Genomic DNA, 230,686 nt, shown 5'->3' with positions numbered 1-230,686 from the left:
ATCGCAACGGGCGGGTTTATTTCAATGATCAACCGCTTGGCGATGATGCCAATAACGCTGAACTGATTGATGCATGCCGCAAGGCGGGCTTTCGCTGATTGCCGTCGTTGTTTTGCCATCTTTGGCGCTTAACCAGCCATCGATGATATAAAGCAAGTTCCGGCTTGCGTTTCGGGCGCTGCTGTCGCATTTTCCGGGCAAGGTTATTACAGACCCAAATATTCAGATCTGATCATCACGAGGCATTGATGCGTCTTTCCCAGTTCTTTCTGCCGACCCTGAAGGAAACCCCTTCGGAAGCCCAGATTGCGTCCCATCGTCTGATGCTCCGCGCCGGTATGGTGCGTCAGCTCACCGCAGGGATCTATTCCTGGCTGCCACTCGGCCACCGTGTTCTTAAAAAGATCGAACAGATCGTTCGCGAAGAACAGGACAAGATCGGCTTTAACGAGCTTCTGATGCCAACCATTCAACCGGCCGAGCTGTGGCAGGAAAGTGGTCGTTATGATGATTACGGTCTTGAGATGCTGCGCATCACCGACCGTCATGATCGCAAGATGCTGTTTGGTCCGACCAACGAAGAAGCGATCACCGACATTTTCCGCAAGGATGTGCGCTCTTATAAACAGCTGCCGCAGCTGCTTTATCATATCCAGTGGAAATTCCGCGACGAAATCCGCCCGCGCTTCGGCGTGATGCGGGGTCGTGAATTCTACATGAAAGACGCTTATTCGTTCGATATCGATTACGAAAGCGCGCGTCACACCTATAACAAGATCTTCCTGGCCTATTGCCGGACCTTCACCCGTCTGGGTGTCAAGGCGATCCCGATGGTGGCCGATACCGGCCCGATCGGTGGTGATCTTAGCCACGAATTCATCATTCTGGCCGATACCGGCGAAAGTGAAGTGTTCTGCGACAAGAAGTGGCTGGACAAGGACCTGACCGGCAAGGGTGTTGATCTCAATGATCGTACCGGCCTTGAAAACTGGGTACAGGGCACGCTTGAAGATTACGCCGCGACCGAAGAAATGCACGATGCCAGCAACGAGGCCGTAACGGCCCTTGGTGATGATCTTGTCACCACGCGCGGCATCGAAGTCGGTCACATCTTCCACTTCGGTACCAAATATTCCGAACCGATGGGCGCAACCGTCCTTGGCCCGGATGGCGCCGAAGTTCCGGTTCAGATGGGCTCATACGGCATTGGTGTTTCGCGCCTTGTCGGTGCATTGATCGAAGCATCCCACGATGAAAACGGCATCATCTGGCCGGAATCTGTCGCGCCGTACAAGGTTGGTCTGATCAACCTGCGTACCGGTGATGATGAATGCGATGCGGCCTGTGAAGATGCCTATGCCAAGCTGACCAATGCCGGGATCGAGGTCCTTTATGATGACCGCGACATTCGGGCCGGTGGTAAATTTGCCGATATGGATCTGATCGGTTTGCCTTGGCAGATCGTCATTGGCCCCAAAGGCCTCAAGAACGGTGTTGTCGAGCTTAAGAACCGCAAATCGGGTGAGAAAACCGAAGTCACCTTTGAAGCGGCGCTTAATCAGCTCAGCGCCTGATCACATATGCTTTCGGACGGGGCAGCATGTGCTGCCCCGTTGCCATTTTCGGTTTGAACGCTAAGTTCTTTGTTCATACCTTTTTCCTGACCCGCTTCCACAAGGATCGATTGCCCATGTTCAGTCCGTTCGAACGTATGGTGGCCTTTCGCTACCTGCGTCCACGTCGGCAGGAAGGCTTTGTTTCCGTCATCGCCATCTTTTCGCTACTCGGCATCATGTTGGGTGTTGCGACACTCATCATTGTTATGTCGGTGATGAATGGTTTCAGGGCGGAACTGCTTGGCCGAATTCTAGGGCTGAACGGCCATATCTCGGTCTATGCACAGGGTAATGGCGGCCTTGGCGATTACGCCAAGATCGAAGACGAGATTGCCAAAAATGGCAATGTGGTTCTGACCGTACCCGTGGTCGAAGGGCAGGTGATGGCATCGAAAAATGGCCGTGCGTCCGGTGCCATCGTGCGCGGCATGCGCCCCGAAGATGTCAAGAAACGCGAAACTATTGCCGATAATATCGTTTTCGGCTCTCTTGATGACTTCAAGGGTGAAGACACCGTAATCATGGGCGCGCGTTTGGCCATGAAGCTTGGCGTGGGCGTTGGCGATACGGTCAACCTGATCTCGCCAAAGGGCAATGTCACTGCATTTGGTTCCGTGCCGCGTGTGCGCGGCTACACCGTGGCGGGCTTGTTTGACATTGGCATGTATGAATATGACAGCGGCTTTATCTTCATGCCGCTTGAGGCCGCACAGGTCTATTTCCGCTTGCCGGAAAAAATCACCCATTTTGAAGTGATGCTTGAAGATATCGGCGCACTTGATGAAACCATGGAAGAATTGCTGACAAGCTTATCCGGGCAATCCTTGCGTCTGGTCAATTGGCAACAATCCAATGCCGGGTTCTTTAACGCGCTTCAGGTTGAACGCAATGTGATGTTCCTGATCCTGACCCTGATCATCCTTGTTGCGGCCTTTAATATCATTTCGGGCATGGTCATGCTGGTAAAGGACAAGGGGCGTGATATCGCCATCCTGCGCACCATGGGCGCGACCCGACAATCTATCATGAAGGTGTTCTTCCTGGCTGGTGCATCCATCGGTGTGCTGGGCACGATTTCGGGCTTGGTCATTGGGGTTCTGTTCTGCCTGAACATCGAGAATATCCGTCAGTTTATCCAAAGCCTGACCGGGACTGACCTTTTCAATGCCGAGATTTACTTCCTGTCGCAGCTTCCCGCCGACATGGATGTCGGCGAGGTCGTTATGGTATGCATCATGTCGCTGACATTGTCCTTCCTTGCCACGGTCTATCCGGCATGGCGGGCATCGCGCCTCGATCCGGTGGAGGCCCTGCGTTATGAGTGATCTGTTGAAAACAACCGCCGAACAGCGCGCGCGCAAAGTCGTACTGCGCCTTGAAAAGATTGATCGCATTTTCAATCAGGGCCCCGATCAGCTCGAAATTCTGAAGGCCGTCGATCTCGAAATCCATCAGGGCGAAATCGTTGCTCTTGTCGGGCCGTCAGGTGCGGGTAAATCAACCCTGCTTCAGATCGCTGGCCTGCTTGAAAAGCCCGATGGGGGGCTGGTGTCCATCGGTGGCAAGCGCAGCACGGATTTGTCTGATCTTGCACGTACCGAAATGCGCCGCAGCCACATCGGCTTTGTCTATCAGTACCATCATTTGCTGCCGGAATTTTCAGCCCTTGAAAACGTCGTCATGCCGCAAATGATCAAGGGCCTTAAACGGGCCGAGGCCGAAGAACGCGGGCTGGAATTGCTGCGCTGTCTTGGCCTTGAAAAACGTGCTGATCATCGTCCGGCGCGTCTGTCGGGCGGTGAACAGCAACGCGTGGCGATTGCCCGTGCGCTGGCCAATGTGCCTGATGTGCTGTTTGCCGATGAACCCACCGGCAACCTTGATCCGCAAACCGCCGAAACGGTGTTTGGCATGCTGATGACACTGGTGCGTGAAACCGGTCTGGCGTCGCTGATTGCGACCCATAACCCGGAACTTGCACGCCAGATGGATCGGGTGGTGACGCTGCGCGACGGTCATTTGATCGAACTCGATCCCGCTGATCTTCCCTAAGCGATCAAAATTCTTTAAGCTGGTTTTGCCGCGCCTGTGAAGGGCGCGGCAATCCTGAATTTTTCTTACATTTCAGAGGTCTGGCTCCGATGGAAAATGGTTTCGTCCATCTTCGTGTACACACCAACTATTCGCTGGCCGAAGGTGCGATCACGACCAAGGAGCTTGCCAAACTCTGTGCTGCTGACGGCCAACCCGCCGTTGCTATAACCGACACCGACAACATGTTCGGCGCGCTTGATTTTGCTGGCGCGTTGAGCGGTGCCGGCATTCAGCCGATCCTTGGCGTGCAGATGGGCGTGGAACGTTATGGCGATAAACCCGCTGTTGGAAAAATCGTCCGCGAACCGATGCCAGACCGCCTTGTTCTGATTGCCCAGAACAAGGAAGGCTATTTCAACCTGCTGAAAATCGTTTCGCGCGCACACATGACGTCTGAGGCCGGAAGCGAGCCAAAGGCCCTTTACGAACACATCCGCAAATATGCGGACCACATCATCTGCCTGACCGGTGGCCCGACCGGGCCGCTGGCGCGTTTGCTGGGTGAAGAACAGCTCGAAAAGGCCGAAAGCTGCTTGTCCGAGCTCAAGGACATCTTTGGTGACCGCCTTTACATCGAACTACAGCGCCATGGCGAACCGCTTGAAGAACAGGTCGAACCCGGCCTGATCAAGCTGGCCTATGATCATGATGTGCCGCTTGTCGCGACCAATAACTGCTACTTCCCGACGGTCGATATGTACGAAGCCCATGACGTGTTTATTTGCGTCGGGCAGGGGGCGGTTGTTGGTCAGGAAGATCGTTGGAAACTGACCCCCGATCACCGCTTCAAGTCGGCAGCTGAAATGCGCGATCTGTTCGCCGATATTCCCGAGGCCTGCGACAATACGATTTTGATCGCCCAACGCTGTTCTTGGCACGTTGAAAAGATCGATCCGATCTTGCCGCCCTTTGATTGCGGCGAAGGCCGCACCGAGGTCGACGAACTCCGCCACATGTCCGAAGAAGGCCTGAAAGGCCGTCTCGAAAAATACGTCTTCACCGATGAAATGTCGGATGCGGAAAAAGAAGAAATCGCCAAGCCTTACTGGGAACGCCTTGATTACGAACTTGGCATCATCAATCAAATGGGCTTCCCGGGTTACTTCCTGATCGTTGCCGACTTCATCCAGTGGGCCAAGGATCATGAAATCCCGGTCGGGCCGGGCCGTGGTTCGGGTGCGGGCTCACTCGTGGCTTATGCGCTTTTGATTACCGACCTTGATCCGCTGCGGTTTTCGTTGCTGTTCGAACGTTTCTTGAATCCGGAACGTGTGTCGATGCCTGACTTTGACGTCGACTTTTGTCAGGACCGGCGTGGCGAGGTGATCGAATACGTTCAGAAAAAATACGGCCATGACCGCGTTGCTCAGATCATTACCTTTGGTAAATTGCAGGCAAAGGCCGCTGTGCGTGACGTCGGCCGCGTTTTGTCGATCCCCTATGGCTATGTCGACAAGATCTGTAAAATGATCCCGGGCGATCCGGCCAAGCCGATCCCGCTGAAAGAAGCCATTGATATGGAACCGGACCTTCGCCGCATCGCGCGCGAGGACCCGGATATTGATCGTCTGCTGTCGATTGCCATGCAGATCGAAGGCCTTTACCGGAACTCTTCGACCCACGCCGCAGGTGTCGTGATCGGTGACCGTGACCTTGATGAACTGGTCCCGATCTATCGCGATCCGCGCTCAGATATGCCGGTCACCCAGTTCAACATGAAGTATGTTGAAAATGCCGGCCTGGTGAAGTTCGACTTCCTTGGTCTTAAGACCCTGACGGTGATTATCGAGGCCGTCAATTTGATGCGTCTTCGCAAAGACGTCCCGCAAGACTTTGATATCAGTGCAATTCCCCTTGATGATCGCCCGGCCTTCAAGCTTCTGTCAGCAGCCGAAACCGTCGGTGTGTTCCAGCTTGAATCCCAGGGCATGCAGGATGTCTTGCGCGGGCTAAAGCCCGATACGCTCGAAGATATTATCGCTGTCGTGGCGCTGTATCGTCCGGGTCCGATGGATAACATTCCGCATTACATCGCGCGTAAGCACGGTCAGGAAGAACCTGACTACATGCACCCGATGTTGCAGCCGATCCTCGAAGAAACCTATGGCATCATGATCTATCAGGAGCAAGTCATGGAACTTGCCCAGATCATGGCGGGCTACTCGCTCGGTGGTGCTGACTTGTTGCGCCGTGCAATGGGTAAGAAAATCGCGGAGGAAATGGAAAAACAGCGTTCGCTGTTTGTCGATGGCGCGGAAAAGAACGGCGTTGATCGCGGACAAGCGTCTGACATCTTTGATCAGGTCGCCAAATTCGCATCCTACGGCTTTAACAAATCCCACGCGGCGGCCTATGCGCTGGTGGCCTATCAGACGGCATATCTCAAGGCGAACTACCCGGTCGAATTTATGGCTGCGTTGATGACGCTTGATATGCACAACACCGAAAAGCTGGCGATTTTCAAACAGGAAGTCGAACGGCTTGAAATCGAAATCCTGCCGCCATGTGTCAACAATTCCCAAGTCGCGTTTTCGGTTGAAAACCACGATGGCGTGCGCAAGATCCGCTACGCGCTGGCCGCGGTTCGAAATGTCGGCGATGCCGCAATGGAAAGCCTGGTTGCCGAACGCGAAGCCAACGGACCATTCAAAGACATCACCGATTTCGCATCGCGCATCGACAGCCGCGCGGTCAATAAACGCCTGCTTGAAAACCTTGTTCGCGCCGGGGCGCTGGACTGTCTGGCGTCCAACCGCAAGGTCATGTTTGAAAATGTCGATAAGGTCATCGCCGTTGCGCAGCGCGAAATGCATGCGCGTAATGATGATCAGATTTCGATGTTTGGCGACAGCAGCGGCTTTGGCAAGGATCAGATCCGCCTGCCTGATGAACGCGACTGGGTGCCGATGGAAAAACTGACCGAGGAATTCTCGGCCATTGGTTTCTATCTGTCGGCCCATCCGCTTGATACATTTGGCAAAAGCATCCAGCGCATCGGCATCGCCCCGATCAAGGAACTGCCGGCCCGCATGCGGGCATCAAACAAGGGCACCATCCGCTTGGCCGGTACCCTGATCAACGCACGCGAAATGATCTCGAAAAAGAACGGCTCGAAATTTGCCTTTGTAATGTTCTCGGACCCGACCGGCAGTTTCGAAGTCGCCTTCTGGGCCGAGGCATGGGCGGCTTATAAGGAAATCATCAATGCCGGACGCCCGGTTTTGCTCAACGTTTCTGCTGAAATGCGTGAAGGCCAATTGCGCATTCAGGGCCAGCGCGTCGAAGACCTCGAACAGGCGGTTGCCGGTGCAGCCGAAGGCATTCGCATTCGCCTGAACCGTCCTGATCCCGTCGCGGAAATTCGCCAGTTGCTTGAACAGGCGGGTCGGGGGCGTGGTCTTGTCAGTCTGTCAACGGTCTGTGATGACGGGCGCATGGCCGAGATCGAGCTTGAAGAAAACTACAAGGTCGGGCCATCCTTGATCGGTGCAATAGGCGCGATTCCAGGTGTGGAATTTGCCGAAGAAATCTGATGATTTCATCTGGTTGGCGTGCATCGTCTGTCGGAACTGTTGAGAACCGCACATTTGTGCGCATTTTAGGGGTTGCAATCTCTCGCTGAGGGGATTAAAACCCGCCCGAACATCGCACGCGGAAGAGCGGCGACTGCCGTCATATGGCAACTCGTCCATCCGGTGTTTCATACATGGTGTATGGAATTCCCTTCCGCGGAGGTATTAACCGGAAAAAGGTAGGAATTATCATGGCTTTGCCAACCTTTACCATGCGCCAGCTCATGGAAGCTGGTGTCCACTTTGGTCACCACACCCGCCGTTGGAACCCGAAGATGAAACCGTACATCTTTGGTGCCCGCAACGACATTCACATCCTGAACCTGCAGGAAACCGTTCCGATGCTGCATCGCGCGATGCAGGCTGTTCGTGACGTAACCGCTTCGGGTGGTCGTGTTCTCTTCGTCGGTACCAAGCGTCAGGCTTCCCCTATCATCGCAGACGCTGCAAAGCGTTGCGGCCAGTACTATGTGAACCATCGCTGGCTCGGCGGCATGCTGACCAACTGGAACACCGTTTCCAACTCGATCAAGCGCCTCAAAGAACAGGACGAGATCCTGAACGCTGGTGCAGAAGGTCTGACCAAAAAAGAAATCCTGAACCTGACCCGTTCGCGCGACAAGCTTGAGCGCGCTCTTGGCGGTATTAAGGACATGGGTGGTCTTCCGGACATTATCGTCGTGGTCGACACCAACAAAGAATCGCTTGCTATTCAGGATGCCAAAAACCTGAACATCCCGGTTGTTGCGATCCTCGACTCCAACTCTGATCCGGCAAACGTTCAGTTCCCGGTTCCGGGCAACGACGACGCGATCCGCGCAATCCAGCTGTATTGCGATCTGTTCGTTGGTTCCGTTCTGGACGGCATCCAGGAAGAAATGACTGCTTCTGGCGCAGACCTTGGCGAGGCGGAAGAAGTTCCGGCCGAGGCAGCTGCTGCTTCCGAAGCTGCAGAAGAAGCTTCCGCATAAGTTTCATTTTGTACCTGATGAAACGGCGGCTAGCATGCCGCCGTTTTGTTAGGTGTTAACCTGATCGCGTACTTAGGGGCTTTAAAAATGGCTATTACCGCTGCTCTCGTTAAAGAGCTTCGCGAAACCACCGGCGCTGGCATGATGGATTGCAAAAAAGCGCTGTCCGAAACCGATGGTAACCTTGAAGCAGCTGTTGACTGGCTGCGCACCAAAGGTCTTGCTGCTGCTGCCAAGAAAGCTGGCCGTGTTGCTGCCGAAGGTCTGGTTGCTGTTGCAGTTGACGGCACCAAAGGTGCAGTTGTCGAGCTGAACTCCGAGACCGACTTCGTTTCGCGTAACGAAGACTTCCAGAAATTTGTTGGCGAAATTGCAAATCAGGCGGTTGCTGCTAACGGCGATATCGATGCCCTCAAAGCTGCTGCTTACCCGGGTACCTCGCGTAACGTCGAAGAGCAGGTCACCCACATGATCGCCACCATCGGCGAAAACATGTCGCTGCGTCGCTCGGCTGGTCTGGCTGTCGACAAAGGTGTTGTTGCTTCCTACGTTCACTCCGCTGTTGCCACTGATCTGGGTAAGATCGGTGTTCTGGTTGCGCTTGAATCCGAAGCAGACGCTGGTGTTCTCGAAGGCCTTGGCAAACAGATCGCGATGCACATTGCTGCAACCAACCCGGCATCGGCAACCGTCGATGATCTTGATCCGGAACTGGTAGAGCGTGAAAAAGCTGTTCTGACCGAACAGGCCAAAGAATCCGGCCGTCCGGCAGAAATCATCGAAAAGATGATCGAAGGTCGTATCCGTAAATATTACGAGCAGGTTGTTCTGGTTGAACAGACCTTCGTGATTGACGGTGAAAACAAAGTCAAAACCGTGATTGAGAATGCTGCCAAAGAAGCTGGCAAGCCGATCACCCTTAAGGGCTTTGTTCGCTTCGAACTCGGTGAAGGCATCGAGCGCGAAGAAAAAGACTTTGCTGCCGAAGTTGCTGAGCAGCTGAACAAATAAAACATCTGTTCGGAATGGTGCGTTTGCCACCATTTCGTGTATGATCCGGACCGGCGAGGTCGGCAGCGCATATCCGCCCTGTTACTCGCCGGTCTTTTTATATCTGAATTCTGCATTTCCCGCGTTTGGGCAATGCGTTACATCGGCATTTAAGAGGCAATCCGACATGGCAGAAAACGGCCCATTGAAGTTTCGTCGCGTCCTTTTGAAGCTCTCGGGCGAGGGGCTTTTGGGTAAACAGCAATACGGTATCGATCCAGAAACTGTTGACCGGATTGCCAGCGAAATCAAAGCCGTTCATGACATGGGTGCTGAAGTCTGTATGGTGATCGGCGGCGGGAACATCTTCCGCGGTGTCAAAGGTGCCTCCCAGGGCATGGAACGCGCAACCGCCGACTATATGGGCATGCTGGCCACCATCATGAACGCTCTTGCTGTTCAGAACGCGTTGGAACGCCACGGCGTTCAGACCCGCGTACAATCCGCCATCCCGATGTCTTCTGTCTGCGAACCCTATGTGCGCCGCCGCGCGGTCCGTCACATGGAAAAGGGCCGTGTCGTGATCTTTGCTGCGGGCACTGGTAACCCGTTCTTCACCACCGATACTGCTGCTGCCTTGCGTGCGGTTGAAATGGGCTGTGATGCGTTGCTTAAAGGTACTCAGGTTGACGGTGTCTACACTGCGGATCCGAAAACCGACCCGACGGCAGAACGCTATGACTCTCTGACCTATATGGAAGTTCTGTCCAAAGATTTGCGTGTTATGGACGCATCGGCTATTTCTTTGGCACGCGAAAATGATATTCCGGTTATTGTATTTTCTTTGCATAATCCGGGTGCCTTCGCAGACGTTGTTTCTGCGAAGGGGACGTTTACGATTATTTCGAATGGAGACTGAACGTGTCTGACGTTGCTGGCCTAAAAAAGGACCTGTCCCGCCGTATGGAAGGGGCTGTGGAAGTATTGCACAAGGAGTTCACCGGTCTGCGTACCGGGCGTGCCAGTGTGAGCCTTCTGGAACCGGTCATGGTTGAAGCCTATGGCGTTCCGACCCCGCTTAATCAGGTGGCATCGGTCAGTGTTCCAGAATCCCGTATGCTTTCCGTTCAGGTTTGGGATAAGTCGATGGTCAAGGCCGTCGAAAAAGCCATCCGTGATTCGGGCCTTGGCCTGAACCCGGCGGCTGATGGCACGCTTGTTCGCGTTCCGATTCCGGCCCTGAACGAAGAACGTCGTGCCGAACTGTCAAAAGTTGCCGGCAAATATGCCGAGCAGGCCAAGATTTCGGTTCGTAACGTCCGTCGCGATGGCATGGATCAGCTGAAAAAATGGGAAAAGGAAGGTGACATCTCCAAGGACGAGATGCACGACGAAGAAAAAGAAGTCCAGAAGCTGACCGACAAGGTCATCGGCGAGATCGACGAAGCACTCGCCCACAAAGAACAGGAAATCATGCAAGTCTGATTATGGCTGTGCTTTCTTCGCAAACTCAACCTTCAGATGCGCTTTGTGTGCCGCGTCATGTTGCCATCATCATGGATGGCAACGGGCGCTGGGCGCGTGGGCGTGGCCGACCGCGGACGATGGGGCATCGCGCCGGTGTTGATGCCGTCCGTCGCACCATCGAAGCCGCAGGCGAACTTGGGATCGAGTATCTGACGCTTTATGGCTTCTCGACCGAGAACTGGAAGCGTCCGGAAAGCGAAGTCAGCGATCTGATGGGGCTGCTGCGCTTGTTCGTGAAACGCGAATTATCCACTTTGCACAAAAATGGTATCAAAATTCGCATTATCGGTGATCGTTCGCGTTTTGCTGATGATATCCGCGCACTTCTGGCCAAGGCCGAAGATCAAACACGCGACAATACGCGCCTGAACCTGACCATTGCGCTGAGCTATGGCGCACGTGCCGAAATCACCCAGGCCGTACGCGATATTGCCGCCAAGGTTGCCGCAGGCGAGCTGTCTGCAGACGAGATTACCGAAGACCTGATCGAACAAAACTTGTCGACAGCCGGTATTCCGGACCCGGATCTTCTGATCAGAACCAGCGGCGAACAGCGGATCAGCAACTTCTTGCTCTGGCAGTCGGCCTATACTGAATTCGTCTTTGAAGATGTGCTTTGGCCGGACTTTGATCGCAGCCACCTTGAAAAAGCTATCGATAATTTTGCCGGGCGGGAGCGGCGTTTTGGTGCCGTCATCTGAGACACAAGATCGCAAAGATACCAATTCCGGCCTGTTGCCACGTGTTCTTTCCGCGATGGTTATGGCGCCAGTGGCTATTGCTGCGGTCTGGTTCGGATCTCCCTATTTTGACATATTACTGTTTGTGTTTTCTGCGGGAATGATGTGGGAATGGTCGCGCATGTGCGCCCCGAACCACCATAACGGAATATCGGTTGTTACCGCCGTTGCGCTTGCGGTTGCGATGATAATGTATGTCGCTGGTCAGGAAGAATACATTGTCATGCCGATTGCCATCGGTGTGATTATTGCTGCGGCTCGTTCTGGTCCAAACTGGTTGCTTGCCGGCGTTGGCGTTTTGTACATCTCGGTTGCTGCACTGTCAGCGCTTTGGCTGCGTACCCAGGATGGCGACGGTCTTCTGATCATTATGTGGCTGTTCTTCCTTGTCTGGGCGACCGACACAGGCGGTTATGCCTTTGGCAAGACCATCGGCGGGCCAAAACTCGCACCACGCTTCAGCCCAAAGAAAACATGGGCGGGGTTGATCGGTGGCATGGTCTGTGCCGGTTTGATCGGTGGATTGGTAACCTATTTCAGTGCCGATGCGATCAATTGGGCGATTGTCGCTGTCAGTATGGTTTTGGCGATCGTTGCCCAAATCGGTGATCTTGGTGAATCCGCGCTCAAACGTCGTTTCAAGGTCAAGGACAGCAGTCACCTGATCCCGGGCCATGGCGGATTGCTTGATCGTGCTGACGGGATGTTGTCGGTGTTTCCTGTGGCCTTTGCTATTATCTGTTTCGCAGGGCTTTCTCTGCGTTAAGGCGGCCGATCCTCAGGCTGCTGTCTTTACAGGTGTTTGATGACTTTGAAGAAATCCGTCAGTGTCTTTGGTGTAACCGGTTCCATCGGAGCCAGCACCGTTGATGTTTTGAAGTCCCACACTGACAAATATGTTGTCGAAGCTGTAACGGCGCATCGCAATGTCGATGCATTGGCCAAGGCCGCCATCGAACTTGGCGCCAAATGTGCCGTGATCGGCGATCCTTCCTGTTTTGCTGACCTGCGCGATGCTTTGGCGGGGAAGGGCATTGAAAGTGCGGCTGGCGAAGACGCACTGATCGAGGCTGCCGAACGCCCCTCTGACATCGTGATTGCCGCAATTGTTGGGGCAGCTGGCCTGAAACCGACGCTGGCGGCCATTCGCCGCGGTGCGCGCATCGGACTTGCCAATAAGGAAACGCTGGTCTGTGCCGGCGCCCTGATGACGGCGGAAATTTCAAGGCATGGTGCGACGCTGATCCCGGTTGATTCCGAACATAGCGCGATTTTCCAGGTTCTCGAGGATCGCGAAGAAACACGCATCGACCGTATCCTCTTAACCGCGTCGGGTGGTCCGTTCCGGGAATGGTCGTTAAAGGACATGCAATCTGTCACCCGGGTACAGGCTTTGGCACACCCGAATTGGGAAATGGGCGCAAAGATTTCGATCGATTCTGCGACCATGATGAACAAAGGGTTGGAGCTGATAGAGGCTTGGCACCTGTTCCCAGTGGCCGAGGAACAAATTGAGATTGTTGTTCATCCTCAATCAGTTGTTCACAGCATGGTGGAATATCCTGATGGTTCTGTGCTCGCACAGCTGGGATCTCCGGATATGCGTACGCCAATTGCTTATGCGCTTTCATGGCCGGATCGGATCAAAGTGGACGCACCGCGTCTTGATTTTGCCACGATCGGGCGTTTGAACTTCGAGGCGCCGGATACAAATCGTTTCCCGGCTCTTCGTCTGGCACGACAGGCCTTGCAGGAAGGTGGCACGCTGCCTACTGTTCTGAACGCTGCCAACGAAGTCGCCGTCGAAGCGTTCCTGAATGACAGAATCGGCTTCCTTGATATCGCCGCGACTGTCGAAAAGGTCATGACAAGGCTTGGAAGCGAACCGCTGACCAGCCTTGAACAGGTATTTGAAACAGATGCAATGGTGCGCCGGGAAACCTCGGCGTGCCTTGTGTCGGCTTCTTAGATTGAAACTGCCGGTTTCACCGGCTTAGGGAATTCTTGATGGAAACCTTACTTGCTTTTCTTTTTGTGCTCTCGGTACTCGTGTTCGTTCACGAATATGGTCACTACTGGGTGGCAATCAAAAACGGCGTGAAGGTCGAAGCCTTTTCAATCGGGTTTGGCCCCGAACTTTTCGGTTGGCAGGATAAAAAAGGCACGCGCTGGAAAGTCAGTCTGATCCCGCTTGGTGGGTACGTCAAAATGTTTGGCGATATGAACCCTGCCAGTGCCGGTGGTCGCGATGACCTTGATGCCGAGGAAGCAAAACACGCCTTCCATCACAAAGGGGTTGCCGCACGCGCAGCAATCGTTTTTGCCGGACCTTTGGCCAACTTCATCTTTGCCATCATCGTCTTTACCTTCCTGTTTGCTGCTGTCGGACAACAACGTGCCTTGCCGGTTGTTGGCGAGGTCCTTGAAAACAGCCCGGCATCTGTTGCTGGCCTGATGGCTGATGACCGGATCACGGCGATCAACGGTCAGTCGGTTGAATGGTTTTCTGAGCTTTCTGACATTGTGCGTGCAAATCCGGGGCAATCGATTGCTGTCACGGTCCAACGCGACAGCGAAATCGTTGATCTTGCCGTAACGCCCGAAGCTGTCGAAGTCGACGAGGGCGGTATGACCGCGACCGTCGGACGTCTTGGTATCACGGCCGGTGATTTTGAAATGAGCCGCACCGGTGTTGTTGAATCGGTCGGTCGCGCGTTTGAGACGACCTATTCACTTACGACGCAGACCTTTTCGGCATTGGGCGAAATGATCAGTGGTGATCGCGATAGTTCTGAACTGGGCGGGCCGATCCGGATCGCGCAGATGTCAGGGCAGGTGGCCGAAGGGGGCATCGCGCCGCTACTGTTCTTTATGGGCTATCTTTCCATCAGCCTTGGGTTGATCAACCTGATGCCTGTTCCGGTCCTGGATGGCGGTCATCTTGTGTTCTACGCGATTGAGGCAATTCGCGGTAAGCCATTGGGGGCAAAAGCACAAGAATATGGTTTCCGTATCGGCGCGGGTTTGGTATTCAGCTTAATAATTTTCGCAACGTGGAACGATTTGACGCAATTGGGTGTCTTTAGTTTCCTCAAAGGACTTGCTGGCTAATGCATGACAGCAACAGGGGGGTTAACTTGCTGCGTAAGGTAAAAGCGGCCGTTGTCATTACGGCACTGCTTGGCGGAACGGCGCCATTGATTGTTCCTGTGGCCGTGCATGCCCAATCGGGTCTGATTCGCGACATTGAAGTCGAAGGCAATAATCGTATCGAAACGGCTACGGTGAATGCTTACCTCACCGTTGCTCCGGGCGATTCCTACGACATTCAGAAAATCAACAGTTCACTTAAGGCGCTTTTCTCCACTGGCCTGTTTGCCGACGTATCTTTCTCCTTCAATCAGGGAATTTTGCGGGTAAATGTCGTTGAAAACCCGATCATCAACCGGATCGCCTTTGAAGGTAACCAGCGCCTTAAAGACGATACCCTGAGTGCCGAATTGCAGTTGCGCCCGAGGGTTGTTTACACCCGAACCAAGGTTCAGGCCGACGTTCAGCGTATCCTCGAACTCTACCGTCGTAGTGGACGTTTCGCCGCAACAGTTGAGCCCAAGGTGATCCAGCTTGACCAGAACCGTGTCGATCTGGCGTTCGAGATTGATGAAGGTGAAGCCACCGGGATCCGCAAGATCAACTTTGTCGGCAACAAGGCCTTTGACGACAGTGAACTGTCTGACGTCATCCGCACAACCGAAAGTGCGTGGTGGAAAATCCTGACGGCCGACGATAACTACGATCCCGACCGCGTAACCTTTGATCGCGAACTTTTGCGCCGGTTCTACCTTTCTGCTGGCTATGCGGATTTTCAGGTTCTCTCCTCGGTTGCCGAACTGACACCTGATCGCTCTGACTTCTTTGTCACCTATACGGTGAACGAGGGGCAGCGCTATCAGTTTGGCGAGATCAATGTCGTCTCACAGATCGACAAGATCGATCCGGAAACCCTGATGCCGTTGACCGAGATTGAAAGTGGCGACTGGTATAATGCAGACTTGGTAGACGACGCGGTTAATGCTTTGACCGACAGTGTCGGGGATCAGGGCTATGCCTTTATCGATATCCGCCCGAATGTTCAGCGCAATCGCGAAGCCGGTACCATTGACATCACCTTCAATATCGCCGAAGGACCAAAGGTCTATGTCGAACGTATCAACGTTGTTGGCAACGTCCGCACCTTGGATGAGGTGATCCGTCGCGAATTTCGTTTGGTCGAAGGCGATGCTTTCAGCAGTTCCAGGATGCAGCGCTCCAAGCAGCGCATCGAAAACCTCAACTTCTTTAAATCGGTTGACGTGAAAACCCTTCCGGGCGCGTCACCGGATCAGACCGTCATTGAAGTCGATGTCGAAGAAAAATCCACCGGTGAATTCTCCATCGGTGCAGGCTACGGAACGGATGACGGCGCGTTTGGTCAGCTTGGCATTCGTGAGCGTAACCTGCTTGGTAAAGGGCAGGATTTGCGCCTGAACTTTACAATCGGTTCGTCCGATCAACAGATTGACCTGTCCTTCACCGAGCCATATTTCCTGGATCGCGAAGTTGCGGCAGGGTTTGATATCTACCGCCGCGAAGAAGATAACCAGGACGAAAGTTCCTACGATGAAGAACAGGCCGGTGGGCGTTTGCGTGCCGGTTTCCGTTATAGTGAAGAGCTGTCCCATTCTTTCCGCTATACCCTTGAGCAAAACAGCTACTCGGATATTGACGAGGATGATGCATCACGCCTTCTGTTGGCTGAAGAAACTGAGTTCGTTGAGTCTGCAGTTGGTCACACACTGACCTATGATGAGCGTGACAGCACTATTTCCCCGACCGAAGGGTATTTTGCCCGCCTGTCAAATGATCTGGCCGGTCTTGGCGGGGATGAGCAATATTTGCGTACCCGTGTTGAGGGTGGCTATTACTATCCGCTGGACCGTGAACACGAATGGATTCTCTCGACGCGCGGGTCTACCGGCTATATCTTTGGGTTCGACGATGATACCCGGATTTCCCAGCGGTTTTCCGTCGGTGGTTCAAACCTGCGTGGCTTCGAAGCTGCTGGTGTAGGTCCGCGTGACATTGCCACTGGCGATTCTCTGGGCTCTAAATTGTACTACACTGGAACCGTTCAGTTGGACTTCCCGCTCGGGCTGCCGTCTGAGTTTGCTTTAACCGGTCGCGTGTTTAGTGATTTCGGCTCTGGCCAGGATGTCGATGGTGCCCGTCCTGGTGAAATATATGATACCGGTTCTCTAAGAAGCTCTGTTGGTATTGGTATTGGTTGGGAATCGCCGTTCGGTCCGATTGGGGTTGATATTGCTCAGCCCGTCACAAAAGAAGATCACGACAAAGAGGAGTTGTTCCGACTTAACTTCGGAACGAGATTCTAATGAAAATGATCAAATCTCTCCGCAACCTTCTGGTTCTCTGCGCTCTGATCGGGGGCAGTGCATATACCTCTGTGGCGCATGCACAAGAACCTAACCCGGACCACATTGCCTCTGTAATGATTGTCGACGTTTCCGGCATCATGCGTGAGGCATCTGCCATGCAGGATGCGCGTAAGCAAATCCGTGAACGTCAGGTCGCCTTCCAGAAGGAAATCGAAACCCGCGAACAGGGCCTGCGTGAGGAAGAAAAACAACTCGCTCAGCAACGCACGCTGCTCGCCGCAGACGTATTCCAGGGCAAGCAGAAGGAATTCCAGCAAAAAGTTGCAGATTTCCAGAAATTTGCTCAAGCCCGCAGTCGTGTTCTCGATCAAGCGCTGGCAGAGGCTCAGTCCAAATTCTCGCAAGCCCTGAATGAAATCATCGGAAGCATTGCCGAAGAACGTGGTGCCAACCTTGTTCTGCATCGTGGTCAGGCGGTTCTGTTCGCAACCTCCATGGACGCGACCAAGGAAGTTTTCGATCGCGCAAATGCTGAGGTTCCGACCATCAAGGTTGAATTCAAGGAAGGCTCCTGATGGCGGACGCCCGTTTTTTTAGCCGCAAGGGACCCTTCAGTGTTGCTGAAATCGCCGCATTGACGGAAACAACACCGGTCAATGCGCCCGACGAAACACGGGTTTTTCAGGATGTGTCACCGTTGCAAAACGCAGATGGCGATATCCTGAGCTTCTTTGACAATCGCAAATATCTTGATGCGTTTGTCAACAGCGAGGCCGGTGCCTGCTTCGTACGCCCCGAATTTGTCGAGCGAGCACCGCAAGGCATGGTCTTGTTTACGACCAAGGATCCATACCGTGCCTACGCCAAGGCCGCGACCGCGTTCTATCCGTTCGAAACCGGCAATGGCATCATTTCCGATAATGCCGTCATTGATTCGTCGGCCAAGCTTGGCAAGGGTGTGCAGGTCGATGCCGGTGCGGTCATCGGTGCCAATTGCGAAATCGGCGATGGCACCATCATTGCATCCAATGCTGTCATTGGTGACGGGGTGGTCATCGGTGCGGGCTGCAAGGTGGGTGCGAATGCCTCCATTAGCCACAGCCTGATTGGCAATCTATGCCTGATCTATCCCGGTGCCCGCATCGGACAGGACGGCTTTGGCTTTGCCATGGGCCCGCAAGGGCACGCCAAGGTCCCGCAGTTGGGCCGCGTTGTCATCGGCAATGACGTCGAAGTCGGATCAAACAGCACGATTGATCGCGGGGCAGGGCCAGATACCGTTATTGGCAATGGTTGTCGTATCGACAATCTGGTGCAAATCGGCCATAACGTTGAACTTGGTATGGGCTGTGTTGTGGTCTCGCAAGTCGGGATCTCTGGCTCGACCAGGATTGGCAACTTTGTCGTGCTTGCCGGTCAGGCAGGCATTACAGGACACCTTGAAATCGGCGATGGCGCCAAAGTCGCAGCCCAGTCAGGTGTCATGAAAAATATCGGGCCGGGGGAAACCGTGGGCGGAAGTCCCGCCGTTCCGGTCATGGAATATCATAAACAGACGGTCGCCTTGTCGCGTCTGATACGAAAAAAGAAATAAGGGCTACACACATGACCGAACTGGTAAGTGTCGATATCCAGCGCATTCTGGAAATGATTCCGCATCGCTATCCGTTCCTTCTGATCGACAAGGTCATCGACATCGAAACCGATGTCCGTGCCACCGGTATCAAGAACGTGACGATGAACGAGCCGCAATTTACCGGCCATTTCCCGCAGCAGCCAATCATGCCAGGCGTTCTGATCATCGAAAGCATGGCGCAGACCGCAGCCATTCTGGTCGTCCAGACCCTTGGCGCGGACGCGGAAGGCAAGCTGGTCTATTTCATGAGCATCGATGACGCCCGTTTCCGCAAGCCGGTAACCCCGGGTGACGTCATGCATATCCATGTGACCAAAAAACAAAGCCGCGGCCCGGTCTGGAAATTCGAAAGCCAGGTCAAGGTCGATGGTCAGGTCGTGGCCCAAGCAACCATCGCCGCGATGATCCGGGATAGCTGATAATGTCAAAAGTGCATCCAACCGCCGTTGTCGAAGATGGCGCGCAGATTGGTCAGGATGTCGAAATCGGGCCCTATAGCGTGGTCGGTCCGAATGTTGTCTTGGGTGATGGTGTCAAACTCCATAGCCACGTGGCGATCGCGGGTCTCACCACCCTTGGCGATCAGTGCGAAGTGTTCCCGTTTGCCTCTGTCGGTCATGCGCCGCAGGACCTGAAATTCAAGGGCGAACAAAGCCGCTTGATCATTGGTAAACGTACCAAAATCCGCGAAGGCGCGACCCTTAACCCGGGTACAGAAGGTGGTGGTATGGAAACCACCATCGGTGATGATTGCCTGCTGATGACAGGCGCCCATGTCGGCCATGACTGTCATGTCGGCAACCACTGTATTCTCGTCAATAACGGAACGCTTGCGGGCCATGTATTGGTTGAGGATTTCGCGATTGTTGGTGGACTTTCCGCTGTTCATCAGTTTGTCCGCATCGGCAAGCACGCCATGATTGGCGGCATGACCGGTGTAGAAAGTGACGTCATTCCCTACGGTTCCGTGATTGGCAACCGTGCCTATCTTTCGGGGCTGAATATCGTTGGCCTGAAACGCCGCGGATTTGACCGTGAAACCATCCATTCGCTGCGCAAGGCCTATCGCCTGCTCTTCGCACAGGAAGGCACCCTGGCCGAACGTGTCGAAGAGGTCGCCAAGGATTTTGAAGGTGTCGGTCCAGTAATGGAAATCATCAATTTCCTCAAAGCGGAAAGCATGCGTTCCGTATGCACGCCAAAATATGACAGCTCCGCAGGATAATCCGCAGCCGAAATTGGGGATTATTGCCGGGGGCGGGGCGCTTCCCGCCCGTCTGGCCGCCGCTGCTGTTATGGCGGGTCGCGAAGTTTGCATCGTCAAGCTTGACGGCTATGTCGATGACCCTGTGCTTGACCAATATCCCAACGTAACGGCACGTCTGGGCGCGGCCGCCAAAATTCTTGATGCCATGCGCAAGGAAAACTGTCAGGACGTTGTTCTGGCAGGCAAAGTCGCGCGCCCCAGCCTGTCTTCAATCCGTCCTGACTGGCGGGCCGCCAAAATGCTGATGAAGGTCGGCACCAAGGCGCTTGGCGATGACGGTTTGCTGCGCCTGGTTGGCAAGGAGCTAGAGCGCGAGGGATTCCGCCTGCTTGGTGCGCATGAAATTCTGGGTGATCTCGCAGTTGAGGAAGGCGTCCTGGGCGCTGTTTCCCCGGATGAACAGGCCATGTCTGATGCCCGCCACGGCCTTTCCGTAGCCCGCACATTGGGTCAGGCCGATGTCGGGCAGGGGTGCGTTGTTCAGCAAGGATTGGTATTGGCCCTTGAGGCCATCGAAGGCACAGACGAAATGGTGCGCCGTTCGGGATCTTACCGTCGTGATGGCATTGGTGGCGTGCTGGTCAAATCCGCCAAGCCACAGCAGGACAAACGCCTTGATCTGCCGGCCATTGGCATGAAAACAATCGAAGAGGCCCACAAGGCCGGTTTGCGGGGTGTTGCCTTGCTTGCCGGTGGCACCATGATCATTGACCGGGCCGCTGTCATTGCCCGTGCGGATGCGCTTGGGCTGTTTGTCGTTGGTTTGACCCTGCCAGACGGGGACAATGTCAATGGCGGATGAAAATACCCCCATTGGTCCAAAAATCATGCTCGTTGCGGGCGAGGCCTCCGGTGATCAACTCGGCGGGCGTTTGATGGCGGCGCTGAAGGCCAAGCAGGACCATATTCGCTTTATCGGTGTCGGCGGCCCCCGCATGGAGCGTGAAGGCCTCAAAAGCCTGTTTCCAATGAATGAAATGTCGGTGATGGGCCTGACGGAAGTCGTGCCCCATATTCCGCATTTGCTCAAGCGCATTTCCCAAACCGCAGACTTCGCCAAATCTGAGAAACCCGATGTGGTGATTACCATCGATGCCCCGGATTTCAGCTTTCGTGTCGGCAAGAAGCTGAAAGGCAAGGGCATCCCGCTGGTGCACTATGTCGCCCCCTCGGTTTGGGCGTGGCGCGAAGGCCGGGCAAAGAAGATTGCCGGTTTCCTCGATCATCTTCTCGCACTTCTGCCGTTCGAGCCGCTTTATTTTGAAAAAGAAGGCCTGCCAACCACCTTTATCGGCCATTCAGCAGTCGAAGAGCGTCATGACGGGGATTGTGAGCGGTTCCGCACGCAACATCGCCTGAATGCCAACCAAAAGCTTTTGGCAGTCCTGCCCGGAAGCCGGAACTCCGAAGTCAAACGCCTGTTGCCAGTCTTTCGCAAGGTCGTTGACGATCTTGCGAAAAAATTCCCCGATGCGCGCATTGTGGTGCCAACTGTCAGCAAGGTTGTCGATACCGTCACCGATGAAATGAAATCATGGCCGCTTGATCCGATCATTGTCGCAACCGATCAGGAACGCCATGACGCCTTTTCGGCAGCTGACTGTGCGCTGGCAGCGTCAGGTACTGTATCCCTCGAACTGGCTATTGCCGGTGTGCCGCATGTGATTGCCTATCAGGTCAATGCGGTGACAGGTTGGATCGCAAAACGCCTGATCAAGATTGATACCGTGACCATCGTTAATCTGGTCCTCGGCACAAAGCTGATCCCCGAGTTCCTGCAGGACAAATGCAAGGCCAAAAAGATCATACCGGTTCTTGAAACCCTGATGGCTGATAGCCCTGAACGGGCAGCACAGATCGATGGATTTGATAAAGCCTGCACCTTGCTGGGATTTGGTGACAGGCCGCCCAGCGAAAAGGCCGCAGAGCAGATTTTGAAAATCATCGCCAAAAAATAACCCGTTACGGGTAGCGCCAAACCCGCATTGCAATTAGTTTCTTCGGGTCCAAACTCATTCACATGACCGACCCGGCAACTGATATGAGAGAAAAAGCAAGAAAAAGCCCGCAGATCGGGGTGATCCCCGGTCAAGGGATTTGACGCAGAGGCTTTCTCTCATATCGGTTGTCCTTCGGATCACCCGGATTTGCCCGGGCTATTTTGTCGCAAAATCTTGAAAGATATATATCTTCCGGTGATTTTGCTCCGCATATCCGCACAAGTCCGGGTGACCGGGACGATTATGTGAATGAGTTTGGACCCTACCTTGATCAATTCATAACGGAGAGTGTTATGCGCTACCTGCACACGATGGTACGTGTCGAGAATGTCGATGAATCGATGAAATTCTATTGCGACCTTCTTGGCATGAAAGAAACCCGCCGCATCGAGAGCGAGCAGGGCCGTTTCACCCTGATCTATCTTGCACCGCCGGCCGACGTCGAAAGCGCCAAATCCGTCAAGGCCCCGGAACTTGAACTGACCTATAACTGGGATCCGGAAAGCTATTCCGGTGGGCGCAATTTCGGCCATCTGGCCTATGAAGTCGATGACATCTATGCGCTTTGCCAAAGTCTGATGGACGCAGGTGTGACCATCAACCGTCCGCCGCGTGACGGCCGCATGGCGTTTGTCCGTTCCCCGGACGGCATTTCGATCGAATTCCTGCAAAAAGGCGAAAGCCTCGCCCCGGCAGAGCCATGGGCCAGCATGGAAAACACCGGCAGCTGGTAAATCGCACTCAGCTACGTTGATATTTAAAAAGGCCCGGGAGGAATCCGGGCCTTTCGGATTCCTGACAAAGATTCAATCCTCTGCATTTCCAGCCTTCGATCATCCTGGCGAATTCCGGCATCCTCATTATAGAGCGCGACGCGCTCTAGGGGAACATATTCCAAATGCTCGGACTCATGGCAAGTTCCCGGCGAAGCCAAACCCGGAACGCCTTCAATTTCTCGCACTGGCTATTTTCGCGTGGGTAGACCATCGAATATTCCATGTCTGCTGAAAGCGTGAAATTGAGAATGATGTCTAGCTTGCCAGCTTTAACGTCATCCATGCACAGGGAAAACCGGGTTAACGCCACGCCTTTGTTCGCGAGGGCTGATAGGACAACCGTTGCGCTGCTGCTATGTTTCTCGATCATAAGCTTGGACCTATCCAGCTCCAGCGCATCAATAGCCTTGTTCGTGGCCAGGCTGGTAAGGTCGATCATCTGTTCACTAAGATTAGGCGTGCCATCGACGAGAAGTGGGTGGTTGTAGAGGTTTTCAATATCAGTTCCAATGCTGCGGGCGCGTTCGGGGAGAGCGACCAAGCACATGGTATCTCTGAACAGAGGTTCGGTGCAGAGTTCCGCGTCTTCCTTTGCTCCGAGCCGGATAGCTCCGTCAATGCCACTTGTCGAGAAATCAACCTTGTATTCTGAGGTATGAATGCTCAGCGAGATCGATGGGTGCGCCGATTCAAATTGAGCAACTCGCGGGATCAGCCACTTGGTGGCAAAGGAGGACAGGGTGGAGATCGTAAGGTTTCCACTGACATCCGTCTGGGTAATCTTGGAAAAGGCTTTATTGATGCGGAACAGGGCAGCGTCCGTGGCGTCGGCAAGTTCCTTGCCTGCTGCCGTTAGTGTTACGCGTCCGGATTCTCTCACGAATAGTTTCACGTTGAGTTGATGTTCCAGTCTGCGGATCTGCTGACTGACAGCCGCCTGAGAGACATTCAGCTCGGCAGCACTTGCGGAAAAGCTCAAGTGACGCGCGGCAGCGTTGAACATCCTTAGCCCGTTCAGTGAATAATGGTTCATATCATAACCCAAGCTTATAGGGATATCACAATATATCGCTTTTTCTGCTTGGGACATCCTTCTAAATCATAATTCATATTTTGCGGGGGGCGACAAATTCCCGTCCATCAATAGACGTCAACGAAAGTGCAGCATCAAACGCACCGTTGTTGATACCGCCATCAAGGATAATCATGGAAAATATTCAAACGTATCTTCCGGGGCTGCTGGCAGTTTTCGCCGCCATATCCGTTGCATTCATGAGTCCCGGTCCAAATTTCCTCGGGATTGTCTCCAGCGCGGTGAAGCACCGGTCTAATGGTGTTTTTGTCGGCCTGGGTATCAGCTTCGGAACTGCTGTCTGGGCGTTTTTTGCCAGCACCGGGGTGACGGCTATCCTGATGGCCTATGATAATGCAGCTTTTGTCCTTGGTATATTGGGTGGGGTCTATCTGTCTTGGTTGGGTTTCAAGTCTTTGAGGGATGCCAGGACGAGTAAAACCATGACCATTGCTCAGGAAGGGGAAGCCGTATCGTCCAAGCCATTTGCCAGTCTGCAAAAGGGGATGTTGATCCAGCTAACTAATCCGAAAACCGCCATGTTCTGGTTAGCTGTGGCTCCGCTTGCCATTTCGCCGCAAACACCTTGGAGCATCATTGCCATGCTGGTGCTTGGCTGTTTCACCATTGCGGTTGTTTGGCATGTATTGCTGGCCCTGATGTTTTCGTCCGGCCCGGCACGAAGTGGTTACCTCCGGCTGAAGCCGATCATTTCTGTAATCTTCGGGATTTTGTTCATTGGACTTGGTCTCAAGCTTGTTTACGGCAGTGTGATTGCCTTGATGAAGGCAACTGTATGAAACAGACGTTCCATGACCAAGTCGAGGGCAATGATTGTCAGGGCCAGTATCAACAGGTTGTGTTCTGGGATGGGGGCTGTTGTGTCGCTTGCTGTCTGCAACAGTGCTTTGCTGTCAGATCATTGAAGATTAACGCAAGCAAGGGAGAGATATCTCGTGCAAAGGATAAACAAGCAAGTGCAATTCGATTTTCGGGATTACAATGACGGTTTCGTCATAGCAATATGGCTTGTGGCAAAAGACGGAGAAGAAGAGGAGGTCGCGAAACTTCTGGAAGGACTTGTCGCACCAACGATGGCCGAGCCGGACGTCAAACTGTTTCTGCCATACAGGTCGCCGAAAGATATCAAGACCTTTTTCCTTTTTGAGCTTTACCGTGATGAAGCTGGTTGGCAGGCACATCAGGAAACCCAGCATTTTCTAGATACAATCAGGGTTCTGGAACCCAAGCTGGACAAGAGAGAACGGGTGCCGTTTGTTCCCTTTTTATAGTCTCAGTACTTAGAAACATCTCAAACTGAATGCTCACAGAGAAGAGGTCGTGTTCTGTGGATGAAGCTCTGAAGGGGATAGATAATCAAAAAAAGGCCCGGAAATTTCCGGGCCTTTTTCTTGTCGTATGATCGTTTTGCGGCTTAGCGCTTGTCGACCGGAACGAACGGACGTTCTGCAATACCGGTAAACAGCTGACGCGGACGACCGATTTTCTGAGACGGATCTTCGATCATCTCTTTCCACTGGGAAATCCAGCCAACGGTACGTGCAACAGCGAACAGCACGGTGAACATGCTGACCGGGATACCCATCGCCTTGAAGATGATGCCCGAATAGAAGTCGACGTTCGGATAAAGTTTCTTCTCGATGAAGTACTCGTCTTCACGTGCGATGCGTTCCAGTTCCTGGGCAACGTCAAGCAGCGGGTCGCTGATATTGAGTTCTTTGAGAACTTCGTGGCAGGTTTCCTGCATGACCTTGGCGCGCGGATCGTAGTTTTTGTAAACGCGGTGACCAAAGCCCATCAGACGGAACGGATCGTTCTTGTCTTTTGCTTTTGCAACATATTCCGGGATGTTTTTCACATCGCCGATTTCGTTGAGCATGACCAGAACGGCTTCGTTTGCGCCACCATGTGCCGGACCCCAGAGGGATGCGATACCAGCCGCAATACAGGCAAACGGGTTGGCACCGGATGAACCTGCCAGACGCACGGTCGAGGTCGACGCATTCTGTTCGTGGTCGGCATGCAGGATCAGGATACGATCCATTGCCTTGGCCAGAACCGGATTGACTTCATAGTCTTCACACGGGTTGCCAAACATCATCTGCAGGAAGTTTTCCGCATAGCCGAGCTTGTTGTTCGGATAACGGAACGGCTGACCGATGGAATATTTATATGCCATCGCCGCAATGGTCGGCATTTTCGCAATCAGGCGATAGGCCGAAATCATACGCTGCTTCGGATCGTTGATGTCGGTGCTGTCATGATAAAACGCAGACAATGCGCCAACAACGCCGCACATGATCGCCATCGGATGCGCATCACGGCGGAAGCCGTTATAGAAATTGCGCATCTGTTCGTGGACCATGGTGTGCATGGTGATATCATTTTCGAACTTGGCTTTATCGGTGGCATTGGGCAGCTCACCATAAAGCAGCAGATGGCAGACTTCGAGGAAGTCGGCATTTTCTGCAAGTTCATCAATTGCATAACCGCGGTGACGAAGGATACCAACGTCGCCATCAATATAGGTCAGCTCGGACTGGCAGGAGCCGGTCGAAGTGAAACCCGGGTCATAGGTAAAATAACCGGTTTCAGAATAAAGTTTGCGAATGTCGATAACAGACGGGCCGACACTACCCTCCATCACCGGCATCTCGAACGACTTGCCAGTGGCATTGTCGGTCAGGGTCACGGTGTGGGAAGTCTTGGTATTGGATGCCATGACTGTTTTTCCTTCCCTGTTTGAACGAACACGGTTTCAAGTTGTGTGCAGCATAATGCTGCGGCGCACAAAGCGCAAACGGGTTATTAGCTTTTCTTTATTCGCTGTTGTTAAGCATCAAAATGGCGAATGCGTTTCAGCGTTTGGGTTTTGCCAAGCACAATCATTACTTCGAAAATGCCTGGTGAAGAGTTGGAGCCTGTGAGCACCGCCCGCAAGGGCTGCGCGACTTTGCCAAGCTTTAACTCAAACTTATCGGCAATGGCACGAACACTTGCGTCAACGTCCTCTTCGGTCCAGCTATCAAGCGCTTCAAGACTGTTGGCAAGTTCCTTGAACAGACCTTCAGGTGCACCATCAATCAGGGACTGGGCTTTCTCGTTAACGGACGTGACGCCATCGGTAACGTAGAAGGCAGAAGAGTCGGCGAGCTCGATAAGAGTCTTGGCCCTTTCTTTAAGGCCTGCCATGCCGTTGATCAAGATTTCTTTTTGCGATACATCAAGCGCCTCAACGCCAATTTTCTTGGCAATCAGCGGGGAAACCTCGTCTACAAGGCGTTTGTCATCGGCCTGACGCAGGTAGATGCCATTAAGGTTGGTCAGCTTTGCAAAATCAAAGCGTGCAGCCCCTTTGCCGACATCTGTGATGTCAAACCATTCAATCGCCTGCTCGGTCGAAATAACTTCATCATCGCCATGGCCCCAGCCAAGACGCAGAAGATAGTTGTTCAATGCCTCGGGCAGGAAGCCCATTTCATCGCGATAGGCATCAACACCCAGCGCACCATGGCGTTTCGACAGCTTGGCGCCATCCGGACCATGGATCAGCGGGATATGCGCAAAGGTCGGGACATCCCAACCCATGGCATCATAGATGACTTTCTGGCGGAATGCGTTGGTCAGGTGATCGTCACCACGGATCACGTTGGTAACACCCATGTCATGGTCATCAACCACTACTGACAGCATGTAGGTCGGCGTGCCATCGCCGCGCAGGATGACATAATCGTCAAGCTGCTCGTTGCCGACGCGAACTTCGCCCTGCACCTGATCATGGATCACCGCGTCGCCTTCTTGCGGGGCCTTGACGCGGACTACCGGTTTGACGCCCTCAGGCGCCTCGGATGGATCGCGATCGCGCCAGGTGCCGTCATATTTCATCGGACGGCCTTCTGCGCGGGCTTTCTCGCGCATGGCGGTCAACTCCTCGGGGGAGCAATAGCAATAATACGCTTTCCCGGCATCAAGAAGCTGTTGGGCGACTTCTGCATGGCGGTCGCGACGGGCAAACTGGAAAGTCGGCTCTTCGTCTGCGGTCAGGCCAAGCCAGTTCAAGCCGTCAAAAATGGCGTCTACCGCCTCGGGCGTTGAACGTTCACGGTCGGTATCCTCGATCCGGAGCAAGAACTTGCCACCGGTATGTTTGGCATACAGCCAGTTATAAAGTGCGGTGCGTGCGCCGCCGATATGCAGAAACCCGGTCGGAGACGGGGCAAAACGGGTAACAACCGTCATTCAATCTATCCGTTATTTGGATGTTGTCGCTTGTCCTGAGGACTTTTGGCGTGCAGGCTATAGCACAAATGACACGCTGTTGCACCACAGCGGATGTTAGATAGAAACAATGCGGCAGGCGGGCTATTGGACATTCGTCGTACGGCGGCAGGTAAAATTAAATTAAAACAATTGTTTGTGAGTATTTTCTCACAAATTGATTTTGTTGTAACAAGCCAAAGAAATAAATGGTTTCTGTCCTCGGTTATCTTCTTTGGGTTGGGCTGTGCTGCGTATTTCTTGCTCCCTGCGCGTATCGGGCTTGGTCAAATTGGTCTGGCGGTGATTCTGTTGTGCTGCGGTTTCTGGATGTCGCGGCGGGTTGCCACTCTGGCCTTCGCGTTTCAGCTGTTTGCCAGTTTGGCGTTCGGGGCTTTGACAAGTGCCATTCATATTGAACTAGGCCCGAATAATATCCCGACAAAAACGCTTTATATGACCGAGGTCACAGGCACCATCATTGCCCTGGAACCACGGAACGGACGCATCCGCGCCACCGTGCAACCGTCCGAGATTGTCGGCATTGCCCAAGACCAACTGGACTGGAATGTAAGGCTAAGTTTCTTGGGTGATAGTGCGCTTTCGATTGGTGATCAGATCCGCGCGAACGCACGCCTTTTTCCATTGCGCGCACCTGCCGTTCCCGGCGACCCGGATTTTTCACGCAACCTGTATTTCAGCAATATTGCCGCATCCGGCTTTGTCTTTGGGCGACAATTCGAAGTTCTGGAAACTCAAAAAGATATAAATAACAACACATTGTTGGGGAGTATTGAAAAGGCGCGTCAATATATCTCAGCTGTCATCAGTGATGAGATGACTGGTCCCGAAACCGGCATTGCCAAGGCGCTGATCATTGGCGAGCGCGGCGAGGTTGCCCCGGATATTGCCGATAACCTTCGCAAATCCGGCCTTGCGCACCTGCTGGCGATTTCCGGTCTGCATATGGGGTTGCTTTGCGGGACGGTATTTTTCCTGATCCGGTTCGGGTTGGCCGCCATTCCTCAAATAGCCTTGCGCTATCCGATCAAGAAATGGGCGGCGATGGCGGCCATGCTGGCGGGGCTTGCCTATCTCGGATTATCCGGGGCAACCATCCCGACCCAGCGCGCCTTTGTCATGTTGCTTGTGGTTTGGCTGGCACTCCTGCTGGATCGCCGTGCCATATCGTTGCGCCTTGTGGGTGTGGCCGCGATCATTGTGCTTGTCATTCGGCCTGACGCGGCACTTGGGGCTAGCTTCCAACTCTCGTTTGCCGCCGTTGGCGCACTTGTTGCGTTTTATGACGGTCCGGGGCGACGCTGGCTGGATCGGCAGGGGATGCTGTCATGGTATGAGCGTGTCGGTCTTTATCTTGCCGGTTTGCTGCTGACCAGTCTGATTGTGACGGCCGTGACCGCTCCCATCATCGGTTATCATTTTGGCCGTATTTCGATGCTGGGCGTACTCGCCAATCTGGTCGCCATTCCGGTCATGGCATTCTGGGTCATGCCATGGATTGTCGTAACGCTGGCGCTTGTGCCGATTGGGTTATCGGGGCTCTCACTGTCCGCGATGAAGCCGGGTTTGACGGTGTTATTGGAAACAGCCGAACTGGTTGCCGCACAGGATTGGGGGCTTTGGTATGTCTCGGGACTTGATATGCTGACGGTTGCCTTGGGGCTGTTTGCCCTGGCCTGGATCGTCATCTGGCGTGACAAGGCGATGATCGTGCCGGTTCTCCCGGTGATTATTGCCGCCATCATCTTTCAGGTGCTTCACAAAGAACCCGAAATCCTGATATCGGGCGACCGCGAAAGCTGGGCTGTCTATGATCGCGATGCCGGTATCCTGCATACCTCATCGCGGCTGAATGATTTTCAAAAAGGCATCTGGATGAGCCGCTTTGGCATTCGCCCCGAACACGAACAAAGCCGCGTACAGGCCTGCCAGAACGACCCATGCTCCCTTGATGTTAGCGCTAACATCGTTCAGTCACGGATTATTGTCGCAAGTCGGATTGCCAATCCGTTTTATGCCTGCCGTAATGCAGATATCATTGTCAGCCTGCAAACAGATTTGCCCACCACCTGTCAGGCCTCTGGCGCGCGCATGGTCATTGATGATGACGTTCTGTGGTGGCAGGGTGGCGTTGCGATCAAGCTGCCATCGAAGCCAGATGAAAAGCCTGTCATCAACACCGTCCGCGCTGAAGCCGGCAATTGGCCATGGATCATCATCGGCGGCAGAGCAGGGCGATAAGAGCCTGATCTCACTCAAAAAAAACGCCCGGGCGTGCGCGCCGGGCGTTTGTGGTTGATAACTTCGCGCAAGCAATCAGTACTGACGCAGCAGCCCGACCAGACGGCCCTGAATGCGCACACGGTCCGGCGACAGGGCGCGGGTTTCATAGCGTGCGTTGGCCGGTTCCAGCAGAACTTCACCACGGCCACGCTTCAGGCGCTTAAGCGTGGCTTCGGCGTCATCGACAAGGGCCACCACAATCGTGCCGTCATGGGCCTGTTCGCAGCGCTGGATCAGGACGGTATCTCCATCAAGAATACCGGCATCAATCATCGAATCCCCCGATACTTCAAGCGCATAGTGATCGCCGGCGCCAAGCAGGGCGGCGGGAACCTGTACCATGGTCGTTTGATCGCGAAGGGCCTCGATCGGTGTACCGGCAGCAATCCGGCCATAGAGTGGCAGACCAACGGATTCCCCGGCCTCGGAGAAGGCGGTTGGCACCGTGGTCGGCCGGTGGGCGGCCTTTCGCACACTGGCAAGCGAGGTCACATTGCTTGGCGTTTCCGGGGCGTCATCATCGCTGTTTTCGGGCAATCGTACGACTTCAAGCGCGCGCGCACGATGGGCAAGGCGGCGGATAAAGCCGCGTTCCTCAAGGCCTGTGATCAGGCGATGAATGCCGGACTTGGATTTAAGGTTCAGGGCCTCTTTCATTTCATCGAACGAGGGCGAAATCCCGTGATCGCGAAGGTAATTGTCTATATAGACCAGCAACTCATATTGCTTGCGCGTCAGCATGATATTTCCCGAACCTGTAAAAAGAACAAAAAGGATACATAAATGTTCTACTTTAGTTCTTTTCGCGGGTCAAGCGGCTCTGTGCGATTAAACGATAAAATCGAATAATCAGCGCAACTGTTCAAAAAATGTGAATAGTGGCCGTGCTGGACAGAACGGAATCTAGTCCGCGACGAAGGTCCCCGATTTGCCACCTTCTTTCCGGGTGACCCGCAGATCGGTAATCCTCATACTTTTATCCACTGCCTTGCACATATCAAAAACCGTCAGCGCCGCAACCGAGGCAGCGGTGAGGGCTTCCATCTCGACACCGGTCTTGCCAGTCGTCTTGCAGGTGGCGGTGATATCGACGGCATCCGCGTCGGTCGCAAGTTCCAGATCCACCGTCACCGAGGTTAAGGGCAGGGGATGACAAAGCGGGATCAAATCGGGGGTCTTTTTTGCCCCCATGATCCCGGCAAGCTGGGCGATGCCAAGAACGTCGCCCTTTTTATGGCCGCGCGCGGCAATCAGATTGGCGGTTTCGGAAGACATCAGAACCCGGGCCTTGGCAATGGCGGTGCGCGCAGTTTCTGCCTTGGCCGAAATATCGACCATCACCGCGTTGCCACCGGCATCAATATGGGAAAGCTTGTCTGCCATTGGTTCTGTCCAGTATTGATCAGGCCGCAAGGCCCAGCAGGTTGCGGGTGGCGGTTGCGACGTCGTCCTGGCGCATCAGGCTTTCGCCAATCAGGAAGCACTCAGCGCCGACCTTTGCCATGCGTGCCAAATCGTCCGGGGTAAACAGGCCGCTTTCGGCCACCAGCAACCGATCATCGCCGACCATGCCTGCCAGTTCCTCGGTCGTGGTGAGGCTGGTTTCCATGGTTTTGAGGTTGCGGTTGTTGATCCCCAAAAGGCGTGATTTCAGCTTAAGCGCGCGTTCGAGTTCCGGGGCGTTGTGCACCTCAATCAAAACATCCATGCCAAGGCTGTGCGCAGCATCTTCAAGCTCAGAAGCCAAGCTATCTTCAAGGGCCGCCATGATCAGAAGGATGCAATCGGCCCCCAATGCACGCGCCTCGGTGATCTGATAGGGATCAACCATGAAGTCCTTGCGAAGGGCCGGAAGATCAACCGCCGCACGGGCTGCGACCAGATAGCTGTCATCGCCCTGGAAATAGGGGATGTCGGTCAAAACCGACAGGCAGCTTGCGCCGCCCGCCTTATAGGCCTTGGCGAGTTCGGGCGGATTGAAGTCCGGGCGGATCAGCCCCTTGGAAGGCGATGCCTTTTTGATTTCGGCAATCAGGCCATAACGCCCATAGGCAACGCTGGTTTCAAGCGCCTTGATAAAGCCACGCGGGGCGGATTGTTCCTTTGCCTCGGCCTCGAGGGTGGCGAGCGTCTTGCGCGCCTTGCAGGCCGCAACGTGATCGCGCTTGTCATTGCAGATTTTGGCTAGTACGTCGCTCACGCCGGGGTTCCTTCGTTGGTGATTGTCACAAGGCCTTGCAGGGTTTCGGCGGCCTTGCCGCTATCAATCGCCTCGGATGCCTTTTTGATGCCATCGGCCAGATCACTGGCAATCCCGGTGACGACAAGGGCCGCACCGGCATTCATCAAAACGATGTCGCGATAGGCCCCTTTTTGGGCAGCCAGCAGATCAAGAATGGCCTTGGCATTGACATCGGCATCACCGCCCTTGAGGTCGTCAAGCGTTACGGTTTCAAGGCCGAAATCACTTGGGCTGATTTCAAATGTGGTGACCTTGCCGTTCTTGACCTCGGCAACATAGGTCGGGCCGGTGGTCGAGATTTCATCAAGGCCGCTGTGGCCATGAACAACCCAGGCATGGACCGATCCCAGACGGTTCAATACATTGGCAATCGGTTCTACCCACTGTTTGGCAAAGACGCCAAGAACCTGACGTTTGGTCTTGGCCGGGTTGGCCAGCGGTCCCAGCAGGTTAAAGATGGTGCGCGTGCCCATTTCAACACGGGTCGGCATGACATGGCGCATCGCCGAATGGTGGCGGGTTGCCATCATGAAGCAAAGATTGATGTCGCGCAGCGCCTTTTCCAGAAGCTTCATATCGGCATCAAGATTGACACCAAGCGCCATCAAAACATCCGCAGACCCGGATTTGGACGATGCCGCACGGTTGCCGTGCTTGGCAACGGTGGCACCGGCGGCGGCAGCCACGATCGCCGCCCCGGTCGAGATGTTATAGGTGCCACTGCCATCACCACCGGTGCCGCAGGTATCGACCGCATTTTCCGGGGCGATGATGCCGGTGGCCTTTTCGCGCATGACACGGGCCGCACCGGTGATTTCATCAACGGTTTCACCGCGCAGGCGCAACCCCATCAGGAAAGCCCCCATTTGCGATGGCGTTGCCTGACCGGACATCAGCACGTTAAAGGCCGCCTCGGCCATGCTTTCGGTCAGTTTTTCGCCATCTGCGACTTTGGCCAGAATTGGCTTCAGATCATGATCAGTCGACATCGGGTCTTCCTTGGTTTGCGGTCCGGTGCGAATTATGCACCGGTATAGTCGATAAAATTCTTAAGCAGGGCGTGGCCATGTTCCGAAGCGATACTTTCCGGGTGGAACTGGACACCATGAATTTGATGGGTCTTGTGACGCACACCCATAATCAGACCATCTCCGCTTTCGGCGGTGATTTCAAGGCTGTCGGGCAAAGTTTCGCGTTCAATCACCAGCGAGTGATAGCGGGTGGCCTCAAACGGGCTGGGCAGGCCTTTAAAAACGCTGGTACCAGCATGTTTCATTGCATCGGTTTTGCCATGCATGCATTCGGGCGCACGGACCACCTTGCCGCCAAAGGCCTGACCGATGGATTGATGCCCCAGACACACACCGAGCAATTTGACCTTGCCTGCCGCAGCCTTGATCAAATCAAGGCAAATGCCCGCCCGTTCCGGGTCACACGGGCCGGGGGAAATGACAATGCCCTCGGGATTGAATGCCATAGCCTCATTGACGGTAACCTCGTCATTGCGGCGCACTTCGACCTCTGGGCCGAGTTCGCGCAGATAGTGCCACAGATTGAATGTGAAACTGTCGTAATTGTCGATGAGGAGATACATCGTCGGATGGGCCTGTCTACATTAAGGTCGGCAGAGAATAAACGCCCGTGTCGCTACGTCAAGCAGAAGCAGAGCAAGGGTTTTTTGCGACCGGGGTGTCTTTGATCATCGCGTAAATGATCCTTTAACCGTGCGCTAACCAGAACTGTTTTAAAAACGTGAAAACACAAACCGACTTGATCGGTATATAATCACCATATGGGAAGGGGCCAAACCGTGTGTTTGGTCGCTACGAGCATCCCAGCCAACGAATACTGGAGACCACAGCGTGGCACGCCGGGCAACGACCGCCAAACGTAAGAAGGCGGCACCCAAGAAATCCACTCGTAAAAAGACCGCCCCGAAAAGGAAATCGGGCGGCATTGGCCGCCTGATGCTGGGCGGGGCCTTTGTTGCGGGCACGCTTTCGGCTATTATTGCCGTTGGCAGCATGCTTGAACTTGATCGCGCGTCGGATGAATTTGGCCGCGCAGCGGATCAAGGTGCACCGAATTATGCCCTGGCAGAGCCGGAGCCGACCCCGAAGCTTCGCAAGGATTACAGGCTTTCGGAAAATGCCAATGTTTCCGAACGCGGACGCACGGGATATCTTGTCGGCGAAAATAACGAAACGACGCGATCCACCGGGCAAGGCGGGCAGGGTCTGACGGACTTTGTGCCAGCACCGGCCGCGCGCAAACCGGCCCAGGCCGGGGATATCCTTCCTGGCGATAGCGGCAATGATGTTCCGGTCGCAACCGTTGGCCCGACAAATCAGCCGTGGCAGAAATATGCCGCGCTGACACAGGATACTGGCGACAAGCCGGTGATTGCGATTGTGATTGATGATGCCGGCCTTGATCAGCCGCGCACCGCCAAGACGGTCGATCTGCCGGGGCCGATCACGATTTCCTATCTGCCCTATGCCCGTGATTTGCAGGCACAGGTCAATGCCGCGCGCAAGGCCGGTCATGAAGTGATGTTGCATATGCCGATGGAGCCGTCATCCGCATCGGTTGATCCGGGGCCGCATGCCTTGCTGGCAAGCTATGACCGCCAGACGATCCTTAATGAAATGACCTGGATGCTGGATCGTTTTGATGGCTATGTCGGTGTGAATAATCACATGGGCAGCAAGTTTACCGCCGATCCGGAACGCATGAAAATCGTCATGGAAGTGATGAAATCACGCGGCCTAATGTTCCTTGATAGCCGGACCAGCGCAGACTCGGTCGGCTATTCAACGGCCAGCAGCTTTGGCGTCCCGGCAATCACACGTGATATCTTTATTGATGATGCCGATGATGCGGCCAAGATCGCCGATATGTTGGCCCGCACCGAAAATGTCGCCCGCAAACAGGGCTTTGCGATTGCGATTGGCCATCCGCGCGATCTGACAATCGGGGCGCTTAAAACATGGATCCCCGAAATTCAGGCCAAGGGCTTTGTGCTGGTGCCGATTACCGATGTGTTGCGCCGGTCGATGCGAAGTGTTACCGGCTAGGTTGACCTAGCGGATATGAAAAAGGGCTGCAGTGATTCTGCAGCCCTTTTTGTTTGCGCGATCGAAGATCAGGCGAAGCGATGGGCTTCGCGGGCAGCGGCCATCAGCGCACCAGCCTTGTTCTGGCATTCCTTGTGTTCGAGTTCCGGTTTGCTGTCGACGACGACACCGGCACCGGCCTGAATATGGATTTTTTCGTCCTTGATGACGGCGGTGCGAAGCGCAATGCAGGTATCCATCGAGCCGTCGGCCGAGATATAGCCGATGCACCCGGCATAGATGCCACGGCGCACCGATTCCAGTTCATCAATGATTTCCATGGCGCGGACCTTGGGCGCGCCCGAAACGGTTCCGGCCGGGAAACCAGCCTTGAGCGCATCCATGGCGTCATATTTGGTTTCGTCAATCTGCCCGACCACGTTAGAGACGATGTGCATGACGTGGGAATAGTATTCGATCTGTTCGCGGTCGGTGACGCGGACGGTGCCCGGTTTGGAAACGCGCCCGACATCATTGCGGCCAAGATCGAGCAACATCAGATGTTCGGAGCGTTCCTTGGGATCGTCGAGCAGGTCCTGGGCCATGAGTTTGTCGTCATCGGGCGTTTTGCCGCGCCGACGGGTACCGGCAATCGGGCGAATGGTGACTTCGCCGTCGCGGAGCCGCACCAGGATTTCCGGGCTGGCACCGACGACCTGAAACCCGCCGATATCAAGATAGAACATGAAGGGTGACGGGTTGATGCGGCGCAAAGCCCGGTAAAAGGCAAAGGGCGGGAGCTGATAGGGCAGCGTGTAGCGCTGTGACAGCACCACCTGAAAGATATCGCCAGCGCGAATATAATCCTTGGCCTTTTCGACCATGTCGTGGAACCCGGCCTCGGTCACGCTGACCGCAGGCTCCGGCAGGGTATCGGGCACGGATTTGGACCGGCGGTCGATAAACAGATTGCGCTGGAACTGTTGGACCACGTCATTAAGACGCGCGCAGGCCAGATCATAGGCCGCATCCGCCGAAATGCCGCTTTCCGGGCGCACGGGCGTCACCACGGTAACCGTGTCTTCGATGGTGTCAAAACTTGCCGTCACGGTCGGGCGGATGAAAATGCCATCCGGGACATCAAGTTCGTCCTTGTTGCTGTCAGGAAGCTTTTCCATCAGGCGGACGGTGTCGTAACCCATATAGCCGACCAGACCGGCACTCATGGGCGGCAGGTTGTCGGGCAGTTCGATATGGCTTTCGGCGATCAGTTTCTTGAGGCTTTCGAGCGGGGCGTCATCCTCGGCCACGAAGGCGTCGGCATCAGCCATGGCGCGTCGGTTGAGTTCGGCCTTGTTGCCAAAACAGCGCCAGATCAGATCGGGCTTGAGACCGAGGAAGGAATAGCGCCCGCGGACCGATCCGCCTTCAACAGATTCAAGCAAATAGGTGTTTGGCATGCCTTCGGCGATCTTGAGGAATGCCGAGACCGGCGTATCAAGATCAGCGGTCAGCGCGGTCCAGAGAACCTGCGAAATGCCGTTGTCGTAGTTTTGCTTGAAACTGGTGAAATCCGGTTTGATTTCCATGATTTGTCCGCTGGTTGGGCTTGGTCCGTTTGGCGACGGCGTCTTTGAGATAGAAAAAGGGCGACCGGATTTTCCGGTCGCCCCTGGATGCGTATCAGTTTGCAGCGGTCGGCTGATAAAGCTCGTTGATCACGCTGTTATTGACGCTGACCGAGATTTCCTCGTTCAGGTAGTTGAGATACTGCGCAAGGATGTCTTCGTTGAGCGCTTCCTTGAGCTCGTCATTTACCGGTGCGGCATCGGCGGTGTTGATGTCGGCGGCCTGAATTTCATCAAGCTTGACGATCATGACGTCTTCGCCGGTCTGGATGGCTTTGGCCTTGCCGTCTTCAAGGGTGAAGAGGGCAGCGGCAATCGCCGGGTTGACGTCATCTGCAAGACCACGGCCGGTACGACGGGTCAGGCCGGTTTCACGAACGTCTGCCCCGTCTTCGGAGGCGAGGGTTGCGAGATCAGCACCGGACGTATTGATGTTGCCAGCCAGTTCTTCGGCCTTTTCCATCATCAGGCGTTGGCGTTCTTCGGCGGTCCAGGCGGCGACAACTTCGTCGCGGACTTCGTCAAACGGACGAAGCGCCGACGGAGTTACGTTTTCAACACGAACGACATAGCGCGTGCCCGAAGCGGTTTCTTCGAGGAAGCTTTCCTCGCCATTTTCGAGCTCGAAAATCTTGGCGTTGATTTCATCGGCACCATCGACATCCTGACCAGCAAGGCCTTCGCCGCGGACAACACCATCAAGCTTGTAGGTCTTTGCGCCAACATCGCGTGCGGCATCTTCGATCGGGGTGCCGGCACCGAGTTCTTCATCAAAGGTGGCCGCCAGATCATAGATGGCGTCTTCGGCTTTGAACTGTTTGAGGCCGTCAACAATGATGTCGCGGACTTCATCGAGGCTTTGCGTGCTGCCCGGGGTGATCGAGGATACGCGAATGATGTGCCAGCCAAGAGCGGTTTCAACCGGCTCGGAGATGCCGCCTTCGTCAAGCGAGAAGGTCGCATCGCTGAGATCCGGCAGGATGTCATTTGCGGTGAACTGGCCAAGTTTGACCATGGCTTCGTCCATGTTCGCGTCTTCCTTGGCGACCGTCATGAAGTCTGCACCTTCCTGCAGGCGCTTATAGGCTTCACGGGCGGTCTGTTCTTCGTTCGGCGAAAACAGGATTTGTTCGACCGTGCGTTTTTCCGGGGTCTGGAATTCTGCCTGACGCTGTGCGTAGGCATCCGCGATTTCATCTTCGGTTACGGTGACGGTCGAAATCAGGTCAGCGGCACTCAGCGTTGCAAGGGTGACATTGCGGCTTTCCGGCGCGGTGAACTGGGCCGCGTTTTCTTCGTGATAGGCACGCAGGGTTGCGTCATCAGCAACCGGAATGTCAGCGAATTCATCCTTGTTCAGTGTAAAGAACGAACCGCTGCGCTGTTCATTGCGGTAAGCGACGATCTGACGCGCCATGATGTCTGGCACCGTTGCCGGGTTGGTCAGGCTGCTGACAACCTGCTGGCTCATCATGTCGCCACGGACACCGTTGATGAATTCGTTTTCGGTATAGCCAGCCTGATACAGGGCCTGCAGGAAGCGATCACGGCTGAACTGGCCGGTGGTCGGATCCTTGAAGCTGTCAGACGAGAAGATCTGATCGCGGACGGCTTCGTCGCTGATGCCGATACCGATGTTTTTGGCATCTTCACGCAGGATCTTCTGGGATACGAGCGACTGCACCGTATTGTTCAGAAGGCCCATCTGAATGGCCTGCTGCTGGTTGAAGTTCGGTCCGAACATGTTTTGCATATTCTGCACGCTACGCTGGAAGGCGCGATCCAGTTCGACCGGGGTGATTTTCTGGCTGCCGATTTCGGCAACTTCACGCGAGGTGCCCAGATTGAGCATCGATGCGTTCAGGCCCCAGATCACGAAGCTCAGTGCAATCACGCCAAAGATGATCTTGGCGAAGATTGATTTCGAAAATGTGCGAATGCCAGCAAGCATATGATAAGCCTAACAATCCGTGGTTTGACGCCAAAATCAGGCTTTGACGTCGTTTCATTATGGTCGCCCGGCCGACGCGATAGACGAAAAGGTCCGAGCAAATTTGCCGCGCATCTTAATGGCGAGTGTTATCAGCGGCAACAGGCGATTGTATAGAAGATGACAGCAATCACACTCTAAATGCGCGATCAGGTGTTTTCGGGTACTTGGCCCCGATGTGCTGGCATGCTAAAACCCGCGTCGAACCAGATCTTGTAACAAATGGTAACGGCTTCGAAATGGCCGCGATGAATTTGATACATTGATAATATGTGAACCTGATCAGCACGAGGTATCGTCCCATGACCCAACGCCGTCCCCTGATTGCCGGAAACTGGAAAATGAACTGTTTGCGTGCAGACGGTCTTGCGCTGGCATCAAGCCTGGCAGCAAAGGCATCTGAAAAAGGGGATCTTGGCTGCGATATTCTTGTATGCCCACCCGCAACGCTTCTTTCGGATGTTGTCGGGGTGACACATGGCAGTGTGGTGGCGGTTGGCGGGCAGGATTGCCACGTCGCGATTTCTGGTGCGCATACTGGTGATCTGGCTGCGCCGATGCTGACCGATATCGGGGCGCAATATGTTCTGGTTGGACATTCCGAACGCCGCGCCGATCATGGTGAAAGTTCGACCGATATTCGCAAAAAGGCGATTGCCGCCCATGACGCCGGCCTGATCGCGGTTGTCTGTGTTGGCGAGACCGAGGAAGAACGCGATCTTGGTGCGACACTGCCGGTGGTGAACGGGCAGGTGGCAGTATCGCTTCCGGACGGGGCGACGGCCAAGAATACGGTTGTCGCCTATGAGCCGGTCTGGGCGATCGGGACCGGGCGCACGGCAAGTGTTGAAGAAGTTGCCGACGTGCATCGAGCGATCCGTGCGGAACTTGTGAAACGGTTCGAAGACGGAAATGAATTCCGTATTCTTTATGGTGGCTCGGTCAAGCCGTCCAATGCCAAAGAATTGCTGGGCGTTGAAGATGTCGATGGGGCGCTTGTCGGCGGGGCGAGCCTTAAGGTTGAAGATTTCTGGCAAATTATTGAAAGTTGCGCTTAAATCATACCCAAGCAGATTTAATTCAATATGCTCTAGCCAACAGCCATAAAACGCGTTAAATACGCATCAAATTTATGCCCGATCCGGGCCAAATTGCGTTTGGATCGGTAGATTAGGACAAGAGTTTCGACACCATGCAAACAGTTATTCTGGTAATCCACCTTCTTCTTGCGCTCGGCCTGATTGCCGTGATTCTCGTGCAGCGCAGCGAGGGCGGTGGGCTTGGTATCGGCGGTAACAGTGGCGGCGGCGGCGGTGGCGGCGGCTTCGGCGTGATGAGTTCACGCGGTGCTGCGAACCTGCTGACCCGTACAACCGCGATCCTTGCAGGCGCATTCATGATCACCAGCATCATCCTTGCCCTTCAGTCGAATACCCATAGCCAACCGGCCTCGATCCTGGATCAGGCGCCGGAACCGGCCCCTGCGGTCACCGAGCCTGCCGAGGACACCGGTCCCGCAGCTCCGACCCGATAAACAAATTAACCGACGACCTGAGGCGGCAAACTTGCCGCCTCAATTTTTGATTGTTGTATTCCCCGGTTCGTGATGCACTGAATGGCATCGAACCGAGGCTTTGTGCTTTGAGATGAGGCCAAGATAATGACTCGTTTTATCTTTATTACCGGTGGCGTGGTTTCCTCGCTGGGCAAAGGTCTGGCTTCCGCTGCTTTGGGGGCGTCCCTGCAGGCACGCGGCTTTACAGTTCGTCTGCGTAAACTCGATCCGTATATCAACGTCGATCCGGGCACCATGAGCCCGTACCAGCATGGCGAATGCTATGTGACCGAAGACGGTGCGGAGACCGACCTTGATCTTGGCCACTATGAACGTTTCACCGGCGTATCATCGCGCCGGTCCGACAACGTCACCACCGGTCGTATCTATTCCAACGTGATCGCGCGTGAACGTCGCGGCGATTACCTTGGCGGGACTGTGCAGGTCATTCCGCACATCACCGACGCGATTAAGGAATTCGTCATGTCCGATGCGACCGAGGATTTTGTCCTGGTCGAAATCGGCGGCACGGTGGGTGACATCGAAAGCCTTCCGTTCCTTGAAGCCATCCGTCAGATGGGCAATGACCTTGGCGATGGCCGGGCGCTGTTCATGCATCTGACACTTGTTCCTTATATTTCGTCTGCCGGGGAGCTTAAGACCAAGCCGACCCAGCACTCGGTCAAGGAACTGCAGAGTGTTGGTATTCAGCCTGATATCCTGCTGTGCCGTTGTGATCGCGAAATTCCGATCAATGAACGCCGCAAGATTGCGCGTTTCTGTAACGTCCGCGAAGCAGCGGTTATTCCGGCCTATGACGTTGACAATATCTATCAGGTGCCGATCAGCTATCACCAGTATGGTCTGGATAACGAAGTGCTTTATCACTTTGGCCTGCAGGCGCAGGAACCTGATCTGCAGCCGTGGGAAGATATCTGCAACACCATCCGCAATCCGGAAGGTGAGGTCACCATCGGGATTGTCGGCAAATACATTCAGCTTCCCGATGCTTATAAGTCGCTGACCGAAGCACTGACCCATGGCGGGATCGCCAACAAGGTGCGTGTGAAAGTGGAATGGATTGCGTCTGACGCGCTGGAAAAAGAAGGCAACGTCAACGAAATCCTGTCCAAGCTTGATGCGATCATGGTTCCGGGCGGCTTTGGCGAACGTGGCACCGAAGGCAAGATTGCTGCGGCCCGCTATGCCCGTGAAAACAATGTTCCGTATTTCGGGATTTGCTTTGGCATGCAGATGGCGGTCCTGGAAGCGGCCCGTAACCTTGCCGGGCTTAAGGATGCGTCCTCGTCCGAGTTTGGCCCGACCAAGACACCGCTTGTCGGTCTGATGACCGAGTGGGCGAAAGATGGTGGTTCGGTTGAACGTCGTTCGGATGATGATGACCTTGGCGGCACCATGCGCCTTGGCAATTACGAGTGCAAACTTGTTGAAGGCACCCGTGCGCGCGAGATTTATGACAGTGAAACCGTTCTGGAACGTCACCGTCATCGCTATGAAGTGAACGTCAACTTCATGGGCCAGCTTGAAGAGAAGGGTCTTAAATTCTCAGGGCTGTCGCCGGATGGCCGTTTGCCGGAAATCGTCGAATATCCGGATCATCCGTGGTTCATCGGTGTGCAGTTCCACCCGGAACTGCGTTCGCGTCCGCTGGATCCGCACCCGCTGTTTGTTTCCTATATCAAGGCCGCCAAAGAGCGCAGCCGTCTGGTATAAGCCTGGTATCTGAGTGCCAGAACAAACAGCCACAAGTGATCGACAGAAAGTCAGTGCAATGACCGAAATTAAAACCGTCAAAGTCGGCAATATCGAAATCGCCAACGACAAGCCGTTTGCCGTTCTGGCAGGCCCGTGCGCGATCGAAAGCCGTCAGCACGCGCTCGAGATGGCCACAGCCCTTAAGGAACTGTCCGAAGGGCTTGGCATCGGGCTTGTTTATAAAAGCTCGTTTGACAAGGCCAACCGGACCAGCACCACGTCCAAGCGCGGTGTTGGCCTTAAGGAAGGTCTTGATATCCTGGCCGAGGTCAAGGAAGTCACCGGGCTTCCGATTGTGACCGACGTGCATTTGCCTGATCAGTGTGCGGCAGTGGCCGAGGTTGCCGATATCCTGCAGATCCCGGCATTTTTGTGCCGTCAGGCCGATCTGTTGCAGGCAGCTGGCAAAACGGGCCGTGCGGTTAATGTCAAAAAGGGTCAGTTCCTGGCACCTTGGGACATGGTCAATGTGGCCAACAATCTGGCTGCGACCGGCAATGAAAACATCATGCTCTGTGACCGTGGGACCAGCTTTGGCTATAACACGCTTGTCACGGACTTCCGTGGACTTCCCACCATGGCCCAGCAGGGCTATCCGGTTGTCTTCGATGCCACCCATTCGGTTCAGCAGCCGGGCGGACAGGGCACCTCATCAGGTGGCCAGCGCCAATTTGCGCCCGTTCTGGCCCGTGCGGCCGTATCGGTTGGTATCGCAGCACTGTTTATCGAAACCCACGATAACCCGGCGACGGCCATTTCCGATGGCCCGAACCAAATCCCGTTGAACAAGCTTCCCGAAGTTCTTTCGGTTCTGATGGAACTGGACAAAGTGGCAAAAGCCAATCCGGTCCGTCTGGACATGTTTGACGCATGAATATCAAATGCCGCCAGTCAGTGATTGGCGGCATTCTTTTTTGCTGTAACCTGCATACCTGATAAATACAAACAGGTATGGTTCCTACCAGTGAGGAGAACGTTTCTGTCATGACCGCTATTATCGATATTCGCGGCCGCGAAATCCTTGACAGCCGTGGTAACCCGACGGTCGAGGTTGATGTCACCCTGGAAAATGGCGCCTTTGGTCGTGCTGCCGTTCCGTCGGGCGCATCTACCGGTGCGCACGAAGCCGTTGAACTGCGTGACAAGGAAGACCGCTATCTCGGCAAGGGTGTGACCAAAGCGGTCGCATCTGTGAACGGTGAAATCTTTGAAGCGCTGGCGGGCATGGATGCCGAAGACCAGCTTGCCATCGATAACGCCATGATCGAGCTTGATGGCACCGAAAACAAAGGTCGCCTGGGCGCAAATGCCATTCTTGGTGTGTCGCTTGCCAATGCCAAGGCCGCAGCCGAAGACGCCGGTCTGCCGCTGTATCGTTATGTTGGTGGGTCCTTTGCCCGCACGCTGCCGGTGCCGATGATGAATATCATCAATGGTGGCGAGCATGCCGACAACCCGATTGATGTGCAGGAATTCATGGTGATGCCGGTTTCGGCAGAAACCGGTTCGGATGCCATTCGCATGGGTGCGGAAATCTTCCACAACCTGAAAAAGGCTTTGTCGGCAGATGGTCTGAACACCAATGTCGGTGACGAGGGCGGCTTTGCGCCGAACATCGCATCGACCGAGGCTGCCCTCAGCTATGTCATGAAATCGATCGAAGCTGCTGGCTATCGGCCGGAAGAAGACGTGGTGCTGGCGCTTGACGCGGCATCGACCGAGTTCTTCAAGGACGGCAAATACGTTCTGGCCGGTGAGGGCAAGTCGCTTGACCCGAGCGAGATGGTCAAGTACTGGGCCGACCTTGTTGGCAAATACCCGATCTTCTCGATCGAAGACGGCATGGCCGAAGATGACTGGGATGGCTGGGCCGAATTGACGGCCGCCATCGGCGCCAAGACCCAGCTTGTCGGTGATGACCTGTTTGTCACCAATCCGAAACGTCTGGCAGATGGCATCAAGAAGGGCGTTGCCAACTCGATCCTCGTCAAGGTCAACCAGATCGGCACACTGTCGGAAACGCTGGAAGCCGTCGAGATGGCACATCGTGCCGGTTACACGGCTGTGATGTCGCACCGTTCGGGCGAAACCGAAGATGCGACCATTGCCGATCTGGCGGTTGCCACCAACTGTGGTCAGATCAAAACCGGTTCGCTGTCGCGTTCTGACCGTATGGCAAAATACAATCAGCTGATCCGCATCGAGGAACTTCTTGATGCTGGTGCACACTTCCCGGGTCGTTCGATCCTGAAGTAAGGGCTGCTGATATTTCGACTGCGTAACAGGCCGCTTCCCGATCCGGAGGCGGCCTGTTTTGTATGGGCGCCAAGTGATAAATTCGAATATCAGGATTAGTGAATTGAGCGTAATCGCGCAGCTTTGCGCAGATTGCTTAACTCTATTTTTACCCGAATATGCGCATGGTTACGGGTAATCTTGCCGGTTTTCCCGACTTGTCCGATGGTAAATCATTGTCAGACAAGCGAAATAACGTATGTGGTTTTTACGTTATGTGGCCGGAACGATATATTTGGTCATCACGTCGCACAGATGTGCAAGGGGCATAAGGTAAATGTCGTCCAGTTCACCGGTCATTCTTCGCCTGAAACAGGCTGTCGCACCGGTAATTGCATTTACCGTGATGGCGTATTTCATCTTCCATAGCGTCGAAGGCGAACGCGGGCTTTTGAATTACTGGTCGATGCAAGACCGCGTCAGCCAGATCACCCAGGTTCTTGAAGAAACGACCGAGCGCCGCAAGTTGCTTGAACAGCATGTGCTTTCGCTGCGTGCCAGCCACCTTGATCCGGATCTGCTTGATGAGCGCGCACGTGCGATGCTGAATGCCGCCCATCCCGACGATGTGATCATCTTCCACCATGATGGCTACAGCGATGTCATCACGGCTGCGGCTGCGGCTGCCGACGCCAACTGAGCCTGATGCCTGATGCCCGACGCCTGCCTTTAAGTGGGTGAGGGATCTGGTACGAAAGAATCCGCTGGCGGCACAATCGTATTTCTCTGCGTAAAATGGCTCTGTACTGTTGACCAGATCACAGTTTGACAGAAATTTTGGGTTGTGAATTGTGTTCAGCAATAATCGCAAACGGGTAAGTCGTTGTTTAAACTGACTTCTGGTTTAGGGCGCTATTTTGCCAAACCAAGTAGAGGTCATTGATATACAATGCATTCTTTCGGTTGTTTTCCGTTTTGCGCTGCTATGCGGTATTATCCCCGCGAAAGCATAGCATTTGTGACGCAGGGGAATGAACGAGTTTTAAAGCAGGCGTCCAAGGTGCTGAAAATCCTGCAACTCTGTAAAAACGCGTAAACTCAAAGATTAACTAAAATTAGGTTTATTTGTGATTGTGCGTTGCAAAACAACAGTTTAATCGAAGTTAGATTGCTTGCCCTTGTGGTCTGTTTTCGGTAGTCATTTCGGTGGTCCAGTACCGAATTAAGCACTCATACATGATGCTTAAGCGATAGCCATCCACCGGGAGGAAATATGGCGACCACACCAAAACGCAAACGCGGCACGACGCGCGCCGACAATCAGGCGAGCAGTGACGATCTCCTCAAATATTACCGTGAAATGCTTCTGATCCGTCGCTTTGAAGAAAAAGCCGGTCAGCTGTATGGCATGGGTCTCATTGGCGGTTTCTGCCACCTTTATATCGGGCAGGAAGCCGTTGTTGTCGGCATGCAGGCCGCCGCATCGAACGAAGATGGTGTTATCACCAGTTATCGCGATCACGGTCATATGCTTGCAACCGGCATGGATGCCGCCGGTGTGATGGCCGAACTGACGGGCCGCGAAGGCGGGTATTCCCGCGGTAAAGGCGGCTCGATGCACATGTTCTCCAAGGAAAAGAATTTCTATGGTGGTCATGGTATCGTGGGTGCGCAGGTTCCGCTCGGAACCGGTATTGCCTTTAGCTACAAATACCGTGGCGAAAACAAGGTTTGCATGACCTATCTGGGTGACGGTGCCGTCAACCAGGGCCAGGTCTATGAAGCATTCAACATGGCCGCCCTTTGGCAGCTTCCGGTGATTTACTGCATCGAGAACAACCAGTATGCGATGGGCACCTCGACCCAGCGTCACTCGTCGAGCCCGGATCTGTATGAACGTGGTAAGGCCTATGGCATTCCCGGTGAACAGGTTGATGGCATGGACGTTCTGGCGGTCAAGGCTGCTGGTGAGCGTGCTGTGGAACATTGCCGTTCAGGCAAGGGGCCTTATATCCTTGAGCTGAAAACCTATCGCTATCGCGGGCATTCCATGTCCGACCCGGCGAAATACCGTACCAAGGACGAGCTCGACAAAATGCGTAAAGAGCACGATCCGATTGATATGGTCAAAAAACTCCTGATCGACGGCGACATCATTGATGAATCCGGTCTGAAAGACATCGACAAGGAAGTTAAAGCCGAAGTCGCAAAAGCGGCCGAGTTCGCGCAAAACAGCCCGGAGCCGGATGTTTCCGAACTGTTTACCGACATTCTGATCGACGCGTGATCGCAAGCTCTGCGAACCGCTTTTGAACGATATTTCCCGGGAGAGAGGGAACAATGCCGATTGAAGTTTTGATGCCGGCCCTGTCGCCGACCATGACCGAAGGCACACTTGCCAAATGGAACGTCAAGGAAGGCGACACTGTCGCATCCGGTGACGTGATCGCAGAAATCGAAACCGACAAAGCCACGATGGAAGTCGAGGCCGTAGATGAGGGCACCATTGGTAAGCTCGTTATCGAAGCCGGTACCGAGAATGTCGCGGTCAACCAAGTGATTGCCTATATCCTTGAAGAAGACGAAGACGCGTCCGCACTTGATAACGTTTCTGCGTCCTCTGAACCCAAGAAAGACGCCGCACCGGCAAAAGAAGAAGAATCTTCCAAGGAAGAATCTTCTGACAAAGCCCCGGCATCGGCATCTTCGAATGCCGCACCGGTTTCTGCCAGTGGTGCGATTGAACGTTCTGACGCTGAGCCGCGCGCAATGAGCGTGATGAACGCGACCCAGGACGAAAAGACCTATACCAGCTTTAAAACCCAGACCGTTCGTGAAGCCCTGCGCGATGCAATGGCCGAAGAAATGCGTTCTGACGAAAACGTCTTCGTCATGGGTGAAGAAGTTGCGCAGTATCAGGGGGCCTACAAGGTTACCCAGGGTCTTTTGGATGAATTCGGTGACAAGCGCGTGATCGATACCCCGATCACCGAGCATGGTTTCACCGGCCTTGCAACCGGTTCGGCCTTTATGGGTCTTAAGCCGGTTCTGGAATTCATGACCTTTAACTTCGCAATGCAGGCGATCGACCAGATCATCAACTCTGCTGCGAAGACGCTGTACATGTCCGGTGGCCAGCTTGGTTGCCCGATCGTGTTCCGTGGCCCGAACGGTGCTGCATCGCGCGTCGGTGCCCAGCACTCGCAGTGCTATGCATCCTGGTATGCACATTGCCCGGGTCTCAAGGTTGTTGCACCCTGGTCGGCCGCAGACGCCAAAGGCCTTCTTAAGGCGGCTATTCGTGACCCGAACCCGATTGTCTTCCTTGAAAACGAAATCATGTACGGTCAGAGCTTTGAAGTGCCTGACGACGAAGATTTCGTCCTGCCGATTGGTCAGGCCAAGATCGAACGCGAAGGGACCGATGTCACCATCGTTGCCTTCTCGATCATGGTGGGCAAGGCGCTTAAGGCGGCCGAGCAACTGGCAGAGCAGGGCATCTCGGCAGAGGTCATCAACCTGCGCACCATCCGTCCGCTGGATGTGAACACCATCGTGCGTTCGGTCATGAAGACCAACCGTCTGGTGACTGTTGAGGAAGGCTGGCACTTCTCGGGTATTGGTGCGGAAATCGCGTCTGTTGCGATGGAACATGCATTTGATTACCTCGATGCACCGGTTGCCCGTGTAACCGGCGAAGACGTTCCGATGCCGTATGCTGCCAACCTGGAGGCGCTTGCGCTTCCGCAGGACAGCCACATCGTCGCCGCGGCCAAGGCCGTTTGCTATCGCTAAGTAAGACGGACAGGGGCTGGTCGCGGGTTACACCGCGCCGCCCCGTTACCGGGAGAATGCGTTCATGCCTGTAAAAGTATTGATGCCGGCCTTGTCGCCGACCATGACCGAAGGCACCTTGGCGAAATGGCACGTCAAGGAAGGCGACACCGTTGAATCGGGTGACGTCATCGCCGAAATCGAAACCGACAAAGCCACAATGGAAGTCGAAGCCGTCGACGAAGGCAAGATCGGTAAAATCCTTGTTTCTGAAGGCAGCGAAAACGTTGCGGTAAACGAAGTTATCGCGTTGCTGCTTGAAGAAGACGAAGACGAAAGCGCGCTTGAGGGTGCGGACACGTCTGCTGCTAGCACGTCTGGCGGCAGTGAAAGTGCGCCGGCCAAGGACGACGCCAAAGAGGAAAAAGCACCAGCAGCAGCCGAAAAATCGGCTTCTGGTGACGACAAGCCGGCACCGGCTGCCCCGGTTTCCGGTGGGAAGCGCATCAAGGCAAGCCCGCTTGCGCGGCGAATTGCCGCCAACGAAGGTGTCGAGCTTTCTGATGTTTCCGGTTCGGGCCCGCGTGGTCGTATCGTGAAACGAGACATCGAAGCGGCTCTGTCGTCGAAACCGGCCGAAAAATCGGCCGCATCCGAAGACAAGAAATCGGCAGATGCACCGGCAGCAGCAAGTGCACCGGCCGCATCTGGCTGGAACCCGGATCTTACCGGTCTTCCGGAATACGAAGAAATCCCGAACAGCGGCATGCGCAAAACCATCGCGCGTCGCCTGACCGAATCCAAGCAGCAGGTTCCGCACTTCTACCTGACGGTGGATTGCGAACTCGACAATCTGTTGGCCACCCGCAAGCAGCTCAATGAAAAGGCGGGCGAGGGTGTCAAGATTTCGGTCAATGATTTCGTCATCCGTGCGGTTTCGCTGGCGCTGAAAAAGGTTCCGGCTGCGAACTCCATCTGGACCGACAAGGCGACCCTGCAGTGCAAGAAACAGGATATCTCGGTGGCGGTTGCCATCGAAGGTGGCCTGATCACGCCGGTTGTTCGTGATGCCGGTTCGAAAGGCCTTGCTGAAATCTCAAGCGAGATGAAGGCACTGGCTGGCAAGGCACGCGACGGCAAGCTGAAGCCGGAAGATTATCAGGGCGGGACCTTCTCGGTCTCCAACTTGGGTATGTTCGGTATCAAGGACTTCTCGGCGATTATCAATCCGCCGCAGGGCTGCATCCTTGCAGTTGGTGCGGGTGAACAGCGCCCGGTCGTCAAGGACGGTGCACTGGCAATCGCCACTGTCATGACCTGCACCCTTTCTGTTGACCATCGCGCGGTCGATGGCGCAGTCGGTGCGGAATTCATGGCCGAATTCAAAAAGCTTATTGAAGATCCGCTGAGCATGTTGCTCTAGGGTCCAAAGTTGCGCGGGGGCTTTAACAAGTCCCCGCAAGCATTTGAATTTAAAAGACCTGTAACCATTAATGGGCAGGCGAAGGAGATCCTACGATGGCGGATAACAATTTCGACGTAATCGTGATTGGCGCAGGCCCGGGTGGTTATGTAACCGCAATCCGTGCGGCCCAGCTTGGCCTGAAAACGGCTGTTGTCGAACGTGAACATGTTGGCGGTATTTGCCTGAACTGGGGCTGCATCCCGACCAAGGCGCTGCTGCGTTCGGCCGAAGTTTATCGCAACATGCACCACGCAAAGGATTATGGTCTTTCATGTGAAAAGCCGTCCTTTGACCTGGATGCGGTGATCCAGCGTTCGCGCGGTGTATCCAAACAGCTTGCCGGTGGTGTTGGTCATTTGCTGAAAAAGAACAAGGTGACCGTGATCAACGGTGAAGCCAAGTTCGACGGCCCGAAAAAGATCGTGGTCGAAGGCAAGGACAAGGGTACCTATACCGCGAAGAATTATATCATCGCGACCGGTGCGCGCGCCCGTTCGCTGCCGGGTCTTGAGGCCGACGGCAAGGTTGTCTGGGATTACAAAAAGGCGATGACACCTGACAAGATGCCCAAAAGCCTTGTTGTGGTGGGGTCCGGTGCCATCGGGATCGAGTTTGCCAGCTTCTATCACACCATGGGTGCGGATGTGACCGTTGTGGAAATCATGCCGCAGATCATGCCGGTTGAAGACAAGGAAGTCGCAGGCCTGGCACAGAAGATGATGACCAAGGACGGGATGAAGATCCTGACCGAAGCCAAGGTCGCGAACCTTAAGCGCAATGCCGATAACGTTGTCGTCACGGTGGAAACCAAGGACGGCAAGAAACAGGAATTGACCGTGGATCGCGTGATTTCGGCCGTTGGCGTGATCGGCAATACCGAAGGTCTTGGTCTTGAAACCACCAAGGTCAAGGTTGATCGCAACGTGATTGATACCGACGAGTATTCGGCAACTGCGGAACCGGGCATCTATGCCATTGGTGACGTTGCCGGTCCGCCGATGCTGGCCCATAAGGCCGAGCACGAAGGTGTCATCTGCATTGAAAAGATTGCCGGTGTCAAAGGCGTTCATCCGCTTGATCCGCGCAAGATCCCGGGTTGCACCTATTGCCATCCGCAGGTCGCAAGTGTCGGCCTGACCGAAGCCAAGGCCAAAGATGCCGGTTATGAAGTCAAGGTCGGCAAGTTTCCGTTCATTGGCAATGGCAAGGCAGTTGCCCTTGGCGAGGCCGAAGGTCTGGTCAAGACCGTGTTTGATGCCAAGACCGGTGAATTGCTTGGTGCGCACATGGTTGGTGCTGAAGTGACCGAGCTGATCCAGGGCTTTGTGGTTGCGATGGGTCTTGAAACGACCGAGGAAGATCTGATGCATACGGTCTTCCCGCATCCGACGCTTTCGGAAATGATGCATGAGTCGGTCCTTGACGCCTATGGCCGTGCGATCCACTTCTAGAGCTTGAGATATTGTGTCGTGCCGGGCGGACATGCCCGGTATGATCACCTTTTACGAATGTCGGTTTGACAAATGCGCGGCGTGGCGGCAAATTGCCGCCCGTCCAAACCTTCGGAGGTAACTCTATGTCGACGGCGCCCAGCGAACAGAAACCCGTTCGTCACCCGGAAAAACAGAAACGGCCAGATCGTCCATCGGGGCGCAAACCGTCCTGGATCAGGGTCAAGGCTCCGACCTCCAAGGGGTATCAGGAAACCCGCGACCTTGCGCGTGGCCTGAACCTTCATACCGTGTGTGAAGAAGCCGCATGCCCGAATATCGGCGAATGCTGGCAGAAGAAACACGCATCCTTCATGATCATGGGCGATACCTGCACGCGTGCATGTTCGTTCTGTAACGTCAAAACCGGTATGCCGAACGCGCTTGATCCGTTCGAGCCGGAAAACCTGGCGATGGCGGTTGCCGACATGCAGCTTAAGCATGTTGTGATCACGTCTGTTGACCGTGATGATCTGGCCGATGGCGGGGCAGCGCATTTTGCCCGTGTGATTGAGGCGATCCGTCACAAGTCGCCGGAAACCACTATTGAAATCCTGACCCCGGACTTCCGTGACAAGCCGGGTGCGGTTGAAATCGTTGCCAAGGCCCGTCCGGACGTGTTCAACCACAATCTTGAAACCGTTCCGCGGCTCTATACCAATATCCGTCCGGGTGCGCGCTATTACCAGTCGCTGCGTATTCTTGATCGCGTCAAACAGATTGACCCAACGATCTTTACCAAATCCGGCCTGATGGTTGGTCTGGGTGAAGAGCGCAAGGAACTGGCACAGGTGATGGATGACCTGCGTGTGGCCGATGTCGACTTCCTGACGATTGGCCAGTATCTGCAGCCGACCCTTAAGCACGAGCCGGTCCACAAGTTTGTGACACCTGATGAATTCAACGAATATGCATCGATGGCACGTGGCAAGGGCTTCTTGATGGTGTCAGCAACGCCGCTAACACGGTCGAGCTATCATGCGGACCGCGACTTCGAGCAGCTTCGTGAAGCGCGCGAGAAGAAGCTGGCAGCTGCGGATGCCGCCAAAGCCAAGGCGGAACAGACCGTAACGGCGGCACAGTAATCCTTTCACCCGTTTAGCCACAGACCACGACGATCAAGGGAGATATCGCGTGCCGACGCATGCAGAGCGCAGGAAACTGCCCTATACGCCGGAACAACTCTTTGATCTTGTCGCGGATATCGATTCCTATTCGGAGTTCCTTCCGTGGTGTGTCGCATCGCGGGTGCGCAAGCGTGAAGGCAATGTGCTTAAGGCGGATCTTGTGATCGGCTTTAAGATGTTTCGCGAGAAATACACATCGAAAGTCACCCTGCAGCGCCCGGATCGGGTCGATGTTGAATATCTGCAGGGGCCGTTCAAGTACCTTAACAATCACTGGGTGTTTGAAGAGGATGAAGACGGAGGCACGTCGCTTGATTTCTTTGTTGATTTCGAGTTTCGATCAGCCCTGTTGCAAAAAATGATCGGCGTTGTGTTTAACGAAGCCGTCAAGATGATGGTCGGTGCGTTTGAAACCCGGGCGCGTGAAGTGTATGGCGAGCCGAACTTGCCGACATCGGAAAATCAGGCCTGAGTCCCAGTCCTAGCGATCCAGCATTTCTTCGATCAGGGCAAAGGCCTTAAGGACTGTTGCCTTGCGCACGGTATGGCGATCGCCGGGAAAGACCGTGTGGGTCGTGATGGTTTCACGCCCCTTGGCTGCACAGCCAAAATGAACAAGCCCGACCGGTTTGGTGTCGGTGCCGCCACCCGGGCCGGCAATGCCGGTGACCGAAACGGCGATGGTGGCATTGGGCGCACGATCAAGCGCACCTTCGCACATGGCACGTGCAACCTGTTCCGATACCGCGCCATGTTCGGCGAGCAAGTCATTGCCAACGCCGATCAGGCTGTGTTTGGCCTCGTTCGAATAGGTGACAAAGCCGCAATCGACCACCGATGAGCTGCCATCAACGCCGGTCAGGGTTCCGGTGATCAGACCACCCGTGCAGGATTCGGCCGTGGCGATCATTTCGCCCTTGGCCTTGCAGCGCGCGATCAGGGCACTTGCCGCATTTAGAAGATCAGGGTCATTCATCATCACGATCATCCGTCCATCAGGTACTGGTCAGGAGCCTGACAGGTCGCCAGTCAGGTAAACAACGCCGACAAGCGCAATCATGGCAAAAACGCCGGCCAGGACATCATCAAACATGATGCCAAACCCGCCGCCCACGCGCCGGTCAACCCAGCGTATCGGCCAAGGCTTGATGACGTCAAATATGCGGAATGCCAAAAAGGCAATCAACAGCCACACAGCATCCATCCAGACAGCGCCAAGCGGCACGACAAGCAGACACATCCATTGACCGACCACTTCGTCAATGACGATCTCGCCGGCGTCATGGATGCCCAGCATGTTGCTGTAAAGATGGGCGACCCAGATGCCGATGGCAAAAACGGCGATGCTGGCGATGATCAATGCCGTGTTCCCGCCATAGGCCCAGATCAACCAGCCAAAAGGCAGGGCGGCGAACGATCCGGCCGTACCGGGTGCCTTCGGGCTTTTGCCGCTATAAAACCAGGTTACGGCAAAGGTGATCATAAATCGGGAAAACGCCATTCTCAGCAAACGCATATGATGTGGAAGATGGCCATAGGTAACACAGCATTTCGCTCTAAGGTGAAGATTTTACTCTTAAGGGTGTGTTAACGGGCTTGCTTGCAGGCCGAGTTACAGGTAGCGTAAAAGAAAAGACGAAAATGTCTCAGGCGGGGTCTAAAGAAACTCTGCATAACCGGGGTAACCGGGATGCATACGGGCAACTAGGGGTTAGACACTGAATATGTCGGCGTTTGAACGCATTCGTCGGTTGGTGGATAAATGGTTTCCGGATCGGCAGTTGCTTCTCCGGTCTAATGATTCCGTTTACCAGCTTCGGCTTGGAAAATACGCGCAGGTCGCACTGGCCTCATTCGGGGCAGCAGCCATAACCTGGACGGTCGGCGTCACAGGTTATAGCTGGTATCTTGATCAGCGCCTTACAATGCGTGAAGAGCAGCTTTTTAGAAGCGAGCTGTCCTATAACCGTCTGATCGCCCGGGTTACCGAAAGTCAGCGCCGCTTTGGCGAGATTACATCCCAGATGGAAGATACCCATCGTAATCTGTTGTCGATGGCGGAAAAGAACCTGCAGCTTCAAGCGCGGGTACAGGATTATACCTCCAAGCTTGCCGATAGCGAGAAGGAGAAAGTGCGGATTTCATCGCTTCGCACGTCGATGGATAACCAGATGAATGCGCTGCAGGGGCAGATTGACGGGATTACCAACCGTAACCTGGCTTTGCGCGATGAACTTGAGACCGTGGAAACCGTGATGTCGCGGGTAATGCGCGAACGTGATCAGGCGTTGCAGCGGTCCAAAAAGCTTCAGGGTGAACTGAGCGAAGCGCGTCAGCGGATCGCTGATCTTCATTCGATCCAGCAGCAAGCGATGCAGCGGGTCGCCCAGACGGCAGACACCACCATTCTCGAGCTTGAGAATGTGCTTGAAATGACCGGCCTGCAGCCGGAAACATTTGTTTTGCCGCCGATGAAGCCGCAGCAGCCCGGCGTTGGTGGTCCGTTCGTGGCGTTTGAGCCTGAACACCCTCAGGACGAGGAATTTGTCAATACGGCGTTGGCGCTGAATGATCGCATGGATCACCTTGCCAACCTGCATGACAGGATCAAGAAGACGCCAATCGGGGAACCGGCGGCGAAATACTATCTATCGAGCTCGTTCGGTAAACGAAAAGACCCGATCAATGGTCGCTGGGCTTTTCATTCCGGTGTTGATCTTGCCGGACCGATCAAGACACCAATTCTTGCAACCGCACCGGGCAAAGTGGTGCATGCGGGATGGAGTGGCAAATACGGGAAGATGGTCGAAGTTGATCACGGAAACGGTATTCGAACCCGTTATGGCCACCTATACAAGGTCCTCGTAAAGAAGGGCGACGAAGTGCAGTACCAGGACCATATCGCCTTGATGGGAAGCACGGGCCGCAGTACCGGTAGCCATGTGCATTATGAAGTTCTGGTCAATAATAAGCCGGTCAATCCTGTAAAATTTATTGAGGCGGGACGTTATGTTTTCAAAAGCGAGCAAGACGACACAAACAACGAATAAAAGTGGTTCACACGGTACTGAGAAAAAGGGTGGCCTGTCGGTCATCAATGCCGATCTTCGTGTGACGGGTGATCTGATTTCGGAATCCGATGTTCAGGTTGATGGTTCGGTCAATGGCGATATTCGCACACGAACCCTGACCATCGGTCAAAGCGGCGAAGTCCGCGGCGAAATCGTTGCCGACAAAATCCGCATTTGCGGCACTGTTATCGGTCAGGTCCGGGCAAAGGACGTTTCCCTTTCCGATACCGCCCGCATGATCGGTGACATTCTTCATGAAAGCCTTTCCATCGAGCCGGGTGCCCATATCGAGGGCCATTGCCGCCGCATCGAAAGTGCTGCCGACGAAGGCGGCCTGACGGTGATCCAGGCGGGGCAGGTGGTTGCTGCCAACGTGAAGAAAGAAAACAAATAATCACTCAAGTGATTTCTGTTGCGGTTTTCAGGTGGCGGGTCCGGCCATGCGCAAAACCGACAGAGAAACCAAAAAAGGCAGGCACCGATATCGGGCCTGCCTTTTTCATGTTTGGGCGTGATTGATCCTGCCGGGCGTTATGCCTTTTGCGGTTCGCCAACCAGCGGCAGCAACTCATCAAGGCCGTTCAGCACCACATCGGCGGTATGCGACAGGCGTTCGGCCGGGCTGTGCGCGCGATTGATCCAGGCGGTGCGGAACCCGAAATGCCCGGCCCCGGCAATATCCCAGCCATTTGACGACTGGAACGAAATTTCGGCCGGTTCGACTTCCAGCTTGTCGACGGCAAGCTGATAGACATCCGGATGCGGTTTGTAGGTTTTGAGATCATCGACACAGATGATCTGATCAAACAGTGACAGAATGCCCGACGATTTGGCCGCCGAGATCAGCATATGCTTGGCACCATTCGACAGGATCGCGAGCTTGTGGCCCTGACTTTTCAGGGTTTTCAGCGTTTCGACCACTTCCGGGAAGGTATCAAGCGACAGATAGGTTTCCATCAGCTTGGCGCGCAGCACCGGATCCTTTTTGCCAATCTGATCAAGAGCGTAATCCAGCGCATCACCGGTCACCGTCCAGAAATCGGCAAACTCGCCCATCAGACTGCGCAACCAGGTGTATTCAAGTTGCTTTTGTCGCCAGAGTGATGAAAGGCGGTCTGCCTCGTCGCCGACGCTGTCGCGCAATTTGGCAACGGCAGAGCCGACATCAAACAGGGTGCCATAGGCATCGAAAACAAAAGCACGGCAGGAAGACAGTGCGTTATCGGACATATTGCTGACCTCTTCTGACAAGCAGTGTTGATCAAATATGGGGCAATTGCGCGCAGGCGCAAATCAGGACAGGCGGAAGATACCCCCGACTATCCTTATTCGGTATCCTGTGCTGCGTCGCTTTGGCCCATTGCGATCTCGTCCCGGGCAAAACGTCGGCGATAGACATAAGTTCCTTCCATCACACGCTGAACGTAATTTCGGGTTTCGCTGTAGGGGATCATTTCGATCCAGTCGACCAGATCGACATCCGGGTCGCGTGGATCGCCATATTCGTTGATCCATTGGCGCACACGGGTCGGCCCCGCATTGTAACTGGCAATCGTCAGGACTTCCTGACCATCCCAACGATCAAGAAGGCGGCTGAGATAGGCGCGGCCAACAGCGATGTTGAAGGACGGATCCTCGGTCAGACGATCGGTGTCGTAATCAAGTTTCAGGGACTTTGCCATGCGTTGTGCCGTGGCGGGCATCAACTGCATCAATCCACGTGCGCCAGCAGACGAGATCGCCTGCGGGTTAAACAGGCTTTCCTGACGCATGATGGCATGGACCAGTGCCGGGTCGGGTGCGCGGCCAAGCGGAACCTGTTCATGGATCGGATAGGCGGCATCGAGATAGCCACTGCCAGTCCGGATGCTGCGTTTGGCGGCAAGAATGCCCAGATCGGTGCGGCCATATTCACGCGCCAGATCGGTCGCCATGGCGAGGTATTCCGGTTCATCATGTTCGTAAACCAGTGCCATGATGAACGGCCGGATGATATTACCAAGGCCCATCGCGCCAAGCTTGCGAACAACCTGGGTCAGTTCCTGTGCCTCGAATTCGGCACGCTGTTCGGCGGTCGGGACCGGCTGTTCAACCGAATAGGATGGCTTGCTGCCCAGTTTGTCGATGGCAAGCTGACCATAGAAGGTATGGGCATGTTCGGCCGCGATTGCGTACCATTCCTTGGCGCGTTTCTGATCGCCAAGCGCCTCGTTGGCACGCCCGGCCCAGTAGGAGCCGCGCGACAGGCTGATCGGGTATTGAACGACATCATAAAGGTTCTGGAAATGGGTCAGCGCGATGTCGGCATCACCCAAAAATTCAAGCGCGATCCAACCCGCATACCATTCGGCCTCGGCGATATCGCCCGGATCAACCTGCCCATGGTTGGCGACCAGCCGATAGGCATCGGTGATATGGCCCTTTTGCAGGGCGCGGCGGGCCAGAATGGCCTTTTCCAGCCACCAGTATTGCGGCCGGATCGAGATATAGGCGAGATCATTGGCCTGCGAGAGCAGAAGATCACGCGCATCCTGATCACGGTCCTTTTTGCGGCGCCAGCGCACACGTTCATAAATCAGGCCGGGATCATCGCGGTATTTTTCCGGTACGCGATTTATCGCACCGTCAACACCGCCACTCATGGCGCGCAGGGCGGCGCGCGCCTCGGCCAGGCGACGGTAATCGTCGCTAACATATTTCATCATACGCGCGGCAGTCGTCAGACGGCCTTCCCATAACAGGCGATCAAGGCGCTGTTGGTGGGTTTCCTGATCAATGTACTGGCCATAGCGATCAAGGAAGCGGCGTTCCTGGCCGCTGCCGAAATTCTCGTTAATCCAGCTGTGGCGGACCAGTGCGATGGCCGCCGATTCCTGTCCGGCACCCAGTAACGCCTTGATCTGGCGCGTTGCGCCATCAGCGGTCACCGGGGCCGATCGTTTGAACCAAGCCAGGATTTCGTCATCGGGCACGGCATCGGTCATGGCTTCTTCGGCGCGCTGTCTTAGCAGCGCCTGATTGGGCCATTTCGGATGGGCATCGATGAAGGCGGTGATTTCTTCGAAGCTGTGCCCGGAATTGGGGGCGGTCAGCAGCATCCATTCCGCTGCCTTTTGCAGCAGGGGATCGTCAAAATTGGTCAGGAGTTGTTCGAAAATGTCGGTCTTGCCATCTTCAACCGCGTCCAGAAAGGCGTTCAGGCGCGCCCGGCTGACAGCAGAATACAGCGGCGAGGGCGGCTGCGTCTGAAGAACGTTGTCTTCATTCGTTGCGGCCTGCACCTGATAACTGCCTGGTATCAAGATCGAAAAGCCCAGTGCCAATGCGCAGATCGAAATCTTGCGGAAAGACGCTTGCGCCATGTGATGTTCCCCTTGTGCCTTGCGGCAACGAATGCTCTCTCGAGCCGGGCATTATGGCAGCGAAATTGATAAAAGCCAAACAGTCCTGACGGGAATTTTCAGAGCCGATCCCGGATCGCCCGGATTATTGGATACAGTGCTTGCGGGAAACCCCAACAGCGGCTATTTTCGCGACCGCTTTCAATATATCCCGAATTTGGAGATCTCTATGTTTAAGGGTTCAATCACAGCTTTGATCACACCATTCACGCAAGATGGTGCGATTGATGAAAAGGCGTTCCAGTCTTTTGTGGATTGGCAGCTTAAACAGGGCACGACAGGTGTTGTGCCTGTCGGAACCACCGGTGAATCTCCGACCCTTAGCCATGCCGAGCATCATCGCGTTGTCGAACTGGCACTTGAAGTTGCAAAAGGCCGCGGTCCTGTGATTGCGGGAACGGGTTCGAATTCGACCGCAGAAGCGGTGTCGCTGACCCGTCATGCGCAGAATGCCGGTGCGGATGCCGCACTTGTGGTAACGCCGTATTACAACAAGCCGACCCAGAAAGGCCTGTATGCGCATTACAAGGCAATTCATGACGCGACCGATATCCCGATTGTGATTTACAACATTCCGGGCCGTTCGATCGTTGATATGCATGTTGATACCATGGCGCAGCTGGCCAAATTGCCGCGCATTGTTGGTGTTAAGGATGCGACCAGCGATCTGGAACGTCCGGCATTGACCCGCCTGGCTGCGGGTGCCGATTTCTGCCAGCTGTCGGGTGAAGACGGTACGATTGTACCGTTCCTGGCACAGGGTGGTCATGGCTGCATTTCCGTGACTTCGAACATCGCGCCGAAATTGTGTGCCGATCTGCATACGGCCTGGGCTGCGGGGAACATTTCGAAAGTTCAGGAGTTGAACTATCGACTGATGCCGGTTCACAAGGCGATGTTCTGTGAATCCAGCCCCGGACCGGTGAAATACGCAGCAGAGCTTCTTGGCCTGTGTGGCAGCCATATGCGTTTGCCGATGGTCGAGATTGCCGAAGAATCCAAACGCAAGGTCGAAGCCGCACTTAAGAATGCTGGTATTCTCGGCCAGTAAGCGATAACAAGCGTCTTATGGCACCCAAGAAAGAAACAAGTAACAACAAGATTGTCGCGCAGAACCGGCGGGCCCGCTTTGACTTTTTCCTGACGGAAACGTTTGAAGCCGGCATCGCCCTGCGCGGTACCGAAGTTAAATCGCTGCGCGATGGCAAAGGGAATATTCAGGAATCCTATGCCGAAGCGAAGAACGGCGAAGTGTGGCTGATCAACGCTTATATCCCTGAATATCAAAGCAAAATGCCGTTTGGCCACGAAGAGCGCCGACCGCGCAAGCTGCTTTTGCATAAGCGTGAAATCACCAAGATGCATGATGCCCTGAACAAGAAGGGTTTCACCCTTGTTCCGGTCAAACTGTATTTCAATGAGCGCGGTATTGCGAAACTTGAACTCGCCATCGCCGAGGGCAAGAAAAAGGCCGACAAGCGTGAGGCGGTCAAAGAGCGTGACTGGCAGCGCGACAAGGCGCGTTTGATGCGCGACTTTGGCTGATTGAAAGATCGGTCGCGGGCATGTGACTTGCCGTAGCCGTGTGAAAAGAGATTAAATGGCGCTGACATGGTGAACGTGTTGGCGCCATTTTTCGTATGTCGATCATCAACCAAGGAATATCCAGTGACCGAGAGCTTTTCAGGCAAGATCAAAGACAAACTGATCGCGGCCAAGCGCAAGTGGGCCGAAGACGGGCGCTTGATGACCGGCGCACCGGATACTGAGCGTGCGAACCGTTTGCCGCCGGGCCAGCGCCTTGTCACGGATTGGCCGGTTCTGGATCTTGGCATCACGCCGCATGTGTTAGCGGATGACTATCAGCTTGAAATTAACGGGCAGGTCAGAAAGCCGATGACACTGAGCTTTTCCGATCTGCTTGATTTGCCACATGTCACAGCCAAAAACGACATTCACTGTGTGACCAGTTGGTCACGATACGAAAATCACTGGCAGGGCGTGTTGTCAAAGACATTGGCAGAGCTTGTCGATCCATTACCCGATGCGCGTCACGTCCTGTTTACCGCCCATGACGGCTATACGACCAATGTCCGGATCGAACAGTTTCTGGATGATGATGTGCTGTTGGCCCATCATTGGGAGGGCGAGCCGCTGAGTGAAGAGCATGGCGGGCCGTTGCGTGTTGTGATCCCGAAGCTTTATTTCTGGAAAAGTGCCAAATGGGTGAAAAAGATCACCTTTGCCCGCGACGACAAGCCGGGCTTCTGGGAAGAACGCGGATATCACAACAATGCCGACCCATGGACGGAGGAGCGCTATGAATAGGCGGCAATTCGTTGTATTCTTTGTCTTTACTATTGTTGTCGTGAGTTTGTCCTGGAGGGAGACAATGGCATCGGATGATGCGCCATCTGCATACGACTTTTCTTTCCCGGCGATTGATGCCGGTGAAATCCGTCTTTCAGAGTATAACGACAAAGTCGTTTTGCTGGTAAATACCGCCTCGATGTGCGGGTTTACGCCGCAATATACCGGCCTGCAGAAACTGTGGGAAGATTACCGTGACGAGGGGCTTGTTGTCCTTGGCGTCCCGTCGGCCGATTTTGGCGGACAGGAATATAGCGAGGATGCCGATATCCTTGATTTCTGTGAGGTTAATTTTGATGTCGACTTCCCGCTGACATCAAAAACCACGGTCAAAGGCCCGGATGCGCACCCGTTCTATAAGTGGGCGGAGCAGGAATTGGGCGCTGAAAACGCCCCGCAATGGAATTTCCACAAATATCTGATTGGCCGCGATGGCAAGCTTATTCAAAGCTTTGACAGCCGGACCAAGCCGGAAGACGAGGAAATTGTCAGCGCCATTCGCGCAAGCCTTTAGGGCAAAACTGCCAAAAGATGATTTGATGACGGCACGGCGGATTACCGCCGTCCGTCCATGACATCAAGAAATGCCAATCCGTACTGATCAAGCTTTTTGACGCCGACACCGTTGATGGATGCCATATCTTCAAGGGTGCGGGGCTTGAAACGCACCATTTCCCAAAGTGTCCGGTCACTGAAGATTACATAGGGCGGCACGTTTTGGCTGGTGGCCAGTTCGCGGCGTAGCGTGCGCAAACGTTCCCAAAGATCGCGGTCTTCCTCGTTCTCGAATTCGGTATCAAAATCGCGCAGACGCTTTGTCATGGCGCGTTTGCTTTCGCCGGGGTCCTTGCGCATTTCGACGACTTTTTCGCCGCGCAGCACCGGTCGGGACTCCTCGGTCAGATATACGCCACCATGTCCTTCGACATCGACTTCAAGATATCCCATGGCAAGGAGCTGTCGGAAGACCGAGCGCCATTGCGGCTGGGCAATATCCTTGCCAATGGCATAAACCGAAAGCTTGTCATGGCCGTTTTGACGGATTTTTTCGGTCTTGCGGCCCATCAGGACTTCTATCACATGTGCCGGGCCAAAGCGTTGGCCGGTGCGATACACCGCCGACAGCGCCTTGCGTGAGGCCTGGGTGGCGTCCCAGGTATCAACCGGTTCAAGGCAGGTGTCGCAGTTGCCGCAAGGCTCGTGGCGATCTTCGCCAAAATAGGACAGGATCACCTGACGGCGGCAACGGGTGGTTTCCGCAAGACCAACCAGCGCATCGAGTTTACGCGATTCAATGCGTTTTTGGGCTTCGGGTGCGTCGGAACCGGCCACCATGCTTCGGATCGAAACAATATCGGACAGATCGTAATTCATCCACGCATTGGCCGGCAGTCCATCACGCCCGGCACGCCCGGTTTCCTGATAATAGGCTTCCATGCTTTTGGGCAGATTGAGATGGGCGACAAAGCGGACATTGGGTTTGTCGATCCCCATGCCAAAGGCCACAGTGGCACAGATGATCAGCCCGTCTTCACGCAGGAAGCGATCCTGATGCAATTGGCGTGTTTCCTGTGCCAGACCCGCATGATACGGCAGGGCAGGCCGACCATTTTCCGAAAGCCATTGCGCGACGTCTTCGGTTTTACGTCGTGACAGGCAATAGACAATCCCGGCATCCTTCGCATGTTCGCGATTAAGGAACGACAGCAGGCGTTGCTTGGCATTGCCCTTGGTTTCAATGCGATAGGTGATGTTCGGGCGATCAAAACCGGTGATAAAGCACTGTGCATCGGTCAGATGCAGGTTTTCGGCAATGTCTTTGCGGGTGGGCGTATCGGCCGTTGCGGTCAGGGCAATGCGCGGCACATGGGCAAAGCGGGTTGGCAGTAAATCAAGCCGGCGATATTCCGGGCGGAAATCATGGCCCCATTGCGACACACAGTGGGCTTCATCAATCGCAAACAGTGAAATGCTGATCCGGTCGAGCAGGTTCAAGAACCGGTCAGAGGCAAAACGTTCCGGCGCCACATAGAGAAGATCGATATCACCATCGACGGCACGCGTTTCAATTTCGCGCGCGGCATCGGGGGCAAGGGTCGAATTAATAAAGGCGGCCTTGACGCCCAGCTGATTAAGCGCATCGACCTGATCCTTCATCAACGCGATCAGCGGGGATACGACAACAGCCGTTCCCGGACGGCAGAGGGCTGGCACCTGATAGCAAAGCGACTTGCCGCCACCGGTTGGCATCAGGACCAGTGCATCATTTCCAGCGATAACATGATCAATGATTTCAGCCTGTTGGCCGCGAAAGCTGTCATAGCCGAACACCTCTTGCAGAACGTCAATCGGCTGACGTTGTACAGGTCGGTCGAGAAGGTCGGGCATGGGCAATGTATCGGGCAAATTAACCGTCCAGATGTGCGCGAATTCCGGCAAAGACGTTTTCAAACATCTCTGGCGTCAGGCGATAGGTCTGGGTGTTGTAGCGCGAACAGTGATAGCTATCAAACAATGTGATGCCATTTTCCATTTTATGCGATGCGCCATGGCCAAATTTCAGCGATGAAAGCTTAAGCCCGAAGGTGCGCAGCATCGCCTGATGGGCCACCTGCCCAAGGCAAAGAATGGCCGACAGGTTCTTCATGGCGTCAAATTCGCTGATCAGGAACGGGCGGCATGTATTGGCCTCTGGCCCGGTGGGCTTGTTTTCCGGGGGCACGCATTTGACCGCGTTGGTGATGCGGCAATCAAGCAGTTCAAGGCCGTCATCCGGGCGTTTGTCATAGGTTCCCCTAGCAAAGCCGAACTTTTTAAGCGTTTCATACAACAGATCACCAGCATAGTCGCCGGTGAAGGGGCGGCCAGTGGCATTAGCCCCCTTAAGCCCGGGGGCAAGGCCGACGATCAGAAGGCGCGCATCAAGCGGCCCGAACGGACGCACCGGCCCGTTGTAGAATTCGGGAAATTTTTCCTGATTCTTGCGGCGGAATTCCACAAGGCGCGGGCAAAGCTGACAATCGATATCGGGTTGCTGATAGGCGGTCATGGCAAGTCTGACGTTTTGCCGGTTACAGTGCGGGCTGTAACCGGTGGTGATCAGGGCAGGGTGACGTGCGACGCAGTGTCGCGATCAATCGTAATCGAATTCTTCGAGATCGGGATGTTCAGGATGATCGTCGATATCGGGATGATCGTCGTCGCGGCGCTGCTGAACCTTGCGCGCAATCGTGCCTTCAAGGGCGGTCAGTTCGATAAAGTTATCGGCCTGACGTCGCAATTCGTCGGCAACCATCGGCGGGTTTGATTTGACGGTCGAAACAACAGTGACGCGCACACCTTTGCGCTGCACGGCGTCAACCAGACGGCGGAAATCACCGTCGCCCGAGAAAATTACAACATGATCAAGGTGTTGCGCCATTTCCATGACGTCAATTGCCAACTCGATATCCATGTTGCCCTTGATCTTGCGGCGACCGGCGGCATCGGTAAATTCCTTGGTCGGTTTGGTGACCATGGTGTAGCCGTTATAGTCCAGCCAATCGACAAGCGGGCGGATCGGGGAATATTCCTGATCTTCAATCAGGGCGGTGTAGTAGAAGGCCCGGATCAGCTGACCTTTCTGGGCAAAAAGATCCAAAAGACGTTTGTAATCAATGTCAAAACCAAGGGCACGGGCAGCGGCATAAAGATTGGAGCCGTCGATAAATAACCCGATGCGTTCTTGCGGGTAAAAAATCATCGTTAAATTCCTCAAACATCAAATTTAATTATGCAGTTCCTAAAATACGGAACTTTCAAATACAGACCTTTCATGTTTACCGTGGGTGCAGGGACAAAGAAAGGCGAAAATATCGTGGACAGAGCAGGGTGGCTCCCTTAGATATGCCGTTTTTCCGAACCTTGTCATACGCCCAATCACCGAACCGAAGGTCTTCTTTGTGCGCAATTCTTCACCGTCAGACACCAGCATGATCGCGGATGACGCTATCCTGATTGCTTTCGGTGCAAATTTGCCTACCGAAGAATATGGTGCGCCTGCACAAACATTGAAAGCCGCACTGCGTCGATTGGCCGAAAATGGCGACATTTCGATCGATCAGGTGTCATCGTTTTATGAAACCGCACCGGTGCCGATTTCCGATCAGCCCTGGTATGTAAACGGTGTTGCACGCATTTCGACGGGCTTGTCAGCGCATGATCTGCTTTTGCGGTTGCATGACGTTGAGGCCGAATTCGGGCGTGTCCGGCGGGAACGCAATGCCGCGCGTGTCATTGACCTTGATCTGATTGCCTATGGCCGGGAACTGGTGCGTGAAGAGGGCGGCATTCAGGTTCCGCACCCGCGCATGGCGGAGCGTGCGTTTGTCTTGCTGCCCTTGCGTGACGTGGTTGCCGACTGGGTTCACCCGGTTTTGAACCGCACCGTTGACGATCTGATTTCGGATCTGCCGGCCGATCAGCAGATTCGCAAACAAACGAATGGCTGATAAAGCATGCGAAAACCTGATCGAAAGAGTGGTTTCGCTGTTGCAACACAAGTGATCCGACGCTATAAAGCTCGGTCTGGACACCCCAAAAGTATTTCTGGAGACATTTATGGCGCGCGTTACCGTCGAAGATTGCGTTGACAAGATTCCGAACCGCTTTGAGCTTGTAATGCTTGCAGCTCAGCGTGCACGCAACATCTCGGCCGGTGCAGAACTGACCATTGATCGTGACAACGACAAGAACCCGGTTGTTGCGCTGCGTGAAATCGCCGAAGTAACGGTTGATTTTGACGATCTGCGCAATGGCATGGTGCAGGGTCTGCAGCGGCATGTTGAAGCCGATGAGCCGGAAGAAACCGAAGACGATTTCGGTCCGAAACTGGTTGCTGAAGCTGTTGAAGAAGCTTCCGCTGGCGTTGTTGCTCCGTCGGAAGAAGAATAAGGTCAGACTGGTTTTGATCTGAACCTTTCCAAAAGAAGAGCCACGGTGTTTATCTTCCGTGGCTTTTTTTTGTCCAGATCGTACTATCTTATGAATAGGGAACGCAGACTGTTCCCGGAAATACTTGCGGAGACGCCCCTGAATGATGCGGCAATACGAACTTGTTGAACGGGTTAAGGCATACGACCCCGATGCGTGCGAAACCACGCTGAACCGGGCCTATGTCTATGCGACCCAGAAACACGGTTCGCAAAAACGCGCATCCGGTGACCCGTATTTTTCCCATCCGATTGAAGTCGCAGGCATTCTGACCAATTACAAGCTTGATTGCGACACAATCATCACGGCCCTTCTGCACGACACCATCGAAGATACCGATGCGACGCCCGAAGAGATCACCAAGCTTTTCGGGACCAACATCATGAAGCTGGTCGATGGTGTGACCAAGCTGACCCAGATCGAGCTGAAGTCCGCTGATTCCAAGCAGGCGGAAAACTTCCGCAAGCTGCTTTTGGCGATGTCCGAAGACATTCGCGTGTTGCTGGTCAAGCTGGCCGACCGACTGCACAACATGCGGACGTTGCATTACATCTCCAAGCCGGAAAAGCGCGTGCGGATCGCTGCTGAAACGCTTGAGATTTATGCCCCGCTTGCCGAGCGCATCGGTATGCATGACATCAAGGAAGAGCTTGAAGATCTGGCCTTCCAGCATATCAATCCCGAAGCACGTGATTCGATCCTTGCCCGTCTGGAATTCCTGCGTGAAAAGGATGACAACGTCGTTAGCCGGATTGTTTCCGAACTGACCGAAGTGATTTCACGTCAGGGGCTTAAGGTCGACATTTACGGGCGCGAAAAGCGGCCCTATTCGATCTGGCAGAAGATGCAGCGCAAGAACATCACCTTTGGTGAGCTGTCTGACATCATGGCGTTTCGCGTGCTGGTCGATGACATGCCCAATTGCTACGAAGTGCTGGGCTATCTGCACGCCAATTACAAAGTGGTTCCGGGACGGTTCAAAGATTATATCTCGACGCCCAAACCCAACGGATATCGTTCAATCCATACCACGGTGCTCGGCCCGGAAAATCACCGGATCGAGGTTCAGATCCGCACCCGCCAGATGCACGAGGTCAACGAAAACGGTGTGGCCGCGCACTGGGCCTACAAACAGGAAGCACCGACCGGACAGCAGAAGGAAGGAGTGCAGTATCGTTGGCTGCGTGACCTTCTTGATATTCTTGAACATGCGTCCGAACCGGAAGAATTCCTTGAACATACCAAGCTTGCGATGTTCCAGGATCAGGTGTTCTGCTTTAGCCCGAAGGGCGATGTGATCGCGCTTCCGGCCCGCGCGACCCCGGTTGATTTCGCCTATATGATCCATACCCACATCGGCGATACCTGTGTCGGGGCGAAGGTCAATGGCGCGATGGTGCCGTTGCGCACGGTGCTTAATAACGGTGATCAGGTCGAAATTGTCACCTCCAAGGCGCAAACGCCGAATCCGACGTGGGAACGGTTTGTTGTTACCGGCAAGGCGCGGGCGCGAATTCGCCGCTTTATCCGCCAGCAGCAGGAAGACCAGTACAAGGACCTTGGCAAGGCGATCCTGCAAAAGGCGTTCCGACAGGAAGGCTATGACTATTCCGACAAGGCGCTTGAAGGGGTTCTTAAAATCTTCAAGCAGCCGTCGGTTGATGCGCTTTTGACCCTTGTCGGGGCCGGGCATCATACCGGGCGTGAAGTTGTTCATGCCGTGTTCCCGGGCACCAAGGACAAGGAAACGGCGCGCAAGGTTGTGCCACTTGATAAGGTGCGCGCACGCAAACATGATCACGCCATCCCGATCAAGGGGCTTATTCCGGGTATGGCCGTGCATTATGCTGGCTGCTGCCATCCGCTGCCGGGGGATCGCATTGTCGGGATTGTGACAACCGGCAAGGGTGTGACGATCCATACGATCGACTGCGATACGCTGGAAACCTTTACCGAGCAGCCGGAACGCTGGCTTGATGTCGGGTGGGATAACGAGGGCGAACCGGAACACTTCATCGGCCGCCTTGGATTGACCGTTGGCCACGAGCAGGGGGCGCTCAGTTCAATCACCAGCGTGATTGCCAAGAACCATGGCAACATCACCAATCTGCGCTTTACCAATCGCACGACAGACTTCTTTGAAATGCTGATTGATATCGATGTGGTCGATGTCAAACACCTGACCAATATCATTGCCGCATTGCGTGCCACACCGGTGGTCAATGCCGTTGAACGCGCGCGCGGGTGACGGCGAACTGTAAACGCCTTCACCTTTTAGGCGAATTTGGCGCAAAAGCCTTGCCAATCGCGCAGTCAGCACTTACGCATATGCTTCAAGATTTTAGCATTACGTGATTAGATCCAGAACTGACCCCGCATGTTTCGGCGCCGCAGCAAACCTTCATCCTTTCAGCGTGTACGCAACGTGGTATGGCCGCGCGGCGGATGGCGTCGTTCGTCACAGTATTTTGCCCATCGGGTCGCCCGTTTGCCCGGATCGCCCTATAGCATCGCATCGGGTTTTGCGATCGGGGCGGCGGTGTCTTTCACGCCGTTTATCGGGTTCCACTTTGTCATCTCGACACTGCTGAGCCTTTTGACGCGCAGTAACGTGGTGGCGTCGCTTTTGGGCACAGTGGTTGGCAATCCCTGGACGTTTCCGTTTATCTGGTTGTGGCTTTATACCTGTGGCAACTGGATCCTTGGCGCGCATTCGGCAAGTTCGACAGTGCATTTCGATATGGCGGTGCTGTGGGAATTTGTTGTCCTGGGCCTGAACTATGTCGGCGGCGGGCTTATTTTCGGCAATTGGGATGTCAGCGATCAGCAGGCACTGGGGCAACTTTGGGCCAGCATTGTTGATATCATCTGGCCGATGGTGGTTGGCTGTATTCCGACAACGATTGTTATCTGGATACTGTTTTACTTCCCGATCCGCCGTGCGGTTGTGATTTATCGCCATAACCGCATCTTGCGCCGGATGAAAAAGACCGAGCGCCATGGCCTTGGCCCGATGCTTGAAAGTGCCAAGGAAAAGATCGGAACTGCCGCAAAGCACGCCACCAAAAAGCAGGATGAAACATCATGAATGCGAAGCTGCGCCTCGGGGTCAATATTGACCATGTTGCGACCATTCGAAACGCCCGCGGCGGCGATTTGCCTGACCCGGTGCGGGCAGCAGAACTTGCCAAGGCGGCCGGTGCGGATGGTATCACGGCACATTTGCGCGAAGACCGTCGCCATATCCGTGATGCGGATATGCAGCGCCTGCGCGAAGAAGTTGATTTGCCGCTTAATTTCGAGATGGCGGCAACCGATGAAATGCTGGCCATCGCAATTCAGACCAAGCCGCATGCGGTGTGCCTGGTGCCGGAAAAACGCGAAGAACGCACGACCGAAGGCGGGCTGGATGTTGCCGGTGGGCATAATCATCTGAAACGTTTTGTCTCGGACCTTGGTGATGCCGGCATTCGCGTTTCATTGTTTATCGAGGCATCCGAAGCACAGCTTGACGCGGCCAAAAGCCTTGGCGCGCCGGTGGTGGAAATCCATACCGGGGCCTATTGTGATGCGAAGACCGACGAAGAACGTGCCCGCGAACTGGACCGTATCCGCCATGCTGTGCAATATGGGGCAGGGATCGGACTTGAAATACATGCCGGTCACGGTTTGAATTTCGAAACCGTCAAGCCGATTGCCGCCATGCCGGAAATTGCCGAGCTTAATATCGGGCATTTCCTGATTGGTGAGGCGGTGTTTGTCGGGCTTGAAGCGGCGATTGCCGAAATGCGCCGTTTGATGGATGAAGCACGCACGCAGGCAGGTTATGCGTAAATGATCATTGGGATTGGCACAGATTTATGCGATATCCGTCGGATAGAGGCTACTCTTGAACGCCATGGTGAGCGTTTCATGAAGCGTGTCTTTACCGATATCGAGATTGCGCGTGCCAAACGCAAGCCGCACCGGACTGCTTCGTCGCTGGCCATGGCGTTTGCCGCCAAGGAAGCCTGTTCAAAGGCGCTTGGGACCGGTTTTCGTCGCGGTGTTTATCATAACACCATGGGTGTGGTACATCAGCCCAGCGGCAAGCCCGATATGGTTTTGATTGAAGGTGCGCAAGCACGACTTGAAGAATTGACCCCGGATGGGAAAACTGCCTCTGTGTATGTGACCCTGACGGACGAATATCCGATGGCCAATGCGGTCGTTGTGATTTCGGCAGATTGACAAAAATTGATTGGTTGAACACGGAATGGAAAAGCTTGTGCATAAGAAGAAAACGGGTGGTTTGCTCGATACCCTGAAGACCGTTTTCTGGGCCGTTATCATTGCACTTATGGTTCGGACCTTTGCTTTCGAACCGTTTAATATTCCGTCTGGCTCGATGATCCCGACCTTGCTGGTTGGTGATTACCTGTTTGTGTCGAAATTCTCTTATGGGTATTCGAAGCACAGCATGCCATTCAGCCTGCCGATCATTCCGGGCCGTGTATTTGAAAGCGAGCCGGAACGTGGCGATGTGGTTGTCTTTAAACTGCCGTCTGATACCTCGCAGGATTATATCAAGCGTGTGATTGGTCTGCCGGGCGATACGGTTCAGGTCAAAGAGGGTCGCCTCTACATCAACAACAAGATGATCGAGCGTGAGCGTATCGAGGATTACATCCTGACCGATGGTGGCGGGCGATCAGCCGCGGTGCCGCAATATATCGAAACCCTTCCCAATGGCCGCGTGCATCGCATTCTTGAAATGTTTGGCGATCAGGGACCGAGTGACAACACCGAAGCTTTCACCGTTCCCGAAGGTCATTTCTTCATGATGGGCGACAACCGTGACAATTCGGCTGACAGCCGTGCGTTCCCGTCGCGCTTCCGGTTTGTTCCGATTGAAAACCTGGTTGGTCGCGCAGAATTCCTGTTCTATTCCAAGGACAGCTCCCAGCCGGTTTATGACCTTGGCAGCATCCGCTTTGATCGCCTGTTTCAGGGGGTTAACTGATGAGCGACGGCCTGCCGGTGATCGCCGAGATTGATCACGGTTTTTCCAATCCCGACCTTTTGCGTGTGGCACTGACCCATCGCAGTGCTGCCAAGGGCAAGGATATGCTAAGCGGCGGCAACGAGCGCCTTGAGTTCCTTGGCGACCGTGTGCTGGGTCTTGTCGTGGCCGAGATGCTTTATACCCGGTTCGGGCGTGAGCGCGAAGGTGCCATGGCCAAACGGTTTGTCGCACTGGTGCGCCGCGAGACGTTGGCGCGCGTGGCAGAACAGATCAAACTGGGTGAACACATCCAGATGGCCAAGGGTGAACGCGCAGCAGGGGCGGATACCAATCCGGCGATTTTATCTGATTGCATGGAGGCGGTGATTGCCGCACTCTATCTTGATGGTGGTCTTGAACCGGCGCGGCGTTTCATTGAAAAGCTGTGGACGCCGCTTTTGGATGAAGCCAACAAGCCGCCGCAGGATGCCAAAACGCAATTGCAGGAATGGCTGCAAGGGCGGGGCAAGCCGTTACCGAAATACGAGATGGTCGGCCGTGAAGGCCCGGCCCACGCGCCGTTATTTACCATCGAACTGACCACCGGCGACGGTGACAGTGTCAGTGCCGAAGGCAAATCGAAACGCGAAGCGGAACAACTCGCCGCAAAATTGATGTTGGATAAACTTAGTGATGAATGAGGTTCCCACACCGGTGGCCGAAGACAGATTACCTTATCAGCAACGTTGTGGCTTTGTGGCCCTTGTTGGTGCGCCGAATGCCGGCAAATCGACACTTTTGAACCAGTTGGTTGGTACGAAAGTGTCCATCGTCTCGCCGAAGGTCCAGACGACACGAACGCGCGTGCGCGGTATCGTCATGACCGAAGACGCGCAGATTGTTTTCATTGATACGCCGGGCATCTTTGCACCCAAACGCCGTCTTGACCGCGCGATGGTCAAGGCAGCCTGGAATGGGGCAGATGACGCGGACCTTGTTGTTCTGGTGATTGATGCCGGAAGCGGCATCACGGACGAAGACCTGGCCATCATCAAGACGCTTAAGGAACAGAACCGCAAGGCGATCCTGGCGTTGAACAAGGTAGACAAGGTATCGGACAAGGAAAAGCTTCTGCGTCTGTCGCAGGACCTGTTTGCTCATGAAGTCTTTACCGACGTCTTCATGATTTCGGCCAAGAAGGGGGCGGGCACGCAGGATCTGGTGAATTTCCTTGCCGCCAAGATGCCCGATGGCCCTTGGATGTTCCCGGAAGATGATGTTTCGGATATGCCGCTGCGACTGCTTGCGGCCGAAATTACCCGTGAAAAGCTTTATTACCAGCTTCAGCAGGAACTTCCGTATTCGGCAACGGTCGAGACCGAGCTTTGGGAAGAGCGCAAGGATGGATCGGTCAAGCTTGAGCAGACCATCTTTGTCGAGCGTGAAGGCCAGAAGGCGATCATCCTTGGCAAGGGTGGTAAACGTATCAAGGCGCTTGGCAGTGACGCCCGCAAGGAACTTGAAGCCATTTTCGAACGCCGGGTACATTTGTTCCTGTTTGTGAAGGTGCGTGAAAACTGGGGCGATGATCCCAACCGCTTTGCCATGTGGGGTCTTGATCACAACGCCTGATCGCGTTGACTGGTCCCATGCTGCGTGACCACAAATTGCCGGGTAAGTAATGGAAATCGGATCCGTCTGGGGAATTGTCATGATCATTGTTGGCGCTGCTGCCGCAATGATTGTTGCGCGCGTCGCCAGACGTCCGTTCCGCAACCGCAATTCCAGTGCGTCTGTGCAACGTGAAAAATCGTTCCTGCACAAACCGCTTAACCTGATTGCACTTCTGATTGCGATCGCCGTCTTTGTGCTGGGCCTGTTCTGGCGCATGACGGGTGGAGGCCCGACCTAATGCGTAATGACTCATCTGATCCGCTATCTGATGCCATCGAAGAAATCCCGAACCGCCCGATTCTGCGCAAGGTTGTGTTCGGTTTGGCGTTGTTTAGTCTTGCGTCCTGCCTGCTCGGGTTTTTCTTCCTTGTCACCCGCCTCATTGTACCCAGCGGGTTTTTCTAAGGTACGCGTATGGATTGGCGGGATGACGGTATCGTTCTTTCAACACGCAAGCTGGGTGAAAATTCAGTCCGTCTTTCTGTCCTGACCCGTGATTATGGCCGCCATGCCGGTCTGGTGCGCGGAGCGACCAGCAAATCCATGCGTGGCACCCTTGAGCCCGGTAATGAAATCAGGGTGGGGTGGTCCGCCCGGTTGGCCGAACATCTTGGGCAATTTCGCTGTGAACTGACCGGTGCGCATGCCGCAGACCTTTTGTTGCATGCGGGGCCCTTGATGGCGATGAGTTCGGCCTGTGCGATGCTTGATGCGACACTTCCCGAACGCGAAGCCCATCCGGATCTGTATCGCGGGACCGTCGCGTTGATTTCGGCCCTTAAGTCCGAGCAATGGTTGCCTGCCTATATCCGTTGGGAAGTCGGGTTACTGGAAGAGCTTGGTTACGGCTTGGCACTGGATCGATGTGCCGCGACCAACGAGACCGAAAACCTTGCCTTTGTGTCACCCAAAAGCGGGCGTGCCGTTGGCGAGGCATCAGGGCAGGCGTATCGTGACCGGATGTTGCCGTTGCCAGCCTTTCTGGCTTCTGGTCGGGCGTCTCAATCGCGCAAGGAAATGTCTTTATCAGAACAGTTGCGCGATGGTCTGAAACTGACCGGCTTTTTCATTCACCGCGATATTTTCGAGGCAAAAGGTATCAAACCTGTTGCTGCACGGGATCGTCTTGTCAGCCATGTCTGGCGCACGGATATCGGAGCAGAAAAATAAATTCGGCAATTTGCGCGCCATATGTTGACCAAGACCATGCCCGGCGTAGTATGTTGCCAATAACGTAAGGTGTTCGGGTCCGAACGCACTTGCACATGTCCATTTTGACAAGCAACAAGAAAAATCGTTCATGAGCACCAAGACTTCCGATCCGGCCAGTGCCGGACAAATCCGGGAAACCCGGCTTGCAGACGCGCTGAGCGAACGATATCTCGCCTATGCGATGTCGACAATCATGTCGCGTTCCCTGCCTGATGTGCGTGATGGCCTTAAGCCAGTGCATCGTCGTCTTCTTTACGCCATGCGTCAGCTTAAACTGAACCCGGAACAGGGGTTCAAGAAATGTGCGCGTGTTGTCGGTGACGTGATCGGTAAATATCACCCGCATGGTGATCAGTCGGTCTATGACGCGCTGGTACGTCTGGCACAGGATTTTGCGGTTCGTTATCCGCTTGTCGATGGTCAGGGCAACTTCGGCAACATTGACGGCGATAACGCCGCGGCAATGCGTTACACCGAGGCCCGCATGACTGCGGTTGCCGCGGCGTTGATGGATGGCCTTGACGAAGATGCCGTTGATTTTCGCCCGACCTATGACGGCGAGGAAAAAGAACCGGTTGTGATGCCGGCTGCTTTCCCGAACCTTCTGGCCAATGGTGCCTCGGGTATTGCCGTGGGTATGGCCACCAACATTCCGCCGCACAATGCCGGTGAGCTTTGCACGGCACTGATCAAACTGATTGATGATCCGGAAACCTCGATCGCGCAGCTTGTGCGTTGTGTGCCTGGGCCGGATTTCCCGACCGGTGGTGTTCTGGTCGAGCCGCGTGAAAACATTCTGGAAGCCTATGCGACCGGGCGTGGATCATTCCGCCTGCGTGCGAAATGGGAAGTCGAGAAGCTTAGCCACGGTCTTTATCAGGTCGTGATTACCGAAATTCCCTATCAGGTTCAGAAAGCCAAGCTGGTTGAACGTATCGCCGATCTGATGGTGGCAAAGAAATTGCCGCTTTTGAACGATGTGCGCGATGAGTCGACCGATATCATCCGTCTGGTTCTGGAACCGCGTACCCGTGCGGTTGAACCGGAACACCTGATGGAAATGCTGTTCAAGAATACCGAACTGGAAATCCGTTTTGGCTTGAACATGAACGTTCTGGACGGCGACAACACGCCACGTGTGATGAACTTGCGCGAAGTTCTGCGCGCATTCCTGGCACATCGTCAGGATGTTCTGATCCGTCGTTCCAACCATCGGTTGGCCAAGATCAATCACCGTCTTGAGGTGTTGGAAGGCTATCTTGTTGCCTATCTGAACCTTGATGAAGTGATCCGGATCATCCGTTATGAGGATGAGCCGAAAAACGCGTTGATGAAGGCGTTTGGCCTGACCGAAGTGCAGGCCGATGCGATCCTTAACATGCGTCTGCGGTCTTTGCGCAAGCTCGAAGAGATGGAAATCAAGAACGAGCATGCCAAACTGACCGAAGAAAAGCAGGGCCTTGAAGCACTTCTTGCCAGCGAGAGCCTGCGTTGGGAGAAAATCCGCGACGAGATCGAGGTGATGCGTGAAAACTTTGGCAAGAAGACTGCCATTGGAAAGCGCCGCACCGAGATTGGCGATGCACCGGAAGAAATCGAAGTTCCGCTGGAAGCATTGATCGAACGTGAACCGATTACGGTGATCTGTTCGAAAATGGGTTGGGTGCGTGCGCTTAAGGGCCACGTTGCCGATATCAGCGACCTGAAGTTCAAGGATGGTGACGAGCATCGCTTTGCGCTGAAGGCATTCACCACTGACAAGCTTCTGATCCTGTCGACGGCCGGGCGTTGTTACACCATGTCGTGTGACAAACTGCCGGGCGGGCGTGGTCATGGAGAGCCGATCCGTCTTTCCATCGATCTGCCGCAGGAACATGACATTGTTTCGATGGTGGTGCACAAGGAAGGCCGTAATCTTCTGGTGGCAAGTTCCGGTGGACGTGGCTTCCTGGTGGCCGAGAAAGAAGTGGTTGCGCAGACCAAAAACGGCAAGCAGGTGCTTAACCTTGGAACTGGTGAAGTTGCCAAGATCTTCCTGCCGGTTGAGCAAGATCATGTTGCCGTTCTGGGCGATAACCGCAAATTGCTGATTTATCCGGTTTCGGAAATTCCGGAAATGACGCGTGGTCGCGGTGTGATCTTGCAGAAATACCGTCAGGGCGGGCTTTCGGACCTTATCCTGTTTAACCTTGAAGAAGGTCTTAGCTGGACCATGGGTGGCAGCGAAGGTCGTACCCGGACCGTGACCGAACTGGCCGAATGGATTGGCAAACGGGCAGGGGCAGGGCGCCTGCCGCCAAATGGCTTCCCGCGGTCCAATAAGTTTGAATAACGGGTGTTAAAACGCCTTGATAAAAGCCGGATGGTGCCAAGCCATCCGGCTTTTTCTTTGCCTGAATGACGAAAATTGATGCACTGCCTGTGATTTGTTGCATTTCCCGGCAGAAATGGCCGAAATTCGGTGCAAAAGATATAGCGTTTTCGGTGGTTAATCTGTAACTTCCCAACCTGTTTAACAGGAAGCCCGCAATTTTCCTGTGAGATTCAAAAAAGGGCTTGGGAGTGAAAAGTGAGATTTCTGGGAAATTTCGTCCGCGCCGTCGACAGTCTTAATGACTGGATCGGACGCGGAGTAGCCTGGCTGGTGATCCCCATGGTGGTGATCACATTTTTGGTAGCAACGTTGCGTTATGGCTTTGCGGTCGGCTGGGTGTCGATGCAGGAAAGCTATATGTGGCTTTACGGCATCATGTTCATGGTCGGCGCGGGTTACACGCTGCTGCATGGGGGGCATGTGCGTGTTGACGTTTTCTATCGTCCGGCATCGGCGCGCTACAAGGCATGGGTAGACCTTTTTGGTTCCCTGTTCCTGCTTGCGCCTGTGGTTATCATGATCCTGATGTACAGCTACCCTTACGTTGTCACGAGCTGGCACCGTCTGGAAGGATCGCATGAAACCGGCGGGCTTCCGGGACTGTTCCTTTATAAGTCTGTGATTTTGGTCTTTGGTGTCCTGATGCTGCTGCAGGGGCTGTCTTTGGCAGCGCGCAGTGTTCTGGTCCTGACCGGTCACAAAGAGTTTGAAATCAAAGAAGAAGAGCACGAGGGCGTCTGATGACGGGGGAAATTCTTAGCCTGGTGATGTTCGCCGTAGCTTGCGGCGTGCTTCTTCTTGGTTTTCCGGTTGCTTTCTCACTTGCGGGCACCGGTCTTGCTTTTGCGCTTATTGGCAACGCCATGGGCACATTCGATATGCCGCTTCTGGGCTCTTTGCCGTCACGCTATTTCGGTGTGATGACCAACGAGCTTTATGTTGCGATCCCGTTGTTCGTGTTCATGGGTGTGATGCTTGAACGCGCACGGATCGCCGAGAAGCTTCTGACCACCATGGGCATGCTGTTTGGCACCATGCGTGGCGGCCTTGGTATTTCGGTCGTGATCGTTGGTATGTTGCTGGCAGCATCCACCGGTATTGTCGGTGCGACGGTTGTGACCATGGGCTTGCTCAGCCTGCCGGCGATGCAAAAAGCCGGTTATGATCCGAAACTGTCGACCGGTGTGATCTGTGCATCCGGTACGCTGGGTCAGATCATTCCGCCGTCGATCGTTCTGGTTCTGCTGGGTGATATCTTGCAGGGGGCCTATGCCGAAGCGCAGCGTGCGCTGGGCAACTGGGCACCGGAACCGATTTCGGTGATGGATCTGTTTGCCGGTGCCTTCATTCCGGGAATTATGCTGGTTGGGCTTTATATTGGCTGGATCATCATCAAATCCCTGATTGATCCGGAATCAGCACCCGCACTGGTCGAGGGCAAACGCCCGGCAGGCCTTTGGGGTGAAGTGCTGCGTGCATTGCTGCCGCCGGCATTGCTGATCGTGGCGGTTCTGGGCTCCATCCTGACCGGGATTGCAACGCCGACGGAATCCGCGGCATTCGGCTCTGTCGGTGCGACCATTCTGGCTGCGTTCTATCGCCGTCTTGATATGCCTGTGCTGCGCCATGTGGTGCGCCAGACGGTTCAGGTCAGCGCGATGGTGTTTGTCATCCTGCTGGGTGCGTCGGTGTTCTCGCTGGTGTTCCGTGGTCTGGGTGGCGATCATCTGGTTGAAGAACTGCTGCACAACCTTCCGGGTGGTGTGTTCAGTGCGATGCTGGTCGTGATGTTGCTGATGTTCGTCATGGGCTTCTTCCTCGACTTCATCGAGATCGTCTTTGTCGTGATCCCGATTGTCGGTCCAATCCTTCTTAAGCTTGATGTCGATCCGGTCTGGCTGGGTGTGATGATTGCAATCAACCTTCAGACCAGCTTCCTGACACCGCCATTCGGCTTTGCGCTGTTCTATCTGCGCGGTGTGGCCCCGGCGGCGATCAAGACGTGGGATATCTATCGCGGGATTGTTCCGTTCGTGGTTATCCAGATGCTTGGCCTGTGCCTTGTGGCTGCCTTCCCGTGGTTGGCAACCTGGCTTCCGAGCGTTCTGTTCTAAGAACGACGGCGACATATCATCAAAGAAAAGGGCACCCGTGATGGGTGCCTTTTTTGTATCAGTGGCCGGCTCTGATAAGTTTGGAGCATGCCAAATAAAAAGGGCTGGCAAATGCCAGCCCTTTGTCGTTTTCCGAATTCGGAGAACTTAGTATTTGAACGGCAGAACACGTGCCTGTGCGAATGCCGCTTCCGAGAATTTCGACCATGCGATCGACTGGGTACGGAAGGCGATAAGGCTTTCGAAGACTTCCTGCGACAGCGGGTTCGACGAAACCAGATCACGTAGAACTTCGCCCGACAGTTTGCCAAGGCCGGTCAGAATGTCGTCAGAGAACGGACGAACATCAACGCCGTGCTTGTTGCGCAGGGTGTCGAGTGCCTGAACGTTACGCGCGGTGAATTCCGACAGAACCATCTGGTTCACAGCACGGTTTGCCTGCTCGACAATGGCTTTCAGATCATCCGGGAGTGCATTCCATGCATCCAGGTTGATGAAGTTGTCGAGAACGGTCGCCGGCTCGTGCCAGCCCGGATAGTAGTAGTATTTGGCCGATTTATAGAGACCAAATGCCAGATCGTTGTACGGACCAACCCACTCGGTCGCGTCAATCGCGCCCGACTGCAGTGCCGGCGGAATTTCGCCGCCCGGAAGGTTCACAACGTTGGCGCCAGCAGCTTTGACAACTTCGCCACCAAGGCCTGGAATACGCATTTTCAGACCTTTATAGTCGTCAATGGTGTTCATTTCCTTGTTGAACCAACCGCCCATCTGGGTGCCGGTGTTGCCCGACGGGAAGAACTTACAGTTCAGTTCCGCATAGACTTTATCAGCCAGTTCCTGACCGCCACCCCACTGGAACCAGGCATTCTGTTCCTGTGCGTTCAGACCGAACGGCATTGCTGCGATATACTGGGTCGCGTCGACTTTGCCTTTCCAGTAGTAAGGCGCGCCGTGGCCCATTTCGACGGTGCCGTTGCCAACAGCGTCGATGGCTTCGAATGCCGGAACAATTTCACCTGCGCCAAAAACGGTAACTTTCAGGCGACCTTCGGATGCCTTGGTGATGTATTCAGCAAGAAGGTTTGCGCCGGTGCCAAGGCCCGGAAAGTTTTTCGGCCAGGTGGTGACCATCCGCCATTCGCGGACGTCCTGGGCAATTGCCGGTTTGGCGAAAGTTGACGCGGCAGCAGCAGTCGCACCTGCTACGGCAGCGCCGGAAAGAAATTGGCGACGTTTCATTGGTTACAACCTCCCAAAGATGCAAGCTCATGATTTATCTGTAAAAGCTGGATGATCAGCTTTGAGACGAAGCTTATATGCGTCTTTACGGGCAGGCAACCGAGGATCGAGTTGTTGTATGGTACTTTAGTCTAATTGGGGAAAGTGGTTCACGCAATTGGTGCAGAACGCGAACTTTTACAGCTTAGTCCGCGTCGCTATCAGCGTCTTCCATCGAGACCCATTGACCATCGCGGAAGCCTTCCAGGGGCTGGAAGCGCATCTTATAGGACATCTTGCGGCAATCGCCGATCCAGTAGCCAAGATACACATGCGGAAGCGACAGCATTCTGGCTTCGTCGATCAGATCAAGCACGATGTAAGTGCCCAGTCCGCGGCGGTCTTCTTCCGGGTCAAAGAAGCTGTAAACAGCAGACAGTCCATCGGCCAGAATATCAACCAGCGCCACAGCAATCAGGCTGTCATCATCCCGGCGATATTCGAAGATCGAGGTTTCCACAGTGCTGTCTTCGATCATTGCGCGGTAATCACGGGCATCCATGCGTGCCATGTCACCATTGCCATGTCGGGCATCCTGATAGGTGCTAAACAGCTGATATTGTTCCTGTGTCGCGGACGGTGGCATCACCTTGCGGACAAGATCGTTGTTTCTGTTCTTGATGCGGCGGAAAGACCGGCTGGGTTCGAACCCGTCACAGCGGACGCGAACCGGAACACAGGCATTGCAATCGCTGCAGGCCGGCAGATAGGCGATGGAGTGGCTGCGGCGAAAGCCTGCACGCGACAACAGATCATGGACGTTGTTGGCCTCGGGCCCGCGCAACTCCGTGACCAATTTACGTTCGAACCGGCCGGGCAGGTAAGGGCACGGCATCGGTGCGGTCATAAAATAGTGCTGGGTCAGGCGCCGCTGATTAACTGTCATTTGATCCGATCAGTCCCGGTCACATCAAAGAGAACTATTCTATGAGATTAGGTGTTGTTTATGACAGTTTAAAGGCCTGACGGTCAAAAGGGCACCGATTTCTGTTGCCGGATTTCAAATCACCGTTGTGACGGAACCGAGAAGGTCGGGCGGCGCTGGTTTTCACCCTGTGCCGGTTGTTGTGTCGGCGATGGTGCCGGGCCAGCGGGTGCTGCACCTGTCGGTGCAGTTTGGCCGTTTTGGCCAGCTTGGCCGGTGCCTTCAAGCGCGGAACGTTCGCCGGTACCACGCAGCAAGGTGATACTGATGCGGCGGTTGCTTTCATTTTCCGGCGCGTCAGGCAGGAGCGGGTCGGTATCCGACAGACCGGCAACCTTTGCAAAGCGTCCGGTTTCAAGCCCCATGTCTTCAAGCGCACGACGGGTTGCCAGCGCACGATCGGCGGACAGTTCCCAGTTGGAATATCCGTCCGTGCGGTTGAACGGCACGGCATCGGTATGGCCTTCGATCGAGACATCCTGTGGCATGTTTTCAATCACGCCTGCGACCTGTTGCAGCAGAAGGCGGGTATGATCGGCCATGGCGGCACTGCCGCTCGGGAACATGGCGGTGCCGTCTTCGTCAAGGATCTGGATGCGAAGGCCTTCATCGGTGTTTTCGATGCGGATGTTCTTTTCAAGGCCCTGAAGTTCCTCGTTGGCTTCGATTGCCTTAAGGAGTTCTTCCTGGGCCTCGTTGAATTCCTGTTCTTCCATCTGGGCCACACGGATGGCTTCGCGTTCTTCCGGTGTTTCGACCGGCGGGATATCCATGCTGATCGACGGTGATCCGAATTCGGAACGCAGGGCACCTTCTTCGGCAAGGCTGGTGCCGCCCAGCAAGCCACCAGAACCCGATTCATTTTGCGAGATGGTCTCGGGCGTGAAATACATTGATACGCCTTGCAGCTGTTCCTCGGTCGCGCTGGAAAGCAGCCACAGCAACAGGAAGAATGCCATCATCGCCGTCACAAAGTCGGCATAGGCAACTTTCCAGGCACCACCATGATGCCCGTGCCCACCTTTTTTGATCTTTTTTATGACGATATCGGGCATTTGCTGCGTTGTCCTCTAAACCAGATCTTTTATCGCAAAATCAAGCCGTGGGCGCGTCTTGCAGCGCTTCGTCAAGCTCTTTGAAGCTGGGTCGAAGATTATGCGGGAGGGTTTTACGGGCGAACTCCACCGAGACCTGCGGGGCATATCCCTGCATGTGACCAACCAGGGCTGCTTTGATGCAGCTGTAATATTTGCCGTCTGCGTCCACAGTATTCTTGATGATCGATGCGGTCGGGCCGACAAAGCCATAGGCACCAAGAATACCAAGGAAGGTACCGACAAGGGCCGCCGCAATCAGGCCACCGAGAATTTCAGGCGGTTCAGTCACCGAGCTCATGGTGACGATAACGCCAAGAACAGCTGCAACAATGCCAAGTGCCGGAAGGCCGTCACCAGCCGTTTGCACAGCAGACGCAACTGCGTGTTCTTCTTCGTGATGGGTTTCAAGTTCCTGATCCATCACGGCTTCAAGTTCATAGGCGTTGGTCGTGCCAAGGGTCAGCAGGCGCAGATAGTCACACATGAATTCCATCGCATGATGATCTTTCATCAGCATCGGGAAATTGGAAAACAGACTGGAGCTTTCCGGGTTTTCAACGTGGCTTTCAAGCGCAAGATCGCCTTTGGATTTCGCAAGGCGGAAAATCGCGTAAAGGCAGATCAGAAGTTCCAGATAGGCGGCCTTTTTCTTTGGGCCTTTCATGGCGCGAATGGTGTAGGTGAAGGATTTCTTCACGATGCCAAGCGGGTTGGCAGTCAAATAGGCACCAAACGCAGCCCCGAAAATGATCAGAACTTCAAGCGGTTGTACAAGAATGCCAAAGTCGCCATGCGGCAGATAGCCACCCAAGACAGAGCCGACTACGACGATATAACCAATGATCAAGAACATTCTTTTTTCTTCTCCGCTACCCCAAGCCAGATACCTGAACGATCAACCCCGAGTTCATCGAAACATCTGCCTTCTGCGGCAGTGCAGAACGTGTTTCTGATATCTATATGCTCTTATTAAGTTTTAATCTTATTAACATCGCGTTTAAATTAGCTGCGAGTTAGGTTTGACAGCGCGGTGAATAGACGCCATTTTCCCCACGCTCCATTCGGGACGCGTCACCCATCCATATTGGTATACGAGAGCTTCCTTCAATATGTCTTTCTCTGCGCGCGATTTTCGCGATTGCCTTGGTCAATTCACAACCGGCGTTGCCGTTGTAACCACCCGCGCCCAAGACGGTGCAAAAGCGGGCATTACCATCAACAGCTTTGCCTCGGTGTCGCTTGATCCAGCGCTGGTTTTGTTTTCGGTTGATCACCGTGCGGCGACTCACGCGCTGTTCACGGGAGATGCCAAACGATTTTGCATCAATATCCTGAGCCAGAGCCAAAAGCAGGTGTCCGAGCTGTTTTCAGCCCCCGGGCAGGATGGTTGGGACAAGGTTGCATATGAAGATGACAGCCTTGGCATGCCGCGTCTTAAGGGCAGTGTCGCGGCCCTTACCTGCGAACGTCACGCCCTGCATGAAGGCGGTGATCACAGCATCATCGTTGGTCATGTTCAGGAACTGGTGATGGGCGAAACCGGTGCGCCGTTGCTGTATTACGGTGGGCGGTATCGCACCCTGGGTGACTGATTTTGTTGCTTGTGATGTGATATGGTTCACATTAAGAAAAGGGCCGTGGTGAAACACCAACGGCCCTTTGTCGTTTTTATGCCCTAGTCGAGCGACGTATTGCCAAGCAGGCGGCCGCCGAATCCTTCCTTGATCAAGCGGTCGATGACCTGTTGCCCGTGCTGGGTGTCGCGCACTTCAAGCACCATGTCGACATCGGTTTGTTTTGCCGGCACATCATAGAAATGACGCTGGTGATAGACTTCAATGATGTTGGCGTCTTCTTCACCGATCAAGGCACTGATCGTTGAAAGTGCGCCCGGCACATCCGGGATTTCGATCCGGACACGGACAAGGCGGCCTTCGCGGGCCATGCCGCGCATCAGAACCTGTGCCAGCAGGCGGGTGTCGATGTTGCCACCGCTGATGATCAGGCAGACTTTCTTGCCCTTGAAACGATCCGGGTGATCAAGCAGGGCGGCCAGCGGGGCGGCACCGGCACCTTCGACAACGCTTTTCTCGATCTCGATCATCATCTGGATGGAGCGTTCGATCGAGCTTTCTTCGACCAGAACGACGTCATCGAGCTTTTCCTTACAGATTTCAAGCGTCAGGCCGCCGGGTTGTTTGACAGCAATGCCTTCGGCAATGGTGACGCCTCCGCCGGTGAATTCTTTGCCGTGTATGCCTTCATACATGGAGGGGTAAAGCTTGGTCTCAACCCCGATCACTTCGATGTCGGGGCGCCGCGACTTGATTGCGGTGACAACGCCCGATGCCAGACCGCCACCGCCAATCGGCACGACAACCGTATCGATGTCTTTGTTTTCATCAAGGATCTCGAGCCCGACGGTACCCTGACCTGCGATGATATGCGGATCATCAAACGGGTGGACGAAGGTCAGACCGCGTTCTTGCTGGATGCGACCGGCGGCCTCAAGGCTTTCGGCAAAGACGTTGCCGGTCAGAACGACTTCGGCGCCGTGCGAACGCGTATGATGAACCTTGGTGTAGGGGGTGTTTTTCGGCATCACGATGGTGGCCGGAATACCAAGTCGTTTGGCGTTATAGGCGACACCCTGCGCGTGGTTGCCAGCCGAGACGGCGATAACACCTTTTTCGCGTTCCTCCGGAGTCAGGCTTGCCAGTTTGACATAGGCGCCACGTTCCTTGAACGACGCGGTATATTGCTGATTTTCAAGTTTTAGATAGACATCCGCCTGGCAAATGTTTGACAGCGTTAGGGATTTCACCAGTGGCGTTTTCGCAACAATGCCTTCGAGCAGGCCCGAGGCGCGAACAATATCGTGATAGGAAACAGTCATGATTTCCGTACTCCTGCGGCCATCCGCAATCTGATGCGATGGCTATAGTAATATTTTATGGCGTGAATAGCGGTATTAAACCGATCCTGTCATCCGCAGATGACAGGGATCACATTCGCAGGTCGGAAATACCCATAATCATGGCGATCACACCGGCACGAAGAGGCGGGCAAGAGTGTGATGCGAGGATGTCAGTAGCTGCAGACATAGCCATGTACTTTCCGGGTTTCGATGTGTTTGAGAAAGGCACCTTTGCGGATTGTGCGCGCAAGGTCAAGCGCCGGAACGGAAAAACCGGGTTGCGTCACGTGCAACCCGGTTTCGTGTGGTCAATCGTGTCAAGCGACAGACAGGTTATTCCATGTTCAGGATAATGGTCTTCTTGTAGGTGAAGTGTTCGAGCATGCTTTCAAGCGATGCTTCCTTGCCAAGACCGGAAAGCTTGATGCCGCCATAGGACAGGTTTGGCTGGACAACAAGGTTCTGGTTGACCTGAACGAAGCCGGCTTCGAGGCGCTTGGTGGCGACAAGTGCGGTTTTAAGATCCGTGGTCCAGACGGTCGCAGCCAGACCAAAGTCGCTGTCATTGGCAAGTTCAAGGGCCTCTTCAAAGGTTTTGAACTTGAACACGCAGGCAACAGGGCCAAAGATTTCCTCGCGTGCGATCCGGGCATTCGGATCAACGTTGGTGAAGATCACCGGACGGACAAACAGGCCATCGGAAAGGGCGCCGTCGGTGGGAAGGGCGCTGAGTTCGTTCTTGGTTGCGCCTTCGTTTTCACCAACTTCGATATAGCCACAGACCTTGTCGAACTGTTTGCGGTTGATGATCGTGCCGATATCGGTTTCTTCATCCAGCGGATCACCCATTTTAAGGGTGTTGACCTTATCAATCAGGCGTTTGACGAATTCGTCATGCAGGCTTTCATGCACCAGCATGCGCGAAGCCGCTGTACAGCTTTGACCCTGACGGGTGAAGCGCATGCCGCCAATCGCACCGGCAATCGCCTTATCAAGGTCGGCATCATCCATGACGATCATCGGGGATTTGCCGCCCAGTTCAAGGGTGACCGGAATGAGTTTTTCGGCAGCGGCGCGATACACCGTGCGGCCGGTTTCAACCGATCCGGTGAAGGAAACCTTTTTGATATCCTTGTGTTCGACCAGCGGGCCGCCACAAGACGGGCCAAAGCCCGACAGGATGTTAAAGACGCCAGCCGGGAGAACTTCCTGCATGATCTGACACACGCGCAGAACCGCAAGTGGGGTGTCTTCGGCGGATTTGACGACGACAGCGTTGCCGGCAACCAGTGCCGGGGCAACCTTGATCGCCATCAGCATCATTGGCACGTTCCAAGGAATGATCGCACCGACAACACCAACGGCCTCGCGGGTGGTCAGGGTCATCATGTTGGGATTGAACGGAACCGTTTCACCTTTAAGCTCGGACGCCAGCCCGCCGAAAAAGACAAACATGTCGGCCAGAACCGATGCCTCAACCCGGCTTTCGGTGCGCAGCGCCTTGCCCGATTCAAGGGCGACCAGACGGCCCAACTCCTCGGAATGGGACATCAGGATACGACCACATTCCGCCAACAGCTTACCGCGTTCACGCGCCGGGCGTTCGGCCCAATCTTTCTGGGCGGCCTTGGCGGCTGCGACTGCAATCGCGACGTCGTCGGCGTCACCGTCGGCTGCCTGACCGATGACCTTGCCCGTGGCAGGATTAAGAACATCAAAGGTCTTGCCGTTTTTCGGGGCGACAAGTTTACCGTTGATCAGATGATAACCGGATAGCTCCTTGGCCAGAACGGACGGATCAAGGATCGGATCGATGGGCATTTCAGGCTCCCTGTGGGTTGGCGTGCATCCGCGGTAAACCGTGTGGGGCGCACGATATTGGTTATTCGGTATTGTTTTACCAAATTATCGACAGGAGGGTGCAATATCAAGCGCAATTCGTGTCCTGATCAAACCGCGATGCCTGCAAGGTGCATGACAGGGTGCAAAAGGGCTGTTAGGCTTAACGCGCGAAAAGGCCAGCCCGGCGGCGGTACGTGTCTGGGCGCCTGATATTGCTAAACGATGGAGTATATTGTGCCACGTCATTTCGATACGACGTTCGATGTTGTTAAGGAACTCAAGCCTTCCTATCCGGTGTATTGCCTTAGACCCAATATTCTTCGAGAAACAGCGCAGCGCTTTGTCGAAATGTTCCCGGGAGACGTCCTTTATGCGGTGAAATGCAATCCGCATCCGGAGGTCATGCGATATCTTCACGAAGGCGGGGTGCGTCATTTTGACACCGCTTCGCCTGAGGAAATCTCGATCGTGCGGCGGCAATTCCCGGGGATGAAGGCCTATTTCATGCATCCGGTCAAAAGCCGCGATGCCATCCGCAATGCCTATCGGGTATTCGGGATTGATCACTATGTGATTGATACCGCCGAAGAGCTTGAGAAAATCCGCGAGGAAACCGAGGGCGACACGAACCTGGTGATCCATGTGCGTCTTGCAACGCCGCCTGCCGGTGCGACCTATAACCTGTCAGCCAAGTTTGGTGCGCGCCCGATGGTGGCGGCCGAACTTCTGAAGAAGGTTGATGAATACGGTTACCATGCGGGCCTGTGTTTCCATGTCGGGTCGCAATGCACGACACCGACCGGGTATCGGATCGCGGTCGAGCTTATCCGTCAGGTCGTTGATTTTTCCGGTGTGAAGGTCAAGCATATCGACGTTGGTGGCGGGTTCCCCGGCCAGTATATGAACCAACGCGGGGCCAGCCTTGAAGAGTTCATGGACGAGATCAAGGATTGTATCCGCTGGCTTGATATGCCCGCCACGACCTATATGTGCGAACCGGGCAGGGCGCTGGTGTCGAGCGGTATTTCCCTGATCACGCAGGTTCACCTGCGCAAGGAAGATACGCTGTTCATCAATGACGGTGTATACGGCAGCCTGTCGGAAACCGTGACCGGGCAATTGCGTTATCCGGTGCGTCCGTTGCGCATTGAAGGTGATTTCGATCTGGAAGAGACACTGGAATTTACCATCTATGGGCCGACCTGCGACAATATGGATGTCTTGCCGGCGACCGTGACCTTGCCTGCCGATATCCGCGAAGGCGACTGGATCGAGTTTGGTCACATCGGGGCGTACAGTAATGCTTTGGCCACTCATTTCAACGGCTTCCATCCCGAGGTGCAGGTGACGGTCAGTGAAGCGTTCCCGTATATTGACGGGGAGTTCCCGTCGGTTGCGCTGGACTAGCGTCACAAGGCCAGAGCAGTCTGATTGACAGACAAAATCGATCATTGCGGTAAAAAGGTACTTGTTTACCTATAATGGTTGGTTGCACTATGCTGCCCGCAGAAAAGACCGGCAGGGGAAACCTGCCGGTCAAAACGAATTCTCGGGGAAGCAGTACAGTGACCAACAGCCTTTTCATGCGCATCCGCGACCGGTTTCCGGCCGATCTGTCATCAGTTCTGATTGAGACGCCTGATGGCAAGACCTATAGCTATGGCGATGCGGACGCAGCATCGGCCCGGATCGCCGGTCTTCTGACGTCGTTTGGCGCGAAAAAGGGCGACAGGGTTGCCGTTCAGGTCGATAAATCCCCCGAAGCGCTGTTTCTTTATCTTGGCTGCATTCGTGCCGGCCTTGTTTATTTGCCGCTCAATACCGCGTATCAGGCGGGCGAGCTTGCCTATTTCATGGATAACGCATCGCCGGTGATCTTTGTTTGCCAACCGCATCGTGAAGATGAGGTCAAGGCCATCGCGGACGAGCAGGGCGTTGCGCATGTTCTGACACTGGGCATGCAGTCTGAGGGCAGCCTGATGGATGGGGCGGCATCGCAATCATCGGACTTCGCACCGATTGCGTGCGAAGACGATGAATTGGCTGCCATTCTTTATACGTCGGGCACAACGGGCAAGCCCAAGGGTGCGATGATGACGCAGATGAACCTGTGGTCGAACGCATCGACGCTTGAAAAGCTTTGGGGGTTTAAAGGCGACGATACGCTGCTTCATGCCTTGCCGATCTTCCATACCCACGGGCTTTTCATTGCGTGCCATTGTGTGATGCTGTCGGGCTCGAAGATGTTCTTCCTGCCGAAGTTTGATCGCGATCAGGTGATGGCGCTTTTGCCACGCAGCACCGTGATGATGGGCGTTCCGACATTCTATGTTCGTTTGTTGTCGGGGGATGATTTCACCAAGGACTTGACGGCAAACATGCGGTTGTTCATTTCAGGGTCAGCACCGCTTTTGCCTGAAACCTTTACCGCGTTCCAAGAGCGGACCGGCAAGGCGTTGTTGGAACGTTACGGCATGACGGAGATGGGCATGGCGACATCCAATCCGCTGGATGGCGAACGCATCGTTCATACGGTTGGTCCGGCATTGCCCGATGTCGAGGTGCGGGTTTGCGATGAGGATGGCAATGTTCTGGGCGTCGATGAGATCGGCGTTCTTGAAGCGCGCGGACCGAACGTATTTGCCGGTTATTGGCAGATGCCCGAAAAAACCGCCGAGGAATTCCGCAAAGACGGGTTCTTTATCACCGGTGATATCGCCAAGATCGACGCCAAGGGCTATGTCCATATTGTCGGGCGGGCCAAGGATCTGGTTATTTCCGGCGGGTTTAACGTTTATCCCAAGGAAATCGAAACCCTGATCGACAAAATGGAGGGGGTTGTTGAAAGTGCTGTGATTGGCGTCCAACATCCCGACTTTGGTGAAGCGGTCGTTGCTGTGATCGTGCCGGAAGAAAAAGGTGGCTTAAGCGAAGAGGGCGTGATTGCCGCGATAAAGTCCGAGCTTGCCAACTTCAAGGTGCCCAAGCGCGTGTTCTTTGTCGATGAACTGCCACGTAATGCGATGGGCAAGGTGCAGAAAAATGTGCTTCGTGAAGAGCACAAGGTCCTGTTTGCCAACTAAGAAGAAGCAGGCAAAGCGGATCTTTTAGCGGCGATCCCAAAATCCGGACAAAGAAAAACCCCGACAGATACTGTCGGGGTCTTCCTCATGGACGCTACGGTCGTGGCTTAGCGACCGAAAGCAACACGGTGTGCAACATCGTCGATCATGTCGCGGTTCAGACCGATGTCTGCCAGTTCGCGCGTATCAAGCTTACGCAGCGCATTCTGGGTCTGGTACTGAACGCGCAGAGCGCGAAGGAAAGCAAAAATCTTGGTTACGATCATTTCATCACCTATTTCAAACCGGCCGATTATTCGGCGTCTGTTCAGTTAACCGGCATGTTCTCACCGAGATATTCCACACAGGAATAGTTAGCTGGTTTGACGTGTCGGTTTGCATGGGATGTATCGAATGATCAACTGCTTGGTGGCGCATTCATCAGTCGATACGTCCTATTCATTTCGTGAGGGCAATCTAAGGGTGATTGCGGATATAATCCAATGCATTTTTTGCATGTCTGCGGATTGAAAAGCGCAGAAATCCCTGAAATCTCTCGTTAACTGTTCTAAAGTGGATGGCTGACGCAGATTTGATACTATTTATTGCTATGCGTGTGATGCATGGGTAATGAAGTTGCGTGATGTGTTCTGGTTGATTATCCGCGTTTGTGGTGTTGCGAATAATTTTGGGTGTAATTAACGCGCTAATCGGTTTGAATACGCCAGAATTTTAATAACGTGCCGTTCGTGTGGGAGAAATGACGATGAGTGCCAATCGGTTGCAACTGGATTTTGCGCAGGCCCTGGATGCCTATTTGCGCTATGCACCGCGTCTGCCACAGGTCGCACCCGATGCCGTGCCCAAAGCAACCGATTATGTCGATAATCTTTTGGCGATTGCCGATCAGTTTGATCTGATCGTGTTTGATGCCTTTGGCGTACTCAATAGCGGACAAAGTGCCATTCCCGGTGCGGTCAAAACGGTCGCGACCTTGCAGGAAATGGGCAAGAAGATTGCGGTTGTCACCAATGATGCCTCAAGCTCCGGCGAGGCCATTCTGGCGCGTCATCGCAAACGCGGCTTTGATTTTGACAATAACAGCCTGATCAGCAGCCAGCAGTTTGTGGCCCCGCTGATGGGCGAATATGCCGACATCAGCCATTGGGGGGCAATGGCGCCGACCGACTGGCCGTTTGACATTCTGCCCGGTCGGGTCCAGCCGCTTGGCAGTGACCCTGCGCTTTATGATGCGGTTGGCGGCTTCCTGTTGATTGACTCCGATAGTTGGACCGATACCCAGCAAGCGCTTCTGGAGCAGAGCCTTAAGGATAATCCGCGGCCGGTTCTGGTCGGTAATCCCGATATCTGTGCGCCGATGGGCGATTTCCTTTCGGTTGAGTCGGGGTACTTCGCGCATCTGGCGGGCGATGCATCCGGTGTCATGCCGCAATGTGTTGGCAAACCGTATCACCATGTGTTTGAGGAAGTCCTGAAACGCCATCCCGGTGTTGATCGCAGCCGTGTGTTGATGGTGGGCGATACGGTGCATACCGATGTGCTGGGTGGATTGGCGTCGGGCATCAAAACCCTTCTGGTCCATCAGGGCGGGTTCCTTGATGGGCAGGATATCGAAGGCGTGTTTGCCCGGTCCGGCCTGCGTCCGCATTTCTGCGCGCGGGCGATTGGCCATGGCATTGAAGATGATGAGGATGGCATCGCGGCAAAGTCCGCATGATTTGAGGTTCGCCTCCCAAAACAAAAGGGCCTCGATTGAGGCCCTTTTTTCTTACTTGCCTTGGCGGCGGTGAAATCAGCCTTCCAGTGCCTCGGCGACTTCAATCGCGCTATAGGTCAGAACACCGGATGCCCCGGCACGCTTGAAGCAGGACAGGGTTTCAATGGCGCAGCCAATATAATCAAGCCAGCCATTCTGCCCGGCGGCACGCATCATCGCGTATTCGCCCGATACCTGATAGGCAAAGACCGGCACGCCGAATTCCTGTTTGACGCGATAAAGCACATCAAGATAGGGCAGGCCCGGTTTGACGATGACCGAGTCTGCACCTTCATCAAGGTCATAGGCGACTTCGCGCATGGCCTCATCGCTGTTGGCCGGATCCAGCTGATAGGTTTTCTTGTCGGCCTTGCCAAGCGCGCTGGCCGAGCCGATTGCATCACGGAACGGACCATAGAAGGCAGATGCGTACTTGGCCGAATAGGCCATGATCTGAACGTTCTTGAGGCTCGATTCTTCAAGGACTTTGCGGATCGCGCCAATGCGGCCATCCATCATGTCGGACGGTGCAACCACGTCACACCCTGCCTGTGCCTGCACAAGCGCCTGACGGACAAGGGCCTCGGTCGTTTCGTCATTAAGGATCTGACCATCGACCACAATGCCGTCCTGCCCGTCGGCGTTGAAAGGATCCAGCGCGACGTCTGTGATCACGCCCAGATTGGGGCAGGCATCCTTGATCGCCTTGACCGCGCGGCACACGACGTTGTCGGGGTTATAGGCTTCGCGGGCGTCCTTGGTTTTCAGGCTGGCATCGATATAGGGAAACAGGGCAAGGGCCGGAATGCCGAGCTTTTCGGCGTGTTTGGCGGTTTCGACCAAGATATCGACCGACTGGCGTTCAACGCCGGGCATGGACGGGATCGGCGTGCGTTCGTTTTTGCCATCAATGACAAAGACAGGCAGGATCAGATCATGGGAGGTCAACCGCGTTTCCGCGACCATGCGGCGCGACCAGTCGGTCATGCGGTTGCGGCGCTGCCGGGTGCTGGGGAAGGTGCCATAGGCGAATTTGTTGACCATGATCTGTTCTCTATACTGTGAGGCTGGGCAATTTATGGGACAGATTGCGCCGTTGATCAACCATTGGCCGCAATTTGCCAACGCCTGCGCATGGTTAACAGGTAAACCGGGATAATCATGGCAAGGAATGCTGATGTCAGGGCAAAGGCCGTGACCAGTCCGAGGGCTTCACCAATGGCACCGATCACCGGTGGCCCGGCCATGATGGCGGAATAGCCGGTTGCGGCAATGATCGATACAACCGCACCACCACCTTTGCCCGTTGTCTGGGATGCCGCAGACAGCAATAGCGGCAGGATCACCGCAAGCCCCATACCGGCAATCCCGCAGCCGATCCAGGCGACAACGATATTGGGGGACAGGGTCAAAATAAGGGTGCCAAGGGATGCCAGTACCGAACTTGTCAGCAATACCGGCACGCGACCATACCGGGTGACCAGTGCATCACCGGACAGGCGGGTAGCGGCCATGGCAAAGGAATAGATGGCAAAGCCGACGGCGGCCAATGTCGGGCCGGACGACAGTTCGGAATTCATAAACACCGTCGCCCAGTCGGTCAGGACACCTTCACCGAACTGCCCTATGAAGGCACAGACCCCGAACGGCAACAGCATCAGGAACAGATTGCGATCCTTGGTCTTTGCGGCTGCGGTTTGGCTGGCATCCTTCGGGCCAGACAGATGTTCCGTTGCCGCCTGATCCGAAAGAAGTCCCGCTTGTGCGATAATGTGCGCGATCAGAAACAGCGAGAGAACGATTGGCAGATGGAATTCATTGCCAATGGGCAGGGCGAACCAGGCGGCGGCAATCCCCGCTCCGACAAAACCGCCGAGACTCCAGAAACCATGTAATCCTGACATGATGCTGCGACCCTTGACGCGCTCGACCTGCAGTCCATTGGCATTCATCGCGACATCCAGAAAGGCACCGGAAAAGCCCAGTGCGAACATCGCGATCGAAATGCTGAGATAATCGGGCATAAAGGCGGGCAGGCCAACCGCGATAAAATAAAACAGCCCCGAATAGCGCACCACGCGTTCGCTGCCAAACCGGTCTGCCAGTCTTCCGGCGATCGGCATCACGGCAAGTACCCCGATGGCCGCCGCCAGCAAAATGCCGCCAAGTTCGTCATGGCCAAGGCCAAGACGTTCCTGCACCAGCGGGATATGCGGCACCCAGCTTGAAAAAGCGGCACCATGCAAAAAGAAGATGGCGCGCACCCGGTTATGGGCAGTGGCGTGGGTTTGCATTTAACGAGTTTCTCCGCAAGGCGAGGGCAGGCGTTTAGGCCTGAATGACGTTCAAACCACGCCGGGTGTAATTGGCAAGATAACCGTTTGACAGTTTGCGCCCGGTGACCAGATGGGAAATCGCATCAATGTCGCAGACCCGGTGCGGCAAACTGGTTTCAAGTTTATCGGCGGTGGTGATGGCAATGACCTCGGCCGATTGGGCGATCATGGCCGCCTTGGTCGCGCGTTCTTCGGTGCTGCTGGTCGAAAGGCCAGCCTCGGGGTGAAGCGCGCAGGTGCCAAGCAGTGCGATATCGGCATTAAAGTTTCTGAGTTGATCAAGGGTCGTCGGGCCGCACACCACCATGTCCTGTTTTCGCAACGTGCCGCCCAACATGATGACGTTGGCATGAGGGTGATCGGCAAGTTCGACCGCGATCATCGGATTGACCGTGATGACTGTTCCGCGAAAGGAAGGTTTGAGGTTGCGCGCGACTTCGCAGATGGTGGTGCCGCTGTCAAAAAACGCCACGCAATCATCAGGGATCAGTTCGCGTGCGGCCTTTTGGGCAATCGTAGTCCGCTCGGGTTGCAGTTCCTGTGCGCGGTCAGCATAGCTTTCAGATGCCGTATTGGGCAGAACGGCACCCCCATGAATGCGACGCAAATAACCATCTTCCTCCATCTGGCGCAGATCACGCCGGATCGTATCAAGGGATGCGTGAAAGAGGGCGGCCAGATCATGGATATGAACGGTGCCCTGGCTGCGCAGGAGTTTCTGGATTTCGTCCTGACGGCTTGAAACGCTCGACATCTGTATGCCTGTTTTGCATGTTATGCATGTATTGCCGATATTGGTTATCGCGCGCATGCAAAACCGTCAACAAAAAACCGGCCAGACAATTGTCTGGCCGGTTCTTTAAAATAGGGCGATGTGTCGGCTGATCAGGCTTTATCAAGTGCCTGCGTCAAATCCGCCAGAATGTCATCAATATGTTCGATGCCAATCGACAGGCGGACATAGCCGTCGGTCACGCCTGATGACAGACGGTCTTTCTCGGAAAGCTGGCTGTGAGTCGTCGTCGCCGGATGAATGGCAAGGGATCGCGTATCGCCGATATTGGCGACATGGTAGAACAGCTCCAGCGAGTTGATGAATTTCTCGCCGGCGTCTTTGCCGCCTGCCAGTTCAAAGCCCATCAGTGAACCCAAACCGCCTTTAAGGTATTTGTCCGCGCGACGGCGGGCTTCGCCATCCTGTTTGCTGGGATGGATGACCTTGGTGACTTTCGGGTGGGATGCCAGGAAGTCGGCGACCTTGAGCGCGTTTTCGCAATGCCGTTCCATGCGAAGCGGCAAGGTTTCCATGCCCTGAATGGTCTGGAACGAATTAAACGGAGACGCAGCCGCGCCAACATCACGCAGAAGGGTGCAACGCAGTTTGATCGCGTAGGCCACCGGGCCAATCGGTTTGACTGCCTCGGTCCAGACGGCACCGTGATAGCTGGGGTCTGGTTCGTTCAGAAGCGGGAAGCGTTTTGCATGTTTTTCCCAATCGAACTTACCCGAATCAACCACGATCCCGCCAACCGATGTGCCATGACCGGCAATGAATTTGGTTGTCGAATACATGACAATGCTTGCGCCATGTTCGATCGGTTTGCAGATCACCGGGGCTGCGGTGTTATCAACGATCAGCGGAATGCCCAGATCATCACCGATATCGGCAACTTCGCGGATCGGGAAGACCTGTAGTTTCGGGTTGGGCAGGGTTTCGGCGTAGAAGGCGCGCGTTTTGTCATCGGCAAGGCGACGGAAGTTTTCCGGATCGGCCGGGTCAGCAAAGCGGACTTCGATGCCCATCTGTTTGAAGGTGTTGGCAAACAGGTTCCAGGTGCCACCGTAAAGGTCGGTGGAGCTGACGATGTTGTCGCCCGCCTGCGCGATGTTCAGGATCGAGAAGGTCGATGCAGCCTGACCCGATGCCAGTGCGACAGCCGCAGCACCACCTTCAAGGGCAGCCACGCGCTGTTCAAGCACGTCATTGGTCGGGTTCATCAGGCGGGTATAGATGTTTCCCAGTTCCTTGAGCGCAAAAAGATCTGCGGCATGCTGGGTGTCGCGGAACTCATAACTGGTGGTTTGATACAGCGGCACGGCGACAGAACCGGTTGTCGGTTCCGCACGATAACCGGCGTGAAGGACAATGGTTTCCGGCTTGGTCGAAGACATGATGGATGTTTCCCTGATTTATTGTGATTGCTGAGGTGAGGAGGGTATGCGCAGCGACCCGGTATTCGCAAGAAACATTTGCCGAAAGGATAGAGAACCGAGTACCCGTGATTACAATTATGATAATTCGGTACGATTATACCGAATGAATTGACAAGAGGCCGATTTCACGTTTACGTAAAGGGAAAATACAAAAGCAAAAGAGGCGGCGATCCAATGGAATTCAACCTGTCTGAAGATCAGCAGGCATTTGCCGAGGCTGCGCGGGATTTCGCGCAGAATGAAATGGCGCCCTATGCTGGCGACTGGGATGCCAATCATACATTTCCCGAAGAAACCCTGCGCAAGGCAGCCGAACTTGGTTTTGCCGCGATCTATACCGGCGAAGAACATGGTGGCACAGGTCTTGGGCGCCTTGATGCTGCGGTCATTTTTGAAGAGCTTGCGGCAGCTTGTCCGTCAACAGCGGCGTATATTTCGATCCATAATATGGCCTGCTGGATGATCGATACGTTTGGCGATGATGCGCAACGGGCGAAATATCTGCCCAAACTTGTCACCATGGAACATTTCGCAAGTTATTGCCTGACCGAGCCGGGGGCAGGATCAGATGCCGGGTCGCTTCGCACCCGGGCCGAACGGGATGGCGATCATTATATCCTGAATGGCGAGAAGGCGTTTATTTCCGGCGGATCGCGCAGCGACATCTATGTTGTAATGGCGCGCACCGGCGATGAGAGCCCGAAAGGCATTTCGACCTTCATTGTGCCGAAGGACGCCGAGGGGCTTTCATTTGGCAAGCTTGAAGAAAAAATGGGCTGGAACAGTCAGCCGACCGCAGCCGTTATCTTCAGTAACTGCAAGGTGCCGGTCGAAAACCGTTTGGGCGAAGAGGGCGAAGGTTTCAAATTCGCCATGAAGGGCCTTGATGGTGGACGGCTGAACATTGCGGCCTGTTCGATCGGTGGGGCGCGTGCGGCGATGGAGCATGCGCGCGAGCACATGAAAGTGCGCAAGCAGTTTGGCAAAAGCCTTGATCAGTTTCAGGCGTTGCAGTTCAAATTCGCCGATATGGTAACCGAACTCGAAGCGGCGCGGCTGATGCTTCATAAAGGGGCATGGAAGCTTGATCACAAGACCGACGATGCCACACAGTTCTGTGCCATGGCAAAGCGGTTTGCGACAGATATCGGTTTTAATGTCTGCAACGAAGCACTGCAGCTTCATGGCGGATATGGTTATATTCGCGAATATCCTATTGAACGACTTTTGCGCGATCTGCGAGTGCACCAGATCCTTGAAGGTACGAATGAAATCATGCGCCTGATCATCGCGCGTGCAGCCCTGAAAGACTAGGTTATGAGTACTGCATCAAATTCATCGGAAACTGGCGCCGAAGCCCCCGTTCTGTTTTCGCAGGATGGTCCGGTTGGGCGTATCCTGTTGAACCGTCCCAAGGCGCTTAATGCGCTTGATCTGGTGATGGTCGACATGATGATGGCGCAGCTGAAATCCTGGGAACAGGATCCATCGGTGAAAGTCGTTGTCATTGAAGGGGTCGGCGAAAAGGCATTCTGCGCAGGTGGCGACATTCGTGGTCTTTATGATGCCCGCAAGGTTGATGACGAAGAGATGCTTGATGCATTTTATCGTCGGGAATATCACCTGAACCACTATGTCGCGACCTATCCAAAGCCCTATATCGCCCTGATGGACGGGATTACCATGGGCGGTGGTGTCGGGGTTTCAATTCATGGCCGGTTCCGGGTTGTGACCGAACGCACGCTTTTTGCCATGCCTGAAACCGGTATTGGATTTTTCCCGGATGTCGGCGGGGGCTATTTCCTGCCGCGGTGTCCTGGCGAAATAGGGATGTATCTTGGTTTGACCGGGGCGCGGATCAAGGCAGCAGATTGTCTTTATGCCGGACTCGCAACCCATGGGGCGGAAAGTGCGAAACTGGATGCCATTAAGGGGGCGCTGGCAAATGCGGCGTGGGACGGTGATGGCTTTGCCATTGCCGATGATATCCTGAACAAGCATGAAACGCCGTTCGGTTCAGCGTCACTTTCAGAAATTCGCAGCGAGATCGATCACTGCTTTGCTGGCGACAGTGTTGCGGCGATATTTGAAGCCTTGCGGAATACGGCCAGTGCATTTGGCACAGAGACGCTTGAGACGTTGCTGGGCAAATCGCCGACATCGCTGTGCGTCAGTTTCGAACAAATCCGTCAGGGGGGCGATATGTCGCTGGCAGAGGTCCTGAACATGGAATATCGCCTGTCTCAGCGCATGGTGTGCAAGCCGGACCTGTTTGAAGGTGTGCGGGCGGTGATTGTCGATAAGGATCATGCGCCGAAATGGCAGCATGGTGATATCGGTCAGGTCGATCCACGCGAAGTGGCGGAATATTTCGAAAAACTGCCAAAAGACAAAGAGCTTAATCTTTAGGCTATTGGACAGGGAACATCACCCTGCCAGATCACCATAAATCAGAACAAAACACCCAGATAGGGTGTCAGAGGAGACTTCAAATGGCGAATATCGGTTTTATTGGTCTGGGCAATATGGGCGGCCCAATGGCGGCCAACCTTGTGAAGGCCGGACATGCGGTCAAGGTCTTTGATCTGTCGGCGGATGCGGTGGCAAAGGCCGTGGAGGCCGGTGCCTCAAAGGCGGCATCGGTGGGTGCAGCGGCCAGCGATGTCGAATTTGTTGTCACTGTTTTGCCCGCGGGCAAGCACGTGCTTGGCGTTTATGATGGACTGGACGGTATCATTGCACATGCCAAGCCGGGTACAGTTCTGATCGACAGTTCGACAATAGATGTGGACTCGGCCCGCAAGGCAGCCGAGCTGGCCCGTGGGGCTGGTCTTGGGGTTGTTGATGCCCCGATCTCTGGCGGGACGGCCGGTGCGGCGGCAGGTACCCTGACATTCATGGTCGGTGGATCTGAGGCGGACTTTGCCAGTGCGCAGCCCATTTTGGCGGGCATGGGCTGCAATATCATTCATGCCGGTGACAGCGGTGCAGGGCAGGCGGCGAAGATCTGCAACAACATGGTGCTTGGTGTCAGCATGATTGCAGTGTCCGAGGCCTTCATGCTGGCGAAGCGCCTTGGACTGGATGCCCAGAAACTGTTTGAGGTGTCTTCAAAGGCATCGGGTCAGTGCTGGGCTTTGACAAGTTATTGCCCGGTCCCGGGGCCGGTACCGACGTCCCCGGCCAACCGCGATTATCAGCCGGGCTTTGCGGTGGATATGATGCTGAAAGACTTGAAGCTTGCCCAGCAGGCATCAGCGGCATCTGGCGCAACAACCCCGATGGGGGCGTTGGCCGAAAGCCTTTATGCGCTTTATTCCAATGGCGGCAACGGTGGCATGGACTTTTCAGCCATCGTTAAAATGCTGGATGGCGAGAAATAGAAGCACCCAGAAGCAGTACCAAACGAGCGGGTCCGGATTTCCGGGCCCGTTTTGTTATATGTTGCGTTGTCTGAAAATGGGAGCACAATAGACAAGTCCATTTTTGATAACAGCAGTGCATCAATGACCTCACGCTATAACACCTCGAACGAAATTTATTTTGAGCTTCGGCAAGTCGGCACCTATCTGCGGTGTACGGCCATTGATGGCAAAACAGGCGTGGAAGTGACTGTTGCCGGACCTGTCAGCCGGAATCCGGAACAACTGAAGCGCGTTGCTGCACAAAAACTTGAATACGTTCTCAAAAAGGGATAATTTATACAATATAAAGCGTGGGTGACTTTCGAAGTCAGTGTTTTATGCCAATTTCAAATCCTGTTTTGGTGATTTTCACTAAAATGTCAAAGCGGCTTGCAGGGTTTGAAATCGTGTGTCTAATGTCCTCGCTCTAATCGCGCTCTTTATGTAATGGTCGCAAAAAGAATGACCGGCATAGAGGGTTAAAACCGGGGGTTACCCGATAACAATAAGACGGAGGCTTTGCGGGTTTGCCAGGGGGCTATGGGGAGACAGTGTCTCATCCAATCATTACATCTGTGTGTGAATTGATACCTTCTGCTGATCTGGCGAAGTCCTTGTATGTCTGTGCCAAATCTAAGGTTGTGCAATGGATTGGGCTTATTTCCTACAACAATTGATCAATGGTCTGACGCTGGGGGCCATTTATGGTCTGATCGCCATCGGTTACACGATGGTTTATGGCATTATTGGCATGATCAACTTTGCGCACGGTGAGATCTATATGATCGGTGCGTTCCATTCCCTGATTACCTTCCTGATCTGTCAGGCTGCCGGTATCAGCGGAATTCTACCTCTTACCCTTCTTTTGATGCTGTTCGTTTCAATGGTTCTGACCTCTGTCTATGGTTGGGGCGTGGAACGGGTTGCATATCGGCCGCTGCGCGGCTCATTCCGTCTGGCAGCCCTTATTTCTGCCATCGGCATGTCCATCTTCCTGCAGAACTTCGTTCAGATTTCGCAGGGCGCGCGCGTGAAACCGATGCAGCCACTTGTTGAGGGCGGCATTACCCTGATGGAAAGCGCGAATTTCGACGTTCAGCTCAGCTATATGCAGATCGTGATTATCGTTCTGACATTTGTGCTGATGGTTGTCTTCTCGCTGCTGATTGCCAAAACGTCCCTGGGCCGCGCACAGCGTGCCTGTGAGCAGGACCGTACAATGGCAGGCCTGTTGGGTGTTAACGTCGACCGCACCATCTCGACCACGTTTGTCATGGGTGCTGCCCTGGCATCGGTCGCGGGGATGATGGTGACGTTGTATTACGGCGTGATCGACTTCTATATCGGCTTCCTTGCCGGTGTTAAGGCGTTCACCGCAGCCGTTCTTGGCGGTATCGGATCTTTGCCGGGCGCAATGCTTGGTGGTCTTCTGATCGGTCTGATCGAGGCTTTCTGGTCGGGGTATCTCACGATTGAATACAAGGATGTCGCAACGTTTGGCATTCTGGTTCTTGTGCTGATCTTCCGTCCGTGGGGTCTGCTCGGCAAGCCGGAGGTGGAGAAAGTCTGATGTCTGCTGCATTTGCTTCTTCTCGTACCAATGGCTCGGAAGTGGTCAAGGAACTTGCGTTCTTTGCCGTGATTGCGCTGTTGATGTCGGTCATGCTCCTTGGTGTCGAGACGGTTGACCGTCCGACCGGTCTGGAACTGGCCGTGCGTTGGGATCTTGTCCTGATTGCAATCGGTGCAACCGTGATTGGTCGTCTTGGCCTGATTTTCCGCCGCGAGAACATTTCACGTCTTGGCCAAGCCGTTCTGATTACGCTTTCTGCCGTTGCCGTTTTTGAAATGTTCGTACGTTTCCGCGAACTTGATGACCGCTGGGTTTCGCCGGTCTTCCTCGACATGGTGTTTTCAAGTGTCGTCAGCACCATCGTTGGTATCGCGTTTGTGGCGATAATTTTTGCCACGGCCTATTTCACGATGAAAGACAAGACCGCGGCTGATGTCGATGAAAGCGCCAAACTGTCGTCCAAAATCCAGTTGGCGTATCGTTCGAACACCAAGAAAATCGGTCTGATCGGGATTATCTTCTTTATCATTTTCCCGTTCATCTTTGGCGAAGACCGTTCCGCAATCGACCTTGCGACCCTTGTGATGATTTACATCATGCTGGGGTGGGGCCTGAACATTGTGGTTGGTCTGGCCGGTCTTCTGGATCTGGGCTATGTGGCATTCTATGCGGTCGGGGCGTACTCCTATGCATTGCTGTCACAGAACTTCGATCTGAGCTTCTGGCTGTGCCTGCCGCTGGCCGGTATCTTTGCGGCAAGCTTCGGGATTATCCTCGGCTTCCCGGTTCTGCGTCTCCGCGGTGACTATCTTGCGATCGTGACACTGGGCTTTGGCGAGATCATTCGTGTTGTTTTGATCAACTGGTATGACCTTACCGGTGGTCCGGACGGAATTTCGTCGATTGAACGTCCGAGCTTCTTTGGGCTGGCCGATTTTTCGCGGCGTGTTCCGGAAGGGACGATTGGCTTTAACGAGCTGTTCGGCATGGAATACTCGTCCATGCATCGTCTGATCTTCCTGTACTACCTGATCCTTGTGCTGGCACTGGTGACCAACTTCGTGACCCTGCGTCTGCGCAAACTGCCGATCGGGCGTGCCTGGGAAGCGCTTCGCGAGGATGAAATTGCCTGCCGTTCGCTTGGCATCAACCCGACCAACACCAAGCTGTCGGCATTTGCCATCGGCGCGATGTTTGGTGGTTTTGCCGGTGCGTTCTTTGCAACCCGTCAGGGCTTCATCAGCCCGGAAAGCTTCACCTTCCTTGAATCGGCTGTGATTCTTGCGATTGTGGTTCTGGGCGGCATGGGCAGCCAGATCGGCGTCGTGTTGGCAGCAATTGTGATGATCGGTTTCCCGGAAATGTTCCGTGAACTGGCCGAATATCGCATGCTGATCTTCGGGGCAGGTATTGTTGCCATTATGCTCTGGCGTCCGCGCGGTCTGTTGTCCTTCCGTGATCCGACCATTCTGCTCAATATTAGCCAGAAAGAAAAAGTTGCCGGAGAAATCAAATGACCGACAACAAACTGCTTGAAGTCGAACATCTGACCATGCGTTTCGGCGGGCTGGTCGCGATTGATGATCTGTCTTTCAATGCCAACAAGCGTGAAATCACAGCGATCATCGGCCCGAACGGGGCAGGGAAAACAACTGTGTTTAACTGCCTGACCGGGTTCTACGTTCCGACCGAGGGTCGCCTGACCCTTCATGCCGACGATGGCCCGCGGTTGCTGGAACGGACCGAAGGGTTCCGCATTCCACGTAACAAAGGTGTTGCCCGCACGTTCCAGAACATCCGCCTGTTTACCGGGATGACGGTTCTGGAAAACCTGATCGTTGCCCAGCATAACCGACTGATGGAGGCCTCTGCGTTCTCTCTTGCCGGTTTGTTCAACCTTGGCAGATATGCCAAGGCGGAAAAGGAAGCGGTCGAAAAGGCGGAGTTCTGGTTGGAGAAGGTTGGTCTGTATGCGCAGGCTGACTGGAATGCCGGTAACCTGCCATATGGTTCCCAGCGTCGTCTGGAAATCGCACGTGCCATGTGCACCGACCCGTCACTGCTTTGTCTGGACGAGCCGGCTGCGGGACTTAACCCGCGTGAGTCGGCGGAACTGAACGTTCTGTTGCAGAGCATCCGTGATGATCAGGGCGTTGGCTGCCTTCTGATCGAGCATGATATGAGCGTTGTCATGCAGATTTCCGACCATGTGATCGTTCTTGATTACGGTAAAAAGATTGCCGATGGCAATCCAGAAGCCGTCAAGAATGATCCGGCTGTTATCCGCGCCTATCTTGGCGAAGAGGAGGATGACGAGCTTCCGCCGGAAGTTGCTGCCGACCTTCATCTTGATCCGAAAGCGCAGTGAGGGAGTCGATCGATATGTCCATGCTTAAAATCGAAGGTGTTCATACCTTCTATGGCAATATCGAAGCCCTCAAGGGCATTGATATGGAAGTCAATGAAGGTGAAATTGTCACCCTGATCGGTGCCAATGGTGCCGGCAAAACCACGTTGCTTATGACCTGCTGCGGTTCGCCGCAGGCCAGCAAGGGACGCATTCTGTTTGAAGGCCAGGATATCAGTCGCATGCCAATGCATGAGATCTGCCAGCTTGGTATTCAGCAGTCGCCGGAAGGGCGTCGTATTTTCCCGCGTATGTCGGTTTATGAAAACCTTCAGATGGGCGCAATCACCCAGGATCCGAAATATTTCAATTCGGATATCGAAATGGTGTTTGATCTGTTCCCGCGTCTGAAGGAACGCATCAACCAGCGTGCCGGAACGATGTCTGGTGGTGAACAGCAGATGTTGGCAATCGGCCGTGCCCTGATGGGCCGTCCGCGTCTTCTTCTGCTTGATGAGCCGTCACTTGGTCTGGCGCCACTGATCGTGAAGCAGATTTTCGAAACGGTGGAGAAGATTAACCGCGAGAAAAAGATGACGGTCTTCCTCGTTGAGCAGAACGCATTCCATGCGCTTAAACTGGCTCATCGTGGATATGTGATGGTCAATGGCAATATCACGCTCTCGGGGACGGGTGCGGAACTTCTGGCAAACCCGGAAGTCCGCGCAGCCTACCTCGAGGGTGGCCACTAGGGAGTTCTGAGATGGAAGCGATTACGGGTACCAGCATTGGTGTCACAATCGGAATGACCATCATCCTGATGGGGTTCTGCGGTTTCATGACCGGTCAGGCCATCGCAAACACCTGGCGTCCTGCCTGGCAGCTTGTGCCTTATGCACTGTTGCTTGGCTGCGTTGACCGCTTCATGGTTTTTGCCCTGTTTGAAGGTGAGCTTCTTTCACTTTCCGGCTACATTTTTGATACGGTAATCCTGTTTGCCATCACCTTCGCGGCGTTCCGCCTGACGCAGGTGAACAAGATGCTGTCGCAATATCCGTGGCTGTATGAACGGGTTGGTCCGTTTGCGTATCGCGCCCGTGAAGGTGCTGATGTTCGCTGATATTTGCGGGGACGTTACGCGTCCCCGCATGGTTGCCCGATAACAGGCAATCATCTGGTTTGTACTTATGCGCCCCGAATACGGAGCGCTATGGTGCGAGGGAACTGAAACCGGTAATCGGCGATAAACACGGGCCGGTTTCAGATCCAAAAAGATGATTCTGTCATGGTGATGGAATCAACCTTTGGAACAGGGAGACTTCTCTTATGTCGAAAACCAAGCTCGGCCTTCTTGCCACTGCTTCCGCGCTTGTTCTTTCAATGGGTGTAGCAAAAGCTGACATCGTTGTCGCGACCGTTGGTCCGATGACCGGTCCGTACGCTGCATTTGGCGAACAGATGACCCAGGGTGCAGAGAAAGCAGTTGCTGACATCAACGCAGCTGGTGGTGTGAACGGCGAAATGCTCGTCCTCGAAATCGGCGATGATGCTTGCGATCCGAAACAGGCTGTTGCTGTTGCCAACCAGTTGGTTAGCAAAGACGTTGCACTTGTTGCTGGTCACTTCTGCTCTGGTTCCTCGATCCCGGCCTCGGAAGTTTACTTCGAAGAGGGCATCATCCAGATTTCCCCGGCTTCGACCAACCCGCAGCTGACCGAACGTGACATGGACAACGTGTTCCGTGTTTGCGGTCGTGACGATCAGCAGGGTGAAGTTGCTGGTAAATACCTGGCTGCAAACTATGGCGACAAGAAAATCGCCATCGTTCACGACAAACAGGCTTATTCCAAAGGTCTGGCTGACGAAACCAAGAAAAACCTCAATGCGAACGGCGTAACCGAAGCCCTTTACGAAGCAATCACCCCGGCTGAGAAAGACTACTCGGCTCTGGTGACCAAGCTGAAATCCGAAGGCATCGAAGTTCTGTATTATGGTGGTTACCACACCGAACTCGGTCTGATCGTTCGTCAGATGCGCGCACAGGGCATGGACACCATGGTCATGTCTGGTGACGCGATCAACACCCTTGAATATTGGGCAATTACCGGTGATTCCGGCGAAGGCACCATCTTCACCGCATCGCCGGCAATTGAAACCGATCCGCGCAACGCTGACCTCGTCAAATACTTCGACGAAATCGGTTACAAGCCGGAAGGTTACACCCTGTTCACCTATGGTGCGATCCAGGCTTGGGCACAGGCTGCCAACAAAGCTGGTTCGACCGACTTCGAGCCGGTTGTAGATGCCCTGCATTCCGAGAAATTCGACACCGTTCTTGGCGAAATCTCGTTTGACGCCAAAGGCGACGTCGATGCTCCGGGTTACTGGATCTACACCTGGAAAGACGGTCAGTACACCGACGGTGCTATCCAGAATCCGTGATCAACTGCAAACGGTCAGTCCGGCCTAAAGCTGGCCTGACCCGACTTTTGCAGTCGGATACGAAAAACGCCGCCCTGAATGAGGGCGGCGTTTTTTCTTTCGGTATTTGACTGGGTAAGGCGTTATTTCGCCTTGCGACCCAAACCGATTTTCTTGGCAAACTGCGAACGCTGCTTGGCGTAATTCGGAGCGACCATCGGGTAATCTGCCGGCAGGCCCCATTTCGCACGGTATTCTTCCGGGGTGAGGTTATAGGTAGTGCGCAGATGACGTTTCAGCATTTTCAGCTTTTTGCCGTCTTCAAGGCAGACAATATAATCATCGCCAATAGATTTTTTGATCGGAACAGCCGGTTTCAACGGTTCCTGTTCCGGTTCTTTTTCAACACCGTGTATATCATCAAGAGAAGCAAAGACAGTCGAAATCAGTTCCGGAATCTGTGCCGCGGCAAGCGCATTGTTGCTGACATAGGCAGATACAATGTCGACGGTCATCTGTAAAAGTTCGTCGCGATCAAGCACGCTGTTCTCGGTTTCAGCCATAATTGAAGTAATCCTTCATTTGATAAATCACATTAAACTTAATGCACTATTCAATCGGTATAGTCAAACCACAGAAAAACACAAGGTTATTTGTTTAATAGACCCTGTTTTGGTTTATAGGGATGTTATATTAAAGTTTATGCTTTGGCGGTGATGATTAAACCCTCTTAAATTTCAGATCGTACAGGAAATACAACCAAACAGATTGCGCAATAATACTGTTTATATGGCTGGATCGTACTTTACGGCCATGGCGGCATTCTGATACCTGCATGGACCTTGTTGACGGCGTTAAAGCTGACATATGGTTCAATATACGGAGCGTTTGAACCATAACGGTTTTATTGCGTCAGTTCTGTTTGGAAAACTTGCTGTTTTGCATGAGCTGCGCGTTGGCAGCCCCGACGCTATATGCTACAAGGCGCTCAAATTTTAACTTTTGCTTTTGAATAAAGGCACGCCTATGACCGTCAAAACCCTTGCGATTGCCTCCGACCACGGTGGTGTGGAACTGAAATCAACCATTGCTGAAACCTTGAAAAAGCGCGGGATTGAAGTGCTTGATCTGGGCACAGATGGTTCGGCTTCGGTTGATTACCCGGATTATGCGCAGGCAGTGGCCAAGGCCCTTATCGATGGCAAGGCCGAGGCGGGTATTCTGGTCTGTGGATCTGGCATCGGTATGAGCATGGCAGCCAACCGCTATCCGCAAATCCGCGCAGCACTGGTTCATGACCGTCTTTCCACGGAACTTTGCCGTCAACATAACAACGCAAATGTTCTTTGCCTTGGTGCCCGCCTGATTGGTGAAGCCACGGCACTTGATTGCGTTGATACCTTCTTGTCGACCGAATTTGAAGGCGGTCGTCACGAAGGTCGCGTCGCAAAAATGTCCTGCTCCGTCTGATTTTCTCGCCATCTGGCATCAACCGGAACGGGCAGGCGGTTCCTTAAGGGATCGCGTTACCCGTCACATCGCATCGAAAGAGGCCCCCGCATGTCGTTCAAAGGCTTTTTCACCACCAGCTTGGCCGAAGCTGATCCGGCACTGTACAAATCTGTCACCGACGAGCTTGATCGTCAGCAGAACCAGATCGAGATGATTGCTTCGGAAAACATCGTTTCCAAAGCGGTTATCGAGGCACAGGGCACTGTCCTGACCAACAAATACGCCGAAGGTTATCCTTCGCGCCGTTATTATGGTGGTTGTGAATATGTTGACGTTGCCGAACAGCTGGCAATTGATCGCGCCAAGGAAATCTTCGGCTGCGAGTTTGTCAACGTTCAGCCCCATTCCGGTGCGCAGGCAAACGGTGCGGTGATGCTGGCCCTTTGCAAGCCGGGCGATACCATTCTGGGTATGTCGCTTGATGCTGGTGGCCACCTGACGCACGGTGCGCGTCCGGCACTGTCGGGCAAGTGGTTCAATGCGGTTCAGTATGGCGTTCGTGAAGACGACCTGACCCTTGATTACGATCAGGTTGAGGCCCTTGCGGTTGAACACAAACCGGCCCTGATCATTGCCGGTGGTTCGGCCATTCCGCGTCAGATCGATTTCAAACGTTTCCGTGAAATCGCGGACAAGGTTGGCGCGCTTCTGATGGTTGATATGGCGCACTTTGCTGGCCTGGTTGCCGGCGGCGTTCATCCGAGCCCGCTTCCTTATGCAGATGTCGTGACCACCACCACGCACAAAACCCTTCGTGGTCCGCGTGGCGGCATGATCCTGTCAAACAATCTCGAGATCGGCAAAAAGATCAATTCCGCCGTCTTCCCGGGTCTGCAGGGTGGTCCTCTGATGCATGTGATTGCGGCCAAGGCTGTTGCCTTTGGCGAAGCACTTCGTCCGGAATTCAAGGCATATGCCCAGCAGGTTGTTGATAACGCCAAGGCACTGGCCGAAGTCCTTGTCAAACGTGGCTTTGACATCGTGACCGGCGGTACCGATACGCACCTGATGCTGGTGGATCTGCGTCCGAAGGGCCTGAAAGGCAACACGGCGGAAGTCGCACTGGAACGTGCAGGCATTACGTGCAACAAAAACGGTATTCCGTTTGACACCGAAAAGCCGACCATTACGTCTGGTGTACGTCTTGGTACGCCGGCTGGTACCACGCGTGGTTTCGGTGTTGCCGAATTCCAGCAGATCGGTGAACTGATTGGTGACGTTCTGGATGCCATGGTCGACAACCCGGAAGGCAATGCCGAAGTCGAGGCCGCCGTCCGTGCGAAGGTTGAAGACCTCTGCAAGCGTTTCCCGATCTATTCCTGATCGATTTGAGGCTTAGATAAAAATATGCGTTGCCCGTTTTGCGGACATACCGATACCCAGGTTAAGGACTCCCGTCCGACCGAAGAGCATCATGCCATTCGCCGTCGCCGGTTCTGTCCTGCCTGTGGTTCACGCTTCACGACATTTGAACGTGTCCAGTTGCGTGAGTTGATGGTTGTGAAAACAGACGGGCAACGCGAATTGTTCGACCGCGACAAACTGGCGCGGTCGATCTTTCTTGCGTGTCGCAAACGCCCGATCGAAGACGAACGTGTTGAAAAGGCCCTTAATGGCATTCAACGCCGTCTTGAAAGCAGTGGCGAAAGCGATATTTCCACCGACACCATTGGCGAAATGGTGATGGAGGCGCTTAATGCCCTCGATCAGGTGGCCTATGTACGCTACGCTTCGGTGTACAAGAATTTCCGTGAAGCCCGCGATTTCGAACAATTCGTCGAAAAAATGCATGATGGGGAAGAAGAGGCGGACGCAGAGTAATGACAGCCCCGCGTTTAGCGAAGACGACCGGCATTTCATGCGGGTCGCATTGAGCCTGTCAAAACGCGGTTTGGGAAATGTCTGGCCGAACCCGTCGGTTGGCTGTGTCCTTGTTTCTTCTGATGGCACCATTGTTGGCCGTGGTCACACACAACCCGGTGGCCGCCCGCATGCCGAACGTGTTGCCCTTGATCTGGCCGGTCCCTTGGCCCGCGGTGCAACCGCCTATGTCACCCTTGAACCGTGCAGCCATGTTGGCAAAACACCGCCCTGTGCAACCGGCCTGATTAAAGCAGGCGTGTCGCGCGTTGTCAGCGCGCTGACCGATCCGGATCCGCGTGTATCGGGCAGAGGGCATGAAATGCTGCGTGATGCGGGTATTCAGGTTGATGTCGGGCTGTATGCCATTGATGCCCGCCGTGTGAATGAAGGTTTCCTGTCCAAGGCCGAGCGTTCCCGTCCGTTTGTCACCCTTAAACTGGCGTCCACCCTTGATGCGCGATCTGCGACAGCAGATGGCGAAAGCCAGTGGATTACGGGTGCTGGCGCACGCGAATCCGGTCACATGCTGCGTGCTAACCATGACGCCATTCTGGTCGGTGCCAAGACGGTTATCGCCGATGATCCAAGTTTGACCTGTCGCCTTGCCGGGCGGAGCCATCATTCACCGGTGCGTATCATTTTGGATCGCGCAGGTGACGTACCGGTTACCGCCAAGCTTGTCCAGACGGCCGACGACGTGCCGACATGGCTGGTGACAGCCGACAAGAATTTCGCCGAACTATCGGAAAAATTTGAAAAAACTGCGGTAAAAGTGATTTGTGCCGCATGCGCAGGCGATCATTTGGACCTACATGATGTCCTGCGTAAGCTGGCAGATGAAGGTTTGACGCGTGTCCTTGTTGAAAGTGGCGGAAATCTTGCCGCCGGGTTGATCAGGGCGCGTGTTATCGATCGTATCATTCATTTCGTCGCGCCATCGGTGATCGGTGGTGACGGCAAGGCAATGATTGCAGATCTTGGTTTGAAACAGCTTGCAGACGCACCGCATTTCAAACGTACTTCAGTTCGTGAAGTAGGTGCAGATATTGCGGTAACCTACGATAAAATAACGGAATAAATGAATGTTCACTGGCATCGTCACCGATATCGCAACCGTTCGTGCAATCAAGAAAACCGGCGACACCCGGTTTGAGTTCACCACATCGTTTGATACCTCAAAGATCGTTCTGGGGGCATCAATCGCGTGTAATGGTGCCTGCATGACCGTGATCGAAACCGGTGATGACTGGTTTGCCATCGAGGCATCGGCAGAAAGCCTGTCGCGGACAACGCTGGGTGATCTTGTTGTCGGATCCAAGGTCAATCTCGAGCAGGCAACGCGTGTCGGCGATGAGTTGGGTGGTCACATCGTATCTGGCCATGTCGATGGCGTTGCAACGCTGACCAAACGCGTGCCAGAGGGCGACTCTTTGCGCCTGACATTCGAGGTGCCCGAGGCCTTCGCGAAATATATCGCATCCAAAGGATCGGTAACACTTGAAGGTGTGTCATTGACTGTCAATGAGGTTGACGGAAACACGTTTGGTATCAATCTGATACCGCATACCCAAAACGAAACCACATTGGGTTCAAAGCAACCGGGCGACCGGATCAACTTTGAAATTGATATGCTGGCACGCTACGTCGCGCGCATGCTGGGCAAGGATTGATCAACAATGCCGCATAATTATCTTTCGCCAATCGAAGACGTCATCGAAGAGGCCCGCAATGGCCGGATGTTCATTCTTGTTGATGACGAGGACCGCGAAAACGAGGGCGATCTGGTTATTCCGGCCCAGATGGCAACACCCGATGCCATCAATTTCATGGCAACGCATGGCCGCGGTTTGATTTGCCTGACGCTTGAATCTGTGCGCTGCGACGAGCTTGGCCTGACCATGATGAGCGCGCATAACGGCACGCGCCACGAAACAGCCTTTACTGTATCGATCGAAGCCAAGACTGGCGTTACCACCGGTATTTCCGCACCTGACCGCGCGCGGACTGTGGCCGTCGCAATTGATCCCAATGCCGGTCGCCACGATATCGTGACACCGGGCCATGTATTCCCGCTTCGTGCCCGTCCGGGTGGGGTTTTGGTACGAGCTGGCCATACAGAGGCGTCTGTTGATATCGCACGCCTTGCGGGCCTGAACCCGTCTGGTGTCATTTGTGAAATCATGAGTGATTCGGGTGAAATGGCGCGGCTGCCAGAACTGGTCGAGTTCGCCAAGAAGCACAATCTCAAGATCGCACAGATTGCCGATCTGATCCGCTATCGCCGCAAACATGAAAAGGTCGTTCAGCGTAAGGCCACCACCAAGATCAAAAGTGTGAATGGCGGCGAGTTTGACATGCATCTTTATGTCAACAACGTCACCTATGCCGAACATATTGCGCTGGTCAAAGGTGATATTTCTGATGACGCGCCGGTTCTGACCCGTGTGCATGCCCTAAATGTGATAGAAGATGTCTTGGGCGATACCCAAACGGGGCATCAGGGCCAACTTTCAGCCGCCATGCGCCAGATCGGCGAGGAGGGGCGTGGTGTGGTTGTCCTGATCCGTGAACCGCGCCCGAACACGCTGTCTGCATCGATTGCCAAACTGATCGAGATGAATGGCGGTGATGGCGATGCCCTGCGTCAGGAACTGGCGAATGAAAACGGTGATGGCGATTTGCGAGACTATGGTGTCGGTGCGCAAATCTTGCATGATCTTGGCATTCGCGACATGATTCTGCTTTCAAATACCAAACGCCACATTGTAGGACTTGACGGCTTCGGTCTAAATCTGGTTGATCAGCGTCCGCTTGTCGTCTCGGAGGAATAAAATCATGAGCAACGCCCCCCACATTCTGATTGTGGATGCGCCGTATTACACGCATATCGTCGAAGACCTTGTCAAAGGGGCGGCTTCGACGCTGCAAGCTGGTGGCGCGACATGGGACCGTATTTCGGTCGCGGGTGCGTTTGAAGTGCCGATTACCATCCGTTATGCTGTGCAGTCGATGGAAGAATTGGCCACTGGTCCGCGCTATGACGGTTATCTTGCGCTGGGGTGTGTTATCCGTGGCGAAACCACGCATTACGACCACATTTGCGAAGAAGCCAACCGTGCGCTGATGCAGCTTTGCCTTGACTACAACCTGGCAATCGGCAATGGCATCCTGACTGTCGAGAACGAGGCGCAGGCACTTGCACGGGCCAAGGCTGACGAAAAGAACAAGGGCGGCGAGGCTGCCAACGCTGTTCTGCGTCAGATTGAAGTTCAAAACCACTTTGGAATACATCACAAGTAATGACCGAGAAATCAAAGGCATCAGCCGCACAACGGCGCAGCGCGGCGCGTTTCGCCGCTATTCAGGCGCTTTATCAGGCAGAGCTTTCGCAGCTGCCTGCCGCTGATATCGTGCGCGAATATTCCGACTTCCGCCTTGATGGTACGGGTGGTCGCGATCTTGATGTGCCAAACGAAGACCTGATCGATCCGGATCGCGGCTTTTTCGCCGATCTGGTTCAGGGCGTTGCCGCGCGCATGGTCGATCTTGATGCGCTGATCAATGGTGCGCTTGAAAAGGGCTGGACCACGCAGCGTCTTGAAACGGTTTTGCGCAGTATCCTGCGTGCGGGCACGTATGAACTGATTGCACGTGAAGACGTGCCGATGCGGGTTGTCATCACGGAATATGTCGACGCAGCTCATTCGTTCTTTGACGAGAACGAACCGAAGCTGGTCAATGCCGTGCTGGACCGCATCGGGAAAACCTTGCGTCCCGGTGAAGCCGGACAGAATTGATATGGCAGCGCGATCCGGCGAATTTGAACTGATCGCGCGCCATTTTGCGCCCATTGCGCAAAGTGATCCGGCCGCATTGTCTTTGAAGGATGATGCGGCCGTATTTTCACCACCAGCCGGGCACGAGGTTGTTGTCACAACCGATGCGCTGGTGGCTGATGTCCATTTCCGAAGCATTGATGAACCGGAACTGATCGCAAAGAAAGTTCTGCGCGTGAACCTGTCGGACTTGGCGGCCATGGGCGCCCGACCGGGCGGCGTCGTCTTGAGTTCGGGTTATAATCGCGATCTTTCTGATGACTGGGTTGCGCGATTTGCCAAGGGTTTTGGCGAAGATTGTGCGGCTTATGATGTTTCACTTTGGGGCGGAGATACGGTTGCAACCCCGGGTCCGACATTCTTCAGCCTGACGGCATTTGGCTATGTTCCAATGGGCAGGGCCCTGCGACGTGATCTGGCAAAGCCGGGCGATGTTTTGGCCGTCACCGGAACGTTGGGTGATGCGGCCTTGGGGCTGGCGCTACTGAACGGTGAATTTCCCGATCTTGCACCGGATTTGGCCGAGTTCCTGAAAGACCGTTATTGGTTGCCGCAGCCGCGGATGACGGAAAGTGCGGCCTGTATCGCATCGAAACAACGCCTGGCTGCCATGGATATTTCCGACGGGCTTGCAGGGGATTGTCGCAAGATTTGTTCTGCTTCGGGTGTCGGTCTTGTGATCAACCGCGATGCTGTTCCGCTATCCAAGGCGGCACGGGCTGTGTTGGATGGTGATGAAGACCAGTGGTCGCGCATTCTTGCGGGCGGTGATGATTACGAACTTCTGATTGCGGGCTCACCCGATGATGTTGCTGCCTTGGGTGATGCCTTCACCGTCATCGGTGGGGTGACGGATGAAGTTGGGGTGGTGTCGTTGATCGGGACGGATGGAAAAATGGCCGAACTCGCAGATGGCGGGTTCGACCATTTTAAATAACGACAGATCTCTTGATCGGCTCAGGCGGCTTATTTCTGCTCGCTGAACCGGCCGAGGTTGCCGAAGAGCTGTTGCAGGATCGTGATTTCACGACCGGCAGTCGGTGTGACGCGGTCCGTCGGGATAACCGGCTTGCCGTCTTCGAGGTCATATTCACTCAGGATTTCGACGCGGTTGGCCGCATCGAAGCTGATCAGAATGACTTTCTGCTGGACGGTTTCGGGTTCGAAGAACGCAACGGTTTCGGTCACACTGGAAATATAAAGCCAGACATTTTCGTCAAAGGCGGCAACCGATGATGGCGATCCCAGAATATTGGTGACATCACCCTTGGTCGATTCTCCGACAGAGATCTGTTCAAGCTGTTCTGGGTCCGGCGCGTGGCCGCGGGTCGCAATTCTGGGGCTGCAAGCAGCGACAAAGGCAATAGCCAGCCCTGCCAGCATGATCAGGGGAATGCGGGTAGTTTTGTTATCCATGAAGCTCACCTGAGCGACCCTCTTCTTGAAGCGAAACCGGAATTGCCTTGAGTTTCTGCGCGAGGCGCATGATATTGCCGGGCAATGCATGGGGCAGACATGCCCCAATGAGATTTACGGCATTCTGCGTGCCACGACAGGAATGTCAACGAAGGAGTGTTACTGTTGTTTGGATGGCTTAAGAAAAAAGACCGCAAGCAAACTGCTGCGTTCGAGCTTTACACGGCAATGGTAACCCAGGCGCGCCAACCGGACTTTTACGCAAAGCTTGGCGTTCCCGATAAGATGGAAGGGCGCTTTGACCTTATTCTCGTTCATGCGTTCATCCTGTTTCGCCGTCTGAAGGCCGATGATGGCGACCGTGATCTTGCACAGCGCATCTTTGATGTAATGTTTGCTGATCTTGATCAGAATATGCGTGAAATGGGGATCGGCGATGTCGGCATCCTGAAACGGATCCGAAAGATGTCTGAATCCTACCATGGGCGCATTGTTGCCTATGAAGAAGGCGTTCAGTCTGGCGCAGCCGAGCTTGCCGCCGCACTGGACCGTAATCTTTACGCTGACTGTAATGTCAGCAATGAACAACTTATGGCGATGGTCGGCTATATCCACGACGCGCTGACCAGCCTTGAAAATCAAACCATTTTGCAAATGCAGAACGGCGCGGTTCATTTTCCCGATGTCCCGGCTGTTGCTGTATCTGACTCGCACGAGAAAGAACGACCTGATGCCTGATAATTTTACCCCCGAGTTTTCCCGTATTGTCAAAACCGATGAAATGGTCAGTGGCAAAGAGAAACTTGTTATTGAAGCCAACGAAAAGGAACGTGCCGAACTGGCCAAACGGTTCGAGCTGGTTTCAATTGATAGCTTGCGCGCCGAGCTGGAAGTTAAAACCGCGTCAAACGGCGAAGTTACCGTACGTGGCCCGATGAGTGCCGAAATCGTTCAGCGCTGTGTCGCAACACTGGAGCCCGTGCCGGAAACTGTTGAAGACACGGTCGAAGTTCTTTTCTCGCCGCATGTTTCCGAAGAAGACATGCCGTCAAACCCGGACGATCTTGAAAATCTGTCGGAAGCCGAATTGATGGCGCTGCTTGAACAGCCCGAGCCGCTTGTTGATGGCATGATTGATCTGGGCGAGGTTGTGGCACAGTTCCTAGCCGTTGCGATGGACCCGTATCCGCGCAAGGATGATGCAGAACTACCGGACTCGATCCAGACCGAAGAAGAAGCCGACGCCGACAAACCCAACCCGTTTGCGCAGCTTGCAGACCTTAAAGAACAGCTTGAAAAGAAAAAATAGTGGTCATCCGGGCGGTAACGTCTGATGATTAGGCTTGTTGAATATGCCGGTATTTACCGGCATTTCACATTTTGACTGCACTATGACCGTGTTCACACTGTTATGGTGTGGGCAGCCGGAATGTGCTTTACCTTGTATCTGGTGGAGAATTCCGGTAATTACGGGCGTTCCGGCCCATTGATGACAAGCTTTGCCTATTGGCTTGCCTGCCGGATACCCGGTTCAGAGATTTTAGAACAACCATAAGAGAATACGTTGCCTGAACAGGTTTGCATATCACTTGACGCGATGGGAGGAGACCACGCGCCTGAGATGGTTTTGGCTGGTGCCGAAATTGCGCTCAAGCGTTTGCCCCATCTCAAGTTTCTGATGTTTGGTGATGAAGCGAAACTCAAACCGCTTTTGGCCAAATATCCAACACTGGAAGCTGTCAGCGACATCCGCCACGCTTCGCAGGAAGTCATGATGGAAGACAAACCTTCCGTCGCGCTTCGCCAGCGCCGTGATTCCAGCATGCGTCTTGCCATCAACGCCGTCAAAGAGGGCGACGCACAGGGTGTCGTGTCTGCCGGGAATACCGGTGCACTGATGGCGATGGCCAAGTTCGTCTTGAAAACTGTGCGTGGCATCGATCGCCCGGCAATCGCCACCTATATGCCGACACAGCGCGGCGAGACGGTGATGCTTGACCTTGGCGCAAACATCGAATGTGACGAACACAATCTTGTGCAGTTTGCCCTGATGGGGGAAGTGTTCACACGGATCCTGTTTGGTCTTGAAAAACCGTCTGTCGGTTTGCTTAACGTCGGTATCGAAGAACTCAAGGGTAATGAGTCGGTCAAGAAAGCCGCGGCGATTTTGCGCGACATTGATCTGCCGATCCGTTTTGAGGGCTTTGTCGAAGGTGATGACCTGGCCAAGGGTACGGTCGATGTGATCGTGACTGACGGGTTTACCGGCAACGTCGCGCTGAAAACCGCAGAAGGTACTGCGCGTCTGCTGGTGCATTTCCTGCGCGAGACGTTCAAAAGTTCGTTCTTTGCCAAGATCGGTTATCTTCTTGCCCGTCGTTCGCTTCAGCGTTTCCGTGATCGCATGGATCCGCGCCGTTATAACGGGGCCATGTTGCTAGGCCTTAACGGTATTGCGGTCAAAAGCCATGGCGGCACCGACGCGCTTGGTTTTTCCAACGCCATCGGGGTTTGCCACGATCTGATCGTGAACAACCTCAATGACAGCATCAAGCACGAGCTTGCACTATTTGAAGAGGCTATGAGCGGCCTTGAAAATGCGGAGCAAGAAGACGTTGCCGTTCCTGTTGGTCAAGCCAACTGATTAACCCACCAGAAAAACAGAAAACCGGCGGTCCCCAAATCATGACAACTCGTTCTCGCATTATTGGTTGCGGTTCATATTTGCCTGCAAACGTTGTAACCAATGATGATCTGGCCAAGCGCGTTGACACGTCAGATGAATGGATTGTTGCCCGTACGGGCATTCGTCAGCGCCACATCGCAGCCGAAGGTGAAACCACCAGTGATCTTGCCTTTGCCGCTGCCAAAAGCGCGATGGAACATGCCGGTGTCACATCTGATGACATCGATCTGATCATTGTTGCGACCGCGACCCCGGACAACACATTCCCGGCCACAGCCACCAAGGTGCAAAATCGCCTTGGGGTCAAAGGGTTCGCCTTTGATGTTCAGGCGGTTTGTTCGGGCTTTATCTATGCGCTGACGACGGCAGATATGTATATCCGCAACGGTCAGGCCAAAACCGCACTTGTCATCGGGGCGGAGACTTTTTCGCGTATTCTTGATTGGGAAGATCGCCGGACCTGCGTGCTGTTTGGCGATGGTGCGGGGGCTGTCGTCGTGCAGGCCGTTGAAGGCACGGGCACGATTGAAGACGTGGGTATTCTTGCCAACCGTCTGCATTCCGATGGCAGCAAGTATGAGCTTCTTTATGTCGATGGTGGGCCGTCTGCGACCCAGACCGTCGGGCATTTGCGCATGGAAGGTCAGGAAGTCTTCCGCCACGCTGTGACAAACCTTGCCAGCGTTATCCGCGAAGTTCTGGCCGATACCGGCCTTGAGCCGGGTGATATCGACTGGCTGGTGCCGCATCAGGCCAACCAGCGCATTCTCGATAGTACGGCGCGCAAATTTGGTATTTCCAAGGATAAGGTGGTTGTGACGGTTGATCGTCACGCCAACACGTCTGCGGCGTCAATCCCATTGGCACTGGCCGAGGCGGTCCATGACGGACGTGTCAAACGCGGTGATATCGTCGTGCTTGAAGCCATGGGCGGCGGTTTTACCTGGGGCGCATCGTTAATGCGTTGGTAAAGCCGGACCATTTGTACGGAATGGCACAAATTCACGTGAAATTCTTAATTTTCACAACATTCCGTCAAAAAGCATTGTATCCTGTTGATATTGAGTGATTTCGCTACCAGATATAGCCTTGTAAATTAAGTCCCGTAATTAGGAGGCGGCCTGTCATGTCGGAAACAACGATTACCCGTGCGGATCTCGCGGAAGCCGTTTATCAGGAAGTTGGTCTGTCGCGGAATGAATCCGCCCAGCTGCTTGAAACTGTTCTCGATGAAATTTCATCGGCACTGATCAAGGACGAAGTTGTAAAAATTTCCTCTTTCGGAAGTTTCTCTGTTCGTCAGAAAGGTCAGCGTATCGGACGAAACCCGAAAACGGGTGAAGAAGTACCGATCCTTCCGCGTAAGGTGCTTGTCTTCCGGCCTTCACAGGTCCTGAAAGCCCGAATTAACGCTTAAGAAAAAGAAGTCATGAAAACGAACTTGGGGGCTGCGGCGGGAACTTCCCGCCGGACAGCAAAGTCTGACTCTGCTTTTCGCACAATTAGCGAGGCTGCAAAGGAGCTTGGTCTTCAGCAGCACGTCCTGCGGTTCTGGGAATCCAAGTTTCCCCAGATCCAGCCGATGAAACGGGCAGGGGGCAGACGCTATTATCGTCCAGAAGACATTGATTTCCTTGCCCATATTCGCACGCTGCTGCACGATCAGGGCTTTACGATCAAGGGGGTGCAAAAGCTCCTTGATCAGAACAAGGGCAAGTTGCCATCGGAAATCGCTGTAACCGGCCAGGACACAGAGACGGGCGCATCGGATATGGCGCCGGGCGCTACTGTGTCTGGAATGACCAGTGTCTCCGGTCAGGACAAAACAGCGCTGAAAGCTGTTTTGGGCGAACTCGAAGAACTTCAGGCGATCCTGCGCACAGGCCTGCAGGACGTTAAAAAAAATCCATAAAAACCATTTGCGTCTTTGGCGTGGCGCCGCTATTTATCGAGCCGCGCCAAACGGCGCAACTCTACGGTCGGAGCGTGGCGCAGCCTGGTAGCGCACCTGCATGGGGTGCAGGGGGTCGGAGGTTCGAATCCTCTCGCTCCGACCAATTATCTCCCCTTTGATATTATTGCGAAATTTCGCGTCTTCGGATGTTACGGCATCAGCCGGGAAAGCACGTCCAGTTCCGTACCATCATCAGACATCCTAAACAGAATGAGTTCACCGGACCGCGGGAAAATGTCGGTCAGGGCGGTGATGTTCACCTGATGGGTCACCAGCAACAGCTTTTCATCACCGGGAAGGCTGGCAAGCTTTGCTTTGATTTCGGCGGTCTGTGCCGCTTCTGTGCTGCGATTGCGGAAAAAGGAATTTAGTGCTGGCTCCTCGGTCACCGGACCAAGATCAAGCAACTGCGCGGTATCAACGCACCGGCACCACTGGCTTGTCAGGATTGAGGTTAATTCAATCCCCATCTCACGGATGCGATCGCCGGTTTGACGCGCTTGTTGGCGGCCGGTGTTGTCCAGATTGCGCTGTGTCGTGCAGTCGCCAAGGGTGAAGTTCGCCGGATCGCCAGTGCCCGGCGCAATGGCATGGCGCATCAAGGCATGAACACCGTCAGACTGCCAGATCTGCCATGCTACGTCAGAGGCGGCAGCCGACTGCGGAAGGCTCAGTAATGCCCCCAGAACGGCAACCACCCGGAACATATTTCGCAGCAATATCGGCATGATCTTTACCCATCTGTTGCCATTAGCAAGATGAGTCTGATACCCGCAATCATCGGGATCGGATCAGATCGGTCAGGATTTTACGGGTTTGGCACGCCAAGCTTTCTGGGGAAGGGCGTTAATTGCCTGCACTGGCGACGCGACGCCCTTCATCAGTCAGCTTGCAGATCAGCCAATCGGGCTTGACAGGGTTGTCAAACCACGGCGCCGCCCAGCCATGATCAATACAGCTTCGAACCGTTTTTTCGCTGATCTGTTTGCCATTGCCGTCAAAAAGCGGCAATTTGCCACCGGGCTGGCTGAGGCCACGGCGCAGCCATTCAAGCTGCACATCGGTCGGTTTCGAATGTTTTTTCCCCGTCATCGGTACTCCTCGCACCGTTATGATATGATTGGTGATACAAACATCGGATGTTAGGTCCTGACCCTGATCAGTGTGACGGATTATCAACCATGGAGCAATCGCAATGACGCCAGAAGAGTTCCAACCAAGTGAGATGTCATTTCTGTATGTTACGGTGCCGGACATGGATATGGCGCGTGTGATTGCGGGTGGTGCTATTCGCGAAAAACTTGCGGCCTGTGCCAATGTCTTGCCTCATATGACGGCGATCTATGAATGGGATGGCGATGTCGAGGAAGAAACCGAGGTGGTGGTTATTCTGAAAACATCAAAAACAAAGGCGCTTGAATTGGCGCAATGGGTTGAAGATCACCACACATATGAGGTTCCCTGTATTCTTGAACTTCCGTTGGGGCGTGGCAATCACGATTATGTTTCATGGCTGCAAACCCAATTGGGATTCGGATCACGGCTGATGTGATTGCATATGGTGGGCATGCCCCCTAGGATGGCGCAAATTTATTCCATGGGATGATACGAGTTAATGAACCAGCTTACCAAAATGGCGCTCGAAATGGGGCCGTTGGTCCTGTTTTTTGCGGTGAATGCAACGACCAACCTGATGACAGCAACGGCAGTGTTTGTCGCCGCCACCGTCGTAGCACTCGCGACGTCATACGCGCTGGCGCGAACCATCCCGGTGATGCCGTTGATCGGTGGGGTGTTTGTCATCGTGTTTGGTGGCCTGACGCTGTATCTCGATGATGAATTGTTCATCAAGATCAAGCCGACGATTGTGAACTTGCTGTTTGCCAGCATCCTGTTTGGCGGACTGGCAGCAAGAAAACTGTTCCTGAAGCTGGTTCTGGAAAGTGCGTTCAAGGCAACCGATGAAGGTTGGCGCATTCTGACCTGGCGTTGGGCGTTCTTCTTTGTGTTTCTGGCCGTGGTCAATGAAATCGTCTGGCGCAATTTCTCGACCGATACATGGGTGGCCTTCAAAGTCTGGGGCATTATGCCGATCACCATGGTGTTCGGCATGGCACAGGTACCGGTGCTGATGAAGCACCAGTTGCCAGAAGAAGGCGACAAGGCCGCATCCTAAGCTGCTGATGCGCGCATATATCCTTGAAATGCAAAAGGGCAGGATTTTGATCCTGCCCTTTGTTTTGTTGGTTTTCGCGGTTGATTATTTGATCGGAAGGGCAACACTGACGGTCGCCTGTGCGGCAATGCCTTCTTCGCGCCCGGTAAAGCCAAGTCGTTCGGTGGTGGTGGCCTTGACGTTGACGCGTTCCACATCAATCCCGAGAATTTCCGCGACTTTCTGGCGCATTGCCTGGGTGTGAGGCCCGATTTTCGGACGTTCACAGATGAGCGTAACATCGACATTCACAATCCGCCCGCCACGCTTGCGCACAAGGTCGGCCGCGTGTCTGAGGAAGATGTCAGACGCAGCCCCTTTCCATTGCATATCGCTTGGTGGGAAGTGTTGGCCAATGTCGCCTGCACCAATCGCGCCCAAAATCGCATCGGTCAGGGTGTGCAGGCCGACATCGGCATCGGAATGGCCTTCAAGGCGCGCGCTGTGCGGGACTTTTATTCCGCAAAGGATGCAATGATCCCCCGGTGCGAAGCGGTGAACGTCAAATCCGGTGCCAGCCCGATATTCTTCTTGCGACATGTGCGCTGTTTCCTTGTCTGTCGTATTTGCCCAGCTTTGTGCCCTGCCAAAATCATCCCGGTGGGTGATCTTGTCATTGTTTGTGGTCCCGGCAACACAGATCACATCAAGCCCGGTGGCCTCAAGCAGGGCTGCATCGTCGGTAAATTCCTGGCCTTCGAATTTCTGATGCGCATCGAAAATCGTTTTGAAATCAAACCCCTGTGGGGTCTGCGCACGTTGTAGGGTTTCGCGTGCAATCGTTTTGGTTATGACGCCATCCCGATTTGTCTGCTTGATGGTATCCGCCACGGGCAGGGTGGGTATCGCCCCCGGATGGGTCCGAAGTGCTGTCATAACCCGATCAATCACGTCATCGGATATCCCCGGGCGTGCTGCGTCGTGAATTAGAACGATATCCGGTCCCTTGGCCTCAAGGGCGCGCAATCCGTTCAGAACCGATTGCTGCCGGGTGTCACCACCTGGCACCGGCGCAGGGAGAGATCCGGTTTTATCCAAGGTCGCTGTTGCGCTTTCATACCAGTCCTGATGGGCGGGATTATAGACCACCTGAATAAGGTCGGGATCGGTATGTCGTGCAAAGCATTCGATGCAATGTGCAAGAATGCTTTTGCCGCCAAGCATGTGATATTGTTTTGGTATCGGGTCGCCAAATCTGCTACCGCTGCCGGCAGCGACGATGACAACGCCTGTTTTTTGGGTCATAAACATAAAGCCATGGCTTGTCGTGAGTGCGCCGCAGGCTATCTTTCTGCGGAGGTTTTGCCAAGTCGGCAAATGCAATATCGGGGTCGCGATTGATCCCGGAGACTGAAACGGGTTTCAAGATGCTTGCAGCATATATCCATATCCTTGCCCTGTTGCCCCTGACCGGACAGATCATGCGCCCCGAACCGCGGCGCGATATCTGGCTTTATGCATCCATTTGTCTGGCGGCTGTCGGCACGATGGTGTTGCTGGGCGTTACCGGCGAGGAAGTTCAGTCCCGTGGCTTTGCCGCGGCCCTGCACTGGTCGGAACTAACCGTGATCCTGATCTTTGGTGGTCTGGTGATTTGCAAAGGCCCGCATCAGGTCTGGCGATTGGCTGGCTATATCGGCGGTTATCTGCTTCTTTTCGCGGTTTTGGCGGCGGTCTTCCGCGTATTTGGTAACAACGTTGCTGAAACCGTCGATGGGCCGGCACTTTATTCCGGTTGGCTTTGGGCGCATATCGGCAGTTCATTGATCACCTATGCGCTTGTGACTTTGGCTGCGATTGCGGCGATGGCTTATGTCGTTCAGGAATACGCCCTGAAAAAACGCAAGCCGACCCGCTGGAGCCGCCGTCTGCCACCGTTGCGCGACAGTGAATACATGTTGGTCGGGTTTTTGAAATGGTCGGCCTGGATCCTCATCATCGGGATCATTTCGGGCTTTGCGCTTCGGTATGTTGAAGGTCAGAACCTGTGGGAAATCGACCACAAGATGCTGTTGACCTTGCTGGGTTTTGCGACCATTTGTTTGCTGATCTTTATCCATGAACGTTCCACCTTGCGCGGGCGCATGGCTGTACGCTTTGTTCTTGGCGCCTGGTTGCTTCTGACCTTGGCGTTTCCGGGCGTTCGGTTGGTAACCGGCTATATCATCGGCTAACCCGAAAGCAGGGCGACCATATAGCCCTGCCAGATTGTGTCTTGCTCAATTTTTACGATCATCGGTTTGATGTATGCATAATTGCTAGTCATTATTCAGGCATGGGCACGCATTCCTGATCGGATGGTTAGTCCCGGCAATGTTGAACTTTCGTCGGATTTTCCTAGAATTTTCAGGTTTGAAACAACGATAATTGCAACAACAGGCTGAGAGTTGTTGCATGTCGTGGCCAGTTTTATTAATCTGCCCAAGTTTTAGGCAATTGGAATTCCTTCATGTCATTGCAGATCGGTTCTGTACATGTGCCAGAGAATGTTGTGCTGGCACCGATGTCAGGTGTGACTGACCTTCCGTTTCGGCAACAGGTCCGCCAGTTTGGCGGACATCTTGTTGTGTCCGAAATGATTGCGTCGGATGCGATGACCCGCATCCAGCGGCATGAAAAAGAAGTCCGTAAAATGCATGGCGATTGTGCTGCTGAAAGCCCGCTTTCGGTCCAGCTTGCCGGCACCGAACCCGACGAAATGGCCGAAGCGGCCAAGATGAACGAAGCCCGCGGGGCCATGATCATCGATATCAATATGGGGTGCCCGGCCAAGAAGGTGACCAAGGGCTATGCCGGCTCGGCACTCATGTGTGATGAAAAGCTGGCCGCCGATATTATCAAGGCGACGGTGGATGCGGTGTCGGTTCCGGTGACGTTGAAAATGCGTCTTGGCTGGGATGATGATAACCGTAATGCCCCGAAGCTTGCTCGTATCGCCGAGGATCTGGGGATTGCGATGCTGACCATTCATGGACGCACGCGCTGCCAGTTCTATAAGGGCGATGCCGACTGGGATGCGATTGCATTGGTCAAAGACGCAGTTTCAATTCCGGTTCTTGGCAACGGCGATGTAAACAGCGAAGAAGACGCCAAGGAACTGCTTGAGCGATCCGGCGCCGACGGGGTCATGATCGGTCGTGGGGCACAGGGGCGTCCGTGGTTCCTTGCACAGGTTTCGCACTATCTTGCGACGGGGAAAAAGCTTCCGGCGCCAACACTTGAAATTCAGCTCCAGACCATCCTGCGTCACTATGATGCGATGATTGATCATCATGGCCGTCAGGGTGTGCGCATCGCCCGCAAGCATCTGGCGTGGTATTGCAACAGCCTGAGAAATGCGACGGAATTTCGTCGCATTGTCAATGTGTTGGATGACCCAGCCGAAGTCAAAAATCAAATCCGGTCATTCTACGAACCGTTGATCGAAAACGAAATCAAACTGGATCAGGCAGCCGCCTGATTACCTCATAACAATAATATGGCGACGGTCAAAAACTGTTGTCGGGGAAGATATGCATGAGACTGGGATTTGGAAAAGGCAATGGGGTCGACCCGACCGGCGTTCTGAACGCGATTGCGAGTGCTGTTGTCGTGGCCAACCGGGATGGCAAAATCAAGTTTGTCAATCAGGCCACCGAGCAACTGTTTAACACCAGTGCCGCCGTGCTGTGCCGCAGTGACCTGACGGATTTCATTCCGCAGGACAGCCCTGTTTTTTCCCTGATCAGACAGGCCGTTGATGAGGCAACTTTGGTTGCCGATCATAATCTTCTGATCGAAAGCCCCAAAATCGGCAAGCACACGGTCAACCTTACGGTTGGCTCAATGCCCGATGACAGCGATTGTGCGGTTCTGACCTTTGAGCCGCGGTCGATCGCGCAAAAGATCGACAACCAGTTGCTGAGCCGAAATTCAGCACGTTCTGTCAGTGCCATGGCGGCCATTCTGGCGCATGAAATCAAAAACCCGCTTTCGGGTATTCGTGGTGCCGCGCAGTTGCTTGAGCAAACCAGCAACGAAGATGATCGCGTGCTGACACGGCTTATTTGTGATGAAGCCGACCGCATTGTCGAACTTGTTGATCGAATGGAGATTTTCTCTGACAAGCCGCTGGAGCGCGGGGCTGTCAATATCCATACGGTTCTCGAGCATGTGCGTCGTCTGGCGGAAAACGGCTTTGCCAAGAACCTGACATTCGAAGAAATTTACGATCCATCCTTGCCGCCGGTATTTGGCAATCGTGATCAGCTTGTTCAGGTGTTCTTGAACCTGATCAAGAATGCCGGTGAGGCAGTCGATCCGAAGGATGGTGTTATTACCATTTCGACCCGCTATCAGCATGGTATCCGCCTTGCCGTGGCTGGCGGTGACGCGCGTGTTCACCTGCCGCTGGTGGTATCGGTGCGCGATAATGGACCTGGTATTCCGCAAGACATGCGTGAAAGCCTGTTTGACCCGTTTGTGACGACAAAACCGACCGGATCGGGACTTGGCCTTGCGCTGGTTGCGAAAATTATCAATGACCATGGCGGTGTGATTGAAGTGAAAGATGTACCCGGGGGAGGTGCAGAGTTTCAAATCATGCTGCCAATTTACAATCGGGCATTGGCCGAGGGGGCCGCTGATCCGATCATAATCAATAACAGGGAAGAAACCGCATGAGTACGAGCCCTGCGAGAATTCTGGTTGCCGACGATGATCGGGCCATTCGCACTGTTCTGACGCAGGCATTGTCGCGTCAGGGACACGAAGTCCGCAGTACTGGCCATGGCCGCACACTTTGGGACTGGATCGCCGATGGGGATGGCGATCTGGTGATTACCGATGTGATGATGCCTGACGAGAACGGGTTGGATATGGTGCCGCGCATTCGCAAGCTGCGCCCGGACCTTCGCGTTATTGTCATGAGTGCTCAGAATACGCTGATGACGGCGGTGAAGGCCGCCCAGCGCGGTGCGTTCGAATATCTTCCAAAACCGTTTGATCTTAATGAGTTGATGGGGATTGTTGATCGCGCACTTGAGACGCCGCAGGCAAATGAAACCGGGAAGTCCGAGGATGAGGAGGGCGATGATCGCCTGCCACTGATCGGCCGTTCACCGGCGATGCAGGAAATTTATCGTGCGCTGGCGCGTTTGATGAATACCGACCTGACCGTGATGGTGACCGGCGAAAGCGGTACCGGTAAGGAACTGGTTGCGCGCGCACTGCATGAATATGGCGGACGCCGTCATGGTCCGTTTGTTGCCATCAACATGGCCGCCATCCCGCGCGAACTGATCGAAAGCGAGCTGTTCGGCCACGAAAAAGGCGCCTTCACCGGTGCAAACGAACGCAAGGTCGGCCGGTTTGAACAGGCCGAGGGCGGTACGCTGTTTCTTGATGAAATCGGCGATATGCCGCTTGAAGCCCAGACCCGTTTGCTGCGCGTATTGCAGGAAGGCGAGTACACCCGCGTTGGCGGGCGCACGCCTATTCGGGTCAATGTACGCATTGTTGCGGCCACGCACCGTGATTTGCGCAAGCTGATCCGCGAAGGCACGTTCCGTGAAGATTTGTTCTATCGTCTGAATGTCGTGCCAATCCGTCTGCCGTCGCTGCGTGAACGGCTGGAAGACATTCCGGAACTGGTCAATCACTTCCTGATGCAGGCCAGCGAAGAAGGTCTTCCGCGCAAGACGCTGTCGTCCGAGGCGATGGCGCGCCTAAAAGCGCACCGCTGGCCGGGGAACATCCGCGAACTTGAAAACATGGTGCGTCGCCTGACGGCACTTTATTCGCATGATGTCATCGGTGTCGATGTCATCGAAACCGAGTTCTCCGAGAACAATATCAGCGAAGCCGCACCGACTGCAGAACCACAGTCGCTTTCAGAATCCATCGAACGCCATGTTCGCGAATATTTTGATGCCCATGATGACGATCTGCCTGCGAACGGTCTTTATGATCGCATTTTGCGGGAAATGGAGCGTCCGCTTTTGAATGTGACGCTGGAAGCAACACGGGGCAATCAGGTCAAGGCTGCAGAGGTTCTTGGCCTTAACCGCAATACGTTGCGCAAGAAAATCCGTGATCTTGGACTTGAAGTCGTCAGGGGCACGAAATGAATAATACCGACCGTTCGATCTCCAACCGGTTCTTGCGGTCGGGCTTTGTACGGTTTCTGGGGCGGCTGGGACAGTCACGGCGTTTTGCGTTCGGATTGGTTACGGCTGCCCTTGTTTCGGTAACGGCGACCTATCTGGCGATGACGGGGACGGCGCCATTCCGGCCTGACCCGCGCCTTATTTTGTTGCTGCTAAACATCGACCTCGTGTTGGTGTTGCTTTTGGCGACGCTTGTGGCGCGCAAGCTTGTCCAGATCTGGGTGGAACGCCGGCGCGGCGTTGCCGGGGCCAAGCTTCATACCCGTATGGTTTTGATGTTTTCGCTGGTGGCGGTGACACCGGCGATTGTGGTTGCAATATTCTCGGCACTTTTCCTGCATTTCGGTATTCAGGGCTGGTTTAGTGACCGTATCAGAACCGCCGTTGAAGAAAGTATGGTGATCGCCGATGCTTATTTGCGCGAACACCAGGAACTGATCCGCGCGGATGCCCTGGCAACCACCAGTGAATTGCAGCGTTTCGGGGTCAATTTTTCGACCAGTCCGGATCGCATTTCGAATTTTCTGACCGACCAAGCGCTGGCGCGCGGGTTGCCGGAAGTGATGATGGTCGACGGTTCCGGTCAGATTATCGCCCAATCCGAATACAGTTTTTCCTACGATACCAATCAGGTTTCGGTGCCACCGGAAGTCTTTGACGAAGCACGTCAGAAAGACGTCGTGCTGATGATCGGATCAAGCGATAATCGCATCCGCGCAATCGCCAAGATCCCAAGCTTTATTGATGCCTTCTTGCTGGTCGGTCGTTTTGTCGACCCCAACGTTCTGGATCGCATCGACAAGGCACGGCGTGCGGTTGATGCCTATGAAAGTCTTGAGGGTGAACGTTCGGGGATTGTGATTACCTTTGTCATGATCTTCGTTCTGATCTCCGTTGTGCTGCTTTTGGCGGCTGTGACGTTGGGGCTTATGGTGGCAACCCGTTTGGTGCAGCCTGTGTCGCAGTTGATTACTGGCGCGGAACGCGTGCGCGATGGGGATTTGTCTTTCCGCGTGCCGCTTGACGGGCAGGGGGATGAGCTTGAAGCGTTAAGTCGTGCGTTTAACCGGATGACAGCCCAGCTTGAAACCCAGCGCAATGAACTGATTGCGGCCAACCGGCTTAATGATGAACGGCGTCGCTTTACCGAGGCCATTCTTGGCGGTGTGACCGCAGGGGTGATTGGCCTTGATCCGGCTCGCAAGATTGATCTTCCCAATCGCAGTGCTTCGGATCTTCTTGGTGTTGATCTTGAAGAATATCTGTCACAGGAACTGACCGACGTTATTCCGGAATTCCTGCCGCTATTTGATGATTTCGGTCGTGATGGCGATCGCTGCAAGCCACGGCAGATCGAAATTCGCCGTGATGGTGTCAATGTGACACTGATGGCGCGGGTGACCGCGGAATGGGCCGATGATGGAACTGTGTTTGGCTATGTCGTTACCTTTGATGACGTGACCGAACTTCAAACAGCACAGCGCATGGCGGCCTGGGCCGATGTCGCACGGCGCATTGCCCATGAAATCAAAAACCCGCTGACACCGATCCAGCTTTCGGCAGAACGTCTCAAGCGGCGCTATCTCAAACAAATTACCGATGATCAGGAAGTGTTCCAGACCTGCACGGACACCATCATCCGACAGGTATCTGATATCGGGCGGATGGTGGATGAGTTTTCCAGTTTTGCCCGCATGCCAACCCCGACGATGCGGTTGGAAAACATTGGTGAGCTGGTGAAAAGTGCCGTCTTCCTTCAGAAACAGGCACATAGCAACATCACCTATGATTTTGATCGCAGTGGCATCGAGGATTTGCAGATTTCATGTGACGCACATCAGGTTAATCAATGCCTGACCAACACGTTAAAGAATGCAGCAGAGGCCATTCAAGGTCGTGAAAAGCCCGAAGAAGGTGAATTGCCGCGCGGCAAGATCGAGATTTCGGTGGCGGTATCGCCCGATAACCAGCGTGTTTTTGTCGCCGTTTCGGATAACGGCAAAGGTCTTCCGGCAGAGCATCGCGAACGCCTGACCGAGCCCTATGTCACCACCCGATCAAAGGGAACCGGGCTTGGATTGGCGATCGTAAAGAAAATCATGGAAGACCATGGTGGAGAGCTTATACTCTCCGACGGCGTTGAAAGCGGAGCTACGATTACGCTATCTTTCCCAAAGGTTATAGAAGCCGAAATTGATAGTGTGGCTTCGGACGCACATTCCTCAGGCAATTGATTTAGTTGTCAAAATCGAAACAAGAAAAAGATTGATTTGGTCACGACATGGCGCACGACATTCTTATTGTCGACGATGAAGAAGATATCCGGGCTCTGATATCAGGCATCCTTGAGGACGAGGGGTATACAACCCGTCAGGCAGGATCAAGCCAGGGCGCGCTGTCAGAGGTTGCCGCCCGCCGGCCGAGCCTTGTGGTGCTTGATATCTGGATGGATGAAAGCGATCACGACGGCATTGAGACGCTTAAGCTGATCAAGCGCGAGCACAGCGAAGTCCCCGTCGTGATGATTTCCGGTCACGGCAATATTGAAACGGCACTCGAAGCCTCGCGCATCGGCGCATATGATTTTATCGAGAAGCCGTTTAACACCGATCGCCTTTTAATGGTGGTCGAACGCGCCATTGATGATGCACGCCTACGTCGTGAAAACCGAGAACTGACCTTGCGGGCCGGCGGCGATACCGAACTTGTTGGTAAATCATCGGTTTTGAATAACTTGCGCCAGTCGGCCGAACGGGTTGCCCGTACCGGCAGCCGCATACTGATCCATGGCCCGGCCGGATCGGGCAAGGAAGTTGTCGCGCGCCTGATTCATCAGAAATCCGCCCGCGCCGAGGCGCCGTTTGTCGTGCTGAACTGTGCCAATATTTCGCCTGACACCATGGAAGAATCGCTGTTTGGTGCGGTTGCGACGTCGGATCGTGAGGCCCGCACCGGCGTGCTTGAGCTTGCCCATGGCGGGACCTTGCTGCTTGATGAAGTGGCTGATATGCCGCTTGAAACCCAGGGCAAGATTGTCCGGGTTTTGCAGGATCAAACATTTGAGCGCGTTGGCGGATCTGTGCCGGTCAATGTTGATGTGCGCGTTATCGCAACGACTGCGCGCGACCTTGAACAACGCATCGCCGAGCAGAAGTTCCGGCAGGATCTTTATTACCGGCTGAATGTTGTGCCACTTGAAGTGCCATCCTTGCAGCAGCGTCGGGAAGATATTCCGATGTTGGCGGAAATGTTCCTTGATCGCTATGCCGATGCGACCGGTCTTCCGAAACGCAAGCTCTCGCCCGAGGCAATGGCGACCCTGCATGCCTATGATTGGCCGGGCAATGTGCGTCAGTTGCGCAATGTCATCGAAAGATTGATGATCATGGCGCCAGATGATGACGACAAGGTAGATTTGATCAGTGGTAAAATGCTGCCATCAGAGCTGTTTTCTGACGTGCCGACGTCGCTAAGTTTTGACAAAACCAGTGAAATCATGGCATTGCCGCTCCGCGAAGCGCGTGAGATGTTTGAAAAAGAATATCTCCAGACACAGATCGACCGTTTTGGCGGGAATATCTCCAAAACGGCAAGCTTTGTCGGCATGGAACGCTCAGCCTTGCATCGCAAGCTGAAAAGCCTTGGTGTGAACGGGCAGTAAGCCCAAACTCATCATGGACTGTTGTGAACGGGAGAATTCGAAATGAAGGTCATCATTTGCGGCGCCGGGCAGGTGGGGTTCCACATTGCCAAATATCTGGCTGCGGAAAACAATGATGTAACCGTGATCGACCAGTCCGAAGAACTGGTACGCAAGATTTCCGATACGCTTGAGGTCAAGGGTATCATTGGTTTTGGCTCGCACCCGGATGTGTTGCAGCAGGCCGGTGCCGAAGAGGCTGACATGCTGATCGCGGTGACCTTTGCCGATGAAGTCAATATGACAGCCTGTCAGGTGGCGCATTCGCTGTTTAACGTGCCAACCAAAATTGCCCGTATCCGCAGCCAGACGTATTTGCAGCCAGAATGGGCCAGCCTGTTTGGCCGTGAAAAGCTTCCGATTGATGTGGTGATTTCGCCCGAGATGGAAGTCGCGCGCGCAGTTGCACGCCGCCTTCAGGCACCCGGTGCGTTCGACATGATCCCGTTTGCCGATGACAAGGTCAAAATCCTTGGCATCCGGTGTAGCGACGATTGCCCGGTGATCAACACGCCGTTGCGTCAGCTCCATCAGCTTTTCCCGGATCTCAACATCTCGATCCTTGGCATGATCCGCGGTGACAAGGCGGTCTATCCCAAGGGCGACGATCAGATGCTGGCGGGCGACCTTGTTTATCTTGCCGTATCAAGCGATCAGGTGGATCGCGCAATGTCGGCCTTTGGTCATGAAGACCCCGAAGCACGCCGTATCGTGATTTTTGGCGGCGGGAACATCGCATTGTTCCTGGCCGAGGAAATCAACAAGAATTTCCCGGGTGTGACCACCCGACTGGTCGAAGCCGATCCGGAACGCGCGCGCTATGTCGCGCAGAAACTGCCAAAGAAAAGCGTTGTTCTGCGGGGGGACGTTCTTGATCCTGAACTGCTTGAAGAAGCCAATGTCGGTAATGCCGAGGCAGTTGTTGCACTGACCAATGATGATGAAACCAACATTCTGGCATCACTTCTGGCCAAGCGGTATGGCTGCCCGCGTGCGCTGACACTGATTAACAAAAGCACATATAACTCGCTGGTTTCCGAACTTGGCGTGGATGTGGTGATCAGCCCGCGTATGACGACGGTGTCGACCATCCTGCATCATGTGCGCCGCGGTCGTATTCGTGCCGTGCACAGCCTGTCAGAGGGCTTTGGCGAGGTTCTTGAGGCAGAAGCCCTTGAAACTGCACCAATCGTTGGCAAGGCGATCAAGGATATCGCGATGCCGGCAAGCGTGGTGTTTGGGGCCATTTTGCGCGATGGCGAAGTAGTGATGCCACGCGCCGCCACCGTGATCGAGGCCAACGACCGGATTGTCGTATTTGCCGGGTCGGAACAGATCAAGAAGGTCGAAAAGATGTTCGCTGTTCGTCTGGAATACTTCTGATAATCAACCCGCTATCGTAATCCTCATACAATATATTCCCGATCCTGCCACCGGAAGTTCAAATGTCTGATCAATTGCCCCATCCGCCAAAGGCCGTCATTTTTGACTGGGATAATACCCTTGTCGATAGCTGGGGGACGATCCAGGCAGCGCTTAACATGACGTTTGACGACTTCGGTCTTGAGACATGGACACTTGAACAAACCAAGCAGCGTGTTGCCCGCTCGATGCGTGACAGCTTTCCGATCTTGTTTGGTGAGGATCGTTGGGAGCAGGCCAAAGACAGCTTTTATGGTCATTTTCAGTCTATTCACCTTGAAACCCTGATGCCGCTGGCCGGGGCGCATGATCTGTTATGTGCACTGCGTGATAACGGCACCTATATCGGGGTGGTCAGTAACAAGAATGGGGATTTCTTGCGCAAGGAAGCCGATCACCTTGGGTGGACACCATTTTTTGGCAGGATTGTCGGTGCAACCGATGCCGCCAAGGACAAACCGGCACCCGATCCGGTGCATATGGCAATGGGCGACTCTTCGGCGCCGCAATATGAGAATCTGTGGTTTGTTGGCGACAGCGTGGTCGATATTCAGTGCGCGCGCAACGTCGGGGCGACTGCAATTCTGATTGGTGATGAAATTACCGGTCACGGCGATACGCAGAATTCCGCGACTCTTAGCCCTGATTGGCATTTCGCTGATTGCGGGGCGCTTGTAGGGGTTGTAAAAGGCTTCTCGAAAGTCTTATAGTTCATAGAGGTCATTAAAAATGGGGCCGGAATCGTGACAGACCTTTAAGTCGACGGTTCCACATTTTCCTTGACCGCCCGAAACCAAAAAAACGCTCATAAAAGAAGGCTAGGTCTAACCGATGGCGGAAAAATCACAGAATGTTCAGGACGTCTTCCTGAATTATTGCCGTAAAAACAAAACGCCGGTTACCGTGTTTCTGGTCAACGGAGTCAAATTGCAGGGCATTATCACCTGGTTTGACAATTTCTCTGTTTTGCTGCGGCGCGATGCTCATACCCAGCTCGTATACAAACATGCGATTTCGACGGTAATGCCGACGACGCCGATCAAACTGTTTGATCCGAGCCAGCCTGCGACGGAAGAAGAAAATAGCTGAAGAATCTCTGACTTCGGGGGGCGGCGATACGCCAGAAGCTCCCCGGGTCCTAGTTTTCCACCCGGAACTAAAACGCGCAGACCAGACCGGTGCTTGGCGCGACGCATCGTCGCGTCTCGAAGAAGCGGTCAGTCTTACGGGTGCACTTGATTTTGAAGTGGTGGGCGCGGAAATTGTGCCCATCGCGAAATTGCGGCCTTCAACCCTGTTTGGCAAAGGCGTTACCGAACGTCTTGGTCTGCAGATCAAGGCCGATGAGGCCGACATTGTCATGATCAACGGCCAGCTTTCTCCGATCCAGCAACGTAACCTGGAGCGCGAGTGGAAATGCAAGGTCATTGACCGGACCGGCCTGATCCTTGAAATCTTTGCTGATCGCGCGCGGACGCGTGAAGGTCGTTTGCAGGTTCAACTGGCACTGCTGAGCTATCAGCGCTCGCGCCTTGTCCGGACCTGGACCCACCTTGAACGTCAACGTGGTGGGCGTGGCTTCCTTGCCGGTCCCGGTGAACGTCAGATCGAGATCGACCGTCGTTTGATCGGTGACAAGCTTGCCAAGCTCCGTCGTGAGCTTGAGGAAGTCAAACGGACGCGTGAACTTCATCGCGAAGCACGCCGTCGTGTGCCATATCCGATTGTGGCGCTTGTCGGTTACACCAACGCCGGCAAATCGACGCTGTTTAACCAGCTGACCGTGTCCGAGGTCTTTGCCGAGGACATGCTGTTTGCGACGCTTGATCCAACCATGCGTGGTTTGATCCTGCCAAGTGGTCGCAAGGTTATTCTGTCCGATACCGTGGGCTTTGTGTCCGATCTGCCGCACGATCTTGTCGCGGCGTTCCGTGCAACGCTTGAAGAAGTTCTTGAAGCCGACCTGATTGTTCATGTCCGCGATGCGGCTTCACTGGAAACCGAAGAGCAAAAGCTTGATGTGCTTGAGGTTCTTAAGGAGCTTGGGCTTCAAAAGGCGATTGACGGAGAGGAACTTGTCGAGGCGCTGAACAAGATTGATCAGCTCAAAGGCGAAGAACTGCAAGCCGTTTCGGAATATTCTGCGCGCCATGACAATACGATCGCGATTTCAGCCATCAAAGGCACCAATTGCGACGCATTGCTGGGCCTGATTGAAGACCGGTTGACCGAAGATATGCCGGTGTTTGAACTTTGTGTGCCGTATTCGGACGGCAAATCGCTTGCGCGGCTTTATGAGCAGGGCGAGGTTCTGAAACGCAACGAAGGTGCCGACGGCATTTCGGTTCAGGTGCGCGTTGATACGACCCGCGTTGGCCGTTTCGAAGACTGGTGTGCCAAGGCCGGGCTCGATATTCATCTGGTTTGATTGGGAGAGAACGCGTGGCGATTAAAGTCGATATGGACAAAGTGACCGAAATCATTCGGGAAGTATCGGCTGCTGAGATTGCCCCGCGTTTTGGCCAGTTGGATGATGCCGATATCGATACCAAGACCCATGCAATGGATCTGGTGACGATTGCCGATACTGAAGCCGAACGCGTTCTGACCCGCCGTTTGACCGATCTTTTGCCGGGCAGCCGCGCACTTGGAGAAGAAGCCGCCCATGAAGACCCGACTTTACAGGAGCGGATCTTTGCTGGCGATGATCCGTTCTGGATCATTGATCCGGTGGATGGCACCAAGAACTTTGCCCATCACAAACAACCGTTCCGTTGCATGGTCGGCCTTTATTCTGGTGGTGAAACCGTTGCTGCCTGGATTGTTGATCCGATTGAAGGGGCAGCAACCGTTGCTGAACTGGGGTCGGGGACGCGCTACCAGGATCAGCCGGTTTCCGTGCGTTCCAACATCACCAAGGCGTCTGATGCCAAAGGTTTTCTGATTTCATACGCCCGGGACCGCATCCGCAAGCATTACGGCCATCTCGATTTCTTTGCCGATGTTGCGCATTATTCCTGCTGTGGTGCCGAGTATGAGGAAACAGCGCGTGGTGCGTTTGATTTCTGTGCCTATCGGACACTTAAACCTTGGGATCATGCGCCGGGAACGTTGCTGGTGCGTGAGGCTGGTGGCTATGCGCGCTATATCACCGCCGACAAGAACAATGAATATAATGCCAATGCCACGGCGGCCGGGCTTTTATGCGCCAGCTCCGAGGAGCTGTGGGCAGAAATCAATGAAATTCTGATACCGCTCTTTACCTGAGTGTGATCAGACCTGACCGCGTTCAGTCTTCTTCGCCAAATTCCAGAGACTATCCATTTCAGCCAGATCTGAGTCCGCGGCTGTGCGGCCGTCGCGTGCCAGTTCGTCTTCGATGAAGTGGAAGCGTTTGGTGAACTTGTGGTTTGCGCCGCGAAGTGCCACTTCGGGGTCAACGCCGATCTTGCGCGCCAGATTGGCCATCACAAACAACATATCGCCAAGTTCATCCTGCAGGCGGGCCGGATCCGGATTTTGGGTCATCTCGGCTTTGAGTTCGTCGATTTCTTCGTGAAGCTTGTCAAAGACTTCATCGGTGCTGGGCCAGTCGAACCCGACACGCGCGGCGCGTTTGGTGAGTTTTTCTGCACGCATTAACGCGGGCAGAGCGCTTGCGACCCCATCAAGGGCGCTGTGGCGTTCGTGGCCTTTGTCTTCGGCCTTCCGGGCGCGTTCGGCGGCCTTGATCTTTTCCCAAGTCTGATTGACGCCATCGGTCGTCGTGGCATCCCCGTCGCCAAATACATGCGGATGGCGGCTGATCATTTTTGAAACGATGCTGTTGGCGACGTCTTCGAACTCGAAATGACCGGCTTCCTTCGCCATCTGGGCATGGAACACCACCTGCAACAGCAGATCGCCCAACTCGTTGCAAAGCTCGGGCATGTCGTTATCGGCGATGGCATCGGCCACTTCGTAGGCTTCTTCGATGGTGTAGGGGGCAATGGTGGAGAAATCCTGTTCGAGATCCCACGGGCAGCCACCATCGGGATTGCGCAGCTTTGCCATGACGTCGAGCAGTTCGTTGATGGCTTTGCTGTTATGCGTGGTCATGTCGATGTCCCGTCTGTTTTGCTGGTGTGCCCCGTTTATCCTTTAAGTCCTATCGCGCTGCATCAAAACTGACAAGCATATGATCAAGGCAAAACAAAACCCGCAAGGCTAATGCGGCACTTGAGGGTTTTGCTGTGATGTTCGGATGCCCTTTTGGCTTATGCAGCCTTGAGCTTTTCCTGTTTTTCGGTGCTGTCATCCTTGGTTTGCTTGGATGATGCACTTTCTTCTTTTTTGCCTTCGACGAGGCCGCGATGCAGGGCGACGATCGCCTTGTTGAAGTCGCCTTCGGCAACAACAAACTGCAGATCAACGCGGCGGCTCGGATAGTGGGATGCCACCAGTTCGACACCGGCATCATCAAGGATCGATACCGCACGGGCGAACAGACCCGGCTGTTCGATGTTGGCACCAATCACCGAGACAATCGCGACCTTACGGGTCTGAACGGTTGCCTCTGGCTGATTTGCCTCGATCTCGTCAACGCAACGGCGGATCTGCTTGAGCGGTGCCGACACGTAATGCGTGATCGTATTGGCGTTCAGGTTCTTGGTGACGGTCGGGACCTTGTAACGTTTCAGAACGTTCAGGATCGCTTCCTCGCCACCTGGAACACCAACCATATCCTGATTGAAGACTTCAATCTCGAACGCGGTCGGAACGCCAGTCACGATTTCAACACGGCTGTTTTCCGGTTCCCAATGATCGTCAATAACCGTGCCCGGATGTTCCGGTTCAAAGGTATTGGCAATCCGCAGCGGAATATCGTTCTGACGAAGGCCTTTGGCTGCGCGCGGGTGGATGGCTTCCATGCCCATGTTCGACAGCTGGTCGGCCACGTCGTAGCTTGTGCGGCCAATCGGGCGCACAGCATCTTCGCCGACGATGCGCGGATCGGCACTCGACAGGTGGAATTCCTTATGAATGATCGCTTCGCGCGCTTGGGTCAGGCAAGCAATGCGCGAGAAGGTCACTTCACTATAGCCACGGCCATAGATGCTCATGAGGCCTTCGCTGCACTGGGCATAGCCCGTCGCAATGGCAAGCTGTTTGGAAAGGTCGATGTCATCAAACACCTTTCCAATACGACCATCAAGGGTAGAGGCCTCTGGCTCACGCCAGCCCGAAAGATCGGCAAAGACCGCATTTACACCCTTGGCACGCAGGAGCAGCATGGTGTTGTGCGCACTATGCGCTTCACCAATGGCTGACAGCATTTCACGTACGGTCAGAAGATGCTTTTCAAGCTTGAAGTGACCGAAGCTGCACAGGCGATGAAGATCCATCAGGCAGCTGCGCGTGCCTTCAATGCGTTCCTGTACAAAGGCATTGGCAAGTTTCAGTTCCGGCGCGTCGCCAAAAATTTCTTCGTTAATGGCGCACATCTTTTCGGAGACCTTGGTCAAGGCATCGCCCCAGGCCCAATCGGTTTCCGAGCCGGCGTAAAGCTGATAGACGCCCGGTTCACCGGTCTTTTTGTTTTCCAGCAAAAGGTCGGTAAAACCGCCATATGCCGAAACAACAAAGACACGGTTGTAAAGTTCGTCTTCCTTACGGTTGCCGACAAGTATGTTGTCCATGACCGCATCAACCTGGGTCATCGACGTACCGCCGATCTTGTGAACGCTATGCCCTGCGTCCTTGTTTTTCTGGGCTGAAAGCATGTTGCCTCCTTTAGGGGCGTTTCCTTTAAAGAATATGCTTTAAATGGTCGGGCAGTCGTTAGGGGCCGCCCGACCAGAGAAATTGTTAGCTTGCGAGTGCTTCGCCATCGAGCGGATAAACACCGTTCTCGTCATGCACTTCACGGCCATTCAGCGGCGGGTTGAAGGCACAGGCAACAACCATGTCCTCGGTGCCACCGCGCAGATAGTGGCGGTCATGCTTGTCGAGGATGTAAACCGTGCCCGGCTCGATCTTGTATTTCTTGCCGTCAGCAATGGTTTCGACTTCGCCATTGCCCGAGATGCAGTAAACCGTCTCGAAATGGTTGGCGTAGCAAATCTCGGTTTCGGTGCCGGCATAAATGGTGGTGATGTGGAACGAGAAACCCATGCCATCTTCGGCAAGCGACAGGCGGGTGCTTTCCCAGTTGTCCGAAACCACGCGGCGACCGGATGCTTCACATTCTTTCAGAGTACGAACAATCATTTTTAACTCTTTGATATAATTAAGTTGTGGGGCCGGGCGACGCAGTCAAGCGTCGCCCAAACTGTGTTACTCAGCGGCTGCTTTGGACGGGGAAACGTCCTTGCCCATGGCTTTGGCAGTTGCCAGTTCAAGGATTTCCAGTCCATGTGCCAGATCCTGCTTGGAGATGATCAGCGGCACAAGGCATTTGACCACTTCATCTTCCGGACCACTGGTTTCGATCACGAGGTTATGCTTGAAGCATTCCTTGGTGACCTTTGATGCCAGTTCGCCGCTTTCAAAGCAGATACCCTGCATCAGGCCGCGGCCCTTGCGATAGAGTTTGCCATCGCCATAGCGATCAATGATTTCATCGAGGCGCGTTTCGAGGAACGCGGCCTTGTCGCGTACATCAGCAGCAAACTTGTCATCCGACCAGAAATGGTCAAGCGCAGCAGCGGCAGTCACAAACGCGTGGTTGTTACCACGGAAGGTGCCGTTATGTTCGCCCGGATGCCAGACATCGAGTTCCGGCTTCATCAGAACCACGGCAAGCGGAAGACCATACGCCGAAAGCGATTTCGACAGCGTGATGATGTCCGGCGTGATGCCAGCAGGTTCGAAGCTAAAGAACGTACCGGTACGGCCACAGCCCGCCTGAATGTCATCGACAATCAGAAGGATGTCATGCTTGCGGCAAACCTTTTCCAGGTTCTTGAGCCAGCCGAAGTCAGCGGCATTCAGGCCACCTTCACCCTGAAGGGTTTCGACGATCACGGCTGCGGGCAGGGCGATGCCGCTGGAGTTGTCCGAAAGGACACGATCCAGATACTCGGTGGTATCAGCACCGTCACCCATGTAACCGTCAAACGGTACGGCAACAGCATTATCAAGCGAGACGCCAGCAGCGCCACGATGGTGTTCGTTACCCGTGATGGCAAGCGAACCAAGCGTGCAACCATGGAAGCCGTTGGTAAACGAAATCACGGTTTCGCGGCCCTTGACGCGACGGGCCAGTTTAAGAGCAGCTTCGACGGCGTTGGTGCCGGTCGGGCCAGTAAACTGGACCTTGTATTCCATGTCACGTGGCTTGAAGATTTTCTCTTCGAGCGCTTCAAGAAACGCTGCCTTGGCCTTGGTGTGCATGTCCAGACCATGGGTGACGCCGTTTGATTTGATATAATCAATCAGCTTTTCCTGCAGGACAGGATGGTTATGGCCATAGTTCAGCGTACCGGCACCGGCAAGGAAATCAAGATAGCGGTTGCCATCGACATCGGTCAGCCAAGCGCCTTCGGCACTTTCAAAGGTTACGGGGAAGGAGCGTGCATAGCTCTGAACTTCCGATTCAAGGCGATCAAATACAGTCATAGTTCCCTCTTTCAGATTGGGAAAATCAAGTCCACCTGTCATACCGAACGTTCCGGCGTGCCGGATGTTCCAGAAATGGTCGATGCCATTTCGCGTATGACAAGTGGGGAAATGAGGTCAGCCGGATTAGGCGGCGACGCGTTCGACGTCTTCGCGCTCGAACGGACCGATCTGCCAAAGAATTTCGCTGGCAGCGGCGCCTTCGAAGTGTGTTTCGCGTTCAAACTGGACCTTGCGCTTAACATCAGCACCCAGTTCGCGCGCAACGGAACGGAAGACACCCTGCGACGGTGCGTTCGTCGAGGTGATCGTTGTGTTCAGCTGCGAGACGTTGTGGCAGGACGGACGATCCAGAATATCAAGGATCAGACGCTTCGCCAGACGCAGGCCACGGGCCTTGGGCGAAACTGCCACCTGCCAGATGAAAAGCTGTTCAGGCTGGTCGGGGACGATGTAGCCCGAAACGAAACCGACGGCTTCGCCGTTCAGTTCGGCAATCGCGCACGTGCCTGAGAAGTGCGAGCACTGCAGCAGATTGCAATACATCGAGTTTTCATCCAGCGGCTTGCAGTCGGCAATGAGGTTATTCACCGCAGCGCCGTCTGTGGCCTTGGGTTTACGGATAATCAGGTTGGCTTTCTGGCCGGTATTGCCGTTTGTGTTGGCAATTTTCATCGGTCTGCCTGCTCTGTTATTTCGATACACGATCATTTATGTCGCGAGAGATGTATAGAACAACGATACAAATTGATCAACCCCTTCTCTGTGACTTTCCTGTGAAACTCTGTAAGCTATTGATAATAAGCTAAACATTGATGTATCGCCCTTCGATAAGGATAATATTCTTTCGATGAAATATTGTTTCCTGAATAGAGCGATAATCGATGGAATAAATGATCGAAATTCGATATAAAAGTGTCTTAAAGCGTTGCGCAGCCGCGGGTCCGGGGCTAAAACAACGCTTGCTATAGAAACGAAAAACGTCCGGAAAATAACAATGGATAAATTGCATGAAGCGTTGATCTCCATCCGCCGCATTTTGCGGGCGAGTGATATCCACGCCAAAAAGCTTGGTAAGGTGACCGGGCTTAAAACATCCCAGCTTCTTGTTTTGCAATCGCTTGAGGAATTCGGTGAGATGACGGTTGGCCAGATCGCGGCCAAGGTTAATCTGGCCCAGGCATCGACCACGGCGCTTGTCGACAAGTTGCAGGCGATGCGGCTTGTGACACGCGAGCGCGGCGACACCGACAAGCGCAAGGTGTTCGTCAGGCTTACCGATCAGGGCAGGGCTATTCTGGATCGCGCGCCGATGGCGCTTCATGACCGTTTTTCGGACAAGTTCAACAATCTTGAAGAATGGGAACAGACGTTTCTCATCGCAGCCCTGCAACGTGTTTCAGGGATGATGGATGCCAGTGATATCGACGTCGCCCCCGTTCTGGACCACGACGAGATTGTTGAAAGGGCGGTAGATCGACAATGAATGCAGTGAGATCAATGTTTCCTTTAGTTCGTTGTAAATAAAGAAAAAATCACACGACGCGACCTAGGTGTCGTACCCGGGCTTTGGTGTGGCATCCGGGGCTGTTGGCGTGTGGAAAGCTCCACTTGGTATGTTTTTAGGTTGACCAAATCAACCATGAGTGCATTCATTCAAAAAAACATATATGTGGAGGATGCAATGTCTGGAAGCAATTCCTGGTCTCGTCGTGATGTTCTGAAATCGTCGTTGGCACTGGCGGGTATGGGGGCAACCGGGTTGTTTCCCGCGGCCGCGTCGGCGCTTGGTTCCCTGAAACTTGGTGCGTCAGACATCACGGTCATATCGGATGGTAATCTGATGTTGCCGTTATCTTTTGCCTTTCCCGATGTTTCACAGGATGAATTGGTAGCGTTGCTTAAGGCCGAAGGGCAACCAACGGATGCGTTGCTGCCCGATTGCAACATCACCGTTTTGCGCCGTGGTGATCGGGTGGTGATGTTTGATGTTGGCGCTGGCCCGAATTTCATGCCGTCAGCCGGCAAGCTTATGGACAACATTGATGCGGCCGGTGTCACCCCGGATGAAGTGACCGATATTGTTTTTACCCACGCGCATCCCGACCATCTGTGGGGGCTGATTGATGATTTCGACGAATTGATCTTTGCCGACGTGCGCTATCACATGAACCGGATCGAGTGGGAATACTGGCAGGCCGAGGATACGCTTGAAAAAACGCCCGACGCGCGCAAAAGCTTTGTGGTTGGGGCGCGCAACCGCATGGTCTTCCTTGAGGACCGTATCGAGTTGTTCGATTATGGTGCAGAGGTGGTACCCGGTGTCGAGGCGGTCGATACCGCCGGACACACACCCGGGCATACGTCGTTTATGATCCATGACGGATCAAACAGTGCGCTTGTGGTGGGTGATGCCATTACCAATATTGCCGTATCCCTGATCCATCCAGAATGGCCAAGCGGATCTGATCAGGATGCCGAAAAGGGCATTGCCACGCGCAAGATGCTGCTTGATCGGCTTGCTGTTGATGGATCGCGGATTATTGGCTTCCACATGCCGCATCCGGGCCTTGGCGTGATCGAGCGGGCAGGTCCGGCATATCGGTTTGTTGTGGCGGGATAATCGCTGCTTGGGTCTTGTTTTAACCGTGCTTGCGCAGCGATATTGCGCGCAGGAACCCGAACGGTGATCCTTCAAGAAGAACGCCAAGACCCACCCGCGCTCCGATGGCAATCGAGATCATCACAATTGGCGAAGAGATTGCCAGCGTTGAAAAGGCGCTGACACCTTGGCCGATGGTGCAGCCAAGGGCGAAAACGCCGCCAGTTCCCATCAAGAATGCACCCAGCAGGTGGCGACCAAGTTCGCGGGCGTCATCGCAGGCTTCCCAACGCATGTCGTTGCTTTTCCAAGCGGCCAGTGCAGCACCCAGAAACACCCCGATCACCAATCCGACCCCGTAATCGGGCAGGGCCCCGGTAACGGTGATGATCTGCATGATCGTGTCGCCAACCGGGGAGACAAAGGATCCTGCCTCGATCTGGGTTTCAACAAAGCGATATTTTGCAAAGCTTGTTGTCCAGACCCAACCAAGCGATATGCAGGCACCAATGGTGATGGCGCCAAGCGCCTTGGCGCGTTCGGCGCGGAAATCAGAACTGCGAAAGACCCACCAAAGCCCGATGGCGCTGAGCAGCAGGGCGATTGGATACTGCAGATCAAATCCGCTGGCGTTTGATGCGATCGCGCCAATCGATTGCGATCCGGCTGACGTGAACTCAATCGACAGCGGATCAAGAAACCAGACACGAAAATGGCCTGTTACGCCGCGAAGGGCAGCAATGGCCGCCAGTCCGATACCGGTCAGGACAACCAGCGCACGCAGATTGCCCCCGCCCAGACGAATGATGGCCCCAAATCCGCATGTGCCGACAAAAGCCATGCCAAAGCCAAACATCAGCCCGCCCAGAATGCTGCCCGCAATCGGCAGGGTCGGGGTGATGTAGAAACTGTTGGAAAGATCAATAACGCCAAGCGCGATAAACGTTTGGGTACAAAACAGCGCGGTGATGGCCGCCAGCACCCAGGCACGCAGACCGATGCTGTTGGCGGCAAACCAATAGAGTTCAAGGGCTGCCATCGTACAGAAATGTTGTCGACGTGCGACAAATCCCACCACAATACCGGTCAAAACACCGACAAGCGGCAGGGCCCAGGGATTATCCAAACCCAGCATGACGTTTTCCTCCCGCCTTGTTGATTGTAATTTTTTGCCAAGGCGTCGGCGGAATCGTGACGTTTTTTCTGTTCTAATTCAAGGAAGCTTTTTCGATCAGCAGTTGTCGCCTATTCGGCAGCGGCTTTTTCTTCGTCGCGGACCGGGGCACAGAACAGGTCATAAAGTGTGCCAATGATGGTCGCCATTTCCGTATCGACAATGCGGTAATAGATCATGCGGCCTTCGCGGCGGGCCGAGACCAGACCATCAATGCGAAGCCGTGCCAGTTGCTGGGATACAACGGCCTGGGGCATGGACAGAATTTCTTCGAGGTCGGATACCGACTTTTCGCCTTCCTGCAGGATGCAAAGGATCAGCAAGCGTGTCTCATGCGACAGCGCCTTGAGCATCTCGCTGGCCTTGCGCGCCTGCTTGAGGAGAGCTTCGGCTTCGGTCGAGTCCATGTTTTGCTTGAAACGTGGTAGGGCCATCGTTTGCTGTGCTCGTCGGTTAAAGGGCCAAAGCCATTAGATGTCCGATTATGCCAGACATCCAAGTCAATACACGATTGGATACTGTGCTTCAAACCGAATATACAGTTTTCCTAATCGTTCGGCAATTGCGAGAGCATCTCGTCAAGCACCGGCCAGAAAAAATGATCGCCAGGATAACCCCGCAGGCGGGCGACTTCCCGGTTGTTGCTGATTAACACGAATGTCGGTGTAACACGTTCACGCGCGATGTGTTCAAGGTCTTCGGGCCATTCATGAATATCAACACGCCGAAGAGGGGCCAGTTTGCCCTGATCGGTATTGGGGTAGGCTTCGCCGATTTCCTGATGCCAGCGCACACACCATGCGCATCCCTTCTGTTCAAGCATCAGTAATTCGGTCGCCAATGCAGAGCCAATCCACATCTGTGATGCGAAAATCATGGCCAGAGTGAGCCGGAACACCCAGGAAATGTGAGGTTTTTTCATATGTCTGAATTCTACATAAAGTTATGATTGAATTATATATATGAAAAATACTATTCTTTGAAGAGGCGCTGATAAACAAATTCCAAAATCAGATACCCACAGCGCCGGGAGGAACATGAATTGCTCGATATTGGTTTCGGCGCAGCCTTCCTTGCGGGGGTGTTGTCGTTCTTTACGCCATGTGTTTTGCCGATTGTACCGCCATACCTTGCCTATCTGGCAGGGGTCAGTGTTGCGGATCTTGATGATCGTGCGGTCGCAAGTGCGAAGTCGCGCCAGGTGTTTTTTGCAGCATTGGCCTTTGTTGCGGGTTTTAGCACGATTTTCATCGCCCTTGGTGCGACGGCGAGCGTCATTGGCCAGTCACTGGCGAGTTATTTCGACATTTTATCGATCATTGCCGGGATCATGATTGCGGTTATGGGCCTCCATTTTATGGGGGTGTTCCGGATATCGCTTTTGTATCGCGATGCGCGGGTCAATGTTGCGAAAAAGCCGGCGGGTCTTGTCGGGGCCTATGTGATGGGGCTTGCCTTTGCCTTTGGCTGGACACCGTGTGTGGGCCCCGCACTGGCCGCGATCCTGTTTGTTGCCGGGGCGGAAAGCACGGCATTGCGCGGGGCAGGGTTGCTTGCGGTTTATTCGCTGGGAATCGGTTTGCCCTTTGCGCTGGCGGGGCTTTTCGCCGGGCAATTCGTTGGCTGGTCCCGAAAATTCAAACGACACATGCACACTGTTGAGCGGGCGATGGGGATCTTGTTGGTGTTGACCGGTGTCTTGTTCATGACCGGACAAATGTCGGCCATCGCCCAATGGTTGCTTGAGACTTTCCCTTCGCTTTCGACCCTCGGATAGGAGTTGCGTCATGAATATGCGTCATCTGCTGCGTGGAGTGCCTTTGGCGAAATATCTGGTCGCCGGTTTGCTGGTAATGAGTTGGTCACAAGGATTGCACGCGGAAACCATTGGCGAAGATGGTCTGCACAAGCAGGACTGGTTTTCGATCACATTTCGCGACATTGCCGACGATATCGCGGCCGCCCGGGATGAAAACAAGCGTCTGGTGATGATCTTTGAACAACGCGGCTGCATCTATTGCGCCAAGATGCATACCGAACTGCTGAGCGATCCAGAGGTATCCGATTACATCAAGGAGAACTTCAAGGTCGTCCAGTACAACATGTTTGGCGACGAAGAAGTGATTGATCTTGATGGTGACGTGCTGAGCGAGAAAACCGCCGCCCGCAAGTGGGGCTATGTCTTTACCCCGACCATCGTTTTTCTGCCTGAAGAAGCCCCGGAAGACGGCAAAAATGCCGCCGAGGCTGCGGTTGCGACCATGCCCGGCGCGTTTGGCAAGTGGACGTTCCTGAATATGTTTCGCTGGGTGAACGAGAAGGGCTACGAAACCGACGAGCACTTCCAGAAATATCATGCCCGCATCATTCAGAAGCTTCAGGAAGAGGGGCGATTGGGGCAATAGCACCCCCTTGGAATAAATGCATAATTAATAGTTCAGAACATGAAACATTAAAAATATCATATTTATGTGTTGAATTAAAAGTTGAGTTTGAATAACTTGAACTAAAGGCGCCGTCAGAGCCGCCAGATGTCAGACCGGGGATGTTCATATGCCACACAGAGGGCAGGGGCATCGTCACAGGAGGAACCACAACGCCATGTCTTGGAAACCAAGAACCTTTCTTGCGTGCCTGATCGTTGGCCTTCCGGCCCTTGCCGCAGCTGATGCACTTGCACCTGCCGATGTCAAATTCGATGACATGTCTGTATCCCAGTCATTGACCAGCCAGCCGGGGGACCCGGAAAACGGGCGTAAGGTCTTTGCCAATCGCAGCCTTGGTAACTGTCTGGCATGTCACGCCGTCAAAGATCAAAGCGACCAGCTGTTCCACGGCGAAGTCGGGCCGCCGCTTGACGGTGCTGCCGACCGCTGGAGCGAGGGCGAACTTCGCGCCATCGTGGCTGATGCCAAAGAAGTTTTCTCCGAAGAGACGGTTATGCCGGGTTTCTATTCGCTGAATGTCGGCATCAATGTCCGCGAAGATCTGGTCGGCAAAACAATCCTGACCGCGCAGGAAGTTGAAGATGTCGTGGCCTATTTGGCGACGCTCAAAGAATAACAACCACCGAGGAACCAAGATGAATCTCACACGACGCCAAATGCTTTGTGCATCGGTCGGTGCAGCTGCAGCCGGAGTGTTCGGCTTTTCGCTGTCCGCCTCTGCCACGCCGGAAGCCACAGCCGAAAGCATCAAAAACTTTGCCGGTGGTAAAGAACCCGCGATGGGCAGTGACCTGACCCTGACGACGCCGGAAATTGCCGAAAACGGCAACACCGTGCCGATCGAGGTGTCTGTGGCAAGCCCGATGACGGATGACGATTACGTTGAGTCGGTTGTCATCTTTGCCGAAGGCAACCCAAATCCGGATGTCGCAGTATTCCACTTCACGCCGATGAGCGGTGCAGCCGAAGCGAAAACCCGCATGCGTCTTGCGAAAACCCAGAATGTGGTTGCGGTCGCAAAGACCAGTAAGGGGCAGGTTTTCATGGATAAAAAAGAAGTCAAAGTGACCATCGGTGGTTGCGGCGGCTGATCGGATCGGGAGAAAGTCAAATGGACAATATCAAACCGCGTGTAAAAGTGCCGAAATCCGCATCGGCTGGTGAGGTCATCACCATCAAGACGCTGATCAACCATCCGATGGAATCAGGGTTGCGCAAGGGCAAGGATGGCAACCTCATCCCGCGCCAGATCATCAACAAGTTCACCTGTGAATTCAACGGCAAGCCTGTGTTTTCCTGTGAACTCGAGCCGGCAATTTCCGCCAACCCCTATATCGAGTTTTCCGCCAAGGTTAACGAGGCTGGAACATTCAAGTTCAGCTGGTTGGATGATGACGGTTCTGTCTACGAGACTGAAAACAAGATCGCCATAAAATGATTCGGGACGGGTCCTTGATCCAGGTGATCACGGGCCCGCCACTGTATCGGGAGGGAATGTCTTGAGAAACCAAATCATAGCCAAAGCTGCTGCGGTTGCCATGACCGCACTTGTCCCCGGGATTGCGTTTGCCGGTGGGCCGGTTGACGATGAACTCGTCATCGACGGCGAAATCCAGATGATCACCAGGGCGGCACCGCCAGAAGGTCACCCGCTTGACGAGGTGCTGTCAGGTTGGCTGTATCGAACTGAAGAAACGCGTCTTTTGGAAACCGATACCTTTGAAAACCCCGGAATGCTTGAAGTGCAGGACGGTGCGGATCTTTGGAATACGGTTGACGGAAGTGCCGGTAAATCCTGTGCATCCTGTCATGGGGATGCCGAGGAAAGCATGGCTGGTGTCGGGGCAAGCTTCCCGAAGTGGGATCAAGCATCCAACCGCCCGATCAATGTGGAACTTCAGATCAACAAGTGCCGCACCGAAGAGATGGGGGCAGAAGCCTACAAGTTTGACGCCCCTGAACAGAAGGCGTTGACCGCCTATGTCAAACATCAGTCTTTGGGTACGCCGGTTGCGATTGATCTTGCCGAAGGGCACATGCAAAGCTGGTGGGAGAAGGGCAACGAGCTTTATTACACCCGGACCGGGCAGCTCAATCTGTCCTGTGCATCCTGTCATGAACAGAACAATGGCAACTACATTCGCGCCGACCATCTCAGTCAGGGCAATGTCAATGGGTTCCCGACCTATCGCCTGAAACAGGCCAGCTTGGTGTCACTGCATAACCGTTTCCGCGGTTGCATCCGTGATACCCGTGCGGAATTCCCGGCTGCGTTTTCTGACGAACTGATGGCGCTCGAGGTCTATGTGACCTGGCGTGGCACCGGCTTGTCCGTAGAGACACCGGCAGTTCGCCAATAGGACCCAAAAGTTACTACAGGGGTGATTGGCTTATCCTCCCGGTTGCCCCGCTTTCTTCCTTTAAATGCCTCGGCCGCGTTGCCGAACAGGTGAATATCGCCCGGAGGCCACCAATAAATGTTTTCGCGCCGTCAATTTTTACAATGGGCTGCTGTGACCACCGCAGCGACCGGCTATATGGGCAGTTTGACCCGTGTCGCCGCCCAACAGCGTCTGACCCAGGACGATCTTTTGAAGTTTGACAGCAAAGGCAGCATTACGCTTTTGCACTTCACTGATGTTCATGCTCAGCTAAAGCCTGTCTATTTCCGCCCGCCATCAGAAAACTACGGTGTCGGGGCATTTGAAGGCATTCCGCCGCACTTGGTGGGTGAGGAATTCCTGTCCCACTTCGGGATAAAGCGCGGCAGTCCGCTCGCCTATGCGCATACCATGGTTGATTATGTCGATATGGCGCGCACTTATGGACGGCTTGGCGGCCTTGATCGCACCGCGACGCTGGTCAAGGCGATCCGCGCGGAACGCGGGGATAGCAACGTGCTGTTCCTTGATGGTGGTGACACCTGGCAGGGGTCCTATACGTCGCTCAAGACCAATGGGCAGGACATGGTTGATTGCATGAAGCTACTCAAGCCGGATGCGATGGTCGGGCACTGGGAATTCACCTTTGGCGAAGATCGGGTCAAGGAGATCGTTGATGATCTTGGTTATCCGTTCCTGGCCAGCAACGTTTTTGACACGGAATGGGACGAACCGGTTTTCGAACATACAGCGTTCTATGAAACCGGCGGGCACAAGGTCGCAGTTATCGGGCAGGCCATGCCCTATACCCCGATTGCCAATCCGCGCTGGATGATTCCGAACTGGTCGTTTGGTATTCGCCCGGAAGTTATTCAAGCCAATGTCGATGCTGCGCGCGAGGCCGGGGCCGCTGTGGTCGTCCTGTTGTCGCATAACGGATTTGACGTGGACCAGAAACTGGCAACTGTTGTGAACGGCATTGATGTCATCCTGACAGGCCACACCCATGATGCCGTGCCCGAGGCGATAAAGATCGGTAACACGTTGCTTTTGTCATCGGGTTCACACGGAAAATATCTGGGTCGCGTTGATCTGGAAGTTAAAGACGGTCGTGTAACCGATTATAATTCAGCACTTATTCCGGTGTTCTCGGATGTGATTGATCCCGATCCGGAAATGGCCGCCAAGATTGACGAGGTCCGCGCACCTTATGAGGACGAGTGCAATCGCGTTATCGGCAAGACGTCAGGTTTGCTGTACCGCCGCGGTAATTTCAACGGGACATGGGATGACCTGATTTGTCAGGGCATCATGGAAGAACGTGATGCCGAACTGGCATTCAGCCCGGGATTCCGTTGGGGTACGACATTGCTTCCGGGTGACGATATCACCATCGATGATCTTTATAACCAGACCAGCATGAATTACCCGTCGGTTTATCGTCTGGAATTCACAGGTACGCAGATCAAGGAAATCCTCGAGGACGTTTGTGACAACCTGTTTAACAAGGATCCGTTCTTCCAACAGGGGGGTGACATGGTCCGTGTCGGTGGCATGGCCTATAGCTGCGCGCCCAAGGAAAGCATCGGCAACCGTATCTCGAACATGACGATGATCAAGACTGGCGAGCCGATTGAAGCGGATCGCAGTTATGTCGTCGCCGGTTGGGCATCCGTCAACGAAGGCGTTGAAGGACCAGCGGTCTACGATCTGATGGAAAACTACATTACCCGTCACAAGGTCATTGATATTCCACGCAATGACACCGTGAAAGTGATTGGAATGAACTAGGCGAAATCACCTGGCCGGTTCCAATCACCGGGCAGGGCATTTTTCGCCTCAATATATATAAAATTTCGAATGTGTAGGGAGGGCACCAAGAGCCATGTCCAAACAACCTCAAAAAGATAAGAACTTTGTGCCAAGTCGGCGCAGCTTTCTTCAGGGTGGGCTAACAGCCGCCGGTGGGGCGGCGGTTGCCGCAATTGCTGGCGGTGCTGCGTTGGCGGCCGGGCCCCCGGATCCGGCGATTACGGAACTCAAGGACTGGAACCAGTATTCCGGTCCGGGCGTGGATGCCGCACCTTATGGTGTGCCGTCACCGTTTGAAGCACATGTCGTACGTCGCGATGTGCCATGGCTGACCGCCGATCCGATATCGTCGATCAACTTCACACCGTTGCATGAACTTGACGGCATCATCACGCCCAATGGTCTTTGCTTTGAGCGTCATCACAGCGGGGTCGCCGAAGTTGACCCGGCCGAGCATCGCCTGATGATCAATGGTCTGGTCGACAAGCCGCTTGTCTTTACCATGCAGGATCTGATGCGCTTCCCGCGTGAAAACCGGGTCTACTTCCTTGAATGTGCGGCGAACTCTGGCATGGAGTGGCGTGGCGCGCAGCTTAACGGCTGCCAGTTTACCCACGGTATGCTGCACAATGTGATGTATACCGGCGTCCGCCTGCGCACACTTCTGGAAGAGGCCGGCGTTAAACCAGCCGGGAAATGGATCCTGGCCGAAGGTGCCGATGCATCGGGTATGGGCCGTTCGATCCCGATTGAAAAGGCGCTTGATGACTGCCTGGTTGCTTTCAAAATGAATGGCGAGGCCCTGCGCCCCGAACAAGGATATCCGGTGCGCCTGTGCGTTCCGGGATGGGAAGGCAATATGTGGGTGAAATGGCTGCGCCGGATCGAGGTCGGCGATAAGCCATGGCAGCTCCGCGAAGAGACGTCGAAATATACCGATCTTATGCCTGATGGCCGTGCACGGCGCTTTACCTGGGCAATGGATGTCAAATCGGTCATCACCAATCCAAGCCCGCAGGCGCCGATCACCCATGGCCGCGGCCATACAATCATTACCGGTGTTGCATGGTCTGGCCATGGCAAGATCAAGCGCGTTGATGTGTCGATTGACGGTGGCCGCAACTGGCAGCATGCCCGGATTGACGGGCCGAGCCTTAGCCGGTCGCTGCATCGTTTCTATTACGAGTTCAGCTGGGACGGATCGCCGCTTTATCTGCAATCGCGTGCCATTGACGAACAGGGTTACGTCCAGCCGACCAAGGACGCCCTGCGCGCGGCACGCGGCGATAACTCGATCTATCACAATAATGGCATCCAGACCTGGTATCTGAAGTCGAACGGAGAGGCGGAAAATGTCGAAGTTTCTTAAGTTTACCGCAAGCATCGTTCTGCTTGGCGCAGCATGGGCAACCAATGCCAACGCGCAAGATGCAGACGCAGGCGAGAAGGTTTTCCGCAAATGTGCCGCCTGTCACGCCGTGGGTGAAGGGGCCAAAAACAAGGTCGGACCAGAGCTCAATGAAATCTTTGGGCGTGTCGCAGGATCGCTTGAGGATTTCAAATATTCCAAGGCGATGACCAAGGCCGGTGAAGAAGGTTTGGTCTGGGACCACGACAGTCTGACCGAATATCTGGCGAAACCGCGCGACTATGTCAAAGGTACGAAGATGGCCTTTGTCGGCCTGAAAAAAGACGACGAGATCGCCAATGTGATCGCCTATCTGGCAACCTTCTCGGAAAGTGCGGAGCAAGCCGCAGCGGGACCTAAGTCTGCACCTGCAGCTGCTCCTGTTGAAACCGCATCTGCGGCGGAACCTGCTTTGAAAGCAGCGGATGCAGTGATCCCTGAGCATGGTGTTTATCATCTTGGCCGCGAAGCACTGCCCGAAGAAGTTGCTGCGTGGGATATTGATGTGCGTCCGGACGGTGTCGGGTTGCCTGTTGGCAGTGGTACGGTGGCCGATGGTGGCGTGCTTTATGATGAAAACTGTGCGGTGTGTCACGGCGTGTTTGGTGAAGGTGAGGGGCGCTGGCCGGTATTATCGGGTGGCTTTGATACCCTGACGGCGGACCGTCCGGTCAAGACCATCGGGTCCTATTGGCCGTTCGCCTCGACGATTTTTGACTATGTCCATCGGGCAATGCCGTTTGGTAATGCCCGGTCGCTGAGTGCGGATCAGACCTACGCAATTACAGCTTACCTGTTGTATTTGAACGACATTGTCACAGAAGAAGACTTTGAGTTATCCAACGAAACCTTTAGCGAGATTTCGTTACCTAACGAAGAGAACTTCTATCCCGATGATCGTCTGGAAGAGGCAAATTTCGCGACCAATGTCGAACCCTGCATGGAAAACTGTGGCGATGGTCCGGCCGAGATCGTAATGCGCGCGCGTATTCTTGATGTCACGCCGGACGGTGATGAAGAAAACGGTGCCGGGGGGATTGATTAATGCGTGATTGTCACCGGAAACATCATGAAACGGATGGTGGCAGGGCTTTGATAGCGCGCGTGTTTCGGGTGCTGGGCATTGATAGGATCTGGCTGTGTGTTGCGTTCGGGATCTTCTTGATCCCGAACTTTTCATTTGCTGAGACCGGTGCGGAGAAAACGACAACGAATATGCCATTGGGTGAGGCCATCGGACAGGTGTTGGCAGTGCCCGGTGATGCGGATTATGGCGCTTATCTGGCGACAGAATGTGTGACGTGTCATCAGCGACAAGCGGCCAATCATGCGATCCCGGTGATCGACGGATTGCCGCGCGAGTATTTTGTCGAGGCGATGCTGGAATACAAATATCGCCTGCGCGAAAATTCAGTGATGCAGGCAATCATGACAAGCCTTGGTATGGAAGAATTGGCAGCGCTTGCGACCTATTTCTCGACCAAGGACTAAAGGTTGGAGTTTGTGAAACGTCGTTAATCAACGGATCAGGAACAAGAAAATGAGCAATGTCACAAGGCGAACGTTCAACAAGTTTCTCGGTGCCGGTGCAGGTGTCATGGCAATGCCGGGCATTTTGCGTGCCCAAGGCCGCAAGAATGTCGTGATTGTTGGCGGCGGTGCAGGTGGGGCGACGGTGGCCCGTCATTTGGCGGAAAAGGCCGGTGGGGCAATCAACATCACCCTGATTGAGGATTCCGAGAAATACACGACCTGCTTTTTCTCCAACCTGTATCTGGGTGGCTATCGTGATTTTGCGTCGATCACGCATGGCTATGATCGACTGATCAATGATTATGGCATTCGCAAAGTGACAGCCCGGGCGGAAGAAATTGATCGCACAGCCCAGCAGGTGCGCACATCAACCGGGGAAACCATCCCCTATGACCGGCTGGTCCTGTCACCGGGTATTGATCTGATATTTGATAGTGTTCCAGGATATTCGGCGGAGCTGGCGGAAATTGCCGCGCACGCCTGGCAGGCCGGGCCGCAGACGCAATTACTTAAATCAAAGATCGATGGCCTTAAAAATGGTGATCAGGTGGTGATGGTTGCACCACCCAATCCGTATCGCTGTCCGCCGGGCCCGTATGAACGCGTTTCAATGATTGCCCATACGCTTAAGGCACGCGGGCTCACTGACTGCACGATCGTTGTTCTTGATCCGAAGGAGAAATTCTCCAAACAGGGGCTTTTTGCAGAAGGGTGGGAGAAATACTATCCGGGCATGGTGGAATGGTATGGACCCAATATCCACGGGGGTATCAAGGGGGTCGATGTGGAAGCCGGAACAGTGGAGACCGATTTTGATACGTTTCGCGGTGCGTTGCTCAACATCATTCCGGCACAGCAGGCCGGAAGCATTGCCATCGGTGCGGGGCTGTCAGATGACAGTGGATTTTGCCCGGTGGATGCCGAAAGCATGCGGTCCAAACGCGATCAGAACATCTTTGTCATCGGTGATGCGTCCATCGCAGGCGCCATGCCAAAGTCAGGATCAGCTGCCAACAGTCAGGCGAAAGTGGTGGTGATGCATCTGATGGCGGATCTTATGGATATGCGGGTCTTTCCGGCGCGTTATCTCAATACGTGCTGGAGCCTTGTCGAAACCAATGACGGGATCAAGGTCGGGGCGCAATATGGCAATGTTGATGGCGCGATTGCCAGCACGTCATCCTTTATCAGCCAACCCGATGAAAGTGCTGATGTCCGCAGGCATACATTTGAGGAATCTGTTGCCTGGTATGACGGGATCACCAAGGACATGTTTGGCTAATCAGATGTGCATAGCGGCAGGAGACGATTAATCTTGCCGTGCGGCTTTCTTTTGCATGTGGCGCTGAAACCACTTGGCAAGCAGCGGCGCCAGCAACACGATCTCGAAAATGCGCACGATATGGTGAAAGGCGACAAAGCTCGGTTCGACATTGAGTGCCAGCGCAATCAAGGACATTTCAGCAACGCCACCCGGCGCAAAGGCCAGCAATACGGCAATGAAATCAAGATCCAGCCATTGCGATACGAGCCATGCAACCCCGCCTGTAAAGGCCAGGACAACAAAGGTTGCCAGCACCGAATAGCCCGCAAGACGAACAAGGACAGCGATCTTGACGCCCGAAAACCGGCTGCCGATGGCAGAGCCGAGGATCAACAGGCTTCCGGCAAGCAACCAATCGGGCAGGTTACCCTCGACGATGCCCAATACGTGCAACACCATGCTAGCCGCCATCGCACCGGTCATATAGGCCGCCGGGATGCGTAGTTTGCGAAAGACCAGCACTGTGATGATCGCGCAACCTGCGGTCAAAAGGCCTTCATTCAGTGTCATTTGAACCGATTGGCTATCGCCATGGCCGTTCGCCACAACGCCCGTGATCATCAAAACAATCAGCGGTGCGGACATCACCAGCAGCAAAACACGCAAACCTTGCGTCAGGGCGATTTCCTGTTCATTGCCGCCAGCCGCGGCCCCAAGCACGACCATCGGTGTCAGGCCACCCGGAGTTGCGGAAAACAGCGCTGTCGCCGGATCCAGGCGGGCAATGCGGGAATAAAACCAGGTGATCACGAATGTGATGATCGGAACATACAGCAGAACCGCAATCATGCTGATCGGCCACTTTGCGGCCTGATCAAGCGTATCGGGGGTAAAGGATGCGCCGAGGAAAATACCGATAACGCCAAGAATGCCAGAGCGAAATTGCATCGGGACACCCATCGGCACGCGCAGCAAGCTTGCGACAAACGTTGCCAGCATCGGGCCCATCATCCAGGCCAGAGGCATATTGATGAAATGGGCGATCAAGCCGCCAATCAGGCCGATCCCCAAAGCAATCGACAGTTTTTTGAAAAACTGGGGTGTCAAAACACCGGAAAGTCGGTTGATCCAATGGGCGCCTGAGCGACCATCCGGTGTTCTCGTCATTATGCTTCGGCCTTGTTCTTCTCGATTTGTTCAAGGAAGCTATCGATTGCGTTACGCAGTTTGGTGGCCTCGTTATTCAATGTGCTGGTGGCGCGCGTTACGTTTGCAGAACCGTTATGCACGCGGGCTGTTTCGTTATCCAGCGCACCAACCGCCTCGGCCACAGTCCGCATACCGCCATTGGCATCCTGAATGCTGTCAGAAATACCGGCTGTTGAGGCCTGTTGTTCTTCAACGGCAGCAGCGATGGCAGCGGCGGACTGGTCAACCTCACCAATCACATCCGCAACACCGTGCAAGGCATTGACCACGTTATCGGTAAGGCCACGAATTTCTTCGACCTGACTTGCGATATCTTCGGTCGCGCGTGCGGTCTGAGAGGCAAGGTTTTTGACTTCGCCCGCAACAACGGCAAAGCCCTTACCGGCGTCACCGGCGCGTGCAGCCTCGATCGTGGCGTTCAGGGCAAGCAGGTTGGTCTGGTTGGCGATGTCTTCGATCAGGCTGACGATATCACCGATCCGCTGGGTGGCGTTGGTCAGCTGTTCAAACAGGGCACGTGACTGTTCGCTTTCGGAACGTGCACGTCCGGCAACCTCGGCCGAGTTCTGGGCCTGCTGGCCGATTTCAGCAATGGCTTCGGACAAGCTTGCGGTCGTATGGGAAACAGCTTCGATGTGATGAAGAACCTGCTCGGAATGCTGGTTGGCGTCGGCGGACCGTGCGCTTGCAAGGGTTGCGATCTGTTCCATGTCGCTGGCAGATCCGTTGAGCGAGCTGAATTCCTGATCAAACCCGGACAGGGCTTCCTGGACGACGCGCTGGAAATGATTGGTGGCGTCGATCAGGTTTTGCTGACGCTGTCTTTCAAGGCCACGCACGCGTTCGCGTTCCTGACGCAGGACTTCTGCTTCCTTGGACTGATCACGCAGCACCATGACAGAGCGTGCGACTTTGCCGATCTCATCAGCGCGTTGTCCACCGCGAACACTCACATCAAGATCGCCATTGGAAATTTGTTCGATCAATTCGGCAAGGTCGGTCATTGGTCGTGAAATGCGCCGGGAGACGAAGACCGACACAACAACCGCAACAACCACAACAATCAGTGCAACGATGACAAAGACACGCTGCAGGGCTTCGGCCTGCGCATAGGCATTGGCAAACGAGGTGGTGGCAATTTCATGCGATTGGGCAAGGATATCGTTGAGTGGCGCCTGAAGGGCCTGGAAGGTTTCATCGGCCTGAGCAATCACTTCCAGCGCGCCATATATGTTCATTTCGCTTTCAACAAGGAACTGGTTCACCTGTTCCATGTATTTCGCATAGTTCTCGGTAAAGGCATCACCACCCACAGCGGCAAGACGCTGGGCAAGGGGGGCGAGTTCTTCTTCGAGTTTGGCGACCTGTTCACGAAGATCGGGGACAACAGCAGCATTAATGCCGTTTGAGTCCCAAGTCAGAATTCGAAACAGCGATCCGTGCGCCTCGTTCAGGGCATTGCTGAGTGTTAGCGCATCGGATCGCCGTTCATAGGCTTCAACGCGAAGGCTGGTAAGGGTGTCTTTCTCGCTTTCAAGGGTTGCCACAGTGGCAGTACCCATCGCGACAATGACGATCATCAGGAAGACCGGCACCAAAAGGGTTTTGGGACCAATCGACAGATTATCAAGAAACCGCATTACCAATATCCTTCACGTCGCTCAGAGGCAGATCTTAGAGTTCACCATCATTGGGAAGCGCTGATTTGCGGTTTGCCAACCAGCTGCGCAGATTGCCGATCAACGGGGCTGCAAGGAACAGAATGCTGATCAACAGGATCACCAGCGTGATCGGGCGTTCCCAAAGGAACGAAATTGAACCGTCACTAATGGCCAGTGCACGACGGAGGTTTTCCTCCATCATCTTGCCCAGAATGAAGCCAAGCAGCATCGGTGCCATCGGATAGTTCAGAAGACGCAGGCCGATCGCGATTGCAGCTGCAATCACCATCATGTGGATGTCCATGGTGTTAAAGGTCACCAGATAGACACCAACCAGCGAGAAGAACAGAACGAACGGAACAAGAAGCTGTTGGGGCAGGGCCAGAAGACGCGAGATATACGGGATCAGCGGCAGGTTCAGAACCAGCAGGACTATATTGCCGATATACATCGAAATGATCACTGACCAGAACACGTCAGGCTGTTCAACAAACAGACGCGGACCTGGCTGAACGCCATAGGAAATCAGCGCACCCATCATCACAGCCGTGGTGCCCGAACCCGGAATGCCAAGGGTCAGAAGCGGTACGAAGGACCCGGAGCACGCAGCGTTGTTTGCGGTTTCCGGCGCCGACAGACCCCGGATGGAGCCCTTGCCAAAGCCGAGCTTTTCCTTGGCCGAGGCAATATTGCGTTCCATGCCGTACGCAAGGAAGGATGCAATCGTCGCGCCGGCACCCGGCAGAACGCCGGTAAAGAAGCCAAGAACCGAGGAGCGGCCAATGACCGGGATCATGATCTTGACTTCTTCCTTCGACAGCTTCATCGAGCCCAGGCTTTTAAGCGCCTTTTCTTCCTCGGAACGGGTGTCCTTGGTCGGACGCAGGATCGAGAGCAGGGCCTCTGAAAGGGCAAAGGTCGACATGGCCAGCAAAAGGAAGCTGATGCCATCGACAAGATCCATGCTGCCGAATGTAAAGCGGGCAACGCCAGCCGCCGGGTCGGTGCCGATGGTCGAAAGCATGATCCCGAACAGGGTCATGGTAATCGCCTTAAGAACCTGTCCCTTGCCGGCAAAGGCGGACACAGCCGTCAGGCCAAGCACCATCAGTGCGAAATAGTCACCCGACTGGAACGACAACGAAACCGACGCCAGTGCCGGTGCGGCCACCAGCAGGAAGATTGCAGCAATTGTACCGCCAGAGAAAGACGAGTAGGCGGCAATGGCCAGTGCCTTGCCAGCCTGACCCTTCTGTGCCATCGGGTAACCGTCAAAGGCGGTCGCAACGGTGCCGGCAACACCCGGTGCGTTGATCAAAATAGAAGAGGTCGAACCGCCAAAGATTGCCCCGTAATAGACGCCCGCCATCAGAATAAGGCCGGTGGACGGATCAAACCCGTAGGTGATCGGGATCATCAGGGCAATGGCGGTGATTGGGCCAAGACCGGGAAGCATCCCGATAAAGGTGCCTGCGAAACAGCCGACCGCAACCATCAGAAGGTTGATCGGCATGACAGCGGTCGAAAGACCGGAGAAAATTCCCTCAAGCATCGTTTGACATCCAACCGAGATAATAGAAGAAATCGCCCGGGGTCAGGTAGATGCCCATGGCATAGAGCAAGCCCCAGAAAGCAAGCGTGACACCGACAGCCGTCAGGATCAGAACCAGCGGACGTCGTTCGCCAAGCGTATAGAAACCGCCCATCAGGAAGAGCGATGTTGAAATCGGGAAGCCCAGCTGGCGGATGGTCAGGCCATAAAACACCATCAGCGCCGCCAGAATAACAACGCGTTTCCACTTAAGACCGCGGAAAGCGTGTTCGAGGCTGCCGGCCTCTTTGTTGGTCGGCAGCACCAGTTGGATGAAGGAAACCACACCAAGCAACCATGCAAGGGCGTTAGGGAGGGTTCTGGCATTGAACGGGGCATCCTCGTCGCCAAACAGCAGCGGGATGTCATCGACATAGAAGCCATATATCAGCGCAAGGCAAAGAAATAGCAGCGCGCCGAATTTGTCGCGATTGATGGACATGGCGTGGTTTCCTTCGGAGGTCTTTTTACTTGTGTATTAACGGCTTATTTCAGGAAGCCAAGGTCGCGCATCAGGTCGCCAACGACCTTTTCCTGATTTTCCATGAAGGCAGAAAACTCAGCACGCGGCTTGTAGATTTTTTCCCAGCCATTGCGGGTACGAACGGTTTCCCATTCCGGGGTTGCCTGAACGTCCTTGAGGATCGCAGCATAGGCATCCGCTTTTTCAGCCGACAGAGAGGGCGAACCGAAGTAACCGCGCCAGTTGACGAATTCAGCATCAATGCCGAGTTCACCGAGCGACGGAACGTCCGGAGCAGCTTCAACGCGTTCTTTCGAGGTTACAGCCAGAATGCGAACCTGACCTGCCTTGGCAAGTTCAAGCAGTTCACCCAGACCGGTCGACAGAACTTCAGTTTCACCCGACAGAAGGCCAGCAATTGCTTTGCCACCTGCGTCATACGGAATGTATTTTACCTGTTTGGCATCGCCGCCGCCCTGCTGAACGGCATAGGCTGCAACGATGTGGTCCATACCGCCACGGACCGAACCGCCGCCGAACTTGACCGAAGACGGATCAGCTTTGACCGCGTCAACAACGTCGGTGAAGGACTGATACGGGCTGTCCGCCGGAACTGCGAAAGCAGCATATTCGGCAACAACGGCTGCGATCGGGGTCAGGTCGCGGAACGACTGCGGGAAGACACCGGTCAGCGAACGCACGATGATCGGGGTGGAGTTGACCATCAGGGTGTTGTCAAGGCGATCAGCAGCTTCGATCATGTAGGCGATCGCTTTACCGCCGCCGCCGCCCGACATGTTTTCGTAGGACGCGGTGCCAACAAGACCCGATTTGGTCAGGGCTTCACCGGTACCACGTGCCGTACCATCCCAGCCGCCGCCTGCGCCGCCCGGAATGACGAAGTGAATTTCGTCGATTTCTGCAGCTTTGGCATCCATTGCACCAAATGCAGCAGTCGAAACAGCAACAGCCGTGGCTGCTGCGATAAATCCGCGACGCGAGAACATCGACAGTTTGTTCATCAGGGTCTCCTCCAGACACTAAAGCAATTTCCCAGCCACCCGAATAGTGGCAAGCCGATCAATGGAACAAAGCACCAGCAAGGGGAGTCCGAACACCGCTTTCAGAGGCATGAATGCCCACCTGACCCCGGAAATTGACCTGACCTCCCTTGCCGAATTTTCTTCTTGTTTGTTCCGGGGCCAATTTATGACTCACGGATCGGCAGTGGCGGGACGGTAACAGCCAAACCTGTCACCAACCTGTCATTGGCAAAAAATGGGTGAAAAAAGTTCACATGATTTATGCGTTAACGGCAAAGATGGGCGGCCGTTTGTGATCAAGAAGACATGCGTTTACCGCAATCCGCAGCACGTGCTTGCAGCGAAGCCAGGCATTTGAGGCGTTTTTCCGGGGTGAACCGACTGATCGGACCAGAAAGGGCAAGTGCACCGAGCAGGTGGTTCTGCCGATCCAGTACCGGTACGGCAATCGCCGAAACGTCCGGATCACGTTCACCTTCGCTCAGGGCAAACCTGTCTTCGAGGACCTGTAACGAACGGTCATCGACGCCATCGCCCCAGGCGCGGATGACGTGGCCAGCAGCCCCGAATTCACAAGGAAGAATAGCGCCTTCTTCAAGATGATGACGCAGGCTGCTTGGGGAGTTTTCGCGAAACAGGCACAATCGATTGGCGCCTTCGGGCACATAAAAGGACGCGGTTTCCCCGCTTTCCGAAACGAGGATCGATAAGTGTGGGCGGACGATATCGTCCATGCCGTATGATCGCCGGTAAATGGAGCCAAGACGCCAAAGTGCCGGGCCAAGGCGATAGCGGCCACGGCCTGAAATCATCAAAAAACCACAAGACTCCAACGTTCCCGCCAGTCTCGAGATGGTGCTTTTATACATCCCGGTACGCTCGGACAGGTCCTTGAGCGACAGGTCATGGTCCTGATCGGTGAAGGCATCAAGAATTCCCAAAGCGCGCTCAACCGCTGTAACGTTTTGTTCTGACATGGATTTACCTGCTCCCGTTCTCTGGGGGGTGGCCTTGGCCGGGCGAACATCATTTTCCCTAAGTTCAAAATTCTATATAATAGAACATAATTCTACCAGGCAGAATTTAGGAAATATCCATGAGTGGACCAAAATCTCTTTCCGGAATCACGGTTCTTGACCTGACCAATGTGTTGGCCGGGCCGTTTTGCTGTCACCAGCTGGCCCATATGGGGGCGGAAGTCATCAAGGTCGAAGCGCCGGGTCGTGGCGATCTTGCCCGACAGCTTGGTGCCGACATGGAGCTCAATGAAAAGCTGATGGGCGTTTCATTCATGGCACAGAACGCCGGTAAACGTTCGATTACGCTGAACCTTAAGGATCCGCGGGGGAAAGAAATCCTGAAAAAGCTCGTGGCCAAGGCCGATGTTCTGGTTGAGAACTTCCGTCCGGGCGTCATGGACCGTCTTGAGCTTGGCTATGATGTGCTTTCAAAGGTTAATCCGGGCCTCGTCTATTGCGCGATTTCCGGCTTTGGCCAGAGCGGCCCGATGAAGACACTTCCCGCCTATGACCAGATTGTTCAGGGCTTGTCGGGGATCATGACAATCACCGGCGAGGAGGATAAAGGGACCTATCGCGTCGGGTATCCGATGGCCGATACCATCGGCGGCATGACTGCGGCCTTTGCCATCAGCTCGGCGTTGGCGGGGCGGGCCATGGGCAACAAGGATGCCAAGGGCAGCTTCATTGATATTTCGATGCTGGAATCGGTGATTGCCACGATGGGTTGGGTGGTCTCGAACTATCTGATTGCTGGCAAGGAGCCGACCGCCAATGGCAATGACAACTTCACGTCATCACCGTCTGGCGCCTTTGCCACGGCCGATGGCCAGATCAACATCGCCGCAAACAAGCAGGAACAGTTCGAAGCTCTGTGTGGTGTTCTTGGTCTTGAGGCGCTTATCAAGGATCCGCGATTTGTGTCGCGCAAGGAACGGCTCGAAAACAGATCGGCTTTGACCGGACTGGTTGAAGACATGCTGGTTACGCAAGAAACCGATTACTGGGTTGAAAAGCTTAACGCCGTTGGTGTTCCGGCCGGTGCGGTCCTGACCGTGCCACAGGCACTTTCCCTGCCACAGATTGCTGATCGCGGGATGTTGGCGTCGTTTGAAAATGTTCCGGGTGCTGATCGCGATATCCGCATCCTTCGGACCGGAATCAAAATGGATGGTGATGCGCCGTCGGTGAGTGCACCGCCGCCAGAACTTGGACAAGACAATCAGGATATTCTGTTGTCGCTGGGCTTTTCCAATGATGAAATCGATAATTTTGCCAAGGAGGGCGTGCTGTGAGTTCGAAAACTGTTGAAGACGTTGAAAACGAAGTACGCGACTGGTGGCAGACCGGCATCATTGATATGGAGCCGGGCAAAATCCATTATGGCGGTTACGCGATTGAGGATCTGATCGGCAATATCAGCTTTCCGACCATGATCTGGTTGATGACACGTGGCGAATTACCATCAGCACCGCAGGCCAAGCTGCTTGAAGCAGCCCTTGTTTCGGCCATCGATCATGGGCCGCAAGCCCCCAGCATCGCCATTGCCCGTATGGCGGCAACATGTGGCGTTGGCCTGAACAATGCCATGGCCAGTGCGGTTAATGTCCTGGGTGATGTGCATGGTGGTGCGGGCGAGCAGGCGGTTGCCCTTTATCATGACATCGCAGCACGCATGGATGCCGGACAGGACATGACAGCGGCAGTTTCAGACGGCCTTGATCATCAGATTGCCGAGCATGGCAAACATGTGCCGGGCTTTGGCCATCGGTTCCACCCGGTGGACCCACGTGCACCGCGGCTTTTGGCGCTCGTACGCGATGCAGCTCTGGAAGGTCATGTGTTGGGCCGGTATGGCGAAATTGCCAGCGCGATCGAGGCAGAGCTTTTGACACGTAAAGGTAAACGGATCCCGATGAACATCGATGGTGCGACGGCGGTTATCTATGCCGAACTGGGATTTGCGCCGGAACTGGCGCGTGGGTTGTTTTGTCTTTCGCGGTCGGTGGGCATTCTTGCCCATGCGTGGGAACAAACCCAACAGGGTGGCCGCAACAAGGGACCGATCCCGCGCCGGATGATCTGGAACTATACCGGCCCGGATCGTCGTCCGGTACCCGATAGTGCCAAGTCTTAACAAGATAAGTGGTCGGGCAGGGTGCGTTATCTGCGGTTCAGTAGCGCATCCTGCCAGCGGCGCAGGAAGCGCTGACGCTTGGCCTGATCAAGGTAAACCAGCAATCCCGGCCCAACCGGGAAGGAACGTACGCGTTCGCCATAACGGTCAAAGATCAGCGACGAGAATGTGCTGGGCGGGACGTCGGCGCGTACCGGGTTGAAGTTCCCTTCATTCTGCAAGACGCTTTGGCCCTTGATTGACAACATGAAATCAAGGAACCGACCGCCAAGGTCGGGGTTGCGTGCACCACGCGGGATGATGGCGATCCTTGAATAAACGACGATAAAGTCGTCTGGCAAGATGACGCCAAGGTTCGGGTTTCGTTGGGTAAAGGTTTCCGCATACGATCCCAGCAGGTTATAGCCAAGCACCACCTGACCGGACGCGATTTTTTCAAGCATCGGAGATGTGTTGGAATAAAGCTTTACCTTCGCCTGACCCAGAATGCGGACAAAATCCCAGATGCCGGGGAAAAATCGTTCATCGCGCGCCAGAAACAGGAAGCCAACACCGCTGCGTTCAATGTCATAGGTCGTGACTTTTTCACTCAGCAACTCGTCGTGGTTGACAAGTAACCGGATAAAATCTTCGCGGGTTCTGGGCGGTTCGAGTTCGTTTTCGCGGAAAAACTCGCGGTTATAGGCGATGACAGCCGGTTCCTGCGTTACGGCAAAGGCTTCGTTGCGCCAGCGCGCCCAATGGGGCAAAGCGTCTGTTTCACTGCTTTGATAGGAGGTGGCATATCCATCATTGGCCAGCTTCATCTGCAGATCCATCGAGGAGCTGATGATCAGGTCCGCCGCTGGTTCACCGTTGGCGCGCTGGCTTTGGGTGATGTCATACATCTCAAGGGTTTGCAGCTGATGGTATTCAACGCCAATAAACGGGTTATCTTGCTGAAAGGCCTCGATCACCGGGACAAAGGCACCGATATCGGCGGAGCCATAGATAACCGCCATCGGCTGTGTGCTGGTCAGCAGTGACTGTTCTGGATCGGATGCCTGGGACGAACGCAATGCCGGATAAGTGAAAACTTCGGCCATCGCAGAAGAAACTTGCATCGCGAGGGCGATGAAACATAAACCAATACAGATACGGCCCGAAATCATGCTGCAATACTCTGTGTCGCGGATGGTCATTGGCATATGGTGCCGGGGCGAGGATATCGCTTGTTCTTGAATGCCTTTGCCGGGAAAATGGCAGAATAGAAATTACCTCTGTCGAGGTTTATCAGGGAAAAGTCGCGCAAACAATGAGAGTCCTTGTTGTCGAAGATCATGCCGCACTGGCAGACGGAATTGCAGGATCCCTGCGACAGTCTGGCTATGCGGTCGATGTGATTGCCGATGGCGAGGAGGCTGACGACGTTTTGCGTACCCAGGAATATGGCCTGGTGGTACTTGATCTGAACCTGCCGAAGCTTGACGGGCTTGAGATTCTCAAACGTTTGCGTCATCGCGGAGCCGAAAGTGCCGTTCTGATTCTGACCGCGCGCGGTGATATCGAAGACAGGGTCAAGGGACTTGATCTTGGTGCGGATGACTATCTGGCCAAACCGTTCGAGCTGGTCGAGCTTGAAGCACGGGTTAGGGCGCTTATGCGGCGCAATGCCGGAACGCATAATACCCAGCTTAAATGCGGGAAGCTCAGTTTCGATACAGTGGCGCGACGGGTAACGGTTGATGGCACGGATGTCGATATTCCAAAGCGTGAGCTTAATATCCTTGAAATCCTTTTGATGCGGGGCGGCCATGTTCTGAGCAAGGAGCAAATCGTTGACCAGTTGGCCGGGTTTGAAGACGATATCAGTGCCAACGCGGTCGAACTTTATATCAGTCGATTGCGCAAACGGGTCGAGGCGGCCGATGTCAAAATCCAGACCGTTCGCGGTCTTGGCTATCTGTTGAAAAAAACATGAAATGGCGTAATCGATCACTTCGGCGCAGGCTTGTCATATCGCTGCTGATCCCGCTTTTGGTGGTCAGTTCCCTGATGCTGCTTGAAGTCCGAAGTAACGCAATTAATTCGACAAACCAAGCATTTGACCGTGCACTTTTAAGTTCTGCATTAGCCATTGCAGACCGTGTTGTCCTGATCGGTGGCAAGATTGAGGTGGACGTTCCCTATGTCGCGCTCGAGATGCTGACAAGTGCTGCAGAAGACAGGGTTTTCTATCAGGTCAGTACCGCACAGGGCGAATTCATTACCGGCTATGAAGACCTGCCGCCGGTGCCTGAGAAGTTCCTGCCATTGCGTGAAGAACCGGTTTTCTACGATGCGGTTTATAACGGCGAAACGGTCCGGATCGGCGCGCTTTCACGCTATGTGGCGAGTGTTCGCAAAGCGACCCGTTTTCATGTGCTCGTTGCCGAAACTATGGGAACCCGCACAAGGCTTAGCGAGGATATTCTTGCCAGTGCCGCCGCGCGCCAGATCTTGCTGATTGTCATTGCCGCCATGATCGTTTGGTTCGGGATCGGTCAGGGCCTGAAACCACTTGCAAGGCTTGAAGAGGCGCTTAATCGCCGTTCTCCGAGTGATCTCAGACCGATTTTGCACGATGTGCCGATCGAGGTGCGCCATCTGGTGGGCGCCATCAACCAGCTTTTCGGCCGGCTGGAAAACAGCCTGAAGACCATGCAACGCTTTACTGCAGATGCAGCGCATCAGCTTAGAACGCCATTGGCAGCACTTCGAACCCAGGCAGAACTTGGGCAGCGTGAAAAGGATCCTGAGAAAATCCACCAGATCATGGATACCATCGCGGCCTCGACCAGGCAGACATCGCATCTGGCCAATCAGTTATTGGCATCCGCACGTGCCGCACCCGAAGGCCTTGCGGGTCGGCCGTTTGACAAGATTGATCTGTGTGAAATTACCCGTGCGGTAACCGGATCAAAAGTGCCGGTCGCGATCGAGCGTGGCATTGACCTTGGATATGAGGGGATCACCGATCCTGCGTGGATTATGGGTGATGCGACCTTGATTGAAGAGCTGCTTAAAAACCTTGTCCATAACGCACTGACATACTGCCCAAGTGGTAGTGCCGTGACCGTTCGGCTTGAACAGAACACTGCCAAAAATAAGGTGATATTGACCGTCGAAGACAACGGCCCGGGTATTCCGGTCGAACATCGCAAGGATGTCTTCAAACGGTTCTATCGGATCAATGATGCAAGATATGACGAAGGATGCGGACTGGGACTTTCCATCGTCAAGGAAATCGCTGCACGCCACGAAACCAAGGTTAAACTGACGCAACCCAAAGAGCATAGCGGGTGCATCTTCAGTATCAGTTTCGATATGGCACCTTTGGACGAGCGCAAAGAAATCTGATAGCCCAGTTCTGCTGATTGGTGATGCCGACCAAGAACCTAGTCCAGTGGCACTGGTTGACCTGCAAGCCAAGCGGATAGTTCCTTGTTGGCACTTATCAAACCCTCGCGATTAATGACCTTTCGGGCAATGGCACTGGAAACAGCGCGTGTGCGTTTGTTAAGCACAATGCCCATTTCGTTCTGGTCCTGTGACTCAACTTCCAGCTTGTCATAAAGCGATAGCAACCGGTTCTGGACGGTACGGAGCGACAGTTTTCGGCGCATGGCAATTGCCTTGTCCGGAAGTCCCAACGCCAGATCAAGCAATATCAGATACTCGAATTCCGTCAGTGCACTGCGCGAGCGCATCTGCTGTGCCTGGATCTGGTGAACTTCGCGATCAACAACAATCTGCGCTTCGATAAGGACGGCACGCAACGCCAGTCGCATCTTGTCCGGTGTTGCGGTTTTCAGCACATACCCATAGGCCGCTTGATCGGGAACAATGCGGGTGATTCCCCGCAGATATGCCTCATCCGAATAGTTCGACCAGAAAAGTATCCTTGTGTGGGGGCGTTCTGCCCAGATCGTTCGCGCGGCTTCAATGCCATTATGTTCCTTCATGCGAAGGTCCATTACGACGGCTGAAATCTGATGTAGATGGGCAAGTTTTTCGGCCTCCTTGCCGTTATGGGCAACAAGGATTTCGTCAAATTCCGGCAACGCGTTTTCGACGATTTCCATCAGGAAATCCGCGTGCATATTGTCATCTTCAACCAGCAATATTTTCATTGATCGTTTCTCCTTGTTGTCTGGTCGCTTGATGCAACTGAATTGTTATTTGTGTGCCGTCGGAAGTTGAAAGGTCATATTTTGCACCGATCAGGCGGGCGCGTGTTTTCATATGTTCCAAGCCACTGGACGGTTTTCTTGGATGGGGCTGGAACTTTCCGTTATCCGAAACACGAATGGTCAGACAGTCATCCGGGCTTTTGGTAATCAAGACCGAAACAAGTGACGCATTCGAATGCAGCACGGCATTGTTGATGGCTTCCTGGCAGATACGAAAGACTGCGATGCGGGTTGTTTCGGGCAACAGGTCAATCGCGCCGTCTGTCTGATCATCGACCTTGAAGCGCATTGCGCTGTCATAGCTTACAGCCCGTTCCAGATGCGTCTGGACAGCATGGTGGAAGCCAAACAGGTCAAGAATCGATGGGATCGAGGTATCAATGATGTCGCGCAGTCCCTGGATCATGTTTTGGACTTGCTGCTGCAGCCTTAGATACTGCGCCTCGCTCAGTCCTGGGCGAAGATCCCGTGCAATACGTGTCAGATCAGCCAAGGTTTGATCATGCAGGTCCATGCCAATGCGCTGGCGTTCGGCCTCAAGCGCGTCGGTAAGGCTGAGTGCGCCAAGGCGCAGACCTTCTTCGCGTGCAAGGATTTCAGCGCGAATGATCGCCTCCTTGTTGGCCTTTTCGTTGGCGCGCAAGGCATAGAAATATGGGGCCAGCATGTCAGCCAAAATGCGCATCTGTTCAAGGTGGCTCTGGTCGTAGAAATCTTCCTTTTTCGAAGAACAATTTAACGATCCAACGACTTCACCCAGCACCTTCATACCGACACTGACGCGGCTACGAAGTTCGTGGTCAATAATCGGGGCACTTACCGCGCCGGGGAAAAGGAAACGGGGATCCTCAAGGGCATTTCCCGTCAATAGATGGTCGGTCTTACCCAGCAAAATATCGCGGATCGGCGCCTTGCGGACATGGGAGCGCATCTTGCTCCAGGCTGTTTCGACGCCAACCTCATAGGCCGTCGCCCACCTTTTGTCCGTGTCAATCAGGCACACATCAAGGTGATCAAACTCGATAATCTTCTCGATCTCGGTTTTGACCGAACTGAGCGCCGAGTGAATATCAAGGTTCCCCGCAAGCAAGTTGGAGATGCGAAGGTAATGAGCAAGATCCGACATGAGTGGTTTCCTCCAGCTCTTCGATAATATTCACAGGCATTTCTCTTGTCTTGCGGGAACCCGCAACTTGGATGCGTAACACCGTATGCGTTCTGCGGAAACTGCTCTTTACGATTTAATCGGAACTGATGAAGATTGCGCCATGGTTTGGTGTCTGGGTTTCGGGCATTGACCAAACTTTGCCGCACGACGGTAAAGAGCCAAACAAAAACAATAAGTCACATGCTGACATCAGGGAGGAAATCTCGGTTCACGCCAAAACGGCGTGAGAACGAAATTTCTCTGAAAATACCAGAAGAACCGACCCTTGTGATCTTTGATCAGAAGGCTCGTCGTCGGCATGCGACAAAGAGACGTCAAGAACTTGCACAATGCGGGCAGGGGCGCTGACCTGCTGAGGAAGCGATAAAGAACAGCGCATCCAACGGGAGGACTACCATGAAAAAATTACTGACGATGACGACAGCGACTGTCGCATTGATGATGACTGCACAAGTTGCGTTTGCCGGGCCGAACACTGTTGCTGGTCCGGGTGCCGATCCGGCGTGTTTCACACCGGTTTCCGATGACACTGCCTATTTCCAGTGGCCTGCGCGCGAAGGGCCTTACAAGATTGCGCTTGTAAACGGCTTTATCGCCAATGACTGGCGCGTTCAGATGATTGCGGTCGCAAAGGCCTATGCCGCACAGCCGGAAGTCGCAGCCGAGATCGAAGAATTCAAAGTTGTGTCGGTCGGTGAGGACATCGCCGCACAGATTGCCGCGGCCAACAACTTTATCGATCAGGGCTTTGACGCCATTATCATTAACGCCAACAACACACGCGCATTCGGATCGGTGGTGCGTAAAGCCAATGAAGCCAATGTCGTCGTTCTGTCGTTTGACAACGTGATTGATGATCCCAACCAGATCGCCATCAACGTTGATCAGAAAGGACTTGGAATGTCGGCAGGCAAGTTCCTTCTGGAGCAAAGCGGTGATGGCCCGGCCAAGTTCCTGCATGTCCGTGGTCCGGCTGGCCAACCCGTCGACATCGCACGTAATGAAGGCTTCCATGAGGTAATCAAGGAATCCGGGCGCGATATCGAAGTCGTCGATGTTGTCGGAAACTGGGCGCCAGGTGACGGCCAAAAAGTGACGGCAGATGCCATTGCGGCCGGCGGTGTGTTTGACGGCATTTACGTTCAGGGCGGCTCACAAGGTGTTGCCACCGCAATGCTCGATGCAGGCGTGTTCAAGGCCCCGATTTCCGGCGAGACCGAGAACGCATTTCGTCAACTTTGCAACAGCGCAGAGCTAAGCTGCCAGTCGGGCGGAACGGGACCGGCACAGTCATCTGTGACCATCAAAACCGCAATCGCGGCCTTGAAGGGTGAAGTCGTTCCGTCAGAAATCGCGCTTCCGACCTCGATTTCCTATTCCCCGTTCAAGGAAGGTGTCGAGATGTTCCCGAAACTGCCGGGCAGCTTCTTTGCGGGTAACAATTTTGAAGCCTGCAACATTGGCTTTACGGCTGAAGAAATCGCGTCTCAGACAGGCGAAAACAACTAACAACAATAAACGTCCGGGTACCGTCGATGCCGTGCGTGGCGTCGACGGTATTCAAAGAAGTTAGGAAAACTGCCGTGTCAGAGAGCAAATCTCCTTATCTATTGTCGATGTCGGGCATCACCAAACGTTACGGTGGTGTCCGCGCACTGGAAAATGTCAGCTTCGATACGCACCGCGGATCAATCCATGCGCTGCTTGGTGAAAACGGTGCGGGGAAGTCGACGCTGATCAAGATCTTATCGGGTGTTGTGCAGCCTGATAGCGGAACGATCGAACTTGATGGCAACACCGTAAGCTTTGCAAACCCGCAACAGGCCAATGATCTGGGCGTGTCTTGCATTTTTCAGGAATTGTCGCTGTTGCCGGACCTGACAGTGGCCGACAACATTGGCATTACCCGTCCGCCACTTAAATTCGGAATGATCGATTATCGGGCCCAGCGCCGCATCGCCGAAGAGGCCCTTGCGCGTGTGGGCGGCGAAAACATTGATCCGATGGAAACCGTCAGCAATCTTTCACTGTCGCGGCGCCAGATGGTTGAAATCGCCAAGGCACTGGCACGCAACCCGAAAATTCTCATCTTGGATGAAGCGACGTCTGCCCTGACTGCGGCCGATGTTGATAAGGTCTTTAAGATGCTGCATCGGCTTCGCGATGAAGGGATGGCGATCATTTATATTTCGCACCGCATGCCCGAAATTGCTGAACTGGCCGATACCTGTACGGTTTATCGCAATGGCACGAAAGTCGAGACATTCAAAAACGGCACAAAATCGGACAGTGCTGTTGTCGAGATGATGATTGGTCGCGAATACAGCAGTGTCTATCCGGTAAAAAGCACCCGACCCACCGCATCCAAGCCGATCCTGAAGGTATCTGACTTTTGCTGGAACGATGAACTTAATGGCATCGATCTGGAAATGCGGCCAGGGGAAATTGTTGGGCTCGGCGGTTTGGATGGGCAGGGGCAACGGCAACTGCAATTGGGGCTGTTTGGGACCCTGATCGGGTCGAGCGGATCAGTGGAAATCAATGGCGCGCCGGTCAAATTAAACAGTCCGAAGATGGCGAAGTCAGATGACATCGGCATTGCTTTGGTGCCCGAAGACCGCAAATACGAAGGCCTGATGTTGTCGATGACGGTGCGTGAAAACCTGTCCTTCGCAGCGGTCGAAAAAATGAGCCGGATGGGTGTTGTTGATAAGCGCGCAGAAGAGGCCGCGATTGACGAGATGATCGCACTCCTCAAGATCAAGGCAGACGGCATTGATGGCCCTGTCGGGGCGCTATCCGGCGGGAACCAACAGAAAGTCGTTATCGGCAAGTGGCTGATGACCAAGCCACGCATCATTCTGTTGAACGATCCCACACGTGGGATCGATGTCGGCACCAAGCAGGAAATCTATCAACTGTTGCAGAAATTGGCGGCAGAAGGATGTGCAATCCTTTTGTACTCCACCGATTACGACGAGCTCATTGGCTGCTGCGATCGGGTGCTGGTGATGTATGACGGCAGGATTGTTCGAACCCTTGCCGGCGATGACCTTAACGAAACAAATCTGGTGTCAGCTGCGCTTAACCTGCCGGAACAGGCAGCAAAACGAACTGAACCAAAAAAACTACAGGAAGCGTCGCTATGACAGTGAGCTCAGAACCAGCAGATCTGGTTTCTCGCCAAAAATACTTCGGCTGGGTGGGCCGCCTGTCGGCAGCACAGCGTGGTATTCTGATCGCAATGCTTATCTTTGCCTCCATGTTCATCGTTTATGGCTGGAAGCAGGCAGCGGGCCTGACGCCCAACATGATAAATACCGCGGCTAACAAGGGCGCATTGCTCGCACTTGTCGCCATGGCGCAGACCTTGCCGGTTATTACCCGCGGGCTTGACCTGTCGGTGGGGGCGACATTCGTTCTGGCGAACTGCCTTGCTTCGACGATTGTCGTTGATGGGCCGATTGCAACCACGTTCGGCATTTTTGGTGTGCTGTTGCTTGGGCTGGCTTGCGGGGCCGTAAATGGCTTGATTATCGTCTATGGACGGTTGCAGCCGCTGATCGCGACACTGGCCACCAGTGCGGTTTATTTCGGTATTGCGCTTGCCGTTCGACCCCAGCCGGGCGGATCGGTCAATTTTGAACTGGCCGACTTCATGACGCGATCATCTTTTGCCGTCCCGCATAGCGTTTTGCTTTTGCTGGCCGTCGTTGTGTTCATCTGGATCCCGTATCGCCGATCAGTTCTGGGAAGGGCCGCCTTTGCCATCGGTTCGTCCGAACAGGCGGCGTATATGTCCGGAATTCCCATCAATCGCGCAAAGATGCTGGCCTATACCCTAAGCGGGTTGTTGGCATCGATTGGTGGCATCCTTTTGACGGCACTGACCTATTCCGGCGCAGCGAAGATGTCGATTGCCAACGAGTACACACTCAATTCCATCGGCGCAGTTGTCATTGGCGGCACGTCTTTGTTTGGCGGTGTCGGCAGCGCGGTTGGCTCGATTTTCGGTGCCTTCGTCATGCGGACCGTTGGTGATCTGTTGATCGTGTTTGACATCAACCCAGTCTTGCAGCCGCTTTTTGTGGGCGTCGTACTGCTTGTTGCGGTCAGCCTCGGGTCGCTGCGTGTGCTCCGAATCAAGAACAGACTACATATTTATCGGTAAGGCGGAAAAATGAGTGTTTCAGGCGTAATCGCAAGGCAATTTGATCGGGCAACCCTTATTGCATTTGCATGTGTGATTGTTCTGCTTCTGATCGGGGCAATGGTTGAACCTGCCTTTCTGTCACCGAAATATTTGATCCAGCAGCTCCATACCGCATCCTTCCTTGGTATGGTGGCAAGCGGTGTGATGCTTGTCATTCTGCTGGGCCATATTGATCTGTCTATTCCCTGGACAATCGGCGTCGGCGGTATGATGGCAACCGGTGCGACCGGATTCCTGGGGCCGGAGTGGGGCGTTACACTTGCCGTTCCATTTGGCGTTCTATGCGGTGCATTGATCGGGACGGTAAATGGACTTGGCGTGGCATATTTGCGTGCGCCAGCCATGATCTTCACGCTCGGTATGAATGCCGTGGCGCAAGGCCTTATGGTTTATCACACCGGCGGTTTTGCCCCGCAGGATCGGGCGACCGAATTCATGCGCGAACTGGCTGTTGGGCATTTTATCCCGGGCATTCCCAATCCGCTTCTGATCTGGATCATTTTGGGGGCCGCGATCGTCTTCATGCTGAACCGGTCCGTTCTTGGTCGACGGATCTATGCCGTCGGAAATCAGGAACGTTCAGTCTTTCTGAGTGGTGTTGATACCCGCAAGGTCATTTTGGCTTGTTTTATCTTTTCCGGTGCATGTGCTGCGTTGACAGGCGTTCTGTTGGCGGGGTGGGCCAATAGGTCCTATCAGGCGATGGGTGATCCATACCTGTTGCCGACCATTGCGGCGATTATTCTTGGCGGGACAAATGTTCTGGGTGGTCGCGGTAAGTATGTTGGAACTGTTGCCGGCGTGATTTTGATTACCATCCTGCAATCGATGCTCTCGGTGGTTCAGCCGCAGCGGTATTTTGCCCAACTTGGTGTCGATATTCCTGCCGATACCTTCCGACAGGTGGTGTTCGGCATGGTGATCATCGGGATGTTGTTGATTTATGGGCGGCAACAGTTGGTGCGTTAAGGGTATTTGCGCTTAGGGGCGTAAGTTTTCGGACATCAGATACATTTAGCAAAGGACGTTCAATTGGCTAACTGTGCCGCAGACAAGCATCAAGATGCATTCGGTATGGTGGAACCGTATCAGGTTCTTGACCGTCGGTTCCGCGACCTTGTGTTGCCAAATGTCAGGCTGAGAAAAATTTCTTGCGGGCATTTGTGGACAGAGGGACCTGTTTGGTTTCCAGCGCATCAGTGTCTATTGTTCTCTGACATTCCAAATCAGAAGATTTTCCGTTGGATGTGTGACGGTTCGGTCAACGTGTTCCGCGACAATTCAGACTTTGCCAACGGCAATACGATTGACTTGAACGGTCGTCTGATTACCTGTCGGCACGGCACGCGATCGGTGACACGAACCGAACATAACGGCGCAATCACGACGCTTGCTGATGGATTTGAGGGCAGGCGGCTTAATTCACCAAACGACGTTGTCGTCAAATCCGATGGATCGATCTGGTTCACAGACCCAACCTACGGAATATTGTCGAACTATGAGGGCTACAAGGCCGCACCGGAACAGAAATACAACAACGTATTTCGTCTTGATCCTGAAACTGGCACTTTAACCAGTGTGACATCGGAGTTTCATAAGCCAAACGGGTTGGCATTCTCGAATGATGAGATGCTGCTTTATATCGCGGAATCAGGTAGTAGCCACGACGAGGGAGTTCCCCCTGTCATTCGGGTTTACGACGTTGTTGACGGAACCAGACTTGAGAACGGTCGTGACTTTGCCAAGATCGATCAAGGTTTGCCTGACGGGATCAGAGTTGATTGTTATGGCAATGTCTGGAGTTCTGCGGCCGACGGTGTGCATTGCTTTGATCCGACAGGTGTGTTGCTTGGCAAGATACTGGTGCCCGAAACGGTATCGAATTTAACCTTCGGCGGTGCACGGGGGAACGAGCTTTTGATTACGGCAACGACAAGCGTCTACGCCATCTATGTCAACAGCGAAGCATCGGTTCGATAGGCTAAGTTGTTGCCGGATTTTCAATCCGGCGCAGTCGCTTAGCGGTCTTCGAGCTTAAAGATAAGCGAGGTGTTGATGCCACCGAATGCAAAATTGTTGCTCATCAAATGTTCGGCTTCGATATGTCGGGAACTGCCTGAGATGTAGTCCAGCTCGGCGCAGGCGGGATCGACATCTGACAGGTTTGCAGTCGCCACGAAATTGCTTTCACGCATCATTTCCAGCCCCAGCCAGGCTTCAATCGCGCCGCACGCACCAAGGCTGTGGCCAAAGTGGCCCTTAAGGGTGTGGATCGGGACAGCACGGTCGAAAACAGCACGAGTAGCTTCACTTTCTGCGATGTCTCCGTGGTCAGTTGCCGTGCCATGCCCACTGACTATGTCGATGTCATCACCAGATAGTCCTGCATCATCAAGAGCCCCCTGAAGGGTGCGCGCCATTGTTTTGCTTGCCGGGTGCGTTATGTGTGAGCCATCCGAGTTAGTCGCAAACCCGACAATCTCGCCAAGAATTTTTGCTCCGCGTGCCTTTGCGTGCTCGTATTCTTCAAGGATCAGGGTGCCAGCACCTTCGCCAATCACCAAGCCATCGCGTTTGACGTCATAAGGACGGGGTGTTGCTTCTGGCGCATCATTGCTGACGCTGGTTGCAAAAAGTGTATCAAACACGGCAACCATGGTCGGGCATAGTTCTTCAGCGCCACCGGCGATCATGACATCTTGCTTGCCATATTTGATTGCCTCATACGCATATCCGATCCCCATGCTGCCAGATGTGCAGGCGGTCGACGTGGGAATGATCCGCCCGGTAATCCCGTAAAGAACACCGATATTGACCGCTGCTGTATGGCTCATCATCTGAATGTAGCTGGTCGCGGTGATCGCGTTGCTATCTCCGTGCTCCATCAGGCGGGTAAAGCCAAGGACCGGCGGGGTGCTTCCAAAGGACGATCCATATGCGATGCCAAGCCGCCCACCTTCAAACAATGCGGTATCATTTCGCAAACCCGCCATTTCAAGCGCATCGTCGGTTGCCGCGACAGCCATCTGCGCGACGCGCCCCATGCTGCGTAACTGTTTCCGGTTAAAACGAGTTTTGAGCGAAAAGTCCGGAACAGGTGCGGCAAGACGGGTACGCAGATCGTATTTGTCATCCCACTCCGACATTCGAGCAATGCCGGTCTCGCCAGCTTGCATGCGGGCTTTAATGGTTGGCCAGTCGTTGCCAAGTGCTGTAATGCCGGACATTCCGGTGACGACAACGCGGCGGGTCATAGCATGCCCCCATTCACACTGATGACCTGACGTGTGACATATGATGCATCGTCGCTGCACAGGAATGAAATGGTCGCAGCGACTTCATCGGCTGTTCCGTAACGGCGCATCGGGATCATTGCCTTGACCTCATCTTCTGGCAGGTCTTTGGTCATCTGTGTCTCGATGATCCCCGGTGCCACCGCATTGACGGTGATTTTACGTTTCGCGAGTTCCAGGGCGAGGGACTTTACCGCCCCGATGATCCCGGCCTTGGACGCCGAATAATTCACCTGGCCGCGGTTGCCAGCAATTCCTGCAATTGATGTCAGGGCCACGATGCGGCCACCTTTGCGCTGCTGAATAATCGGCATCAATAGCGGCTTGATAACGTTGTAAAATCCGTCAAGGTTGGTGTGAATGACGCTGTCCCAGTCGTCGTCTTCAAGGGCGGGAAATGGACCATCTCGTGTGACACCTGCATTCAGAATGATGCCATATGGTGCGCCATGTTCGGCGATATCGTTTTCCAAGGCTTCGCGTGTCGCGTCCCGATTGGAGATATCAAACTGCACCAGCCGGGCCTGAACCCCTGATGCCAGAACATCTTTTGCGACAGTTTCAGCGCCATCACGATCAGAGTTATAATGAAGAACGATGTCAAAGCCATCCTGTGCAAGACGTCGTGCTGTTGCGGCACCTATGCCCTTGCTGGCGCCTGTTACCAATATGGTCCTGGTCATTGGTCTGTTGTTTCTTGGTTGTTGTCCGAAGGTGATGTCAAAGAAGTTTCATTGTCTTTGGGCTGATATACATTGATGCGTGCGGCGACAAGTATTTCCTCGCCCAAACGGATTTCACCGTCAAACACACCCATTTCACCATCTTCAAAGATGTTGTTTATATGAACCGACACGGTGCGGCCAATGGGGAACCAGTTGCGTAACAGCGTGACCTTGCGCGAGCCCAAAAGGTATCCGATACGTGGTGTCGCGTCAGGATCAGCGTTTTTTGCCCGCCAGCCACTATAGGCGGCAACAGTCTGCGCAATGTATTCAATGCCCACATAGCTCGGCACACCTTTGTTGGGAACGCAGAACATGCTGTTGACCGTGATGTCGACTTCGGCGGTCAGCGAGGTTTCGTCAGCGGACATCGCCCGATCAATCAACAGCATCGGCTTTGCATGCATGACCAGTTCATTGATCGGGGGCAGGGCATAATTCTGGCGCTGTGACATGTTGCTCATGAGGTCGTCCATCCCTTTCCGAGGATGACAGAGACATTGCTGCCGCCAAAGGCAAATGAGTTGCTCATCATTGCCAGGCGATCAGCCGGCGCCAGGGATTGCTGTGCAGCCACTAGGTTCAATTCCGGAATGTCATCATCCCGTTCGCCATCCCAGCGATGCTGCGGGAGCGGTGCGCCAGTCCTGTGTTCGCTGAGAGAAAGCCAAAGAATTGCAGCTTCGATTGCGCCAGCTGCCCCCAAGCTATGCCCGGTCAAGGGTTTGGTCGAACTGGCGGGTACGTTTGATCCCAGAACTTCTGTAACGGCCTTGGCCTCCATAACATCATTAAGTGGCGTTGCCGTGCCATGAAGGTTGATATAGGCGATGTCGTCTGCTGTCAGGCCTGCATGCGCCAAGGCGGTGCGCATGGCACGTGCCGCGCCAACGCCATCCGGGTGTGGGGCATTGGGGTGATAGGCGTCCGAGCTCTCACCCACACCAAGCAATTCGATTTCGCCAGCATCTTTGCGCAGAATAAAAAGGGCGGCACCTTCACCAATATTGATGCCGTCGCGGTTCCGGCTCATCGGGTTACAAATCGACACCGAAAGTGATTGCAACGTATCAAACCCGCCAACGGTCAGCCGACACAAACTGTCAACGCCGCCAACAAGAACTGCATCGCAGATATCCGCCTTTAGCAATCGCATGCCCGATGCAAACGCCTTTGCACTCGACGAGCAGGCCGTAGAAACAGAGTAGGCAGGGCCCCCAAGCTTAAAGGCATCCCTTAAAAATGCCGATGGGGATCCTATTTCCTGATGTTCATACCGGAAGGTATCAGGAAACGCGCCGGTTTCGATGCGGTGCTGATAGTATTTGGTGCCTTCTTCAATCCCGGAGGTGCTGGTCCCGATCAGAACGCCAATCCGTTGCCGGCCATAGGTGGCAATCAGCTCTTCAATCTTATCCCCGATCTGGCTTGTAGCGGCCCAAAGAAGACGGTTATTGCGGGTGTCATGTGCTGATAATTGCGGCGGCAGTGCAGGCAGGTCTGCCGTAACAGAGCCAAGAATGGCGTCACGGTCCGGTAAAAAACCGCTGCGTTTTATCATGTCTGCCTGTCTGCCTCCGGCAAGTGTCGCCGAGGTCTCTGCCTTGCCACTTCCCAACGCGGAAATGATGCCAAGCGATGACAGATAGAATGCATGCCGGGTCATACTTAATTCCCGGTCCGTATTGAATTGATCTTGATGCGATAGTTGAATTGCTGGTTTTTCAGAATGGCCTGACCTTGCCAGACGTCTTTGATCGGGTGTTCGATGGTGGCGTATTTGCGGCCCGTATCGTCAAGCCGAATGGTTCGTTCACCAAATCCCTCATGAACCGACATATTATCGGGCAGGGCATCTTCAACAGCATCAAGTGGCCAATAGGTCATGACAATGTCCGCAAGAAGTCTTTTTGTATCAAATTCTTGCGGAAACCAATTCGCATTCTGGATTATGATTTGCTTAGCGGTCCAGTCGATTTCAACGGCGCGACGGCCAAGATCATCAATCAGGACAATTCGCGCACGATCGGGCTGAATATTGATGCGCCCCTGAAAGGTTGCGGTTCCGGATTGGGTTTGATTGTTCCAGGTTGCTTCAACCTGTTGGGCAACATCAATTGTCTCGTCTTCATCCCAAGGGGCCGTGGGCAGCGTGAATTCAAGCCCGTCTGCCAAGGCAACCTTATGCCCAGCATTGCCTGAAAATACATCCGGCAGGGTCACCTGAGGCAGGTTCATTGTCTCGCACGCCGACAGGCCGATCATGCAGGCCAAGATCATTGCGGATTTCAGGATGCGGGAGTGCATAGGTCGTGCAACATCTCAAGATAACGGTCGGTTTTGGCAACCAGCGGATTTTCCATGTTCCATGCATAACCTGCCAGGATGGAAACGACCATACGTTTCAGTTGGGAATCATCATCTGGTTGTTCAAAAATAATTGTCTGCAAGCGGCCGTCATACCATGCATCGACATACGATCTGAAGGTTTCCACGCCCCGGATCAATGGTTTGGCAAAGCCCGTGTCCCAGTCGATGTCCGTGCGTCCCTGATGGCGCGCGATCAACATATCCGCGGCCAATTCTGCGGAATGAAGGGCAATTGTAACACCTGATGAGAATACCGGATCAAGGAAACCGGCAGCATTGCCAAGCAACACGTACCCATCGCCGCACAGCTTTTCAGATTCCGCACTGTATCCGGCGATTGATTGCAATTGTCGGGTTTGTTCAGAATTGGCTAGCAAAGGACCAAGACGGGTTTCGGATATCAACCGGTCAAAGATGTCCTGCTCAAGCATACCGGCAAATTCAGGGTCGCCATCAGGATAGATAACCCCAACAGATGCGGTACCATCTGAAAACGGGATCAGCCAGTACCAGATATTCTGACGATCAGGATGAACGGTGATCAGGATTTTGTCACGGTCATAGCCAGGATCGTCAATGCGGTCCTTTACATGGGTAAACAATGCACGCCGGGCAATTGATTGCGGTGCGCGGGCAAGTCCCAAAAGTTTTGGTAAAACACGGCCATAGCCGCTGGCATCGACAATAAAACCAGCCCGCAATTCGGATGTTGCGCCCACTTTGTCCTTATAGGTGATGAGACAACCACCATCTGAGGTTTGTACTGCTGTGACCGTATGACCAAACCGAAGGTCAACACCGTCGCGTGCGGCCTCTTTGGCAAGGATATGATCAAATTCGGCACGCTTTACCTGATAGGTTGTGCCCCATCCAGTGGTCTCGAAATTCTGGCGGAAATCAATAGTGCGATGTTTTTTGCCACACTCAAAGACAGCGCCGTTTTTGTGCTGGAAACCCGCTTTTTCAAGGGCGGGCAGGAAACCGGCACGTTCAAGCACATTCATGCAATTTGGTAGCAAACTTTCGCCTATGACGAAGCGTGGAAATTCCTGTGCCTCAAGCACTGTGACGTGAAGTCCTGCATCGTGAAGCAGTTTTGCCACTGTGCTGCCAGCGGGACCGGCGCCAATGACGGCGATATCGCAATCCTGTCTCAATTTCCACGTCCTGTTTTTGTGGTGAGCTTGTTTGGTGCTGTCATCCAGAAGGCAAGAAACCAGGCGCCAACCAACCCGATTGCTATCACAGTGCCGATATCGCTAACCAACGGGACTGAACTGGTCGCCAAAAGGCCGAATGCAAGAACGCTGCTAATCAGCGACAGAAAAACAGCAAGCTGGGTATTTGATGTGTGTTCCCCTTCATTTCCTTCACTGAGGAAAAGCACGTAATCCGCGCCAATTGCAAAGACGAGGAACATTGCCATCGTTGTAAAGAAACTGATCGAAACACCCAACACAGTCCCAACAAGGAGTGCAAACAAGATCGCGCCTGCAGGGGCAGAAAAGATACGGATACCTTTTTGAACGCCATAGCGCAGCGAGGCAAGAAACAGCGCAATCAGCAGAACCGAGCCAAGTGCGATATAGGCCCAATAGCGGTATTCGGCGAATTGCGTGCTGATCGTTTCCGTTGGGCTGATCAGGCGGGCATTGTCAAAAGGCTTAAGAACCTTGGCGACTGCGTCACTATCAGAAACACCACGCAACCGGATGATATCAGATGCGCCAGCTTGAAGAGTTTTCACCTCAGGCAAGGTATTGCTTACCTGATCCGGCATAAGGTACGGCGCGTCCAAGTCAGGGGTGCTGATGGAAATTTGCAGAACTTCAGCCAATGCCGGGGCGAATGGTTGGTAAAGGTTGTTTCGAACCAGTTCTCTGTTGGCTTTCTGGCGCGCAATGGAGGGGACAAAATCTGATAATGCCATAGCACCCTGAATTTTCCCGTCGGCGATCAGCGGTGAGATGGCTTTACGAACCGCCTCGGATGTCTCAAGACGTTTCGCTGCACTGTCGCCGTCAATCCGGATAAAGGCCGGACTTCCACCCAAGCCAAGTGTTTCTGAAATGGTCCGGGCGTCTGACACCAGGGTCGGATTGCTTTGGCCAAGCGCGCGTATGTCATCATGGCCGGGAACAAGATAGGCCGTAAGGGGGAGGGCGGCGATCAGGATGCCTGCCACAATCAATCTCAGCCGTGCTGAAACAACAAGGTAGGACAATGCGCCCATAAGGTTGTTGTGTATGACCGCTATCGGCGAGTTAGTCCGAACTTCACGGGCCGGGAAAAGCGGCAGAAGGAATTTCACCGAACAATAGGCTGAAAGCAGTCCGGCAATCGAATAGATGGCGATTTGCAGCAACAAACTGGTGGGGCTAAGTCCCAGCGCGATAAAGCCGATCACCGAGGTTAAAAGCCCCAGACCAAGACCGCTTCGGATTGCTTTAAAACGATCATCGGACCCCGTTTTACCCGTCGGAACCACGAGAAAATGCAGGGCATAGTCAATTGAAATCCCGATCATTGTTGCGCCGAACACCAGGGCAATCGCATGAATGGTGCCGAAAAAGGCCGTCAAGGCTGTGGTACCCGCAATCAGTCCACTTCCAACAACCACAATCGCGCCGATAAGTGGTAACACCGAAAAGAAGGTCAGGCCGATCATGATTGCGATCCCAAGTGTCGCAATCAAAGCAATGGTTTGAACGTCACTTTTGGCTGTGGCGGCTTCGTTCACGGCAAAGAATATCTGACCGGTTTTAAAGATCTTCAGTTCGGGGGCATTTTGGTGCGCGTTGCCGATAATTCGGTTGATCTGATCAACCCAGTTATTTGCGTGGCTGCCCGATTGGTCACTTTGCAGCGAGACAATCAACGGAAGATAAATGCGATCATTTTTGGTGACGATGTCATTCCCGGGGCCGAGTTTTGTCGCCAAACCATTCAGATATTCCGGCATCAGCAGGAACGGATCCTGCTTTAACGTCGTGCTGGTGAAGGATGATGCCGGTGAATAGAGCTGTTGAAGTGTGCGTTGATACAGCAGATCTGCTTGCCCGTTGGCAAGTGCAGTCCTGTCACTGTCAGACAACATCCCGCTGGCATAGGGGCCATAGAGGCTGCGCACGTCATCAAGGCGCCCGGCGTTTTGTCCGGGCAGCGTGACGTTTTCAGTACCATCAATCTGCGAGATTTCTGTTTTGAGCTGTTCGGCAAGGGCCTCTAGCTGATCCCGGTCAGTATGCGACAGCATCAAAATCGCCTGTCGACCATTTTCCCTTAACAGGGCGCGTACCGCGTCAATATCGCTGACACCATCCTGATTGCTTTCCTGTTCCTGACCAATCAATGACAGAAAGTCAGCATCCAATTCGGTCCGGTCTGTCGCAAACTGCCAGACAGAGAAGCTGGCCATCACGACGAGACAAATGATCCAAATGAATGCGCTACGCATTATTCGGGTATCCCGTCTGTAAAGAGTTTGGCGAATTCAGGGGGAAGAGGAAGCATTCCGACCACCTGATCATCAAACGTAATGACATCCTGATCCGATGATGGTTTTTCGATCGTCACCGTTTTCACAAAGATATCGCCTGACGCCGCGATCCGGTTCACCTGGGTCGCGATAGCACCGTTAGTTCTTGGTGTCAGGATGGTTTCCCATGTGTTTGATTTTTTGGTGTTTTCGGCAATATTAAACTGGCTTTGCAAGGTGTCCCAGTTACCTGACAAAACCGAAGATATCATGCTGACAAACTGTCGTGTCTCTGATCCGCTTGCCATGGCATTTCGGTCACCATTTGGGGTAATCGTAAAAATTCCATCATCCTCAAGGACGGTTATTCCGGGAAACGGGAAAGTTGTTTTCCAGATCAAACCATTTTGAGGCGATATAACGAATTCACCACGCGAAAGCAGCGGCTTTTCAAATCCGTCCAGATGACGGGCAAGCTCAAACGTGCCGTGAAGGTACTCGTTCTCATCAAGTGGTGCAGGTTTGACTGTCTCAGCATGCAATGCCAGCTGTCCTGCCGACAGACCGACAATGACGATTGCACACAGTTTGATCAGAACAAGCAAACGGCGGATCACAGGAGGGCCTCCATCTTTTCGATGAAGAAATCCGGGCTGCGATACAGCATTTCGCCGCTGTCTTTTTCAACCGCGACCTGAATAGTAAATCCCTTGGTCAGTTTCTGGCCTGTTTTCGCATCCGTAACCAGATAGTCGATCTTCAGACGATTTTCATATTCCCGCAGGGTTGCCGTGATCGTGATTTCCTGACCAAAGCGACAGGGAGCGACATATTTGACGCGCATGTCGACGATTGGCCAGACAAAGCCGGACTCATCCATCTGCGGGTAATTATAGTCGATCTTGTCGAGCAGTGCACAACGGGCATTCTCGAAGAACTGAACGTAGTTGCCGTGCCAGACCACATTCATCGGGTCGAGATGATAAAACTGTACGATTTCAGTGACAGATGCGCTGATCATCAAACGCCCTCGTTGCCACATATGACGTCTTCCTGGTGGTTATTCATTTTTATCCTTCGTTTCTGCCCAGAAATCGTAAAAATTGAACCATTGCAGCGGTTGTTTCACAACAAGCTTTTCCAGCCAGCTTGCATATGTTTTTGCATATTTCGTGATTGTCGCCGTGCGTGTCTTGCGCGGCAAGTCTATGCGCTCAGTGAGCTTTTCCCAAGAAATGTTGAAACGTTTGCCATCTCGCCAGGCCGCGACCATGTAGACCGGGCACTGCAGAAGGTGAGCAAGGATAAATGGCCCCTGCGGGAATGGCGCATTCTGGCCGATAAAGGGCACAGAAACCGTTTTATCCCGGGCGCCGATAGCCACACGGTCAGCAGCAATCACTATCCATTCACCACGTTCCACCTTTTCGCGGAGAAGCATCGCGGTATCCGGGCCGATATCGCTAACCTCGATCAGGTCAACCTGGCTTTCCGGGGCAAGCTGTTGAAGCACGCGGCCAAATCGGGCGGCGTTTTTCTGATGAAGCAGCACATTGACCCGAAAGTTACGATCGCGACTGGCGATGGCCCGAACGAGCTCGATATTGCCAAAGTGCGAGACAAAGAGGATTACCGCCTGATCCCGAGGGATGTAGGAAAACAAACTGTCCGCATCTTCGGGCAGGTCAAGATCATCAATGTTCATTTCGCCGCACCAGGCAGCGATTTTATCAAGGGCAGATTCCCCGAATTTCATGAAATGGCCAAAGCTGTCACGCCAGGTCGGCTTGGGATCAACATTATGCTTTGCTACGCGTTCAAGGAAGTCTTGCGATGCCGCCCGTGCCGTGCGCCCAGTCACGAAGAAATAGGCAATGATCGGCGACATCACTGCCAGACAGAGCTTTCGTCCACCAAAACGATAAACCTGTCCCAGAAAACGCATGCCCCAATAAATGCCGCGTTCATCAATTTCCGACCAATGGTTGCCACTGTCTGCGTTTGTGGGGGACGCAAACCGTCCGCCCTTGGCAATGAAGCGTGGAAGCCGTGCAAGCATGCCGCGCACCAGTCGGGTATGCATCCAGCTGATCAGAACGTTATCGCGCCACATGCGGAAGTTCGACGTGTTTCCAACCGGGTAGGTGACCTTGATGGGCATATGGATTACGGGCACGCCCTGCCAGAAAAGGCGAACCATGATTTCGGTGTCGAAGTCCATCCTGTGGCCGATGCCATGGCGTTTCCAGATATCAAGGCTTGGGCCAATGGGATAGATGCGAAACCCGCACATGCTGTCGCGGATATGAAACGACAGTGTTTCAATCCACACCCAGACATGGGTCACCCAGCGGCCGATCTTGCGCCCGGTGGGGATGCTGTCATCATATATCGGAAGTCCGGTAATAAGGGCTCCGGGCGATTGTTGCGCAAGTTTGACCATGTCATCGATGCGATCAAGGTCATGCTGACCATCGGCATCAATCTGAAAGGCATGGGTGAACCCATGACGCTTGGCCGCGGCCATGCCCGTCATCACGGCCACGCCTTTGCCAGCATTTTCATCAAGTCGTTGGCAGTAAACACCGCCATCAGGTGAATGTAACCTGCTTACGGCGTTTCGGGTTTCGGTGTCCGAACCATCATCGACGATAAAAACCGGGATATCGTGCGCACGAATGCGCGTTACGACACTTTCCAGCGCGGAACTGTGGTTATGGGTGGGGACGACGGCACAAAGCTTCATGCGGCGTCACCATCATACTTCAATATGCCCGAGCTCAGATCGCCGTCACTGTCGGAGAAATAACGGAATTTTACTTTCTGGCGACTTGCATCAAGGCGGATTTCCAAGTTCACAACATGCCCCGGGAGGATCGGTTTTCGGAACTTAAGCTGGGAAACCTCAGAGGTTGTTTCCGGCGTTCCGAATATGGATGACGCATAGGACGTCGCCCAATGAAGTTGGGTGACGCCCGGTAAAATTGGCATGCCCGGGAAGTGACCGGCAAAGTAAATCAGGTCTTTGCGCAGTCTCAGTTTGAGCGCGACCTGATCGTCGGTTTGAACAGTGTCGAGAATTTCGGGTTCTGTCGGCCTTTGTGCGAACACAGCGCGCAACAAATGAAGCGGACGCTTGCCCTGGCTGTCTGTCGGAATCTGGTCAACAAACCGCCAGCGCTGCGGCAGTGCGGCGTCTTCTTCAAACTCAGCGATCTTGCGGCGTAACAAACGGCCCATCCGAAAAGTGCCCAATTCTGTGTGCCGGGCAACCCCCGCATCGCTAAGGACAACAACCGCACCAAGTCGGCGATCATTATCGTCGGGAAGTAAAACAACCGCCTCCGATACCAGATCAGAGGCCATCAAATGTTGTTCCACCGAACTCAGTGAAACACGTTTTCCTTCAACCTTTACGATGCGGTCGGCACGCCCCAGTAGGCGAAACTTCCCGGAAGTTTGGTCAATATTTGCTTTGTCTTCGGTTTGATACCAGTCAGCCTTGGCAATATGCGGTGCCTGTACGGCAAGGCATCCCTTATCATTCAGGCGCGGTGTTACACCGGGCAGGGGCGTCCAGTCTGTTTCAGTAGATGTTTGTCGTCGATAAGCAATGCCGCCGGTTTCCGTGCTGCCATATATTTCGATAGGGCAAGTCCCGAACATGTCCCGCGTCGCTTGTGCGTGTTTGTAATCAAGTGGTCCGCCGGACGAGAAAATCAGAGATGGTCGCGCTATATCGGCCAGACCCGGATGCAGGTTTTTGAGATGTGCGGGACTGGTGATCAGGACATCTCCCTGTTTAAGGTCACCCTGCATCATTTCCCAGAATGGTGCAGGGTCAGCGGTGAATATCCGGCCAGACATAACCGGCCAGATCACACGAAAGATCAGGCCGTAAATATGCTGGTGCGAAACCAGCCCGACAACCCGTGCGCTTGGCGAAATCATCGGCGACCATAGTGGATCCTGAATGGTGACTTCTAGCTCAATCTGTTCAAGTGTTTTCGTGATGGGTTTCGGAAGGCCTGTGCTGCCGGATGTAAAAAACACGGCAAAACAACGTGCTGGGTCCGGTGTTTGGTCTGGTTGCTGCGGATCGGTTGCTTGACCATCTTTCACCAGATCTTCGATTGCTGCGTCATCAAGGAAAAGATCAAACTGATCATCGATGGTACCGAGATAGGCGGGTTTGTCGGTCGCAGGCAGGATTACCGTCGAGCCGCGCTGCCATATTGCCATCAGGGCAATCGTGAACAGATGTGCAGATTGACAGTGAACTGCGATGCGTTTTTCACCCGGTAGGTTTGCTGCAAGTATGATGGCATCTTTCATCAACTCTGCGCGCGTGATTAGCCGTTCACCAACAATGCATTGAGGGCGATTGCGGCTTTCTGTCTGGTAAAGGGCTGTCAAAAATCCGGTCATGCTCGATGATCATTGGTGGGATATTGGTGGCGGGCTTTGATGATGCGGCGAACAGGCCATTCCCCGACAAACAAAACCGCAATCAAAATATATGAAATCAACCCGTTATATAGGGTCCATGTTTCAAGTGTTGCGTAAAGTGCGGTCCACAAGGCAACCAGGCCATTCGCAATAAAAAACGCGATCCATACTTTGGTCAATCTGCGGGTGTACATCACCCCGAATGTATCCAGTTCCGGTGTCTGAAGGCGGGCGAACCGCTCAATAATCGGCATTCCAGAGAACAGCGACAGCGTAAACACCAGGGCAAGCGTCGCACTGATAATGACCGGGTAGAAACGCAACGCCAAGATCTCGCTGGCAAAGCCTGCTGCGCCGAGGATAATGGCAACGATGCCCGCAGTCAGTCCCGCACCATATTTGTGGGCGATGAAGAACATAACAGCGCGTGCAATGACAAAGATGATTGCCGCGATCAGGATAATACGTGGGGAAACCACGCCCAAACCGAAATACACGATAACCGGATAGGCGATGCCCAACAGGGCAATAACTACGGTCAAAATCCGTTTAGGAACTGACCAGGTCATGAATTTTCTCTACCACATCATCGACCGTGCGAACCGACCGGAATTCCATGGCAGGGATTTTCTTGCCGGTAATTTCCTGAAACTTCACAATAAGATCAACCGCATCAATACTGTCGAGATCAAGGTCTTCCATCAGGCGGGCATCAGGTTGGACGTCCTCGGCCGGGACCTCGAACATATCGACAAGATAATCATGGAGCTGCTGATAAACGTCTTCACGGCTATGCATGATCACCCCTCCTTGCCGGACTGTTCAATGAAGCGCGCAAGGTTGCGGACCGAAGCGAAGTGGGTTTTGACATCTTCGTTCTTGGCATCAATACGTACGTCGTACTTCTTCTGAATGGCGACCCCGAGTTCGAGCGCATCAATGGAATCAAGTCCAAGTCCCTCGACAAAAAGCGGTTCTTCGCTGTCAATTTCTTCGACTGTGACGTCTTCAAGGTTAAGCGTCTCGATAATAAAGGCTTTAAGTTCGTTTTCCAGCGCGGTCATTCTTCAGTCTGTCCACAAAATAATCCCTGATGAACCGGGTAACATACCGGGCCTGTTTGGCACGGCTGAGTTCCGGATCATGCAAATCCCCAAATGCAAGCGGCTTATCCACCACGATACGATAGCGTATTTTCGATGGTGCGATCCTATACCACGGTACCCCTTTTTTCAGAGTATCGTGATTACAGTGCACAACCACCGGAATCAAGTCGGCTTGTGTTTCTATCGCAATGTTGGCAACGCCACGTTGGAATTTCCCCAATGTTTGGTTGCTTGGCGTGCGCGTTCCTTCCGGGAAGATCAGGATGCACGCACCATCACTCAAATGATGTTTCGCCTGTTTAATCAGGTGTTCCGGGTTGTCATCATTGCGAATAAAACCGGCAGCCCGCACAACACCGAACAAAAACGGATTCCGAAACAGCTGGTGCTTTACGACACATTGGCACTTATCAAGCTGTGCCAGGATCATCACAACATCAAGCAGAGTAGGGTGGTTCGCGATGATGATTGACCCGTTTGCTGCACGAAGCTGCGCAATATTCTCTGTTTCGACCGAGGCTACGCCGATTATATCAAGCATTCCGGCAAAAACTCGGAAACCGCGAAAAATCACGAGCTGGGCATAGCGCCTGCGTTTTTCGCGGTCCTGAAGTACCAGCATCATGGCCGGAAAAATCGTAAGCGCCATAAACAGTCCACCGAGCCCGAAACTGGCAAAGGCAAAGCCCGTGGCGAAAAGGCGCCAGTACCAGTTAAAGCCTTTTTGGGTGCGTTTACGATGAGGTGCTGGCTGCTGGGCTATTTTGTCAGTCATTTTTGGTAACGGTCCAACAACCGTTGGTGCCGAAAAGCGTGTGCTTGCCTAGGCCGCTTTCCAAAAACTCGGCAAACCGTTCTGCCTCGAGAGGTGCCGATATCCGGGTCGTTTCCGAAGTCGTACCGAATTCGACCGCGTAGCTGTTGGATTGGCTGGCATGCGATAAAGGTTCGAACCGCACGGCTAGTGCGGTTCCAGTTTGGTCACCCTGTTCAAGATGTCTGTAAACAGCAGGCAGCGGCAGGTCGATATAGCACAATATGACGGGCAGGTTGGTGTCGTTGATCTGACAAATGGCCTCTGTCATACCGGCGACAAGGCTGTCTGGCCCGGCGGCAACGGCGGTATGGCTTTCAGTTACTGACCAATTAATCGATGCGATGCCGACCAAGGCATTGTGAACCGACATGCCAAAGTCGGCCGGAGACAGTGCTTCGTCCGTTATGACCTGGTGCAGAAGCTTTACGGTGCGTTCGATATTTCCATGTCGTGATGCAAACACGATGTATGGATTGTCATCTGTGCGCAAGGTTCTGGTAAGAACCTCTGCTGCGGCACGGCCATACAGATCCAGTCGGCGTTTCCAAGCCGGTTTCAAACCGCTAGCCAAGTCAGCCTTGTCGATCCCTGTTTTGCTGGATTGAAGCACCCCGGGCGCTCCGTATTTCAGATCTGCGTGATCGTTAGACCCGCACCAGAACGCCCAGTTTGTAATGCTGACTTGCACTGCCATAAGTGGCGCGGTCAGTTGGCAAGCGCGGCTTTGGCCGACACTTCACGCAAGATATCCTGACGCAGGTTATTGACCCAACGATTGTAATTGTAATGGATCGAGGCGCCGTCATAGTTCAGGTTCGTGCTATCGGCATAAACAATCGAGAATTCGGTTTTATCGAAGCCGATTCTAACTTTTGCCATGTGCGAGCGCGGCGAGTAGGTGGCGAACAATACGCCTTCCGCCTGACGGGTGATGATCCAGTCACGGTCGGACGCGGCTTTGATGATGCTTTCTTCAATTTGCGCAAGGCTGAGCTTTTCAGTACCGGCCGGGAATGCATGATGAGTGACATTTTCGACAGGTGCCGTACGGCAGGCCGCGACAAGAAGTGTCAATAAACCGACGACGGCAAACTTAAAACGGCGCATATCCAACCTACCAATTTTCGATATTATGTTTTGCATCCGGTACGGATGATTGTTGCATGTTACAACAATACTTAATTGTGTAATGAAACCATGATGAACCATTCAACCAAAACTTGGCCTTCAGACGAAAATTTTCCATCAGTTCCTGTTCATGTTGCAGGAAATGGAAGTGTTTTGTGGTCCATTTTGCGATTGGAGCATGGCGCGGACGAAAGTCGTCGCGCACAGCGCCTACGTTCGTCAAGCGCCGCACAATCAATGCTCCTTAACCTCGCGCTAGAGCATTTAGGACCATCGCGGGCATTTGAGGTTTCAAAGGAGCCGTCGGGCAGGCCGGTAGTCATGCTTTCAAATAAAGCCTTGATGGCAAGTATCAGCCATAGCCGAGATCTGGTCTGCGTCGCACTCGGATGCGATGAGCAAATCGCGGTTGGCATCGATATTGAGTATCATGAACCCAACCGAAATATTGAGGGTGTGATCCAGTCGCTTGGTTGGGCCGATGTGGGACTGTCGGCAGAGGCATTTTATAATGCGTGGTGTCTCTATGAAGCACGGTTTAAGGCGACCGGCATTATTGCTCGAAGCGAGCAGCCTGAGATGCGCGTTTCTGCCTTGGCGGTACCGGCGCAGTATAGCGGAGTGTTGGTGTGGGCGTCAGAACCCAGCGATAGTTCAATCAGTTAGGTTGCCTGGATAAACAATCAATAATTTGTCATAATATATATTATAGAACTATTCAGTGTGGTGTCGCGATAGGACATTTCGACCTCACCTCTGAAGTCTTCGGTGCTTAGTTCACCTCAATAACCAAGCCATCATAAGCTGGTTCAACATGGTCTGGCGTGTCTGCCATCGCCTGTGCGTAGTCAAACTGGATGCTCATGTGCGTCATATAGACTTGCTTTGGTTTGAATTCCTCGACCCAGCCAAGAAGTTTTTCGAGATGTGCGTGCGTGTTGTGCGGACGATGCCGCAAGCAATCCACGACCCAGACATCCAGATCATAGAGATGTTCTTTGGATTCTTCGGGGAATTCAACCACATCCGTGGAATAGGCAAACTTGCCTATTTTGAACCCAAGGGTCTCGCCATAGCCGTGGTCTTGGCTGAAAACCGTGATTGGGACCCCTGCTGGCTTGATTGGTCTTGTGATGACATGCGGGATCAACACCGGCTTGAAATAGAACTCAACGCCTTCTGGCAGCGGCGTGAAGACATAATTGAAGCGATGATCTATGTCCGAGATTGTCTGTGCATTCGCATAGATATCAATTGGACGTTCCATCGCGACATTCAGCCAGCGAACATCATCAATGCCATGCACATGATCGGCATGCGAATGGGTAAACAGGATCGCATCGAGGTGGTCGATCCCGTGCGTCAACGCCTGTTGGCGAAAATCCGGTGTCACGTCGACAAGGATCTTTTTCCCAGATTCTTCGATCAGGATCGAGCTGCGTAAACGTTGGTTTTTCGGATTGTTCGGGTCGCACTTTCCCCATCCAAGGCCAACCGATGGCACACCATTTGAGGAGCCGCAGCCAAGGATGGTTACCTTCGTCACTGTTATTCGGCTCCCAGCGCAAGCAGGTTGTTCCGATCAGCTTTTATGAACAATTTGAAGAAGTTATCCGTCGTTATTCGCGTGATTTCTTCAACTGTTACACCTTTGATTTCGGCTAGCTTCGACGCCGTGTGGGCGACATAGCTCGGTTCGTTCGGTTTGCCGCGCTTGGGCACTGGTGCCAGATACGGTGCATCGGTTTCCACCAACAGTCGATCCAGCGGTACGTCTTCAACAGCGGCACGAATTTCCTTGGCGGAATTAAAGGTGATGATACCCGAACAAGAAATATAAAACCCGATCTTCAATGCACGCTGCGCCAGCGTTGCCGAACTAGAAAAGCAATGAATAACGCCGGTAAACGGCCCCTTTTCATATTCTTCTTCCAGAATATCCATGGTGTCGTCATCGGCATCACGGGTATGGACGATCAAGGGCAAACCCGTTTCGCGGCAAGCCGCGATATGGGCGCGAAAGCTTTGCTGCTGCGCATCGCGCGGCGCATTGTCATAGAAATAATCCAGACCGCTTTCGCCGATCCCGATTACTTTCGGGTCGGATGCCTTTTCGATCAGGGCATCGGGGCTTGAAAGCCCCTCCTCGCCGGCTTCGTGTGGATGAACGCCAACCGTGCAATAGATATGATCGGATTGTTCGGCAACCGCGCGGACCTGGTCAAAGGTCGTCAGTTTCACGCCGATGCTGACCATCATGCCAACGCCGGCGTTTTTGGCCCGCGCAATGGTTCCGCTCAGATCATCGGAAAACTGCGGGTAGTCCAGATGGCAGTGGCTGTCGACAAGGGCGACATTCATGCCTTCTCTCCTTCATCCTCGGTCTCTACATAGCGCGGGAAAACGCCAGCCGGTTTCGGAATGTCCGACCCCGGTTTCAGGGCATTGTCCGGGCCAAGCGCGTCAAATCCGCGCTGATCATCGCCCAGCACCAGCTGATCAAGGATTTTGGCCGCCGAGTCCGGCATGATTGGTTGAACAAGGATGCCGACGTGGCGAATGACCTCGGCCAGGACGTACAAAACCGTCTCCATGCGCGCCGGATCGGTCTTTTTCAGGCCCCAAGGCGCCATTTCATCGACATAGCGGTTGGCATCACCCACAAGGCTCCAGATCGCTTCCAGCCCCTTGTTGAACGCCTGCTCGTCAAAGAGCGGACGCACGGTATCGAGCATGCCGTGTGCCTTGGCGAGGATTTCCTTGTCCGCGTCAGTAAACTCGCCCGGGGTCGGGATCGCAGCATTACAGTTCTTGTGGATCATCGACAGAACACGCTGGCACATATTGCCAAGATCATTGGCCAGTTCGCTGTTCATGCGGTTGACCATGGAACGATGGGAAAAGTCACCATCATTGCCAAACGGCACTTCACGCATCAGAAAATAACGCGTCTGATCCAGACCGTATTTATCGGTCAGGTCATACGGATCAATCACATTACCGATCGATTTGGAGATTTTCTGGCCTTCGTTGGTCCACCAGCCGTGGGCAAAGACGCGCTTGGGTGGTGTGATACCCGCAGCCAGAAGGAATGCGGGCCAGTAAACAGCATGGAAACGCAGGATATCCTTGCCGACCATATGCAGGTCAGCGGGCCAGTACTTTTCAAGTTTGGCCGGATCTGCATCCGGGTAACCGATCGCGGTCAGATAGTTGGTCAGCGCATCGAGCCAGACATACATGACGTGGTCTTCGTCCCCTGGCACCGGAACGCCCCATTTGAAGCTGGTGCGCGATACGGAAAGATCATGCATGCCACCCTTCACAAAGCTAATCACTTCGTTACGGCGTGATTGCGGTGCGATGAAGTCCGGGTTCTGTTCGTAGAATTCCAGCAGGCGGTCGCCCCAAGCAGACAACTTGAAGAAATAACTCGGTTCAGACACCCACTCCACCGGTGCGCCGGTTGGGGCGAGTTTTTCGCCGTCTTTTTCGATCAGTTCCTTCTCGCCGTAGAACGCCTCGTCACGGACCGAATACCAGCCATCATAGGAGCCAAGATAGATCTCGCCCTTTTCCAATAGTGTATTCCAAAGCGCCTGACAGGCCTTTTTGTGACGTTCTTCAGTGGTGCGGATGAAGTCATCGTTGGAATAGTTCATGTGAACGGCAAGATCGCGGAAGTTCTGCGATACCTGGTCTGTGAACGCCTGCGGGGCAATGCCCTTGGCTGCGGCCGATTTGTCGACCTTTTGACCGTGTTCATCGGTTCCGGTCAGGAACATCACGTCATAACCGTCCAGGCGCTTGAAGCGGGCCAGAACGTCGCAGGCAAGCGTGGTATAGGCATGGCCGATATGGGGCTTGTCGTTGACGTAATAGATCGGTGTCGTGATGTAATAGGGCTGTTTGTGCCCGGTCATGGTCGCAAATCCTTCGCGCAAGTCGTGAAACAAAACGGCCCGAAATGGGCCGTGATGGTCAAAATTTCGGTATGTGGGCAGTGATGTCAGGTTCGCATGGTTTCTTCAAGCATGAAGAATGCATTCAGCAAGGCCTGCTTGCGATCAAGATGCAAACCGCGGGTCGCGCCCATCAATTCGTTGATCTTTTCCCATACCTCCAGCCATTGATCAAGCGGTTGCGCGGCTGCCATGCGCTGCATGGCGGGCAATTCACCGTCAACGACTTCGCGGGGCGCCTGCCCTGTGGCGGCAAACCGGATCATTCGCGCCAGCCACCAATGCATCAATTCGGTGATTGTTGCAAAGGCCGCGTCCTTGTCTGCGGGTGAAAATCGCTCCGCAAACTTGTGCTGGGCTGCGACATCGGCATTGGGAAGGGCGGCGATGATGCCAACAAGTTCTGTATACAGCTCGAGCCCACCAACCTCATGGAGCTGAAGAGCGCGTCCGATGCTGCCTTCTGCCAGACCCGACAGGGCATCCCGCGCCCCAAGATCCATGTCCGGGCAATAACGCCCCAGAAGATCGACGACCTGATGATCCTGAAGCGGACCAAGATTAAGACGCCGACAGCGCGACCGAATTGTCGGTAGCAACCGTCCCGGATGATGGGCAACCAGGATCATCATGGCGTTGGCTGGCGGTTCTTCGAGAACCTTGAGGATCGCGTTGGCAGCATTGCGGTTCAGTTCGTCAGCGGCATCAACAATAACGATCCGCCATCCGCCTTCTGCCGAGGTCTTCGACATGAAATTTCCAACCGTGCGCACACTGGCAACGGTGATTTCGCCCTGCAGGCGTTTCTTCTTGTCGTCGTACTGACGCTCGATAACCTTAAGATCGCCATGTCCGCCGCCGGCAATTCGTCGCGCTACCGGGTCTTCCGGATCAACGTAAAGACCGTCATTCTGCTCGCCAAACAGCCCTGCACCGGCATTGTTTCCGCCGCCGGATAAGATGAAACGTGCCATACGATAGGCAAGCGTTGCCTTGCCGACACCCTTGGGGCCACAGAGCAGCCAAGCGTGATGCATGCGTTTGCTGTTCCAAGCATCAACAATGACTTTCTCGGCCTCTTCGTGGCCAAGAAGGGCATCATTGCGTCGCGGGTCAAAGGGGTTTTCTTCTTCGGGAAGGTCTTCCTTGGCCATGATCAGGTCCCCTGCCCGGCAATGCGCCCCTGAACAGCGGCGATGACACGTTCACCTACGCTTTCGATGTCTCCACTGGCGTCAATGACGACACAACGATATTTTTCAGTTTCTGCAATTTCGCGGTAACCGTCACGTATGCGCTCGTGAAATGCAAGTCCCATGCGTTCATAGCGGTCCTCGGCGGCACTGACATTGGCAAAGCGTGCCCCAGCTCGGTCAAGACCAACTTCAAGCGGCAGATCAAAAATTACGGTCAGATCAGGTTTGAAATCGCCGATCGCCAGTTTCCAAAGATTGCGGATATAGTCCGCACCGAGGCCATGGCCGTAGCCCTGATAGACAACCGATGAGTCCGCGAACCGGTCACAAAGAACGACTTTGCCTTCGGCAAGGGCCGGACGAATGGTGCGTTCAACATGATCGCGACGCGACGCAAACATCAGAAGCGCTTCGGTTACGGCGTCCCAACGCCCGGGATCGCCCGTCAGAATAAGGTTGCGGATTTCCTCGGCACCCGGCGAGCCGCCAGGTTCCCGCGTGACGACAACATCCCGGCCCTGCTCGCGGAACCAGGTTGCCAAATGGCGGATCTGGGTGGACTTTCCGCTGCCTTCACCGCCTTCGAAACTGATGAACAAACCGGGCTTTGACTTCACCCGTTTGCCCCCCAGAGAAGATATTTGAAGGCTGCGCCAATACGGCCAACAAATCCAAGGCGTCCGACATCATGGGCGGCATAAAGCGGGAACTCGATGGTGTCCCGGTCCGGGACTTCGACCTTGAGTATTGCGATCTGATCGCCCTGGCTGATCGGGGCCGGCACCGGGCCATCATAGACGACGGTGACCTTCATATCGCGGCTCGCACTGCGCGGCAGTGTCAAAAGGATTTCCTTGTCAGCGACGAGATCAACCTTGGTTTCCGAACCCAACCAAACATTGGCGGAACTCACGGTTTCGCCCTCTGCGAACAGATCGTAGTTGTCAAACTCGCGGAAGCCCCAATCCAGAAGCTTTTGGGACTCCGTGCGACGTTCACGTACAGAATCCAGACCGTTAACCACAAGGATCAACCGACGTCCGTCACGCTCGGCCGAGGCCGTAAGACCGTATCCGGCCGCTTCTGTGTGACCGGTTTTGAGGCCGTCAACACCGGCACTCGTGCCAAGCAGCGGGTTACGGTTGGGCTGACGGATACCGTTATAGGTGAATTCCTTGACGGAATAGAGCTCGTAAAGGTCCGGGAAATTGCGAATGGTGTCGCGCGCAAGGATGGCAAGGTCATGAACCGTGACAAGGTGGCCGTCCGCCGGCCAGCCGGTGGCGTTCTTGAATACAGACTTGGTCATGCCGATCGCGCGGGCTTCTTCGGTCATCGCCTCGGCAAAGGCTTCTTCGGACCCGCCAATTCCCTCTGCGACGACGATTGCCGCGTCATTTCCCGACTGAACGATAATGCCATGCAGCAGATCCGAGACCGAAACGTTGGAGTTTACCTCGACAAACATTTTCGATCCGCCCTTACGCCATGCTTTCTCGCTGACGTGGAAGGTGTCGTCCATCGAAACGCGACCGTCCTTGATATACTTGAACAGCATATGAACGGTCATCATCTTGGTCATCGAAGCCGGCTCGGTCAGGGTGTCTCCTTCTTTATCAAGCAGCACAGCGCCGGTATCGAAGTCCATAATGAAAGCTTCACGTGCGCTGGTCTCTATTGCCTGCGCGCGTGCAAAGCTCGTCGACATTGCCATGACTGAGCCAAAAATAAAGGCTCCGGCCACTACCCGGTTCAGAGTGTTTTTGAACGGAACTGGCGGCATCAAAGTCATGGCATTCAAACCCTGTAAAATAATTTCTCTATGCACCGGGGAACGGTGTATCCGCTGATTTGCTTATGTCGCAAATTCGGCAGAATTGTGCAACACCAACAAACCCGACGTTTTAAAGCGGTAGCATAACCGGCTTTTTTTCAATCAACAGACTGATGTCGCTGAGCCGCCATCAGCACACTCAACGACAACTTTTGCCCCGTTTTGGCCGGTTGCAATCACCCGTTCAAGCAGGATGTCCGCTTCCGGGACTGTTTCCAACGGACCAAGCCGTACGCGGTAAAAGGTCGTGCCTTTGACGTCGATCGACTCAATCTTGCTGGGGGCAAGATCATAAAGGCGATTGCGCAGGTTTAACGCATTGTCATAAATGGAAAAGGCACCTGCCTGGACATAGATCGAAGACGATGCGACAGGCGCAACTTCAACCACGGCGGCCTCTTCGACCACGCCATCAAGTGGTGCGGATTGGACACTTGCGCTGGAAGACGGCGGCGTCAGTTTGATACTCGAAGTGGTCGGTTCACCTGCATCGGTAATCGGTCCGTCATCAAGGCGGACTGTTTCAACAACATCGCGCGGTGCTGCCGTAACGGTGCTTTGTTCGGCCGAGGTCACTTGCGGGGCGGCTTTACCTTGCGCGATTGCTGCGATCTGACGGCTTTCAGCTTCAACCACTTCGACGAGAACCTTCGCCGTACCTTTTCGCTCGAACCCCAAAAGTTGGGCTGCGCGGCGCGACATATCGATGATCCGCCCATGCGCGAATGGTCCACGGTCATTGACCCGAACCTTGATCGACTTGCCGTTTTCAAGGTTTGTCACCCGAACGATGCTCGGCAGAGGCAAAGTCCGATGTGCGGCCGAAACCTCATATTGATCAAAAATCTCGCCGTTAGCGGTCTTCTTGCCATGGAATTTGGGGCCATACCAGGATGCAATACCGGTTTCGGTGTATTCGTAATCTACGGCCGGATAATACCACTGGCCAGCAATCTCATATGGATTACCGATCTTGTAGTTTCCGATTTGGGCAGGTTGTTGTGACTGACCGCCAAGCCGTTTGACGCCATGGACAGCCAGTTGCGTTTCAGCACAGCCCGCCAGCAATATGCCAAATGCTGCAACCGCTAGGGTAATGCGGCATTTGGCTCGCAGGTGTGCGAAGGCACTTTTTCGTGGTTTAGGCATCAAGGTGTCCCCGCTTGTAGATGCTCTGTCCATGCTCGTTCAGACAAGATGTCCGTTTTCCGGACGTTGTTTTTAACGACCGGCAATCGCATCGGCCAATGTGCCAACCGCAATCGCAAAGTAAGTCGAACGGTTCCAATGCATGATGGTATGGAAATTGTTATAAACCATATATGCGGGACCTTCACCGTCATTTACGATGACAATTGATGCTTCCATGTCTGCCGCAGGCAAATCTGCACCGTTTGGCATGCGAACGCCAAGTTCCTGCCACTCAGAAATTGGTTTGCGGATATCGCGACCTTCAAATTCGGTATTGAAGTTTTCCGGCAGCGAAATCTTGCGGCCCCAGCGCTCGTCTGCATGCCATCCGACGGAGGAAAGATAGTTTGCCGCAGAGGCAAAGACGTCTTCCTTGGCCCCCCAAAGATCAATCTTGCCATCACCGTTTCCGTCGCGTGCATAATTCAGGAAGGTAGATGGCATAAACTGCGCCTGCCCCATGGCGCCGGCCCAAGAGCCCGACATCTTTTCCGGCGCGATATGACCGGCATCAATGATGGTCAACGCGTTCATCAATTCTTTGCGGAAATATTCGGCACGGCGCCCTTCAAATGCGAGGGTCGCAAGTGAATCAACAACCGAATAACCGCCGGTGAAACGACCAAATCCTGTTTCAATGCCCCAGAAGGCTGTCAGGTAATGACCCGGAACACCGTATTTCTTGGCCGCAGCGTCAATGATTTCGCGGTTTTCGGCGTACTTCTTACGACCTTCATTGATGCGGGATTGCGGCACAACCCGATCAAGATATTGTTCAAAGGTCAGTTTGAATTCCGGCTGGCTGCGATCATATTCGATCACTTTGGGGATCGGTTTGGTATTGGCAAAGGCAACGTCGAGTGTGGCATCGGAAATGCCTTTGCTTGCGGCTTCCTTTTTGAATTCAACGAGCCATTCGTCAAATCCCTCGGTGGTGAATTCTGGAAGTTTCTCATCGGTCTGTGCAAAGGCCGGTGCATTTGCCGCCATCACAGCAACGACGGAGGCGGCAGTCAGTAGTTTCCAGAATTTCATCTAAGCCTCATCCAATCATGTAATCAGTTTTCCGCCCCGGGATCTTGCGGCCCTGGGAACCATGCGTCTGTGCGGCCGGTCCAGTAATAGGCGGTCAAACCAACCCATTCCCGCAAAGCACGGCCCAACGATTTGATACCGTCAGAGACGTTAAGACTTGCTAAATGGATGTCATTTGAGGTGGATCTGTCGACCGGATACGGGATCACATTCCAGCCGGCCTGACGGAATACACCTACCGCCCTCGGCATATGTTGCGCCGAAGTGATTAGTACCCAAGGCTTTTTGGCAAGTTCAGGCCACTCGCGATAAACCACCTCCAGAGATTTCGTGGCGTTCTCGTGCGTGTTCCGCGATTTTTCTTCAAAATACATATTCGACGTCTTCAGGCCCGATTCGTCCAACCAGTTTTCAAGGACGACTGCTTCGCTAAATCCACGCTCTGTCAGGTTGCCATCCCCGCCAGTGAACAGGACAGGTTTATCAGGATACAAGCTGGCAACTCGCAGCATCGCGAATATCCGGTCTGCGGAACCCCATACGTTCATTTCGCCGCGCTCTAGGTAACTGTCTGGGTCAAGGCTCCCAGCCAATGTGACGGTTCCAGCAAACTCGATCTGTGAGAGTTTTGGTTTCTCAAAACGGGTTTCAAGAGGATGCGAGAGCACGTCTCCAACCGGAATAACCGTGATTAGCAACGAGGCTCCGCTCACAATAATCAAGCCAACTACTGCAAATTTACGTGTTCTCTTGAGGAGCATGAACCCCAACAGAGCTGTGAGGAGGAAACCGTGCATGAATACAGCGTCGCTCAGGATGCTTACCGTTTTGGACAGGAAGTAGAACACGTGTGAAAATTCCAAAAAGAATTGGTTTATCGAATGTCATTACCATACTGAAATCAGGATAAATCGCCAGCTTTCGCTGCAATATTGGATTGCCCTATTGACAGGTCATTCTCCCCAATTTATTGAAAGCGCCCAGAGCGAAACGCTCCAACCAGTTTTGCGGAGAGGTGGCAGAGCGGTTGAATGCAGCGGTCTTGAAAACCGCCGTGCCTTTACGGGTACCGTGGGTTCGAATCCCACCCTCTCCGCCATTTACTCCAAGACAGTGCAAAAGCCAGTTCAGTAATCGCACGGTGATGTTCTCTGCGTGCTGCCAAGCCGTATCTGTCAGGACGTCATAATCGTCGAAAGGCCACTGATATGAGCGAACTGCCACCCTGCCCCAAATGTGAATCCCCTTACACCTACGAAGACGGTGACTTGTTGATCTGCCCTGAATGCGCCCATGAATGGTCGCTTGCAACGGGTCAGGCGGATGCAAATGTTGTTCGCGATTCCAATGGCACCCCACTTGCCGATGGCGATACGGTTTCAGTAATCAAGGACCTCAAGGTCAAAGGTTCGTCATCTGTCGTCAAAGTCGGCACCAAGGTTAAGGGTATTCGCCTCGTCGATGGTGACCATGACATCGACTGCAAGATCCCGGGCATCGGTCAGATGGGGCTGAAATCGGAGTTCGTAAAGAAGGTTGTTGAATAGGCAACTCGATACAAGTTCGACCAAAAGCAAAAAAGCGCACCGAATGTGGTGCGCTTTTTCTTTTTATTGGTATTTGCGTCGTAGGGCTTAGTCAGCCCCGCCTGTCCGGAATGTCGTTCCTGGTTTCGGCTTTAAAATACGCTGGATGAAGAGCGTGCCGATTGCCATCCCCACCCCGATCAGATCCGTGATCAGACCGCCGGAGATCATGAACAAAGCTGCGATAACAAGCAGAATGCGCAGGAACCAAACCGCCGAACGGCCAAGGAACCAGCCTTGAACGCCAGACGACAGAAGGAATACGCCCACAACGGCCGTAATCAGAGCCTGACCAATCTGAAGATAGGTTCCGTCCATAAGGATGGCAGAGTTGTAGAAGAACATGAACGGCACGATGAAGGCGGCAATACCGATCTTGAATGACGCAACCGATGTTTCCATCGGGTTGGCCCCGGATATCCCGGCCGCAGCGTACGATGCCAATGCCACCGGCGGTGTGATCGCCGAAACCACAGCAAAGTAGAACACGAAGAAGTGTGCCGTAAGTGGTTCAATTCCAAGCTCAATCAGGCCAGGTGCTACAACAGATGCCGCAACCGCATAGGCCGCTGTCGTTGGCATTCCCATGCCGAGCAAAATGGCGATCAGCATAGCAAAGACAAGTGCCAAAAGCTGGGAGGCTTCGGCCAAACCAAGCAGGAGGTTGGAGAAGCGTGCACCAACCCCGGTGAGCGCAATCACACCGACAATGATACCCGCACAGGCACAAACTGCGATGATCTGGATCGACATGCCGCCTGCCAGTTCAAAAGCCTTGGCAACCGACCGGGCCCCGACGCGATTTGGCGTTAACCAACTGACAACGACAGCCGCAACGGTGGCAAGGGTCCCTGCCCTGATCACGGAATAGCCGAGGAACAATGCAATGATCAGAATGATGATCGGAAGGAACAGGAATACCTTTTTGATCATAACGTCAAAGCGCGGCAATTCATCTTCGCGCATGCCGCGCATGCCAAGTTTCGCGGCCTCAAAATCGACCATGAAATAGATCGATACGAAGTAAAGGATGGCCGGAATGACGGCTGCAATCGCGATCTCGGTATATGGAATGCCGGTGATCTCAGCCATGATGAAGGCACCTGCCCCCATAATTGGCGGCATGATCTGACCGCCGGTTGAGGCCGCAGCCTCAATCGCACCAGCGGTCTTCTTGTGATAGCCGACCTTTTTCATCAGCGGAATGGTGAGCGAACCAGTCGCCACCACGTTTCCGGCAGACGTACCGTTAATCATGCCCATCAGACCGGAAGCAAAGATCGCAACCTTTGCCGGACCGCCACGGGCACGCCCCGCGACCGAGAAGGCAAAGTTCACGAAATAGTCGCCAACTTTGGACGCCTGCAGGAAGGCTGCAAAAATGATGAAGAGAATGATATAGGTCGACGAAACTGCCGTCGTCGGGCCGAGAATCCCTGCGTCGGTGTAAACCTGACTAAAGAAACGCTGCCAAGTAACAGACGGCGACTGCAGGAAACCTGGCAGGAATTCACCAACGAAAACGTAGATCAGGAAGATGGTCGCAATGACCACCAGTGCCAGACCGGCAACCCTTCGGGTCAGCTCCATGATCAGCAATGTGCCAGCAACAGCAGCGATCGAGATCCCGATTGGCGCAAAGGGTGTACCCGTCGAGTTGCGCATCAATGTGCCATAAATCGTGATCAGATAAACAGCGACCGCGAAGGCACAGACGCACAGCACAAAGTCGGGTGCAGAATATTTTTCGCGCGATGTTTTGTGGAACCAGGACAAAACAATACCGCCGACCGTCGCCACCAGAAGCGGTGTTCCGAAAAGCCAGGTTTCATTGAACTTGATTGTTGCATCAATGCCGTTCCACATCACGCCATTCTGGATGTCGAGCGCGAAGCTAAACGCCATACCGGTGGCCATGAATGCCGGCACGAGAAGAACATATGACAGATACCCCAAAAGCGGTGTACCTGTGCCTGGGCTGTCATTGAAACTGTTGGCCGAGTACCACAGAAAACCAAGCGCCAGCGCGCCCGCAACGTGAACGATACGGAAGTTCCATGTTTCAAGCGGAAAATCAGGAAGAAATCGCAGATTAACAATCCCGCCGGTCATACCCGAGAGCGAGACACCATTCAGTGCAAGCATGTGGAAGGCTGCATAGATTGCAGCGGAAATCGTGATAAAGGTCAGGCCACTGCCCTCGAAAAGACGTCGATTATGTTCAACCGGCTCTTCGTCAACACCATCGGCAATAAGGTGTTCGTCTTCCACCTGGCTTTTGTTTGTCATCTGTTTCCCCGCTCTCACGCAAGTTTGTTTTTGGCCACAGGCAAGCTGATTATTGAAAGACGGCGGACCGTCCGCCCGGACAGTCCGCCTCCAAGATGTTTAACAGACAAAAATTAGTGGATCATGTCTGCGGGAATGGACGCACCATTCTCGTTGAACCACTTGGCAGCACCCGGATGCCACTTCATGACCTTGTTTTTGTCCCAGTTTGCCGGAACAGTCGAACGGGCCGCGCGGTGGATTGAAACCATCCGCTCGTTGTCAGACATCACAACGTCGGTTGCGGCATAAACAAAGCTTTCCGGAAGCTCGCAGTTGGCAATGGCAAAGTTCCACATCGAAACCGAACGTGCCGGTTCGGTCAGCGTGGTGTAGGTGTCCGCTGCAATGTCGAACTCGGATACCGGGAAGGCATCCATGATCTGCTTCTGTTCAGCTTCGGTGAATTCGATGATGTTCACGTCAGTCTGGACTTCAAGCTGGCTGACAGCCGGAACCGGAACGCCTGCGGCGAACGCAATAACGTCAAGCAGACCATCCTGCAGCTGGCCACCAAGGTCGGCCCAGCCACCATTACGACGTTCGAATTCAACACCGAGTTCTTCTAGCATACGCGGGAAATATGTATCCGAGGTCGAGCCTGCCGGACCAAAGCCAATCTTGGCACCCGCCGGAATTTCTGCAACCGAAGTAATTCCCGAGGAAGAGAGAGCCGTGATCGAGAACGGTGTCTGATACATCGGGAACATTGCACAGGCATTGGTCATCTGAAGACCCGGTGCAATCGGGTTTGTGCCCGCAAGCGATTCTGCGGCCGGCCCCATCGTCGTCATACCAAAGGCAGCTTCACCGGTATGAACAAGGGCCATGTTCTGCATCGGGCCACCGGTGACTTCACCGCCACCCGAGATGCCGAGTTCTTCCGCCACAAGGTTCGCCCAGCCAGAACCATACGCGAAATAGGTCCCGCCCTGTGAAGCTGTACCGACGGTAAAGCTCTCCGGCCAGTCAGAACGATCCTGAGCTACGGCAGCAGTGCTCCCGAACGCGAACGCGACCGCCATCCCTGCAAATAATGCGCGTTTCATTAATTTCCTCCGTTTATCGGTATTTTGTGAGAGTTCGCCACAAGTCATTTCCTCATATGGGGAAACTCAAAGTTGATAGCAATGTGGTTCTTAATCAATACCGAAAACAAAGAGATTTCATAGTGATGTCGATCTCTTGTCGGGTGCTACTTTAGTTGCATCCCGCAATGAGAAGACATTCTGATGGATCCGTTTTTCGAAAGCCTGACTCTTAGCGGCACCAAGTGCTTGTAATCGGGTCAGGCAACCACATTTGTTTAATGTAATGTACTTCTTCCGGAGGATTGCTGCATGTCGCTCAATATTGGTAGCCGGATATTGCTTGCTGCGGCAATGATCGTTGTTGCGACGTTCACGGCATTCATCCTCTATTTCGACTATCAGCAACGAACATACATCCAGAATGCGCTTGTGGCTAAATTGACCGAGAGTGGTTCGTTGGCCACTGCCGGCATCTCAAACTGGCTTGATGGCCGGCGCCTGTTGGTTGAGAGCCTCGCCAACAATATTGCCCGTGACAGTTCCCCCACCAATGTCTCTGAAGTTGCAAGCGGTGAGGCATTTGCCGAGTCATTTATCTTTTCATATTTCGGCAGTGCTGACGGTGTGATGACAATGTATCCGCCCGATGATCTGCCGCCCGACTACGACCCGCGCCAACGCCCATGGTATGCAGATGCAGTTTCTGTCGGTGATAGTACGCTTACCGAACCCTACACCGATGCATCCACCGGTCAGCTCATTGTTACGGCAACCACACCTGTTTTTGATGGATCAAACCTTCTTGGGGTTGTTGGCGGCGATATCGATATTGGTATTCTTGGCGATCTGGTTCGCAGCATCGATTTGGGCGGGATCGGATATGGCTTTCTGGTTAATGATCAGGGAACGGTGCTGATCCACCCGAGTGCAGAATTCACCCTTAAACCCCTGCCTGAAGTGTTTCCTGACGACACACCAACGGTAAAGGAAGGCATGGAGAGCATCATTGATGGCTCAGGCGATCAGTTGTTCACCTTTTTCCGCGTCAATGGCTTGCCTTCTGTAAACTGGTATCTCGGCTTTGCACTTGATCGCGATGCCGCATATGCGTCGCTTACCGAGTTTCGCTACACTGCGATTATTACCGCGATCATTGCCATTCTGGCCATAATGGGCCTGATGGGGCTGCTGGTGCGTATTTGGGTTTCGCGGCCGGTTATGAGTATGACGTCGGCCATGACCCGCCTCGCCAATGGTCAGAGGGATGTCGATGTCCCGGGAACGGAACTCAAGGACGAAATTGGCGCAATGGCCGCGGCTGTTCTGGTGTTTAAAAACAACGCTGCAGAAGTGGATCGTTTGGCGAGCGAGAATGAAGCTGCGACCAGACATGCGGCTGAGGCGCGCAGGCGCGCCATGGAACAAATGGCAGACAATTTCGAGAAGAGTGTTCTTTCCATAGTGGAAACAGTGGCTGACGCGGCCGAAAAAACGCAGTTGGTCGCAACTCAGTTATCTGCCAATGCAGAGGAATCAACGGCCCGTGCCGCCGCTGTTTCGAGCGCTGCGAACATAACAACGGAAAATGTGCAGGCGGTGGCGTCCGCAACCGAGGAACTCTCTGCTGCCATTCGCGAAATTGGTGCACAGGTTACGCAATCAATCGAAGTTGCGACCGAGGCAGTTTCTGGCGTCAACAGTACCTCTGCAACGGTCACAGAGCTTGCCGAGGCTGCTGAGCGGATCGGCAAGGTCGTCGGTCTCATTCAAGATATTGCCGGGCAAACAAACCTTCTGGCGCTCAACGCTACCATAGAAGCCGCTCGTGCAGGTGATGCTGGTAAGGGCTTTGCCGTCGTTGCCGGTGAGGTGAAATCGCTTGCCAATCAAACAGACAAGGCTACTGGCGATATTCAGGTTCAGGTAGATGGTATTCAGGGGTCGTCGAACCGTTCAGTTTCCGAAATCAGGTCTATTTCCGGAACGATCGAGCGGATTAACGAATTCTGCAATGCCATTGCAGCCGCGGTTGAACAACAAGGGGCTGCGACACAAGAAATTGCAGACAGCGTTCAACGTGCAGCAGCGGGCACACAGGAAGTCTCGCAAAACGTGTCGGCCGTCTCTGATACCGCCAACATGGTAAGTGAGGAAGCCAACTCGCTCCTTTCGTCTTCCCAGGAATTGCGAAAACTGGCCCAGCGTCTCAGGGAAGAAGTTATCGGCTTCCTGAAATCTGTTCGCGACAACGATTAGGTAATAACGGTCACTTGTTTGCATGGTTTGAAACCGTCGTCTTTGCCAACCTCTGGTCGGATTCCGTCTTGGGTGCATCTTCTCCCTAAAATCCATGTAGTTTTTTATTGCGTAAAATCCCTTACTGCTGCACGATTTGTGCAATGCGGTCGTTAATGGTGATGTGTAACCGTCTGAAACCGCAGTTTTCTTCATAAAACTGCAAAATATCAGTGGAAATGCTCTCGTTGGACAGGCAATTATTGACGGAATGAGAGGCGCTTTGGCGTGTCTTGTGGGGGAGCATCCGATTTCGGATGCTAAGACGAACGAAGAATGAAGACTCTCAACAGGGATAATATAAACTCGTTATGAGCAAAGACATACCCGCCCTACAGGTCGAAGGGATGTTCAAAAGCTTTGGGGACCACGAAGTTCTTAAAGGAATTGATCTTACGGCCAATACCGGGGACGTGATTTCGATTATTGGCTCGTCCGGTTCGGGCAAAAGTACGTTTCTGAGATGTATCAACCTGCTTGAAACGCCAAATGCTGGCGCTGTTCACGTCAAAGGTGAACTGATCCGCATGAAGAGGCTCAAGGATGGCTCACAGGAAGCCGCCGATAAGAAGCAGCTTCAGCGTATTCGCACCAAGCTTGCGATGGTGTTTCAAAGCTTCAATCTTTGGAGCCACCTGACCATTCTTGAGAATGTCATCGAAGCACCGATCCACGTGCTTGGTGTTCCGAGAAAAGAAGCAATCGAAAATGCAGACGCGTTGCTGAAAAAGGTCGGGATGTATGAACGTCGGGACTATTATCCCGGTCATGTCTCTGGTGGCCAGCAACAGCGTGCAGCCATTGCGCGCGCGCTTGCGATTTCACCTGACGTCTTGCTGTTTGACGAACCGACATCGGCACTTGATCCGGAACTCGTCGGTGAAGTTCTCAGGGTTATGACCGATCTTGCCGAAGAAGGCCGCACGATGCTTGTCGTGACCCACGAGATGGGCTTTGCGCGCGGTGTATCAAGTCATGTGATGTATTTGCATCAGGGACGGGTTGAGGAATTCGGCAATCCGACCGATGTATTCGAGAATCCAAAATCGGAACGCATGAAGCAATTTCTTCAGCGCGATTTCTGATTTGGGCAGACCAGGGCCTGGTTGGCTCTGGCCGCAAGAATGCGAGCACGTCGTTGCGCGCCATTCCAATCAACAAGGGAGACTATGAATGAAAAACTGGATCAAGGTTGCATCTGCCGCAGCAATTGGCATTGCACTGAGTGCTTCGGCAGCAAGTGCTGCCTGGGAAAAAGTCGTTATTGCGACCGAGGGTGCCTATCCTCCGTTCAACATGATGGACGACAATGGCAACCTCATCGGTTTCGACGTTGATTTCGCTAACAAGCTTTGCGAAACCGCAAAGATCGAATGCGACATCGTTGCTCAGGACTGGGACGGCATGATTCCGGGGCTTTTGGCCAAGAAATATGACGCGATCATCGCTCAGATGTCGATCACCGAAGAGCGCAAGCGCTCCATCGATTTCTCCGACTATTACAGCAACACTCCGGCCGTGTTCGTTGGTAAGGACGGTATGAGCATCACCGCATATAAAGACGGCGAAGTCATCGAAGACGCGCTTGATGGCATGGTGATCGGTGTTCAGCGTTCGACCACGCACGCAAACTTCCTTGAAGACAACTTCCCGGGTATCGAAATCCGCATGTACGGCACTCAGGACGAAGCCCTGCTTGACCTGACCGCTGGCCGTGTCGACGCGACCCTTGCTGACTCGGGCACGCTTGACGCTTGGGTAAGCTCCGAAGAAGGCAACGGTTACGGCTTCGTTTCCAACCAGTTCGCACCGAGCGAGTGGTTCGGCGAAGGTGCCGGCATCGGTATTCGCAAGGAAGATCAGGACCTGAAGGAAATCTTCAACAAAGCCTTGGCTGAAATGCTTGAAAACGGTTCTTACGAAGAACTGAACAAGAAATACTTCCCGGCGATCGATCTGCATCCGAATTGATCTGCCTTATCTATCCGGGGCGGCGAATTGTTCGCCGCCCCTCCCTTATTGTTGGGTGTTGCTTTTAATCAGGGGTGAAAAGCACGTTCGGCATCAAGGAAAGCTGGAGATACCATGCTTGATTTATACGGTCGCGGCTGGCAGATGCTTGAAGGGGGACTGGTCACAGTTCAGCTTTGCCTAACCGTTTTGCCATTCATGATTGTTATTGGTTTGTTAGGCGCCTCAGCAAAGCTGTCGCGCTATCGCACACTGCGTGTGATCGGGGAAAGCTATACCGTTCTTATTCGCGGCATTCCCGAACTGCTTGTTATTTTGTTGATTTATTTCGGCGGCACCATTGCTGTCCAAAGCCTTGCCGAAGCGATTTCCGGCGAGGAAACCCGCGTGGATATCCCCGCATTCTGGTCAGGTGTTGCTGCCTTGGCCCTGGTTCAGGGTGCATTCGCATCCGAAGTTTTCCGTGCCGCCATGCAATCTATCCCCGTTGGTCAGATCGAGGCCGCGACAGCGTGTGGCATGACACCGATGCAGATTTTCATGCGCATCAAGCTACCACAACTTTGGCGTTTCGCCCTGCCCGGGCTTAACAACCTCTTTCAGGTTCTGATCAAGGATACCGCGCTTATTTCGGTTGTCGGTGTTGAGGAAATCATGCGAAAGGCCGCCATTGGCGCCGGAACAGAGAAGGCACCGTTCACCTTCTATCTGGTGGCGATGCTTATGTTCCTTTCATTTACAACGGTTTCGCTGCTGGTCTTCAACTATCTTGAAAAGCGGGCTGCCCGCGGTGTGGCGAGGGCGTAGCAGATGTTTGAAGATTTCATATACGTTCTTGGCAAGTACGACACTTGGCTATGGCGCGGCTTTTTGCTTACCATCGAGCTGCTGGTGATTTCGGTGACGCTTGGCACGCTTTTGGCCATTCCGTTGGCTGTGGCGCGTGTTTCGAAGAAGGTCTGGATACAGGCCCTGCCCTTTGCCTTCATCTATGTGTTCCGTGGAACGCCGCTGATCGGACAGTTGTTCATGATGTATTATGGCGTCGGGCAACTGATTGCCAACATCGACGGCATTCAGGATCATTGGACCTGGACCTATCTGCGCGACCCGTATTGGTATTGTCTGCTGACCTTCGTTCTGAACACGGCGGCCTATGTTGCCGAAATCATGCGCGGCGGCATCCAGAATGTGCCCAATGGTGAACTTGAAGCCGCCCGTGCATGCGGCATGTCGCCGTGGATTACCTATCGGCGCATTATCTTTCCCCGGATGTGGCAGATGATCTGGCCTGCCTACACCAACGATGTGATCTTTACCCTCAAGGCAACGTCGCTGGCATCGACCGTGACGATGATGGAACTGACCGGTGCTGCCCGTAAGATTGTCGCCCGCACCGCCCTTCCCTATGAGGCGTTTATATCGGCCGGTGTGATCTATTTGATTATCGTTTACTCGCTGACTTTTGGTTTCAAGGGGATCGAACGCTATCTGCGTCGCAGTGAGCAGCGCAACGAACCCAAAACAGACAGAGCAAAAGCAGCAACCTCGGCCTAAAAAATACCCGATCAAACCCGGTATTCGGAGATAGGTACCTGTCGGCATGGCGTCGAAGGTGCCTTGATCCGGCCGGGTTGATTTGCCCCACGCCACCACCTTTCAGGATATCGAAATGCAAGAAGAACGCATTGAACTCGTCCGCCCGCAAATGGGCACCTCGCGCGCTTTGACCGTGCGTCGCTTTGGCAAACCGGGCCAAGGTCCAAAGGCCTATTTTCAGGCTGCCTTGCATGCTGATGAATTGCCCGGCGTCATTACGCTGCACCATCTTGAGGCACTTCTGAAGGAAGCCGACGCCAAGGGCGACATCACCGGCGAAATCGTTGTTGTTCCCTTCGCCAATCCGATCGGTTTTACCCAGTATGTCGATATGAAGCCGCTCGGACGGTTCGAAATGCGTAGTGGTCAGAACTTTAACCGTCACTACCCGGATCTGAGTGCAGCACTTATTGATGCCGTTGACGGCAAACTGGGTCAGGATGCCGAGGCCAACGTTGCATTAATCCGGACCGAGTTGCGCCGCCTGATCAAGGAACACCGCAAGGATGTCAGCCCGCTGACAGATCTGCAGGATTTGCGTCTGACGCTGGCGGAGCTTGCGATTGATGCCGATTACGTCATGGATCTGCATTGCGACTGGGAAGCGCCGATGCATCTTTACATCAGCGACCATAACTGGCCGGATGCCGCGGATCTCTCGGCACAGATCGGATCAGAATGCAGCCTGATTGCAGAAATCAGTGGTGACAACCCGTTTGACGAGGCATTCAGCCGCCCCTGGGTCGAACTTCGCCGTGCCTATGGCGACAAATTCCCGATCCCGATGGCGACACTGGCAACCACGATCGAGCTGCGCGGTGATCGCGATGTTTATGACGATTACGCAATCGCAGACGCCGCCAATCTGTTCAAGTTCCTGCAGCGCCGTGGCCTGATTGTCGGCGACCCGGGCCCCCTGCCGGACGCCAAATGTGATGCCACCCCGCTTGCCGGTGTGGATCGCGTGATGGCGTCACATGGTGGCATGGTTGTTTTCGCGGTTGATGCTGGCGCAAAAGTCAAAGCCGGTCAGGAGCTTGGCTATGTTCTTGATTGTGAAACCGGCGAAAAAACCCCGTTCACCAGCCGAACCGACGGGGTGCTGTATTCCCGTATTGGTATTCGGCTTGTCGTTCCGGGCGGATATCTGTGCTCGGTCGCGGGTGAAAAACCGCTTGAAGGACGTGAAGGTCAGCTTCTGCTGTCGAAATAGCGCGCCTTTGACGTTTCCGCGTTCTGATTGAAACTGTATTTTGAGACGGATCGATTGATTGCCGAATGAAGGTTGGATACCCTTCAGGCCGTCGTTGATCCGTCTTTCTCATTCGGGCCAGATGGTCACCGATTTTGCCGATATTGACGAACCGCGCAGTGCGCGTTGCAAGGAATGTTTGATGTTCGATCCGAAAACTGTTTCAGAAGTCATTTCAGCTGCCAAGAACAAGGCCGTGGCAGACCCCGAGACGGCGCGCCGCGCGATTTCTGTTCTGGATTTGACCAGCCTGAATGACGATGACAATGAACAGGTCATCGAAGCCCTGTGCAAACGCGCGCAAACGCCAGAGGGAAACACAGCAGCTGTTTGCGTCTATGCCCCGTTTATTGAAACCTCGTGGCGGGCACTGGGCCAGTCAGGTGTGAAAACCGCAACCGTGGTGAACTTCCCCGAAGGCGGCACCAATGCCCAGCGTGTCGCCGACGAGACCGCAAATTGCGTTTCCAAGGGCGCGGACGAGATCGATCTTGTCTTCCCCTACAAGGCGTTTCTTGATGGCGATGTTGCGACTGCAACGGATGTTGTCGATGCGACGCGCACGGCCTGCGGAACCATGACCACCATGAAGGTGATCCTTGAAAGCGGCGAGTTTGATGATCTTGGCAAACTTTACGACGCCGCCCGGCTTACCATCAAGCATGGGGCGAATTTCGTGAAGACATCGACCGGCAAGGTATCTGTCGGCGCAACGCCCGAAGCCGCGGTTGCAATGCTTACGGCCATTCGTGATGCCCGTGACGAGGATGGTTTGGGTGCTGGCTTTAAGGCATCCGGCGGAGTTAAATCAACCGAGGACGCCGCACTTTATCTGGCGATTGCCGATCACATTATGGGCGAATCCTGGGCAAAACCGGAAACCTTCCGTTTCGGGGCAAGTGGCGTTTTGACCGCGTTGCTTGAAACCTGTGGCAGGAAACCGGGTGATGCACCGGCTGCGACTGGCAACTACTAGAATTTATGACTATCTGCTGGGCATCGCATTGCCCGGGTAAGGTTTGAAGGAAGACATCAATGGCACGTGCCATCATTATCGTGGCGGACAGCTTCGGGATCGGTTCGGCACCGGACGCGGCAAAATTCGGTGATCAGGGCTCTGATACCCTTGGCCATATCGCAGAACAATGTGCCAAAGGCCTTGCCGATAGCGACAAGCGCAGTGGTCCCCTGAATGTTCCGAACATGGTCGCACTTGGTCTTGGCGAGGCCGCCAAGGATGCGACTGGTCGTGTCCCGCCCGGGCTTGATCATGGTGGTGCAATGATCGGCGCATTTGGCCATGCCAAGGAACTATCACGCGGCAAGGATACGCCAAGCGGCCATTGGGAAATTGCCGGTGTGCCGGTGGATTTCGATTGGGGTTATTTTCCCCTGACCGTCCCGACCTTTCCGGCGGAACTGAGCGATGCCCTGATCGAACAGGCCAAGCTGCCGGGCATTCTTGGCAACTGCCATGCATCGGGCACGACCATCATCGCAGAGCTTGGCGAAGAGCATATCAAAACCGGAAAACCGATTTGCTACACCTCGGCCGACAGCGTGTTTCAGATCGCCGCCCACGAAGATCATTTCGGTCTGGAACGCCTGTATGAGGTCTGCGAAATCACCTTCAAACTGGTTGAGCCATATAACATCGGGCGCGTGATTGCCCGACCATTCGTCGGTGAAACGCCCGCTGATTTCAAGCGGACCTCAAACCGGCGTGATCTTGCGGTGCCACCGGTGAAACCGACCCTTCTTGATCTGTTTAGCGATGCAGGCGGCAAGGTGATCTCGGTTGGTAAAATCGCCGATATCTATGCCCATCGCGGGATTGCCAAAAAGGTCAAGGCAGCAGGCAATATGGCCCTGTTTGACGCCATGATGGGCGAGATTGCCGAGGCCCCGGATAACAGCATTGTGTTCACCAACCTTGTGGACTTCGATATGGAATTCGGTCACCGTCGCGATGTCGCCGGATATGCCAATGCGCTTGAAGAATTTGATAAACGAATTCCGGAATTGCGTGCGGCTCTTCAACCCGGTGATCTGGTGATTATTACGGCTGATCATGGATGTGATCCGACCTGGCGTGGCAATGACCACACGCGCGAATTTGTACCGATCCTTGCTTTTGGACCGGCGATTGCGCCGGGTCCGCTCGGGATGCGTGAAACCTTTGCCGATATCGGGCAAACGGTTGCCGACCATCTCGGGATTGCACCGCTGGCTGCCGGAACGTCTTTCTTACATGGATAAAGTGACATGAACTGGCAGTTCGGACAAAGTGAACCTTCAAATTCGCCCATCAGGATCGAGGCGATCGTAGATACAATTTGTCCGTGGTGTTATATCGGCAAGAAACGCCTCGAAAAGGCTTTGGCGCGCGAAAAGCTTGATAACCTGATCATTCACTGGCGCCCTTTCCTGCTTAATCCCGATATGCCCACCGGCGGCATCGACCGTAAACTCTATCTTTCGGCCAAATTTGGCGGGGCGGAGAGTGCCGAACGGGTTTACAAGGCGATTGAGGATGCTGGTGCGGCCGTTGGCATTCCGTTTAAGTTTGATCAAATCAAGGTCACACCGGACTCAACGGACTCTCATCGTCTAATCTACAAGGTTTGCGCCGAACGTCCGGCGGTTGGCAATGATCTGGTCGAAGATCTGTTTGTGGCCTATTTCCTTGAAGGTCAGGATATCGGTGATCAGGAACTGCTAGCTGATATTGCTGTCCGGCATGGCGAAGACAGAACCGAAATCCTTGAATACCTTGCCGGTGATATGGACCGGGAATTTGTCGGTCAGGAAAACCGTGTAGCCCATCAGATGGGCGTAACCGGGGTGCCTTGCTTCCTGTTTAATAGCCGTCATGCCCTTTCGGGGGCGCAGGAACCAGACATCTTGCAACGGATGATCCGATTGGCCCGGCAGGAAGAAATTCCGTTCTGATGGATGGCCGATATTGGAAAAAGAAAGGCGGGATAACAACAGGTTACCCGCCTTATCTTTATGTGTTGACTGCAATATCTGACAGTCGCTTCATCAAGCGTTTCAGGCCTTCAAGCCGGTCGGTCGGCCCATCCCAGCCCGCCGCGTAGACAATCTTGTGATCGGGGCGCAGGCGGGCAACGCCAACCTGTTGCTGGATAAAGCCGATCAGACCACCTGGGTTCGGGAACTCGTTATTGCGAAGCGTGATGAGTGCCCCTTTCGGGCCTGCATCAAGTTTCTCGACATTTGCAATCCGGCACCATTGTTTGATGGTGACAACATCCAGAAGGTTTTCGACTTCCTTGGGCAGCTTGCCGAACCGGTCAATCATTTCCGCGGCAAACTGGTCAACCTCTTCACGCGAACGAAGCTCGGAAATACGGCGATAAAGACCAAGTCGCACACCAAGATCCGGTACGTAGCGATCCGGGATCAGAACCGGCATGCCGATATTGATCTGCGGGACGAAGCTGGCTTCTTCGGAGGCATCAATCTCGCCTTTGGCCTCAGCCACGGCTTCTTCGATCATCTGCTGATACAGCTCGATCCCGACTTCCTTGATGTGACCCGATTGTTCTTCACCAAGCAGGTTCCCTGCCCCGCGAATATCAAGATCGTGGCTGGCGAGGTTAAAGCCAGCACCCAAGCTATCAAGGGTCTGCATGACTTCAAGGCGTTTAAGCGCCGTTGCCGTCAGCTTCTTGCCATTTGGCAATGTCAGATAGGCATAGGCGCGCTGCTTGGAACGCCCGATACGACCACGCAGCTGATAAAGCTGTGCCAAGCCGAACATATCGGCCCGGTGTATGATCATCGTGTTGGCATTGGGAACATCAATACCCGACTCAATGATATTGGTCGCAAGCAACAGGTCAAACTTCCGGTCGGTGAAATCTGTCATGACCTGTTCAAGGTCACGCGCCCCCATCTGGCCATGGGCGACATCAAACTTGATTTCCGGCACCAGGGCTTCGAGCTCCTTGGCAACCCGGCCCAGTTCATTGACGCGTGGGCAGACATAGAAAATCTGGCCGCCACGGTGACGTTCGCGCAGGATGGCCTCGCGCACGACAACCGGGTCATAGGGCGTGATATAGGTCCGCACAGCCAGACGGTCGACCGGTGGTGTGGCAATGATCGATAGTTCCTTCACCCCTGTCAGTGCCAGCTGCAAGGTTCGCGGGATTGGTGTTGCCGTCAGTGTCAGAACATGGACGTCGGACTTCAGTTCCTTGAGACGTTCCTTATGTTTCACGCCGAAATGCTGTTCTTCATCGACAATCAGTAGACCAAGATCCTTGAAATGCACGCCATTGCCCAGAATCGCATGGGTGCCGCAGACGATATCGACATGGCCACTTTCGATATTGTCTTTGACCAGTTTCGCATTCTTGCCGGTAACAAGGCGTGAAAGCTGCTCTACCCGGACCGGCAAACCTTCAAAGCGTTCCTTGAAGTTCAGATAATGCTGACGGCACAAAAGGGTTGTCGGGGCTACCACAGCCACCTGTTTACCAGACATCACAGCGGCAAAGGCTGCACGCATGGCGACCTCTGTCTTGCCAAAACCGACATCACCGCAGACAAGACGATCCATCGGCTTTCCTGCCGACAAATCATCCAGCGTATCGCGGATAGCACGCGCCTGATCTTCGGTCTCGGCAAACGGGAAGCCTGCGCAGAACTCGTCATAGGCACCTTCGGGGGCCTGAAGCGTTGCGCCCTTGCGCAGATGACGTTCAGCGGCAACCTTGATCAGCTTTCCTGCCATGTCGCGGATGCGCTCACGCAGCTTGGCCTTGCGGGCCTGCCAGGCGACACCGCCAAGCTTATCAAGGATCGAGACGCCCTCGTCCGAGCCATAGCGCGACAGGACCTCGATATTCTCGACCGGGACAAACAGTTTGTCGCCGCCATCATACTCGAGCTCCAGACAGTCGTGCGGTGCACCGCCGGCCGTGACGGTTTTCAGGCCGAGATAACGCCCGATACCGTGTTCGAGGTGAACGACAAGGTCACCTTCGGATATCTCGGAAGCTTCGCGCAGGAAATTGTCGGCCTTGCGACGGCGTCCACCCGGGCGGCTCATGCGGTCGCCAAGGATATCCTGTTCGGTAACGAACCAAAGGCCTTCACGCCGGAACCCACGTTCAATATCCAGAATGACCACGCCGACATGCTCATGTGTCAGATCATCTGTCACATCTTCCCAGCATTCGCAAGTAACGACTTTTCCCACGCCATGTTCGCGCAGCAATGACACGATCCGATCACGTGACCCATCGGAATAGGTCGCGATTACGACCTGATTTTGTTTTCCGCGTTGGGTCGTGATGAAATCACGGAGTTCATCATATAGATTGACGTCGGCGCGGGCGCGGACATCGCCAAAATCACGCCCTGCCCGCGCACCAAGATCGTAAATGCCGCGTTCCGGGTTCTCATCATCGTAGTATGGCGAGAATTCCAGAACCGGACGGTCTGACAACATGCGGTCAAACTCTGCCTGATCAAGGTAAAGTCTTTCTGGCGGCACGGGTTTATATACGTTATCGCCTGATAATCCGCCGCCCTTGATCTTCAGACGTGCCTGATAATAGTCGTCGATCATCTCAAGGCGGTTTTCGATGACCTCGCCAAATTGATAATCAAGGCTGACGATGGTTTCGGGCAAATAGGCAAAGATCGTATCCAGGCCATCATGGAACAGCGGCAACCAATGTTCCATCCCGCCATATTTCAGGCCGTTGGAGATGGACTCATAAAGCGGATCGGTCTGCGACACCGCACCAAAAAGCTCGCGATAACCACTGCGAAAACGCGAAATACTATCGGGGTCAAGATAGACTTCGCCGACCGGCAGAAGGGAAATTTCCTTGACCTTGCCTACCGTGCGCTGGGTTTCCACGTCAAAGCGACGGATGCTTTCGATCTCATCACCAAAGAAATCAAGTCGCACCGGTTCTTTCATGCCCGGCGCAAAGATATCGACGATGTCACCACGGACGGCGTAATCGCCGGGTTCCATAACCTGTTCTGCGCGGTTATAGCCCATGCGTTCGAAATAAGCGGTCAGTTCTGCGCGGTCATATTCACTACCAGCCTTAAAGGTGAGCTTGCCCTTACGCATGACATCAACGGTGGGTACACGCTGCATTGCTGACGCGGCCGTTGTCAGGACAATGCGGCCATTTCCGTTAGCGGATTCCGTGCTGTCGGCAAGGGTGGTCAACGTTTCAACACGTCGCGACGTAACTTCTGAAATCGGTGAAACGCGGTCGTACGGAAGGCAATCCCATGCAGGCAGTGTCAGAACTTCGATTTCACCGGCAAAGAATTGCAATGCCTCGGCCAGTTGTGCCATGCGCTTGTCATCGCGTGCCACGTGAAGAACAGTCTTGTTCTTGCCCGCACTATCAAGAAGTTCGCGTAAAATCAGGGCGTCCGCGCCTTCTGGCACGCCGCCTGCCCGTTTCCGACCGTTGGTCGATATAATTTCTTTTATTTTGTTCAATGTCTTGTCAGGCGTTGCTCAGGTCCCGGATCATGCGCAGGACATCTGTGTCATACTGTGCAGGTGCCGCTTCCTTGCCGGTGGCCCATTTGAAAAAATCGGCGTCCGGAACTTCGTTGATCAGGATTTCAAATGTATCAAGCTGTTCTGCTGTCAAGGTCGCCAGATGCTTGTCCATGAAACGCCCCATCAGGATATCGTTTTCCTTGGTACCACGGTGGCTTCCACGGAAAAGCAGCTTTTTACGGCGCATTTCAAGGTCCGATACGGTGTCGGTCATTGTTCGATCTCCTGACTTCCTGTGCAGCGCCTCGCGGGCGGCTACTGCAGCCTGTTCTGTGGCATGGTTTGTACGGCAAAATCTCCTACGGGTCCATGCTGTGATCAGGTCATTTTGTATCAAATGATGACTTGATGGTTGTGGCGGGATAGTTTTGTTGTATACCCGTGCCATAAACACAACTGTTCTATTAACGTTCTCATCGAAAGTTTCAACGAAAACCGACATGCGCCCGGAAATTCTGTTCCCGCTTTTTGCTGAAATTGACACGCTGGCCGGTATCGGTCCGCGCTTAAAGCCGCTGGTAGCGCGCCTGATCGGTGGGGAACACGTGGCCGATCTGCTGTGGCATTTGCCATCAGGCATTATTGATCGTCGGTTTTCGCCAGACCTTTCGGACACCATTGATGGCTCGGTCGTTACCATGGATGTCTGGGTCGAACGTCATGACCCGGCCCCCAATCGTCGACGTCCCTATCGCGTGATCTGCAAAACGCACAGCGGAACACTTGTTCTGGCGTTTTTCAATGCCCGGGCCAAATACCTGAACGACGTTTTGCCGGTTGGGGAAAAACGGATTGTATCCGGCAAGATCGATCATTATCGCGGTGAATATCAGATCACCCATCCCGACCGGATTGGCACAGAAGCGGAACGTTCTGAAATCCAGACGGTAGAGCCGGTCTATCCGATGTCGGCCGGTGTCACGGGCAAGACCCTGACCAAGGCGGTGCGTGGCGCGCTTGAAACGCTGCCCGATTTGCCGGAATGGCATGACCCGGCCTTGGTCGCGCGCCATAAATGGCCCGATCTGAAAACAGCACTTCATACCGTTCACAATCCGCAGGATGAAACCGACCTGTCGCCAGACCATCCGGCGCGCAAACGCCTTGCTTATGATGAATTGCTGGCCAATCAGTTGGCGCTGGCATTGATCCGGGCAAAGATGCGCAAGCTTGGTGGGCGGGTGACCAAGGGCGACGGGCAGCTGCGTGAAGCACTGGGCAATCACCTGCCCTTTGCCATGACCGGTGCGCAGCAACGTGCACTTGGCGATATCTATGACGATATGGCAAGCGAAGGACGCATGCTGCGTTTGTTGCAAGGGGACGTGGGATCGGGCAAGACCGTGGTCGCCTTGATGGCGATGCTGAATGCCGTCGAATGCGGACGTCAGGCCGCCCTTATGGCACCAACCGAGATTCTGGCCCGCCAGCATTTTGAGACGATTTCGCCGCTTCTGGAGAAAATCGGCATCAAATGCGCCGTCTTGACCGGTCGCGATAAAGGCAAGTCGCGCAAAACAGCGCTTGAAGGTTTTGCCAATGGGGACGTCCAGATTGCGGTCGGAACGCACGCCCTGTTTCAGGATGACGTGATGTTCCACGATCTTGCCTTCGCGGTTGTCGATGAACAGCATCGCTTTGGCGTGCACCAACGCCTTATGCTGGCTGGCAAAGGTCAGGCGGTTGATGTGTTGGTTATGACCGCGACACCTATTCCACGTACGCTGACCCTGACCGCCTTTGGCGATATGGAAGTTTCCAGGCTGGATGAAAAACCACCGGGCCGTAAGCCGGTTGATACGCGCGTTTTGCCGATCGACAAGGTGGATGATGTCATTTCCGGCATCGGGCGTGCGATGCGCAGTGGCACCAAGATTTACTGGGTGTGTCCACTGGTCGAGGATTCCGAGGTTCTTGACCTGCAAGCTGCCGATGAACGGTACCGGGTGCTGGCAGAGCTGTTTGGTCAGGATCGTGTTGACCTTGTCCATGGCAAGATGAAGGGCAAGGAAAAGGACGAAGTGATGGAAAAGTTCGCCCATGGCGACACATCCATCCTTGTTGCAACCACTGTGATCGAGGTCGGAGTTAACGTGCCCGAAGCAACGATTATGGTGATTGAACATGCCGAACGCTTTGGCCTTGCACAGCTTCATCAGCTTCGTGGGCGAATTGGCCGTGGTGATGCGGCATCGACCTGTTTGCTGCTGTATGGCAGCCCGCTTGGACAGGTTTCCAAGGCGCGCCTCAAGATCATGCGTGAAACCGAAGACGGCTTCATCATCGCCGAAGAAGATCTGAAACTTCGCGGCGCGGGCGAGGTTCTTGGCACCCGTCAAAGCGGCCTTCAGGAATACCGGCTGGCCAATCTTGAGCTGCATGGTGATTTGCTGGCGATTGCGCGCGATGATGCGCGTCTGATCGTCGATCGCGACCCCGATCTGCAGAAGGCGCGCGGCGATGCGTTGCGCCTGTTGCTGTATCTGTTTGAACGCGACGAAGCGGTTCGATATTTCCGATCAGGATAACTAAGAACAAAGGGCGCACCGGCTGGATGCGCCCTTTTCAGTATTTCAAGCCATTAGAGGCAATGGTATCACGCGTCTTCGGGCGTTTTGCCGTCTTTGGATTTCGGCTCGGAAGTTTTGGATGTTTCCATCCGTGCCGGAATGTCACGCGATACCAGAATCGGAACGTTTTCCTTTTCACGCAACGTATCGACATCCTCGTAGGTCTTGGCGGCGACCTGCGGATGATTGCGTTGTTCGGCCGGGCGACGATCCGGCGGGGTTACGATACCGCCTGACATCACCATTTTAATGGCCTCTTCGACCGTCATATCAAGGATGACAACATCCCGGCGCGGAACGAACAGCAAAAAGCCCGATGTCGGGTTTGGCGTGGTCGGCAGGAAGATGTTGATGACCTTGTCTTCGGTCAGGTTTTGCACCTCACCTGTGGTCTCGCCGGTGATAAAGCCAATCGCCCACATCCCGCGGCGTGGGTATTCTAGAAGAACCGCCTGACGAAAAGCATTTGACTGGTTGGCCAGAACCGTTTCGAGGATCTGCTTAACAGCGCCATAAATGCTGCGTACCGCCGGAATACGGCCAAGAATCCGTTCATAAAGCTTAATTAATGCCCGACCGGCAAAGTTGGTCGTGAACCAGCCAACCACGGTGATGAAAACAATAATGACCAAAAGACCAAATCCAGGGATCCCGTATTCCTGATAACCGACGGGCAGATAGGATTCCGGATTGTAATGCGCCGGGATCAGCGGGATGACCTTGCTGTCGACGAATTCGATAAACCACCAGGCAAGCCCGAAGGTAATCGCAAGAGGTGCGCTAACCAGCACACCAGTAAGGAAATAGGCTCTTATCCGGGCAAACATACCTGGGCTTGGGAGGACGTGCTCCGAACCTTTGTTTTCCGGATCATCGTTGTCGTCGCGCTTGGCGTTCATTGAGCACCTGTGCAGAAGAGCCAAATGTCAAAAGCCGAAACTTGAGATTAGTCTTTGGCTTTTGGTCATTGTACGTGAGAATATGGCAAAGCTGGGACTTAAAGCCGGGTTATTCCCGCTTATTAAAGTGATAGCAGTATTCAAGTTTGCGGTGCAACCAACAAACCGTAATTTGCAGATCAGAATTGTTGTGGAGACGTTTTGCAGGTCTGGATTGTTGAATATATTTACGATGATGACGGTTCTGTCGGGATAAAGACGGCCAAGGTACGTGCCCCTGACTACGATACCGCGCGGCAGTTCGCCATCGGTGACGCGCCATCGAAAGATTTTGTGATGTCACTCCATCCGGAGTCAGAAGAACAGTTTCTTGGAACACCCGGTATTCGGGCCCGAGAAATGACCGGCAAGGTCGTACATGAGGTCCCTGACCCGGACGATGATTTGGAAGAAGACGATGACGATTACTGAACTTGATCAGCGAACCTTTTTACCACGTCCTCTTGTCGGTGTTGGTGCCGTTGTCTGGCACAAGGACCATGTTCTTTTGATCCAGCGGGGCAAGGAACCGCATGCCGGCACCTGGAGCCTTCCGGGCGGCGCGCAGGAGCTGGGCGAAACGGTGCGCGATGCCGTTTGTCGCGAAGTTCTGGAAGAAACCGGGGTCAAAATCTCAAGCCCGATCCTGGTCGATGCCGTGGACATGATTTCCACCAATGATGACGATAAGGTCGAATATCACTACACTTTGATTGATTTTGTCGCGGTGGCGCTTAATCCCGACATCACGCTTGGCGGTGATGCGGCTGATGCCAAGTGGGTCAGTGTCAAGGAAGTGACCAAATACGCGCTTTGGAACAAGACCATTGAAGTTATTGCGAAATCACGTGATGTGCTCTCATCCGGATGACCCACTGACAATCTGAGGAAGATCAACGAAATTAGAAAAAGGCAGCACCCACTAGGATGCCGCCTTTTAATTTGGTCTATTTAAGCTTTGTTACGCCGCTGAATGCTGCGTCAGGACGCTTTCCTGAATTTTCTTGAACGCGCGTGCTTCAAGCTGACGGACGCGCTCACGGCTGACGCCAAAACGTTCACCAAGCTTTTCCAGCGTGATCGGATCATCGCTGAGGAAACGGGCCTTGATGATTTCCTGTTCACGTTCAGGCAATTCGCCAAGTGCGTTCTTCAGCATGCCGTTATGAAGAACACGTTCTTCGGCATCAGCAACCAGTGCTTCCGGGCTTGGTGCGTCAGACGACAGGGTATCAAGATATTCCATCCCCTCGTCTTTCGGCATCGGCGTGTTGAGCGAGAAATCGCGCGCCGCAAGACGGCGGTTCATTTCAAGCGCTTCACGGCCGGTCACACCAAGTTTTTCAGCAACCTGATCAGCTTCCTCTGGCGAAAGTTCACCATTGTCATAAATGTTAAGCTGACGCTTGGCTTTACGCAGGCTGAAGAACAGTTTCTTCTGCGCTGCCATGGTGCCGAGTTTGACCATCGACCAGCTTTGCAGGATGTATTCAGTCACCGCAGCACGGATCCACCACATCGCATAGGTCGACAGGCGGAAACCACGTTCCGGATCGAACTTCTGTACCGCACGCATCAGGCCGGTATTGCCCTCTGCGACAAGGTCTGCCATCGGCAGGCCATAGCCGCGATAACCAAACGCGATCTTGGCAACAAGGCGCAAGTGACTGGTAACAAGTTTGTGGGCGGCCTCGGTGTCATCATGGTCCTGATAACGGTGGGCCAGCATGTATTCTTCGTCCGCCGTAAGCATCGGGAATTTCCAGACTTCACGGAGATAGCCCGAGAAACCCTCTTCCTGGGAAACAGCAGGTAATTTAATGGCGCTCATTCTATGTCCTCCTGAGAGGTTTACATGTCGGCATCTATTCTTAATACGGAGTCCGTCAGAAGCTAGATGACGTGCAAACACTATCGGTTGTGAATTAATTCACGTGGACGACCGGGTTTTGTCAGAAAAGAAGCGTGGTCCGGTCGTAACTCATTCCAAGGTCACCTATGGAAGAGGACAGTAGACGCATATAAGAAGTTCATTCATCGTGTCTCATCCTTACTCGAAGCAAATCGACAATTTACATGTCCGCCAATTGGCCGGACGTTTATCCGGCGGTGCCTTTGGGCCCCCACCCGCATTTATTAATATATCTAAACCCGACCAAATTCGTCAAGAACTTCTGACCAGTGTTTCAGTTATATTAATCACTCAATATCAGCATCCTAGCAATTATAACCGACAAAAACAGTCGGGTAAGTGAAATGCCGATCCTTCACGCTAGGATCGATATACGGCGAAACAAAGGCAATTTGCGCATCTGTGAAAGTTCAGGGCGAAATTCCGGGGCTTGGCAAAGTGGCGTGCAGATGGCCCCTGCTGTATGGTGACTTCAAAATGCCATTTGACCGGAGTTCATCATGCCAAACTTGCCAGCAGACACTTTATGCCCCTGTGGCAGCCTGAAAGATTACGGCGTCTGCTGTGGGAAGTATCATTCCGGGACGGCAAATGCCGAAACGGCTGAAAAGTTGATGCGATCACGCTACTCTGCCTTCGTGCTGCGCAATGGGGACTATCTATTATCAACGCTGGCGGAAGAAAATCGTTCCGGCTTTGACGCAGAAAGTATTGCGCAGGACACAACGCGCTGGACTGGATTGGACATCATTGAATGCGTTGCTGGCGGTATTCTTGATCAAACCGGCATTGTTGAATTCGTTGCCCATTTTGATGATAGCGGCAAATCACACCAACTGCACGAGCGATCCAATTTCGAACGTCGTGATGGCAAGTGGTTCTATGTTGACGGGATATTTCCGGGCGTGAGCCAAAGCAACGCGTCGTCAGTCAAAGCCGGTCGAAATGATCCCTGCCCGTGTGGATCGGGCAAAAAATTCAAAAAATGCTGCGGCTAGCCCACAAATTCCAGTGCCCACTGATGAAATGGCCGAAGTAAGCTTTCATGGGCTTCTTTATATGGCATCCAGACCAGTTCGTGATCCTGATCCACAGGCGGACCAAGCTTTTCAGTTAATTCGCACAGGAAAAAGGTTGCGCGCTTAAGGCGGTATCGATCCTTGGCCGGGTTATTGACATACTGTGACGCAAAACCGAGCCGCGAGATGATACGCGCCCGATAACCCGATTCTTCATAGGCCTCACGACAAAGCGCGTCCTGTTCACTTTCACCGTTTTCAACACCGCCGCCAAGAAGAACAATACCCTTGGGGGTGCGCGCAACGGCAACGTCGCCGTTTTCGCGTTTGATCACGGCATAGACACAGTCCTGTACGTTATAGCTTTGCCCCACACGCGGGGTTCCAAATATTGGACCGGTCAACAGGTCTTCCTTGTTTCACGATTGGCCGAGTTTTCGTTCTTAAATCAGATTTTATCGCTTGGTTATAGTCTTGTAGTCCAACTTCAGATGATTTTGTGACAGACGTTTCAGGATGGTTGCACGAAGAAATTCACAAAAACAAATCCCCCCAAAACAACCAGCGTTTCGGAGGGATTTTAGATCGATATCATTAAGCGATTGCTTAGAACGGAATCTCGTCATCGAGGTCCGGGGCACCCGCCGGTGCGGATCCGCCACCGGAAGAACCACCATTACCCCAGCCTGCGTCAGAACCGCCGCCGTAGCCGCCACCACTATCCTGGCCGCCGCCATAGCCACCACCAGAGGATGAACCGCCACCCATGCCGCCGCCTTCGCCGCGGTTATCAAGCATGGTCAGGTTGGAGTTAAAGCCTTCAAGGACAACTTCGGTGGTGTAGTTGTCTTTGCCATCCTGCCCCTGCCATTTGCGGGTGCGGAGCTGGCCTTCGATATAAAGCTTGCTGCCTTTTTTTACAAAGCGCTCAACGACATCAGCAAGGCCTTCGTTGAAAACAACGATGCGATGCCATTCGGTGCGCTCACGGCGCTCACCGGACTGACGGTCACGCCACTGTTCGGAGGTTGCGATGCTGAAATTGGCGATCTTTTTGCCAGCCTGGGTAAACCGGATTTCAGGATCGCGACCAAGGTTCCCGACGAGAATGACTTTATTGACACTGCCAGCCATGGGTTATCTTCCAAAGTTTGTGTTGTCCGCTGTCCCGATTGGTCGGGACTTGTGGGTTATCATTGCGCAAAAATGCGCTGCATTAAAGTTTCAAGTGCAATGCGATCCGTTTGATCGAACGAATTGTGCTCGACACTATCGACGTCAAGCACGGCGATCAACTGTCCATCCGCATTGATCACCGGCACGACAATCTCGGAATTGGTCCGGCTGTCGCATGCGATATGACCAGGAAAAGCGTGAACGTCCGCGACCACCTGCGTTTCGCGGGTTGATGCGGCTGCACCACAAACACCGCGACCAAACGGGATACGAAGACAGCCAAGTGTCCCCTGATAAGGCCCGACGACTAGTTCATTTTCCTTTTCCGGATCAACATTATAGAAGCCGGTCCAGAAGTAATAGTCGAACTTTTGCGATAAGACGCACGATACGGTCGCCATCAGGGCGGGAACGTTGGTTTCGCCTTCGGTGATGCTTATCAGCTCTTTTTGCGCTTCTTCGTAAAGCGCCTTTTTCTGGTCGGTCTGCACATCGAACTCCCTTAACTTTCGCGCATAGGAACTACCTCGTTCACCCTGTGCGAGACAAGGGTAAAGTGCCCCAATCCGAAAACAAAAACGCCTCTGACAGTCTGAATTTGTCAGAGGCGTTTGGTGTTAGCTGGTCTGGTTTAATCAGATGCGCTGACCGCTTTCGATATCAAACAGATGGATTTTCGACGCCGGAACCGAAAGGCTTAATTTCTCGCCTTTTCCGAATGTGTGCGTTCCCTGCAAACGCAACGTGACATTGTCCGCATTTGCCCCGAAATCGAGATAGGCCAGCGTTTCTGCGCCAAGAGACTCCACCATGCGCACACCGGCATTAATCCGCCCTTCCCCGTCTTTGAGAAGTTCCAGATGTTCGGGGCGAATGCCGACCGTGACGTCACGACCGGCCTCGACGTCATGATCAAGATCAAGCATCACGCCGTCCCCCACCGTGACATGTTTCTTGTCATCAGAGACTTTGCCCTTCAGGAAGTTCATCGCCGGCGAGCCGATGAAACCTGCGACAAACTGGCTGGCCGGCTTTTCGTAGATATCAATCGGGGTTCCGATCTGCTCCGCAACGCCGCCATTCATGACGATCAGACGATCGGCAAGGGTCATGGCTTCAACTTGATCGTGGGTGACATAGACCGACGTGATGCCAAGACGCTGTTGCAGGTTCTTGATTTCAAGGCGCATATCGACACGTAATTTGGCATCTAGGTTTGAAAGCGGCTCGTCAAACAGGAAGACCTTCGGTTGACGAACAATCGCGCGGCCCATGGCGACGCGCTGGCGCTGACCACCAGATAGTTGGCGCGGTTTGCGCTCAAGATGATCGTCCAACTGAAGAATGCGGGCAGCTTCGCGGACCTTGGCATCGATTTCCGCCTTACTGTACCCACGGTTTTTAAGGCCATAGGCCATGTTGTCGTAGTTATTCATGTGCGGATAAAGCGCGTAGTTCTGGAACACCATGGCGATGTCGCGATCTGCGGGTGCGACCGTGTTGACGACTTTGTCATCAATGATGATTTCGCCATCCGAAATCCCTTCAAGGCCGGCGATCATGCGCAGCAGTGTCGATTTGCCACAGCCGGACGGCCCGACAAGAACCGTGAACTCGCCATGCTCGATTTTAAGATCAATGCCGTGAATGGCCTTGAAGCCATTCGGGTAGGTTTTCTGGGCTTGATTAAGCGTAACAGTTGCCATCTTGGTTATCCTGTATTCGGATCAATTATTTTCAGTGCAGGGATCAGGGAAGACCGTTTTACTTTTCCGTCTCAACCAGACCCTTGACGAACATGCGCTGGAAGATGACCACCACCAGTACGGGCGGGACCGATGCCATGATTGTCAGTGCGAATGCTTTGGGGAACTGAGGTATCTGTCCGCCTTCATAGAGCGAATTGTAGACCTGCTTGATCCCGATCACGATGGTGTAGAGCTGATCATCGGTGGTCATCAGCAGCGGCCAAAGGTACTGGTTCCAACCAACCACAAACATAATGATGAAGATTGCAGCAATCATGGTCACCGACAGTGGAACCAGAATGTCGATGAAGAACCTGATCGGTCCTGCGCCGTCCAGCCTTGCCGCTTCAAGAAGTTCGTCCGGGACCGACCGATAGAACTGCCGGAAGAAGAAGGTTCCAGTGGCGGACGCAATCAGCGGCAGGATCAGACCGGTATAGGTGTTGAGCAAGCCAAGGTTCGCCACGACCTCATAGGACGGAACGATACGCACTTCGAGCGGCAACAAAAGGGTCGAGAAAATGATCCAGAACAGCGGCACAGCCAGCTTGAAGCGGAAATAGACAATCGCATAGGCCGCCATCATCGAAATGATGACCTTTCCGATGGCAAAGCCAAGGCCAAGCACCATACTGTTAAACAGCATCTCAAGCGCAGTCACCCTGCCCTTTGTCGCATCTGCATCAAACAGGATCGCGCCGTAATTGGTGAAGAACTCCCCACCTGGCAAGAATTGCAGGCCATTCTGGAAGATATACTCGCGGGTGTGGGTTGATGACGCAAAGGCGATCCAAACCGGAAGGATCATGAAAAGTGAGCCAAGCACCAGAATGGTGTGGTTGGTAAAAATACGCCATTTGGACTGATACATGATGACGTTCTCCCCTTTAATAATGCACTTTGCGTTCGATGAAGCGGAACTGGAACACGGTCAGGACACTGACCATGATCATCAGCAAGACTGACTGCGCAGCACTGCCGCCCATATCCGCACCAAGGAAGCCATCGACATACACCTTGTAAACAAGGGTCGCGGTCGAGCCACCCGGGGCACCCTTGGTCGAAACATCGATAATGCCGAACGTCTCGAAAAAGGCGTAAGTCAGGTTGATCACCAGCAGGAAGAAGGTTGTCGGTGCCAGAAGCGGGAATGTAATGGTCCAGAAGCGACGCTCGGGACTTTTGCAATCAAGGGTCGCTGCTTCCTGAACCGACTTCGGAATCCCCTGGAGCCCTGAGAGGAAGAAGATAAAGTTCACACTGACCTGTTTCCAGACCGCGATCAGAATGACGATGAAGGCCGCGTCATTGGCGTTTTCGATGTGGTTGAATTCAAACCCGAAACTGTTGAAGGCCTTATAAAGGTCCCCCATCAACGGGTTGAACATCATGATGCCAAGAAGGCCCGCCACTGGCGGCGCAATGGCATAACCCCACATCAGAAGCGTTTTATAGGATTTTGCCCCACGGATTACTTCGTCGGCACGTACTGCAAGAAACAGTGAAATCGCGATCGAAAGCACGGAGACCAGAACGGAAAATAGGACGGTAAAGATGGCAGATCGCGTCCACGAACTGCTTGTCAGCACATCTTCAAAATTGCGGAACCAGACGAACTGCGAAGACATGCCAAAGGCGTCTTCAAGCAAAAACGACTGATAAAGCGCCTGGGCCGCAGGCCACAGGAAAAATATGGAAATAATCAGAATTTGGGGTGCGATAAACAGGTATGGCACCGCGCTGTGTTCAAATTGTACGCGCTTCATCGGGAACGCAACCTCAGAGCAAAATCAGAAAATGCAAAACAGGGCGGCCAAATCATCGGCCGCCCCGCTTTGGCGAAAAGCAGACTAGTTCGAGTAGGTATCGTTGAAGCGCTTCAGTAGACCGTTTGCTTCTTCTTCGATGGTCGCAAAGGCAGCATCAACGGTTTCTTCGCCGTTCATGATCTTGTCGACTTCACGATAGATCACTTCGCGGATCTGAACGTAGAAGCCAAGACGGTAACCCTTGGTCCATTCACCACCTTCTTCAGAAAGCTGGGTGATGCCGACTTCTGCATCCGGGCTTTCTTTGTAGTAGCCATCTTCTTTGGCCAGCTCATAGGCCGCATTGGTGATCGGGACATAACCGGTTTCTTTGTGCCAGTAGTACTGGGTTTCCGGCTTGGTCAGGAATTTGAAGAATTCGGCAACGCCGGCATCCTGCGCGGCATCATGACCGGAGAATGCGAACAGTGCTGCACCACCGATAAAGGTCGATTTCGGTGCATCGCCGGTACCTTCCCAATACGGAAGGGTCGATGCGCCAAAGTCAAACTGTGCGGACTTGCGAAGGCCACCAAATGAACCGGAAGAACCGATCCACATTGCGACCTGCTGCTGCACGAATGCGTCCTGGTTCGCACCCCATGCGCGGCCATAATAACCGTAGTA

The 230,686-nt window shown here is 54.1% G+C and carries 226 protein-coding genes and 2 tRNA genes (2 of these 228 running past the window's edge); 139 read left to right on the top strand and 89 right to left on the bottom strand.

From position 1 onward, the window contains the following. From DY252_RS13260 to DY252_RS13160, 21 genes are all read left to right on the top strand, one after another. Window positions 1-98: the 3' portion of a hypothetical protein gene (locus DY252_RS13260; protein WP_231959726.1), read on the top strand. The gene continues 370 nt to the left of window position 1, outside the view; 98 of the gene's 468 nt are visible here — the last part of the coding sequence; its start codon lies off the left edge, out of view; the stop codon is at window positions 96-98. 150 nt (window positions 99-248) lie between these two features. Beyond that, a complete protein-coding gene (proS, locus tag DY252_RS13255; RefSeq protein WP_064789094.1) occupies window positions 249-1,574 on the top strand; it encodes a proline--tRNA ligase in 1,326 nt (441 codons plus the stop codon). Between the two features lie 116 nt (window positions 1,575-1,690). After that, on the top strand, window positions 1,691-2,941 hold the full coding sequence (locus tag DY252_RS13250; RefSeq protein WP_064789095.1) for a lipoprotein-releasing ABC transporter permease subunit: 1,251 nt from the start codon (window positions 1,691-1,693) through the stop codon (window positions 2,939-2,941). Next, entirely contained in the window at window positions 2,934-3,668 is a 735-nt protein-coding gene (locus DY252_RS13245; RefSeq protein ID WP_064789096.1) for an ABC transporter ATP-binding protein, read from the top strand. The genes DY252_RS13250 and DY252_RS13245 overlap by 8 nt, the downstream gene beginning before the upstream one ends. A gap of 89 nt (window positions 3,669-3,757) precedes the next feature. Then, on the top strand, window positions 3,758-7,243 hold the full coding sequence (dnaE, locus tag DY252_RS13240) for a DNA polymerase III subunit alpha (protein ID WP_064789097.1): 3,486 nt from the start codon (window positions 3,758-3,760) through the stop codon (window positions 7,241-7,243). A gap of 230 nt (window positions 7,244-7,473) precedes the next feature. Further along, a complete protein-coding gene (gene rpsB / locus DY252_RS13235; protein WP_008891206.1) occupies window positions 7,474-8,253 on the top strand; it encodes a 30S ribosomal protein S2 in 780 nt (259 codons plus the stop codon). 87 nt (window positions 8,254-8,340) lie between these two features. Continuing rightward, window positions 8,341-9,264, top strand: a complete 924-nt coding sequence (tsf, locus tag DY252_RS13230) for a translation elongation factor Ts (RefSeq protein WP_008891205.1) — start codon at window positions 8,341-8,343, stop codon at window positions 9,262-9,264. A gap of 166 nt (window positions 9,265-9,430) precedes the next feature. Continuing rightward, window positions 9,431-10,162 carry a UMP kinase gene (gene pyrH / locus DY252_RS13225; protein WP_040824079.1) on the top strand — a complete coding sequence of 244 codons (732 nt, stop codon included), beginning with the start codon at window positions 9,431-9,433 and terminating at the stop codon, window positions 10,160-10,162. A 2-nt stretch (window positions 10,163-10,164) separates the two neighbouring features. Then, window positions 10,165-10,728, top strand: coding sequence for a ribosome recycling factor (gene frr / locus DY252_RS13220; RefSeq protein ID WP_064789098.1), 564 nt, complete (start codon window positions 10,165-10,167; stop codon window positions 10,726-10,728). Window positions 10,729-10,730: 2 nt separating this feature from the next. Then, the gene (locus tag DY252_RS13215) at window positions 10,731-11,471 is read left to right on the top strand and encodes an isoprenyl transferase (RefSeq protein WP_064789099.1); all 741 of its coding nucleotides are present in this window, start codon (window positions 10,731-10,733) and stop codon (window positions 11,469-11,471) included. Then, the gene (locus DY252_RS13210) at window positions 11,380-12,276 is read left to right on the top strand and encodes a phosphatidate cytidylyltransferase (protein WP_269451524.1); all 897 of its coding nucleotides are present in this window, start codon (window positions 11,380-11,382) and stop codon (window positions 12,274-12,276) included. Before DY252_RS13215 ends, DY252_RS13210 begins: the two co-directional genes overlap by 92 nt. Window positions 12,277-12,315: 39 nt before the next feature. Then, the gene (locus DY252_RS13205; protein WP_064789101.1) at window positions 12,316-13,479 is read left to right on the top strand and encodes a 1-deoxy-D-xylulose-5-phosphate reductoisomerase; all 1,164 of its coding nucleotides are present in this window, start codon (window positions 12,316-12,318) and stop codon (window positions 13,477-13,479) included. A 38-nt stretch (window positions 13,480-13,517) separates the two neighbouring features. After that, complete coding sequence (rseP, locus tag DY252_RS13200; RefSeq protein WP_064789102.1) at window positions 13,518-14,621, top strand: RIP metalloprotease RseP; 1,104 nt, start codon at window positions 13,518-13,520, stop codon at window positions 14,619-14,621. A 26-nt stretch (window positions 14,622-14,647) separates the two neighbouring features. Next, a complete protein-coding gene (bamA, locus tag DY252_RS13195) occupies window positions 14,648-16,942 on the top strand; it encodes an outer membrane protein assembly factor BamA (protein ID WP_318532868.1) in 2,295 nt (764 codons plus the stop codon). Beyond that, entirely contained in the window at window positions 16,942-17,520 is a 579-nt protein-coding gene (locus tag DY252_RS13190; protein WP_064789104.1) for an OmpH/Skp family outer membrane protein, read from the top strand. Before bamA ends, DY252_RS13190 begins: the two co-directional genes overlap by 1 nt. Then, a complete protein-coding gene (lpxD, locus tag DY252_RS13185) occupies window positions 17,520-18,539 on the top strand; it encodes a UDP-3-O-(3-hydroxymyristoyl)glucosamine N-acyltransferase (RefSeq protein ID WP_064789105.1) in 1,020 nt (339 codons plus the stop codon). Before DY252_RS13190 ends, lpxD begins: the two co-directional genes overlap by 1 nt. An 11-nt stretch (window positions 18,540-18,550) precedes the next feature. After that, the gene (gene fabZ, locus DY252_RS13180) at window positions 18,551-19,000 is read left to right on the top strand and encodes a 3-hydroxyacyl-ACP dehydratase FabZ (protein WP_064789106.1); all 450 of its coding nucleotides are present in this window, start codon (window positions 18,551-18,553) and stop codon (window positions 18,998-19,000) included. 2 nt (window positions 19,001-19,002) lie between these two features. Next, the gene (lpxA, locus tag DY252_RS13175) at window positions 19,003-19,806 is read left to right on the top strand and encodes an acyl-ACP--UDP-N-acetylglucosamine O-acyltransferase (RefSeq protein WP_064789107.1); all 804 of its coding nucleotides are present in this window, start codon (window positions 19,003-19,005) and stop codon (window positions 19,804-19,806) included. Then, a complete protein-coding gene (locus tag DY252_RS13170; protein ID WP_064789108.1) occupies window positions 19,787-20,650 on the top strand; it encodes an LpxI family protein in 864 nt (287 codons plus the stop codon). The genes lpxA and DY252_RS13170 overlap by 20 nt, the downstream gene beginning before the upstream one ends. Then, a complete protein-coding gene (gene lpxB / locus DY252_RS13165; protein WP_064789109.1) occupies window positions 20,640-21,806 on the top strand; it encodes a lipid-A-disaccharide synthase in 1,167 nt (388 codons plus the stop codon). The genes DY252_RS13170 and lpxB overlap by 11 nt, the downstream gene beginning before the upstream one ends. Before the next feature lie 335 nt (window positions 21,807-22,141). Beyond that, on the top strand, window positions 22,142-22,582 hold the full coding sequence (locus DY252_RS13160; RefSeq protein WP_064789110.1) for a VOC family protein: 441 nt from the start codon (window positions 22,142-22,144) through the stop codon (window positions 22,580-22,582). 145 nt (window positions 22,583-22,727) lie between these two features. Here the strand turns inward: DY252_RS13160 and DY252_RS13155 are convergent, their stop codons facing one another. Next, window positions 22,728-23,714, bottom strand: a complete 987-nt coding sequence (locus DY252_RS13155; protein WP_064789111.1) for a LysR substrate-binding domain-containing protein — start codon at window positions 23,712-23,714, stop codon at window positions 22,728-22,730. 116 nt (window positions 23,715-23,830) lie between these two features. Between DY252_RS13155 and DY252_RS13150 the strand changes: the two genes are divergently transcribed. Together DY252_RS13150 and DY252_RS13145 are read left to right on the top strand one after the other, a co-directional pair. Further along, on the top strand, window positions 23,831-24,496 hold the full coding sequence (locus DY252_RS13150) for a LysE family translocator (RefSeq protein ID WP_064789112.1): 666 nt from the start codon (window positions 23,831-23,833) through the stop codon (window positions 24,494-24,496). A 177-nt stretch (window positions 24,497-24,673) separates the two neighbouring features. Then, entirely contained in the window at window positions 24,674-24,988 is a 315-nt protein-coding gene (locus tag DY252_RS13145) for a putative quinol monooxygenase (RefSeq protein ID WP_165374907.1), read from the top strand. A 143-nt stretch (window positions 24,989-25,131) separates the two neighbouring features. Here DY252_RS13145 and DY252_RS13140 read toward each other — a convergent pair whose 3' ends face one another. Together DY252_RS13140 and gltX are read right to left on the bottom strand one after the other, a co-directional pair. Continuing rightward, window positions 25,132-26,439, bottom strand: a complete 1,308-nt coding sequence (locus DY252_RS13140; protein WP_064789114.1) for a citrate synthase — start codon at window positions 26,437-26,439, stop codon at window positions 25,132-25,134. Window positions 26,440-26,549: 110 nt separating this feature from the next. Beyond that, window positions 26,550-27,956 carry a glutamate--tRNA ligase gene (gene gltX, locus DY252_RS13135; protein WP_064789115.1) on the bottom strand — a complete coding sequence of 469 codons (1,407 nt, stop codon included), beginning with the start codon at window positions 27,954-27,956 and terminating at the stop codon, window positions 26,550-26,552. A gap of 279 nt (window positions 27,957-28,235) precedes the next feature. Between gltX and DY252_RS13130 the strand changes: the two genes are divergently transcribed. After that, window positions 28,236-30,236 carry a ComEC/Rec2 family competence protein gene (locus DY252_RS13130; RefSeq protein ID WP_231959727.1) on the top strand — a complete coding sequence of 667 codons (2,001 nt, stop codon included), beginning with the start codon at window positions 28,236-28,238 and terminating at the stop codon, window positions 30,234-30,236. Window positions 30,237-30,311: 75 nt separating this feature from the next. Here the strand turns inward: DY252_RS13130 and lexA are convergent, their stop codons facing one another. The 5 genes from lexA to DY252_RS13105 form a co-directional block, all read right to left on the bottom strand. After that, window positions 30,312-31,019, bottom strand: coding sequence for a transcriptional repressor LexA (gene lexA / locus DY252_RS13125; RefSeq protein ID WP_064789117.1), 708 nt, complete (start codon window positions 31,017-31,019; stop codon window positions 30,312-30,314). Window positions 31,020-31,181: 162 nt separating this feature from the next. Next, the gene (gene moaC / locus DY252_RS13120) at window positions 31,182-31,661 is read right to left on the bottom strand and encodes a cyclic pyranopterin monophosphate synthase MoaC (protein WP_064789118.1); all 480 of its coding nucleotides are present in this window, start codon (window positions 31,659-31,661) and stop codon (window positions 31,182-31,184) included. Window positions 31,662-31,680: 19 nt separating this feature from the next. Further along, entirely contained in the window at window positions 31,681-32,478 is a 798-nt protein-coding gene (gene trpC / locus DY252_RS13115; protein WP_064789119.1) for an indole-3-glycerol phosphate synthase TrpC, read from the bottom strand. After that, the gene (trpD, locus tag DY252_RS13110) at window positions 32,475-33,509 is read right to left on the bottom strand and encodes an anthranilate phosphoribosyltransferase (protein WP_064789120.1); all 1,035 of its coding nucleotides are present in this window, start codon (window positions 33,507-33,509) and stop codon (window positions 32,475-32,477) included. The genes trpC and trpD overlap by 4 nt, the downstream gene beginning before the upstream one ends. 32 nt (window positions 33,510-33,541) lie before the next feature. After that, entirely contained in the window at window positions 33,542-34,114 is a 573-nt protein-coding gene (locus tag DY252_RS13105) for an anthranilate synthase component II (RefSeq protein ID WP_064789121.1), read from the bottom strand. Window positions 34,115-34,382: 268 nt separating this feature from the next. On the opposite strand from DY252_RS13105, the gene DY252_RS13100 reads away from it, so the two are divergent. Beyond that, the gene (locus DY252_RS13100) at window positions 34,383-35,597 is read left to right on the top strand and encodes a divergent polysaccharide deacetylase family protein (protein WP_064789122.1); all 1,215 of its coding nucleotides are present in this window, start codon (window positions 34,383-34,385) and stop codon (window positions 35,595-35,597) included. A gap of 68 nt (window positions 35,598-35,665) precedes the next feature. On the opposite strand, the gene trpE is transcribed toward DY252_RS13100, so the two are convergent. Together trpE and DY252_RS13090 are read right to left on the bottom strand one after the other, a co-directional pair. Next, the gene (gene trpE / locus DY252_RS13095; RefSeq protein ID WP_064789123.1) at window positions 35,666-37,165 is read right to left on the bottom strand and encodes an anthranilate synthase component I; all 1,500 of its coding nucleotides are present in this window, start codon (window positions 37,163-37,165) and stop codon (window positions 35,666-35,668) included. Between the two features lie 94 nt (window positions 37,166-37,259). After that, complete coding sequence (locus DY252_RS13090) at window positions 37,260-39,155, bottom strand: peptidyl-prolyl cis-trans isomerase (protein WP_064789124.1); 1,896 nt, start codon at window positions 39,153-39,155, stop codon at window positions 37,260-37,262. A gap of 341 nt (window positions 39,156-39,496) precedes the next feature. Between DY252_RS13090 and tpiA the strand changes: the two genes are divergently transcribed. From tpiA to DY252_RS13030, 12 genes are all read left to right on the top strand, one after another. After that, the gene (tpiA, locus tag DY252_RS13085) at window positions 39,497-40,252 is read left to right on the top strand and encodes a triose-phosphate isomerase (protein WP_064789125.1); all 756 of its coding nucleotides are present in this window, start codon (window positions 39,497-39,499) and stop codon (window positions 40,250-40,252) included. 134 nt (window positions 40,253-40,386) lie between these two features. Next, a complete protein-coding gene (gene secG, locus DY252_RS13080) occupies window positions 40,387-40,728 on the top strand; it encodes a preprotein translocase subunit SecG (protein WP_064789126.1) in 342 nt (113 codons plus the stop codon). A 126-nt stretch (window positions 40,729-40,854) separates the two neighbouring features. Further along, window positions 40,855-42,483 carry a CTP synthase gene (locus tag DY252_RS13075; RefSeq protein WP_064789127.1) on the top strand — a complete coding sequence of 543 codons (1,629 nt, stop codon included), beginning with the start codon at window positions 40,855-40,857 and terminating at the stop codon, window positions 42,481-42,483. Window positions 42,484-42,541: 58 nt separating this feature from the next. Further along, the gene (kdsA, locus tag DY252_RS13070; RefSeq protein ID WP_064789128.1) at window positions 42,542-43,399 is read left to right on the top strand and encodes a 3-deoxy-8-phosphooctulonate synthase; all 858 of its coding nucleotides are present in this window, start codon (window positions 42,542-42,544) and stop codon (window positions 43,397-43,399) included. 110 nt (window positions 43,400-43,509) lie between these two features. Then, window positions 43,510-44,781, top strand: coding sequence for a phosphopyruvate hydratase (eno, locus tag DY252_RS13065; protein WP_064789129.1), 1,272 nt, complete (start codon window positions 43,510-43,512; stop codon window positions 44,779-44,781). Window positions 44,782-45,097: 316 nt separating this feature from the next. Further along, window positions 45,098-45,460, top strand: coding sequence for an FtsB family cell division protein (locus DY252_RS13060; RefSeq protein ID WP_082923499.1), 363 nt, complete (start codon window positions 45,098-45,100; stop codon window positions 45,458-45,460). A 573-nt stretch (window positions 45,461-46,033) separates the two neighbouring features. Continuing rightward, the gene (gene pdhA, locus DY252_RS13055) at window positions 46,034-47,047 is read left to right on the top strand and encodes a pyruvate dehydrogenase (acetyl-transferring) E1 component subunit alpha (protein WP_064781473.1); all 1,014 of its coding nucleotides are present in this window, start codon (window positions 46,034-46,036) and stop codon (window positions 47,045-47,047) included. A gap of 53 nt (window positions 47,048-47,100) precedes the next feature. Then, window positions 47,101-48,555 (top strand): pyruvate dehydrogenase complex E1 component subunit beta, encoded by a 1,455-nt coding sequence (locus tag DY252_RS13050; protein ID WP_008891170.1) that lies wholly within the window; start codon window positions 47,101-47,103, stop codon window positions 48,553-48,555. 64 nt (window positions 48,556-48,619) lie between these two features. Continuing rightward, window positions 48,620-49,957, top strand: coding sequence for a pyruvate dehydrogenase complex dihydrolipoamide acetyltransferase (locus tag DY252_RS13045; protein WP_064789130.1), 1,338 nt, complete (start codon window positions 48,620-48,622; stop codon window positions 49,955-49,957). 95 nt (window positions 49,958-50,052) lie between these two features. Continuing rightward, the gene (lpdA, locus tag DY252_RS13040) at window positions 50,053-51,450 is read left to right on the top strand and encodes a dihydrolipoyl dehydrogenase (protein ID WP_064789131.1); all 1,398 of its coding nucleotides are present in this window, start codon (window positions 50,053-50,055) and stop codon (window positions 51,448-51,450) included. Window positions 51,451-51,575: 125 nt separating this feature from the next. Next, complete coding sequence (lipA, locus tag DY252_RS13035; RefSeq protein WP_008891167.1) at window positions 51,576-52,574, top strand: lipoyl synthase; 999 nt, start codon at window positions 51,576-51,578, stop codon at window positions 52,572-52,574. Window positions 52,575-52,623: 49 nt separating this feature from the next. After that, on the top strand, window positions 52,624-53,088 hold the full coding sequence (locus tag DY252_RS13030; protein ID WP_008891166.1) for a type II toxin-antitoxin system RatA family toxin: 465 nt from the start codon (window positions 52,624-52,626) through the stop codon (window positions 53,086-53,088). Between the two features lie 9 nt (window positions 53,089-53,097). Here the strand turns inward: DY252_RS13030 and DY252_RS13025 are convergent, their stop codons facing one another. Together DY252_RS13025 and DY252_RS13020 are read right to left on the bottom strand one after the other, a co-directional pair. Beyond that, window positions 53,098-53,592 carry a CinA family protein gene (locus tag DY252_RS13025; protein ID WP_197482581.1) on the bottom strand — a complete coding sequence of 165 codons (495 nt, stop codon included), beginning with the start codon at window positions 53,590-53,592 and terminating at the stop codon, window positions 53,098-53,100. Window positions 53,593-53,622: 30 nt separating this feature from the next. Beyond that, the gene (locus tag DY252_RS13020) at window positions 53,623-54,117 is read right to left on the bottom strand and encodes a phosphatidylglycerophosphatase A family protein (protein WP_064789132.1); all 495 of its coding nucleotides are present in this window, start codon (window positions 54,115-54,117) and stop codon (window positions 53,623-53,625) included. Window positions 54,118-54,340: 223 nt separating this feature from the next. Between DY252_RS13020 and DY252_RS13015 the strand changes: the two genes are divergently transcribed. Together DY252_RS13015 and DY252_RS13010 are read left to right on the top strand one after the other, a co-directional pair. Beyond that, window positions 54,341-55,666: a M23 family metallopeptidase gene (locus tag DY252_RS13015; protein WP_064789133.1), complete on the top strand. Its 1,326-nt coding sequence runs from the start codon at window positions 54,341-54,343 to the stop codon at window positions 55,664-55,666. After that, window positions 55,626-56,081, top strand: coding sequence for a bactofilin family protein (locus tag DY252_RS13010; protein WP_064789134.1), 456 nt, complete (start codon window positions 55,626-55,628; stop codon window positions 56,079-56,081). The genes DY252_RS13015 and DY252_RS13010 overlap by 41 nt, the downstream gene beginning before the upstream one ends. 137 nt (window positions 56,082-56,218) lie before the next feature. On the opposite strand, the gene DY252_RS13005 is transcribed toward DY252_RS13010, so the two are convergent. Both DY252_RS13005 and DY252_RS13000 read right to left on the bottom strand, forming a co-directional pair. Further along, window positions 56,219-56,917: a haloacid dehalogenase type II gene (locus tag DY252_RS13005; RefSeq protein WP_064789135.1), complete on the bottom strand. Its 699-nt coding sequence runs from the start codon at window positions 56,915-56,917 to the stop codon at window positions 56,219-56,221. A 95-nt stretch (window positions 56,918-57,012) separates the two neighbouring features. Next, complete coding sequence (locus DY252_RS13000) at window positions 57,013-59,049, bottom strand: lytic transglycosylase domain-containing protein (protein WP_064789136.1); 2,037 nt, start codon at window positions 59,047-59,049, stop codon at window positions 57,013-57,015. A 208-nt stretch (window positions 59,050-59,257) separates the two neighbouring features. On the opposite strand from DY252_RS13000, the gene dapA reads away from it, so the two are divergent. The 4 genes from dapA to DY252_RS12980 all read left to right on the top strand — a co-directional run bounded on the left by dapA (window position 59,258) and on the right by DY252_RS12980 (window position 61,972). Next, window positions 59,258-60,139: a 4-hydroxy-tetrahydrodipicolinate synthase gene (gene dapA / locus DY252_RS12995; protein WP_064789137.1), complete on the top strand. Its 882-nt coding sequence runs from the start codon at window positions 59,258-59,260 to the stop codon at window positions 60,137-60,139. Between the two features lie 17 nt (window positions 60,140-60,156). After that, window positions 60,157-60,633, top strand: a complete 477-nt coding sequence (gene smpB, locus DY252_RS12990; protein ID WP_008891158.1) for an SsrA-binding protein SmpB — start codon at window positions 60,157-60,159, stop codon at window positions 60,631-60,633. Between the two features lie 123 nt (window positions 60,634-60,756). Then, a complete protein-coding gene (locus DY252_RS12985) occupies window positions 60,757-61,416 on the top strand; it encodes a sulfite oxidase-like oxidoreductase (RefSeq protein WP_064789276.1) in 660 nt (219 codons plus the stop codon). A gap of 64 nt (window positions 61,417-61,480) precedes the next feature. Beyond that, a complete protein-coding gene (locus tag DY252_RS12980) occupies window positions 61,481-61,972 on the top strand; it encodes a glutathione peroxidase (RefSeq protein ID WP_064789138.1) in 492 nt (163 codons plus the stop codon). A 41-nt stretch (window positions 61,973-62,013) separates the two neighbouring features. On the opposite strand, the gene recQ is transcribed toward DY252_RS12980, so the two are convergent. From recQ to DY252_RS12965, 3 genes are all read right to left on the bottom strand, one after another. Next, window positions 62,014-63,846: a DNA helicase RecQ gene (gene recQ / locus DY252_RS12975; RefSeq protein ID WP_064789277.1), complete on the bottom strand. Its 1,833-nt coding sequence runs from the start codon at window positions 63,844-63,846 to the stop codon at window positions 62,014-62,016. Window positions 63,847-63,865: 19 nt separating this feature from the next. After that, entirely contained in the window at window positions 63,866-64,507 is a 642-nt protein-coding gene (locus DY252_RS12970) for a uracil-DNA glycosylase (RefSeq protein ID WP_064789139.1), read from the bottom strand. An 84-nt stretch (window positions 64,508-64,591) separates the two neighbouring features. Continuing rightward, a complete protein-coding gene (locus DY252_RS12965) occupies window positions 64,592-65,200 on the bottom strand; it encodes a LabA-like NYN domain-containing protein (protein WP_008891152.1) in 609 nt (202 codons plus the stop codon). A 199-nt stretch (window positions 65,201-65,399) separates the two neighbouring features. Between DY252_RS12965 and folK the strand changes: the two genes are divergently transcribed. From folK to DY252_RS12895, 15 genes are all read left to right on the top strand, one after another. Further along, window positions 65,400-65,948 carry a 2-amino-4-hydroxy-6-hydroxymethyldihydropteridine diphosphokinase gene (folK, locus tag DY252_RS12960; protein WP_082923512.1) on the top strand — a complete coding sequence of 183 codons (549 nt, stop codon included), beginning with the start codon at window positions 65,400-65,402 and terminating at the stop codon, window positions 65,946-65,948. 109 nt (window positions 65,949-66,057) lie between these two features. Continuing rightward, a complete protein-coding gene (rpoZ, locus tag DY252_RS12955; protein WP_008891150.1) occupies window positions 66,058-66,390 on the top strand; it encodes a DNA-directed RNA polymerase subunit omega in 333 nt (110 codons plus the stop codon). Window positions 66,391-66,532: 142 nt separating this feature from the next. Beyond that, entirely contained in the window at window positions 66,533-68,677 is a 2,145-nt protein-coding gene (locus tag DY252_RS12950) for a RelA/SpoT family protein (RefSeq protein WP_063089421.1), read from the top strand. A gap of 177 nt (window positions 68,678-68,854) precedes the next feature. After that, complete coding sequence (locus DY252_RS12945) at window positions 68,855-69,517, top strand: DUF2062 domain-containing protein (protein WP_231959728.1); 663 nt, start codon at window positions 68,855-68,857, stop codon at window positions 69,515-69,517. Further along, window positions 69,514-70,263, top strand: a complete 750-nt coding sequence (locus tag DY252_RS12940) for a pyridoxine 5'-phosphate synthase (protein WP_008891147.1) — start codon at window positions 69,514-69,516, stop codon at window positions 70,261-70,263. Before DY252_RS12945 ends, DY252_RS12940 begins: the two co-directional genes overlap by 4 nt. Next, a complete protein-coding gene (gene acpS / locus DY252_RS12935) occupies window positions 70,264-70,659 on the top strand; it encodes a holo-ACP synthase (RefSeq protein ID WP_064789141.1) in 396 nt (131 codons plus the stop codon). A gap of 25 nt (window positions 70,660-70,684) precedes the next feature. Further along, a complete protein-coding gene (gene lepB, locus DY252_RS12930; RefSeq protein WP_064789142.1) occupies window positions 70,685-71,431 on the top strand; it encodes a signal peptidase I in 747 nt (248 codons plus the stop codon). Continuing rightward, the gene (gene rnc, locus DY252_RS12925) at window positions 71,431-72,114 is read left to right on the top strand and encodes a ribonuclease III (protein WP_064789143.1); all 684 of its coding nucleotides are present in this window, start codon (window positions 71,431-71,433) and stop codon (window positions 72,112-72,114) included. The genes lepB and rnc overlap by 1 nt, the downstream gene beginning before the upstream one ends. Continuing rightward, window positions 72,107-73,045 (top strand): GTPase Era, encoded by a 939-nt coding sequence (era, locus tag DY252_RS12920; RefSeq protein WP_008891143.1) that lies wholly within the window; start codon window positions 72,107-72,109, stop codon window positions 73,043-73,045. The genes rnc and era overlap by 8 nt, the downstream gene beginning before the upstream one ends. Before the next feature lie 49 nt (window positions 73,046-73,094). After that, complete coding sequence (locus DY252_RS12915; protein WP_008891142.1) at window positions 73,095-73,325, top strand: hypothetical protein; 231 nt, start codon at window positions 73,095-73,097, stop codon at window positions 73,323-73,325. Beyond that, a complete protein-coding gene (locus DY252_RS22170; RefSeq protein WP_156518943.1) occupies window positions 73,325-73,492 on the top strand; it encodes a hypothetical protein in 168 nt (55 codons plus the stop codon). The genes DY252_RS12915 and DY252_RS22170 overlap by 1 nt, the downstream gene beginning before the upstream one ends. Before the next feature lie 9 nt (window positions 73,493-73,501). Continuing rightward, entirely contained in the window at window positions 73,502-74,257 is a 756-nt protein-coding gene (recO, locus tag DY252_RS12910) for a DNA repair protein RecO (protein WP_064789144.1), read from the top strand. 130 nt (window positions 74,258-74,387) lie between these two features. After that, a complete protein-coding gene (parC, locus tag DY252_RS12905) occupies window positions 74,388-76,631 on the top strand; it encodes a DNA topoisomerase IV subunit A (RefSeq protein ID WP_064789145.1) in 2,244 nt (747 codons plus the stop codon). A 237-nt stretch (window positions 76,632-76,868) separates the two neighbouring features. Next, complete coding sequence (locus DY252_RS12900) at window positions 76,869-77,414, top strand: TRAP transporter small permease subunit (RefSeq protein ID WP_064781455.1); 546 nt, start codon at window positions 76,869-76,871, stop codon at window positions 77,412-77,414. Next, entirely contained in the window at window positions 77,414-78,787 is a 1,374-nt protein-coding gene (locus tag DY252_RS12895; protein ID WP_008891138.1) for a TRAP transporter large permease, read from the top strand. The genes DY252_RS12900 and DY252_RS12895 overlap by 1 nt, the downstream gene beginning before the upstream one ends. Window positions 78,788-78,934: 147 nt before the next feature. Here the strand turns inward: DY252_RS12895 and DY252_RS12890 are convergent, their stop codons facing one another. From DY252_RS12890 to motA, 4 genes are all read right to left on the bottom strand, one after another. Then, entirely contained in the window at window positions 78,935-80,029 is a 1,095-nt protein-coding gene (locus DY252_RS12890; protein ID WP_008891137.1) for a TRAP transporter substrate-binding protein, read from the bottom strand. Window positions 80,030-80,213: 184 nt separating this feature from the next. Beyond that, window positions 80,214-80,954 carry an arginyltransferase gene (locus DY252_RS12885; RefSeq protein WP_064789146.1) on the bottom strand — a complete coding sequence of 247 codons (741 nt, stop codon included), beginning with the start codon at window positions 80,952-80,954 and terminating at the stop codon, window positions 80,214-80,216. Between the two features lie 119 nt (window positions 80,955-81,073). Further along, the gene (locus DY252_RS12880) at window positions 81,074-82,048 is read right to left on the bottom strand and encodes a flagellar motor protein MotB (protein WP_064789147.1); all 975 of its coding nucleotides are present in this window, start codon (window positions 82,046-82,048) and stop codon (window positions 81,074-81,076) included. Between the two features lie 40 nt (window positions 82,049-82,088). Next, entirely contained in the window at window positions 82,089-82,943 is an 855-nt protein-coding gene (gene motA, locus DY252_RS12875; protein ID WP_008891134.1) for a flagellar motor stator protein MotA, read from the bottom strand. 256 nt (window positions 82,944-83,199) lie between these two features. Here motA and DY252_RS12870 point away from each other — a divergent pair, with 256 nt between their 5' ends. Continuing rightward, entirely contained in the window at window positions 83,200-83,682 is a 483-nt protein-coding gene (locus tag DY252_RS12870) for a flavin reductase family protein (protein ID WP_064781452.1), read from the top strand. Window positions 83,683-83,765: 83 nt separating this feature from the next. Here the strand turns inward: DY252_RS12870 and DY252_RS12865 are convergent, their stop codons facing one another. Both DY252_RS12865 and DY252_RS12860 read right to left on the bottom strand, forming a co-directional pair. Beyond that, window positions 83,766-84,986: a threonine ammonia-lyase gene (locus DY252_RS12865; RefSeq protein ID WP_064781451.1), complete on the bottom strand. Its 1,221-nt coding sequence runs from the start codon at window positions 84,984-84,986 to the stop codon at window positions 83,766-83,768. A 354-nt stretch (window positions 84,987-85,340) separates the two neighbouring features. Then, window positions 85,341-86,828: an aldehyde dehydrogenase family protein gene (locus tag DY252_RS12860; RefSeq protein ID WP_064789148.1), complete on the bottom strand. Its 1,488-nt coding sequence runs from the start codon at window positions 86,826-86,828 to the stop codon at window positions 85,341-85,343. Window positions 86,829-87,083: 255 nt separating this feature from the next. On the opposite strand from DY252_RS12860, the gene DY252_RS12855 reads away from it, so the two are divergent. Continuing rightward, the gene (locus DY252_RS12855) at window positions 87,084-88,256 is read left to right on the top strand and encodes a type III PLP-dependent enzyme (RefSeq protein WP_064789278.1); all 1,173 of its coding nucleotides are present in this window, start codon (window positions 87,084-87,086) and stop codon (window positions 88,254-88,256) included. 158 nt (window positions 88,257-88,414) lie between these two features. Beyond that, window positions 88,415-89,932 (top strand): malonate--CoA ligase, encoded by a 1,518-nt coding sequence (locus DY252_RS12850; RefSeq protein ID WP_064789149.1) that lies wholly within the window; start codon window positions 88,415-88,417, stop codon window positions 89,930-89,932. A 107-nt stretch (window positions 89,933-90,039) separates the two neighbouring features. Here DY252_RS12850 and DY252_RS12845 read toward each other — a convergent pair whose 3' ends face one another. Beyond that, complete coding sequence (locus DY252_RS12845; protein WP_082923501.1) at window positions 90,040-90,198, bottom strand: DUF1127 domain-containing protein; 159 nt, start codon at window positions 90,196-90,198, stop codon at window positions 90,040-90,042. 479 nt (window positions 90,199-90,677) lie between these two features. On the opposite strand from DY252_RS12845, the gene DY252_RS12840 reads away from it, so the two are divergent. Then, window positions 90,678-91,649: an HAD-IIA family hydrolase gene (locus DY252_RS12840; protein WP_064789150.1), complete on the top strand. Its 972-nt coding sequence runs from the start codon at window positions 90,678-90,680 to the stop codon at window positions 91,647-91,649. A 75-nt stretch (window positions 91,650-91,724) separates the two neighbouring features. On the opposite strand, the gene hemB is transcribed toward DY252_RS12840, so the two are convergent. The 4 genes from hemB to DY252_RS12820 all read right to left on the bottom strand — a co-directional run bounded on the left by hemB (window position 91,725) and on the right by DY252_RS12820 (window position 96,196). Next, window positions 91,725-92,732: a porphobilinogen synthase gene (hemB, locus tag DY252_RS12835; protein WP_064789151.1), complete on the bottom strand. Its 1,008-nt coding sequence runs from the start codon at window positions 92,730-92,732 to the stop codon at window positions 91,725-91,727. 56 nt (window positions 92,733-92,788) lie between these two features. Then, window positions 92,789-93,982, bottom strand: coding sequence for an MFS transporter (locus DY252_RS12830; protein ID WP_064789152.1), 1,194 nt, complete (start codon window positions 93,980-93,982; stop codon window positions 92,789-92,791). Between the two features lie 34 nt (window positions 93,983-94,016). Further along, the gene (locus DY252_RS12825) at window positions 94,017-94,778 is read right to left on the bottom strand and encodes a DeoR/GlpR family DNA-binding transcription regulator (protein ID WP_064789153.1); all 762 of its coding nucleotides are present in this window, start codon (window positions 94,776-94,778) and stop codon (window positions 94,017-94,019) included. A gap of 131 nt (window positions 94,779-94,909) precedes the next feature. Continuing rightward, on the bottom strand, window positions 94,910-96,196 hold the full coding sequence (locus DY252_RS12820; protein ID WP_064789154.1) for an O-acetylhomoserine aminocarboxypropyltransferase/cysteine synthase family protein: 1,287 nt from the start codon (window positions 96,194-96,196) through the stop codon (window positions 94,910-94,912). 216 nt (window positions 96,197-96,412) lie between these two features. Here DY252_RS12820 and DY252_RS12815 point away from each other — a divergent pair, with 216 nt between their 5' ends. From DY252_RS12815 to DY252_RS12770, 10 genes are all read left to right on the top strand, one after another. Continuing rightward, window positions 96,413-97,552 carry an acyl-CoA dehydrogenase family protein gene (locus DY252_RS12815; protein WP_064789155.1) on the top strand — a complete coding sequence of 380 codons (1,140 nt, stop codon included), beginning with the start codon at window positions 96,413-96,415 and terminating at the stop codon, window positions 97,550-97,552. 3 nt (window positions 97,553-97,555) lie between these two features. After that, window positions 97,556-98,647 (top strand): enoyl-CoA hydratase/isomerase family protein, encoded by a 1,092-nt coding sequence (locus tag DY252_RS12810; RefSeq protein ID WP_064789156.1) that lies wholly within the window; start codon window positions 97,556-97,558, stop codon window positions 98,645-98,647. An 83-nt stretch (window positions 98,648-98,730) separates the two neighbouring features. Beyond that, the gene (gene mmsB, locus DY252_RS12805) at window positions 98,731-99,621 is read left to right on the top strand and encodes a 3-hydroxyisobutyrate dehydrogenase (protein ID WP_064789157.1); all 891 of its coding nucleotides are present in this window, start codon (window positions 98,731-98,733) and stop codon (window positions 99,619-99,621) included. Between the two features lie 123 nt (window positions 99,622-99,744). Next, a complete protein-coding gene (locus tag DY252_RS12800) occupies window positions 99,745-99,936 on the top strand; it encodes a DUF6898 family protein (RefSeq protein WP_008891119.1) in 192 nt (63 codons plus the stop codon). 352 nt (window positions 99,937-100,288) lie between these two features. Next, a complete protein-coding gene (locus DY252_RS12795) occupies window positions 100,289-101,212 on the top strand; it encodes an ABC transporter permease subunit (protein WP_008891118.1) in 924 nt (307 codons plus the stop codon). After that, window positions 101,212-102,732, top strand: coding sequence for a high-affinity branched-chain amino acid ABC transporter permease LivM (gene livM / locus DY252_RS12790; RefSeq protein ID WP_064789158.1), 1,521 nt, complete (start codon window positions 101,212-101,214; stop codon window positions 102,730-102,732). The genes DY252_RS12795 and livM overlap by 1 nt, the downstream gene beginning before the upstream one ends. Then, on the top strand, window positions 102,729-103,583 hold the full coding sequence (locus DY252_RS12785) for an ABC transporter ATP-binding protein (protein ID WP_064789159.1): 855 nt from the start codon (window positions 102,729-102,731) through the stop codon (window positions 103,581-103,583). Before livM ends, DY252_RS12785 begins: the two co-directional genes overlap by 4 nt. A gap of 20 nt (window positions 103,584-103,603) precedes the next feature. Beyond that, complete coding sequence (locus DY252_RS12780; RefSeq protein WP_008891115.1) at window positions 103,604-104,314, top strand: ABC transporter ATP-binding protein; 711 nt, start codon at window positions 103,604-103,606, stop codon at window positions 104,312-104,314. Between the two features lie 11 nt (window positions 104,315-104,325). Beyond that, entirely contained in the window at window positions 104,326-104,682 is a 357-nt protein-coding gene (locus tag DY252_RS12775) for a DUF6867 family protein (protein ID WP_008891114.1), read from the top strand. Between the two features lie 206 nt (window positions 104,683-104,888). Next, window positions 104,889-106,004, top strand: coding sequence for a branched-chain amino acid ABC transporter substrate-binding protein (locus DY252_RS12770; RefSeq protein WP_008891113.1), 1,116 nt, complete (start codon window positions 104,889-104,891; stop codon window positions 106,002-106,004). Window positions 106,005-106,126: 122 nt separating this feature from the next. On the opposite strand, the gene DY252_RS12765 is transcribed toward DY252_RS12770, so the two are convergent. Next, window positions 106,127-106,546 carry a Ros/MucR family transcriptional regulator gene (locus DY252_RS12765; RefSeq protein ID WP_008891112.1) on the bottom strand — a complete coding sequence of 140 codons (420 nt, stop codon included), beginning with the start codon at window positions 106,544-106,546 and terminating at the stop codon, window positions 106,127-106,129. Window positions 106,547-107,009: 463 nt separating this feature from the next. Here DY252_RS12765 and rpiB point away from each other — a divergent pair, with 463 nt between their 5' ends. The 9 genes from rpiB (at window position 107,010) to thiL (ending at window position 114,131) form a co-directional block, all read left to right on the top strand. Continuing rightward, the gene (gene rpiB / locus DY252_RS12760) at window positions 107,010-107,453 is read left to right on the top strand and encodes a ribose 5-phosphate isomerase B (RefSeq protein WP_008891111.1); all 444 of its coding nucleotides are present in this window, start codon (window positions 107,010-107,012) and stop codon (window positions 107,451-107,453) included. Between the two features lie 90 nt (window positions 107,454-107,543). Beyond that, window positions 107,544-108,818 carry a serine hydroxymethyltransferase gene (gene glyA, locus DY252_RS12755; protein WP_064789160.1) on the top strand — a complete coding sequence of 425 codons (1,275 nt, stop codon included), beginning with the start codon at window positions 107,544-107,546 and terminating at the stop codon, window positions 108,816-108,818. A 24-nt stretch (window positions 108,819-108,842) separates the two neighbouring features. Then, a complete protein-coding gene (gene nrdR, locus DY252_RS12750) occupies window positions 108,843-109,316 on the top strand; it encodes a transcriptional regulator NrdR (protein ID WP_008891109.1) in 474 nt (157 codons plus the stop codon). Beyond that, window positions 109,285-110,436: a bifunctional diaminohydroxyphosphoribosylaminopyrimidine deaminase/5-amino-6-(5-phosphoribosylamino)uracil reductase RibD gene (gene ribD / locus DY252_RS12745; RefSeq protein WP_245960848.1), complete on the top strand. Its 1,152-nt coding sequence runs from the start codon at window positions 109,285-109,287 to the stop codon at window positions 110,434-110,436. The genes nrdR and ribD overlap by 32 nt, the downstream gene beginning before the upstream one ends. Before the next feature lie 4 nt (window positions 110,437-110,440). After that, window positions 110,441-111,028: a riboflavin synthase gene (locus DY252_RS12740; RefSeq protein ID WP_064789162.1), complete on the top strand. Its 588-nt coding sequence runs from the start codon at window positions 110,441-110,443 to the stop codon at window positions 111,026-111,028. 6 nt (window positions 111,029-111,034) lie between these two features. After that, window positions 111,035-112,189, top strand: coding sequence for a 3,4-dihydroxy-2-butanone-4-phosphate synthase (gene ribB, locus DY252_RS12735; protein ID WP_064789163.1), 1,155 nt, complete (start codon window positions 111,035-111,037; stop codon window positions 112,187-112,189). 4 nt (window positions 112,190-112,193) lie between these two features. Beyond that, window positions 112,194-112,658 (top strand): 6,7-dimethyl-8-ribityllumazine synthase, encoded by a 465-nt coding sequence (gene ribH, locus DY252_RS12730; RefSeq protein WP_064789164.1) that lies wholly within the window; start codon window positions 112,194-112,196, stop codon window positions 112,656-112,658. Continuing rightward, entirely contained in the window at window positions 112,658-113,155 is a 498-nt protein-coding gene (nusB, locus tag DY252_RS12725; protein WP_063089462.1) for a transcription antitermination factor NusB, read from the top strand. Before ribH ends, nusB begins: the two co-directional genes overlap by 1 nt. 1 nt (window position 113,156) lies before the next feature. Beyond that, window positions 113,157-114,131: a thiamine-phosphate kinase gene (gene thiL, locus DY252_RS12720; RefSeq protein ID WP_064789165.1), complete on the top strand. Its 975-nt coding sequence runs from the start codon at window positions 113,157-113,159 to the stop codon at window positions 114,129-114,131. 29 nt (window positions 114,132-114,160) lie between these two features. On the opposite strand, the gene DY252_RS12715 is transcribed toward thiL, so the two are convergent. After that, window positions 114,161-114,610 carry an outer membrane protein assembly factor BamE gene (locus DY252_RS12715; protein WP_008891102.1) on the bottom strand — a complete coding sequence of 150 codons (450 nt, stop codon included), beginning with the start codon at window positions 114,608-114,610 and terminating at the stop codon, window positions 114,161-114,163. A gap of 165 nt (window positions 114,611-114,775) precedes the next feature. Between DY252_RS12715 and DY252_RS12710 the strand changes: the two genes are divergently transcribed. From DY252_RS12710 to DY252_RS12680, 7 genes are all read left to right on the top strand, one after another. After that, on the top strand, window positions 114,776-115,348 hold the full coding sequence (locus DY252_RS12710) for a ubiquinol-cytochrome C chaperone family protein (RefSeq protein ID WP_064789166.1): 573 nt from the start codon (window positions 114,776-114,778) through the stop codon (window positions 115,346-115,348). After that, on the top strand, window positions 115,341-115,919 hold the full coding sequence (locus tag DY252_RS12705; RefSeq protein ID WP_064789167.1) for a YceD family protein: 579 nt from the start codon (window positions 115,341-115,343) through the stop codon (window positions 115,917-115,919). Before DY252_RS12710 ends, DY252_RS12705 begins: the two co-directional genes overlap by 8 nt. A 255-nt stretch (window positions 115,920-116,174) precedes the next feature. After that, a complete protein-coding gene (gene plsX, locus DY252_RS12700) occupies window positions 116,175-117,254 on the top strand; it encodes a phosphate acyltransferase PlsX (RefSeq protein WP_063089467.1) in 1,080 nt (359 codons plus the stop codon). Window positions 117,255-117,295: 41 nt separating this feature from the next. After that, on the top strand, window positions 117,296-118,267 hold the full coding sequence (locus DY252_RS12695; RefSeq protein WP_063089468.1) for a beta-ketoacyl-ACP synthase III: 972 nt from the start codon (window positions 117,296-117,298) through the stop codon (window positions 118,265-118,267). Window positions 118,268-118,422: 155 nt separating this feature from the next. Continuing rightward, the gene (locus DY252_RS12690; protein ID WP_008891097.1) at window positions 118,423-118,713 is read left to right on the top strand and encodes an integration host factor subunit alpha; all 291 of its coding nucleotides are present in this window, start codon (window positions 118,423-118,425) and stop codon (window positions 118,711-118,713) included. A 12-nt stretch (window positions 118,714-118,725) separates the two neighbouring features. Further along, window positions 118,726-119,208 carry a MerR family transcriptional regulator gene (locus DY252_RS12685; protein WP_064789168.1) on the top strand — a complete coding sequence of 161 codons (483 nt, stop codon included), beginning with the start codon at window positions 118,726-118,728 and terminating at the stop codon, window positions 119,206-119,208. Between the two features lie 68 nt (window positions 119,209-119,276). Beyond that, window positions 119,277-119,353: transfer RNA gene (locus DY252_RS12680), tRNA-Pro, on the top strand. 46 nt (window positions 119,354-119,399) lie between these two features. Here DY252_RS12680 and DY252_RS12675 read toward each other — a convergent pair. Beyond that, window positions 119,400-119,978 carry a histidine phosphatase family protein gene (locus DY252_RS12675; RefSeq protein WP_064789169.1) on the bottom strand — a complete coding sequence of 193 codons (579 nt, stop codon included), beginning with the start codon at window positions 119,976-119,978 and terminating at the stop codon, window positions 119,400-119,402. A 118-nt stretch (window positions 119,979-120,096) separates the two neighbouring features. Continuing rightward, complete coding sequence (locus DY252_RS12670; protein WP_064781426.1) at window positions 120,097-120,342, bottom strand: hypothetical protein; 246 nt, start codon at window positions 120,340-120,342, stop codon at window positions 120,097-120,099. A 103-nt stretch (window positions 120,343-120,445) separates the two neighbouring features. On the opposite strand from DY252_RS12670, the gene cutA reads away from it, so the two are divergent. Both cutA and DY252_RS12660 read left to right on the top strand, forming a co-directional pair. Further along, complete coding sequence (gene cutA / locus DY252_RS12665) at window positions 120,446-120,802, top strand: divalent-cation tolerance protein CutA (protein WP_064789170.1); 357 nt, start codon at window positions 120,446-120,448, stop codon at window positions 120,800-120,802. Between the two features lie 63 nt (window positions 120,803-120,865). Beyond that, window positions 120,866-121,426, top strand: coding sequence for a septation protein A (locus DY252_RS12660; RefSeq protein WP_008891092.1), 561 nt, complete (start codon window positions 120,866-120,868; stop codon window positions 121,424-121,426). Window positions 121,427-121,510: 84 nt separating this feature from the next. On the opposite strand, the gene DY252_RS12655 is transcribed toward DY252_RS12660, so the two are convergent. Further along, window positions 121,511-122,716 (bottom strand): bifunctional 2-C-methyl-D-erythritol 4-phosphate cytidylyltransferase/2-C-methyl-D-erythritol 2,4-cyclodiphosphate synthase, encoded by a 1,206-nt coding sequence (locus DY252_RS12655; protein ID WP_064789171.1) that lies wholly within the window; start codon window positions 122,714-122,716, stop codon window positions 121,511-121,513. Between the two features lie 116 nt (window positions 122,717-122,832). Between DY252_RS12655 and ccsA the strand changes: the two genes are divergently transcribed. The 11 genes from ccsA (at window position 122,833) to DY252_RS12600 (ending at window position 136,000) form a co-directional block, all read left to right on the top strand. Then, window positions 122,833-123,639, top strand: coding sequence for a cytochrome c biogenesis protein CcsA (ccsA, locus tag DY252_RS12650; RefSeq protein WP_064789279.1), 807 nt, complete (start codon window positions 122,833-122,835; stop codon window positions 123,637-123,639). Between the two features lie 275 nt (window positions 123,640-123,914). Continuing rightward, window positions 123,915-124,925, top strand: coding sequence for a tRNA dihydrouridine synthase DusB (dusB, locus tag DY252_RS12645; protein WP_064789172.1), 1,011 nt, complete (start codon window positions 123,915-123,917; stop codon window positions 124,923-124,925). A gap of 56 nt (window positions 124,926-124,981) precedes the next feature. Beyond that, the gene (locus DY252_RS12640) at window positions 124,982-126,127 is read left to right on the top strand and encodes a two-component system sensor histidine kinase NtrB (protein WP_008891088.1); all 1,146 of its coding nucleotides are present in this window, start codon (window positions 124,982-124,984) and stop codon (window positions 126,125-126,127) included. Beyond that, window positions 126,124-127,572, top strand: a complete 1,449-nt coding sequence (gene ntrC, locus DY252_RS12635; protein ID WP_008891087.1) for a nitrogen regulation protein NR(I) — start codon at window positions 126,124-126,126, stop codon at window positions 127,570-127,572. The genes DY252_RS12640 and ntrC overlap by 4 nt, the downstream gene beginning before the upstream one ends. Next, window positions 127,569-129,845: a sensor histidine kinase NtrY-like gene (locus DY252_RS12630; protein ID WP_064789173.1), complete on the top strand. Its 2,277-nt coding sequence runs from the start codon at window positions 127,569-127,571 to the stop codon at window positions 129,843-129,845. The genes ntrC and DY252_RS12630 overlap by 4 nt, the downstream gene beginning before the upstream one ends. 47 nt (window positions 129,846-129,892) lie before the next feature. Next, window positions 129,893-131,272 carry a nitrogen assimilation response regulator NtrX gene (ntrX, locus tag DY252_RS12625; protein ID WP_008891085.1) on the top strand — a complete coding sequence of 460 codons (1,380 nt, stop codon included), beginning with the start codon at window positions 129,893-129,895 and terminating at the stop codon, window positions 131,270-131,272. A 42-nt stretch (window positions 131,273-131,314) separates the two neighbouring features. Next, on the top strand, window positions 131,315-132,694 hold the full coding sequence (gene trkA, locus DY252_RS12620) for a Trk system potassium transporter TrkA (protein WP_008891084.1): 1,380 nt from the start codon (window positions 131,315-131,317) through the stop codon (window positions 132,692-132,694). A 62-nt stretch (window positions 132,695-132,756) separates the two neighbouring features. Beyond that, a complete protein-coding gene (locus DY252_RS12615; protein WP_064789174.1) occupies window positions 132,757-133,443 on the top strand; it encodes an HAD family hydrolase in 687 nt (228 codons plus the stop codon). A 121-nt stretch (window positions 133,444-133,564) separates the two neighbouring features. Further along, complete coding sequence (gene hfq, locus DY252_RS12610) at window positions 133,565-133,822, top strand: RNA chaperone Hfq (RefSeq protein ID WP_008891082.1); 258 nt, start codon at window positions 133,565-133,567, stop codon at window positions 133,820-133,822. A gap of 7 nt (window positions 133,823-133,829) precedes the next feature. Continuing rightward, complete coding sequence (hflX, locus tag DY252_RS12605) at window positions 133,830-135,161, top strand: GTPase HflX (protein ID WP_064789280.1); 1,332 nt, start codon at window positions 133,830-133,832, stop codon at window positions 135,159-135,161. Between the two features lie 14 nt (window positions 135,162-135,175). Next, window positions 135,176-136,000 (top strand): inositol monophosphatase family protein, encoded by an 825-nt coding sequence (locus DY252_RS12600; protein WP_082923502.1) that lies wholly within the window; start codon window positions 135,176-135,178, stop codon window positions 135,998-136,000. 6 nt (window positions 136,001-136,006) lie between these two features. On the opposite strand, the gene mazG is transcribed toward DY252_RS12600, so the two are convergent. From mazG to ectA, 5 genes are all read right to left on the bottom strand, one after another. After that, window positions 136,007-136,831, bottom strand: coding sequence for a nucleoside triphosphate pyrophosphohydrolase (mazG, locus tag DY252_RS12595; protein ID WP_064789176.1), 825 nt, complete (start codon window positions 136,829-136,831; stop codon window positions 136,007-136,009). A gap of 158 nt (window positions 136,832-136,989) precedes the next feature. Beyond that, window positions 136,990-138,495: an aspartate kinase gene (locus tag DY252_RS12590; protein ID WP_063089486.1), complete on the bottom strand. Its 1,506-nt coding sequence runs from the start codon at window positions 138,493-138,495 to the stop codon at window positions 136,990-136,992. 85 nt (window positions 138,496-138,580) lie between these two features. Continuing rightward, the gene (locus DY252_RS12585) at window positions 138,581-138,982 is read right to left on the bottom strand and encodes an ectoine synthase (RefSeq protein ID WP_008891076.1); all 402 of its coding nucleotides are present in this window, start codon (window positions 138,980-138,982) and stop codon (window positions 138,581-138,583) included. Between the two features lie 66 nt (window positions 138,983-139,048). Next, window positions 139,049-140,332 carry a diaminobutyrate--2-oxoglutarate transaminase gene (ectB, locus tag DY252_RS12580; RefSeq protein WP_064789177.1) on the bottom strand — a complete coding sequence of 428 codons (1,284 nt, stop codon included), beginning with the start codon at window positions 140,330-140,332 and terminating at the stop codon, window positions 139,049-139,051. 126 nt (window positions 140,333-140,458) lie between these two features. Beyond that, on the bottom strand, window positions 140,459-141,007 hold the full coding sequence (gene ectA / locus DY252_RS12575) for a diaminobutyrate acetyltransferase (RefSeq protein WP_008891074.1): 549 nt from the start codon (window positions 141,005-141,007) through the stop codon (window positions 140,459-140,461). A gap of 322 nt (window positions 141,008-141,329) precedes the next feature. On the opposite strand from ectA, the gene DY252_RS12570 reads away from it, so the two are divergent. Together DY252_RS12570 and DY252_RS12565 are read left to right on the top strand one after the other, a co-directional pair. Beyond that, complete coding sequence (locus DY252_RS12570; RefSeq protein ID WP_064789178.1) at window positions 141,330-141,818, top strand: MarR family winged helix-turn-helix transcriptional regulator; 489 nt, start codon at window positions 141,330-141,332, stop codon at window positions 141,816-141,818. A gap of 198 nt (window positions 141,819-142,016) precedes the next feature. Beyond that, window positions 142,017-142,955, top strand: a complete 939-nt coding sequence (locus tag DY252_RS12565; protein ID WP_064789281.1) for an MBL fold metallo-hydrolase — start codon at window positions 142,017-142,019, stop codon at window positions 142,953-142,955. A gap of 19 nt (window positions 142,956-142,974) precedes the next feature. Here the strand turns inward: DY252_RS12565 and DY252_RS12560 are convergent, their stop codons facing one another. The 3 genes from DY252_RS12560 to DY252_RS12550 form a co-directional block, all read right to left on the bottom strand. After that, entirely contained in the window at window positions 142,975-144,069 is a 1,095-nt protein-coding gene (locus tag DY252_RS12560) for a YeeE/YedE family protein (RefSeq protein WP_064789179.1), read from the bottom strand. A 110-nt stretch (window positions 144,070-144,179) separates the two neighbouring features. Next, a complete protein-coding gene (locus DY252_RS12555; RefSeq protein ID WP_040823953.1) occupies window positions 144,180-144,542 on the bottom strand; it encodes an ArsR/SmtB family transcription factor in 363 nt (120 codons plus the stop codon). 113 nt (window positions 144,543-144,655) lie between these two features. Continuing rightward, the gene (locus DY252_RS12550) at window positions 144,656-145,030 is read right to left on the bottom strand and encodes a hypothetical protein (RefSeq protein ID WP_064789180.1); all 375 of its coding nucleotides are present in this window, start codon (window positions 145,028-145,030) and stop codon (window positions 144,656-144,658) included. A gap of 120 nt (window positions 145,031-145,150) precedes the next feature. On the opposite strand from DY252_RS12550, the gene DY252_RS12545 reads away from it, so the two are divergent. From DY252_RS12545 to DY252_RS12495, 11 genes are all read left to right on the top strand, one after another. Beyond that, entirely contained in the window at window positions 145,151-145,885 is a 735-nt protein-coding gene (locus DY252_RS12545; protein ID WP_064789181.1) for a cytochrome c biogenesis CcdA family protein, read from the top strand. A gap of 10 nt (window positions 145,886-145,895) precedes the next feature. Beyond that, window positions 145,896-146,513 carry a SoxW family protein gene (locus DY252_RS12540; protein ID WP_082923503.1) on the top strand — a complete coding sequence of 206 codons (618 nt, stop codon included), beginning with the start codon at window positions 145,896-145,898 and terminating at the stop codon, window positions 146,511-146,513. 196 nt (window positions 146,514-146,709) lie between these two features. Next, the gene (gene soxX / locus DY252_RS12535; protein WP_064781412.1) at window positions 146,710-147,171 is read left to right on the top strand and encodes a sulfur oxidation c-type cytochrome SoxX; all 462 of its coding nucleotides are present in this window, start codon (window positions 146,710-146,712) and stop codon (window positions 147,169-147,171) included. 19 nt (window positions 147,172-147,190) lie between these two features. Beyond that, entirely contained in the window at window positions 147,191-147,646 is a 456-nt protein-coding gene (gene soxY, locus DY252_RS12530) for a thiosulfate oxidation carrier protein SoxY (protein WP_064789182.1), read from the top strand. A gap of 20 nt (window positions 147,647-147,666) precedes the next feature. Continuing rightward, entirely contained in the window at window positions 147,667-147,993 is a 327-nt protein-coding gene (gene soxZ / locus DY252_RS12525) for a thiosulfate oxidation carrier complex protein SoxZ (protein WP_064789183.1), read from the top strand. 61 nt (window positions 147,994-148,054) lie between these two features. After that, the gene (soxA, locus tag DY252_RS12520; RefSeq protein ID WP_129542727.1) at window positions 148,055-148,915 is read left to right on the top strand and encodes a sulfur oxidation c-type cytochrome SoxA; all 861 of its coding nucleotides are present in this window, start codon (window positions 148,055-148,057) and stop codon (window positions 148,913-148,915) included. Window positions 148,916-149,032: 117 nt separating this feature from the next. Next, window positions 149,033-150,727, top strand: a complete 1,695-nt coding sequence (gene soxB, locus DY252_RS12515; RefSeq protein ID WP_064789185.1) for a thiosulfohydrolase SoxB — start codon at window positions 149,033-149,035, stop codon at window positions 150,725-150,727. A 94-nt stretch (window positions 150,728-150,821) separates the two neighbouring features. Further along, window positions 150,822-152,117, top strand: a complete 1,296-nt coding sequence (gene soxC / locus DY252_RS12510; protein WP_064789186.1) for a sulfite dehydrogenase — start codon at window positions 150,822-150,824, stop codon at window positions 152,115-152,117. Beyond that, window positions 152,101-153,201: a c-type cytochrome gene (locus DY252_RS12505; protein ID WP_064789187.1), complete on the top strand. Its 1,101-nt coding sequence runs from the start codon at window positions 152,101-152,103 to the stop codon at window positions 153,199-153,201. The genes soxC and DY252_RS12505 overlap by 17 nt, the downstream gene beginning before the upstream one ends. Beyond that, the gene (locus DY252_RS12500; RefSeq protein WP_064789188.1) at window positions 153,201-153,647 is read left to right on the top strand and encodes a c-type cytochrome; all 447 of its coding nucleotides are present in this window, start codon (window positions 153,201-153,203) and stop codon (window positions 153,645-153,647) included. The genes DY252_RS12505 and DY252_RS12500 overlap by 1 nt, the downstream gene beginning before the upstream one ends. Window positions 153,648-153,696: 49 nt before the next feature. Then, window positions 153,697-154,971 (top strand): NAD(P)/FAD-dependent oxidoreductase, encoded by a 1,275-nt coding sequence (locus tag DY252_RS12495; protein ID WP_064789189.1) that lies wholly within the window; start codon window positions 153,697-153,699, stop codon window positions 154,969-154,971. A 27-nt stretch (window positions 154,972-154,998) separates the two neighbouring features. Here the strand turns inward: DY252_RS12495 and DY252_RS12490 are convergent, their stop codons facing one another. From DY252_RS12490 to DY252_RS12465, 6 genes are all read right to left on the bottom strand, one after another. Beyond that, the gene (locus tag DY252_RS12490; RefSeq protein ID WP_064789190.1) at window positions 154,999-156,120 is read right to left on the bottom strand and encodes an AbrB family transcriptional regulator; all 1,122 of its coding nucleotides are present in this window, start codon (window positions 156,118-156,120) and stop codon (window positions 154,999-155,001) included. After that, window positions 156,120-157,802, bottom strand: a complete 1,683-nt coding sequence (locus tag DY252_RS12485) for a methyl-accepting chemotaxis protein (protein WP_064789191.1) — start codon at window positions 157,800-157,802, stop codon at window positions 156,120-156,122. The genes DY252_RS12490 and DY252_RS12485 overlap by 1 nt, the downstream gene beginning before the upstream one ends. A gap of 34 nt (window positions 157,803-157,836) precedes the next feature. Continuing rightward, window positions 157,837-159,375, bottom strand: a complete 1,539-nt coding sequence (locus DY252_RS12480) for a tripartite tricarboxylate transporter permease (protein WP_064789192.1) — start codon at window positions 159,373-159,375, stop codon at window positions 157,837-157,839. Next, window positions 159,368-159,856, bottom strand: coding sequence for a tripartite tricarboxylate transporter TctB family protein (locus DY252_RS12475; protein WP_008891054.1), 489 nt, complete (start codon window positions 159,854-159,856; stop codon window positions 159,368-159,370). The genes DY252_RS12480 and DY252_RS12475 overlap by 8 nt, the downstream gene beginning before the upstream one ends. Before the next feature lie 44 nt (window positions 159,857-159,900). Beyond that, a complete protein-coding gene (locus DY252_RS12470) occupies window positions 159,901-160,899 on the bottom strand; it encodes a tripartite tricarboxylate transporter substrate binding protein (RefSeq protein ID WP_174713879.1) in 999 nt (332 codons plus the stop codon). Between the two features lie 317 nt (window positions 160,900-161,216). After that, window positions 161,217-161,897: an IclR family transcriptional regulator gene (locus DY252_RS12465; protein WP_064789193.1), complete on the bottom strand. Its 681-nt coding sequence runs from the start codon at window positions 161,895-161,897 to the stop codon at window positions 161,217-161,219. Between the two features lie 119 nt (window positions 161,898-162,016). On the opposite strand from DY252_RS12465, the gene DY252_RS12460 reads away from it, so the two are divergent. Both DY252_RS12460 and DY252_RS12455 read left to right on the top strand, forming a co-directional pair. Continuing rightward, on the top strand, window positions 162,017-163,234 hold the full coding sequence (locus DY252_RS12460; RefSeq protein WP_064789194.1) for a CaiB/BaiF CoA transferase family protein: 1,218 nt from the start codon (window positions 162,017-162,019) through the stop codon (window positions 163,232-163,234). Beyond that, window positions 163,231-164,076: a citryl-CoA lyase gene (locus tag DY252_RS12455; protein ID WP_064789195.1), complete on the top strand. Its 846-nt coding sequence runs from the start codon at window positions 163,231-163,233 to the stop codon at window positions 164,074-164,076. Before DY252_RS12460 ends, DY252_RS12455 begins: the two co-directional genes overlap by 4 nt. Window positions 164,077-164,102: 26 nt before the next feature. Here DY252_RS12455 and DY252_RS12450 read toward each other — a convergent pair whose 3' ends face one another. Then, window positions 164,103-165,161 (bottom strand): ABC transporter substrate-binding protein, encoded by a 1,059-nt coding sequence (locus tag DY252_RS12450; protein WP_231959730.1) that lies wholly within the window; start codon window positions 165,159-165,161, stop codon window positions 164,103-164,105. 209 nt (window positions 165,162-165,370) lie between these two features. On the opposite strand from DY252_RS12450, the gene DY252_RS12445 reads away from it, so the two are divergent. Together DY252_RS12445 and DY252_RS12440 are read left to right on the top strand one after the other, a co-directional pair. Beyond that, the gene (locus DY252_RS12445) at window positions 165,371-166,036 is read left to right on the top strand and encodes a response regulator transcription factor (RefSeq protein WP_064789196.1); all 666 of its coding nucleotides are present in this window, start codon (window positions 165,371-165,373) and stop codon (window positions 166,034-166,036) included. Continuing rightward, window positions 166,033-167,454, top strand: a complete 1,422-nt coding sequence (locus DY252_RS12440) for a sensor histidine kinase (protein ID WP_064789197.1) — start codon at window positions 166,033-166,035, stop codon at window positions 167,452-167,454. The genes DY252_RS12445 and DY252_RS12440 overlap by 4 nt, the downstream gene beginning before the upstream one ends. Window positions 167,455-167,492: 38 nt before the next feature. Here the strand turns inward: DY252_RS12440 and DY252_RS12435 are convergent, their stop codons facing one another. Both DY252_RS12435 and DY252_RS12430 read right to left on the bottom strand, forming a co-directional pair. Beyond that, entirely contained in the window at window positions 167,493-168,227 is a 735-nt protein-coding gene (locus DY252_RS12435) for a response regulator (RefSeq protein ID WP_063089521.1), read from the bottom strand. Further along, the gene (locus tag DY252_RS12430) at window positions 168,208-169,413 is read right to left on the bottom strand and encodes a sensor histidine kinase (RefSeq protein WP_064789198.1); all 1,206 of its coding nucleotides are present in this window, start codon (window positions 169,411-169,413) and stop codon (window positions 168,208-168,210) included. The genes DY252_RS12435 and DY252_RS12430 overlap by 20 nt, the downstream gene beginning before the upstream one ends. 438 nt (window positions 169,414-169,851) lie before the next feature. On the opposite strand from DY252_RS12430, the gene DY252_RS12425 reads away from it, so the two are divergent. The 5 genes from DY252_RS12425 (at window position 169,852) to DY252_RS12405 (ending at window position 175,648) form a co-directional block, all read left to right on the top strand. After that, window positions 169,852-170,964 (top strand): substrate-binding domain-containing protein, encoded by a 1,113-nt coding sequence (locus tag DY252_RS12425; protein ID WP_063089524.1) that lies wholly within the window; start codon window positions 169,852-169,854, stop codon window positions 170,962-170,964. A 74-nt stretch (window positions 170,965-171,038) separates the two neighbouring features. Continuing rightward, entirely contained in the window at window positions 171,039-172,604 is a 1,566-nt protein-coding gene (locus DY252_RS12420; protein ID WP_197482579.1) for a sugar ABC transporter ATP-binding protein, read from the top strand. Then, window positions 172,601-173,626, top strand: a complete 1,026-nt coding sequence (locus tag DY252_RS12415) for an ABC transporter permease (protein ID WP_082923505.1) — start codon at window positions 172,601-172,603, stop codon at window positions 173,624-173,626. The genes DY252_RS12420 and DY252_RS12415 overlap by 4 nt, the downstream gene beginning before the upstream one ends. Window positions 173,627-173,635: 9 nt before the next feature. Further along, window positions 173,636-174,637, top strand: coding sequence for an ABC transporter permease (locus tag DY252_RS12410; RefSeq protein ID WP_064789200.1), 1,002 nt, complete (start codon window positions 173,636-173,638; stop codon window positions 174,635-174,637). A gap of 105 nt (window positions 174,638-174,742) precedes the next feature. Then, the gene (locus DY252_RS12405) at window positions 174,743-175,648 is read left to right on the top strand and encodes an SMP-30/gluconolactonase/LRE family protein (protein WP_064789201.1); all 906 of its coding nucleotides are present in this window, start codon (window positions 174,743-174,745) and stop codon (window positions 175,646-175,648) included. Between the two features lie 38 nt (window positions 175,649-175,686). Here the strand turns inward: DY252_RS12405 and DY252_RS12400 are convergent, their stop codons facing one another. The 17 genes from DY252_RS12400 to DY252_RS12320 form a co-directional block, all read right to left on the bottom strand. Then, complete coding sequence (locus tag DY252_RS12400) at window positions 175,687-176,922, bottom strand: beta-ketoacyl-ACP synthase (protein WP_064789202.1); 1,236 nt, start codon at window positions 176,920-176,922, stop codon at window positions 175,687-175,689. Next, a complete protein-coding gene (fabG, locus tag DY252_RS12395; protein ID WP_064789203.1) occupies window positions 176,919-177,644 on the bottom strand; it encodes a 3-oxoacyl-ACP reductase FabG in 726 nt (241 codons plus the stop codon). The genes DY252_RS12400 and fabG overlap by 4 nt, the downstream gene beginning before the upstream one ends. Continuing rightward, window positions 177,641-178,150, bottom strand: a complete 510-nt coding sequence (locus DY252_RS12390) for a hotdog family protein (protein WP_064789204.1) — start codon at window positions 178,148-178,150, stop codon at window positions 177,641-177,643. The genes fabG and DY252_RS12390 overlap by 4 nt, the downstream gene beginning before the upstream one ends. Further along, window positions 178,147-179,352 (bottom strand): beta-ketoacyl-[acyl-carrier-protein] synthase family protein, encoded by a 1,206-nt coding sequence (locus DY252_RS12385; RefSeq protein WP_064789205.1) that lies wholly within the window; start codon window positions 179,350-179,352, stop codon window positions 178,147-178,149. Before DY252_RS12385 ends, DY252_RS12390 begins: the two co-directional genes overlap by 4 nt. 2 nt (window positions 179,353-179,354) lie before the next feature. After that, window positions 179,355-179,966: a DUF3261 domain-containing protein gene (locus DY252_RS12380; RefSeq protein WP_165374906.1), complete on the bottom strand. Its 612-nt coding sequence runs from the start codon at window positions 179,964-179,966 to the stop codon at window positions 179,355-179,357. A gap of 8 nt (window positions 179,967-179,974) precedes the next feature. Then, entirely contained in the window at window positions 179,975-181,213 is a 1,239-nt protein-coding gene (locus DY252_RS12375; RefSeq protein WP_064789207.1) for an NAD(P)/FAD-dependent oxidoreductase, read from the bottom strand. Then, a complete protein-coding gene (locus DY252_RS12370) occupies window positions 181,210-183,513 on the bottom strand; it encodes an MMPL family transporter (RefSeq protein ID WP_064789208.1) in 2,304 nt (767 codons plus the stop codon). Before DY252_RS12370 ends, DY252_RS12375 begins: the two co-directional genes overlap by 4 nt. Next, window positions 183,513-184,151 (bottom strand): LolA family protein, encoded by a 639-nt coding sequence (locus DY252_RS12365; protein WP_064789209.1) that lies wholly within the window; start codon window positions 184,149-184,151, stop codon window positions 183,513-183,515. The genes DY252_RS12370 and DY252_RS12365 overlap by 1 nt, the downstream gene beginning before the upstream one ends. Beyond that, a complete protein-coding gene (locus DY252_RS12360; RefSeq protein ID WP_063089544.1) occupies window positions 184,148-184,555 on the bottom strand; it encodes an acyl-CoA thioesterase in 408 nt (135 codons plus the stop codon). The genes DY252_RS12365 and DY252_RS12360 overlap by 4 nt, the downstream gene beginning before the upstream one ends. Before the next feature lie 39 nt (window positions 184,556-184,594). Further along, the gene (locus DY252_RS12355) at window positions 184,595-186,280 is read right to left on the bottom strand and encodes a glycosyltransferase family 2 protein (RefSeq protein WP_064789210.1); all 1,686 of its coding nucleotides are present in this window, start codon (window positions 186,278-186,280) and stop codon (window positions 184,595-184,597) included. Then, window positions 186,277-187,962 carry an ApeI family dehydratase gene (locus DY252_RS12350; protein WP_064789211.1) on the bottom strand — a complete coding sequence of 562 codons (1,686 nt, stop codon included), beginning with the start codon at window positions 187,960-187,962 and terminating at the stop codon, window positions 186,277-186,279. The genes DY252_RS12355 and DY252_RS12350 overlap by 4 nt, the downstream gene beginning before the upstream one ends. Beyond that, on the bottom strand, window positions 187,959-188,552 hold the full coding sequence (locus DY252_RS12345; protein WP_064789212.1) for a COG4648 family protein: 594 nt from the start codon (window positions 188,550-188,552) through the stop codon (window positions 187,959-187,961). Before DY252_RS12345 ends, DY252_RS12350 begins: the two co-directional genes overlap by 4 nt. Next, the gene (locus DY252_RS12340; RefSeq protein WP_064789213.1) at window positions 188,533-188,781 is read right to left on the bottom strand and encodes an acyl carrier protein; all 249 of its coding nucleotides are present in this window, start codon (window positions 188,779-188,781) and stop codon (window positions 188,533-188,535) included. Before DY252_RS12340 ends, DY252_RS12345 begins: the two co-directional genes overlap by 20 nt. A 2-nt stretch (window positions 188,782-188,783) precedes the next feature. Next, on the bottom strand, window positions 188,784-189,047 hold the full coding sequence (locus DY252_RS12335; protein ID WP_064781382.1) for a phosphopantetheine-binding protein: 264 nt from the start codon (window positions 189,045-189,047) through the stop codon (window positions 188,784-188,786). Next, window positions 189,022-189,864, bottom strand: a complete 843-nt coding sequence (locus DY252_RS12330) for a lysophospholipid acyltransferase family protein (RefSeq protein ID WP_064789214.1) — start codon at window positions 189,862-189,864, stop codon at window positions 189,022-189,024. Before DY252_RS12330 ends, DY252_RS12335 begins: the two co-directional genes overlap by 26 nt. Beyond that, window positions 189,857-190,516 (bottom strand): beta-ketoacyl synthase chain length factor, encoded by a 660-nt coding sequence (locus DY252_RS12325; protein WP_064789215.1) that lies wholly within the window; start codon window positions 190,514-190,516, stop codon window positions 189,857-189,859. Before DY252_RS12325 ends, DY252_RS12330 begins: the two co-directional genes overlap by 8 nt. Before the next feature lie 95 nt (window positions 190,517-190,611). Beyond that, a complete protein-coding gene (locus DY252_RS12320; protein WP_064789216.1) occupies window positions 190,612-191,013 on the bottom strand; it encodes a hypothetical protein in 402 nt (133 codons plus the stop codon). A gap of 342 nt (window positions 191,014-191,355) precedes the next feature. On the opposite strand from DY252_RS12320, the gene DY252_RS12315 reads away from it, so the two are divergent. Further along, entirely contained in the window at window positions 191,356-191,700 is a 345-nt protein-coding gene (locus DY252_RS12315; RefSeq protein WP_129542725.1) for a 4'-phosphopantetheinyl transferase family protein, read from the top strand. A 106-nt stretch (window positions 191,701-191,806) separates the two neighbouring features. Here DY252_RS12315 and DY252_RS12310 read toward each other — a convergent pair whose 3' ends face one another. From DY252_RS12310 to DY252_RS12270, 9 genes are all read right to left on the bottom strand, one after another. Next, on the bottom strand, window positions 191,807-192,580 hold the full coding sequence (locus tag DY252_RS12310) for an MBL fold metallo-hydrolase (protein WP_064789218.1): 774 nt from the start codon (window positions 192,578-192,580) through the stop codon (window positions 191,807-191,809). 2 nt (window positions 192,581-192,582) lie between these two features. Then, window positions 192,583-193,395, bottom strand: a complete 813-nt coding sequence (locus DY252_RS12305) for a TatD family hydrolase (RefSeq protein WP_064789219.1) — start codon at window positions 193,393-193,395, stop codon at window positions 192,583-192,585. Beyond that, complete coding sequence (metG, locus tag DY252_RS12300; protein ID WP_064789285.1) at window positions 193,392-194,957, bottom strand: methionine--tRNA ligase; 1,566 nt, start codon at window positions 194,955-194,957, stop codon at window positions 193,392-193,394. Before metG ends, DY252_RS12305 begins: the two co-directional genes overlap by 4 nt. 86 nt (window positions 194,958-195,043) lie before the next feature. Then, entirely contained in the window at window positions 195,044-196,150 is a 1,107-nt protein-coding gene (locus DY252_RS12295) for a DNA polymerase III subunit delta' (protein WP_064789220.1), read from the bottom strand. Window positions 196,151-196,152: 2 nt separating this feature from the next. Further along, window positions 196,153-196,809 carry a dTMP kinase gene (gene tmk / locus DY252_RS12290; RefSeq protein ID WP_064789221.1) on the bottom strand — a complete coding sequence of 219 codons (657 nt, stop codon included), beginning with the start codon at window positions 196,807-196,809 and terminating at the stop codon, window positions 196,153-196,155. Continuing rightward, complete coding sequence (locus DY252_RS12285) at window positions 196,806-197,984, bottom strand: D-alanyl-D-alanine carboxypeptidase family protein (RefSeq protein WP_064789222.1); 1,179 nt, start codon at window positions 197,982-197,984, stop codon at window positions 196,806-196,808. Before DY252_RS12285 ends, tmk begins: the two co-directional genes overlap by 4 nt. Before the next feature lie 144 nt (window positions 197,985-198,128). Further along, window positions 198,129-199,175 carry a septal ring lytic transglycosylase RlpA family protein gene (locus DY252_RS22685; protein ID WP_064781366.1) on the bottom strand — a complete coding sequence of 349 codons (1,047 nt, stop codon included), beginning with the start codon at window positions 199,173-199,175 and terminating at the stop codon, window positions 198,129-198,131. Between the two features lie 72 nt (window positions 199,176-199,247). Next, a complete protein-coding gene (locus DY252_RS12275) occupies window positions 199,248-200,252 on the bottom strand; it encodes a lytic murein transglycosylase (protein WP_064781365.1) in 1,005 nt (334 codons plus the stop codon). Window positions 200,253-200,275: 23 nt separating this feature from the next. After that, the gene (locus tag DY252_RS12270) at window positions 200,276-201,100 is read right to left on the bottom strand and encodes a YdcF family protein (protein ID WP_064789223.1); all 825 of its coding nucleotides are present in this window, start codon (window positions 201,098-201,100) and stop codon (window positions 200,276-200,278) included. A gap of 161 nt (window positions 201,101-201,261) precedes the next feature. Between DY252_RS12270 and DY252_RS12265 the strand changes: the two genes are divergently transcribed. Together DY252_RS12265 and DY252_RS12260 are read left to right on the top strand one after the other, a co-directional pair. Further along, a tRNA-Ser gene (locus DY252_RS12265) sits at window positions 201,262-201,351 on the top strand. Between the two features lie 109 nt (window positions 201,352-201,460). Beyond that, window positions 201,461-201,799: a zinc ribbon domain-containing protein YjdM gene (locus tag DY252_RS12260; protein WP_064789224.1), complete on the top strand. Its 339-nt coding sequence runs from the start codon at window positions 201,461-201,463 to the stop codon at window positions 201,797-201,799. 87 nt (window positions 201,800-201,886) lie between these two features. On the opposite strand, the gene DY252_RS12255 is transcribed toward DY252_RS12260, so the two are convergent. Next, on the bottom strand, window positions 201,887-204,127 hold the full coding sequence (locus tag DY252_RS12255; protein ID WP_064789225.1) for a TRAP transporter permease: 2,241 nt from the start codon (window positions 204,125-204,127) through the stop codon (window positions 201,887-201,889). Window positions 204,128-204,240: 113 nt separating this feature from the next. After that, window positions 204,241-205,215, bottom strand: coding sequence for a TAXI family TRAP transporter solute-binding subunit (locus tag DY252_RS12250; RefSeq protein ID WP_064789226.1), 975 nt, complete (start codon window positions 205,213-205,215; stop codon window positions 204,241-204,243). Between the two features lie 291 nt (window positions 205,216-205,506). Between DY252_RS12250 and DY252_RS12245 the strand changes: the two genes are divergently transcribed. The 9 genes from DY252_RS12245 to DY252_RS12205 all read left to right on the top strand — a co-directional run bounded on the left by DY252_RS12245 (window position 205,507) and on the right by DY252_RS12205 (window position 215,266). Beyond that, window positions 205,507-207,453, top strand: coding sequence for a methyl-accepting chemotaxis protein (locus DY252_RS12245; RefSeq protein ID WP_064789227.1), 1,947 nt, complete (start codon window positions 205,507-205,509; stop codon window positions 207,451-207,453). A gap of 350 nt (window positions 207,454-207,803) precedes the next feature. Continuing rightward, on the top strand, window positions 207,804-208,577 hold the full coding sequence (locus tag DY252_RS12240; protein WP_064789228.1) for an ABC transporter ATP-binding protein: 774 nt from the start codon (window positions 207,804-207,806) through the stop codon (window positions 208,575-208,577). 88 nt (window positions 208,578-208,665) lie between these two features. Further along, a complete protein-coding gene (locus DY252_RS12235) occupies window positions 208,666-209,463 on the top strand; it encodes a transporter substrate-binding domain-containing protein (protein WP_064789229.1) in 798 nt (265 codons plus the stop codon). Between the two features lie 114 nt (window positions 209,464-209,577). Beyond that, the gene (locus DY252_RS12230; RefSeq protein ID WP_064789230.1) at window positions 209,578-210,270 is read left to right on the top strand and encodes an ABC transporter permease; all 693 of its coding nucleotides are present in this window, start codon (window positions 209,578-209,580) and stop codon (window positions 210,268-210,270) included. A 3-nt stretch (window positions 210,271-210,273) separates the two neighbouring features. Further along, window positions 210,274-211,020 carry an ABC transporter permease gene (locus DY252_RS12225; protein ID WP_064789231.1) on the top strand — a complete coding sequence of 249 codons (747 nt, stop codon included), beginning with the start codon at window positions 210,274-210,276 and terminating at the stop codon, window positions 211,018-211,020. Window positions 211,021-211,135: 115 nt separating this feature from the next. Beyond that, window positions 211,136-212,275, top strand: coding sequence for a succinylglutamate desuccinylase/aspartoacylase family protein (locus tag DY252_RS12220; protein ID WP_064789232.1), 1,140 nt, complete (start codon window positions 211,136-211,138; stop codon window positions 212,273-212,275). Window positions 212,276-212,456: 181 nt separating this feature from the next. Next, window positions 212,457-213,290 carry a deoxyribose-phosphate aldolase gene (deoC, locus tag DY252_RS12215; protein ID WP_064789286.1) on the top strand — a complete coding sequence of 278 codons (834 nt, stop codon included), beginning with the start codon at window positions 212,457-212,459 and terminating at the stop codon, window positions 213,288-213,290. A 59-nt stretch (window positions 213,291-213,349) separates the two neighbouring features. Continuing rightward, window positions 213,350-214,573, top strand: coding sequence for a phosphopentomutase (locus tag DY252_RS12210; RefSeq protein ID WP_064789233.1), 1,224 nt, complete (start codon window positions 213,350-213,352; stop codon window positions 214,571-214,573). A 6-nt stretch (window positions 214,574-214,579) separates the two neighbouring features. Next, the gene (locus tag DY252_RS12205) at window positions 214,580-215,266 is read left to right on the top strand and encodes a DsbA family oxidoreductase (RefSeq protein WP_082923509.1); all 687 of its coding nucleotides are present in this window, start codon (window positions 214,580-214,582) and stop codon (window positions 215,264-215,266) included. Window positions 215,267-215,324: 58 nt separating this feature from the next. Here the strand turns inward: DY252_RS12205 and mfd are convergent, their stop codons facing one another. Together mfd and DY252_RS12195 are read right to left on the bottom strand one after the other, a co-directional pair. Beyond that, the gene (gene mfd / locus DY252_RS12200; RefSeq protein ID WP_064789234.1) at window positions 215,325-218,822 is read right to left on the bottom strand and encodes a transcription-repair coupling factor; all 3,498 of its coding nucleotides are present in this window, start codon (window positions 218,820-218,822) and stop codon (window positions 215,325-215,327) included. 7 nt (window positions 218,823-218,829) lie between these two features. Beyond that, window positions 218,830-219,102 carry an FAD assembly factor SdhE gene (locus DY252_RS12195; RefSeq protein ID WP_064789235.1) on the bottom strand — a complete coding sequence of 91 codons (273 nt, stop codon included), beginning with the start codon at window positions 219,100-219,102 and terminating at the stop codon, window positions 218,830-218,832. Between the two features lie 226 nt (window positions 219,103-219,328). Here DY252_RS12195 and recG point away from each other — a divergent pair, with 226 nt between their 5' ends. Next, window positions 219,329-221,416 (top strand): ATP-dependent DNA helicase RecG, encoded by a 2,088-nt coding sequence (recG, locus tag DY252_RS12190; protein WP_064789236.1) that lies wholly within the window; start codon window positions 219,329-219,331, stop codon window positions 221,414-221,416. A 68-nt stretch (window positions 221,417-221,484) separates the two neighbouring features. On the opposite strand, the gene DY252_RS12185 is transcribed toward recG, so the two are convergent. Beyond that, on the bottom strand, window positions 221,485-222,357 hold the full coding sequence (locus tag DY252_RS12185) for a DUF502 domain-containing protein (RefSeq protein WP_008891021.1): 873 nt from the start codon (window positions 222,355-222,357) through the stop codon (window positions 221,485-221,487). 201 nt (window positions 222,358-222,558) lie between these two features. On the opposite strand from DY252_RS12185, the gene DY252_RS12180 reads away from it, so the two are divergent. Then, window positions 222,559-222,828, top strand: coding sequence for a hypothetical protein (locus tag DY252_RS12180; protein ID WP_008891020.1), 270 nt, complete (start codon window positions 222,559-222,561; stop codon window positions 222,826-222,828). Further along, window positions 222,815-223,267 (top strand): NUDIX hydrolase, encoded by a 453-nt coding sequence (locus tag DY252_RS12175; protein ID WP_063089598.1) that lies wholly within the window; start codon window positions 222,815-222,817, stop codon window positions 223,265-223,267. The genes DY252_RS12180 and DY252_RS12175 overlap by 14 nt, the downstream gene beginning before the upstream one ends. Before the next feature lie 90 nt (window positions 223,268-223,357). Here the strand turns inward: DY252_RS12175 and rpoH are convergent, their stop codons facing one another. Further along, window positions 223,358-224,227, bottom strand: coding sequence for an RNA polymerase sigma factor RpoH (rpoH, locus tag DY252_RS12170; RefSeq protein WP_008891018.1), 870 nt, complete (start codon window positions 224,225-224,227; stop codon window positions 223,358-223,360). A gap of 581 nt (window positions 224,228-224,808) precedes the next feature. Between rpoH and DY252_RS12165 the strand changes: the two genes are divergently transcribed. Then, window positions 224,809-225,306: a YchJ family protein gene (locus tag DY252_RS12165; RefSeq protein ID WP_064789237.1), complete on the top strand. Its 498-nt coding sequence runs from the start codon at window positions 224,809-224,811 to the stop codon at window positions 225,304-225,306. Here the strand turns inward: DY252_RS12165 and DY252_RS12160 are convergent. The 7 genes from DY252_RS12160 to DY252_RS12130 all read right to left on the bottom strand — a co-directional run. After that, on the bottom strand, window positions 225,303-225,731 hold the full coding sequence (locus DY252_RS12160) for an NUDIX hydrolase (RefSeq protein ID WP_063089603.1): 429 nt from the start codon (window positions 225,729-225,731) through the stop codon (window positions 225,303-225,305). The genes DY252_RS12165 and DY252_RS12160 overlap by 4 nt on opposite strands. Before the next feature lie 202 nt (window positions 225,732-225,933). Beyond that, window positions 225,934-226,461: a single-stranded DNA-binding protein gene (gene ssb / locus DY252_RS12155; RefSeq protein ID WP_008891015.1), complete on the bottom strand. Its 528-nt coding sequence runs from the start codon at window positions 226,459-226,461 to the stop codon at window positions 225,934-225,936. Window positions 226,462-226,520: 59 nt separating this feature from the next. Beyond that, a complete protein-coding gene (locus DY252_RS12150; RefSeq protein ID WP_064789238.1) occupies window positions 226,521-226,994 on the bottom strand; it encodes a GAF domain-containing protein in 474 nt (157 codons plus the stop codon). A 144-nt stretch (window positions 226,995-227,138) separates the two neighbouring features. Next, on the bottom strand, window positions 227,139-228,209 hold the full coding sequence (locus DY252_RS12145) for a sn-glycerol-3-phosphate import ATP-binding protein UgpC (protein WP_064789239.1): 1,071 nt from the start codon (window positions 228,207-228,209) through the stop codon (window positions 227,139-227,141). 58 nt (window positions 228,210-228,267) lie between these two features. Continuing rightward, window positions 228,268-229,122: a sn-glycerol-3-phosphate ABC transporter permease UgpE gene (ugpE, locus tag DY252_RS12140; protein WP_064789240.1), complete on the bottom strand. Its 855-nt coding sequence runs from the start codon at window positions 229,120-229,122 to the stop codon at window positions 228,268-228,270. 16 nt (window positions 229,123-229,138) lie between these two features. After that, on the bottom strand, window positions 229,139-230,017 hold the full coding sequence (locus DY252_RS12135; protein WP_064789241.1) for an ABC transporter permease subunit: 879 nt from the start codon (window positions 230,015-230,017) through the stop codon (window positions 229,139-229,141). Window positions 230,018-230,101: 84 nt separating this feature from the next. Beyond that, window positions 230,102-230,686 carry the 3' end of an extracellular solute-binding protein gene (locus tag DY252_RS12130; protein WP_008891010.1) on the bottom strand. It continues 714 nt past the right edge of the window, so the window shows 585 of its 1,299 coding nt (coding positions 715-1,299); its start codon lies off the right edge, out of view; it ends in the stop codon at window positions 230,102-230,104.

It is taken from the genome of Thalassospira indica (assembly GCF_003403095.1).
In the GTDB taxonomy this organism is placed as follows: Bacteria; Pseudomonadota; Alphaproteobacteria; order Rhodospirillales; family Thalassospiraceae; genus Thalassospira; species Thalassospira indica.
This window is presented reverse-complemented; position numbering and strand designations above follow the sequence as displayed.

Excerpts from the sequence above, each read along its gene's own strand:
- ectB (WP_064789177.1), bottom strand. The coding sequence starts at position 140,332 with ATGACTGTATTTGATCGCCTTGAATCGGAAGTTCAGAGCTATGCACGC.
- DY252_RS12740 (WP_064789162.1), top strand. The coding sequence starts at position 110,441 with ATGTTCACTGGCATCGTCACCGATATCGCAACCGTTCGTGCAATCAAG.
- smpB (WP_008891158.1), top strand. The coding sequence starts at position 60,157 with ATGGCACCCAAGAAAGAAACAAGTAACAACAAGATTGTCGCGCAGAAC.
- DY252_RS12275 (WP_064781365.1), bottom strand. The coding sequence starts at position 200,252 with ATGAAATTCTGGAAACTACTGACTGCCGCCTCCGTCGTTGCTGTGATG.
- mmsB (WP_064789157.1), top strand. The coding sequence starts at position 98,731 with ATGGCGAATATCGGTTTTATTGGTCTGGGCAATATGGGCGGCCCAATG.
- rpoH (WP_008891018.1), bottom strand. The coding sequence starts at position 224,227 with ATGAGCGCCATTAAATTACCTGCTGTTTCCCAGGAAGAGGGTTTCTCG.
- pyrH (WP_040824079.1), top strand. The coding sequence starts at position 9,431 with ATGGCAGAAAACGGCCCATTGAAGTTTCGTCGCGTCCTTTTGAAGCTC.
- DY252_RS12770 (WP_008891113.1), top strand. The coding sequence starts at position 104,889 with ATGTCGAAAACCAAGCTCGGCCTTCTTGCCACTGCTTCCGCGCTTGTT.
- DY252_RS12335 (WP_064781382.1), bottom strand. The coding sequence starts at position 189,047 with ATGACCGCGCTGGAAAACGAACTTAAAGCCTTTATTATCGAGACGCTT.
- soxC (WP_064789186.1), top strand. The coding sequence starts at position 150,822 with ATGTCCAAACAACCTCAAAAAGATAAGAACTTTGTGCCAAGTCGGCGC.
- DY252_RS12360 (WP_063089544.1), bottom strand. The coding sequence starts at position 184,555 with ATGATCAGCGCATCTGTCACTGAAATCGTACAGTTTTATCATCTCGAC.
- DY252_RS13160 (WP_064789110.1), top strand. The coding sequence starts at position 22,142 with ATGCGCTACCTGCACACGATGGTACGTGTCGAGAATGTCGATGAATCG.
- DY252_RS22170 (WP_156518943.1), top strand. The coding sequence starts at position 73,325 with ATGCGTAATGACTCATCTGATCCGCTATCTGATGCCATCGAAGAAATC.
- DY252_RS12840 (WP_064789150.1), top strand. The coding sequence starts at position 90,678 with ATGAGTGCCAATCGGTTGCAACTGGATTTTGCGCAGGCCCTGGATGCC.
- rseP (WP_064789102.1), top strand. The coding sequence starts at position 13,518 with ATGGAAACCTTACTTGCTTTTCTTTTTGTGCTCTCGGTACTCGTGTTC.
- ribH (WP_064789164.1), top strand. The coding sequence starts at position 112,194 with ATGAGCAACGCCCCCCACATTCTGATTGTGGATGCGCCGTATTACACG.
- DY252_RS12355 (WP_064789210.1), bottom strand. The coding sequence starts at position 186,280 with ATGAAGCTTTGTGCCGTCGTCCCCACCCATAACCACAGTTCCGCGCTG.
- kdsA (WP_064789128.1), top strand. The coding sequence starts at position 42,542 with ATGACCGAAATTAAAACCGTCAAAGTCGGCAATATCGAAATCGCCAAC.
- DY252_RS12815 (WP_064789155.1), top strand. The coding sequence starts at position 96,413 with ATGGAATTCAACCTGTCTGAAGATCAGCAGGCATTTGCCGAGGCTGCG.
- DY252_RS12970 (WP_064789139.1), bottom strand. The coding sequence starts at position 64,507 with ATGACCGCCTATCAGCAACCCGATATCGATTGTCAGCTTTGCCCGCGC.
- rpiB (WP_008891111.1), top strand. The coding sequence starts at position 107,010 with ATGACCGTCAAAACCCTTGCGATTGCCTCCGACCACGGTGGTGTGGAA.
- DY252_RS12165 (WP_064789237.1), top strand. The coding sequence starts at position 224,809 with ATGCCAAACTTGCCAGCAGACACTTTATGCCCCTGTGGCAGCCTGAAA.
- ssb (WP_008891015.1), bottom strand. The coding sequence starts at position 226,461 with ATGGCTGGCAGTGTCAATAAAGTCATTCTCGTCGGGAACCTTGGTCGC.
- DY252_RS12305 (WP_064789219.1), bottom strand. The coding sequence starts at position 193,395 with ATGAATGTCGCCCTTGTCGACAGCCACTGCCATCTGGACTACCCGCAG.
- DY252_RS12480 (WP_064789192.1), bottom strand. The coding sequence starts at position 159,375 with ATGCTTGAGGGAATTTTCTCCGGTCTTTCGACCGCTGTCATGCCGATC.
- DY252_RS12230 (WP_064789230.1), top strand. The coding sequence starts at position 209,578 with ATGCTTGATTTATACGGTCGCGGCTGGCAGATGCTTGAAGGGGGACTG.
- DY252_RS13105 (WP_064789121.1), bottom strand. The coding sequence starts at position 34,114 with ATGTATCTCCTCATCGACAATTACGACAGTTTCACATTCAATCTGTGG.
- trpE (WP_064789123.1), bottom strand. The coding sequence starts at position 37,165 with ATGGAAATCAAACCGGATTTCACCAGTTTCAAGCAAAACTACGACAAC.
- DY252_RS12465 (WP_064789193.1), bottom strand. The coding sequence starts at position 161,897 with ATGTCAGAACAAAACGTTACAGCGGTTGAGCGCGCTTTGGGAATTCTT.
- DY252_RS13150 (WP_064789112.1), top strand. The coding sequence starts at position 23,831 with ATGGAAAATATTCAAACGTATCTTCCGGGGCTGCTGGCAGTTTTCGCC.
- DY252_RS12830 (WP_064789152.1), bottom strand. The coding sequence starts at position 93,982 with ATGCAAACCCACGCCACTGCCCATAACCGGGTGCGCGCCATCTTCTTT.
- DY252_RS12885 (WP_064789146.1), bottom strand. The coding sequence starts at position 80,954 with ATGACAGTTAATCAGCGGCGCCTGACCCAGCACTATTTTATGACCGCA.
- ccsA (WP_064789279.1), top strand. The coding sequence starts at position 122,833 with ATGCTTGCAGCATATATCCATATCCTTGCCCTGTTGCCCCTGACCGGA.
- ectA (WP_008891074.1), bottom strand. The coding sequence starts at position 141,007 with ATGAAAATTGCCAACACAAACGGCAATACCGGCCAGAAAGCCAACCTG.
- DY252_RS12630 (WP_064789173.1), top strand. The coding sequence starts at position 127,569 with ATGAATAATACCGACCGTTCGATCTCCAACCGGTTCTTGCGGTCGGGC.
- DY252_RS12255 (WP_064789225.1), bottom strand. The coding sequence starts at position 204,127 with ATGACAAACAAAAGCCAGGTGGAAGACGAACACCTTATTGCCGATGGT.
- DY252_RS12590 (WP_063089486.1), bottom strand. The coding sequence starts at position 138,495 with ATGCTTTCAGCCCAGAAAAACAAGGACGCAGGGCATAGCGTTCACAAG.
- gltX (WP_064789115.1), bottom strand. The coding sequence starts at position 27,956 with ATGACGGTTGTTACCCGTTTTGCCCCGTCTCCGACCGGGTTTCTGCAT.
- DY252_RS12340 (WP_064789213.1), bottom strand. The coding sequence starts at position 188,781 with ATGCATAGCCGTGAAGACGTTTATCAGCAGCTCCATGATTATCTTGTC.
- DY252_RS12685 (WP_064789168.1), top strand. The coding sequence starts at position 118,726 with ATGAAAACGAACTTGGGGGCTGCGGCGGGAACTTCCCGCCGGACAGCA.
- DY252_RS13015 (WP_064789133.1), top strand. The coding sequence starts at position 54,341 with ATGTCGGCGTTTGAACGCATTCGTCGGTTGGTGGATAAATGGTTTCCG.
- DY252_RS12260 (WP_064789224.1), top strand. The coding sequence starts at position 201,461 with ATGAGCGAACTGCCACCCTGCCCCAAATGTGAATCCCCTTACACCTAC.
- DY252_RS12940 (WP_008891147.1), top strand. The coding sequence starts at position 69,514 with ATGAATGCGAAGCTGCGCCTCGGGGTCAATATTGACCATGTTGCGACC.
- secG (WP_064789126.1), top strand. The coding sequence starts at position 40,387 with ATGCAAACAGTTATTCTGGTAATCCACCTTCTTCTTGCGCTCGGCCTG.
- DY252_RS12800 (WP_008891119.1), top strand. The coding sequence starts at position 99,745 with ATGACCTCACGCTATAACACCTCGAACGAAATTTATTTTGAGCTTCGG.
- DY252_RS12615 (WP_064789174.1), top strand. The coding sequence starts at position 132,757 with ATGTCTGATCAATTGCCCCATCCGCCAAAGGCCGTCATTTTTGACTGG.
- DY252_RS12185 (WP_008891021.1), bottom strand. The coding sequence starts at position 222,357 with ATGAACGCCAAGCGCGACGACAACGATGATCCGGAAAACAAAGGTTCG.
- moaC (WP_064789118.1), bottom strand. The coding sequence starts at position 31,661 with ATGGCAGACAAGCTTTCCCATATTGATGCCGGTGGCAACGCGGTGATG.
- glyA (WP_064789160.1), top strand. The coding sequence starts at position 107,544 with ATGTCGTTCAAAGGCTTTTTCACCACCAGCTTGGCCGAAGCTGATCCG.
- lepB (WP_064789142.1), top strand. The coding sequence starts at position 70,685 with ATGGAAAAGCTTGTGCATAAGAAGAAAACGGGTGGTTTGCTCGATACC.
- DY252_RS12220 (WP_064789232.1), top strand. The coding sequence starts at position 211,136 with ATGCAAGAAGAACGCATTGAACTCGTCCGCCCGCAAATGGGCACCTCG.
- tsf (WP_008891205.1), top strand. The coding sequence starts at position 8,341 with ATGGCTATTACCGCTGCTCTCGTTAAAGAGCTTCGCGAAACCACCGGC.
- DY252_RS12235 (WP_064789229.1), top strand. The coding sequence starts at position 208,666 with ATGAAAAACTGGATCAAGGTTGCATCTGCCGCAGCAATTGGCATTGCA.
- acpS (WP_064789141.1), top strand. The coding sequence starts at position 70,264 with ATGATCATTGGGATTGGCACAGATTTATGCGATATCCGTCGGATAGAG.
- livM (WP_064789158.1), top strand. The coding sequence starts at position 101,212 with ATGTCTGCTGCATTTGCTTCTTCTCGTACCAATGGCTCGGAAGTGGTC.
- nusB (WP_063089462.1), top strand. The coding sequence starts at position 112,658 with ATGACCGAGAAATCAAAGGCATCAGCCGCACAACGGCGCAGCGCGGCG.
- DY252_RS12135 (WP_064789241.1), bottom strand. The coding sequence starts at position 230,017 with ATGAAGCGCGTACAATTTGAACACAGCGCGGTGCCATACCTGTTTATC.
- lpxD (WP_064789105.1), top strand. The coding sequence starts at position 17,520 with ATGGCGGACGCCCGTTTTTTTAGCCGCAAGGGACCCTTCAGTGTTGCT.
- DY252_RS12640 (WP_008891088.1), top strand. The coding sequence starts at position 124,982 with ATGAGACTGGGATTTGGAAAAGGCAATGGGGTCGACCCGACCGGCGTT.
- fabG (WP_064789203.1), bottom strand. The coding sequence starts at position 177,644 with ATGACCAGGACCATATTGGTAACAGGCGCCAGCAAGGGCATAGGTGCC.
- soxZ (WP_064789183.1), top strand. The coding sequence starts at position 147,667 with ATGGACAATATCAAACCGCGTGTAAAAGTGCCGAAATCCGCATCGGCT.
- thiL (WP_064789165.1), top strand. The coding sequence starts at position 113,157 with ATGGCAGCGCGATCCGGCGAATTTGAACTGATCGCGCGCCATTTTGCG.
- DY252_RS12695 (WP_063089468.1), top strand. The coding sequence starts at position 117,296 with ATGACAACTCGTTCTCGCATTATTGGTTGCGGTTCATATTTGCCTGCA.
- DY252_RS13250 (WP_064789095.1), top strand. The coding sequence starts at position 1,691 with ATGTTCAGTCCGTTCGAACGTATGGTGGCCTTTCGCTACCTGCGTCCA.
- DY252_RS12450 (WP_231959730.1), bottom strand. The coding sequence starts at position 165,161 with ATGGCCGAAGTTTTCACTTATCCGGCATTGCGTTCGTCCCAGGCATCC.
- DY252_RS13075 (WP_064789127.1), top strand. The coding sequence starts at position 40,855 with ATGACTCGTTTTATCTTTATTACCGGTGGCGTGGTTTCCTCGCTGGGC.
- DY252_RS12415 (WP_082923505.1), top strand. The coding sequence starts at position 172,601 with ATGACAGTGAGCTCAGAACCAGCAGATCTGGTTTCTCGCCAAAAATAC.
- DY252_RS12330 (WP_064789214.1), bottom strand. The coding sequence starts at position 189,864 with ATGACTGACAAAATAGCCCAGCAGCCAGCACCTCATCGTAAACGCACC.
- ribD (WP_245960848.1), top strand. The coding sequence starts at position 109,285 with ATGATGGGGAAGAAGAGGCGGACGCAGAGTAATGACAGCCCCGCGTTT.
- DY252_RS12715 (WP_008891102.1), bottom strand. The coding sequence starts at position 114,610 with ATGGATAACAAAACTACCCGCATTCCCCTGATCATGCTGGCAGGGCTG.
- fabZ (WP_064789106.1), top strand. The coding sequence starts at position 18,551 with ATGACCGAACTGGTAAGTGTCGATATCCAGCGCATTCTGGAAATGATT.
- soxB (WP_064789185.1), top strand. The coding sequence starts at position 149,033 with ATGTTTTCGCGCCGTCAATTTTTACAATGGGCTGCTGTGACCACCGCA.
- DY252_RS12385 (WP_064789205.1), bottom strand. The coding sequence starts at position 179,352 with ATGACCCGGCATGCATTCTATCTGTCATCGCTTGGCATCATTTCCGCG.
- DY252_RS12655 (WP_064789171.1), bottom strand. The coding sequence starts at position 122,716 with ATGTTTATGACCCAAAAAACAGGCGTTGTCATCGTCGCTGCCGGCAGC.
- motA (WP_008891134.1), bottom strand. The coding sequence starts at position 82,943 with ATGTTCTTGATCATTGGTTATATCGTCGTAGTCGGCTCTGTCTTGGGT.
- DY252_RS12795 (WP_008891118.1), top strand. The coding sequence starts at position 100,289 with ATGGATTGGGCTTATTTCCTACAACAATTGATCAATGGTCTGACGCTG.
- DY252_RS12505 (WP_064789187.1), top strand. The coding sequence starts at position 152,101 with ATGTCGAAGTTTCTTAAGTTTACCGCAAGCATCGTTCTGCTTGGCGCA.
- DY252_RS12560 (WP_064789179.1), bottom strand. The coding sequence starts at position 144,069 with ATGCTGGGTTTGGATAATCCCTGGGCCCTGCCGCTTGTCGGTGTTTTG.
- DY252_RS13060 (WP_082923499.1), top strand. The coding sequence starts at position 45,098 with ATGTCGTCCAGTTCACCGGTCATTCTTCGCCTGAAACAGGCTGTCGCA.
- DY252_RS13010 (WP_064789134.1), top strand. The coding sequence starts at position 55,626 with ATGTTTTCAAAAGCGAGCAAGACGACACAAACAACGAATAAAAGTGGT.
- lipA (WP_008891167.1), top strand. The coding sequence starts at position 51,576 with ATGTCGACGGCGCCCAGCGAACAGAAACCCGTTCGTCACCCGGAAAAA.
- DY252_RS12810 (WP_064789156.1), top strand. The coding sequence starts at position 97,556 with ATGAGTACTGCATCAAATTCATCGGAAACTGGCGCCGAAGCCCCCGTT.
- DY252_RS12500 (WP_064789188.1), top strand. The coding sequence starts at position 153,201 with ATGCGTGATTGTCACCGGAAACATCATGAAACGGATGGTGGCAGGGCT.
- DY252_RS13170 (WP_064789108.1), top strand. The coding sequence starts at position 19,787 with ATGACAGCTCCGCAGGATAATCCGCAGCCGAAATTGGGGATTATTGCC.
- DY252_RS12845 (WP_082923501.1), bottom strand. The coding sequence starts at position 90,198 with ATGATCGTAACCAAGATTTTTGCTTTCCTTCGCGCTCTGCGCGTTCAG.
- DY252_RS12570 (WP_064789178.1), top strand. The coding sequence starts at position 141,330 with ATGGATAAATTGCATGAAGCGTTGATCTCCATCCGCCGCATTTTGCGG.
- DY252_RS12370 (WP_064789208.1), bottom strand. The coding sequence starts at position 183,513 with ATGCGTAGCGCATTCATTTGGATCATTTGTCTCGTCGTGATGGCCAGC.
- DY252_RS13215 (WP_064789099.1), top strand. The coding sequence starts at position 10,731 with ATGGCTGTGCTTTCTTCGCAAACTCAACCTTCAGATGCGCTTTGTGTG.
- DY252_RS12775 (WP_008891114.1), top strand. The coding sequence starts at position 104,326 with ATGGAAGCGATTACGGGTACCAGCATTGGTGTCACAATCGGAATGACC.
- pdhA (WP_064781473.1), top strand. The coding sequence starts at position 46,034 with ATGGCGACCACACCAAAACGCAAACGCGGCACGACGCGCGCCGACAAT.
- era (WP_008891143.1), top strand. The coding sequence starts at position 72,107 with ATGAATGAGGTTCCCACACCGGTGGCCGAAGACAGATTACCTTATCAG.
- nrdR (WP_008891109.1), top strand. The coding sequence starts at position 108,843 with ATGCGTTGCCCGTTTTGCGGACATACCGATACCCAGGTTAAGGACTCC.
- DY252_RS13000 (WP_064789136.1), bottom strand. The coding sequence starts at position 59,049 with ATGGCGCAAGCGTCTTTCCGCAAGATTTCGATCTGCGCATTGGCACTG.
- DY252_RS12705 (WP_064789167.1), top strand. The coding sequence starts at position 115,341 with ATGCCTGATAATTTTACCCCCGAGTTTTCCCGTATTGTCAAAACCGAT.
- ugpE (WP_064789240.1), bottom strand. The coding sequence starts at position 229,122 with ATGTATCAGTCCAAATGGCGTATTTTTACCAACCACACCATTCTGGTG.
- DY252_RS12345 (WP_064789212.1), bottom strand. The coding sequence starts at position 188,552 with ATGACCTGGTCAGTTCCTAAACGGATTTTGACCGTAGTTATTGCCCTG.
- DY252_RS12915 (WP_008891142.1), top strand. The coding sequence starts at position 73,095 with ATGGAAATCGGATCCGTCTGGGGAATTGTCATGATCATTGTTGGCGCT.
- DY252_RS12565 (WP_064789281.1), top strand. The coding sequence starts at position 142,017 with ATGTCTGGAAGCAATTCCTGGTCTCGTCGTGATGTTCTGAAATCGTCG.
- DY252_RS13210 (WP_269451524.1), top strand. The coding sequence starts at position 11,380 with ATGTGCTTTGGCCGGACTTTGATCGCAGCCACCTTGAAAAAGCTATCG.
- recG (WP_064789236.1), top strand. The coding sequence starts at position 219,329 with ATGCGCCCGGAAATTCTGTTCCCGCTTTTTGCTGAAATTGACACGCTG.
- metG (WP_064789285.1), bottom strand. The coding sequence starts at position 194,957 with ATGACCGGGCACAAACAGCCCTATTACATCACGACACCGATCTATTAC.
- ntrC (WP_008891087.1), top strand. The coding sequence starts at position 126,124 with ATGAGTACGAGCCCTGCGAGAATTCTGGTTGCCGACGATGATCGGGCC.
- DY252_RS12295 (WP_064789220.1), bottom strand. The coding sequence starts at position 196,150 with ATGGCCAAGGAAGACCTTCCCGAAGAAGAAAACCCCTTTGACCCGCGA.
- DY252_RS12440 (WP_064789197.1), top strand. The coding sequence starts at position 166,033 with ATGAAATGGCGTAATCGATCACTTCGGCGCAGGCTTGTCATATCGCTG.
- DY252_RS13205 (WP_064789101.1), top strand. The coding sequence starts at position 12,316 with ATGACTTTGAAGAAATCCGTCAGTGTCTTTGGTGTAACCGGTTCCATC.
- DY252_RS12880 (WP_064789147.1), bottom strand. The coding sequence starts at position 82,048 with ATGCCCGATATCGTCATAAAAAAGATCAAAAAAGGTGGGCACGGGCAT.
- DY252_RS12460 (WP_064789194.1), top strand. The coding sequence starts at position 162,017 with ATGAGTGGACCAAAATCTCTTTCCGGAATCACGGTTCTTGACCTGACC.
- DY252_RS12285 (WP_064789222.1), bottom strand. The coding sequence starts at position 197,984 with ATGACTTTGATGCCGCCAGTTCCGTTCAAAAACACTCTGAACCGGGTA.
- DY252_RS12765 (WP_008891112.1), bottom strand. The coding sequence starts at position 106,546 with ATGGCTGAAACCGAGAACAGCGTGCTTGATCGCGACGAACTTTTACAG.
- DY252_RS12495 (WP_064789189.1), top strand. The coding sequence starts at position 153,697 with ATGAGCAATGTCACAAGGCGAACGTTCAACAAGTTTCTCGGTGCCGGT.
- rpoZ (WP_008891150.1), top strand. The coding sequence starts at position 66,058 with ATGGCGCGCGTTACCGTCGAAGATTGCGTTGACAAGATTCCGAACCGC.
- DY252_RS12225 (WP_064789231.1), top strand. The coding sequence starts at position 210,274 with ATGTTTGAAGATTTCATATACGTTCTTGGCAAGTACGACACTTGGCTA.
- DY252_RS12490 (WP_064789190.1), bottom strand. The coding sequence starts at position 156,120 with ATGACGAGAACACCGGATGGTCGCTCAGGCGCCCATTGGATCAACCGA.
- recQ (WP_064789277.1), bottom strand. The coding sequence starts at position 63,846 with ATGCCCGACCTTCTCGACCGACCTGTACAACGTCAGCCGATTGACGTT.
- DY252_RS12785 (WP_064789159.1), top strand. The coding sequence starts at position 102,729 with ATGACCGACAACAAACTGCTTGAAGTCGAACATCTGACCATGCGTTTC.
- eno (WP_064789129.1), top strand. The coding sequence starts at position 43,510 with ATGACCGCTATTATCGATATTCGCGGCCGCGAAATCCTTGACAGCCGT.
- DY252_RS13245 (WP_064789096.1), top strand. The coding sequence starts at position 2,934 with ATGAGTGATCTGTTGAAAACAACCGCCGAACAGCGCGCGCGCAAAGTC.
- DY252_RS12825 (WP_064789153.1), bottom strand. The coding sequence starts at position 94,778 with ATGTCGAGCGTTTCAAGCCGTCAGGACGAAATCCAGAAACTCCTGCGC.
- DY252_RS12475 (WP_008891054.1), bottom strand. The coding sequence starts at position 159,856 with ATGTCCATCAATCGCGACAAATTCGGCGCGCTGCTATTTCTTTGCCTT.
- DY252_RS12670 (WP_064781426.1), bottom strand. The coding sequence starts at position 120,342 with ATGACGGGGAAAAAACATTCGAAACCGACCGATGTGCAGCTTGAATGG.
- DY252_RS13005 (WP_064789135.1), bottom strand. The coding sequence starts at position 56,917 with ATGTCCGATAACGCACTGTCTTCCTGCCGTGCTTTTGTTTTCGATGCC.
- DY252_RS13025 (WP_197482581.1), bottom strand. The coding sequence starts at position 53,592 with ATGAATGACCCTGATCTTCTAAATGCGGCAAGTGCCCTGATCGCGCGC.
- DY252_RS12175 (WP_063089598.1), top strand. The coding sequence starts at position 222,815 with ATGACGATTACTGAACTTGATCAGCGAACCTTTTTACCACGTCCTCTT.
- lpdA (WP_064789131.1), top strand. The coding sequence starts at position 50,053 with ATGGCGGATAACAATTTCGACGTAATCGTGATTGGCGCAGGCCCGGGT.
- DY252_RS12210 (WP_064789233.1), top strand. The coding sequence starts at position 213,350 with ATGGCACGTGCCATCATTATCGTGGCGGACAGCTTCGGGATCGGTTCG.
- dnaE (WP_064789097.1), top strand. The coding sequence starts at position 3,758 with ATGGAAAATGGTTTCGTCCATCTTCGTGTACACACCAACTATTCGCTG.
- parC (WP_064789145.1), top strand. The coding sequence starts at position 74,388 with ATGAGCACCAAGACTTCCGATCCGGCCAGTGCCGGACAAATCCGGGAA.
- DY252_RS12250 (WP_064789226.1), bottom strand. The coding sequence starts at position 205,215 with ATGAAACGCGCATTATTTGCAGGGATGGCGGTCGCGTTCGCGTTCGGG.
- DY252_RS12195 (WP_064789235.1), bottom strand. The coding sequence starts at position 219,102 with ATGACCGACACCGTATCGGACCTTGAAATGCGCCGTAAAAAGCTGCTT.
- lexA (WP_064789117.1), bottom strand. The coding sequence starts at position 31,019 with ATGCTGACGCGCAAGCAATATGAGTTGCTGGTCTATATAGACAATTAC.
- DY252_RS12870 (WP_064781452.1), top strand. The coding sequence starts at position 83,200 with ATGTCTTTCTCTGCGCGCGATTTTCGCGATTGCCTTGGTCAATTCACA.
- DY252_RS12980 (WP_064789138.1), top strand. The coding sequence starts at position 61,481 with ATGGCATCGGATGATGCGCCATCTGCATACGACTTTTCTTTCCCGGCG.
- DY252_RS12405 (WP_064789201.1), top strand. The coding sequence starts at position 174,743 with ATGGTGGAACCGTATCAGGTTCTTGACCGTCGGTTCCGCGACCTTGTG.
- DY252_RS12820 (WP_064789154.1), bottom strand. The coding sequence starts at position 96,196 with ATGTCTTCGACCAAGCCGGAAACCATTGTCCTTCACGCCGGTTATCGT.
- hfq (WP_008891082.1), top strand. The coding sequence starts at position 133,565 with ATGGCGGAAAAATCACAGAATGTTCAGGACGTCTTCCTGAATTATTGC.
- DY252_RS12145 (WP_064789239.1), bottom strand. The coding sequence starts at position 228,209 with ATGGCAACTGTTACGCTTAATCAAGCCCAGAAAACCTACCCGAATGGC.
- DY252_RS12400 (WP_064789202.1), bottom strand. The coding sequence starts at position 176,922 with ATGACCCGCCGCGTTGTCGTCACCGGAATGTCCGGCATTACAGCACTT.
- ribB (WP_064789163.1), top strand. The coding sequence starts at position 111,035 with ATGCCGCATAATTATCTTTCGCCAATCGAAGACGTCATCGAAGAGGCC.
- DY252_RS12470 (WP_174713879.1), bottom strand. The coding sequence starts at position 160,899 with ATGAACAAACTGTCGATGTTCTCGCGTCGCGGATTTATCGCAGCAGCC.
- deoC (WP_064789286.1), top strand. The coding sequence starts at position 212,457 with ATGTTCGATCCGAAAACTGTTTCAGAAGTCATTTCAGCTGCCAAGAAC.
- trpD (WP_064789120.1), bottom strand. The coding sequence starts at position 33,509 with ATGTCGACTGATCATGATCTGAAGCCAATTCTGGCCAAAGTCGCAGAT.
- soxY (WP_064789182.1), top strand. The coding sequence starts at position 147,191 with ATGAATCTCACACGACGCCAAATGCTTTGTGCATCGGTCGGTGCAGCT.
- DY252_RS13155 (WP_064789111.1), bottom strand. The coding sequence starts at position 23,714 with ATGTCCCAAGCAGAAAAAGCGATATATTGTGATATCCCTATAAGCTTG.
- hemB (WP_064789151.1), bottom strand. The coding sequence starts at position 92,732 with ATGGTCAACAAATTCGCCTATGGCACCTTCCCCAGCACCCGGCAGCGC.
- trkA (WP_008891084.1), top strand. The coding sequence starts at position 131,315 with ATGAAGGTCATCATTTGCGGCGCCGGGCAGGTGGGGTTCCACATTGCC.
- DY252_RS12865 (WP_064781451.1), bottom strand. The coding sequence starts at position 84,986 with ATGACTGTTTCCTATCACGATATTGTTCGCGCCTCGGGCCTGCTCGAA.
- dusB (WP_064789172.1), top strand. The coding sequence starts at position 123,915 with ATGTCATTGCAGATCGGTTCTGTACATGTGCCAGAGAATGTTGTGCTG.
- DY252_RS12950 (WP_063089421.1), top strand. The coding sequence starts at position 66,533 with ATGATGCGGCAATACGAACTTGTTGAACGGGTTAAGGCATACGACCCC.
- DY252_RS12320 (WP_064789216.1), bottom strand. The coding sequence starts at position 191,013 with ATGCGCCGTTTTAAGTTTGCCGTCGTCGGTTTATTGACACTTCTTGTC.
- DY252_RS13190 (WP_064789104.1), top strand. The coding sequence starts at position 16,942 with ATGAAAATGATCAAATCTCTCCGCAACCTTCTGGTTCTCTGCGCTCTG.
- DY252_RS12965 (WP_008891152.1), bottom strand. The coding sequence starts at position 65,200 with ATGATTTTTTACCCGCAAGAACGCATCGGGTTATTTATCGACGGCTCC.
- lpxA (WP_064789107.1), top strand. The coding sequence starts at position 19,003 with ATGTCAAAAGTGCATCCAACCGCCGTTGTCGAAGATGGCGCGCAGATT.
- DY252_RS12435 (WP_063089521.1), bottom strand. The coding sequence starts at position 168,227 with ATGAAAATATTGCTGGTTGAAGATGACAATATGCACGCGGATTTCCTG.
- dapA (WP_064789137.1), top strand. The coding sequence starts at position 59,258 with ATGTTTAAGGGTTCAATCACAGCTTTGATCACACCATTCACGCAAGAT.
- DY252_RS12895 (WP_008891138.1), top strand. The coding sequence starts at position 77,414 with ATGACGGGGGAAATTCTTAGCCTGGTGATGTTCGCCGTAGCTTGCGGC.
- DY252_RS12555 (WP_040823953.1), bottom strand. The coding sequence starts at position 144,542 with ATGGCCCTACCACGTTTCAAGCAAAACATGGACTCGACCGAAGCCGAA.
- DY252_RS13020 (WP_064789132.1), bottom strand. The coding sequence starts at position 54,117 with ATGGCGTTTTCCCGATTTATGATCACCTTTGCCGTAACCTGGTTTTAT.
- DY252_RS12660 (WP_008891092.1), top strand. The coding sequence starts at position 120,866 with ATGAACCAGCTTACCAAAATGGCGCTCGAAATGGGGCCGTTGGTCCTG.
- DY252_RS12240 (WP_064789228.1), top strand. The coding sequence starts at position 207,804 with ATGAGCAAAGACATACCCGCCCTACAGGTCGAAGGGATGTTCAAAAGC.
- DY252_RS12205 (WP_082923509.1), top strand. The coding sequence starts at position 214,580 with ATGAACTGGCAGTTCGGACAAAGTGAACCTTCAAATTCGCCCATCAGG.
- DY252_RS12315 (WP_129542725.1), top strand. The coding sequence starts at position 191,356 with ATGCTTTCAAATAAAGCCTTGATGGCAAGTATCAGCCATAGCCGAGAT.
- ntrX (WP_008891085.1), top strand. The coding sequence starts at position 129,893 with ATGGCGCACGACATTCTTATTGTCGACGATGAAGAAGATATCCGGGCT.
- DY252_RS12430 (WP_064789198.1), bottom strand. The coding sequence starts at position 169,413 with ATGTCGGATCTTGCTCATTACCTTCGCATCTCCAACTTGCTTGCGGGG.
- DY252_RS12380 (WP_165374906.1), bottom strand. The coding sequence starts at position 179,966 with ATGATCTTGGCCTGCATGATCGGCCTGTCGGCGTGCGAGACAATGAAC.
- DY252_RS12350 (WP_064789211.1), bottom strand. The coding sequence starts at position 187,962 with ATGACCGGATTTTTGACAGCCCTTTACCAGACAGAAAGCCGCAATCGC.
- DY252_RS12445 (WP_064789196.1), top strand. The coding sequence starts at position 165,371 with ATGAGAGTCCTTGTTGTCGAAGATCATGCCGCACTGGCAGACGGAATT.
- DY252_RS13045 (WP_064789130.1), top strand. The coding sequence starts at position 48,620 with ATGCCTGTAAAAGTATTGATGCCGGCCTTGTCGCCGACCATGACCGAA.
- DY252_RS13140 (WP_064789114.1), bottom strand. The coding sequence starts at position 26,439 with ATGGCATCCAATACCAAGACTTCCCACACCGTGACCCTGACCGACAAT.
- DY252_RS13090 (WP_064789124.1), bottom strand. The coding sequence starts at position 39,155 with ATGCTTGCTGGCATTCGCACATTTTCGAAATCAATCTTCGCCAAGATC.
- proS (WP_064789094.1), top strand. The coding sequence starts at position 249 with ATGCGTCTTTCCCAGTTCTTTCTGCCGACCCTGAAGGAAACCCCTTCG.
- lpxB (WP_064789109.1), top strand. The coding sequence starts at position 20,640 with ATGGCGGATGAAAATACCCCCATTGGTCCAAAAATCATGCTCGTTGCG.
- soxX (WP_064781412.1), top strand. The coding sequence starts at position 146,710 with ATGTCTTGGAAACCAAGAACCTTTCTTGCGTGCCTGATCGTTGGCCTT.
- DY252_RS12550 (WP_064789180.1), bottom strand. The coding sequence starts at position 145,030 with ATGAAAAAACCTCACATTTCCTGGGTGTTCCGGCTCACTCTGGCCATG.
- DY252_RS12780 (WP_008891115.1), top strand. The coding sequence starts at position 103,604 with ATGCTTAAAATCGAAGGTGTTCATACCTTCTATGGCAATATCGAAGCC.
- DY252_RS12390 (WP_064789204.1), bottom strand. The coding sequence starts at position 178,150 with ATGAGCAACATGTCACAGCGCCAGAATTATGCCCTGCCCCCGATCAAT.
- DY252_RS13050 (WP_008891170.1), top strand. The coding sequence starts at position 47,101 with ATGCCGATTGAAGTTTTGATGCCGGCCCTGTCGCCGACCATGACCGAA.
- DY252_RS12425 (WP_063089524.1), top strand. The coding sequence starts at position 169,852 with ATGAAAAAATTACTGACGATGACGACAGCGACTGTCGCATTGATGATG.
- DY252_RS12890 (WP_008891137.1), bottom strand. The coding sequence starts at position 80,029 with ATGAAACGTCGCCAATTTCTTTCCGGCGCTGCCGTAGCAGGTGCGACT.
- tpiA (WP_064789125.1), top strand. The coding sequence starts at position 39,497 with ATGACCCAACGCCGTCCCCTGATTGCCGGAAACTGGAAAATGAACTGT.
- DY252_RS22685 (WP_064781366.1), bottom strand. The coding sequence starts at position 199,175 with ATGCCTAAACCACGAAAAAGTGCCTTCGCACACCTGCGAGCCAAATGC.
- mazG (WP_064789176.1), bottom strand. The coding sequence starts at position 136,831 with ATGACCACGCATAACAGCAAAGCCATCAACGAACTGCTCGACGTCATG.
- DY252_RS12675 (WP_064789169.1), bottom strand. The coding sequence starts at position 119,978 with ATGCCGATATTGCTGCGAAATATGTTCCGGGTGGTTGCCGTTCTGGGG.
- cutA (WP_064789170.1), top strand. The coding sequence starts at position 120,446 with ATGACGCCAGAAGAGTTCCAACCAAGTGAGATGTCATTTCTGTATGTT.
- rnc (WP_064789143.1), top strand. The coding sequence starts at position 71,431 with ATGAGCGACGGCCTGCCGGTGATCGCCGAGATTGATCACGGTTTTTCC.
- DY252_RS12245 (WP_064789227.1), top strand. The coding sequence starts at position 205,507 with ATGTCGCTCAATATTGGTAGCCGGATATTGCTTGCTGCGGCAATGATC.
- DY252_RS12585 (WP_008891076.1), bottom strand. The coding sequence starts at position 138,982 with ATGATTGTTCGTACTCTGAAAGAATGTGAAGCATCCGGTCGCCGCGTG.
- rpsB (WP_008891206.1), top strand. The coding sequence starts at position 7,474 with ATGGCTTTGCCAACCTTTACCATGCGCCAGCTCATGGAAGCTGGTGTC.
- DY252_RS12410 (WP_064789200.1), top strand. The coding sequence starts at position 173,636 with ATGAGTGTTTCAGGCGTAATCGCAAGGCAATTTGATCGGGCAACCCTT.
- DY252_RS12540 (WP_082923503.1), top strand. The coding sequence starts at position 145,896 with ATGAATATGCGTCATCTGCTGCGTGGAGTGCCTTTGGCGAAATATCTG.
- recO (WP_064789144.1), top strand. The coding sequence starts at position 73,502 with ATGGATTGGCGGGATGACGGTATCGTTCTTTCAACACGCAAGCTGGGT.
- DY252_RS12690 (WP_008891097.1), top strand. The coding sequence starts at position 118,423 with ATGTCGGAAACAACGATTACCCGTGCGGATCTCGCGGAAGCCGTTTAT.
- DY252_RS12485 (WP_064789191.1), bottom strand. The coding sequence starts at position 157,802 with ATGCGGTTTCTTGATAATCTGTCGATTGGTCCCAAAACCCTTTTGGTG.
- DY252_RS12860 (WP_064789148.1), bottom strand. The coding sequence starts at position 86,828 with ATGCCCATCGATCCGATCCTTGATCCGTCCGTTCTGGCCAAGGAGCTA.